This window comes from Paenibacillus sp. FSL k6-2145 (assembly GCF_037976585.1).
In the GTDB taxonomy this organism is placed as follows: Bacteria; Bacillota; Bacilli; order Paenibacillales; family Paenibacillaceae; genus Paenibacillus.
The window spans coordinates 5,074,862-5,305,547 of record NZ_CP150267.1 but is presented as its reverse complement, the minus strand read 5'-3'; the positions used below and the strand labels follow the sequence as shown (position 1 = coordinate 5,305,547).

General features: G+C 45.0%; 185 protein-coding genes, 1 pseudogene, 1 riboswitch and 1 other annotated feature (2 of these 188 cut by a window edge). Of the genes and pseudogenes, 31 read left to right on the top strand and 155 right to left on the bottom strand.

Going from position 1 to position 230,686, the window contains the following annotated elements; genetic code table 11:
- Positions 1-768, top strand: the 3' portion of a protein-coding gene (locus tag NZ043_RS23565) for a DUF6492 family protein (RefSeq protein ID WP_339309357.1). It extends 42 nt beyond the left edge of the window; 768 of the gene's 810 nt are visible here — the last part of the coding sequence; its start codon lies off the left edge, out of view; the stop codon is at positions 766-768.
- Positions 769-785: 17 nt separating this feature from the next.
- A complete protein-coding gene (locus NZ043_RS23560) occupies positions 786-2,159 on the top strand; it encodes a sugar phosphate nucleotidyltransferase (RefSeq protein WP_339309356.1) in 1,374 nt (457 codons plus the stop codon).
- Positions 2,160-2,264: 105 nt separating this feature from the next.
- Here the strand turns inward: NZ043_RS23560 and NZ043_RS23555 are convergent, their stop codons facing one another.
- The 6 genes from NZ043_RS23555 to NZ043_RS23530 form a co-directional block, all read right to left on the bottom strand.
- Positions 2,265-5,084, bottom strand: a complete 2,820-nt coding sequence (locus NZ043_RS23555; protein ID WP_339309355.1) for a glycoside hydrolase family 2 TIM barrel-domain containing protein — start codon at positions 5,082-5,084, stop codon at positions 2,265-2,267.
- A gap of 187 nt (positions 5,085-5,271) precedes the next feature.
- Positions 5,272-6,066 carry an SDR family NAD(P)-dependent oxidoreductase gene (locus NZ043_RS23550; RefSeq protein ID WP_091030745.1) on the bottom strand — a complete coding sequence of 265 codons (795 nt, stop codon included), beginning with the start codon at positions 6,064-6,066 and terminating at the stop codon, positions 5,272-5,274.
- 130 nt (positions 6,067-6,196) lie between these two features.
- On the bottom strand, positions 6,197-7,195 hold the full coding sequence (locus NZ043_RS23545) for a helix-turn-helix domain-containing protein (protein ID WP_339309354.1): 999 nt from the start codon (positions 7,193-7,195) through the stop codon (positions 6,197-6,199).
- A gap of 156 nt (positions 7,196-7,351) precedes the next feature.
- Positions 7,352-9,526 carry a stalk domain-containing protein gene (locus tag NZ043_RS23540; protein ID WP_339309353.1) on the bottom strand — a complete coding sequence of 725 codons (2,175 nt, stop codon included), beginning with the start codon at positions 9,524-9,526 and terminating at the stop codon, positions 7,352-7,354.
- 260 nt (positions 9,527-9,786) lie between these two features.
- Positions 9,787-10,392, bottom strand: coding sequence for an alpha/beta fold hydrolase (locus NZ043_RS23535; RefSeq protein WP_091030754.1), 606 nt, complete (start codon positions 10,390-10,392; stop codon positions 9,787-9,789).
- A 153-nt stretch (positions 10,393-10,545) separates the two neighbouring features.
- Entirely contained in the window at positions 10,546-10,854 is a 309-nt protein-coding gene (locus NZ043_RS23530) for a hypothetical protein (RefSeq protein ID WP_339309352.1), read from the bottom strand.
- 163 nt (positions 10,855-11,017) lie between these two features.
- Here NZ043_RS23530 and NZ043_RS23525 point away from each other — a divergent pair, with 163 nt between their 5' ends.
- Positions 11,018-12,250, top strand: coding sequence for an ATP-binding protein (locus tag NZ043_RS23525; protein ID WP_339309351.1), 1,233 nt, complete (start codon positions 11,018-11,020; stop codon positions 12,248-12,250).
- A gap of 46 nt (positions 12,251-12,296) precedes the next feature.
- A complete protein-coding gene (locus NZ043_RS23520; RefSeq protein WP_091030763.1) occupies positions 12,297-12,722 on the top strand; it encodes a hypothetical protein in 426 nt (141 codons plus the stop codon).
- A gap of 82 nt (positions 12,723-12,804) precedes the next feature.
- Here NZ043_RS23520 and NZ043_RS23515 read toward each other — a convergent pair whose 3' ends face one another.
- Both NZ043_RS23515 and NZ043_RS23510 read right to left on the bottom strand, forming a co-directional pair.
- On the bottom strand, positions 12,805-14,037 hold the full coding sequence (locus NZ043_RS23515; protein WP_091030766.1) for a sialidase family protein: 1,233 nt from the start codon (positions 14,035-14,037) through the stop codon (positions 12,805-12,807).
- A gap of 18 nt (positions 14,038-14,055) precedes the next feature.
- On the bottom strand, positions 14,056-14,424 hold the full coding sequence (locus NZ043_RS23510; RefSeq protein WP_091030768.1) for a hypothetical protein: 369 nt from the start codon (positions 14,422-14,424) through the stop codon (positions 14,056-14,058).
- 182 nt (positions 14,425-14,606) lie between these two features.
- Here NZ043_RS23510 and NZ043_RS23505 point away from each other — a divergent pair, with 182 nt between their 5' ends.
- A complete protein-coding gene (locus NZ043_RS23505; RefSeq protein WP_339309350.1) occupies positions 14,607-15,881 on the top strand; it encodes a stalk domain-containing protein in 1,275 nt (424 codons plus the stop codon).
- A gap of 85 nt (positions 15,882-15,966) precedes the next feature.
- On the opposite strand, the gene NZ043_RS23500 is transcribed toward NZ043_RS23505, so the two are convergent.
- The 9 genes from NZ043_RS23500 to NZ043_RS23460 form a co-directional block, all read right to left on the bottom strand.
- Positions 15,967-16,185 (bottom strand): hypothetical protein, encoded by a 219-nt coding sequence (locus NZ043_RS23500; protein ID WP_105598643.1) that lies wholly within the window; start codon positions 16,183-16,185, stop codon positions 15,967-15,969.
- Positions 16,186-16,229: 44 nt separating this feature from the next.
- A complete protein-coding gene (locus NZ043_RS23495; protein ID WP_339309349.1) occupies positions 16,230-17,405 on the bottom strand; it encodes a Ger(x)C family spore germination protein in 1,176 nt (391 codons plus the stop codon).
- Between the two features lie 18 nt (positions 17,406-17,423).
- A complete protein-coding gene (locus NZ043_RS23490; RefSeq protein WP_176872648.1) occupies positions 17,424-18,539 on the bottom strand; it encodes an endospore germination permease in 1,116 nt (371 codons plus the stop codon).
- A 41-nt stretch (positions 18,540-18,580) separates the two neighbouring features.
- The gene (locus NZ043_RS23485; protein ID WP_289392458.1) at positions 18,581-19,990 is read right to left on the bottom strand and encodes a spore germination protein; all 1,410 of its coding nucleotides are present in this window, start codon (positions 19,988-19,990) and stop codon (positions 18,581-18,583) included.
- A 200-nt stretch (positions 19,991-20,190) separates the two neighbouring features.
- Entirely contained in the window at positions 20,191-21,072 is an 882-nt protein-coding gene (locus tag NZ043_RS23480) for a carbohydrate ABC transporter permease (protein ID WP_339309348.1), read from the bottom strand.
- Between the two features lie 15 nt (positions 21,073-21,087).
- Positions 21,088-21,978, bottom strand: a complete 891-nt coding sequence (locus NZ043_RS23475; RefSeq protein ID WP_036608160.1) for a sugar ABC transporter permease — start codon at positions 21,976-21,978, stop codon at positions 21,088-21,090.
- A 54-nt stretch (positions 21,979-22,032) separates the two neighbouring features.
- Positions 22,033-23,298 carry an extracellular solute-binding protein gene (locus NZ043_RS23470; RefSeq protein WP_339309347.1) on the bottom strand — a complete coding sequence of 422 codons (1,266 nt, stop codon included), beginning with the start codon at positions 23,296-23,298 and terminating at the stop codon, positions 22,033-22,035.
- 87 nt (positions 23,299-23,385) lie between these two features.
- Positions 23,386-24,270, bottom strand: a complete 885-nt coding sequence (locus tag NZ043_RS23465) for an AraC family transcriptional regulator (protein WP_339309346.1) — start codon at positions 24,268-24,270, stop codon at positions 23,386-23,388.
- Positions 24,271-24,387: 117 nt separating this feature from the next.
- Positions 24,388-25,386 carry a LacI family DNA-binding transcriptional regulator gene (locus tag NZ043_RS23460; RefSeq protein ID WP_339309345.1) on the bottom strand — a complete coding sequence of 333 codons (999 nt, stop codon included), beginning with the start codon at positions 25,384-25,386 and terminating at the stop codon, positions 24,388-24,390.
- A 161-nt stretch (positions 25,387-25,547) separates the two neighbouring features.
- On the opposite strand from NZ043_RS23460, the gene NZ043_RS23455 reads away from it, so the two are divergent.
- Positions 25,548-25,973 carry a MaoC family dehydratase gene (locus NZ043_RS23455; RefSeq protein ID WP_091016472.1) on the top strand — a complete coding sequence of 142 codons (426 nt, stop codon included), beginning with the start codon at positions 25,548-25,550 and terminating at the stop codon, positions 25,971-25,973.
- Positions 25,974-26,041: 68 nt separating this feature from the next.
- On the opposite strand, the gene NZ043_RS23450 is transcribed toward NZ043_RS23455, so the two are convergent.
- The 14 genes and pseudogenes from NZ043_RS23450 to NZ043_RS23385 all read right to left on the bottom strand — a co-directional run.
- Positions 26,042-27,232, bottom strand: a complete 1,191-nt coding sequence (locus NZ043_RS23450) for a PLP-dependent aminotransferase family protein (RefSeq protein WP_339309344.1) — start codon at positions 27,230-27,232, stop codon at positions 26,042-26,044.
- Positions 27,233-27,411: 179 nt separating this feature from the next.
- Positions 27,412-28,560, bottom strand: a complete 1,149-nt coding sequence (locus NZ043_RS23445) for an NAD(P)/FAD-dependent oxidoreductase (RefSeq protein WP_339309343.1) — start codon at positions 28,558-28,560, stop codon at positions 27,412-27,414.
- A gap of 6 nt (positions 28,561-28,566) precedes the next feature.
- On the bottom strand, positions 28,567-29,286 hold the full coding sequence (locus NZ043_RS23440) for a methyltransferase domain-containing protein (protein ID WP_105598635.1): 720 nt from the start codon (positions 29,284-29,286) through the stop codon (positions 28,567-28,569).
- Entirely contained in the window at positions 29,273-30,430 is a 1,158-nt protein-coding gene (locus NZ043_RS23435; protein WP_105598634.1) for a type III polyketide synthase, read from the bottom strand. Before NZ043_RS23435 ends, NZ043_RS23440 begins: the two co-directional genes overlap by 14 nt.
- Positions 30,431-30,687: 257 nt before the next feature.
- On the bottom strand, positions 30,688-31,569 hold the full coding sequence (locus NZ043_RS23430; RefSeq protein WP_133384674.1) for an alpha/beta hydrolase: 882 nt from the start codon (positions 31,567-31,569) through the stop codon (positions 30,688-30,690).
- A gap of 163 nt (positions 31,570-31,732) precedes the next feature.
- Positions 31,733-32,113 (bottom strand): hypothetical protein, encoded by a 381-nt coding sequence (locus NZ043_RS23425; protein ID WP_339309342.1) that lies wholly within the window; start codon positions 32,111-32,113, stop codon positions 31,733-31,735.
- Positions 32,114-32,144: 31 nt separating this feature from the next.
- Positions 32,145-32,408: a hypothetical protein gene (locus NZ043_RS23420; RefSeq protein WP_339309341.1), complete on the bottom strand. Its 264-nt coding sequence runs from the start codon at positions 32,406-32,408 to the stop codon at positions 32,145-32,147.
- A gap of 162 nt (positions 32,409-32,570) precedes the next feature.
- The gene (locus NZ043_RS23415; RefSeq protein WP_133384672.1) at positions 32,571-32,927 is read right to left on the bottom strand and encodes an MmcQ/YjbR family DNA-binding protein; all 357 of its coding nucleotides are present in this window, start codon (positions 32,925-32,927) and stop codon (positions 32,571-32,573) included.
- A 142-nt stretch (positions 32,928-33,069) separates the two neighbouring features.
- Positions 33,070-34,470: a DEAD/DEAH box helicase gene (locus NZ043_RS23410; protein WP_091030807.1), complete on the bottom strand. Its 1,401-nt coding sequence runs from the start codon at positions 34,468-34,470 to the stop codon at positions 33,070-33,072.
- Positions 34,471-34,587: 117 nt separating this feature from the next.
- A complete protein-coding gene (locus NZ043_RS23405) occupies positions 34,588-34,902 on the bottom strand; it encodes a multidrug efflux SMR transporter (protein WP_091030808.1) in 315 nt (104 codons plus the stop codon).
- Positions 34,902-35,240 carry a multidrug efflux SMR transporter gene (locus tag NZ043_RS23400; RefSeq protein WP_133384669.1) on the bottom strand — a complete coding sequence of 113 codons (339 nt, stop codon included), beginning with the start codon at positions 35,238-35,240 and terminating at the stop codon, positions 34,902-34,904. The genes NZ043_RS23405 and NZ043_RS23400 overlap by 1 nt, the downstream gene beginning before the upstream one ends.
- Before the next feature lie 101 nt (positions 35,241-35,341).
- Positions 35,342-35,442, bottom strand: a riboswitch (guanidine-I (ykkC/yxkD leader).
- Between the two features lie 70 nt (positions 35,443-35,512).
- Entirely contained in the window at positions 35,513-36,142 is a 630-nt protein-coding gene (locus tag NZ043_RS23395) for a pentapeptide repeat-containing protein (RefSeq protein WP_339309340.1), read from the bottom strand.
- Positions 36,143-36,153: 11 nt separating this feature from the next.
- Positions 36,154-36,918, bottom strand: coding sequence for a methyltransferase domain-containing protein (locus NZ043_RS23390; protein ID WP_339309339.1), 765 nt, complete (start codon positions 36,916-36,918; stop codon positions 36,154-36,156).
- Positions 36,919-37,159: 241 nt separating this feature from the next.
- Positions 37,160-37,369 (bottom strand): annotated as a pseudogene (locus tag NZ043_RS23385) (aldo/keto reductase); the annotation flags it as partial.
- A gap of 415 nt (positions 37,370-37,784) precedes the next feature.
- Here NZ043_RS23385 and NZ043_RS23380 point away from each other — a divergent pair.
- Entirely contained in the window at positions 37,785-38,702 is a 918-nt protein-coding gene (locus tag NZ043_RS23380; RefSeq protein WP_133384666.1) for an AraC family transcriptional regulator, read from the top strand.
- Positions 38,703-38,868: 166 nt separating this feature from the next.
- Here NZ043_RS23380 and NZ043_RS23375 read toward each other — a convergent pair whose 3' ends face one another.
- From NZ043_RS23375 to NZ043_RS23320, 12 genes are all read right to left on the bottom strand, one after another.
- Positions 38,869-39,948: a low specificity L-threonine aldolase gene (locus NZ043_RS23375; RefSeq protein ID WP_339309338.1), complete on the bottom strand. Its 1,080-nt coding sequence runs from the start codon at positions 39,946-39,948 to the stop codon at positions 38,869-38,871.
- Positions 39,945-40,367, bottom strand: coding sequence for a MarR family winged helix-turn-helix transcriptional regulator (locus NZ043_RS23370; protein ID WP_036670809.1), 423 nt, complete (start codon positions 40,365-40,367; stop codon positions 39,945-39,947). The genes NZ043_RS23375 and NZ043_RS23370 overlap by 4 nt, the downstream gene beginning before the upstream one ends.
- A 239-nt stretch (positions 40,368-40,606) precedes the next feature.
- Complete coding sequence (locus NZ043_RS23365; RefSeq protein WP_124114575.1) at positions 40,607-42,325, bottom strand: ABC transporter ATP-binding protein; 1,719 nt, start codon at positions 42,323-42,325, stop codon at positions 40,607-40,609.
- Between the two features lie 2 nt (positions 42,326-42,327).
- Positions 42,328-42,702: a hypothetical protein gene (locus NZ043_RS23360; RefSeq protein ID WP_240768000.1), complete on the bottom strand. Its 375-nt coding sequence runs from the start codon at positions 42,700-42,702 to the stop codon at positions 42,328-42,330.
- Between the two features lie 228 nt (positions 42,703-42,930).
- Positions 42,931-45,021 (bottom strand): serine hydrolase domain-containing protein, encoded by a 2,091-nt coding sequence (locus NZ043_RS23355; RefSeq protein WP_339309337.1) that lies wholly within the window; start codon positions 45,019-45,021, stop codon positions 42,931-42,933.
- Between the two features lie 39 nt (positions 45,022-45,060).
- Complete coding sequence (locus NZ043_RS23350; RefSeq protein WP_339309336.1) at positions 45,061-46,515, bottom strand: alpha/beta fold hydrolase; 1,455 nt, start codon at positions 46,513-46,515, stop codon at positions 45,061-45,063.
- Between the two features lie 45 nt (positions 46,516-46,560).
- Positions 46,561-47,544, bottom strand: a complete 984-nt coding sequence (locus NZ043_RS23345; protein WP_091030829.1) for an alpha/beta hydrolase — start codon at positions 47,542-47,544, stop codon at positions 46,561-46,563.
- A 126-nt stretch (positions 47,545-47,670) separates the two neighbouring features.
- Positions 47,671-48,657, bottom strand: a complete 987-nt coding sequence (locus tag NZ043_RS23340; RefSeq protein ID WP_091030831.1) for an alpha/beta hydrolase — start codon at positions 48,655-48,657, stop codon at positions 47,671-47,673.
- Between the two features lie 217 nt (positions 48,658-48,874).
- Positions 48,875-50,245, bottom strand: coding sequence for a HAMP domain-containing sensor histidine kinase (locus NZ043_RS23335; RefSeq protein ID WP_091030833.1), 1,371 nt, complete (start codon positions 50,243-50,245; stop codon positions 48,875-48,877).
- Positions 50,242-50,916 carry a response regulator transcription factor gene (locus tag NZ043_RS23330; RefSeq protein ID WP_249910796.1) on the bottom strand — a complete coding sequence of 225 codons (675 nt, stop codon included), beginning with the start codon at positions 50,914-50,916 and terminating at the stop codon, positions 50,242-50,244. The genes NZ043_RS23335 and NZ043_RS23330 overlap by 4 nt, the downstream gene beginning before the upstream one ends.
- 73 nt (positions 50,917-50,989) lie before the next feature.
- On the bottom strand, positions 50,990-51,523 hold the full coding sequence (locus NZ043_RS23325; protein WP_339309335.1) for a GNAT family N-acetyltransferase: 534 nt from the start codon (positions 51,521-51,523) through the stop codon (positions 50,990-50,992).
- Positions 51,524-51,613: 90 nt separating this feature from the next.
- Positions 51,614-52,219, bottom strand: coding sequence for a TetR/AcrR family transcriptional regulator C-terminal domain-containing protein (locus NZ043_RS23320; RefSeq protein WP_339309334.1), 606 nt, complete (start codon positions 52,217-52,219; stop codon positions 51,614-51,616).
- A 283-nt stretch (positions 52,220-52,502) separates the two neighbouring features.
- On the opposite strand from NZ043_RS23320, the gene NZ043_RS23315 reads away from it, so the two are divergent.
- Positions 52,503-53,942, top strand: a complete 1,440-nt coding sequence (locus tag NZ043_RS23315) for a DHA2 family efflux MFS transporter permease subunit (protein WP_091034919.1) — start codon at positions 52,503-52,505, stop codon at positions 53,940-53,942.
- A gap of 91 nt (positions 53,943-54,033) precedes the next feature.
- On the opposite strand, the gene NZ043_RS23310 is transcribed toward NZ043_RS23315, so the two are convergent.
- The 3 genes from NZ043_RS23310 to NZ043_RS23300 all read right to left on the bottom strand — a co-directional run bounded on the left by NZ043_RS23310 (position 54,034) and on the right by NZ043_RS23300 (position 56,917).
- Positions 54,034-55,275 carry a cytochrome P450 gene (locus NZ043_RS23310; protein ID WP_249910798.1) on the bottom strand — a complete coding sequence of 414 codons (1,242 nt, stop codon included), beginning with the start codon at positions 55,273-55,275 and terminating at the stop codon, positions 54,034-54,036.
- 215 nt (positions 55,276-55,490) lie between these two features.
- Complete coding sequence (locus tag NZ043_RS23305; protein ID WP_339309333.1) at positions 55,491-55,778, bottom strand: hypothetical protein; 288 nt, start codon at positions 55,776-55,778, stop codon at positions 55,491-55,493.
- Positions 55,775-56,917: an FAD-binding oxidoreductase gene (locus tag NZ043_RS23300; RefSeq protein WP_339309332.1), complete on the bottom strand. Its 1,143-nt coding sequence runs from the start codon at positions 56,915-56,917 to the stop codon at positions 55,775-55,777. The genes NZ043_RS23305 and NZ043_RS23300 overlap by 4 nt, the downstream gene beginning before the upstream one ends.
- Positions 56,918-57,212: 295 nt before the next feature.
- Between NZ043_RS23300 and NZ043_RS23295 the strand changes: the two genes are divergently transcribed.
- Positions 57,213-58,028: an AraC family transcriptional regulator gene (locus NZ043_RS23295; RefSeq protein ID WP_091030852.1), complete on the top strand. Its 816-nt coding sequence runs from the start codon at positions 57,213-57,215 to the stop codon at positions 58,026-58,028.
- On the opposite strand, the gene NZ043_RS23290 is transcribed toward NZ043_RS23295, so the two are convergent.
- The 10 genes from NZ043_RS23290 to NZ043_RS23245 form a co-directional block, all read right to left on the bottom strand.
- Complete coding sequence (locus NZ043_RS23290) at positions 58,025-58,666, bottom strand: HAD family hydrolase (RefSeq protein ID WP_289392427.1); 642 nt, start codon at positions 58,664-58,666, stop codon at positions 58,025-58,027. The two genes, NZ043_RS23295 and NZ043_RS23290, sit on opposite strands and share 4 nt — an antisense overlap.
- Before the next feature lie 39 nt (positions 58,667-58,705).
- Positions 58,706-59,299 (bottom strand): DUF1349 domain-containing protein, encoded by a 594-nt coding sequence (locus NZ043_RS23285; RefSeq protein WP_339309331.1) that lies wholly within the window; start codon positions 59,297-59,299, stop codon positions 58,706-58,708.
- A 304-nt stretch (positions 59,300-59,603) separates the two neighbouring features.
- A complete protein-coding gene (locus tag NZ043_RS23280) occupies positions 59,604-60,848 on the bottom strand; it encodes an MFS transporter (protein ID WP_289392425.1) in 1,245 nt (414 codons plus the stop codon).
- Between the two features lie 80 nt (positions 60,849-60,928).
- Positions 60,929-61,960, bottom strand: coding sequence for an alcohol dehydrogenase catalytic domain-containing protein (locus NZ043_RS23275; protein ID WP_339309330.1), 1,032 nt, complete (start codon positions 61,958-61,960; stop codon positions 60,929-60,931).
- Positions 61,961-62,001: 41 nt separating this feature from the next.
- Positions 62,002-63,309: an aminotransferase class III-fold pyridoxal phosphate-dependent enzyme gene (locus NZ043_RS23270; RefSeq protein WP_339309329.1), complete on the bottom strand. Its 1,308-nt coding sequence runs from the start codon at positions 63,307-63,309 to the stop codon at positions 62,002-62,004.
- 37 nt (positions 63,310-63,346) lie between these two features.
- Entirely contained in the window at positions 63,347-64,501 is a 1,155-nt protein-coding gene (locus tag NZ043_RS23265; protein WP_091030866.1) for a glycosyltransferase, read from the bottom strand.
- A gap of 352 nt (positions 64,502-64,853) precedes the next feature.
- Positions 64,854-65,420 (bottom strand): helix-turn-helix domain-containing protein, encoded by a 567-nt coding sequence (locus NZ043_RS23260; RefSeq protein ID WP_339309328.1) that lies wholly within the window; start codon positions 65,418-65,420, stop codon positions 64,854-64,856.
- A gap of 152 nt (positions 65,421-65,572) precedes the next feature.
- On the bottom strand, positions 65,573-67,051 hold the full coding sequence (abc-f, locus tag NZ043_RS23255) for an ABC-F type ribosomal protection protein (RefSeq protein ID WP_339309327.1): 1,479 nt from the start codon (positions 67,049-67,051) through the stop codon (positions 65,573-65,575).
- Between the two features lie 377 nt (positions 67,052-67,428).
- Complete coding sequence (locus NZ043_RS23250; protein WP_240767999.1) at positions 67,429-67,941, bottom strand: GNAT family N-acetyltransferase; 513 nt, start codon at positions 67,939-67,941, stop codon at positions 67,429-67,431.
- 35 nt (positions 67,942-67,976) lie between these two features.
- Positions 67,977-68,834 (bottom strand): MerR family transcriptional regulator, encoded by an 858-nt coding sequence (locus NZ043_RS23245; protein WP_176872650.1) that lies wholly within the window; start codon positions 68,832-68,834, stop codon positions 67,977-67,979.
- Positions 68,835-68,973: 139 nt separating this feature from the next.
- Here NZ043_RS23245 and NZ043_RS23240 point away from each other — a divergent pair, with 139 nt between their 5' ends.
- Positions 68,974-70,479 carry an MFS transporter gene (locus NZ043_RS23240; RefSeq protein WP_339309326.1) on the top strand — a complete coding sequence of 502 codons (1,506 nt, stop codon included), beginning with the start codon at positions 68,974-68,976 and terminating at the stop codon, positions 70,477-70,479.
- A gap of 266 nt (positions 70,480-70,745) precedes the next feature.
- On the opposite strand, the gene NZ043_RS23235 is transcribed toward NZ043_RS23240, so the two are convergent.
- From NZ043_RS23235 to NZ043_RS23115, 25 genes are all read right to left on the bottom strand, one after another.
- Positions 70,746-71,129: a hypothetical protein gene (locus NZ043_RS23235; RefSeq protein ID WP_133384648.1), complete on the bottom strand. Its 384-nt coding sequence runs from the start codon at positions 71,127-71,129 to the stop codon at positions 70,746-70,748.
- A gap of 143 nt (positions 71,130-71,272) precedes the next feature.
- The gene (locus NZ043_RS23230) at positions 71,273-71,878 is read right to left on the bottom strand and encodes a pentapeptide repeat-containing protein (RefSeq protein ID WP_036608249.1); all 606 of its coding nucleotides are present in this window, start codon (positions 71,876-71,878) and stop codon (positions 71,273-71,275) included.
- Between the two features lie 252 nt (positions 71,879-72,130).
- On the bottom strand, positions 72,131-72,739 hold the full coding sequence (locus NZ043_RS23225; RefSeq protein WP_091030886.1) for an N-acetyltransferase: 609 nt from the start codon (positions 72,737-72,739) through the stop codon (positions 72,131-72,133).
- A 32-nt stretch (positions 72,740-72,771) separates the two neighbouring features.
- Entirely contained in the window at positions 72,772-73,134 is a 363-nt protein-coding gene (locus NZ043_RS23220) for an Asp23/Gls24 family envelope stress response protein (protein ID WP_249910808.1), read from the bottom strand.
- Between the two features lie 165 nt (positions 73,135-73,299).
- Entirely contained in the window at positions 73,300-73,776 is a 477-nt protein-coding gene (locus tag NZ043_RS23215) for a hypothetical protein (RefSeq protein ID WP_091030890.1), read from the bottom strand.
- Positions 73,773-75,794, bottom strand: a complete 2,022-nt coding sequence (locus tag NZ043_RS23210; protein ID WP_339309325.1) for a S9 family peptidase — start codon at positions 75,792-75,794, stop codon at positions 73,773-73,775. The genes NZ043_RS23215 and NZ043_RS23210 overlap by 4 nt, the downstream gene beginning before the upstream one ends.
- 21 nt (positions 75,795-75,815) lie before the next feature.
- Complete coding sequence (locus NZ043_RS23205; RefSeq protein WP_091030896.1) at positions 75,816-76,745, bottom strand: ABC transporter permease; 930 nt, start codon at positions 76,743-76,745, stop codon at positions 75,816-75,818.
- A 16-nt stretch (positions 76,746-76,761) separates the two neighbouring features.
- A complete protein-coding gene (locus NZ043_RS23200; RefSeq protein WP_017688654.1) occupies positions 76,762-77,679 on the bottom strand; it encodes an ABC transporter permease in 918 nt (305 codons plus the stop codon).
- Positions 77,680-77,781: 102 nt separating this feature from the next.
- Positions 77,782-79,347, bottom strand: coding sequence for an ABC transporter substrate-binding protein (locus NZ043_RS23195; protein ID WP_091030899.1), 1,566 nt, complete (start codon positions 79,345-79,347; stop codon positions 77,782-77,784).
- Positions 79,344-80,555 (bottom strand): M20 family metallopeptidase, encoded by a 1,212-nt coding sequence (locus NZ043_RS23190; protein WP_339309324.1) that lies wholly within the window; start codon positions 80,553-80,555, stop codon positions 79,344-79,346. Before NZ043_RS23190 ends, NZ043_RS23195 begins: the two co-directional genes overlap by 4 nt.
- Positions 80,552-81,304, bottom strand: a complete 753-nt coding sequence (locus tag NZ043_RS23185) for an FCD domain-containing protein (protein ID WP_091030905.1) — start codon at positions 81,302-81,304, stop codon at positions 80,552-80,554. The genes NZ043_RS23190 and NZ043_RS23185 overlap by 4 nt, the downstream gene beginning before the upstream one ends.
- A gap of 398 nt (positions 81,305-81,702) precedes the next feature.
- Positions 81,703-82,416: a glycosyltransferase family A protein gene (locus NZ043_RS23180; RefSeq protein ID WP_091030906.1), complete on the bottom strand. Its 714-nt coding sequence runs from the start codon at positions 82,414-82,416 to the stop codon at positions 81,703-81,705.
- Positions 82,417-82,568: 152 nt separating this feature from the next.
- Complete coding sequence (locus NZ043_RS23175) at positions 82,569-83,666, bottom strand: Gfo/Idh/MocA family oxidoreductase (protein ID WP_133384640.1); 1,098 nt, start codon at positions 83,664-83,666, stop codon at positions 82,569-82,571.
- A gap of 12 nt (positions 83,667-83,678) precedes the next feature.
- A complete protein-coding gene (locus NZ043_RS23170) occupies positions 83,679-84,602 on the bottom strand; it encodes a helix-turn-helix domain-containing protein (protein WP_240767998.1) in 924 nt (307 codons plus the stop codon).
- Positions 84,603-84,626: 24 nt separating this feature from the next.
- Positions 84,627-85,631: a Gfo/Idh/MocA family oxidoreductase gene (locus NZ043_RS23165; RefSeq protein ID WP_091030911.1), complete on the bottom strand. Its 1,005-nt coding sequence runs from the start codon at positions 85,629-85,631 to the stop codon at positions 84,627-84,629.
- Positions 85,632-85,872: 241 nt separating this feature from the next.
- Positions 85,873-88,665: an alpha-mannosidase gene (locus tag NZ043_RS23160; protein WP_339309323.1), complete on the bottom strand. Its 2,793-nt coding sequence runs from the start codon at positions 88,663-88,665 to the stop codon at positions 85,873-85,875.
- Positions 88,666-88,683: 18 nt separating this feature from the next.
- Positions 88,684-89,508: a carbohydrate ABC transporter permease gene (locus NZ043_RS23155; RefSeq protein WP_339309322.1), complete on the bottom strand. Its 825-nt coding sequence runs from the start codon at positions 89,506-89,508 to the stop codon at positions 88,684-88,686.
- A gap of 22 nt (positions 89,509-89,530) precedes the next feature.
- On the bottom strand, positions 89,531-90,397 hold the full coding sequence (locus NZ043_RS23150; protein WP_091016580.1) for a sugar ABC transporter permease: 867 nt from the start codon (positions 90,395-90,397) through the stop codon (positions 89,531-89,533).
- Between the two features lie 67 nt (positions 90,398-90,464).
- Complete coding sequence (locus NZ043_RS23145; RefSeq protein WP_339309321.1) at positions 90,465-91,844, bottom strand: extracellular solute-binding protein; 1,380 nt, start codon at positions 91,842-91,844, stop codon at positions 90,465-90,467.
- A gap of 96 nt (positions 91,845-91,940) precedes the next feature.
- Entirely contained in the window at positions 91,941-93,242 is a 1,302-nt protein-coding gene (locus tag NZ043_RS23140) for a glycoside hydrolase family 125 protein (RefSeq protein WP_339309320.1), read from the bottom strand.
- 224 nt (positions 93,243-93,466) lie between these two features.
- On the bottom strand, positions 93,467-94,639 hold the full coding sequence (locus NZ043_RS23135; protein WP_339312842.1) for a GntR family transcriptional regulator: 1,173 nt from the start codon (positions 94,637-94,639) through the stop codon (positions 93,467-93,469).
- A gap of 154 nt (positions 94,640-94,793) precedes the next feature.
- Positions 94,794-94,976, bottom strand: coding sequence for a sporulation protein Cse60 (locus tag NZ043_RS23130; RefSeq protein WP_133384634.1), 183 nt, complete (start codon positions 94,974-94,976; stop codon positions 94,794-94,796).
- Positions 94,977-95,214: 238 nt separating this feature from the next.
- The gene (locus NZ043_RS23125; RefSeq protein ID WP_339309319.1) at positions 95,215-100,461 is read right to left on the bottom strand and encodes a S8 family serine peptidase; all 5,247 of its coding nucleotides are present in this window, start codon (positions 100,459-100,461) and stop codon (positions 95,215-95,217) included.
- Positions 100,462-101,150: 689 nt separating this feature from the next.
- A complete protein-coding gene (locus NZ043_RS23120; protein ID WP_339309318.1) occupies positions 101,151-102,557 on the bottom strand; it encodes an exosporium glycoprotein BclB-related protein in 1,407 nt (468 codons plus the stop codon).
- A gap of 283 nt (positions 102,558-102,840) precedes the next feature.
- Positions 102,841-104,301, bottom strand: coding sequence for an alpha-L-fucosidase (locus NZ043_RS23115; RefSeq protein WP_091030925.1), 1,461 nt, complete (start codon positions 104,299-104,301; stop codon positions 102,841-102,843).
- Positions 104,302-104,423: 122 nt separating this feature from the next.
- Here NZ043_RS23115 and NZ043_RS23110 point away from each other — a divergent pair, with 122 nt between their 5' ends.
- Positions 104,424-105,269, top strand: coding sequence for an AraC family transcriptional regulator (locus NZ043_RS23110; protein WP_091030928.1), 846 nt, complete (start codon positions 104,424-104,426; stop codon positions 105,267-105,269).
- 26 nt (positions 105,270-105,295) lie between these two features.
- Here the strand turns inward: NZ043_RS23110 and NZ043_RS23105 are convergent, their stop codons facing one another.
- The gene (locus NZ043_RS23105) at positions 105,296-106,381 is read right to left on the bottom strand and encodes a glycoside hydrolase family 99-like domain-containing protein (protein ID WP_339309317.1); all 1,086 of its coding nucleotides are present in this window, start codon (positions 106,379-106,381) and stop codon (positions 105,296-105,298) included.
- 61 nt (positions 106,382-106,442) lie between these two features.
- A complete protein-coding gene (locus NZ043_RS23100) occupies positions 106,443-107,435 on the bottom strand; it encodes a hypothetical protein (RefSeq protein ID WP_133384630.1) in 993 nt (330 codons plus the stop codon).
- A gap of 287 nt (positions 107,436-107,722) precedes the next feature.
- Here NZ043_RS23100 and NZ043_RS23095 point away from each other — a divergent pair, with 287 nt between their 5' ends.
- Positions 107,723-108,130, top strand: a complete 408-nt coding sequence (locus NZ043_RS23095; RefSeq protein WP_249910826.1) for a hypothetical protein — start codon at positions 107,723-107,725, stop codon at positions 108,128-108,130.
- Positions 108,131-108,240: 110 nt separating this feature from the next.
- Here the strand turns inward: NZ043_RS23095 and NZ043_RS23090 are convergent, their stop codons facing one another.
- From NZ043_RS23090 to NZ043_RS23065, 6 genes are all read right to left on the bottom strand, one after another.
- The gene (locus NZ043_RS23090; protein WP_339309316.1) at positions 108,241-109,590 is read right to left on the bottom strand and encodes a glycoside hydrolase family 30 beta sandwich domain-containing protein; all 1,350 of its coding nucleotides are present in this window, start codon (positions 109,588-109,590) and stop codon (positions 108,241-108,243) included.
- A 22-nt stretch (positions 109,591-109,612) separates the two neighbouring features.
- Positions 109,613-111,256: a sugar ABC transporter substrate-binding protein gene (locus tag NZ043_RS23085; RefSeq protein WP_176872652.1), complete on the bottom strand. Its 1,644-nt coding sequence runs from the start codon at positions 111,254-111,256 to the stop codon at positions 109,613-109,615.
- 37 nt (positions 111,257-111,293) lie between these two features.
- Positions 111,294-112,181: a carbohydrate ABC transporter permease gene (locus tag NZ043_RS23080; protein ID WP_017688674.1), complete on the bottom strand. Its 888-nt coding sequence runs from the start codon at positions 112,179-112,181 to the stop codon at positions 111,294-111,296.
- Positions 112,182-112,197: 16 nt separating this feature from the next.
- Positions 112,198-113,187, bottom strand: a complete 990-nt coding sequence (locus NZ043_RS23075; RefSeq protein ID WP_206105737.1) for an ABC transporter permease subunit — start codon at positions 113,185-113,187, stop codon at positions 112,198-112,200.
- 112 nt (positions 113,188-113,299) lie between these two features.
- A complete protein-coding gene (locus tag NZ043_RS23070) occupies positions 113,300-114,322 on the bottom strand; it encodes a LacI family DNA-binding transcriptional regulator (RefSeq protein ID WP_076330992.1) in 1,023 nt (340 codons plus the stop codon).
- 180 nt (positions 114,323-114,502) lie between these two features.
- On the bottom strand, positions 114,503-114,847 hold the full coding sequence (locus tag NZ043_RS23065; RefSeq protein WP_289392382.1) for a thioredoxin family protein: 345 nt from the start codon (positions 114,845-114,847) through the stop codon (positions 114,503-114,505).
- 118 nt (positions 114,848-114,965) lie between these two features.
- Here NZ043_RS23065 and NZ043_RS23060 point away from each other — a divergent pair, with 118 nt between their 5' ends.
- Positions 114,966-115,103, top strand: coding sequence for a hypothetical protein (locus NZ043_RS23060; protein WP_167350856.1), 138 nt, complete (start codon positions 114,966-114,968; stop codon positions 115,101-115,103).
- A 79-nt stretch (positions 115,104-115,182) separates the two neighbouring features.
- On the opposite strand, the gene NZ043_RS23055 is transcribed toward NZ043_RS23060, so the two are convergent.
- Together NZ043_RS23055 and NZ043_RS23050 are read right to left on the bottom strand one after the other, a co-directional pair.
- A complete protein-coding gene (locus NZ043_RS23055; protein ID WP_306068467.1) occupies positions 115,183-115,485 on the bottom strand; it encodes a DUF3817 domain-containing protein in 303 nt (100 codons plus the stop codon).
- A 196-nt stretch (positions 115,486-115,681) separates the two neighbouring features.
- On the bottom strand, positions 115,682-116,650 hold the full coding sequence (locus NZ043_RS23050; protein WP_249910829.1) for a LacI family DNA-binding transcriptional regulator: 969 nt from the start codon (positions 116,648-116,650) through the stop codon (positions 115,682-115,684).
- Between the two features lie 341 nt (positions 116,651-116,991).
- On the opposite strand from NZ043_RS23050, the gene NZ043_RS23045 reads away from it, so the two are divergent.
- A complete protein-coding gene (locus NZ043_RS23045; RefSeq protein WP_339309315.1) occupies positions 116,992-118,425 on the top strand; it encodes a glycoside hydrolase family 1 protein in 1,434 nt (477 codons plus the stop codon).
- Between the two features lie 179 nt (positions 118,426-118,604).
- On the opposite strand, the gene NZ043_RS23040 is transcribed toward NZ043_RS23045, so the two are convergent.
- From NZ043_RS23040 to NZ043_RS23025, 4 genes are all read right to left on the bottom strand, one after another.
- On the bottom strand, positions 118,605-119,207 hold the full coding sequence (locus NZ043_RS23040) for a sugar O-acetyltransferase (RefSeq protein ID WP_249911800.1): 603 nt from the start codon (positions 119,205-119,207) through the stop codon (positions 118,605-118,607).
- A gap of 38 nt (positions 119,208-119,245) precedes the next feature.
- Positions 119,246-119,812 carry a sugar O-acetyltransferase gene (locus NZ043_RS23035; protein ID WP_310335019.1) on the bottom strand — a complete coding sequence of 189 codons (567 nt, stop codon included), beginning with the start codon at positions 119,810-119,812 and terminating at the stop codon, positions 119,246-119,248.
- A gap of 219 nt (positions 119,813-120,031) precedes the next feature.
- A complete protein-coding gene (locus NZ043_RS23030; RefSeq protein WP_133384624.1) occupies positions 120,032-121,195 on the bottom strand; it encodes an MFS transporter in 1,164 nt (387 codons plus the stop codon).
- 126 nt (positions 121,196-121,321) lie between these two features.
- Positions 121,322-122,074 (bottom strand): helix-turn-helix domain-containing protein, encoded by a 753-nt coding sequence (locus NZ043_RS23025; protein ID WP_091030952.1) that lies wholly within the window; start codon positions 122,072-122,074, stop codon positions 121,322-121,324.
- A gap of 206 nt (positions 122,075-122,280) precedes the next feature.
- Here NZ043_RS23025 and NZ043_RS23020 point away from each other — a divergent pair, with 206 nt between their 5' ends.
- Together NZ043_RS23020 and NZ043_RS23015 are read left to right on the top strand one after the other, a co-directional pair.
- Entirely contained in the window at positions 122,281-122,409 is a 129-nt protein-coding gene (locus tag NZ043_RS23020) for a DUF4023 family protein (protein ID WP_047842809.1), read from the top strand.
- A 95-nt stretch (positions 122,410-122,504) separates the two neighbouring features.
- On the top strand, positions 122,505-122,765 hold the full coding sequence (locus NZ043_RS23015; RefSeq protein WP_091030953.1) for a hypothetical protein: 261 nt from the start codon (positions 122,505-122,507) through the stop codon (positions 122,763-122,765).
- Positions 122,766-122,846: 81 nt separating this feature from the next.
- Here NZ043_RS23015 and NZ043_RS23010 read toward each other — a convergent pair whose 3' ends face one another.
- The 6 genes from NZ043_RS23010 to NZ043_RS22985 form a co-directional block, all read right to left on the bottom strand.
- The gene (locus NZ043_RS23010; protein ID WP_339309314.1) at positions 122,847-124,490 is read right to left on the bottom strand and encodes an extracellular solute-binding protein; all 1,644 of its coding nucleotides are present in this window, start codon (positions 124,488-124,490) and stop codon (positions 122,847-122,849) included.
- Positions 124,491-124,832: 342 nt separating this feature from the next.
- The gene (locus NZ043_RS23005; RefSeq protein ID WP_339309313.1) at positions 124,833-126,512 is read right to left on the bottom strand and encodes a response regulator; all 1,680 of its coding nucleotides are present in this window, start codon (positions 126,510-126,512) and stop codon (positions 124,833-124,835) included.
- A gap of 4 nt (positions 126,513-126,516) precedes the next feature.
- Complete coding sequence (locus NZ043_RS23000) at positions 126,517-128,265, bottom strand: histidine kinase (protein WP_339309312.1); 1,749 nt, start codon at positions 128,263-128,265, stop codon at positions 126,517-126,519.
- A gap of 94 nt (positions 128,266-128,359) precedes the next feature.
- Entirely contained in the window at positions 128,360-129,250 is an 891-nt protein-coding gene (locus NZ043_RS22995) for a carbohydrate ABC transporter permease (RefSeq protein WP_127545810.1), read from the bottom strand.
- A gap of 15 nt (positions 129,251-129,265) precedes the next feature.
- The gene (locus NZ043_RS22990) at positions 129,266-130,171 is read right to left on the bottom strand and encodes an ABC transporter permease subunit (protein ID WP_339309311.1); all 906 of its coding nucleotides are present in this window, start codon (positions 130,169-130,171) and stop codon (positions 129,266-129,268) included.
- Positions 130,172-130,318: 147 nt separating this feature from the next.
- The gene (locus NZ043_RS22985; RefSeq protein ID WP_339309310.1) at positions 130,319-134,059 is read right to left on the bottom strand and encodes an alpha-L-arabinofuranosidase C-terminal domain-containing protein; all 3,741 of its coding nucleotides are present in this window, start codon (positions 134,057-134,059) and stop codon (positions 130,319-130,321) included.
- A gap of 384 nt (positions 134,060-134,443) precedes the next feature.
- Here NZ043_RS22985 and NZ043_RS22980 point away from each other — a divergent pair, with 384 nt between their 5' ends.
- Complete coding sequence (locus NZ043_RS22980) at positions 134,444-136,861, top strand: family 43 glycosylhydrolase (RefSeq protein WP_339309309.1); 2,418 nt, start codon at positions 134,444-134,446, stop codon at positions 136,859-136,861.
- 140 nt (positions 136,862-137,001) lie between these two features.
- On the opposite strand, the gene NZ043_RS22975 is transcribed toward NZ043_RS22980, so the two are convergent.
- Complete coding sequence (locus NZ043_RS22975; protein ID WP_133384619.1) at positions 137,002-137,556, bottom strand: XRE family transcriptional regulator; 555 nt, start codon at positions 137,554-137,556, stop codon at positions 137,002-137,004.
- Between the two features lie 129 nt (positions 137,557-137,685).
- Between NZ043_RS22975 and NZ043_RS22970 the strand changes: the two genes are divergently transcribed.
- Complete coding sequence (locus NZ043_RS22970) at positions 137,686-138,267, top strand: LysE family transporter (RefSeq protein ID WP_289392358.1); 582 nt, start codon at positions 137,686-137,688, stop codon at positions 138,265-138,267.
- Between the two features lie 52 nt (positions 138,268-138,319).
- On the opposite strand, the gene NZ043_RS22965 is transcribed toward NZ043_RS22970, so the two are convergent.
- Positions 138,320-139,297 carry an MBL fold metallo-hydrolase gene (locus NZ043_RS22965; protein WP_339309308.1) on the bottom strand — a complete coding sequence of 326 codons (978 nt, stop codon included), beginning with the start codon at positions 139,295-139,297 and terminating at the stop codon, positions 138,320-138,322.
- Between the two features lie 463 nt (positions 139,298-139,760).
- Between NZ043_RS22965 and NZ043_RS22960 the strand changes: the two genes are divergently transcribed.
- A complete protein-coding gene (locus NZ043_RS22960) occupies positions 139,761-140,738 on the top strand; it encodes an alpha/beta hydrolase (RefSeq protein WP_339309307.1) in 978 nt (325 codons plus the stop codon).
- 86 nt (positions 140,739-140,824) lie between these two features.
- On the opposite strand, the gene NZ043_RS22955 is transcribed toward NZ043_RS22960, so the two are convergent.
- From NZ043_RS22955 to NZ043_RS22945, 3 genes are all read right to left on the bottom strand, one after another.
- Positions 140,825-141,472 (bottom strand): hypothetical protein, encoded by a 648-nt coding sequence (locus NZ043_RS22955; protein ID WP_339309306.1) that lies wholly within the window; start codon positions 141,470-141,472, stop codon positions 140,825-140,827.
- Between the two features lie 299 nt (positions 141,473-141,771).
- Positions 141,772-143,253 (bottom strand): DHA2 family efflux MFS transporter permease subunit, encoded by a 1,482-nt coding sequence (locus NZ043_RS22950; RefSeq protein WP_339312840.1) that lies wholly within the window; start codon positions 143,251-143,253, stop codon positions 141,772-141,774.
- Positions 143,254-143,321: 68 nt separating this feature from the next.
- The gene (locus NZ043_RS22945; protein ID WP_133384615.1) at positions 143,322-143,909 is read right to left on the bottom strand and encodes a TetR/AcrR family transcriptional regulator; all 588 of its coding nucleotides are present in this window, start codon (positions 143,907-143,909) and stop codon (positions 143,322-143,324) included.
- Between the two features lie 269 nt (positions 143,910-144,178).
- Here NZ043_RS22945 and NZ043_RS22940 point away from each other — a divergent pair, with 269 nt between their 5' ends.
- Positions 144,179-145,102, top strand: coding sequence for a LysR family transcriptional regulator (locus NZ043_RS22940; RefSeq protein ID WP_339309305.1), 924 nt, complete (start codon positions 144,179-144,181; stop codon positions 145,100-145,102).
- Between the two features lie 40 nt (positions 145,103-145,142).
- On the opposite strand, the gene NZ043_RS22935 is transcribed toward NZ043_RS22940, so the two are convergent.
- The 8 genes from NZ043_RS22935 to NZ043_RS22900 all read right to left on the bottom strand — a co-directional run bounded on the left by NZ043_RS22935 (position 145,143) and on the right by NZ043_RS22900 (position 154,471).
- A complete protein-coding gene (locus NZ043_RS22935; protein ID WP_218133564.1) occupies positions 145,143-145,907 on the bottom strand; it encodes an SDR family NAD(P)-dependent oxidoreductase in 765 nt (254 codons plus the stop codon).
- Between the two features lie 22 nt (positions 145,908-145,929).
- Positions 145,930-147,636: a M28 family peptidase gene (locus NZ043_RS22930; RefSeq protein ID WP_339309304.1), complete on the bottom strand. Its 1,707-nt coding sequence runs from the start codon at positions 147,634-147,636 to the stop codon at positions 145,930-145,932.
- Entirely contained in the window at positions 147,629-148,882 is a 1,254-nt protein-coding gene (locus NZ043_RS22925; protein WP_339309303.1) for an amidohydrolase, read from the bottom strand. The genes NZ043_RS22930 and NZ043_RS22925 overlap by 8 nt, the downstream gene beginning before the upstream one ends.
- 35 nt (positions 148,883-148,917) lie before the next feature.
- A complete protein-coding gene (locus NZ043_RS22920; RefSeq protein WP_133384611.1) occupies positions 148,918-149,907 on the bottom strand; it encodes a dipeptide ABC transporter ATP-binding protein in 990 nt (329 codons plus the stop codon).
- Positions 149,885-150,901 (bottom strand): ABC transporter ATP-binding protein, encoded by a 1,017-nt coding sequence (locus NZ043_RS22915; protein ID WP_339309302.1) that lies wholly within the window; start codon positions 150,899-150,901, stop codon positions 149,885-149,887. The genes NZ043_RS22920 and NZ043_RS22915 overlap by 23 nt, the downstream gene beginning before the upstream one ends.
- Positions 150,879-151,805 (bottom strand): ABC transporter permease, encoded by a 927-nt coding sequence (locus NZ043_RS22910; RefSeq protein ID WP_339309301.1) that lies wholly within the window; start codon positions 151,803-151,805, stop codon positions 150,879-150,881. Before NZ043_RS22910 ends, NZ043_RS22915 begins: the two co-directional genes overlap by 23 nt.
- An 18-nt stretch (positions 151,806-151,823) precedes the next feature.
- Complete coding sequence (locus tag NZ043_RS22905; protein ID WP_091031001.1) at positions 151,824-152,774, bottom strand: ABC transporter permease; 951 nt, start codon at positions 152,772-152,774, stop codon at positions 151,824-151,826.
- A gap of 92 nt (positions 152,775-152,866) precedes the next feature.
- Entirely contained in the window at positions 152,867-154,471 is a 1,605-nt protein-coding gene (locus NZ043_RS22900; RefSeq protein WP_339309300.1) for an ABC transporter substrate-binding protein, read from the bottom strand.
- Positions 154,472-154,728: 257 nt separating this feature from the next.
- Between NZ043_RS22900 and NZ043_RS22895 the strand changes: the two genes are divergently transcribed.
- The gene (locus tag NZ043_RS22895) at positions 154,729-156,231 is read left to right on the top strand and encodes a carboxypeptidase M32 (protein WP_339309299.1); all 1,503 of its coding nucleotides are present in this window, start codon (positions 154,729-154,731) and stop codon (positions 156,229-156,231) included.
- Positions 156,232-156,706: 475 nt separating this feature from the next.
- Here NZ043_RS22895 and NZ043_RS22890 read toward each other — a convergent pair whose 3' ends face one another.
- Complete coding sequence (locus NZ043_RS22890) at positions 156,707-159,949, bottom strand: cytochrome P450 (RefSeq protein ID WP_339309298.1); 3,243 nt, start codon at positions 159,947-159,949, stop codon at positions 156,707-156,709.
- A 297-nt stretch (positions 159,950-160,246) separates the two neighbouring features.
- The gene (locus tag NZ043_RS22885; protein WP_339312838.1) at positions 160,247-161,167 is read right to left on the bottom strand and encodes an NAD(P)/FAD-dependent oxidoreductase; all 921 of its coding nucleotides are present in this window, start codon (positions 161,165-161,167) and stop codon (positions 160,247-160,249) included.
- A 462-nt stretch (positions 161,168-161,629) separates the two neighbouring features.
- Here NZ043_RS22885 and cyoE point away from each other — a divergent pair, with 462 nt between their 5' ends.
- Positions 161,630-162,559, top strand: a complete 930-nt coding sequence (gene cyoE, locus NZ043_RS22880; protein WP_036608378.1) for a heme o synthase — start codon at positions 161,630-161,632, stop codon at positions 162,557-162,559.
- Positions 162,560-162,675: 116 nt separating this feature from the next.
- Here cyoE and NZ043_RS22875 read toward each other — a convergent pair whose 3' ends face one another.
- The 3 genes from NZ043_RS22875 to NZ043_RS22865 all read right to left on the bottom strand — a co-directional run bounded on the left by NZ043_RS22875 (position 162,676) and on the right by NZ043_RS22865 (position 168,040).
- The gene (locus NZ043_RS22875) at positions 162,676-164,445 is read right to left on the bottom strand and encodes an ABC transporter ATP-binding protein (RefSeq protein WP_249910845.1); all 1,770 of its coding nucleotides are present in this window, start codon (positions 164,443-164,445) and stop codon (positions 162,676-162,678) included.
- Entirely contained in the window at positions 164,442-166,187 is a 1,746-nt protein-coding gene (locus tag NZ043_RS22870; protein ID WP_339309297.1) for an ABC transporter ATP-binding protein, read from the bottom strand. The genes NZ043_RS22875 and NZ043_RS22870 overlap by 4 nt, the downstream gene beginning before the upstream one ends.
- A gap of 617 nt (positions 166,188-166,804) precedes the next feature.
- Positions 166,805-168,040 (bottom strand): MFS transporter, encoded by a 1,236-nt coding sequence (locus NZ043_RS22865; RefSeq protein ID WP_339309296.1) that lies wholly within the window; start codon positions 168,038-168,040, stop codon positions 166,805-166,807.
- Positions 168,041-168,235: 195 nt separating this feature from the next.
- Here NZ043_RS22865 and NZ043_RS22860 point away from each other — a divergent pair, with 195 nt between their 5' ends.
- A complete protein-coding gene (locus tag NZ043_RS22860; RefSeq protein WP_339309295.1) occupies positions 168,236-170,002 on the top strand; it encodes an ABC transporter substrate-binding protein in 1,767 nt (588 codons plus the stop codon).
- A gap of 130 nt (positions 170,003-170,132) precedes the next feature.
- Here NZ043_RS22860 and NZ043_RS22855 read toward each other — a convergent pair whose 3' ends face one another.
- From NZ043_RS22855 to NZ043_RS22835, 5 genes are all read right to left on the bottom strand, one after another.
- On the bottom strand, positions 170,133-172,760 hold the full coding sequence (locus NZ043_RS22855) for a PAS domain S-box protein (RefSeq protein WP_339309294.1): 2,628 nt from the start codon (positions 172,758-172,760) through the stop codon (positions 170,133-170,135).
- A 271-nt stretch (positions 172,761-173,031) separates the two neighbouring features.
- Positions 173,032-175,413: a polyprenyl synthetase family protein gene (locus tag NZ043_RS22850; protein WP_249910850.1), complete on the bottom strand. Its 2,382-nt coding sequence runs from the start codon at positions 175,411-175,413 to the stop codon at positions 173,032-173,034.
- A gap of 187 nt (positions 175,414-175,600) precedes the next feature.
- Positions 175,601-176,398 (bottom strand): sulfite exporter TauE/SafE family protein, encoded by a 798-nt coding sequence (locus NZ043_RS22845; protein WP_249910851.1) that lies wholly within the window; start codon positions 176,396-176,398, stop codon positions 175,601-175,603.
- Between the two features lie 488 nt (positions 176,399-176,886).
- Positions 176,887-177,642, bottom strand: a complete 756-nt coding sequence (locus NZ043_RS22840) for an SDR family NAD(P)-dependent oxidoreductase (protein ID WP_091031030.1) — start codon at positions 177,640-177,642, stop codon at positions 176,887-176,889.
- 324 nt (positions 177,643-177,966) lie between these two features.
- Positions 177,967-178,443: a DUF6376 family protein gene (locus tag NZ043_RS22835; protein WP_339309293.1), complete on the bottom strand. Its 477-nt coding sequence runs from the start codon at positions 178,441-178,443 to the stop codon at positions 177,967-177,969.
- Between the two features lie 135 nt (positions 178,444-178,578).
- On the opposite strand from NZ043_RS22835, the gene NZ043_RS22830 reads away from it, so the two are divergent.
- Complete coding sequence (locus NZ043_RS22830; protein WP_047842786.1) at positions 178,579-179,547, top strand: bile acid:sodium symporter family protein; 969 nt, start codon at positions 178,579-178,581, stop codon at positions 179,545-179,547.
- Positions 179,548-179,668: 121 nt separating this feature from the next.
- Here the strand turns inward: NZ043_RS22830 and NZ043_RS22825 are convergent, their stop codons facing one another.
- Complete coding sequence (locus tag NZ043_RS22825; RefSeq protein ID WP_133384596.1) at positions 179,669-180,520, bottom strand: aldo/keto reductase; 852 nt, start codon at positions 180,518-180,520, stop codon at positions 179,669-179,671.
- Positions 180,521-180,692: 172 nt separating this feature from the next.
- On the opposite strand from NZ043_RS22825, the gene NZ043_RS22820 reads away from it, so the two are divergent.
- Complete coding sequence (locus tag NZ043_RS22820; protein ID WP_105598559.1) at positions 180,693-181,211, top strand: MerR family transcriptional regulator; 519 nt, start codon at positions 180,693-180,695, stop codon at positions 181,209-181,211.
- Positions 181,212-181,467: 256 nt separating this feature from the next.
- Here the strand turns inward: NZ043_RS22820 and asd are convergent, their stop codons facing one another.
- From asd to NZ043_RS22790, 6 genes are all read right to left on the bottom strand, one after another.
- Positions 181,468-182,553 carry an aspartate-semialdehyde dehydrogenase gene (gene asd, locus NZ043_RS22815; protein ID WP_074094892.1) on the bottom strand — a complete coding sequence of 362 codons (1,086 nt, stop codon included), beginning with the start codon at positions 182,551-182,553 and terminating at the stop codon, positions 181,468-181,470.
- 169 nt (positions 182,554-182,722) lie between these two features.
- Positions 182,723-182,999, bottom strand: a binding site (T-box leader).
- A 189-nt stretch (positions 183,000-183,188) separates the two neighbouring features.
- Positions 183,189-184,034 (bottom strand): class I SAM-dependent methyltransferase, encoded by an 846-nt coding sequence (locus NZ043_RS22810; protein ID WP_339309292.1) that lies wholly within the window; start codon positions 184,032-184,034, stop codon positions 183,189-183,191.
- Between the two features lie 149 nt (positions 184,035-184,183).
- Positions 184,184-185,056 carry a UTP--glucose-1-phosphate uridylyltransferase GalU gene (gene galU / locus NZ043_RS22805; protein WP_253508104.1) on the bottom strand — a complete coding sequence of 291 codons (873 nt, stop codon included), beginning with the start codon at positions 185,054-185,056 and terminating at the stop codon, positions 184,184-184,186.
- Between the two features lie 57 nt (positions 185,057-185,113).
- Complete coding sequence (locus NZ043_RS22800; protein WP_253508102.1) at positions 185,114-185,506, bottom strand: GtrA family protein; 393 nt, start codon at positions 185,504-185,506, stop codon at positions 185,114-185,116.
- Positions 185,499-186,485, bottom strand: a complete 987-nt coding sequence (locus NZ043_RS22795; RefSeq protein WP_339309291.1) for a glycosyltransferase family 2 protein — start codon at positions 186,483-186,485, stop codon at positions 185,499-185,501. Before NZ043_RS22795 ends, NZ043_RS22800 begins: the two co-directional genes overlap by 8 nt.
- Before the next feature lie 50 nt (positions 186,486-186,535).
- Positions 186,536-188,734 (bottom strand): glycosyltransferase family 39 protein, encoded by a 2,199-nt coding sequence (locus NZ043_RS22790; protein WP_339309290.1) that lies wholly within the window; start codon positions 188,732-188,734, stop codon positions 186,536-186,538.
- Between the two features lie 204 nt (positions 188,735-188,938).
- Between NZ043_RS22790 and NZ043_RS22785 the strand changes: the two genes are divergently transcribed.
- Positions 188,939-189,622: a response regulator transcription factor gene (locus tag NZ043_RS22785; protein WP_105598555.1), complete on the top strand. Its 684-nt coding sequence runs from the start codon at positions 188,939-188,941 to the stop codon at positions 189,620-189,622.
- Positions 189,622-191,139 carry an ATP-binding protein gene (locus NZ043_RS22780; RefSeq protein ID WP_339309289.1) on the top strand — a complete coding sequence of 506 codons (1,518 nt, stop codon included), beginning with the start codon at positions 189,622-189,624 and terminating at the stop codon, positions 191,137-191,139. The genes NZ043_RS22785 and NZ043_RS22780 overlap by 1 nt, the downstream gene beginning before the upstream one ends.
- 240 nt (positions 191,140-191,379) lie before the next feature.
- On the opposite strand, the gene NZ043_RS22775 is transcribed toward NZ043_RS22780, so the two are convergent.
- A complete protein-coding gene (locus NZ043_RS22775) occupies positions 191,380-191,850 on the bottom strand; it encodes a GNAT family N-acetyltransferase (RefSeq protein ID WP_339309288.1) in 471 nt (156 codons plus the stop codon).
- A 306-nt stretch (positions 191,851-192,156) separates the two neighbouring features.
- On the bottom strand, positions 192,157-192,867 hold the full coding sequence (locus NZ043_RS22770) for an SDR family NAD(P)-dependent oxidoreductase (protein ID WP_339309287.1): 711 nt from the start codon (positions 192,865-192,867) through the stop codon (positions 192,157-192,159).
- 102 nt (positions 192,868-192,969) lie between these two features.
- Between NZ043_RS22770 and NZ043_RS22765 the strand changes: the two genes are divergently transcribed.
- Complete coding sequence (locus NZ043_RS22765; RefSeq protein WP_091031062.1) at positions 192,970-193,329, top strand: MerR family transcriptional regulator; 360 nt, start codon at positions 192,970-192,972, stop codon at positions 193,327-193,329.
- Positions 193,330-193,446: 117 nt separating this feature from the next.
- On the opposite strand, the gene NZ043_RS22760 is transcribed toward NZ043_RS22765, so the two are convergent.
- The 6 genes from NZ043_RS22760 to NZ043_RS22735 form a co-directional block, all read right to left on the bottom strand.
- Positions 193,447-194,028 carry a GNAT family N-acetyltransferase gene (locus NZ043_RS22760; RefSeq protein WP_339309286.1) on the bottom strand — a complete coding sequence of 194 codons (582 nt, stop codon included), beginning with the start codon at positions 194,026-194,028 and terminating at the stop codon, positions 193,447-193,449.
- A 35-nt stretch (positions 194,029-194,063) separates the two neighbouring features.
- Positions 194,064-195,521, bottom strand: a complete 1,458-nt coding sequence (locus NZ043_RS22755) for a S8 family serine peptidase (RefSeq protein WP_339309285.1) — start codon at positions 195,519-195,521, stop codon at positions 194,064-194,066.
- Between the two features lie 121 nt (positions 195,522-195,642).
- Positions 195,643-196,218 (bottom strand): GNAT family protein, encoded by a 576-nt coding sequence (locus tag NZ043_RS22750; RefSeq protein WP_133384589.1) that lies wholly within the window; start codon positions 196,216-196,218, stop codon positions 195,643-195,645.
- Between the two features lie 165 nt (positions 196,219-196,383).
- Positions 196,384-196,683 carry a hypothetical protein gene (locus tag NZ043_RS22745; RefSeq protein ID WP_017688728.1) on the bottom strand — a complete coding sequence of 100 codons (300 nt, stop codon included), beginning with the start codon at positions 196,681-196,683 and terminating at the stop codon, positions 196,384-196,386.
- 146 nt (positions 196,684-196,829) lie between these two features.
- Positions 196,830-198,593, bottom strand: coding sequence for an ATP-binding cassette domain-containing protein (locus NZ043_RS22740; RefSeq protein ID WP_339309284.1), 1,764 nt, complete (start codon positions 198,591-198,593; stop codon positions 196,830-196,832).
- Positions 198,578-199,432: an ATP-binding cassette domain-containing protein gene (locus NZ043_RS22735; RefSeq protein ID WP_283945603.1), complete on the bottom strand. Its 855-nt coding sequence runs from the start codon at positions 199,430-199,432 to the stop codon at positions 198,578-198,580. Before NZ043_RS22735 ends, NZ043_RS22740 begins: the two co-directional genes overlap by 16 nt.
- 112 nt (positions 199,433-199,544) lie before the next feature.
- Between NZ043_RS22735 and NZ043_RS22730 the strand changes: the two genes are divergently transcribed.
- Positions 199,545-200,135, top strand: a complete 591-nt coding sequence (locus NZ043_RS22730; protein WP_076214865.1) for a biotin transporter BioY — start codon at positions 199,545-199,547, stop codon at positions 200,133-200,135.
- 142 nt (positions 200,136-200,277) lie between these two features.
- Here NZ043_RS22730 and abc-f (NZ043_RS22725) read toward each other — a convergent pair whose 3' ends face one another.
- From abc-f (NZ043_RS22725) to NZ043_RS22705, 5 genes are all read right to left on the bottom strand, one after another.
- Positions 200,278-201,747, bottom strand: coding sequence for an ABC-F type ribosomal protection protein (gene abc-f / locus NZ043_RS22725; RefSeq protein ID WP_249910859.1), 1,470 nt, complete (start codon positions 201,745-201,747; stop codon positions 200,278-200,280).
- 488 nt (positions 201,748-202,235) lie between these two features.
- A complete protein-coding gene (locus NZ043_RS22720; protein WP_036608444.1) occupies positions 202,236-204,125 on the bottom strand; it encodes a beta-glucoside-specific PTS transporter subunit IIABC in 1,890 nt (629 codons plus the stop codon).
- A gap of 211 nt (positions 204,126-204,336) precedes the next feature.
- The gene (locus NZ043_RS22715; RefSeq protein ID WP_249910860.1) at positions 204,337-205,167 is read right to left on the bottom strand and encodes a PRD domain-containing protein; all 831 of its coding nucleotides are present in this window, start codon (positions 205,165-205,167) and stop codon (positions 204,337-204,339) included.
- 424 nt (positions 205,168-205,591) lie between these two features.
- Entirely contained in the window at positions 205,592-207,034 is a 1,443-nt protein-coding gene (locus NZ043_RS22710) for a 6-phospho-beta-glucosidase (protein ID WP_249911803.1), read from the bottom strand.
- A gap of 427 nt (positions 207,035-207,461) precedes the next feature.
- Positions 207,462-208,292, bottom strand: a complete 831-nt coding sequence (locus NZ043_RS22705) for an amidohydrolase family protein (protein WP_249910861.1) — start codon at positions 208,290-208,292, stop codon at positions 207,462-207,464.
- Between the two features lie 322 nt (positions 208,293-208,614).
- Between NZ043_RS22705 and NZ043_RS22700 the strand changes: the two genes are divergently transcribed.
- Complete coding sequence (locus tag NZ043_RS22700; RefSeq protein ID WP_339309283.1) at positions 208,615-210,342, top strand: cellulase family glycosylhydrolase; 1,728 nt, start codon at positions 208,615-208,617, stop codon at positions 210,340-210,342.
- 131 nt (positions 210,343-210,473) lie between these two features.
- A complete protein-coding gene (locus tag NZ043_RS22695) occupies positions 210,474-211,373 on the top strand; it encodes a manganese catalase family protein (RefSeq protein WP_091031094.1) in 900 nt (299 codons plus the stop codon).
- Between the two features lie 184 nt (positions 211,374-211,557).
- Here the strand turns inward: NZ043_RS22695 and NZ043_RS22690 are convergent, their stop codons facing one another.
- The 11 genes from NZ043_RS22690 to NZ043_RS22640 form a co-directional block, all read right to left on the bottom strand.
- Positions 211,558-213,540: a sucrose-specific PTS transporter subunit IIBC gene (locus NZ043_RS22690; protein ID WP_091031097.1), complete on the bottom strand. Its 1,983-nt coding sequence runs from the start codon at positions 213,538-213,540 to the stop codon at positions 211,558-211,560.
- 26 nt (positions 213,541-213,566) lie between these two features.
- Positions 213,567-215,042: a sucrose-6-phosphate hydrolase gene (locus tag NZ043_RS22685; RefSeq protein ID WP_249910863.1), complete on the bottom strand. Its 1,476-nt coding sequence runs from the start codon at positions 215,040-215,042 to the stop codon at positions 213,567-213,569.
- A gap of 346 nt (positions 215,043-215,388) precedes the next feature.
- Positions 215,389-216,372 (bottom strand): LacI family DNA-binding transcriptional regulator, encoded by a 984-nt coding sequence (locus NZ043_RS22680; protein WP_091031102.1) that lies wholly within the window; start codon positions 216,370-216,372, stop codon positions 215,389-215,391.
- 245 nt (positions 216,373-216,617) lie between these two features.
- Positions 216,618-218,291 (bottom strand): ribonuclease J, encoded by a 1,674-nt coding sequence (locus NZ043_RS22675; protein ID WP_339309282.1) that lies wholly within the window; start codon positions 218,289-218,291, stop codon positions 216,618-216,620.
- A 158-nt stretch (positions 218,292-218,449) separates the two neighbouring features.
- A complete protein-coding gene (gene rhaA, locus NZ043_RS22670; protein ID WP_133384575.1) occupies positions 218,450-219,721 on the bottom strand; it encodes an L-rhamnose isomerase in 1,272 nt (423 codons plus the stop codon).
- 19 nt (positions 219,722-219,740) lie between these two features.
- Positions 219,741-221,810 carry a bifunctional aldolase/short-chain dehydrogenase gene (locus NZ043_RS22665; RefSeq protein ID WP_133384574.1) on the bottom strand — a complete coding sequence of 690 codons (2,070 nt, stop codon included), beginning with the start codon at positions 221,808-221,810 and terminating at the stop codon, positions 219,741-219,743.
- A 179-nt stretch (positions 221,811-221,989) separates the two neighbouring features.
- Complete coding sequence (locus NZ043_RS22660) at positions 221,990-222,970, bottom strand: glycoside hydrolase family 5 protein (protein ID WP_036670707.1); 981 nt, start codon at positions 222,968-222,970, stop codon at positions 221,990-221,992.
- A gap of 362 nt (positions 222,971-223,332) precedes the next feature.
- Entirely contained in the window at positions 223,333-225,672 is a 2,340-nt protein-coding gene (locus NZ043_RS22655) for a beta-galactosidase (protein WP_133384573.1), read from the bottom strand.
- Between the two features lie 51 nt (positions 225,673-225,723).
- Positions 225,724-229,062 (bottom strand): DUF5107 domain-containing protein, encoded by a 3,339-nt coding sequence (locus NZ043_RS22650; RefSeq protein ID WP_133384572.1) that lies wholly within the window; start codon positions 229,060-229,062, stop codon positions 225,724-225,726.
- A gap of 173 nt (positions 229,063-229,235) precedes the next feature.
- A complete protein-coding gene (gene treR / locus NZ043_RS22645; RefSeq protein WP_091031114.1) occupies positions 229,236-229,946 on the bottom strand; it encodes a trehalose operon repressor in 711 nt (236 codons plus the stop codon).
- A gap of 127 nt (positions 229,947-230,073) precedes the next feature.
- A protein-coding gene (locus NZ043_RS22640) for a fibronectin type III domain-containing protein (protein ID WP_339309281.1) crosses the window boundary here: on the bottom strand, positions 230,074-230,686 show its end. Its footprint extends 6,893 nt past the window's final position; 613 of the gene's 7,506 nt are visible here — the last part of the coding sequence; its start codon lies off the right edge, out of view; it ends in the stop codon at positions 230,074-230,076.

Sequence of the window (230,686 nt, the reverse complement as noted above, 5' to 3'; positions counted from 1 at the left end):
ATTGATGTTCTTATACCAGCGATCGAGAAAGATTTGGCTACCCTTCCCCTCGTCATTGATAACATTCGCCGTTATGTAAAACATCCCATTGGAAGCATATATATTGTTTCTCCGGTCAGCACCAAAATCAGAAAACTTTGTTCCCTTAAAAACTGCATTTTTGTTAATGAGCGATCCGTCCTGCCTATAACCAAAAACGACATACACTACCAGTCCTCCCGATGGAATCGGTCAGGCTGGTTATATCAGCAGTTGCTCAAAATGAACGGAGATTCCATTGTGAAGGCAAAGTACTTTCTAGTCATGGATGCGGATACCGTACTGATTAAACCTCATTCATTTCTTGTAGAAGGCAAAACAGTATTTTACTGCCGTGACTGGAGCCAGCCGGAATATTTCAATACCTACCGCAAGTTGTTAGGCATGAAAGCTCCGCGCCCCCGCTCTTTTGTCACCCATTATATGCTGTTCGACAAATCAAAACTCGCTGCCTTAAAACAGAAAATTGAAGCGGTTCATAAACTGCCATGGTACAAAGCGGTCATCTCCAATATCAATAAGAAAAAACAGTTTGGTTTCTCCGAGTATGAAACGTATGCCAATTTTATGTATACGAAAAACCCAGGCAGCATTGTCCTTAGAAGTTCCAAAAATAAAAGTCTGAATGTGAACGCTTCTTCGTTAAAAGAGCAACAAATCCGCAAGCTGGCTCTTAAATATCGTTCTCTTTCCTTTCATAAACGGAAAATTTATAGTAAAGCTCCCTGAGCTTAAGGAGGAAGCCCATGCATATCGTACTGCTGTGCGGCGGCTCTGGCAAAAGGCTCTGGCCGTTATCCAATGAGCTTCGCTCCAAGCTGTTCATAGATATACTTCCATCACCCGCTGGAGGTAAGGAATCCATGATCAGCAGAGTATGCCGCCAGCTTGATGTTTCATCCCTAACCGATTCAACGCTCATTATTTCACATCAGGACCAGGCTAATATTACGGCTCGACATACTCAAGGCAAAATACCAGTCATCGGGGAACCTTATAAACGAGGCACTTTTACTGCGGCGGCCTTAGCAACGTTATATCTGCAATCCTTCCGAATGGCCAAAGATGACGATGTGATCTGTATCGCGCCAGCTGATGTGTTCGCAGGTGAAGATTTTTTCAGCAACTTCCAATTACTGCCGGATATATTGAAACATTCTCAAGCCGATATCGCTTTAATTGGGACAAGGCCTACACATGCTTCAGAACAGTATGGATACATCATGCCGGGTGGGGAAGAACGTAATGCTTATGCGCCCATAACACAATTTATAGAAAAACCCGAAGCCACCATTGCTGAGACTCTGCTACAACGTGGGGCACTATGGAACTGCGGTGTGTACGCATTCACCGTCGCGTTTATGATATCCCATATTAAAAAAATGGGGCTGCCGGTTCATTATGATCAATTGTCGTCCCTGTATGAAGCGTTGCCTGAACGCAGTTTTGACAAGCATGTTGCAGAAAAGGCACAGCGGGCCGTAGTCCTGCCTTATAAGGGAGTATGGCAGGATATCGGAAGCTGGGATACGCTGTGCGCACAGTTAGATACCCATGTAATCGGACACGGTGGAATCTCGGGTTCTTCCTCCGATTCCTATATTATTAACGAGCTTCCCTACCCTATCCAAGTCATTGGCGTGCCAGGTATTATCGCTGCTGCAAGTCCGGATGGCATTCTCATTGCCAACAAAAATAATTCAAATGAAATTAAAGCGCAATTGGGTAGCTTGCCACTAAAACCGATGTATGGTGAATCAACCTGGGGCAGTTATCGTGTCATTGAAGGTTCGTTAGAAGATGAGAATACAACTGTAACCACATTAAACATAACGGTTCTACCGGGCAAACATATCGGGTTGAACTGGCATAGAACTGGGTGTAGAGCATGGACCGTGCTTGCAGGCAGTGGGCAAGTGCTTGTCAACGGAAAGGTCATGCAAGTGAGTATGGGCAATCAGTTCGCAATTACCAAGGAGAGTCTCTTTTCTATTCTGGCTGAAACCAGGATGGTGATCCTTGAGGTCCGGATCGGAGTAGCAGAGGATAAAGACAACATACTTTTTGAAGAAGAAGATTGGAATGTTATCCTAAAAAGTGCAGGTTCATCTAACGCTTAATGGGCGAATGAACCGATTCAATCTGCATGTCTTATAGCCCCTTCCATTCGCGGAAGGGGCTCATTGGCATAATTAAGGGAGACCTGACACTTCTTCCCCTACATCTTAGTTAAACAACTTGCGAAGTTCCTCTACTTCCAGACGTGCAACTGGCTGGTAAGCGGAACTCTGTACATAACGCCGGAAGCTGTATAACAACTGTCTGCCTTCCAATGTAGTCATCAGACGCTCCAGATTCAGCGCTCCCATCAGCACTCTCCCCTTCCGGACCCGACACTCCATCAACAGGCCGAGCTTGTGGTTTCGCTCAAAATTGTCAATGGTCTGCACGATCGGATTCAAGTCTTTATCCAACTCATCTAAGATGATCGATGACGACTCGGACACGATGCTCCACCACGGATAAGTTGAGTGCTCCTCTGTGACAAAATGTTCGAAGGCCGGATGATCCTGTTGAATTAACAAGCCCATTGTGCCCACAGGAACTTCTCTTTTCATATTCTCCGAGATGGATCGGAACATAGGGTAAGACCAGAAATCGGTGCTATAGAAACCTTGAATCGCATGTTGAATCTGGTCGGGATTTGGGAAAAGCATAATATCCTCTCCCTGCTCAAGCAGCGCCAACGCCTGTTCCGAGAGTTCGGTAAATAGATTCAAACCGCTCAGGTCCACGTCCAGTTGACTCGGGTAGATCCACAGGTCGTAAGACTTACGGATATCCGTGCCCGGAATGGACAGTCTAAGCTCCACTTTGGTCATATTGGAGACTTCAGGAATGCGAATGCTGAGATCCGCTATATTCACATAATGTTCTCCATGGGTCGCTGGCAGGTCTGCTTTCCCTTCCAATAGGACGCTTCCTTCGATCTGCTCGCTTTGAATTTCCCACTTCAATTGAAGTCCATCCAATGCTTGTCTCCGGAAGTAACTTAGTTCAATGCGTGCTTCGAACAATTCACCCGCTTGATAATTATATTTGGGGAATCTCGCCAACAACACAGCGTCGGAACAAAACGTTCTCCACTCCTCAGGTGTAATCATGCCTTTGGAATCCATGAATGCGTCCAGTACACCCACCAGCGCTGTTCCCTGACCGCTGAAATCCTGAAGATCCAGCAGCTGGAACCCGGCTAGTTGCTGCGAACGAAAAGCAGCTTCCAGTTCTTCCTTGTAACATGCGACCGCGAGTTTACCAGAAGCTCTGAAGTATGCTTCCGCCAGATGTCCCAGTCCTTTAGCATTCAGACGCTCTCGAAACACTTCGAAATTCTTGGCTTTGAGAGAACCCGTATACTTGTTGATCTCCTCGAAATTAGGAAACGTGGCGTACTGTCCAATTTCATGCGAGATGATTGGTACGTGTGAGACAAGTTGGTCACTTCCAGCTTCGGCCTGCACTGTTTTGGAACCTGTCCCATACTGAATCTGAATCTCTTTGTCCCCAGTCTGACCGGAAGGGTCAGCATCGCTGCCTTGCTCAGGTACAATGTTTGAATCGTAATCTTTCAATGTATTTGGCAGGTCGGTCTGCACGTGACCGAGCGGAGCATCACACATCGCATATGAACCTCTGAACAGGCGCTCTTTGGAGAAACGAACCCCGCAGAAGAATTCACTTTCCTCCAGAATGTCCGGCACAAACTGAAAGTTATTCGAACCTTCGGTGTATAGATGACGATGATCATATGCTTTGTATGCCTTCAGGATCGAATTCAATCTGTCTTTGCTTCCCCATAGTTCATTCCCCATGGACATCATGACAAACGAAGGATGATTACCAAAAGCACGCAGCATCGCAAATCCTTCGCTAATCAAGTAATCCTGCTCTGCTTGATTATGTCCATCCGAAGATTCATCCGTAATGGTTCCCCAGAACGGAAGTTCAGGTTCCATGTAGATGCCGAGCAGATCCGCTGCAATAAAAGCAGCCTCCGGAGGACAACAGGTATGGAAACGGTAGTGATTGATACCGTAGGACTTGGAGATAGCGAGAATGCGAACCCATTCATCCACATCTGTTGGCGCGTATCCCGTGAGCGGAAAGATCAGCCCGTCATGTTTGCCTCGAAGAAACGTTTTGCGACCATTAATGGTGAATTTGTCTCCAGCAGCCCGGAATTCCCGTAATCCCGTCCATACTTCGGTGGAATCCAGCACTTCGCCGTCCTGATCTTGCAGATGAATATGGAGTTGGTACAGGTTAGGTTCATCATCACTCCATAACATCACATCTTCGCCAATCTTGTACGTCAGCTGGATTTCCTGCGAATCCGGGGCGAAAATCTGTTCCTCGGTCGTATACACCGGATCTGCACTGACTGCAACAGCCGAAACCACGATTCGTACTTCTTGCAGGTCACCAACAAGTGCTGCCTTGATCTCGAAAGATCGAGTCGCAAGATCGGGATAGACCTGAACATTATCCAGGAAAACACGCTCGAAAAATTGAAGTTCCACTTTCCCGGTGATGCCGTTCCAATTCGTCTGCGTGTCTTCGGATGTAAGGTGACCACCTTTGGTTGGATAATTGGTATTGTCCACTCGAATGGTAATTGTATGAGTCCCAGCGGATAGCCCTGCCTCAATCTCGTAACGGTGAGGTGTGTTCAGACTGTTTTGTGTTCCGCATTCCACCCCATCGATCCAAACTGTGGTTACTCGTGTTCGTTCCAAATGCAAGAAGCAACGTTTGCCAGCCAAGTGTTCGGGAATTTCAATCTCTCGTGAAAACCAGGCATAACCCTCAAATAAGTACTCATCCGTCAGCGCACCGATTAACACATTCTCGTTTTTCTTCCCCTTGGCCGCATGAGATGTAGTATTTGGCAATGTAATGACGTCTGAGAAATTCAAACCACGTTCCACCTTATTTTCATCGAGTTGGAGTTTCCAGACACCTTCCAGATTTCTTGCAGCAATCATGATAATGTCCCCTTTTAGATTCATATAATCGATATAAGTAATCGCTTCCAAGATACAGAAACCGTTTTCGAAAAACATACCTGTATTATAAACTCGATTGACGCCCCTCGCATAGATCATTTACAAATAAAAAAGTCGCCAATGCTGGCGACTTCTTATGGATACATATGCTGAATCCTCAACAAATTTAAAATATGGTGGGAACCATTCCCCCGTCCATACGGATGGGAGAGCCTCTAAAAGCTGAAGCATACGGACTGCATACAAATGCCGCGAGTCTGCCTATTTCACTTGGCTTGATGAATCGCTGCAATTCAGACTGAGGCAGATTGCTCTTCATAAAATCTTTCTCTTTTTCCTCGAAAGTCAGCGCCTCATCAGGGTATATGCTCTCAATGATATCACGCACATTCTCGGACAGTGTTGGACCTGGCAGGATCGTATTGATCGTAACTTCAGTTCCTGCTGTCAGTTTGGACAAACTTTTGGATAATGACAGCAACATTGATTTGGTCATGCAATATTGGGGCATCTGGCCTGAGGGCATAAGAGCTTCTTCACTCGCGATAAATATAATACGTCCGTCATTATTCTTCACCATTTTAGGTAAATAAAATTGGGATAAGCCATTGGCAGCCAATACATTGGTACGGAAATATTTCTCCCACACTTCATCGTTCACGTCTTCATAACTCATGATCTCATATATGCCCATGCTATTCACTAAAATATCAACCTCAGGGAACTTCTCAAATAAAGCTTGTCTTTGCTCCAGATCCACAAGATCAGCCGTGGCCTTTTGCGGAGAGGTCTCCGGAAAAGTAGACTTGATTTCGCGAACGGTTTGTTCCACCTCTTCATCATTGCGTCCATTAATCAAAACGTGAACACCTTCTCGGGCGAGCTCCATGGCAATTGCTTTACCGATTCCTTTTGTTGATCCTGTAACTAATGCTGTTTTCTCTTTTAGTCCCATATCCATCCTGCATTTCTCCTTCTTGATTACAACTATCCGGCAGGTGCTTCTTGAACATTGCCAACAGCTTCATGCACCGGATAGATATAATATTACGCAGTCTGAAGGGCCTAGTAACTAGCACTTTGCGCCAGAATTATTGCCTCACACGCCAACTTGAAGGTGTATCCCCTTCCCAGGTCTTGAAAGCACGATAGAATGAATTCTGATCTTCATATCCAACCAGGAATGCCACTTCTTTGATATCAAGTGAAGGATCTGCAAGGTACGCTCGGGCCTGCTCACGTCTGGCCTCGGTTAATAATTGCTTGAAGTTTGTGTTCTCCTCCGTCAGTCGCCGCTGCAAAGTACGATCACTCATGCGAAGCTCTTTGGCGACCGTCTGGATGTCAGGGCGCTTTCCTGTGAGGCTGCGTTTCATCATCCATTTGACCACTTCAGTAACGGAACGATTGCTCTCTTGTTCGTCCAGCGACCGATCCAGAGCCGGGGTCAGAATCTCCAGTAACTCCTCGTTATACGATAGAAATGGAAGTCTCAGATCTTTCCGTTCTAGCGTCAGCCGATTATAGTTGGAATTCGTATCGACTCGGCAGCCGAAGTAGGCCTCAAGGGTGGCTACGTCACCCATCGGTTGGGAGAACTCAACCCGTTTGGCAATCAAAGGCTGTCCTGTGCCCCTCCGTCCAAGTTCGATCAGAAATGCCAGCGTAATACCGACCAGTAATGGCGGACCTGGTTGCCCCTTATATAACCATTCGAGTTCAATGATACATTCCTCCCTTGCTTCGGTAATCTGCAAACTCTCGGGAGGACACATTTGCTTGTAACGCACCATGCGATTCAACGCATCACGATAATCACGAGCATGATACATTGCCAGTACAGGCGGAGGATACTTCGATATCTCATATCCGGTTGCAAGTTTGATGATGCCCTCGGCGGTGTCCCCAATGAGATCAGAGTACGCCTGCCAGATTGCAAAGTATTGAGATTGGGTCACTACTGGTTTATTTATTGTCTCAAGAGATAGTTGTGCTGTGCGAGCGATGTCATCAGCACCAATCCCTAATTGATGTAATCCAGCCCAAAATCCTGGGTGAACCTTAATTCGATCATTCGGTTGAGGTTGCATGTATACAGACTCCTTTAACTTGTTCCATTTTTATTCTGATTTCTAATTATAGAATGGATGTACCTATTTTTGAATCTTACCTCAGCGAGCCACTTTCATCACAATAACATAAATCGAAGAGGCCCTTGCTGTTCAGCAGGGACCTCTTCTACTCTTCTAGAAATCTTTAACCGTTTCAACCGCATATTGCGGCAGAGGATTGCCAGGTAAGGTTATTTTTGTGATTGCAATCAGTTGTTTATCTGACATGAACAGCTTTAGGATTGTTCCTTTGGTCGTTAGTGTCCCCGTCACTTTAAGTGTTTCCGTATCATACTGTTTAATCATGCGATCTTTTCCTGTGAAAAAGGTTTCCTTATGCGCTGAATGTACAGCTACATAGTCAAACGGATCGATTGCAGTCGCATATTGCATGTTACTTGCAGAGTTATTGGTAGCGGACAAAACCGTTCCGGCTCCGTTTAATACATACTTACCATCAGGTGTAATGCCAATAACCGTTGAGAACTTGTATTCACCGTGATAAGGAGAATCTTGGTTGCTACTAAACTTGCCATCCATTAACCGAAACATCTCAATATCTCTTGGCGAAGTGTCTGAGTCAACAGCATAGATCCGATCTTCCGATGGATGCAGGACCATGTGACTTCCTTCTCGTATGGTTGCACTGGAGATCTCCTTCTTTGTCGCCCGGTCATAACTAATGATAGAGGTCCATTGCCCGGAGCCCGAATTAACGTAGACATGACCGGAATGATCTACCTCAATTTCATATGGATCGATACGGGTATCCCACTGATCTTTGATTTTAAGAGTGTCAGCTTCAAGTACAACGATCTGTCCTCCCTGCTGCTCTTCAAAGCGGTATGAACTGTAATCAGCATTGCTGAAGATGACATAGATCTCACCATTTGCATACAGAAGCTTTCTTGGAGGAGTACTGAACGCAGTGGTCTCTCCCAGAACCTTGTTGTCGGCGTAACGATAAGCAAAAATAGTCGATTGATTTTCATCAATTGCAAAGATAACGGATTGAGCAGGATCTAAAGTAGCTTCACGAACCGTTCGCCCCATAAGATGAACATTCTGGCTAACAGTTGATGGCTGTTCTACAGTTGGATCTTGTTCCGTCACTGCTGTTTCCCTGAATTGATCTTGGTTAAGCACAGGAATAGACGAAAAGGATAATGCCGTGTATTTCTTGATCCAACGGGATGCATAATCAATTGGAATAGCAAAGTTCAAATCCCCTTTTTCTATACCCATTGTATTTACCCCAATGACTTCACCTTTCATATTAAGCAATGGTCCCCCGGAACTGCCATTGGTGATGGGAGTCGTAGTCTGTATTAGCCTCTCACCTCCGTAGTTTCGGATACCACTAATGATCCCTGTCGAAATCGTGTTTTGAAGTCCTTCAGGATTACCTATCGCTACTACAGGCTGCCCTGTAGTAATTTTAGTCGTTAGTCCTACATGAAGTGGAGGAATATTTGTACGCATGGATGTTTTCACTATGGCCAAATCGAGATTCTCATCCGCTGCAACGACTCCTTGTACTTCATAATATTGGTCCTGACTCGTCTGGATCATATAACTGCTGGAATCAGCAATGACGTGATAATTGGTTAAAAATAATCCGTATCCGATCGATATGGCACTACCGAATCCGAGATAATTATCATCCTTGTCATACGACTCCAGCATGACTACACTCTGTTCCAGACGGGCAACTTGTTCTGTGGACAATGTTTTACCTGTGTATGGATCTTTCGAATAAGGAGCAAGTACAAACTTTAAGTAATCAACGATTTCCCTATCCCGTTTTGCATTAAGAATAGTGGAATTACTTACGACGATAATGCCGCGGTCAAAAAACACCTTTTTACCAAACGCTTCGCTTACGGCCCTTAACGGGATGAACACTCTGCCTTCTTTGTATTGTGCCGGAGCGTCCAATGCAAAAGATTTGCCGTTAATGAACATCTTGCTGCTGCCTAATGTCACTTTGATGGATTTACCTGTGGCTTTAATGGTAGCTGTGGACGTTTTCGAGTCCCATGCCACTTGTGCTCCCAGACTCTCGCTTATGAAACGCAGAGGCAGCAGTGTCCGGTTATTTTTAACCAGAGGAACGATATTAAAATTGGTTTGGTCAATCAACGTGTCCGTATTATCAACGACTGCGTTTGGGCTGCCAAGCGAGAGAATGATAACCCCTTGGAATGTGGCGTTAAAATCAAACGAATCTTCTTCAGCGTACCCTGTAACAGGTGTACATGATAAACCCAAAATAATAGTTAACATTAAAACAAGTGTGCGTTTCATCATATTCTTGCTGTCTCCTCATGATGTCAGATGATAGGCTGTTGCCTTTGACAGTTTACAGTAATTCTTCCTATACTTCCTCTGGTATTATATTGTTTTTATTTACATATATCGGATGATCATGGAGTTCGAGTGGAACGCTGGGAACAAGACTTCATTAAAGTTCCGGGTAATACGAAAACACGACTGCCCATAAATGGTCAGTCGTGTTCAAGTCAATCATTAATATAGTATGAAAGAATGCACATTTTGTATGTTCAGAGCTACTCGTTCAACGCAGTTTTGATCAGAGCATTCACCCGTGAGTTAAACAGCAGACCGATATGGGATACGAGGGAAACCGAAACGTTGTTCGCCCCGTTCAACCGGGAAAGTACCGGGGACACAATCGTGTCACTGGTGGAATAGATCGAAGTCACCTTTATTCCACTCGGAGCTGTCGTTGTGGTCAATCGATTAGCCCCGCCAAGGGTAATCAACTTGTCCACTTTGGAAGCGCCTCCACGGTTAAGTATGTAATAGAGACTATTAGCTCCACCCATGCTATGAGCTATAATATTCACTTTCGTTTGACCCGTTTGGTTTAGAACATCATCTACGAATCGACTAATTGCTGCGGAGTTCAACAGCTGGTTTCCTTGTTTGCTAGGAAGGTCAATCGCGAATAATTCGTCTCTTGTCCACCCTTGGCTACGCAAATAACTCTCAATTGCTGTAAAATTGCTATCTGAACCGGTCAATCCATGTACCAATACAATGGGTGTACGTGCCGTAGCTGCAGAAGCCTTTGAACTTGATCCTATTCCAGTTATTGATAAGGCAAGGATCATACTCATGAATACAACAAGTATTAATTTGGTCTTTTTCACTCCATTCACTCTCCTGTAAAATGTTTTATATTCCATATATTACAATCTAACATATGGAATATAAATGAATCTTTAGTCCCATTTTTACAGGAATGTCTAAACTAGACTACAACTAACATCATTACATTTTATCAAACATTAGTTCTCTACTTCTTATCCTTCAACGATATCTGCACGTAGTTCCGTTGCAATCTCAATCATTTTGGGTACAATAGCTTCGTTAGAAATAGCTACATAAAGATCCCCGATGTACAAACGAAAAGCAATCTGTGCACCCTCAAGGTCCCACATAAAAAAGTCCCCCTCGATGGTCATGGTGCTCTCTGCTCCGACTATGTTAAGAACCGGTGAATAGGTAAAATCGGGTTGGGTTTCGAAGTAGAGTTTGCACTCTTCCAGTGAGATGGATTGTTCCGCATTGCTTTCTTGCATGGATCGGGTAATTCGAAAACGCTGATTCATTGATTTGCCTCCAAAACTTTATTAATATATACATGTTGCACAGCATTATATTTTCTCATTTCCGTCTTCCACTGTCAAAACCATACATGATCGATTCTTCGAATTCATATATACTGAATACAGTGCACAACGAATTTCTACAATCAGGAGGAGTCAAATCAATATGTTGAAAACAGAATTCATTGATGTACTATCCATAGTCTCACATAAATTATATGATTCGGCTGCTAATGTCATGGACACGGCAAGCAGGTTAATTCCTGCAAATACGTTTTGTATTGCCCAGTTGGATCATCTATCCACCAAAGTTCTGAACGTATATAATCGCGACAAACTAATCCTGGGTGAAGGGCTGGTCGTTGATAACGCCGAGTCATACTGTGCACTTGTGACTGAACATTCCCAAGGTCCGTTGGTGATCAATAATAATCTGACTCATCCATTAACCAGACATATGGACGCAACCGAATTCGTAGGTGGCTGCTCATTTGTCGGTGTGCCCATACATAATGAGAACGGAGAAATTTACGGCTCCCTTTGCTCATTTGATCAGGATTTCTATTCCTATCAACAAAAGGACGTGGATTTACTACTCTCCTTATCTTCATTTTTCACGAGTCTTCTTGAGATGGAAACAACTCTGCAACAGTTAAAACAGGCGGAAGAGACCGCTGCAAAAGTGCTTGAAGAAAAGAAAAATTTGCTGGCCGTTCTCAGCCACGAAATCCGGACGCCAATGAATGGTGTTCTTGCAATGGCCAATCTGTTGCAATCGACCAGGCTGAGTGAGGATCAATCGTTATATGTTAATGTCATTGAGTCAAGTGGCGCCAGCCTTCTGTCGATGATGGATCAAATTCTGGACTACTCCAAAGCAGAAGCTGGTGCGATCTCTCTGGAAATCAAGCCCTATAGTGTCACTGAAACAGTTGAACATGTATTACAATTATTCTCTTCTGAAGCACAGAAAAAAGGAATTAGGTTGTACGCAGAATATAATATTAATGATCATCTGATGCTTATGGGCGATCAGCACAAAGTTCGTCAGATTCTCATTAATCTTGTTGGGAATGCACTTAAATTTACAGAGAAAGGTGAAGTATGTATCTCTACTGAGGTATCTGCTGATACAGAAGGTACTCTCCATGCATCCTACGAAATAAAGGATACGGGCATTGGCATCCCACAGGATCGTCAGGATCTGTTGTTCAAATCCTACTCCCAGATTCATGGTAATTCAGGAAAATATGGCGGAGCAGGGCTGGGCCTGTCCATCTGTAAACAACTCGCTGAATTAATGGGTGGCGTTGTATGGCTTAAAGATTCCAGTGATTTGGGCAGTCAGTTTGTCTTTAATATTTCTAGCACTGCACCCACAGTCCATGCGAATATCTGAATGATGAATATATTATTCTATCTGGAACAGATAGGAGGTATATTCGATGACGAAATTTCTGGATGCAAGATCATCACAAAATGCTGCGTTGTTTAATTCCATTTCCATACCGATTCCAGTGATTAACACGCCTCAATTATTCGCCCAGATTGGTCTGCTAACGGCTGGAGCTGGATCCAATCCAAGGGTTTCGTTAAAAGGAACCATTACTGTGCAATTACCGCTCGCCCTTTTTCAAGTAAGAATTACTATTGTTAGAGGGACAGTGGCTACCGATCCGATTGTATACTCTGCAAACTTCACATACGGTCTGAGCGGTCTCCTCGTCCCCGAAGTTATCGTTTTTTCTGCCAACGACTATAATCCCCCGATAACTCCACAGATCACGTACACTGCATTTATCAGTACTAACTTGTTAGGAACAGTTCGTGTCGGCCCTGAGAGTTTCGACGGATTTATCGTTTCGGATTAAGCATATTGCCTTCACCCCCATACCATTTATCCTGTTGTTTGTTCATAGGATTAAAGTATGGGGGTGTTTTATTTAAGTCGAATTAGTTCCCAAAATAAACATCCAGTTTACCTGTAGGCGGCGTTGTCGCCATCCAGACAGCTGCCAAATTATCTGGACTAACTGTAGCCGCAGTAATATAGTCTCCAATGAGTACTGTGGGCATCGGAGAGTTGCCATTCGGATTAAAAGATGTAGTTGTGATGCGACGATTAGTGAAGCTCGCACCTCCATTAAACGATTCTGCAACAAAAACGTCCAGCAGGAATCCGTCAATTCGATTGGAGTAATAAATAACTCTGATCGTCCCTGCAAAAGGTGATACGGTTATCGACGGGAAAAAATTCTGTGTACCCGGTGGCGCGCCTGTGATACTGATGGGGTCTGACCATAAAAGGCCATCCGGAGATTCGCAGAGTAAAACATCGGTATATCCGGCACGTGCATCATTCCAAACCCCGTATAACGTCCCACTGTTAGGTCCATTTGATATATCCGCTCCCAAACTTAAGTTGGTCTGTACTCGAAAAGCATAATTAGGTACGGGTAAAGGCGAAGGTGCAGGTACAACGGATGAAATAAACGTTGCCTGTCTTTCCAGAGGAGGTTGATAGGTAATGCCCCCATCGTACGAAATACGCAATAAAGCGGACGGACTGGCAGGACCCGTAATGATATATCCTGCATAGACTTGACCCGAGAATCCAACAGCCAACGCTGCCCGGTCATGAATTCCTCGCGGATTCGACTGTCGGTCAGGTGGCTCCCAGGTTATCCCCTGAGTGAGCGATCTTTGCGTAAATATAGCGGAAGATGCGGTAGCAAGCGGAGTATATCCGACATATGCATGGCCTCGATAAGGGCTACCTGGAGAACGATCAACAGCTATGAAAGGCTCATCGTTATGAACAATAGTACCGAACCCCGCTTGGACGATAACCGGTGGCTGCCACGTGAGTCCATCATCAAAAGAAGTATAACTCGCAATCGTCCCATCATTGATCCCGTTAAACAAATGTACGGTAACGATAAAGGTATTCGGAAACGTATAGTCTATCGTAGGCGCCTCTGCTCCTGCATACCCTGCCGGTTGAGGAAGCACAGTGGTGGTCCAGGTACTGCCTCCATTAATGGAACGATAGAAACCAGTCAATGTTGGCCCAGTACTGGTATCCACAGCTACCACGCACATGATATTCGGGTTCAGCGTATTAACTGCAATTGAGGGTTCAAATTGACTGCCTGCCAAAGCCCCGGTAATATTCACAACTACCATCTGCTCACCTCGATTCCTTTAAGGGATATTTGTGAATCGGTCAATTAATGTCATCTCCGATTGAAGCACACGCTGGATGATCTGACCTGTAGAATTAACACCGTATACATGGATGACCGTACTTGTAGCACTAAAATAATCACTTTGCACCTCGTAAAACGCCGCATTGATCAGTGGATAGATTAAACTTCTCGTCGCTTGGGGAAGTAATTCAAAAAGATCATGACCAATTGGTATGCGTGCTGCTTGGGTGGTGTCCCATCTGAAAATTTCCAGCTCAATACTGACAGGCACATTAAGGGAATCATTAATGCAAGTCACGATGAGCTGAGTGGATTGGGTCTCACCCGAAGTTGGATTGTAAATAAAGCCTGTAGAGTTTGGCAAAAAGCACACTCCTTCCGCAATATATAGTAAAGTATATTACGATTCCTGCAGCCAGTATGACTATATCCCAGACTCTTATATTGGAACGATATGAAAATTTTGTTATGCTACATATGTTAGATTACTAGATTCTGTTCAAAATATAATTCTACTATTATGTACGGAGTTGGAGGACACAAACGATGCTTATTAAAAGAGCAGGAAAAATCGCTGCGGTTACTGTAATTGCTCTCTCTATCCTTGGAAGTACCCCCAATATCGGTGGAGCCTATGCTGCGCCGGCCATCTCAGTTCAATTGGATGATGTGCCCCTGAAATTTGATGCAGCTCCACGTATTGATAGAGGTGTCACTTACGTTCCGTTTCGGACGGTCGGGGAAGCCCTAGGTATCGATATTACCTGGAACAGCAAATCACAGACTGTAAAAGCAACGAACACTGTGAAAGGACAAACTACCGAGGTACTATTACAAGTTGGCAGCACCACAGCGACCGTAAATGGAAAAAAAGTTACACTCGCAGCAGCACCCGTTCAGCGGGAGGGCCGCGTACTTATTCCACTAAGTTCATTCAGTAACCAATTCGGTGTACAAGTAAGCTGGAATCAGGCAACCAAGACGGTCTCCCTCATTTCCCCACAACGCGAGATGCACCTGAGAGCCTTTTATGCATTGCAATCCTTTCAAGAAAAGGACCTTATTACTTCCATGAATTCCGTAGCCTTTGGCTGGAGCCGCATTGATCGTGAAGGTCAGTTTACGCTCCAAGGGGATGAATACCGTCTCCCTGCTGCTGCGGGTGATATTACACCGCAATCCATCGTTGCTGACGCAGCAGATCAGCAGATCCAACCGCAGCTCATGGTGTATGCTTTGGATGGAAATGGCGAACTGACCAAAGTTCTGAGCGACAGTAGCCTGCGGCAGAAATCGATTGAAGGCATAACTGCTGCTGTCGCAGAGCATGGTTTTGGCGGAGTTGTTCTGGATTTTGAAGGACTGGGCTTTAAACTGGATGTGGTAGAACAACAGAAGCTGCTCAATGCTTACGTGAAACAACTAAAGAGTTCCTTGCCCCAGGAGACAGCTTTATCTCTGGCGGTACCACCGCTAAATAGTGCTTATAAAGGTTATGATTACAAGACACTTGCCTCTATTGCAGATGATCTTATTATTATGGCCTATCAGTATAATCCGGTTGGCACCAAATCTCAGGTACCTGAGCCAAATAGTCTTGTAGATCAGGCAATTCAATTAGCCATACAGGCCGGTGTCCCGAAGAATAAACTTCTGCTCGGTATCAGTCTAAGCAGTGAAACGCCGTCCTCTGTTGATGATAAGCTGGGTCTCGCCAAACGTTATGACCTCAAAGGAGCCGCGTTCTGGCGTCTGGGTCTGTTCCGTTCCTACAATACCAAGATGGAAGATGCCGTGAATGCTTCTGTAATCAAAGAGTAAACATTCTGACTGGATACAGCTCACTTAAATAAAAGAAGGACCTCGCCTCTGGTACTCAGAGCTTGGTCCTTCTTTTCCCATCATCCTACTTTATAAATTTATCCACACTTCCAAATACAAGCTTCACAAACTGGGTAGGACCAGGCAAACGGGGCTGAAAGAGAAGAATGATCCCAATTACTGCTGCCACAGCAGTAACTCCCGCGCTCAATATTCTGGCTCGCTTTTCTTTGCTGCTCTTCCACTCTCCATACACTATCGCAGTCGCCAGCATCAATATTCCAAGGATTGAGCCTAGTTTCATGCAATCACCTCTCTTCTCAGGCTTTTAACAGGAGCAAATTACGTTCAACTTTCGTCCTCATTAGGTATCCCCTGTGGTCCTGTTGATTTTCCGGTACGTACTACATGTGCATCTACGTTGACTTCCACGTCCATATCAGGATAGATGGTTTCCCAGTTCTTCTCCTGCGCTTTCCATTGATTCGGATAATATCTGCGAAATTCAACTGCGAATTTGAAGAAATCGGAGCGCAGCTCTTTCTGGGACATGACTAAAGCATCATGAGCCAAAGATGTGAGCTTAGCCGACCATTCCTTTTCCAGTTTAGTTAATACAGCGGGATCAGTCAGATTGGCATCCGTCGTATTTAACACCACTTCTCCCCTGGTTTGGATGTCGACCTTCATACTCCACTGTTGGTTTACAATTCGCGGCTTCAAGGAGGTTTTATTTTCAATGAGTCTTATCGAAAAAGAACCCTCTAACGGCTCAAACTCAACAGGCATGATAATGTTGTTCAGTTCTTTTGCAAGTAGTAATACACCTACGCTTAGTGGTTCTTTGACCGTCTTGACATAGCGATCCTTCTTATACATACTCAGACCTTTCACATATGGCGTAGTTGTCAGTTTATCCTGATCGGGCTCCGGGGGTAAGATTAACATGCGAGACAAAATGGCGGAACTGCTAGGACCTTCAATAGATTTAGCCAGTTCAAGGGCAGTAACACGTGTACCTAACTTCAGATTAGCCATCTCACGCAACGATTCAGCAGAACTTCGCTCCAGTGGATCAAGTAACGCAAGGATATCTTTCGCAGCCTTTTCGCTGGAAAAGACATATGCATGCTCCCTGAACTGAGGGTAACGCAGGAAGAAATCGATATACTCGCGAATACCGCGTTTGCCGGCTTGCTCACTAATGATTATGACTTCGCAGTGGCCCCAGAACATATTCCGGGGAACTTTACGTTGTAACCGATTCAATGCCTCCGCAATTGTACGTCCTTCCGCTGTTCGAATCATTGTAACCCCGCTTGGACTACCTCCACTCCCACTGCTATCTCCTGCACTCGCCTTTCGCGGAATGAAAATCTGTGAAGTCAATTGTACTTTGCCATCTTCATAATCTATCCCTGTAGCCAGCACGATAGCCAAATCGTTAATTTCGATGCGATCCCAGCATCCACTTAAAAGCACACAACACAATATTGGCATTAGTAGTACTCTATATATTCGCAAGTGCTCCTCCCCCATCAATCAGGTGTTCGCTCGATTCTTCCGAAAATGTGCCCACCCTTTCTTCAGCCATGCGACACCGTAGATCATAGCCGGAAGGATAAATAAAATGCTGATCGTATACAAGTTGGCTGAAGCGCTAACCAAACTGGAAATACCGGATCCACCGGACACAACCCAGTAAGCAAATACCATGCACAGGAACGAAAGTGGACCAACGACAGGTTTGTAGTCCCGCAAACCAAACCATTCCGCGGTTGATGTAGCAAAGATATATAGAAAAACGGAAATTTTAACAAAAATACCGAAAATCCAGATGGCAATAATAAGGGATTCGATATGTTGCAAAAAGTCCGCAATGGTTATGTATCTTGCTGCGATCATGACCGGAAATACAAATGTATCCGTCAAATCACCAATTAAAAACAGGCAAAACAGATTGGTAACTGTCATTGCAGTTGTTGTAAACACAAGGGAACCCAGCATGACCCGGGTTATTCGTTTTTTTTCATTCACATAAGGTAGCAGAAAAGCCAACACGATATATTCACTAAACCATGCAGCAGGTGCAGCAGCCCCCGTAATAATGGGAATTGGACCCTTCTCCATAAAAGGAAACAGCTCGGCAGGATTCAGTTCACCAATCAATAATATAAAGATCAAAGCCAGCAGCACGATCAGCAGGGTAACAAACACCTGAGAGGTTCGTCCGACAACTTCGATCCCGAGTCTGACATTAATCGCACATACAACAACCATGGTACCCATCACAACAAACAAAGGTGTACGCGGAAGTGCATTATTGACAATGAATTCACCGTATTCCCGTATAATCAAGCCCGTCAGGTGGGGCAAGAAAGCGATATATATCAGACCGAATAACTTGCCCGGAATCCGACCAATAATCAATACACTGGATTGAATGAGTGTTTTTCCAGGGTACAGACGATCAAGTCCAACGGAAATACCAATAGCAGCCAATCCAACAATAGAACCTATAATTGGAGTCATCCACATGTCATGTCCTGCATAGTGCATTGTAATTCCAGGCACAGACAGGATAGCCGTTGCGAGAATGGCGGGAAAGACCATAAATGCCAATTGAGTCACCGATATTTTCCCTTTGTCAGTCAACATATGTAATCCCGCTCCCTTGTTTGCTCGAAATGTAGATTGTTCTAGTGTGGTTTGTTCCTTGGGGATGGACGCCACCATACATCCTTAAGTTCCTTAGCCATCGTAGGTGCTACCGGTGAGAGATAAGGTGTTCCAAATGAACGAAGACTGCTTAGATGAATGACAACCAAGATGACTCCCAGCATGACACCCGTGAGTCCCAGTGTTCCTGCCAGAAACATCATGGGAAAACGTAGTAGACGGGTCGCGATGCTGGCAGCATAGCGAGGGATCATGAAAGAAGCGATACCGGTAATCGCCACAATGATAATCATGGGGGCTGAGACAATTCCGGCACTCGTCGCCGCTTGCCCAATAATTAAGGCGCCCACGATACTGACCGCTGATCCGACCTGCTTGGGCAATCGGACGCCAGCCTCACGCAATGCTTCAAAGGCGATTTCCATAATGAGTGCTTCCACCAGTGCAGGAAAAGGGATCTCTTCTCTCGCCCGAGCAATACTGAGAAGCAATACGGTAGGAATCATCTCCTGATGAAACGTCGTAATCGCTACATAAGCCGATGGAAGCAGCATGGATAAAACAAAAAAAATGTATCGCAGCCAGCGTACAAAAACACTCATGAACACATTTTGATAATAATCTTCGGGGGATTGTAACATGGAAAAAATGGTCACTGGCGCGATAAGGGTAAACGGCGTTCCGTCAACGAGAATAGCAAAACGACCTTCCAGCAAGTTGGAAACAACGACATCCGGGCGCTCCGTCGCAATCATCTGTGGAAATGGTGAATATCGCTGATCAACAATGCCTTCTTCAATGTACTGACTCTCCAGTACGTCTCGGAGTTTTAAATCGCCAAGTCGTGTCTCCACTTCCTTAACAAGTTTGGGGTCAATAATCCCCTCCATGTATACAAGTGAAATACTGGTGTTTGTACGATCTCCCATGTTACGTGTATGAATCTTCAATACAGGTGTCTTGAGACGTTTGCGCAGTAAAGACATATTCATGGTCAATGATTCTGTGAACCCATCCCGTGCACCACGCACGGTCGATTCAGCTAACGGTTCTTCCGTTGAACGATTTGCTGCTTGGTATAGAGGGTATGTAGTTCCTCCTATTGAACCGTCCAGCAGTAACAGCGCTTCTCCTTCAAATATGGCCTGTACTGCCTGAGTAGTCGTTTCAACTTGCTTAACAGAAGCCAGGGGAACTTGCGCAGCTTTGATCCCCGTTTCCTGAAGGGGCGTTAGTACCTGTCGTTCCAGCCGCTCCGTATCGCATACACCAACACAATATACGCATAACGCTGATGTAAGACACGCGGTTTGGAATGTATGAAATATAACGTCCGAGCAACCCGCAAAAACGGAGCGTAACATTTCTTGATCAATAACAAGTTGTCCGGTTAATGGCAGGTCCTGTTGTGTTATCGCTGATGTGTCCATGACGCCTCCCCTTTCCGTAAACGCTCCGTCCAGATATTCTCAGTTAAAGGTATCCTTTACTTATCAGATGGGATATATACGCAAAATATAGAATGCCAAAAAAGCCGCCCTCATGAGCGACTCTGATGATATAGAACGCTATTGCATTCCTATGAATTCGTTGATCTTGCTCTTTGAAATTCCCTATTTTCTATTTATCACTATCCTTTCACAGCACCCAAAGCAACACTCCCAATAATCTGTTTGGAAAATACAGAGAATACAATAATAATAGGCAGGATTGAGATCGCTACACCCAAATACAAGAGCCCATAATCCATTCCATAGTACCCCTGCACTAGCGCAACCAATACCGGAAGCGGATATTTATCCAGGGAGAAAAATAGCACCAGCGGTGTCAGGAAATTATTCCATGATCCAATAAACGTGAATATGCCAAGGGCGGCGATTGCCGGCCCCAGAATAGGCAGTACAATCTGATTAAACGTCCGGAACTCACCAGCACTGTCCACCCGCGCAGATTCTATAATCTCATCCGGGATGCTGCTCTCCATGAACTGTTTGATAAAAAATACATTAAACGCGTTAGCCGCAGCAGGCAAAATAATTGCGGCATAACTATCCAGAAGTCCCATCATGCTGAATAGTCGATATACGCCAATCAAAGCCAGTTGACCCGGCACCATCATGGTTGCTAACAGAAACAGGAACAACCCGTTTCGTCCTTTGAATTTAAATTTAGCAAATCCATAGGCAGTTAAGGCCCCAATATACAGAGATAATACGGTCGATGTTCCGGCAATAAATATGCTGTTGGCAAACCCACGCCATATGTTGATTTTGGATACCATGTTCAGATAGTTATCAATCAAGAATGACCCAGGGAGAAATGTAAACGTTGAAGCAATCGTTGCATTATTATGTGTGGAATAGATGAGCATCAGATAGAATGGAATAATACAGAGTACCGCTAGACCAATCAGCAACAAATAAATGATGATCTTGCCAGCCGTCAGTCGCCTTGTGTTGGCATAATGTTGAATTGCTGCATTTGGTTGTTCCATTGATTTTGCAGTTTGCATGAAGAACTCCCCTCCCTATGAACGGCTCTTGCGCTTGGTCATGATGAAGGATGCAACAGACAACAATATGATGATGATGAACAGGCAAAATGCGATGGCAGCGCCGTAACCAAAACGCGTGCTCTGAAATGCTACATTATAGAGATACATAATACTGGTCATGGCTGCCCGGTCAGGACCGCCGTTGCCGTTGGTTAGTGTAAATGGCTGATCGAAAATCTGGATGCCCCCAATAATAGATGTAATCATCTGAAACAGAATAATTGGGCGGAGCATCGGCACGATAATATGGATGAAAATATGTTTCTTTTTCGCGCCATCCATCTGGGCAGCCTCCAGCAGAGAAGGATCAATGCCCTGAAGACCAGCTAAGTAGATGACCATGGAATAGCCAAAGTATTGAAAAAACAAAATGGATGATACAATCAGACGCATAAACCAGGGATCATTTTTCCAGTTAATTGGATCTTGTATTATGCCGGTCTGCACCAAAAAATGATTTAGTCCGCCAGACTGCCAGTCAAAAATCAAGCTGACAAGTAGTCCAAGTGATGCCGCCGTAACGATGTTGGGAAAAAAGTATACGGCTCTGAAAAAGTCCCGTCCTTTGAGCAGCTTATCATTCAAGATAAAAGCCAACACAAGTGAGATTGTGAGCTGCGGAACTACAGATACGCCCCAGATGAATAACGTATTAAACAAGGTTTTGTAGAACAACGGGTCTTGTAATACGGCGACGTAGTTACCGATCCCTACAAAGTCAGGTGTCGTGATCCCATCAAAGTTGGTAAAACTGATGTAAAGCGAATATAAAATGGGATACAGCCCAAAAGTGGTGAAAATAATAAAAAACGGAGCAATGAAGTAGTAGCCGTAATGGTCCTTGCGAATCGTTTTGGCAAACATGTTCTATCCCCCCAGTTATCATCGGATGTGTATATTCATTCGCTTACTTATAAGCTAATCCACTTCCAGCTCCGGAAATCTCAAGGTAACATCACGTTTGATTCGCTTTACGACTTCTTCCTTGGTCTGAATGTCCTTATTGAGATATAACTGGAGTACAATCTTGTAGATATCATTGTTAATCGTGGCATCGTATTTGGTGCGTTCGTATACAGGTACCCGTTTTGCAGCCTCCGAAAAAAACTCGAAATGCTTCTGTCCTCCCAAATAAGACGATGAGAGAGACGGGGCAAGTTCATCATTCACAACCATGTTGCTGGTGAAATAATCCTGTTCTTTCGCTAACTCGGACAGGAAGTCGTGGTCAAAGTTATAAAACTCAATAAACTTCCAGGCCAGATCCTTTTTGTCACTTTTACTATACATCGCTATATAAGTTCCGCCTGCCCTAAACGCTGACGGTCCCTGAGCCAAGCCCCACATGCCTTCGGTATCCGGGGCGTTGGCCTTGAACGTATATTGCAGTGCCCAGGTTGCCCCGGGATAAAACATGACCTCTCCTTTTTGCATGGATGCAGCGTAACCTGCACTTCCATCTTCATACTCGGCAAGTACATTCCGCTCACGTGCTTCACGTACAAGATCGAGCACTTCCAAGTAAGTTGGATCGATGACAAGTTTGCCGTCCTTCACCCAAGGTATACCATCATATGAATTCGATATAGCGTTCCAATTCGCCAATGCATGCACTTTATTCCCGCTAAGTTGCTGTACCTTCTCTCCAATCTCGAAGATCTTCTCCCATGTATCGATCTGTGAACCCACCTGCTCAGGATCATCGGTGCCCAGATATTTCTTCGCCAAATCCCGACGATAGTAGATGCCCCCTGGTGTTCCCTGATAACCTATCGCTCTGACATTTCCCTCACTGTCCTGTTCATTGGCCTGAACAAAAGCATATTGTTCCTGAATAAGTTCATTGGCGTTATACGGTGAAGCTGATAAATTCTCCAGATATGGAACGTCAATCAGCTCTCGAATATTCGCATTTTCAATCATAAATACATCTGGAGCCTTCGAGGTTGTCTGTAGCGCAGATTTCAGCTTGGTGATATAGAAATTACCGGGGATGTTGACAAAGTTCACTTTGATGTCAGGATATTTCTGTTCGAATTTCTCGATGGCGTACCCTGCTTCATCTGTAAAACTCCACACGGTAATCTCCTGTTGCTTGGTTTGATTCGATGGACTGAACTGACAACCAGCTAACAACATCGCTGCACATACAAATACAATAGTTGGCTTAAACCACTTCTTCATAGGCCCCCTCCTTCAAAAAAAGGAAACGCTTACAATTTATTAGAGTATATTGATTTTGGAGAGGGCTTTCTCCACAAATATTGTGCATTATCCTCCATATTTTGTCATATTCGTACGATGTTTCTTACGAAATTCGGAGGGTGTGCAGTCATTATATTTTTTGAAAAGACGATTATAGGAGTTAACATTGTTAAATCCATGTCCGATCGCAATTTCCAGAATCGTATCCTGACGGAACAATAAGGCCCACTCGGATTTGATAATTCGAAAATGATTCAAGTATTCCATCAGTGTTACTCCCTTGATCTCTTTGAACAGTTTGCAGACATGGAACTTGCTGAATTTAATATGTTCAGCTACCTGTTCCAGCTTAATCGGCTCAGCATAGTGCTCCTCTAGGTATTCACAGACCGATTCAAGGAATTCAAATTTTTTGGAAGAAGTACATGCCCATCCTGAAGATGAAGATTCATCGGTGGTAACCGGTACTTTTGTACGTAATAAAAGTATGATGAGATCATACAACCTGGATACCATTAACCATCGGTATCCTGGCTTCTGATTTTTCTTCTCGGTAATGATGTCATCTATATATTGAGTCAGATTGCTCTGACTTCCCGTATTTGAGGGAATAACTGTTGTTTTGTTGAAAAGTTGTCCGAGATCCTGAATTTCGGCTTCGGTGGTGAAACTCCCGGTTAACAATTCGAGTCGGAACAAGATAATGGTCAAATGTTCGGTCCCCGGCAAAAAGCAGTGCACATCCCCTGGTTTGATCAGCAGCACATCCCCTTTTTCCAACTCACACACGTGGTCGTTCACGCCAATTCTGGCGCTCTTTCCATTGACGAGAACCAGTTCAACCTCATCATGCCAGTGTGCAGCATAATTGAACTGATTTCCTGTATGAATTACCCGAATGGGAAAACCTTCTTGCATATGGCCTGTCTCCAAAAAAGTGGGTACGCCCATCGTATCAACCTCCATTTATTTCCAACGCAAAAAAACTCCTCGTCTTTATATTATGCATTAATGGCTACTCTCCTTTCTTTTTAAGTATTTAAAATTCTATAGAATGCAAAAAACTCCTCAACTCAGGTTGAGGAGCCGAACAGAATCACGTTCCACGCATTGGATGTCCAGTGTATATAACGTCTCTACGATCTCTCCGTTCAGCAGTTGGAAGAGAACATGACCTGCCAGCTGGCCTGCATCCCTCTTCGGCTGACGAAATGTGGTTAGAGGTGGATTCATGTATTGAGATGCAGGTATATTGTCAAAGCCAATTACGGATAACTGCTCAGGTATTGAGATATCATGCTCCCTGAAGGCTTCCAAGCCGCCGATCGCCATTTCATCATTTGCAAAAAATACAGCGGATGGCAACTCTCCTTCAAGCAGTTTCTTGGCTGCATTGTAGCCATCTTGCTTCATGTATTGTCCGCCAATTTTCCATTCGGGGTTCTCTTCAATGCCTGCCTCCTTCAAGGCTTTCAAATAACCTTGATAACGATGGAGATTACATTCCGATTGTGACGGGCCACTAATATAAGCTATTGTCCGATGCCCTTTATCGATCAGATAACGGGTAGCCAAGTAACCACCTTGCGTATCACTCATCAAAACCTTTACAATATGTTGAGCATCCAGATCCCGATCCATGACAACAATCGGAAAGCCTGCTTCAGATGCTTCAACAAGCAACTGATCTTGAATATTCTGAGCGATAACAATAGCTCCGTCAATTCTTCTTTCACGAATGTAACGATGGGCTGTCGACTTCTCTCCACCCAACGAACTACATACGATCATATCGTATCCATGACTCATAACGACGGTTTCTATTCCGTTCACCAAATCCGAGAAATACGGACTCGACATGTCATGGACAATAACACCAATGGTTTGTGTACTATTTCGTTTTAATTCCGATGCAGGACCATGCCTAACGTAATTGAGTTGAGTCGCTGCCTCAAGTACTCGAAGTCTTGTCGGCTCACTTACATTCCCTTTATCGTTGAGTACACAAGATACGGTCGAACTGGCTACACCAGCCATCTTGGCTACATCTTTAATCGTTGTCATCATATATACTCCTCAAAGACAGTTTCATCTGTTTAGTCCATTATGGCAGTAACACAGCAATACACACGGGATAGTTCACTAGCATTTTAACACGTCAGTCCAGTCATGTCTCTTAGCAAAACATCAACTACGAAAAAACATATTAAAGAAACCGAGGTGCCTTCATGAGATTTAGTGAATATGTAATAGGTCAGCGCTACGAAACCACATCCTTGGCATTATCCAAGAGTGATATTATTGAGTTTGCCACAATCTATGACCCACAGTACATGCATTTGGATGAGGAAAAGGCCAAGCAAGGCCGATTCGGCAGTTTAATTGCTTCTGGCATGCAAACGATGAATATCTCCTTTAAATTATGGATTGAGGTTGGGGTCTATGGAGAGCATGTCGTGGCGGGCACCGGGATGAATAACATTCAATTCCTGAAACCTGTCTTTCCGGATGATGAACTTCATGTCATTGCAGAAGTCATTGGACTGTCTCCCAGACGAAAAGGAAATGGAATTGTTACGGTGCTGCTGAGTACTTTCAATCAGAAGAATCAAAAGGTATTTCAGGCAGAATTAAGTGCATTAATCGATAATTAAGGACGAGAAAAAGCCCAAAAAAGCCGCCAATTGGCGGCTTTTCGTAGATATATCACATTGAAGCATTTTTAAGCGTTATAACCTTTCAATACCTGCCCCAAAATCTCTACGCCCTTGACAATCTGTTCGTCTGACGGGGTTGAGAAATTAAGTCTGATGGCATTACAAGGGTCTTGCTCGTTCACCAGGAATGCATTTCCCGGTACAACCGCAACCCCTTGAGCTGCCGCTGTCTTGGCATAATCAAGCATTGGCACATGTGCTGGCAGATCACACCAGAGGAACAGTCCACCATCCGGTTGGGTATAGGTAATGGACTCACCCATATGCTCTTGCAGCTTGTCCATCATTAATGTTGCTTTTCTCCGATAGACCTCACGAATACTGTTAATATGCCCTGCATAGTCATACTCTGTCATGAACTTGTACGCCAGGATCTGTGGAAGCATGGCCGTATGTACATCTTCTCCCTGTTTGGCAACAACCATCTTCTCCACGACTTCATGTGGTGCTTGTACAAAACCAACACGCAGTCCCGCCGACAGAATTTTAGAGAATGATCCAACATAGATGACCAGCCCCTCATCATCCATAGATTTGATGGTTGGCACATCTTCTCCATTGAATCGAAGTTCTCCGTACGGGTTATCTTCCAAAATCATAACGCCATACTTCTTAGCCAGCTCGTATATGGCCTTACGTTTCGCAAGACTCGTTGTTACACCCGTCGGATTCTGAAAACTTGGGATCACGTAGATCAGTTTCACATTAGGCTCCGTTTGCAGCGCCTGTTCCAGCTTCTCGATATCCATACCGTCCATCTCCATCGGAACGCCAGCAAGCTTTGCACCGGATGCCCGGAAGGAGTTCAAGGAACCGATAAAGCTCGGACTCTCACAGATAATTGTATCCCCTTCATTACAGAACACTTTACAGGCAAGTTCAATTCCCTGCTGCGCTCCAGATACGATTAACAATTGATCGGCTGCAGTCCCTGTATCAAACCCTGTCTTCAAATGTTGAGTCAATGCTTCCCTGAGGGGAACATATCCTTCCGTAATTCCATATTGCAGAGCCGTGACCGGGTCATGCTCCAGAATGGATTGGGTGAACGTGCGAATCGCCTCAATAGGAAAGGTTTCCGGAGCGGGATTACCCGCAGCGAATGGAATTACATTTTGACCCGAAGAAGCCTTCAGAATCTCACGAATAATGGATGGTTGCAGTGCTGCGATACGATTGGAAAATGAATAGTTCATCTTAAATAGTGCCTCCCGACATTTCATCTGAATTAACTCTCTATCATTACATTAGATTCTATTATACGAGCATTTCCCGAATTTCCAAACTGTCTCCACAAAATTAATGTTTATACGCCAAAAAAGAGGCCGCTGTCAGCAACCTCTTTCGCATAAGTATCGAGCAAAATTTCAGCCTATTAGCGCGCTGCGTTCATCTCGGATAACCGTGTGGCCTTCACAACATAAGCGGCTAGACCTGGGATCATCCGAGCCAGACCAGGATAGAATTTATTGGTTTTGGCAAAAGCCAGCTTTTGAATTCTTCTTGCGCGTCTGAGCAATTGAGTGAATTCCCGGCTTGCTTCCAGCGTGTAATTACTCTGCCAATCGGCATGTTCAATGTCGCCTTGCAGGTACTTGTCAGTCCACCTTGCACACAGGAGTGAAGAGCGAAGGGCAATGGACATTCCGTCTCCACATAAGGGCGGTATCATCAGCATGGCATCCCCAATATGCGGATATTGGGACCACGGTTCTGGAACATTTGACAGATGCAGCGGTGCAATCGACACTTGCGTTCCATCTACAGGCTTTCCTTCGGCTAAACGGGCTGCCAAACTCACGTTTGTCAGGGATGCCGCCTGTAAAATATCGTTTACAGACGTGCCACTTCCCTGGACGGTATCCAGTGTCAACAATGCGGCGACATTCACAATGTCATCCTCAATTGGGGAAATGCCCACGTAACCACCTTGGCAAAAATATAACTCTACCCGTGCGGGAATCTCTATCCCGCTGAAGTGGGACTTAACGCCAACGTATACGGTTTGGTCCCGCAGATCAGGTGCGGAAGCCATCCCGCGCAGCTTTTTGGTCCCATGTGCTCCGATGACGGCTTTGGCTCTGTAACTGATCCGCTCATCTCCCTGTTTCACCTGAACCTCATAACTGGCATCCTCAAGCTGCTCGATGGTCGTTATGATCGCTTTGGTCACAATCTGGGCTCCGGCCTCCAGAGCCTTCTGATGCAAAATCTGGTCCAGCTCATATCGACTTATGCCATATGCAAATCCCGGCAGCGGTGCTTCGATCACTCCGCCTTGTGGCATAACGATTTTGGCATGATCCATGGTGCTGGGTTTCTTCGACCGGTCCAGAAGGTGAATATCCAGAACTTCTAACATCTCCTTGGTTTCGGGTGACATGAACTCACCGCAGGTTTTGTGTCGCGGGAACTCCTGGCGATCCAGCAAAAGGGTCCGATGTCCTTTCCCTGCCAGTTGCATTGCACATGTACTGCCGGCAATTCCGGCTCCGATGACAATCACATCTATCGATTTCGACACGTAAGATCACCTGCCTTTCGTGGGAATAACAACAGAGTAACGGAATAACGGCTTCCATTCATAGGTCATCGTATCATGATTTAGCCGTTGTTTAAGTTCCTTCCAATCCCTCCCTGTAAAACCTTTGGCGACGGAAAGAGGCCCATCATGACGAATATAACGATTGCGCGAGATCATCCGTGTAGTAATCCAGACCGCCTTATAGGATACGGGGTGGCGGTGAATATCATTAATGACGACACCGTATCTGGATGCTCGCAGCATATGAGAAACCATATCAACCAGCTGATCTCCGTCAAAATGATGTACAAACTGGGAACCTGTCACGATATCTGCTGAAGCATCCGGCAGTTGTGTAAGATCAGCACGTTGTACCCGGACTCGGGGTTCGTGACGGAATAGTTGTCTCGCTTCCTCACACGCTTCTTCCGTCAGATCAACCAGCGTAATTTCCAGCTGAACACCCTGACGATCTGCCCATTGTAGTAGTTTTTGGTTCACATCTCCTGAACCTGCTCCCACATCCAGCAGAGTCAGCTTATCCGGCCTGCCGACAGAGTTCCACAACTTCTCTACACCAGCGAGAGTTGGGCCAGGTGCTGCAAATATTTTGTTAAGACGTCTCAGATGTCTGAGCGCTTCACGCAGCTCCTCCCCTCCTAGAGAGAAGTCATCCATCAGTTCATCTTCCTTGGCTCGAATGGACAATGTTCTAAAAAAGGACATGATCGTGCTCCTCCATCACTGAAGATAATGAGTGTACATAAGTGAATTTCATCAACTCTGCGGTGAGTCCCGGTCCAAATGCCATGGCTACACCATCTGTAGAGGATTGACCCTGTGCCTTCATGTCCTCACGCATCGCGTTCAGTACAAACAGAATGGTATTGGAAGATAAGTTACCATACGTTCTGAGGACATCCCTGCTATACTTTGTTTGCTCGTCTCGCAGTTTCATTACATTCTGTACAGAGTCCACAATCCCACGTCCTCCCGGATGAATGGCCCACAGTTCAGGAAGCTGTTCACTTTGCAATAAGAGACGCAGTTCCTCTTCCAGGTGAACACCTAACAGCTTTGGAATACGAGGGGATAGATACAGGTCATACCCCAGATTCCCTACCTCCCAGGTCATATCTTCAGTCGAATCCGGAAGAAGCACAGAATAACCCGTGCCCAGACTCAGAACATTCTTGTGCTGAGGTTCTGGTGTACCCACTACACAGGAAGAAGCAGCGTCTCCGAAGAATGAAGCTGCAAACAGCGCTTCCCGATCTTGTACGGGCTGAAAATGAATGGTGCACAACTCTACACAGACCACAAGGACCTGTGATCCGGGAGCTCCCTGCACAACATCTCGTGCCATCTGAATGGCTTTCAACCCTGCCGCACACCCCTGAAAGATCAGCGGCAGTCGATTAACTCGGGCAGACAAACCCAAATGACGGATGAGCATAACATCAAGACCCGGCAGATATTGACCGGTGCAGCTGACCGTGATGATATGCGTGATACTCTTTGGAGATACGCCTGAATCCTCCAGGGCTTTCTCTGCCGCCTCAATCCCGAGTGGAAGCGCCTCTCGCTTGTATGTATTCATTCGTTCTTCGGTTGTCGGGATGTCTGATCGCTCACCAGAGGGCAGATAACGGCATTCTTCCAGTGAACCCAGATAGCTCGGTTCCACGGTATATCGTGTTTCAACACCACAGGACTTGAATATTCGTCTGGCAAAACGGGCCAAATCTGGCCGATCCTGAAGAGAAGAAGCGATTAGTTCTGCAATATCTGACTGCGCTACGGGGTGAGCAGGTAGAGCCGTTCCCATGCCAAGAATCGCGATATCGGATGGACTGTTATATTGGTTCATAATAAACCTCCTGGTATTGGTCATTATTTCCTCTAATTTAACAACTCTTACCCTTAACGATATCGTTATAATCTCAATAAGGCTCCTAATCCAGTTTATTAACACATCCTCAAGCTCAGAAGCTTGGTTTCATCAAGCCATTGAAGCAGTCACACCAATGAATGAAAAAAAGCCGCCATTAGGCGACTTCAAGGTATCTTTTTAAATAACTTTCTCAAATAATTTCTAACCACTTCTCAACGTCGTTCTGATGTACGTTATTTGGAAAATGCTTCTCTGATCTTGTCACTCATCCGGTACCAGGCATCCTCAGCCATCTGGAGATCGCCAAAATGCGTAAATCCGTGAGCGGCTCCCTCGTACTCCTTAAGAGTCACCTTAACACCGCTTGCTTCCAGCCTTGCTGCATATGTTCTTGCTTCTTGGGCCAGTGAATCTTTCTCCGCGGTAATAATCAATGCTTCCGGGAGACCCTGCAATGATGTTGCGAGCACAGGTGAAGCCAACGGGTCTTGCGCATCTTCTGGCGTTTCAAGGTACATGGCATTAAACGTTCTGGCGATCTCGGCTGGAATGGCTTCTTCAAAACTCGGTTTCTCGGCCGGATCTGTAGCCACATCCAATACGGCATAATCCATAACTTGCAGAACAATTGGCAGCTCGCTACCACGTTGCTGGTTCAGTAAACACACTGCTGCCGCAAGATTACCACCAGCACTATGCCCACCAATGGCGAATAGAGATGGGTTCACCGAGAAGGATTCCGGATTGCCATGGACCCACTGTACAACGTCGTAACATTCATGGACTGCCGTTGGGAACTTGTGCTCCGGTGCAAGACTGTAATCGATATTAACGACCACACAATCGGCACGATCAGCGATCAGGCGACACCATGGATCATCCATCTCTGCTTGTCCCAAGATGAAACCACCCCCATGCATATTAAAGAAGACCGGCAGAGGAGCGGAATGGTCCCTATCCGGTGTATACACAAGTACACGTGTATCACCTTTAGTTGTAGGAATCATGACTTCTTCTACTGTGACAGCATACGTGGAACTGGGTTGAAGAGCTGAACCTGTACCGACGACATTTTGACGCATACGTTGTACCATTGACAGTTGTTGTTGATCCATAGATATCACTCCTTTAGTGGATTGCCAATACGCCTACTTCCGTTGTCACTTAAGTATAGATGACATTCGTCTATTCCGTCATGTGCAATTCATTCGATATGTATTGATCAACATGCTCAAACGTGGACCAAAATTACCTTCCCCTGCTCATAATGCTTCAATGTTAACATTCAGTGCCAGGAGATCGGTTTGGGTCCGTGCTTGTTTCCTGTTTTTTCTGGAACATCATCCAGACCCCCATCAAACAAAATAAAATGCTGCACCCCATGCCAAACAAGCTACTGGTTTTTAATGCAAGAGGTGAGCCTTGCATGGTAAGTAATGTCGCTTGGGTCACCACGATGGATACCATCGCATCGGTGAAGTTAATCATTTTTAATGTAGATATGATCGGGTTATGGAGATGACGGTTCGCCCAGGTACCATACACGGCAAAAACCAGCTTGGTAAAAGCCACTGTAGATACGATATACACGATGTTACCCTCATATATGAAGGCATCGCCGATTAGATACATTCGCAGGCAGACCAGTGAATAGGACATGCCCAGAAAACACAGGAAAAGACCACCGCGCTTATAGACCGTAAGCTCTAATGTATATCTTTTCCTTTGGAGACTTCATCCTTTTGGCAACTTTATATTTTTGAAGCACCTGTCCTTTGGCTACACACAGAATCAGATAATATACCGCATTTGTAATGAACCATCCGGAAAGCAGATATATTCCCAGGATTAACTTGCCTATTCCGATCAAAGCATTGATAACAAGGGATACAACGTTGATCATGGCTGTTCGATCTTGTTTATTTCCAAGGTAACGGTCCCACACGGACTTCATGTATGTCTTCATTTCCATATGATATTCAATCTACTTGGCCAGCAGACCAGTGGCTTTTTTACATACCTCATAATATATATTTCTTCTTTCTTACCTTATTGGCGAAGCTCGGCACGTCCTTTATACGATACATAAATGTGTGTTAAATCAAATAGAAATGTCTCACGATTCGGCCAGAGATTCCCGAATCCTTTTCGGAAGGGATTGGACAACCATATCATAAGAGTGATCGATCATGACGTAGACATCCTCATCGGACAATGAACCATCCAGCGTAATGGTATTCCAGTGTTTTTTGTTCATATGATATCCCGGTTGAACTGCTTCATGCTGCTCTCTCAGGTTCTCTGCAATAACGGGATCACATTTTAGGTTTAAGAGACCGTGCTTTTCTTTGTTTTCAAAAATAAGCGCGAACATCTTACCCGCAACCTTAATCGCGACTGGATCAGGCCCAAATGGATAATCCTTGGTCGCACCTTTCTTGTTCAAACTGTATTCAATCATCGTTTCCTTCAAGTCAGTACCTCCCTTTCACCAGTGGACGATATAATGATACCGAATGTAAGTTCGTATGTAAATAAGCTTGTTGCACATAAAAGCACATAATAAAACCTCCTCCATATCAATGGAGAAGGTTTTATCTGGATTTATTTAGATCTTAATTGGCTCTATCATTCCTAGTTTTGCTGCTGCGGCTGAAGGAGCCATGGTTTGATTTACTGCTACTGCTGTTTGATCTACTGCTATTCGGTCTACCGTCGTTTGAACGACTACTGTTTGATTTACCACTCTTGGCAAACCATTCGGATTTGGGCTTGCGCGCCGGGTTAGCTTTGGACTTCGCCGGTTTGCCTGCAGCCGATTTGTTGAACGAAGGTTTACTGCCTGCTGCTTTGCTGGTTTTATCAAACACAGGTACACCTGTCATTGGATACGGATGACCTTTCACTTCAGGAATCGTCTTTTTGATTACTTTCTCGATATCCTTCAGGAATGGAAGTTCATCCTTCTCACAGAACGAAATTGCCATCCCGCTTTTGCCAGCTCGACCTGTACGGCCAATACGGTGAACATACGTTTCCGGGATGTTAGGCAGGTTAAAGTTAATGACATGTGACAGTTCCTCCACGTCAATTCCTCGTGCCGCGATATCCGTCGCAACTAATACACGTGTTGCACCACTCTTGAAGTTGTTCAGTGCCCGTTGTCTCTCGTTCTGAGACTTGTTGCCATGAATAGCCTGTGCCGTAACGTTCACTTTGGCCAAATCACGTGTAACCCGGTCAGCGCCGCGCTTCGTGCGTGTGAACACCAATGCCGTGACGATGGATTTATCCTCCAAAATTTGGTTCAACATATGTTGCTTCTTGCCGTTCTCCAGCAAATATATAGACTGCTCAATGCGGTCTACTGTTGAAGATACCGGTGTGATTTCTACTTTGACTGGATCAACCAGCAGGGTTTTAACCATTTTGGTGATTTCAGGAGGCATTGTAGCTGAGAAGAACAGCGTCTGCTTTTTGTTCGGCATTTTGGCAATAATTCTTTTCACATCATGAATGAAGCCCATGTCCAACATCCGGTCTGCTTCATCCAGAACAAGAATCTCAACCATCTTCAGATCAATACGTTTCTGATTAATCAGATCGTTCAATCTGCCAGGTGTTGCGATAATAATATCTGCACCTTGATTCAGCGCACGCTCTTGTACTTTTTGCGAAACGCCGCCAACGATTGCCGTACAACGAATGTCCGTATACCGGCTATATACCTTGATGTTATCCGCGATCTGAATAGCCAGTTCTCGTGTTGGTGTCAAAATTAATGAGCGAATATGTCGTGCGGACTTGGGTCCTTTGGATCTTTCGCTTAATAATTGAATGATCGGCACCGAGAATGCTGCTGTCTTGCCTGTTCCTGTCTGTGCACATCCCAGCAGATCTCTGCCAGCTAATACAGCTGGTATGGCCTGTTCCTGTATAGGGGTAGGATTAGTATAATTTGCTTTGCTTAACCCTTCCATAATAGAGGGGATAATATTTAAGTCCTTAAATGTCATGTTGTCTCCTTCATTTACGCACATCTATCAATAAGACGCATCTTTTATTTCACACGTAACGTATAAGGATACCATTAAAAACGTAATCTGTACATTATCTTTTTAATATCACTTTGTTTAACTGACCAATTTAAGACCGACTGCCGATCCAAGCACCATAGCGATAAACAGAATTCTTAGGGCATTTCGAGGTTCTCCGTAAAACACCATGCCAAGAATAGCACCGCCGGAAGCTCCGATTCCCGTCCATACCGCATATGCTGTCCCCATCGGAAGAGTTTCCATCGCAAGGGACAGGAACAGGAAACTCAATCCAAACCCGGCTACCAATAGAACCAGTGAAATGAGATTACGGTCTTTGTGCAACTTGTTTATCATCAGCACTCCGATCATCTCAAATACCCCTGCCAAGATAAGAAATACCCAGTTCATTATAGCTGCACCTCCTTATTCTTCTCTTTGCTCAGCATTTTAAGCCCGATTACGCCGAGTAAAAGTACACCAATGAGTACCATTTTTCCGGTTTGGATAGGTGCATTAAACAGAAAAATCTCTGCAAGCACTGTACCTGCGGTACCCAGGCCAACAAATACTGCATACACGGTTCCCACAGGCAGTGTCCGCGAAGCTGCAATCATCAAGGAGAAACTAATGATAATTGCAACCAATGTAAACCCCCATTCCAGCAGACCACTGGCATGTTTCAATCCAATGACCCAACCCACTTCAAACAACGCAGCAATCACAACTGACATCCACGTTTTATTCATTCCTGTAACTCCCTTTCTCTAATTCATTTTTTTACACCTAGTATGGGTACATTAGCGTAAAAACAAAAAAAGCCCGGGAAACAAACTGCATGTAGCAGTTCATCTCCCAGGCTTTTATCCCTCCGTGGCACAACCAACAGGTTGTGGGTTTTCTCTCGGACCAGACCGACACATCCATCGCGGAACCCTAGAAAACCTGTTTTTATTCTAATGTGTCTCCAATTATACACACTTCCACTATCTTGGCAACCCTGATATTATGATCATGTTATTTATTTGATAATCAAACCCATTAATCCTACAAATGTGGCGGCTTGATGTGGTGAAATCACACAACCGTGGAGATCTTCCATGGTCAGCACCAAGGAGTCAAATTCGCAATCGCTAAGATCCAAATCCTTCATTTTGGTCCCCGTTAAGGAAGTTTGGTCGATGTTACATTGACTGAACTCCATTTTTTGCAGTGCCAGATAGGCAAAGTCCGCACCAATCAAGGTACATTCCGAGAAGGAGACCTGTTTCAGATGGGCAAAACGGAAGTTGCTGTAGTCACCTAGACCATGAAGGAAACTGACATTTTGCAATCGACTATTGGAAAAATCAGTTCCGACAAACTTGCAGTTATGCCATTCGATCCGATGCATGAAGGCACTAGAGAGGTTGACATTGGAGAAGTCGCAGTGTTCGAACCGGACATCGGTGAATTCGAATTGTTCCAAGGTAGACTCCGAGATTGTCACATGTCTAAATACAACATTTTCAAAGGAAACCTTACTCGCTTCCTGTTGATCCAATGTAATGTTCTCGATCAGTTTGTGTTTGTACTCCACTTTGGATTCCAGGAATGCAATCGTTTCCGGTTCGAGCAACTGCTCCTGAATCTTGGGTTTGTCCATTTTCATCCCGTATTCCCCTATTCTTTAATAGCTACAACTCGCAGTCGGCTTCTGTCCAGATACCACTGTCCATCCCTCATCAGTTGTGGCCGCACTCTTTTCTCGACAGCTTCCATAATAACATCCTGTTCCGCAGGTGTGATACCACTGAATAAATACTCCGCGAAGCTGGTCAACCACTTTCTGACACCTGGCTTAAACGGGGTAAATTGGTCAACGTGCTGCGCCAGACTAACTCGAAATCCGTGTTGTTCTAGTAGATTAGCATATTCGCCAATGGTCGGGTGATACCATGGATTCCGTCCTTCCCATTTGTATCCACGGGCATTCAGTTCTTCCCTTACCGCTGTTATTAATATAGCCGTGTTGCCACTTCCAGCAAACTCAGCCACGAATCGTCCTCCCGTCTTGAGCGCTAACTGTATGGATTGTACTACAGCTGGAGCATCCTTTATCCAATGCAGAACGGCATGAGAGAAGACCGCATCAAACGGTTTTTCTGTCCGATAATGACAAGCATTTTCGACTTGAATATTCATATCAGGGTATTTCTGTTTAGCTTGCCTAATCGTCTTTTCTGAAAAATCTATACCTGTTGGCAGCGCTCCTGCGGCTGCAATTTCGGCTGTCAGATCCCCATTGCCACAACCCACATCAAGAATACGTTCACCTTGGGATGGCTGGAGGAGGGATAAGATAGGTGTTTCCTGTAACGTTGCAAAAGGAGCGGAACGACCACTCCATGATTCGTTCGCTTGACCGGATGAATGTCCGTTACTCATAGAATATAATCTCCTTCTCAATTAAGGATCTAATGTATCCATAATAACTTTAATATAAGAGAACTGTCAATTCACTCATCAGATAACTATAAAAAAAGCCGCCGAATGGCGACTTTAACATTAAGAATTGGGATCAACTGAGATTTCCTGTTACCGGATGCGGTACATACGCTTCTTCGAGGAAACCGATCTCTTCCATAGTCAGCTTCACCTTAAGGGCTGCCATTGCATCCTCCAGATGGTGAATTTTGGTCGCCAGGACAATCTCATCCCGACGCGCAAAGTCCTTCAATGCACGTCCAACAATCTCCTCACTGGTTCCATCCGAATAGATATTGGCCGTATCGAAGAAATTAATACCAGCATCCAATGCTTTCTGGATGAACGGTCGACTCTGCTCTTCATTCAGGGACCATGGAGCCATTCCGCGTTCCGGTACACCGTAACTCATGCAACCTAGACATAATCTGGAGACATCCAGACCAGTACGTCCATATTTCACACTCTCCTTCAATTTGTTCTGTGAATGGATGTTGTCTCGACCTCTTTGGTAACTAGCTCTAACCAGCATGTGAAGTATATCTCTCGATGTACGGAATTTTCTTCGAACTTGATCTGTGATTCGAGCCTGTCAATCAATATTTGCCTCACATGGTTTGATAACCACTTCATCACCTTACTCACCCAACTTTTCGAATAAACTTTAATCGCTTGGCTCTGTTAACATACTCTTAGTATGCCGAGTCATGGGCTGCAAGCGGTATATCAATCGTCTTAATTGATTGCCTGATCCTCTCAGGCCCCCTTTTGGTTCTGTACGGTAAGCTTTATAATTTAAGTAGGTTAAATCCGTGAGGAGGATACGTATGACCGAAGAATTATTTCTACCAAAACAGGAATTGAGTGACCTGATCGAACGCCATTCCAATCATAACGGTGCAATGGAAACGGCGGTTCCTTCCCTGTTTGTCTATCACCATTCCAAGATTAGTGAACCCGCATACAGAGTGTATAAACCTTCATTTTGTGTGATTGTTCAAGGGTTGAAAGAAGTATTGCTCGCACAGGAGCGTTATGAATATGGACCTTCCAATTACCTGATTGCTTCCATGAATCTCCCGGTCATCGGGCAGATTATCAAGGCATCCGCTGATGCACCCTACTTAAGTCTCAAGCTCGAATTCACACCTAACCAAATTCTCGAAGTACTTAACGAATGCAATATCAAGGTAACATTCAACGAAAACGCCAGACGAGCCATGTTTGTAGGTCAGATGGAATCGTCCATTCAGGACGCTGTACTCCGACTTGTTCGTTTGCTGGATACGCCGGGAGAGATTCCGTTTCTGGCTCCGTTGTACGTTAAAGAAATCCTGTTCCGCCTCCTTCAAGGGCCTTACGGAGGAGAACTGGCGCAGATTGCGGTTGAAGGTAGCAGCACTTATCGGATCAGAGAAGCGATTGAGTACATCGTTCATCATTGGGAACAGCCATTTCGCATTGAAGATCTGGCTGAGACCGCCAGTATGAGCGTCTCTTCATTCCATCGTCACTTCAAAGAGATTACAGCTATGAGCCCATTACAATTCCAGAAACAATTAAGATTACAGGAAGCCCGGCGACTTCTGATGGCCGAATCTGCAGATGCGGCAGATGTAGCGTTCCGGGTTGGTTACGAGAGTGCTTCCCAATTTAGCCGCGAATATGCACGCATGTTCGGTGCGCCGCCCAGAGCCGATATCCGACGGCTGAAAGAGAAATACGACATGGCCTTGAGTGAGTAACCGAGTATATACTGCCTATCTCACAAAAAGACAAACCAAAAAAGGACAACCACAACGGGTTGTCCTTTTTCAGTATCAGAATTCTGCGTAATTGCTTTTGGATTATTCAAATACTCGTATTTATGAGAAGGAAATCGGAACTGTTCTCCTTCATTTTTGAACAAGATTAGACCAATGCTTCGACCCGTTCTGGCACGTGGATCTCTTCGTACAATAATTGAGTGATATCATGAGTCAGTGCATCCACATTCTCTTGACGAGTTGCCCAGCTGGTGCAGAACCGCACCGCACTGTGTGTATCGTCAACTTTTTCCCAGAAGGAGAAGGTATAACCGCTGCGTAATTTCTCAAGCAAACGATCAGGCAGAATCGGAAACTGCTGGTTGGTTGGTGAATCGTACAGGAAGCGTACCCCCTGCTGTTCAAGTGAGTCATGAATTCTCAAGGCCATATCTACGGCATGACGAGAAATGTCGAGGTAAAGACCATCTTCGAACAACGTTTCAAATTGGATTCCCAGCAATCTGCCTTTGGCAAGCAGGCCACCTTTTTGTTTGATCATATAACGAAAATCTGGCTTCAGTGCATCATTCAGGATGACAACCGCCTCTCCCATCAATGCGCCAATCTTGGTTCCCCCGATGTAAAATACATCACACAATCGTGCAAGGTCAGCAAGTGTCATATCGCAATCGCGTGAAGCGAGTGCATATCCAAGACGTGCTCCATCCACGAAAAACGGAAGACCACATGCTCTGCTCACTGTATGCAATGCTTGCAGTTCTGCCTTGCTGTACATCGTTCCATTCTCCGTTGGTTGGGAAATGTAGATCATTCCTGGTTGAACACAGTGTTCCGGCGACGACTCATTCATGTGCGCATCGTAGACTGCTCTAACCTGCTCAGGCGTGATCTTTCCGTCCTCGCTTGGAACTGTGAGCACCTTATGTCCCGTAGCTTCAATAGCTCCAGTCTCATGAACCGCAATGTGTCCCGATGTCGCAGCAATCACTCCTTGATATGGACGCAAAATAGATGCAATCACCGTTGTATTTGTCTGTGTACCGCCAACCAAGAAATGAACATCAGCGTGCTCATTGTCACATGCCTGACGAATAAGCATCCTCGCCCGTTCGCAATGCTCATCCGTGCCATACCCGCTCGTCTGTTCCATGTTGGTTTCCATCAGTCTTTGTAAAATTCGTTCATGCGCACCTTCGTTATAATCACATTCAAATCGTATCATCGTGTTGTCTCTCCTGCCTTCTTGTTCAACTTCTCTTGTATGTTCATCATGGAGGTGTATACCTCTTGAATCTCTTCTTCATTCAATTCTTGCATCAGCTTCAGGATCTGTTGATCGGATCGATCATTCAATTGGGCATACAGTTCCTCACCCTTGGCTGTCAGACGAATAAGACTGACCCGGCTGTCGGCAGCAGAATCCACTTTCACCAGCAGTCCTTCCTTGGACAGCTTGTTCACAATTCGGCTCATGTAACTGCGATCAATGGTCAGTGTATCTACCAGATTGTTCGCAATGCTCTCTCCCCGAATTCCAATTTCAATAATGACCCGTACTTCTGCAAAGGAATACCCTGTTCCGAGAATATGCTTGTCGAGTACACCGAGTATGTTGGTATAAAAACGGTTAAAACGTCGCATGTCAGCCAGTATATCTGGATTTATGTACTGAGAGTCGATGTCAAACCCTCCTTTTTAGTGGACATTGTCAACATTATAATAATCACGTTAGTGGACGTTGTCAACATTATCTTTTGCATAGCATTTGATAACTTCATTTTTATTATCCTATCAATAAAAAAAGCCGCGCATATGCGCAGCAAGGTTGTTCTGTCATCGGAGTGACGAGTGTAATTATTTTTTTGTTCAATTTACCTGGATTAAGAGTGACTATATTGCACCTGATGAAGACGGCTGTATATCCCTCCAGCGGCGACCAATTCCTCATGGTTGCCCTGCTCAGCGATACCATCTGTGTTTACTACGATGATTCGATCTGCATTCTTGATAGTTGTCAGTCTGTGTGCAATCACAAGTGTTGTTCTGCCCACTGACAATTCAGCGAGTGATTGCTGGATCAGTGCTTCCGTTTCCGTATCCAGCGCAGAGGTTGCCTCATCCAGAATAAGAATGGGCGGGTTTTTCAAAAACATCCGTGCGATGGACAAACGCTGTTTTTGCCCTCCCGACAGTTTAACACCACGTTCACCAATAATGGTATCCATGCCATCAGGCAACGTGAGAATCAATTCCTCCAATGAGGCACGACGGGCGGCATCCCAGATTTGTTCATCCGTTGCACTCAAATCCCCATAAGCAATATTCTCCTTAATGGTACCCGAGAACAAAAATACATCCTGTTGAACGATTCCGATATGCTTACGCAAGGATTGAAGCTTAACGTTACGAATGTCGACGCCATCTACAGTGATACGTCCCTCTTCTACCTCATAGAATCGGGGAAGCAGGCTGCAGATCGTCGTCTTGCCGGCACCCGAAGGACCAACAAAAGCAACGGTTTCCCCTGGTCGAACAGACAGACTGATATCACTCAGAATACGCCGACTGGATTCATATCCGAACGAGACGTTCTCAAAGCGAATATCACCTTTCACACTTTCAAATTCAACGGCGTTTTTGCTATCCGCAATTTCAGGTTCTGTATCAATGATCTCCAGATAACGCTTGAAACCAGCGATGCCCTTTGGATAACTTTCAATGACGGCATTGATTTTCTCAATCGGACGGAAGAAGATATTGGATAGAAGCAAGAAGGCCATAAAGTCACCCATATTGATTCTGCCATCGATATAAAACCAAGCCCCGCTGATCATGACAAACACCGTAACCAGTCGCATCATCATATAACTGACCGAGATACTTTTCGCCATCGTTTTGTAGGCAAGCAGTTTGGTTTTACGGAAATTCTGATTGTCCACCGCAAAAAGTTCTTTCTCATGCTCTTCGTTGGCGAACGATTGCACAACACGCATGCCACCAACGTTATCTTCAATGCGTGCATTGAAATTGCCGACGTCTCCGAAAAGTCGCCGATACGTTTTCGTCATCCGCCCGCCAAATACGATAATGACCCAAGCCATAATTGGGATAATGATAAAGGTAAGCAGCGCAAGCTCAAGATTAATGTTAGCCATCAGCCAGAACGATCCGATTAATGTCATTACTGCGATGAATACATCTTCAGGTCCATGGTGAGCAACCTCGCCGATATCATTCAGATCATTCGTAAGATGACCAATTAAGTGGCCTGTTTTACGATTATCAAAGAAACGGAAGGACAGCTTCTGCAAGTGAGCGAACATCTTCTCACGCATGTTGGTCTCAATATTAATGCCAAGCATATGTCCCCAGTATGTAACGACATAGTTCAATACGGTATTAAGTGCATAGATGGATAACAACACAATACAGGCAAGCAAAATAAGAGGCCAATCCTGACCTGGCAACAATTCATTAATGAATTTGCTGACGGCAAGGGGGAAAGCCAACTCCAGAAGCCCTGCGAGTACAGCGCATCCAAAATCAATCAAAAACAGTTTTTTATAGGGACGATAATACGAAAAAAAACGACGAATCATACTTATTCACTCTCACTCTCCAGATCCTTATTGGGACTTACATCTTCATTTTGCAGCTCGAAAAGATGGATATACTCGTCGATGACCTGATCAATAGCTTTCAACTCCCCACTGATCATCGGGCGAATATGTTCATACTCCTCCTGACCAAGTTGTCTGGCGAGCGTTGTTCTTCGATTCTGCATCTGCTCCAGAAATACAAGAATCCGGCCGCGGCGGAATGTTTGCGCACCATGGCCCCGTTTTCCCTGATGTTCTCCATGCCCTCTGCCACGTCTGGAACGCTCTCCACGTTGCTCGCTGTCACTCATATCACGTTTCGGACGCTCACCTTGACGTACACTTCCATTGATTTCATTCAGATCACGATCTCTCATTTTTGCCACCCCCATTACGTGTATACATATGTATACAACGCATTTATGTATACGATTGTATACGCGATAAAAAGAAGTGTCAACCTAAATTTTCCAATAAAGTAACTGCGATCGTATGTTCATCATCTCTTGAACAGAAAAAAGCCGCGATTTCGCGACTTCTTTTGTTTTTCACTATTTTTACTCCTACAAAAATCATCATCTTTCACTGCACCAAATCTATTGTTACTATTTCAATGAAATTTCAAATGTGGAATCCACGTCACCTGCAAATACAATGCGGCCGTTTTCTGGTAAAACAACCTCATTCTGACCGCTGACTACGGTGTGATTAATACAAATACCCTTCTGATCATATACGGCAAAGCCGCCAGTTGCAGGCATTTTAACCGTCATGACTTTTCCTTTCACCGTTGCTGGTATCGAAAACCATCTGGCATATCCGTCTGCTTGAATTGTTGCTAGAGATTGTTTACCCGAATATAGTGGTTGTACCATTTCCTCACTGGCGTATATGCTACCAACGGCTGTAATGTACTCTACTCCGTTCTTTTCGGTGAAATAAATCTCCTTGGTATCACGTCCAGCCAGGCCAGGGATTTGCAGCTCCGTGACTGCTTCGTTTGCTCCAATAATCTTAGTGTTGGATATATACCCCGGGGTCTCTTTGTCCAAATGAATCGGGAGAATTGGTGCTGAATTGAGATAAACCGTTGATGTGTATTTCTCATTCACCAGGTAATATTTTTTACCTTCACGCTGCCCCCATGAGGCCGTAATATCCTGGGATAATTCATTGACTTCCAGCTTCTCCGCTTTATATTCTGAGAAAGCCAACTGACCAAGTCCTGGCAAGGATACAAAAGATCGAGACCACAGATAAGTCCTTCCATTCTTCTCCTTAACAAATTTCAACTTTTCCGTGCCTTCATCGTTAACAAAAGTACCATCCGCTGTATAGGTGTATGTTTGAGCCGGATTACTTGGAGCTGTGAGTGTGGATACAGTCAGTTGTCCAGCATGATTCATTTCGATCTTCTTAACCGAATTATTGGCACCATATATACCAGCATACGTAGATATTTCTTCAGGCATATCGGCCTTCACTGGCACGCCAAATGATTTTTCCGGCTTCCGTTCTGTAATAATCCCCTTTTCCTCAAGTGCGCTGAGCAATAATTCACTCGCAATGAACTGATCTTTGGCACTTGTCCCACCAGATGAAGTAACGGCTGCAGCCAGATTGTATTCCGGCAATACGATTAATGATGAGTGATAAGATATGGTATCTCCACCTTTGGTTACTGCTTTGATGCCGTATTCACTGAATGGGTACAGATTTACACTATCCCACCCTAGCCCGTAAGATATAGACGTGTCGCCACCCTCCGGCCACATGCCTCTTTTGTATTCTTCTTGCGGCATGGCTTCGACTGACTTACTGGAAAGAATGTCTTGGACCTCTCCCGTGAAGATTTGTGAAAACTTCACAAGATCTTCAGCGGTGGAATAAATGCCTCCAGTAGCGATGACATTATAATTCTCTTGTGGAAGCTGACCCTCAACCAAAGGAGAATAGATTCCTGCCATTGCTGCCGGGTCAACCACATCCTGTGGTGTTTTGGTATGTTTCATGTCCAAAGGTTCCGTAAAATATTGATGTATAAAAGTTGTAAAACTCATGCCGCTAACACGTTCAACCATAATCTCGGATAACGTAAACCCATCGTTACTATACACGGAGAATGCGCCGGGATCTGCCTTCAGGTTTTGACTCGCCAATTGCTCGAGAAACGTATCATGTGAGTACGTATCATTATCCCCGTACAATGTGGCATTGCTGCCAGTGCTGCCCAGCAGACCGGAAGAATGATTCAACAGCATGCGTGGTGTGATTTGTTTGTAGCGATGATCTTTCATCTGAAAATCCGGTATATAGTTCACAACAGGCAGATCCAAATCAATCTTGCCTTCGTCAACTAACTTCATAACAGAAGCTGTGAGGAACATTTTACTAGTTGAACCTATGCCATAGATCGTATCCGGCGTCAGAGGCACCTTGTCCTTTAGATCGTTCTTGCCTGTCTGACCGGACACCACAATCTCGCCACCATCGATTAATGCATATTGCACACTGGTCGTATCATACGTCTCGGTAAGGATCTTCGCTTTCTCCGCTACTATTTTCTTGGTTGGTTCATACGTCAGATCGCTGTTGTTACTCGTAGCTGGTGCGGCCATGACTGACATTGGAGCTAACATCGTTAACACCAGCGTTAAGGCGGTGATTGAAGTGCGTTTTCCCTTTTGTCGTCCCATTCACATCATCTCCTGAGTTTACATGTTTGTTTTGGTTGATTAGAGCTCTTCTGGGTCTACAAATTTCACCTCCGGATACAAGTCGTTCGGTCCCTGAATCAAATCTCCACCGGTACCTTTCAGTTGCTTGTTAAAGAAATCGAGTACATATTCGTTTACGATGCTTGATCCTCTTTTACCATTGATGTCTCCTGTGATCCCGGACAGTTTAACCAGCTCCGAATAGAATTGAAGGTCCGTGAAATTAAAGTGCTGGGTTCCTTCTACATAGATCACATTTCCCCCATGATTGATAACATTTTTCATAATGTGCAGCTCATCTGAAAGAAATTTAGTTACTTCATCATCCGAATTTCTATCCACTTCAAAATTGGCTAACCAGTCTTCAAAACTTCCTGATCGGATGAACATAAACGGCTTGTTTATATCATCTCTATTTTCCACTTCATATAGTGACCCATCCATATTAACCCCGGCCTTGATTCTCTGATCTAAATACGTTGCATTAAACGCGGTTGCACCCCCAAAAGAATGCCCCATCGCGCCTATGTTATTTAAATCGATCTTTCCTTTAAACTGACTTTCGATTGCACCTGAATTCAGCTTTTCGATTTGATCGATTACAAACTCCACGTCTTTCGTCCATATATTCCCTGTTTTTGTACGTTCATCTAGTGTAGTCGTACTTTTTTTATAATCCGTTACACGGCCATCTGGAAAAAGCGTAGCAAAGGTGCTATACGTATGATCGATGGTGACCACGATAAACCCATGACTGGCCAGATTCTCCGCCTGTGATGCTTGTAGAACTCTACTAGTTCCCATACCATGAGATAGCACTACCACGGGATAAGGACTTGTGGAAGGTAATATTTCTACATTTTCATAAGAGTTGGTGTGACTATACTTCAAGTAGTCGAGTACAAATTCGGGCATTTTTAAAGAAGCAGAGAAGCTCTGAATATACTTTTTGAACATTTCTTTATTATTTGGAAACAGCGTGTCACGCTTGATATTATTCCTATTTTCAGTAGGGTACCAAACTTGAACCATTAGTTCCCTCTTATCGCTTTGATCTTCAGTGAAGCTTTCGTCTCTGTTCTGGTCCGTTAAATGAAATGTTTGAGTTCCCACTTTCTCTGGACCATCCGGCTTCGGCAAATTAAAGACAGGTAAGTATACAGACAAGGCAGTAGAAGCAACCAGCAGAATGACAATCAGGGAAGATAAACTATATTTCAAGAACTTCCCTATTTTTAGATTCATCATCTTTTCGGAATGTCTGAGTAAAACAATAATTATGAATAGAGCCGTCATGATATATACCAAAAGCAACTGCCATCTGTATCCCTCAACTAACAATTGAACTACGAGTATAACGCTACTTCCTATCCCCAAACCCAATCCTGTTTTCTTTGCACTTCTTTTAATAAATAGTAGGTCTACGAGTAAAGCAAAACAGGATAGAACTAACAGTATCTCAAATAATCTCATGTTGAATTCCTCTCTCTTTCATCACGGCAACGGCCGAAACCATATTTATTTTGCTTCGTTCATAAATGCTCTTACATCTTCAGCAATTTTTTTGAATTGAGTATGATGTAAATAATGTGAACCATCCATAGTGATGACTTTCCCATGTACTGAATCTTTGATCTGCCCTTCATGCAACGGAATCCATCCTTCAACACCTTCATTATTTGCTTGTACAAAGAGAAGAAGTGGAAGGTCTTTAGGGAAGGTTAAACCTCGAGCACCTTTGAAATTGGAATAAATATGATCCATCTCATTTAATGACGTGGGATTATACATGTTTTTATTTGAGATCATTTTCATCTGCTCAACTGTGTGATCGTCAAATGCCAGTCCCTCATAGGGGTCTGCATTTACTTTCATCATTAATCTTAAGAGACCTGTATTTCTGAGAAGCGCAAACGTTTTTAATGGGAACTTCGCATCTGTAATACTAGGTTGGGTGGAAACACTACTGTCGATACCGACAAAAGCAGTCACCTCACCCGGATATTTGTTCACATAATCAATGCCGTAAATGCCTGCAATAGAGTGACCCATAAGCATGTACTGATGAATATCAAGTTGTTGCAGAGCTTCATGAATTTCACTTACGATATTCTCTGTGGTTCTTTCTTTTTCAGTTTCATCACTTAATCCATAACCGAATGGCTCAACAGCAACCACTTTGTAATATGGAGATAATTCATCAATAAGCAGCTTGAAATCAAGCGCTGGTGTTGCTGTTCCATAACCGGGCAGAAGCACAATCGTTTCCTTGCCTTCACCTTGAATGAGCACATTCATATTTTTCCCGTCTACAGATACATGCTGACCGTAGGGCTCTATCTTTTTCGCCTCTGAATTACTACTAATCACATTTGTGATATAAACAATACCTAGAAATAGAATAATGGCAATTAAGATTGCGCCCAGTACTTTAAGTATAATATTTCGTACCTTCTTGAGCCTGGTTCTGTTCTTGGCTTTTTTTCCTTCTGGTAGTGTCACTCTGATCTTCTCCTGTCTTGAACTGTTTGTTCGGTTGTCTTCTTTGCTGCTAATGAAATCTTATCCAATGAAAATGTACTCCCCGTGACGTCAATATGAACTGAATATGAATAAGTCAATCAATATTTATTGCTGCGTCATAAAACTCCTGAATTTTTCAGCGATTTCTTTGGCATGGGAACGGTATAAATAATGATTTGCTTCGAGTAGCATCACTTCACCACGCACAGAATTCTCTATTAACTTCTCATGTTCAGGAACCCAATTCTCCGCTACCGGATGATTCTTTTGAACAAAGAAAAGAACCGGGAGATTAACAGGCAACGTTTGCTGTTCAGCTGCTTTAAAGTTGGAATACATGCTTACAATCTCGTTTAATTGAGTTGAATTAAACATGTTCTTTTGTATCAAAATGTTCAATTGTTCTTTGGTTTGTTCATCATACGGTAGCCCAGCATATGGATCATCACTCATTTTTAATTGCAAACGTGGGAAACCCAAGTTACGGTACCATGTAATCGGTACGATTTCTGATGCTTCAACCTTCTGTTCACTAATCGCTGGAACACTGGTGTCCAGCCCAACATATGCACTTACTTCATCTGCATATTTGTTCACATAGTCCAGACTATAGAGCCCTGAAATGGAATGACCCATTAAGATATACCGATCAATATGTAGACTTTGCAGCGCTTCGTGGATTTCACTGACGATATTTGCTGTGCTGCGTTCCTTGTCAGTCTGATCACTCAATCCATAACCAAAAGGTTCAACCACAACGACTTTATAATAGGGGGATAGTTCTGAAATAAGTGGCTTAAAATCAAGTGCAGGTGACGCTGTTCCAAAACCCGGCAGAAGCACAATCGTTTCCTCGCCTTTGCCTTGAATAAACACATTCATATTTTTCCCGTCTACGGATACATGTTGACCATATGGTTCCATTCTTTTTTGCTCCGAATAACTGCTGATTTTGTTAACGGTATACACGGTAGCTACAAAAAGTAGGATTACGATAACGATTGCGGCAAACACTTTAAACAAGATGTTTAACACTTTCTTTATTTTGCTTTTACTCTGTACTTCTTTCTCTACATGTTGATTCACATTCATCTGCTCCTATCCTCATCTGTATATTGGCCTAACAGGCCGCTAATTCAAGCCTAACTAACAAAGATGTACTCCCAATGACCTTAATATGAACGGAATATGAACAAGCAAAAAAAATGCCATGTTGTAACATACAAGGAAGCTTGCATGTTACACATGGCATAAAAATTCGGTTTAAATACTCCGTGGATATTCTAATTCATTCACCTATCCTGTGAGCCTAACTATCCGTTGGTGGATGGATGGGCAACGTGATAATAAAGGTCGTACCTTGACCAGGTTCGCTTTCCACTCCGATGTCACCCTGATGAAGCGATACGATCTGTTTAACGATTGCTAGTCCCATACCACTCCCGTCGTATTTACGACTGTGGGAACGATCTGCCTTGAAAAAGCGGTCGAATATACGCTTCTGGTCTTCCAGGGGAATTCCAATGCCCGTGTCGGATATTCGAACAGTCACATTTTTGAAATCCTCTTCGATACGGACTTTAATCATACCGCCATCCTTGGAAAACTTGATGCTATTTCCTATGATGTTTGTCCATACCTGATTTAACTGGTCGTGATCAGCCGTTACCTTCACGTTCTCCAAATCAAGCTCGAAATGAATGTTGCGCGCAGACCATTGCGGCTGAAGTGCCACAATGACCCGCCGGATCTGTTCATCAAGGCTTAAGGAATTGAGCCTTAGTTGCTGTGACTGCGATTCAAGCAAACTCAGCTTGAGCAGGCTATCGCTCATTTTGGACATTCGTTTCGCTTCAGAGATGATAATATCCAGGTAACGGTTTCGCTCTTGTTCTGAGAGGTTTACTTGCTTCAGTGCCGAAGCGTAACCGGATATCGAGGTGAGCGGAGACTGAACCTCGTGTGAAACATTTGTAACAAATTCCCTGCGCATCTGCTCCAACTGCTTCAGATCATGCATCATTTCTTCAAAGCTGCGAGCCAACGTACCAATCTCAGTCGTTTGCTTAATGTTCAACTTGACGTTGAAATCTCCAGCTGCAATTCGTTTGGTTGCTTGGGTCAACTTCTTGATCGGTCTCACCAGATATACAGAAGCAACCAGGATTAACAAACTTCCTGTCATCAACGAACTGATTGCAAAGATCAAGCCCCACTTGACCACAAACGTGGCTGAGGGAGGTGAGAGTGTTTCCAAAAACATCGCTTTGGTTCCCATCTCCGTTTTCAAAGGCAACCCTAAAATCACCGTAGCGATCCCATCCCTCGTATCTTGAACAACGCCCCCAGCTAATACTTTCTTTAGTTGCTCACTCGTCACAGCAGCAGACTTATGTCCGTTAAGTTTTCCGTAAGACTCGAACTGACCGGAAGCTTCGTAAATTCGGATATGATAGGAATTGAGCTGCTTCATTCCACTTACATACAAGTCCGCTTCACGTAAAGGCAGGGTCTTATAAATCTGCACAACGTCTTGGCCAAAATTACGCAAGTTAATTTGAGCGTTTTGGTTCAATTTGTCCTCAAATATCCAGGTAGACACAAAAAATGAAATGACCGTACCAGCGATGACAGACCCCAGAAAGGTCAGGACCACACGAATATATATGGATCGGATCATTCATGGACCTCAAGTCTGTATCCTAGCCCACGCACCGTTTCAATCCGAAAGTCAGGTGTAGTCGCGAATCGTTCGCGAAGGCGCTTAATATGTACGTCTATTGTTCGATCATCTCCGGCGTAGTCAATTCCCCATATCTGATCAATCAACTGCTCACGTGTGTAGACTTGTCCTGGTGTTCCAGCAAGTTTATACAATAATTCAAACTCCTTAAGTGGTAACGTAAGCGACTCCGTACCTCTTGTCACCTTATACGTCTGACGATCCAGAATGACGTTGCCAAAATGGATTGTGTGTGTAGAGCCAATTTTGTATCGTTTCAGCAATGCTCGGACACGAGCGGTAAGCTCCAATGGATCAAACGGTTTGGTCAAATAATCATCCGTCCCCAATTCGAATCCTTTCACTTTCTCCCAAGTCTCTCCTCTCGCGGTCAACATGAGTAGCGGGAGGTCGGGATTCGCTCTTCGGAGTTCCTTGCACAGTGCCCAACCGTCCATAACAGGCATCATAATATCAAGCACAACCAGATCCACTGGAGTTTCGCCATACACGGTGAGAGCTTCCTTACCGTCGGCAGCTTCCACCGTTGTGAATCCATCGTTTTTTAGAAATAAACAAACGAGTTCGCGAATGTTCGCATCGTCGTCTGCAACGAGTATAGTAGCCATAGTTTTTTTCTGTCCTCTCCGTTACGTTTAAATATATAGTTCAACTTCTATAGTAAATAGTAAAACATCGTGCTTATAGTAAGTCCACAGCAAACATCGTATGTTCTTTCAACATTCCCTGGATTGGCACAGGCTGTGACCCATTCTCCTTGAATCCTGCTTTTTGAAGGACACGGATGGAGCCTGTATTATCAGGTACAGCGCCAGCTTCGATTCGAGTAATTTCAGTTTCGTGTTTGGCAAACTCCAGCACACATTGCAGGGCTTCGCTCATATACCCTTTTCCTTGATGTAGAATATCCGTCACATAACCAACGATCCATTTTGGGGTAGAATCCAATATGATCTCGAACAAAGAAATTTCACCGACGAGTTCATCCGTTGTATGTAGAAAAAGTCCAAAAGAATAGCGATTTCCTTCTTCTCTCTTCTTGTTCCAGCTCTCAATAAGTGACCTTTGCCCTTCCAGGCTGTAGAAAGAATCATCCCGATTACTCGCTGTGATTTTCTCGATTTCCGTACGGTTACGAATCTGTAGATCCAGAAGCAAAGAGGCATCTTCCACATTCCAAAATCTTACATAGATACGTTCTGCACTATATTTCATTACATTATTCCTCCTCTATTACATTAGGTGAAATGGGCTGCAATTTCCCTGTCATATCCCCCCGTTTGCCGTCAGCGGATTGTACTTTGATTATATCAGGTCATTATAGGAGTACGAGCGAATCAACGAGAATTGTTTCGCCAGAAAATGCGGGGAATAAGGCATATCATTACGCAGCCAGGCGACAATGGTACCAATCAGGGCCGAAGAACCGTACCAGATTGCGATTTCTTTGTGAATGCCGGACTCTTCCAGTTCATCCTCCATCTCCACCCGATCAATCTTGGCTTTGACCAGCGTACTCAACAATTTGAGCAGTCGTTCGGTAAAAATCGGTGTGCGCTTTGTAGCAAGTACGACCTGATAAAACGAGGCGTTCTCTGCAAAATGCTCCAGTAACTTGACCAAAACAGGCCAAGCCTCTTCCGTCCTATGCTTCTCAAAATGAGGGGCATATTCATCCACGATACGTTCAATATGCTCAATCATCTCGTCGGCCATCTTCTCCATCATATCCGTAATATCACGATAGTGCAGGTAGAAGGTTACCCGATTGATCGTCGCTCGTTCGGCAATTTTGTTGACTGACAACTTCTCAATATCCATTTCCTGCAGCAATTCAACAAATGCACCTCGAATTAACTGACGTGTTCGCAATATTCTTGGGTCCACGGCTGATTTCTTCTCGTCTTTCACGTGTATCCCTCCTATCAAATTTTTAAACATTACAATTTTAAACGATCAGTCGTTTATTTTTGATTTACACAACAAATTCATTTTATTTGTAAAATAAACGACGAAAACACATCATAACGTAAATTGTAATCTGTCCGAATATGTATATAATTCAATAAATACAATGTAAACTATACAACACGTTGTAAATTTAGTCACGCGTGGATTGAAAGGATGAAAAGGATTGAGTCAGGCTAGAGTACAAGAAGAATTATCCGTAAAGAAAGGCCCCATCCTGTTTATCATGATTTTGGGAGCCTTCCTTGCAACGTTGAATCAAACGATCATGAGTGTCGCTACACCGGAACTGATGGGTGATTTTAATATCTCCGCCGCAACAGCACAATGGTTAACGACAGGTTACATGCTGGTGAACGGAGTGCTGATCCCCATTACGGCCTACTTCATGCAACGCTTTTCAACCAAGCAATTATTCCAAGCTTCCATGTTTATTTTCCTGATTGGTACCATCGTATCCGCTCTTGCAAATAACTTTGGCACACTGCTGACAGGACGTATGATTCAGGCAGCTGGCGCCGGCATTATCATGCCGCTCTTGATGCACGTTATTTTGACTTTGTTTGCTCCTGAAAAACGAGGATCTGCGATGGGTATGGTTGGCTTTGCCATCATTTTTGCCCCTGCAATCGGGCCTACCCTTGCCGGTTATATCCTTGAGAACTACTCTTGGCAAACAATGTTCTACGGCATGATTCCATTAACTCTTATTGTTATTGCCTTTGCGTTTGTATACCTGAAGAATGTATCCGAAAGGGTCAACACAAAGTTCGACACAATCAGTGTGGTGCTGTCCACGATCGGATTTGGCGCATTGCTCTACGGGTTCAGCAGAGCAGGAAGTCTGGGATGGTCAAGTGCAGAAGTTCTTATCTGCATTGCGGCTGGTATTGTTGCCCTTGCTCTGTTTACCTGGCGTCAGCTCGTTTCTGAAACTCCGCTGCTTGATCTGCGGGCTTTCAAATACAACATGTTCTCCCTGACCACGGTCATCAGTATCGCGATTACAATGATCATGTATGCTGACATGATGTTGCTTCCCTTGTATCTCCAGAACGCACGTGGTTACACTGCACTGGAGTCCGGATTATTACTCCTTCCGGGTGCGCTTGTCATGGGCTTCCTGATGCCAGTAGCCGGAAAATTGTTTGACCGATTTGGAGCGAAATGGCTCGCTGTAATCGGGATGGTGATCACCATCGTGACGACAATTGGTTTCATCGACTTAACGGATTCAACCAGTTATGGTTACCTGGTATTAATGTCAACCGGCCGCCGAATTGGTATGGCTCTGCTCATGATGCCGATTCAGACTGCGGGGCTTAACCAACTGCCACCAAGACTTGGTGCACACGGTACTGCTATCTCCAACACCGTCAGACAAGTGGCTGGCGCTGTAGGTACTTCATTGCTCGTAAGTGTCATGACCTCGCGTACAACTGCACATGTACAGGATATGATGGCGACTGGTGCAGCCAATGGTCTCAGTCAAAAACAGCTTGCTACAGAATCCATGATCCAGGGTATCAATGATGCTTATGTTGTTATCATCGGTATCGCTGTTGTGGGATTAGTTCTTTCCTTCTTTATCAAACGTACCAAACAAGCCAAAGAGGAAGAAATCAAACAGGTGGTAAGACAAAAAGTTTCTATGAATTCAAATTAAGGTGTCCAGCTTCATACTTGCTTGCATAACAAAGCGGCAGATCAAGACGTTTACGTCTGATCTGCCGCTTTTTAGGTTGTATCCCGTATGATTACTTCTCACTCGCAACGATCTTCACTGGCAGATGGGTCAACGACTGCCCCGGAGCTGAAGTGGCCAGATTATTCTCCAAATCAAAGGAGTCTACCGGTTCAATCCGAGCAATCTTCTCCACAAATGCTGTCAAGGCAATGCTGAGTTCCATTCTTGCCAGTGGGGCACCTAGACAAAAGTGTGGGCCATTACCAAAGGTAAGATGTCTTTTGTTATTAGGACGATGAATATTCAGCTCAAAGGGCTCTTCAAACATCTGTTCATCCATATTGGCTGCACTCATCCAGGAGATGACAACATCTCCTTTTTTCAAATCCACTCCGAGCAGTTGATTATCCTGCTTCACTGTCCGATGTCGCTTGGCATTATGGAACCGATAACGAAGCATTTCTTCCACTGCGAGCGGAACCCATTCGGGGTTCTGCCTGAGTTGGCCATACAAGCTCGGGTCATCGTAGAGGAAGGAATAGAACGTATTTGAAACCATATGGCTTGTTGTCTCTATACCGGCTCCAAGCAGAAGCATGGTCGTGCGAACAACCTCATCCTCCGTGAACTTCTCCCCCTCAACATCAACGTTCAACAGATCGGTAATGATATCCTCACCAGGATGGGTCCGTTTGTGTACCACAATGGGGTACAGGAATTGATAGTACTCTTGCGCTGCAGTTTGTTTTTTCAGTTCACTCTCTTCAGCAGTCTTCGGATTGGTAGGTTGAAACAGAATATCTACCCAATTCTTGAAGCGATGACTGTCTGTGAGAGGGATACCGAGCAGATCAGCCATAACCATCGAAGGCAGCGGAGCAGCCAACGCTTGAACAATATCAATGGTCGTATTTGGCTCAATATCGGCTACCAGCTGCTCTGCAATGTTGCGAATGCGGGGCTCCCAGTTCTTCAGGCTACGCGGTGTAAAAGCAGCCGATAACAACGAACGACTTTTTTGATGACGAGGAGGATCGATACTTGATATGTTTAATTTGTCTGGAGGCGTGCCTTCATTGTTCTTTGCTCCAACGGCAATTGTTGTCCGGGTTCCTTCGGCTGAAAAATACTCATGATTACTCAGAACCTGCTTCACATCATCGTATCTGAACACATTCCAGGTGTCTGTATCTTCGTGATAGTACACAGGATGCTCGGACAGCATTTTTCGAAACCAGTGAAGTGGGAAAAACTCTTCAGATCTGGACTGAAACCCCGTGATGTCCTCAACGCGTATCACTTCTTTATACATTTGGAACCCACCTCTCAGCATAGTTTCGTGATTGGTTACATGGGTACCTGAATTGACAGTTCAGCACCTGATTCCATTTTATACCATACGTTCATTTATTGATATAAACCATTTGAACTAAATCAGAAAAACCCCTTAATATAAGGGGTTTTCGTTTTATACGTATCGTATATTATTTCTGTCGGTGTTTCAGAGAGATCAGCGATATGTACCGATCAATCGCCTAGTTTCGCCAATGCTTCCTGTAGCTGACCCAGCTGTGCAGACAAGGTCTCAATCAAGTCCTGCGTTTGGCTTGCCTTCTCCATTAAAATTTGCTCTTCAGAACTGTCTTCCGATGCATTACCGATTGGTGTTGACTTCAATTCCGACAATTCGCGTTTGTATGTTTCTTGTTTCTCCAAAGCTATGCGCAGTTCTTCTTTCGTTGTACCGATCTGATGTTCCAGATATATGATATCGGACGAATTCGCCCCATCGGATAAACGTTGTGAATATGTCATAGTTCACCTCTTTCAATTTCATCCATTGCTTTGCTAACAGCATAGGGCTCAATATCGATATCCAGCTCCATGCCAAGAGCTAGTTTCGCCAGTTGACTCCCGATAAAAGGACCCATGGTCAATCCAGAGGCTCCAAGTCCGTTCGCTGTAATCAGACCTTGCCAGCCTGGGACAGCCCCCATTACTGGCAGAAAGCCAGGTGTGAACGGACGGAACCCAACTCGTACTTCCTGGAATGTACTGTCTGCAAGACCTGGTGCCAGTTCCAGGCCTTTATCCAAAACTTCCTGCATGCCCCCTGCGGTTACTCTTGTATCATAACCCTCCACATCATTTTCATGAGTGGCACCAATCACAATCTTCTGCTGATCAAAGGCCAAGAGATATTGGTCAGAAGGTGGCATGATCACAGGCCAGCGGCCTGTATCCTCCCCATCCGTGACATGTAGATGCATAATTTGTGCCTTTTGATAATGCACTTTAAAGTGTATGCCGAGCGGCTTCAGCAGTTCGTTCGCCCATGCACCTGCACAGACAACGACTTCATCTGCCAGGAAACTCCGATCATTAACACTCACACCCACGACCCGATTTGCTTCGAATTGAAGCGTGGCGTCTCCATGGATCACTTCCGCTCCATTTCGCTGTGCAGATCGGATCAAGGCATCGCGAAGCGCCCTTCCATCTATACGTGCAGCACCGCTGATATGTACCGATTGATAACGTTCATCCAGCAATGGAAAACGCTCACGGGTTTCTTTGGCATCAAGAGGTGTAATGTCGCCAATCTCCGGTGCATCTGCTTTGCGAAGATGGGCCCGTTCTTCCATCTTGTTGATTTTGTCCACATCCGTATGAATACTAAGCGCGCCCACTTGAGCATAACCGGTTTCCGTTTCTCCTTCGTCTTCAAGCTCCGCTATGATGCCAGGATAGAACCGCGCACCAGCCTTGGCGAGCTGATACCAGTCCTGATTACGTCGCTGTGACAGCCATGGACAGATGATCCCAGCAGCTGCATCCGTTGCCTGTCCTATATCTTTTCGGTCTATGATGATTACTTCTGCGCCCCGTTTGGCTAATTGATAGGCTGTTGATGCCCCCAGAATACCCGATCCAACTACGATGACTTTCTTCATGTTTGCATTCCTTTCTTTAATCACTCATTCGTTATAGCGTATACCGTTTCGCATTCTGTTGGCAAGGCAGGCGTACTTTTAGATCCATAGATAGAGGCTGATCAGACTACAGTTCATACTCATTCATCCAATAAATAATTGTTGAAGCATTTATATGAAAACGTTTTATATATCGTCCGTCATTCAATTAAAATTATTCCATTTATGTAATATAATTCTTTCTAGGTTTCTTTTAACTCTGTAACCACGCCACTTACGCACATGATCCTTTAACGAAAAGAGGAATAACACGACGATGCCGAAACCTAGCATGGGGAATCCGCTGGATACCGATATGCCGCTCATGATTACAGGGCAAAACCAGTTGACCGTTGATGAATTGATGAATTGGAGCGACCATTCACGGGATTACAGCATTGTACAGTGCATCGGAGGAACAGGGCGAATCGCAGCAAAGAATCATGAATTCTCGATCAAAAAAGGGACCGCTCTCATTTTGTTCCCGGAGGTAACCTACCGTTACCACAATCTGAGTGATTCATTACGATTTGATTGTCTGTCTTTCAATGGCTATTTGTTGCCACGGTTCTTGCATACCTTGCAGATCGGGGAGCTGCGCGCCTTCAAGCCGGATGGAATGCTTCATATCCTGTTGCGTGAAATTACGTTGGCGCTGCAGTCCCGGCACAAGGATCGAATCTGGCACGTCTCCGCATTACTGTACATGCTTTTGGTCAGATTAACCATTGAAGGTGAACGCTATAGTGCTTACGAACGTTCTGATGCCCGATTAAGATTGGATGAACTCATTACTTTTATCAAACAAAATTATCATCAGGATATTTCTCTCCCCATGTTGGCTGAGCAGATGGACGTTACCGAGCAACACCTCAATCGGATATTCAAAAAAGAATTTCAAATGACTCCACTGGAGTATCTGATGCGATATCGGTTGTTGAAAGCCAAGGAAATGCTCATCGAAAATGACGCTACAACCGCTCATGAAATAGCCAAAGCTGTTGGTTTCAACAGTGCCAGTTACTTTGGATCTGTGTTCAAAAAATACGAAGGGATCTCCCCTATCGAGCTACGCAAGCAGTATCTGGATTAAAGCGCCTCCATATCAATCTCGGCCAGCGAGGATAACCGCAGTTCATGCATGGCGAATTCCAGACCACACGTTACCTCGTTAGGCACGATGATACAACGAATACCTGCTGCATTGGCTGCCTTCAAGCCATTAGGTGAGTCTTCGAACACAATCGCTTCGGAAGCCTCGATCCCAAGACTCCGGAGAGCAAGAAGGTAAAGTTCAGGGTCCGGTTTCACTCGCTTCACATCCTCGGATGTATGAACAACTGTGAAATAATCAAAAATGCCTAATTTCTGCAAGTAACCATGCACCCAGTCCCGTGTAGAGCTGGAAGCAACCGCAAGCTGAATCCCCTTCTGCCTCGCAGACTGCAGTAATTCATACACCCCCGGAAGAATGGCGGCCTGTCCCAAATAGACTTCGTATTTCTGTTCAGAGAGCAGTTTGATATGATCATGATCTATCTTTTTTTGGAGCGCCTGCTCCAGATATAGAAATGGATGAAACTCCTCAAAGGATGTCCCCACATTTTTCGACCATAGCTCCAGACCAAGTTCCACTCCGTGCTCTTCATAAATATCGCGAAATGCATAATACCAGGGTGTCTCTGTATCCACAATGAGTCCATCAAAATCAAATATAAACGCTTTTACCATGAACCTGTTCTCCCTCCAATGATCGGCCGGGGGAGCGGATTAGAAACGTGCGGTCAAGTCCGGATGAGTAACGTTCACAGATAAAAAGTGACACGTACAGCCCGTTCCAGTTGGCGATTGTACAACTAATCCAGCTCGAAGTTCCCCTTGTATCGGCATGCCGAAATAACGAATTAGTTTCCACTCATCCCCATCGGGTGAATAAAAGAATGATATGCAGTCCTCTACTTTGCGTATACGCAGATAAGGATTAGGTACGGAGACTTCAACCGAATTGCAATCATCGGATGAACCATCACGTGTCACCACCGACACGATGGTAGGCACTTTTCCATCATACTCAAAACAAATTTTGCACCAGTTAAGATCATCCGCCATCACCATCAGACATCCGGAATCATATTGATTTTTCATATCAACGGTTAATTGGGTGGTGATTTCGAAATCGCCAGGCACAGGTATGGACAGGAATGGTGCAGTTGCACGAATGTGCTTCCCCGCTGGATCTTGGAAAAAGTCGGTGTCCGCCTTCGCTTCCACCAGCACACCTCCCTGATCTGTAAAGGACCAGCTTTCGGGCTCGTTCATCCAACTCCATTGCTTCCGCGCTTCTGTTGTCATTACGTTAGTCATTTGTTAGTAGCCTCCCAAGTTAAAATATGTTCTAGCGGTAGTTCAAAAAGTACGCTTTTGATTACTAAGGATGCCTAGTGGCATCATCAGCATCGAATATGGCATTCAGCCGAAATAAGTGTGGGCTTACGAAGTATGTTTCCTTCGGAAACATTGCGGTTGCTCACGTAGTTTTCCTACGCTCCGCTACTCCATTTCTAGCTTCATCCCATCTTCTCGGTACTGAAAACCGCTCTTTTTGAACATGCATTTACTCATTTTTTCTGTACTACATATTCGCTCCAAATACAGTAAACCCCTTTTTCTACATATTTTTGTAAGGTTCCAGCACTTGGGAGTGCTTTTGCGGATCTGGCAGGAAAAACATGATGACCATGAGTACGATATATAGACCAAGAATGACACTGAACAACAGCGTTGGATTGTAATGGTAGAGCAAGCCCGTCAGGTATCCCGATGGAATGGCTGTCAGCGTCATGACCGTCTGCACGGCCGAGAACATATCGGCTTTCTCATGCGTACCCAATCGGTTCATCAGCAGGGAATCCCGGTACGTCTGCAAAATGAAGTTCCCCGCAGCGAGCACAATTAACGTGAGAAACAGCATGCCTATATTCCCCACAGGGATCAATAGAAACAGAATGGCTCCGGCCGTGCTAAGCACGATGGAAAAACCAACATACTTTTCTTCCGAACGCCGTTTCAGTCGCGGAATGATGACCAGATAGAGCAGCATGACGGTTACCGCAGTCACTACTGGGATAAACGAAATGACACGGTCATCAAATTTCAACTGTTCCTTGAAGAAAATGACCTGAAAGAAGTTCAGCTGCAAAATCAGATTGGACAACACCGTGATCAGAATAATCGGAAAAAGTCTCCGTTTGTAGAACGATTTGCCGAACAGGCGCAGACTGGAACCCAAGCTCTGAAGCACGCGGGTTTTACTATGCAGTCCCATAAGTTCCTTGCCGACCTCGGTCTCATCCGTGTATCGGTTACGAATGAAAAACATGGCGGTCATGAGGATGCCCCCGACAAAGTAAATGCTGGCCAGTGTTGGTACAATACCAAAATCAGCAATGACAACTCCGGCAATCGGCGTAAGTACCCCAGCCCCTGTAATAATCATGTTGAGAATGGCAAATACCTTGGATCGTTTGTGTTCCTCCACATCCTCTATGATCAGACAGTTAAAGGCGACCGTTACAAACTTGGATGTTGCATTCAGTAAATAAGCGATCAGGAACAGCCAGAAGTTCTGGGAGAAGGCCCAGATGAACATGGGAACACTCCAGGCAAGCAGATCAAAGATCAGCGTTGTTCGTTTCCGGCCCAGCTTATTCGTAATGGAACCCGCAAACAATTGAAAGATAAAGGCAAAATAAAGATTCACCGAATTGATTAAACCGATTTCAATGTCCGAAAGTCCGGCTTCCTTCATATATAAAGGAGCGTAGAAGAGAACGATCGTGCCCGGAATGGCCCATACCGGTTCGAGTAAAATGGAGTAGCGTGGATTCTTCGGCAAATCTTGAAGCAATTTCAATCGATATCCCTTCCTTCTGCGGTTTTCACCGCTGCGAATTCTAACTTCTCGCAGCGGCAAACCCGCTAATGTCTACATGCTTATAGGATAAGAGCTGTTTTGACTGAATTCATCGGCAACTTCTCTCCAGTGTGCATGTCATAACCAATCGTTCCATTAAAGGCCTGTTCATAATCACTCAGCAGTTCCTTGGCTGTCACCATCTGTTCCAGTTCCGGGATGCTTTGGGCAAATTTCAGTGCCGTACTGATCATCGAGTGATTAGCAACTGCACCGATGATACTAATGCCATCATTAATGACGGCTGTTGATTTGAACGTTACCTCATAGCTGTCGTCATATCCCATAGGAATAATTTTGCCGCCTTTGGCAATCAGCTCAAACCCTACATGAAGCTGGTTACCAACCGCGTCCACTACAATATCAAACTTTTTGTTATTATTGATCTCGTAAACTTTATCCAGTGTCAGATCCTGAGGATAGAACACATGATCCGCGATCCCTGAAGCGAACTCTTTGCGGTATGGATCCACTTCCGTGCCTACAGTAAGCCTTGCCAATCGTTTGCTAACAAGCTGACACAGGGAACCGATTGCACCCGAACCGAGGACCAGTACGGAGTCACTTGGCTTAGTCTCTGCTTTCATGAACGTCTGAAGTACACATCCCAGTGGTTCGATCATCATGGCCGTTTCCCAACTCATGGAATCCGGGATGGCATAGATATACTTTTCGTCCCCGACAAAATATTCAGCAAAGGTTCCGTGTGTCGTCATCCCTACTTGATAGTCATCAAAATTCTCGCAGTAGATGAACAGACCTTCGCGGCAATAGGAACAGGTACCGCAAGATTGCGTGGGATCAACCAATACCCGATCACCGATCTTGAAACTACGTACTTCATTGCCCACCTCAACAACGGTGCCCACACCTTCATGACCAATGATTGTCCCTTTATTTGCAGGCACTTTGCCTTTGACAATATTCAGATCTGTCCCGCAGATGCCGGAACCATAGATTTTAATTTTTACCTGGTTTGGCTTTTGAATGGTTGGCTCCTCAATCTCCTGATAAGTCACCTGTTTGAGATCCTGATATACGAGTGCTTTCATTGAATATTCCTCCTAGTCGATTGTTGATTATAATCTATGGATTAAGCTTCAAACGTTTTCGAAAATTGCATCGCATGAAGATGTTCCTGCTTCTGAATCTCTTTCCAGTCTGACAGGATCTGCAACAGCGCTTCCTCGACCCACAGCAATTCTTCCCGTGTATGGGCATCGGAGAAAATAAAGTACCCTTTGGTGAAAATGCCGAAGTGAGCCATTCTCTTCACCATGAACTCGCGGAAAGGATCTGTTTGGAAGTTATCTTCAGCCAAGGATTGAATGCAGAAGCTTGCATACGTCCCCTTCACTTCCAATTGATCCGTTAATCCGAGTAACACAAGTTCAGATTCCAGACGATCCATGATCCGGGTTGCCGGTTCACGCCAGGTCGGCCATACTTTCGCATTTTTCATTAATCGTTCACAGGCAATGGCTGCCGCGAGCGCTGTTGTTTCGCTGGAATGGGCATTACTGAATCGGACCTGTCCCGACAGAGACATCAAGTGCTCAGGCCCCAAAACCGCTGCGAGCGGTAAACCGTTGGCCATACCTTTCGAGATACAGAGCAGATCAGGCCAGATGTCATATTCTCCTGCTGTAGCCTGCTTGCCCATTCGAATACCGGAAGTGACCTCATCAAATATAATAATGATGTCCAGAGAGCGACACAGGTTTACGGCTTCCTCCAGCGCGTCCCTTTTCCACTCGTTGGGGCACAAAACAATACATGCGATATCCTCGGGAGATGAGGTAATCTGGGCCTCAATTCGCTCCACAGTAGGTTTGTTGACCCAGATCGTTGAACGCTCGATATCCACCGGGATGCCACGTTCTTTCGTCTGGCCACCATAATAGCCGTAGGCAGACCAATCGTGCCACCCATGATAAGCCGTCGCAATAACCTTGCTCTTACCACTTGCAGCACGAGCCAGACGTACAGCTCCACTCACTGCATCGGCCCCACTCTTGGTAAAGCGAAGCGATGGATAACGACCCTCGAACCGCTCCAAAATCAACTCGGCGCATTCAAGCTCAATGTCGGCAGGCAGAGAAAAGCTTGTCCCTTTTTTCAGCTGGTGAATGACGGTTAGTTGGACTTCATGCCTCGCATGGCCCCAAGACGCCGTACCCATGGCCATCTCGCAATCCAGCCATTCATTCCCGTCGATATCTGTAAATCGGGATTTGTAAGCCTCTGCACAACATACGGGTGTATGCCCGGGAAATAAACGTTCAGGTGCTTTGGCTAAAGTGCTGCATCCGCTCGGAATTACCTTTTCGACTTGTTCCAACCACTCCAGATTCCGGGTAAATCTTACGGCACGATCGAGCGTGCTCTCTTTTTCTTTCACCTTAAGTACCTCCCTGTTTATTTTCGTTGTGAGTGAATTACCGAACTTTGGTTCCAGGCCAGCATCCATCGTATATGCGATCCATTGTGATCACATTGCCATACAGGTCAATGATCAGATCCTTGGCTCGATGAGCATGTCTCATCTCAATCCAATAGCGGTTCTCCAGCAAACGGGCGAAATTGTCCACCAAAAACAGTAACCGGTTCTCACTATGAATCAGTTCCTTGCCCAGTACCTGTGGCAGCCAGATGGCCCCATTGGAATTAAAGCGGTTTGAATAGTCACGTACTTCGGCTACATTTGCAAATTCGGCTTCCTCCAGCTTGGTCCAGAATGTATCGGCATCACTTCGAACCTCGGCAAGGTCAATGCCAACAATCGGCAGATGCTGGTATTCCCCTTGGCTTTCCAGCTGTGTTTTCAAATGACTGAAAACGAATGGCCACACATCAGCCTCGATTTGACCGCCCCACTTTTTCCAGAAGCGTGCCAGATTGTTCTTGCGGTTGAAGTTGCGGTGAATGCCGCTGCTGCGTTCCCAGTGATACGCCTGAATATTCGGGTTAATGACCGTATCGTATCCCGCAGCTCGTGCCCGCATCTGATAATCAAAGTCCTCGTATCCGTTAAAGAACTTCTCATCGAGGTTGCCGATGGTCTCATACACCTCCCGCTTCATGCCAAACATGGCGAACACCACCAGTTGAACAGAGAAGGTTTCTTTTGGTATATCATCAGGAGATGCGTTCAGGAACAGGTGTCGTCCGATGGTGTCCGCAAAAGCAATGCCGCAATGCTGCACGCCTCCTGTTTGCGGATACAACAGAACCCCTCCAATCATGCCAATCGTAATATCGCTATCCAGTGTCTCTTTCATCATCGGTTGCCAGTTCGGTTGAAGAATGGTGTCAGAATCCAGGAAGAAAATGTACTCCCCCTTGGCAAGACTCAGTGCGCTATTAATCGACACGGCGCAACCGAGTGGAAAATCATGCTGAAGAATCTCGATGGTCACACCTTCACTTACTTCTTGCTTCAGTTTATCCAGATGTTGAAAGACTGCTGAGCCGGAACCATCGTTGATGAAAATAATCTGAGTGGATGGGCTTACCGTCCGGAGTAACGAATCTGTGAACAGGTTCAAAATGTTATAGTCCTGGTTGACTGGCACAATAATGGTGTAAAGCATGGAATCCCTCCTGATTTGGGTTGATGGAATGAGTACATAAGCTGATTCGAACTGCACAATTGCAGGTAGTTCTGTCCGGCCCCCTCGTTTGAATATTTTGTCTTTATTTGGTAATGATTTGAATCTACTAGAAATTTATATCATTTTTTGTAAACTGGAAATCTTAAATTCTGAACCCTGTTAATATTTGAATCTCAGTAAAAATCAAGTCTTTGAAGCTTGCGCACTGAGAAACGCTGTTGTGAACGCAAAAAAACACCCTCAAAGAGTCTGCGTATCTAACGATACGATTGACTGTTTAGGGGTGTTTTCGTATTTAGATCTATTGTTTTTTACTTCAATTGGCGCTGACCTAGTGTTGCTTAAATCCATGATAAAACGTGTCTATTACAAGCGCAGGGGCTGCTTTTCTCGCGATATGACCACTTACAACCTGCTGCCACGTCAGGAACATGATGGAATACAGCACATCGACAATCCAGGTTTTATCAAGATCGGAGCGGAAGTAACCTTTCTGTTGTAACAGACCGACCGCATGCAGTACAGGTTGTCTCAGTTTCATATCTGCTCCCTCAATCTCGGGATTATAGTTAACGGTGGTGTCATGAGCCAGAAAATATATTTTGTCGCCTAATGGAATCAGCGCCTCGATCAGCTCAGGTATGTATTTTTCACAGTGCTCCTCATCCAGTTGAATTTGTTGCATGGTCTCACTGACCACCTCGATTGCGCGTAATCCCAGATGAATCATCAGCTGTTCGCGGCTTTCCACGTATCGATGTAACGTAGCGATCCCGATTTTTGCAGATTCTGCAATTTCATTCATGGAAGCATTCGGTTTTTCAATCAGCAACTTGGTGGCCTCGTCCAAAATGGAATGAAGCCTGGTTTGTTTGATTGTAGTCATTTCCTTTTTCATTGTATTACACCTCTTGGCGAGTATAGTTCAACAATTGATCTGATCATCCATCATATGATTGGATTAGACTATAAAATTATAGCATACTTCCTAACGAGTAAAACTAAAAGCCGCCATTTGGCGGCTCTTAGCATCGTTATCTTTCCCGTTACTTACAGTTCGATGATTCTCGTTGCAATATTTGTACAAAATTCACGATCATGCTCTACAAAAAGCAGGGTTGGCGAGTATTCCAACAATAAGTCTTCGATCTGCATACGTGAAATGACATCTACAAAGTTGAGTGGTTCATCCCAAATATGCAGATGTGCTTTCTCACTGAGACTTTTGGCAATGAGCACTTTCTTTTTTTGACCTGCGCTAAACGTTGAGATATCTTTCTCCAATTGCATTCTGGAAAAATCCAACTTTCGAAGTATCGATTTAAACAGACTTTCATCAATCCCCTGTGTGGCCGCATACTCAGATAAATATCCTCCGAGATCGGACGTGTCCTGCGACACATACGAGATTTTAAGCTGATGATCCTTACGGAAAAGACCTGTATAAGGGATATCTTCACCACAGATCAGTTTGAGAATGCTTGATTTTCCAGATCCATTTTTACCGTATAGGGATATACGATCCCCTTTTTCAACCGTGATACTGACATCCTTACACACCGTATTGGAGCCGTATGAGATCGACACATGTTCCAATTCGACAAGTTCATGCTTGTGAAAATCCAGCTGATGAATCTGTAGACGTTCTGCACTCTCGATATTTTTGAGAAGTTTGGATTTCTCCTGAATCGCAGATTGCTGCCTTTGTTCGATATTTTTGGAACGTTTCATCATTTTGGCAGCCTTGTGCCCAATATATCCTTTATCCACCTTGGAACCGGAATTTCTCGTACCATTTTTGGTTTTTTCAACTTCATGCGACCATCCACCGGTCCGTTTGGCTGAATCGGATAAACGTTTGATATCCTTTATTAATTTCTCATTACTCGCAAGTTCAAACTGATCTTGCCTTCTTTTATTTTCCCACCAAGCGGAAAAATTGCCTTTCTGAATCTCGATGTTACTCTTATTGATGGAAAGGATATGGTCCACGCTGTGATCCAGAAACGCCCGATCGTGAGATACCAAAATAAATCCACTCTTGCTGCGGAGATAATCACCTACAATTTGTCTCGCATGAAGATCAAGATGATTGGTAGGTTCATCAATGAGCAGAAACCGATTATCCTTCAGGAACAAAGCAGCCAGCATCACCTTTGTTTGTTCTCCGTTGGATAACGTATCGAAAGGCCGATACAACACATCTTCTGACACTTTCAACAGGTTAAGCTCGCGCACAACTTGCCAGTGCAGATATTCAGGATGAATCTCGCCGATGACATCGACGGTCATAGCTCCCTTATTCTCTACCTGGAAAGGAAAATATTCAAAGCTAACATTCGCAGAGATATGTCCGCTGTACTCATATTTGCCGAGCAACAGATTGAGGAAGGTTGTTTTACCTCTGCCGTTCCTTCCGGTAAAACCCAATTTCCAATCAGAGTCCAACTGAAAACTAACATTTTCAAATATGTTATCGTAACTGCCATCATAGGCAAAGGTCAGGTTGGTAACGTTAATTAAAGACATACAGATCATCCTTCTTATGTGAAATATAAAAGTAAACTGACGGGATTTCACCATCGAACATGGCATGGATTCCCTCACTTTAATATTTGAACATAATCAGAATTTAAATTCGCTTATACAATAAAGAAACCTGGCGATAAATCATTTAGCGCCGAGTAGATCTATGCATAGGAGGACAAAGTGTCGGATTCTGATTAGTTATATTGTGAACCATGCCACTGTTCATGTTCGTTGACAGGTCCACATAAACATCTACAACCTCTAATTCAGTCATCACTTTAATCACCCCTTTACAAGCTCACAATTTGAATACAGAAAACTTAACATGGAATACAACATGGGTCAAGGCACCCTTCTCCCATATTGGCGCGTAGGGATTAATATAAATATCCTAAAAAGTCGAGTTCCCCTTCACCCCATGGCATGCTTCCCACTTCTTTAATCATTAACCCCTCTACCTTTTGAGTCCCAACTCCAACTGTGGTTAAGGTTTCATGATCAATTTTCAACCACTTACATGTGTTGCTCACCGTTTTGAATCCATTTTTGATGTACAATTCCTCATGATCCGCAAATAATAGGACAAAATCAACACGCCCTTTGGCCAACCTTTCCACTTCGGATATTAACAAAGAAGCGATTCCTTGAGAGCGAATAGCCGGAGAAACACACAAATCGATTATCCCCAACACTCTTATGGGTGTTCCATTCAAATTCATCATCCTGTAATCTAGTCCGACATGCCCAACTAATTGGTTATCAGGGGTAAATGCCAACACTCTGCCATGTGGTATTTGCTTAAAGAACAATCTGTCTTTTGGATAAACCTCTGGAAAACTGGCAACAAGTAATTCTTGAAGAAGAGCTGACCATGCTTCACTTAGATCCACATCATATGTTTTAATTAATTTCAGAAAAAATCCTCCTAAATCAAGCCATTCTGTTTTTTGCTTGTGTTATCAGCCGTACACACCTCTACGTAAATTTTGATGATGTACTCATCGGGATTACTTTCTGCAAAATAAGTGAGCAGGTCCAGTGCATACACATGTCCACAGACTTGCAGTCCCTCTTTTTCTATCTCCTCTTTCATGAGGGAATACGTCTCCGGCATGCTTTCGTATGAACCTCGATGATTCATGACGGCATACATCCCTTTGGGCTTAATCCATATCGTTTCCCCTGAAATGGGAGCTTTTATTTTGTTGCCAAAGTAATCCGGATAGTATTCTCCTGCCTCATAGTGCTCCTGACGTAAGATCGTCCATACCGGAAATTCATAGTCGATCATCTGTTCATCACAATGGGTCCTGTATTCAATGAACTTACGGAAGAATTCCTTATCCCCATCCCCTTGCTCCAGTTGAACAGCAATAAAATACTCCAGCTCACATTGTTCAATATGCAGCCCTTCAGGAGAAGCATCCGTGGCTTGTTTCGTCATTTCAATGGCACCACTTAGCAGCTTTTGCATACGTTTGATTCGTTGTTGCTCCAACTCAAGTGCCTTTAATTTCTGTTCAAATAGCTCAATTAACAATGGTGTATTCTGATTTTGAATAAATGACTTAATCTCTTGGAGTGAGCTTCCTGCCTTCTTCAGCACATGTATGACATCCAGCACATACGTTTGTTGCATACCGTAGTAGCGGTAGCCCTTGGCATTGATATATTCAGGCTTTAACAGCCCAATCTCGTCATAATGAAACAAGGTATGTTTGGTCACTCCGCAGATCTTGGCAAATTCACTGGTGGTAAAGTGTTGTGCGTGATGTCCAGCCATCTTAGGGCCCTCCGTGTACATATGTGGTCTAAGTTATAAAAGTATAAATGCATTATAGTGTGTAAATAAAGATTTGACTATAGGGTTACCCGATAGTTTAGTCTAAAATTGTAAGTTATTCATATCGTCGGAGGGAAACATGTCAAAATTCAAACGTTGGATGATTCTTGTTATTGTCTCAAGTGCACTATTACTCATTGTCATGGATATGACCATCCTGTACACCGCTTTACCCAGCTTGACCCATGATCTCGGTGCATCTGCTTCGGAGAAATTATGGATTCTGAACGGTTACTCCCTTGTCATGGCGGGTCTTCTTCCTGCAATGGGAACACTCGGGGACCGTGTTGGTCATAAAAAAATATTTACCCTGGGCTTGCTCGTCTTTTCTGCTGCTTCTCTTGCTGCTGCCTTTTCTCCAGTACCGGCTGTACTAGTCATGAGCAGAATTCTTCTAGCCGTAGGTGCATCCATGATGATGCCAGCGACATTGTCGATTATCAGAGTTACGTTTACGAATGAGCGAGAACTCGCACTGGCGATCGGCATATGGGGTTCCATTGCATCAGGTGGTGCTGGACTGGGACCGATTGTTGGTGGACTGCTTCTTCAACATTTCTGGTGGGGCTCTGTGTTTCTAATTAACCTGCCTATCGCTATTCTTGCGTTTGTATTCGCCTTGAAAATGATTCCTAAACACCATGGGGATGCGTCGAAAAAGTGGGACTTCACCAGTTCCATTCAGATCATGATTGCCATGGTTGGAATTATCTATTCCATTAAGGAATTCACAAGACGCGAAGGATCCCTCACACTCGCTATCATTGCTGCTGTGATCGGTCTTCTGTCCCTGATCATCTTTATTCGCCGTCAGAATAACAGTACGACTCCACTGCTGGATCTGTCCTTGTTCAAAATTCCAAGATTCAGTACCGGCTTTATTACCGCACTGGTTGGCTTATTTGCACAAATGGGTGTGCAATATATGGTCACTCAGCGGCTTCAGCTGGTGGAAGGCATGTCACCTCTTCAGGCTGGACTATTCACCGTATCCATACCTGTTGCAGCACTCATTGCCGGACCTGTTACGGGGGCCATTATGCACCGTGTGGATGTTGTATATATCAAAAGCTTCACTCTCTTCATCGCTGCCCTTGGCATGGGGACGTATCTGATGTATTTCAATGCTGGGTTCACTGGGCAAATTATCGGTTTGGCACTGCTTGGTGCAGGTCTTGGATCAGGCATGACCGCTGCATCACATTCCATTATGAGTTATGCCCCACCTCACAAAGCGGGTATGGCAGCATCCATTGAGGAAGTAGGTTATGAGCTGGGCGGAGCATCCGGTATTGCGATTATCGGCAGCATGTCGACCTTGTTCTACACGCTGGCAATGAAGATTCCTACGGGAGTTCATGTGCCAGCCAATGCGAAGGACAGTCTGGATGAAGCGCTTATCGCTGCCGAAAGCTTGCCTGCTGCGTCTGCTCAATCGCTCAAAAATGCCGCCTTTGCTGCATTTGACCAATCTTTCATTGTTGTCATTGCAGGTGTGACCGTATTTCTGTTCATTGCTGCTCTGATCATGAGCTGGGTTGCCGTGCGCTTGAAACGAGCACAAAAACGCAGCGTTAAAACGTAATGAAATTCACTTCATGAAACAAAGCGAGGTATATAGAATCATGTGGTTTCCGATAACCAATGGATTTATTATTTTATTAGGTATATTTGCGATTTTTCTGATCGTTAGAAATATGTCAAAAGAAGAGGATTAACTGCTGACTGTCGATAACTTAAATAGCTTGTTACCATTTTCAATTAAATTAACATCAAAAACCACTACCTGAGTTGTTTCAGGTAGTGGTTTTTGATATGCCTGATAACAGAAGCTTACCACCCTGCGGCACCTCACGGAAGGTAGGCATCCTGTACCTCAACTTTGCGTTCATTCCCCATCGCAATGTATCTTACGTTAATGACATTTCCTTTCTGAAAGTGGGGAATATGTGTGATTGGAATATAAGTCTCTACAATTGTTGGGAAGGTGCGGCCATCAACTTGGGTTACAGTCAAATCCAATCGCACACCAGGCCTTCCATCCATACTGGATGATGTCTGTACAATATCATGAATTATTGCTTCTGTTGGAATTCCGTCCATCAGAATGCTCTTGCGAAGGTGATGTTTCTCTTTATTGTTACTTAGCAGTTTAAATGCCATAATCGTAGTGATCGTGCCTGTTATAAGCCCAAAGACAACAATAGCAATAAGAATAATTAATGTGACTGTCATGATAACCTCCTTTTATTTGAAACTTATGTTAACTACTTCTTGTTTAGATCTCTTATTCCTGCCTATTTTCTTTGAATCGGAAAGCTTCAAACTCAAAAAAGCCGCCTTAAGGGCGGCTTCATGCTGTGTATGTTCAACTCAACTTAGTCTACTTTCGCACCATACGAGCGTACAAACAGAACCGCTTGTTCGCGATCCAAACGTACGCCTTTGATATCCAGTGATTTCAGATCGATGCCTTCCAGGTTAGCCCCTCTTAAATCGGCCCCTTGCAGCTTGGCTCTGCTTAATACAACTCGGGTAAGATCACAGTCTCTCAAATCCGCTTTGGTGAAATCCGTGTCCGTAAAGTCAGCCTCAAAGAAACGAATTCCTCGCAGATCCTGTTTCCCCAAACGTGTATGTCTCAGATTCGTATAAGACCAATCGCCGTGGCTTAGTGTAATCCCATCCATTTGCGCACCTGAAAAGTCCGATCCCGTCATCTTGCAAGAACTGAATTTGGAAGCAAATAGATTCGCACCACCAAAGGTGCAGTTTTCAAAAGCTGATTCCGTATGAATCGAACCATTCATGGAAGCCCCTTTGAAGTCACACTCGATAAAACGGCAGTTACTTGTCTCAATCTCTTCCATAGAAGCGTTCATAAATGTACACTGCTTGAAAACACAACTTATGAGTTCTCCATAGCGCAGATCACGTCCCTCAAAATGTACTGCTTCATATTCCTGATCTTTATATTGATACACTGGTTACACCCCACATTGTATATTTCTCCGTCTTTCTTCATTAAAAGAACTTTTTATACTATACCACACCCCTGTCAAGTACCTGCTTAAACCCATACAAAAGTCAAGTTACTTTTTTTATGAGAAAAATCTGAAAACTAAAAAAGGGACGCATAAAGCGTCCCTCCAGCACACACTTTTAACTGTTCCAATGTGGGCTTATTTATGTGAAACTCTCAGTTAGCTGCTTTTTTCTATTCGTATTAGAATGCACTACACCAGTATTTTGGACATTCGGTACAGGGATAACGACGGTTTATTGATTTCCCCTACTCTCTGGTATCCCAAACGCTCGTAGAGTTTAATAGCTAGTAGATTTTCCTTTTTAACCGTAAGTGAAGATTTGGACAGACCTTGTGTTATAGCTTGCTCCTCAGCAAAATGAATGAGGTGTGTCCCTACACCTAGTCCTCTGCTTTCAGGCAACGTAGCCAATGTTCCGATGTGGTACTCGTCGTTCTCCGCTTCTTTTAATGTCACCATGGAGTAAAACTCTTTCCAATGTTGGAGATTATACTTAATCAGGCCCCATTTACGAAGTTCAAACAGTTTGGAGAACGTTGGCAAAGCGAGTTTGTTCATTAAAGTGGTTGGATAACACATGATCATGCCCAGCGTTTGGTTACCCATTTTGGCTTCATAAGCGTACTGGTGACTGAATCGGTTCTGTTTCGAGCGCCATAACTTGTTGAATGTTTTTTCTATAATGCCTTTATCCTTGGTACCTGCAAGCGAATATGCCATATATTCAAGTGCCATCTGATTTAGTTGCCCGCCGACTAAAGACTGTGGACTGGCTTTTGTTATGGAAATCTTATTCATCGCTGTCACTCCTCTAGGTAGTTGAAGTTGGACTAAAGCTTGGCAGCAGGTTGGTTGAATGAAACCCCCTCGACGATCACATTCACCGTATCAATGGTTAACCCGGTCAGCTGTTCCACATGTAATCTCACATTGTTTTGCAATTCCCTGCAGACTTCATGTACTTTCGTTCCATAACGAACCACAACCTTTAAGTTAATCTCCAGTCTGGAATCTATCTTGCGAATGGCAATGCCATTTTGCAGACTTTTCCCACTCCACTTTTTGGTGATGCCTTCTACAAGTCCTGTCGACATGGAGGAAATCTCACTGGTGGTATTTGCGATCTTGCCGACAATTTTGGAGATCACATCATCCGATATTTGAATTTTTCCCAAAACATTTTGAATGGACATCCTAGGTCCCCCTCTTTATACCTGCATTTTTGATATATTAAAGTATCATTTAATAAAAATATAAATCATTCGGAGTCCGATTTCAACTTTTGAATTCATTCACTCACATTTCTACCTGTACATAGCAAAAAAACCGCGATCGTCGCGGTTTCTTCTTGGTCCATATTAAGGGAACTTCAATTGAATATGGACAGGAATGCGGGAGGATAACCCACTCTCTTTGCTGCCTTCTTCTGCTGCCTCTGTTTCTTCTAGTTGCACGATCCACTGCCTGCCAATTAACGATTGTAGCAATTCAATCTCTTCTGCGGTCAGTTGAATATGCTTCAGTGACAGTTCATCTTGAACATAGTCCCGATCCACCTTACGGTCAAACCGGAAATCGAGCAATCGTTTCAACCCGTTAATATGCAAAAACTTGAACTCATAACCTTGACGTATCGCCTTTTCCCAATCGTCTCCGATATCAGCTGCTGTCTGTAGTCTTTCATCAAAATCCATCGCGGATTCCTTAACCAGAGGCAACAACCGGGAATAGTCTCGACGTTGTAAACATTCAATAATCACTTCTTTTGATTCCCCACTTGTCAGAACATTCTCTACAAGAAGCCCTACAGGAATGGACAGCTGAGTTCGACTCATTGCTCGCCCTCCTCATCCTTCCCGAGGTACTGATTGAACCAGGCATTCACCTGTTCGAAGCTATCGATCCGAAGTGAAGGTTTACCGCTTTTGAGCAAACTGTGGTTGGAACCTGGATAACGAATCAGTTTAGTCTTTTTACCATATCGTTTTAGCGTAGTATATAATTCCTCCGCTTGTGCAATCGGTGTCCGATAGTCCTGCTCTCCGTGCATGATCAGAAGTGGCGTCTCAATGTGGTGTGCATGAGCAAGAGGTGAGCGGGACCACAGGAATTCAGCGTTTTCCGCCGGATTACCACCGATGACTCCCTCGACATAGGAAATACCGATATCACTCGTTCCATACATGGATAACCAGTTGGAGATGCAACGCTGGGTTACAGCCGCCTTGAAACGGTGCGTATGCGCCACGATCCAGTTGGTCATCACTCCGCCATAACTGCCACCCGCTACACCCAGACGTGATGCATCAAGGAAATCGTATGTAGCCAAGGCATAATCAACAGCTTCCATCAGATCCCGGTAATCCCCTCCGGCAAAGTCACCACGGCAAGCTCTGGCAAATTCTTGCCCGTATCCCATACTTCCGCGAGGATTGATCCACAGCACAGCGTAACCTTGCGCAACGAGTGTCTGCATCTCATGACTGTACGTTCCTGTATACATCGCGTGGGGTCCACCATGAATCTGCAAAATTAATGGCAGCTTCCCATTGGACTTACGTATTGCCGGTGTGGCTAACCAACCTTGAAGCGGCCATCCATCGGAGGATGTAAACTCTACACGAACTGGCACATTTACAGCCAATTCAGCCATGAATTCATCATTTCGCCGGGTGAGTCTGAACATTTCACCACTGTCGATATTCACGCGATATAATTCTCCAGGATGTCCATCCGTCAACGCAGCGATAACCAGCGACGTTCCATCCGGCGTTAAGGTATACTGATACACATCCTTTTCACCAGCGCCCGTTACGAGTTGACAATTCCCATCATCTTGAATGCGATACACGTCCACATTTCCATTGTGCGTTCCGAGTACATATACACCACGTTCCGGATGATGGGCATCCGAGATAGGAGAAGGTGATGCACCTGCCGACTTCATATCCCCCAGTGCTGCGTTACCCATCTGCATATCTAATTGAGGTGCAATTATCCTGGGTACACCCCGCTGAACTGGGACAGCGTATAAGCTGTTGTGGCTCCCACTTCCATACTCACGATCACTGGCGATCAGGATCAGCTGTTGCCCATCAGATGAATAGGAGAACTGGTTTATCGCCAGACTGGAATCCGTCACTTTGAAGAGATCACTCTCTCCCAATCGAATGCTGTATATATCCGTAAAGTACAGCAGATCCGCATCAAGTTCCTCATCCTCTACTTGCTTCGAAATGAAAGAAAGCTGCAGGCTATCTGGCGACCATGCGGGAGCACTGATATTCCATAGCCCGGAAGTCACCTGCGTGATTTCCCCGCTTTTGAGCTCATATACAAACAAATGGCTGTATTGACCATCCCACCAGCCAGATCCTTCCGCCTTCGGCGTTGTGCGCTCGAAGACTTTACCTCGCAACACAGGTGCTGGCTCCTGTTGGACATCTGCTTTCTTCTGTTGGTCCTCCGGTTGCACCTTGCTGGTAAACGCAATGTACTGCCCGTTCGGTGACCAGATATAACTCAATATTTTACGTGCGGGAGATATCAGCATGATCGGCTCTTTTTGATCTGAATGAAGCGCCCATAGTCCTTTCCCCCCATCCACTGAGCGAATAAATGTGAGCTGTGTGCCATCCGGCGACCAAGCAGGTGAGGAATCTTTTGTTCCATCCGAAAGTGCAATATCTTCATCACCATCGAGGGAAATCCCTCGAATTTGCGTGTTATATTCGTTTTTATCCTGATCTATGGTCTGTTCCACATAAGCCACTTGTCCGTTCAGACTGATTACTGGCTGACTGATCCAACGATAGTGACTCAGATCCTCCGGCAGAATTGGTCTTTGATTCATAATGATGGCTCCCTTCTCCGTTTATTTATGGGTTGTCTCCGTACGTGGATCAAGCACATCACGCAGCCAATCTCCAAGGAAAATAACACCGAGTACGGTAAATGTAATGGCTAGTCCCGGGAATGTAGCGACCCACCAGCTTGTTGCAACGTATTGTCTGCCATCACTGAGCATACCTCCCCAGGATACATCGGGTGGTTTGATACCCAGACCCAGGAAACTGAGTGAAGCTTCCATAATAATGGTCGTGCCCACATTCATACCGCAGATGACGATAAAGGATGAAAGAATATTCGGCAGAATGTGTTTGAGAATCAATCTTCCATTCTTCGCGCCAATCGATCTGGCCGCATGAACAAAATCCCGCTCTTTGATACTTAGTACTTCACTTCTTACCACACGGGTGAATGGAACCCAGTTCGTCACCCCGATGACAAAGATCAACGTTGTAATACCCGGGCCAACAATCGCCATCACAACAAGCATGAACAGGATGGTTGGAATCGCCATGAATGCATCACCTACACGCATGATGACGGCATCCAGCCATTTCCCGTAGAATCCGGATACCAGCCCCAGAATCGCGCCAATGATTCCTGACACAATCACGGCACCCATACCCACGATTAAGGAAACCCGGGCACCGTATACAATACGGCTCCACATGTCTCTGCCGAGATTATCGGTACCCAGCCAGTATTCGGCCGTTCCACCCTCAAGCCATGCTGGTGGTTTTAGTCGGTTTAGCGGATTCACCGCTGCCGGATCATGACTCGTCAATAGAGGTGCACCTATGGCAATTAACACAACCAACAATACAAGCACAGCACCAAACATTCCGGTCTTGCTGATGATCAGTTGTTGCCAGATATAACGAAATCCCGTTGGTGCACGCCCATTGTCTTGTTCCTGTTCTGTACCCGGAATTGGCATTTCATTGCTGCCTGTCATATGATTGCACCTCCTTCTAGTCGTATTTGATGCGCGGATCGAGTAGCCTGTAAGCTACATCCGTCAAGATGTTAATTACTACAACGATAAAGGCAATGACAAACACCGCGGCCTGTACAATCGCCATATCATGTGTGTTGACTGCAACGACCAGCAATTGACCCAGTCCAGGCCAGGAGAATACCGTTTCCGTAATCAAGGTTCCCCCGATCAGACTTGTAAACTGCAAACTCATAATCGTCACGACCGGAATTAGTCCATTCCGAAACGCATGTTTCACAATGACAACCATTCGGCCTAGCCCTTTGCTGCGGGCTGTTCGAATATAGTCCTGGTTGAGAATCTCCAGCATGCTGGAGCGAATCAGTCGGGTCATCTGCGCAGCCAGTCCAACGCCAAGTGTAAATGCCGGCAAGATCAGATGTGACAATCCTCCGCGACCGGATACCGGCAATACGCCCAGCATGACGGAGAACAAGAGGATAAGCATAATCCCCATCCAGAAGTTTGGCATCGCCTTACCAATGACGGATATTCCTGAAATAATGAGATCGGTAAACGTATTGCGTTTGACAGCTGAGATGACGCCAAGTGGCACTGCCATAAGTACGGCAAAAAACATGGCGGCTACCGCCAATTCAAAGCTGGCAGGCAATCTCTCCAGCACCAGCTCTAACGCAGGCTGATTGTAGCGAAAAGACTGACCAAAGTCTCCCTGTATCGCACTGCCCAGAAACTTCACGTATTGCGTATATAAAGGCTGGTCCAAACCAAGTGCCTGCGTCAAGACAGCACGATCTTCAGCGGTAGCCGTTTCAGGCAACATTAGCGCAACCGGATCACCAGTGACTCGAACCAAAATGAACACAATTAATGAAACAATGAACAGCACCGGAATGATCTGTAGTAATGACTTAAGTACGTATTTGCCCATTCCTTGTTCACCTCCCTTTTAAAAAAGAACGGCAGGAACATGGTTATCCAGTCCCTGCCGTTCACGGCCTATCTTTTCAATGACCGGTTGTTATACCCGATGTTACTGTGCAACAGGTGTAATCTCGTCAGCATAGAACATCTCGTCACTGCGCGGCGCGAAGTTCACTTTAGCATTTGTTCCGTAGACACCTTCCATTTGGTACAGATATACGGCTGGGCGTTCTTCAGAGAAGATCTGTTGTACTTGCTGATACTCTTTCTCACGAGACGCAGGGTCCATGTTCACCAATGCAGATTGAAGCAGTTTCTCTACTTCAGGATTGTTGTAATCCGACTCGCCTTTTGCTTCTTCCAGCATATAACGATTGTAGTTGTTCGAAGCATCGAACAAGGAGTTACCAATACCAATCATGAAGATTTCTTTGAATGATTTGGAGCTGTAACGTTCACTGAATGCACTTGCTTCCAGGACATCCAGGTTGATTTTGAATCCGGCTTGTTCCAGCATCGCTGCAACAACTTCAGCCTGTTCTTTGTACTGTGCAGAAACGGAGATGGTCATCTCGGCTTCACCTTCCGCATAGCCAGCTTCTTGCAGCAACTGTTTCGCTTTTTCTTGATCATAAAGTGACGTTTTGTACAATGAAGGATCAGCACCGAAGTTGCCTGGTGTTACGGATGTGCGGGTTACGATACCTGCTCCGCCGGCAATGCTGTCCACAATTCCTTGTTTGTCGATAGCCAGGTCAATGGCTTCACGTACTTTCGGATCAGCCGTGATGCTGCCTTCTGTCTGACGGAAGATCAACTGAAGTACACGCTGGATTGGCGCTTTGACAATCTTTTTATCTGCTTCGCCTTCGATCCGGGCAATGTCCGTGGACGGAATGGAAGACGCCACATCTACACCACCAGCAAGCAATTCGGATACCCGCGTGGAGGCTTCAGGAATAACGCGGAATACCACTTCATTCCATTTTGGTTCACCATCGAAGTAGCTCTCGTTTTTCACAAGTTCCACACGATCATCTTTGGTCCATTTACTGAACTTGTAAGGGCCTGTGCCTACCGGTTGTTTCAGGAAAGCATCGAATCCTTTGTCTGCAATATATTTTGCTGGCAGAATCCCTGCTCCCATTTTGGACAAACGATTCAGGAGCAACGGATCTGGACCATCCGTGATAATATCTACGGTATAGTCATCCACCGCTTTAACTTCTACGATATTTTTAAAATAACTGTTTTGTTTCAGTGTCTCGTCCTTGGCTACGCGCTCCAGCGTGTATTTTACATCTGCTGAAGTGAATGGATCGCCGTTGTGGAAGGTCACACCTTCACGCAGCTTGAATCTCCACGTTGTATCATCAACCTGATCCCATGATGTCGCAAGTCCCGCAACTTTTTTCTGTTCACTGTCATTTTTGATCAGATAATCAAAAACGTTGACCAGAACCGCCTCACTGGAGGTGTTGTTGTTGTTGTGCGGATCGAAACTCTCAATATCTGTTGCAGCAGCAACGGTCAGTGTTGTACTTGCGCTTTCACTGCCCGTTCCTCCTGTTGAGGCATTGTCATTCGTGCTTGTCGATTTTCCTCCGCAAGCGCTGAGTACCATTACGACTGCCAGTAACGTGATCCACAAGCCTGTCCATTGTCTTTTTTTCATTGTGATTGCTCCCCCTCAGAAGTTGTATTCCTTGCCAAAAATTCAAGTGCTACTGCAGACAACATGCCCACACCATAAGGCATCGCTGTCTCATCAAGATCAAACATGGGATGGTGGAGTGGATAGCGAGTACGTTCCTCATCATTCCCAGATCCTAGTCTGAAAAACACACCCGGAATCTGTTCACAATAAAACGCAAAGTCCTCGCCCCCTGTGGAGGGTTTGATATAAGTCCATCCCTTCTCCGCATTAACCTGATCACAAGTCTCTGTTAGCAGGTCAACCATGCCGAGATCATTCACGACAACAGGGTATCCATCGCCGTAGACAACTTCGCATCCTGCTCCAAAAGAATCGCAGACCCCTTTAACAACCTGCTCGATCAAAGCTGGCATCCGCTCACGAATGGCAGGTGAGAGTGTACGAACCGTACCGATCATCTCCACTTCCGGGGCGATGGCTGTTCCCATATAACCTCCGGTGATTTTGCCAATCGTGACTACTGCCGGTTCAAGTGGATCAACCATCCGACTGACGATATTTTGCAATGCGGTGATGACCTGAGCGGATACCGCGATCGCGTCAATGCCCTCATGCGGACGAGCTGCGTGGCCGCCCTTGCCAAACACCTTGATAATCAAGGGATCAGCTGATGCAAAAGCAACGCCCTGACTTACACCCAAGGTTCCCGTGTCCTGTCCAGGTGTCATGTGTAATCCTGCGATGGCATCAACCTTCGGATTCTCCAGAACACCGTCCTGGATCATGGCTCTTGCTCCTGCAAGTCCCTCTTCTGCTGGCTGGAAAATAAATTTGATGTTACCTGATTTCGGTCTTCCAAGGCCAGTAAGCAATTGGGCGGCTCCCATCAGGATGGAGGTGTGAGCGTCATGTCCACACAGATGGGCTTTGCCCTCCACTTGCGAGCGGTATTCCACCGCTTTCTGATCCTGGATTGGCAGAGCATCCATGTCTGCGCGCAAGGCGAAGGTTGGTCCATCGGTCTCTCCGCGAAGCAGGCCTGTAACCCCGGTCTGTCCGACATTGCGAGTAACTTCCAGGCCCAGGCTTTCCAGGTGCTCAGCTACGATAGCGGATGTGCGATGCTCCTCATAGCCGATTTCCGGATGCTGATGTAAATCTCTGCGCCAAGCACTTAACTGGGCTTGTAGTGGCTGAGCCAGCTGTATTAGTTCTGAACGATTCATTCGCTGTCATTCCCTTCATTTTCATCTGATTCAGAAACCAAACGGGCATAGATTGCATCCGCCGAGAATTCGATATGCCTTTTCATCGTCTCCTTAGACTTGATGCTATCATGGGCTTTCAATGCTTCAAGAATCTCCATATGTACACCGTGATTGACGGTACGTATTCTGTCATCATAAGGCATCAAGTCGAGCGCCGGATTAATTTTGGTCCGGATCTGTCTGACGGCTCTCTCGCAGTATGGATTCCCCGAAGCCTTGGCGATGGTCAGATGAAATTTCACATCCAGCGCCCTGAACCATTCCCTTGTACAGTCTGGCTCTATACTTTGTTCCATGTAACCCTCAAGCAGCTCCAGTTCGCCTGCGGTGATCCGCTCAGCAGCGAGAAAAGCTCCCTCCGGCTCGATGATGGTTCGATATTCAAACACCTTCAGCATTTGTGACCAATCCCGTTTAATTTCTTCTCTGGTCCGTTTATGCGAATTGGCTGTCAGAGGCAGTACAAATGTTCCGCCTTTGGCACCCACCCTTTTCTCAATCAAGCCTTTCTCTTCCAATGAAGAGAGTGCCTCGCGAACGGTAATGCGGCTTACGTTAAAAATCTCTGCCAGATCTCGCTCGGCTGGAAGCTGTTCTTCACTCATTAATTCTTTCAAAATAATGGCTTCTTCCAGTTGTTCCCTAATGAATTCACTTACCTTTTTGGTGGATACTTTCTCAAAACGAAATGAAAACGTACTGGACATCTAAACACTCCGATCTGTATATGGTCTAGACCTTATACCATTAATATAATTCCGACTAAACTTATATGCAATACTTTTTTTCAAGTAAATTCATATTTTTTTTCTCACCACCTCCAAATTAAAGCATTTTGGCACAAAAAAGACGCATCTACACGCAGCAGATGCATCTTCCCTTCGTTATTTACACGAGCCACTACGATGACAGAATAACCTTCCGATCGCTGTTATCCCCGGATTTCTTTGAATCCCTTTTTGAAAGGGGTAAATCCGGAGATAGCGTATGCTTCCGATGTAGCTTTCTTTCAGAAAGCTTGTAGGCGAACGCTCCGCTTCTTCAGGTTATTTCTGTCCTCTCCGTTTTGTGTAAATGTTTAGTTTAATATATCTAACTCTGTCCTCTATAACTTTTTATTAGCATAGGGTCTGAAATCCTCTGTAACCGCAAGTTTCTTGCTTCCCTCCAGGTAAAAGCTGTCATCCGCTCTCCAGGTATGACTTTTTTTGTTCTGTCTACGGTGATAGACATAATTGTAAGGAGAGGTCGCGTACGCTTTGAATCCTCTTTTCCTGCATTGTCTCAGGAAGGTTACATCTTCCCCTATTGAACGGTCCGTGAAGCGGACTTTTTTCAAGATTTCTCTTTTAAATAGAATAGTTCCCCCTTGAACAAATTCAACCGGTTTATTTTTTTCAGCCGGAGATCTGACCAACAATGTTTTGGATGCGCCCAAATAAACGAGACACGAATGTTTTCCAACAATATCACTTTTGGTCCGTTTAAGTTCTCTCACCTGCTCTGTTAAATAATACGGCGAATAGTAGTCATCATCATCAAATTTGGCAATCAACGAAAAGCGTGCCCTTGTCATGCCGGCGTTCAGGCTTTGTCCTAATGAAATCCTCTCCGGAATTTGATATACATGAACATTGGCAAGATTTCGAACGCGGTTTTGGTATAATGCCAGATTCATACTGTCATGATTCAGGACAATGATCAGTTCTTTACTTTTATAATGCTGCCGACTGTAATTTTGCAGGATGTTGTCAAAAAATTGCGGCCGATTGGTACATACCACAATGGAAACACCATGACTCGTTTTGTGTTTAGTCAAGACATACCCTCTTTTCAGCTCAGTTTTCTCTCATCATATGTGCCGAAATAGAGTCTGGTATGGACCAATAGCTAGTGATCAAAACACCAAAAACCCTCTGCCCACAAAATAACGGGACAAAGGGTTTGGTAATCTATTGTTTTCTGTCTGTTCTAAGCTTCGTTATTGTTATTCAAATATACAGCCTTGCCTGTGCGAGCAGATTCATAAAGTGCTTCCAGGATTTGAGATACAACCAGCGCTTGTTTTGGTGTAACGACTGGCTCCTGATCGTTCTCAATCGCTTCAATCCACTTTCTCATCTCCACATCCGGTGCGCTCTCGCTCTTACCATCGTAGAAAGCTACCCCGCCTGCACTCAGTTCAATCTCATTGGTATATAGACGGCTGAATTTCTCGCCATTGATGCGCAGTCCGTTCTTCATATCCGCACCCGCTTCGCTGCCGCTCAAGCTACATTTCGCTTCATCCACGTCTAGTGAGTTCAGTGCCCAACTGGATTCCAGCATGATCGTTGCCCCATTCTCCATCACAATCATGCCAAAGGCCGAGTCTTCGACGGAGAATTGTTTCGGGTCCCATGGGCCCCAGGCATTGGCCGCATTTTCACGTTGTGAAAGCTCATGATAAGTCGTGCCCAGCACAACCTTTGGTTGATAGTTATCCATCATCCAGAGTGTCAGATCAAGTGCGTGCGTACCAATATCAATCAGTGGACCGCCACCTTGTTTCTCCTCATCCAAGAAAACACCCCATGTCGGTACTGCTCTACGTCTAATCGCATGTGCTTTGGCAAAATAAATATTACCCAGATCACCAGCTTCGCACACCTTCTTCAAATACTGACTGTCTTCTCTGAAACGGTTGTTGTATCCGATGGTCAATTTCTTGCCGGTACGCTCCGCCGCTTCCAGCATGAGCTGTGCTTCAGCAGATGTCTTCGCCATTGGCTTCTCACACATGACATGTTTGCCTGCTTCCAGGGCAGCAATGGAAATCTCGGCATGAGAAATATTCGGCGTAAGCACATGCACAATATCCAAAGACTCATCCTTGAGCAATTCCTGATAATCCGTGTAGACTTCGGCTTCAGTAGTGCCATATTTCTGTTTGGCTTCATCCGCACGTTCCTGAACGATATCACAGAAAGCCACCAGTTCAACATTATCTAATTTACTCAGACTCGGCAGATGTTTGCCATTCGCGATTCCACCACAGCCAATAATTCCGATACGATATACTTTACTCATATATATTCACCCTCACTTAAGTATTGGTTGTTTCATTTTACGAAAAGCCGACGGGGTCATCCCCAGACGTTTGCGAAATACAGCATGCAAATAGTTGGCATTATTGAATCCTGAAGCAAGAGCGATCTGTTCAATGGATACGTTACTTTCTTCCAGATTGCGGCACACGGCGCGCAGACGAATATCCTCCAGCACACGGCTGAACGGCATCTCCGGCTGTACTTGGTAGAAGATTCGCTGCAATTGTCTGCTGCTGATATGAAGTTTCTCTGCTACATGTTCCAGCGTGACCACTGTAGGGTGATTCGCCTCCATATATTGCACTGCATACTCATAACGATACACCGACATATCCCGCACAGGGGCTTCTGGTCGATTCCCCCCGGTGTCGTATGCTCGCACGGTTTTGAGTAATATGCTGATAACCAGTTGCTTGATCGACGTATAATAACCTAACAATTTCTGATCACATGCCTCATAGGCTTCCAAAAAACAATGCATCGCCCGATGATAATCATTCACCGGAGTAAGCGGAAGCGTTCTCAGCTTTTCAATCGTTTCCTCGGATTCTGCTGCTTCCCAGGGATCGACATGTTCTCTTGGCTTGTGAACGATATCCACATGAAGACATAATTCATCCATGTCCTCTTTGGCATCCGCCTCCTGATAATGAACGACACCCGGTCCAGTCAAATACAGCATTCCTTCAGAGAGAGCATGTGTCTGATCATCGAGTATAACTTTGCCTTTACCTCTCGGGATAAAATGAAACTCAAACTCCGCATGATTATGGAAATCCACAACTCGGCCCGCTGGAAAAGAAGTCAGATGAAATCGCATCACGCGAATCTCATAATGTCCCCAAACCATTAGAATATCCAGTCTCTCCAGGAGATCCTGCCGTTCAAGCATTTTCTCATAAGGATACAGGCTCAAGATTGCATACCTCCTTAATAAAACCTAACCCTTCAACTCATTGAGAGCTATTCTACGTTCTTCCTTAGCAGAGAGATTCGCAGCTTCCATCAAACGGGTCAGCTCCATAGCGATCTGCACGTTTTCAGTTGCATCCGTATCATTCTGTATATGTGCAACCCACTGATTGAATGCGCTTTCTCTTTTGTCTGCCAAAGGAAGTTCAGTCCAGTCATTATATTTCCCCTGTGCTGCTTTTGTACGAATCAATAACTTGTCATCAGGTGTTCCATACAGAAGTGTACCTTCCGTACCATGAACCTCAATCGTAAACGGAGAATGGCTGTTCACAAAACCAGCTTCAACAACGCCAACTGCTCCGGAATCCGTAAACAAGGTTGCAACTGCATTATCTTCCACTTCTTTGCCTGTAATGTATCCGAAGTTCGCATTAACCGCTGTTACTTCCTGACCCAAAAACAGTTTGGCCAGATACATTGGATGGCAGCCCAGATCAATCAGTGCACCGCCCTGACAATCCTTCAGATCATAGAAGTGTTCAGGCAACCAGTTCGAGATCGCTCCATCATGCGATAAACGCGCTCTAACATACGTCACTTTGCCAAGTAATCCTTGGTCAAGTACATCCTGAATGGTTAGTGTGTATCCTGCATTCAGACGTGGTAAGGAAACTGTCATCTTGACCTTGTTTGCCTTCACCTCATCAAGGATTCTGTTGGATCCTGCCTGTGTCGACGCAATAACCTTCTCCGTGAAGATATGTTTACCTGCTTTTGCAGCAGCGGTGATCACTTCTTCATGGATGCGGGTTGGCGCATCTACAATAACGGCATCGATGTCATCCTTGGCCAGCATATCTTCAAGCGAAGCATAGAATGGTACGTTTAAGCGTTCAGCCGCTTCCTGCCCCCGCTTGGCATCTTCATCCCACACAGCGGCGATGACTGTATCCTCATGTTCCTGTGCCTGCTTGATGTAATCCCATGCGTGTACATGCCACAAGCTAATTTTTCCAATTCGAATGGTCAATGTGTCTTACCTCCATACTATATAATATTCTGACATTTATCTATAAGTTATCACAGACTTAATCTATTTTTAATAGAAACTCACGACAATAAATGTATAAAATTGCGACATGAATTGTTATTAGATATTTATGCAACATCACGCTTTGGTGTAGGTGCACATAACGGAGCACATGACAAAACCTCCTGTCCACACTAACGTGAACAGGAGGTTTCTATTATTATCATATTCAATAATCAACTCAACGTAACGCATAACCTTGTGTAACAATCTTGTACCCCGATACCGTTTGGCTTTGACCCTGCAACGTGTCCTTAACCCGTTCCAGAACATCGCTCTCATAGACGGAGGCACATTCGAACCCAGTTTGCACGTTCAATTCAACGGGTTCTGAGTTCAGATTATACCAGCGAGCAATCAAATCTCCGGTTTCCTCTGCAATCTTCAATGTGGAGAATGCCAGTGTCGAACTTTGTGCATTCCATGCCAGCCATTGCTTCGAGAGAGGTAGTTCCACCTTCTGCCCATCAGCTCCGGCATGACCTTCCCGCTCAAACGTGCGTGCTAATGCCCCCAGCTGTACAGTCGTCCACGGAATCGGATACACATATGCGGATGCACATGCACCTGACTGCGCAGCATCACCAGCAAATGGAATAATCGCATATTCCACCCGCTGAGGTCCCAGACATTGGGCTTCCGGTGTTTCAAACACACCCCAATCTCCCAGTTCCGAAGAGGCACGTAGCAACGTAACCGCAATCGTACTGCCCTCTTCACGCTGCAAAATCTCGTATTCATTCAGCCCTTTGTTTGCAATCATTAATCCATGGTCACCATCGGTCACATGTACAAACGCTTGCTGATGCTGCGCATTACTCGGATTCACCCATTCTTTGGCCGGTGTATTGGAACGTTTGGTAATTTCAAAAATGGAATCTGCATAATGATCCTCTGTCACCAATCCGGATGGAAAGAGTGCGCGCAGTCGATGATCCTTGGCCTGATTGTTAAAGTCAGACTTTACCTTGACCATATTACTGCCTGCTTCCAATGTATACGTTGTTGTGATCACCAACGGAACGGTGTTCTTAACTCGCTGCGCCTTTCGTTCTGTAAAAGGAACCATTTGGCGTTTCTCCAGTTCGAACAGTTCATCTGCTCCAGCAGGAATATCCCAGTGTAATACACTTTCCATAACTGCCCGATACGGAGACTGCTCCACAATCCGCAGGTCTGCCTTCAGATGCTCCGTGGTCAGCGTTGTCTCTCCATCAGGCTGACGATAGACGTATTCATTGCCGATATCACCGGTATTTTCATATGAATTCAATCCCCTGTATACAGCACCAGAGACCTTATTCTCAATCGTTGCCGTACCATTCTCTTCAACCGTCACCCGCAATTGACCGTTCTCCATCATCATTCCCTGCACCTCGATGACGTCGCTTGTATCGGGCATTTCAGCAATCTCTGTTTGCTCCTGAACGGGAATGAGAGCATATGTCTTATAACCCAGCGAAGGTACATCCACCGCCTGGAAAGTCACTCTAACTTTACGAGCCATATAAGGCTGGCGGAAGCGATCCTTCGGAAGTTCATAGCCGAAATGCGCACCCAGATCCTTGATTTCTGCCGAATACGTGCGTCCATCCGAATCAACCAGCTGATACACTGGCAGTGCATCTTTTTCCACCTTCTGCGCAAGTGCCTGAGGATGAGGACCCTCCGGGAAAAATGCTTTTTCCACATTTAGGTCCATCTCAATGTTTCCATTTCGATCCCACCCACTCGTATTGAACACAGTGAACGGCACCGCTCCCTCTCCCCAAGCTTCAGTCGGTTGCACACGAATGGACTCAGCAATCGCCTGCGCACTTTGGGCAACCAATTTCTCCGCAAGCTGTCTGCTCTTGGCAAAGCGGGTCACCATCTCACGGTGAACCTCATCCACACTGCATCCGCAGATGCTATCATGTGGGTGGTTCTGCATCAGCATCTTCCAGGCATGTGTCAACAGATGGTGCGGATAATCTTTTACCCCGGCTATATGGGCCATCGCGGCCAGAGGTTCAGCTACTTTTTCAAGCAACGTCTGCCCCTGCTGATTCAACTGTTTTAGATAAACCCTTGCGGATGCCGTATTCACCAGTGTTCCCCAACCATCCGTGTGCTGACTGCGAAGCTCACCCTCAATAGTCGCCAGATGCTCAGGGACTTCCTTCGTAACCGCCTCAATGTAATCGTCAAAATTGGAGTGAATAAATTCCACATCAGGATACAAGGCCGCTGCCGTGCGCAAAGCCGCTGGCAGATCCGTCTGGATCGGCTGGTGATCACAACCATTCATGAACAACAGATGTGGGGTCGAGGCAAACTTCTCGGCATCCGCCAGATTTTTATCCCAGTAAACTTGGGCTTTCTCTGGATCAACCGGAACTTCCATCCCGTTACAGTACCAATTCGCGAACAAGATGCCGAGTACTTCCGAACCATCCGGCGAACGCCAGATCATCTCGGAATAGGGAGATTCGTAACTTTCTGCATCAACCACCGCATTATTGAAGCCCGTAGGCTTTACCCCGCGCCCAAAGATCGCGTTATGAATGTCCGCCTGTTGCAGAATCTGTGGTGCCTGTCCCATATTTCCAAATGAGTCAGGGAAGTATCCCGTCTTGGAGATCACACCGAATGGACGAGCATCGCGATGACCGATGAGCAGATTACGCAAGTTGGCCTCACTGCTGGTCAGAAACTCATCCTGTAACACATACCATGGGCCAAAATGAATGCGTCCTTCCCGAATATAACGGTCGAGCCTCTCCTGTTGTTCAGGCCGAACCTGCAAATAATCTTCACGAATAATCGTCTGCCCATCCAGATGAAAATAACGATATTCCGGGTCCTGATCAAGCGTGTCCAGTAGTTTATCCATCAGCTCAATGAGCAGTACGTGATGGTGTTCATAAGGCATATACCATTCGCGATCCCAATGGGTATGCGAGATAAGATGTGCCGTCTTTTTGGTTGTCATGTTGCGTACCTCCTGTCATTAACCTTTGGTTGCTCCGCCCATGCTGAATCCCTTGGACATGTACCGCTGAGAGAAAATATACAGCACAACCGAAGGCATTGTATAAAGTAGTGAAAATGCAGCTAATCTGCCGTATTCAACCATACCGTGGCTGCCGAAGAATTGATAAATTGTGACCGATGCCGGAAGTTTCTCCGGTGTCTGGAGCAGAATGTATGGCACGAAGAAGTTGCCCCAACTTCCCGAAAACGTAAATATCGCTATCGTTGCAATACCCGGCAACATCAATGGCGCTACAATTCGTCTCAATCCGCTCCACACGGATGCACCGTCAATCCATGCCGATTCTTCCAGATCAATCGGCACCGAATCCATGAAGTTTTTCATCATCCAGATGCCGTACGGAAGTGAGGATGCAGTCAGGAACAGCATCGTGGCAATGATGCTATTTTGCATTTTGAAGAACAGAAACATCTGAAATACCGGAACCATCACGGCCGTAATCGGAAGAGCTGTCATGAACAGAATGGATAACAAGAAGCTTTTTTTGAATCTCATTTCATAACGGGATAAAGGATACGCAGCAAGAACCGATACCAGAACAACCAATATCGCTTGCCCTCCCGACAGAATCAGGCCTACACCGAATGAACGAAGATTGCTCGAATCTCCGAGTACATCCTTGAAATTTTGAATGGTCCAGGTACTGGGCATTTTGATACCCTGTTGCGCGTTCGGGTCAAATGAAGCCAGAATGATCCAGAGCAGCGGCAATAAAAAACAGAGCCCTAGAAAAACTAGAATCCCGTACTGGATTTTGCGTTGAAGCCCATGTTTGACCATAGGGATCGAACCTCCTTCATGGTTACACTTTCACTTTCATGGATCGCATGTAGAACAGGCTGGCGATAATACCAATGAATAACAGAACCAGAGATATGGCTGTGCCGTATCCAAATTGGTAGTTCACAAAGGCCTGGTTGTACATGAAGATCGGCAAGGTTTGTGTCGAAGTACCCGGGCCACCACCGGTCATCGTGTAGATCAATGTGAATACACCCAGAGTCTGTAGGGTGACCAACATCATGTTGGTCACAATGGACCCTTTTACCATTGGAATCGTAATGTGTCTGACAATCTGGAAGCCGGTGGCGCTGTCAATAATGGCAGCTTCTTCGACTTCCTTTGGAATATCATCCAATGCCGATTGATAGACCATCATTGAAAAGGCTGTGCCGTGCCAGATATTCGCAATAATGACACTCACCATAGGGAAACTGAACAACCAGGAGATGGGATTCGCCCCGAACCAGCCGAGAATCTGATTCAATGAACCATTGTCACTGAAAAAGGCCACCATACAGAATGCCACGACAATCTCGGGTGTCACCCAACCGGCAATGACAATGATGCCAATGACCCGGCGGAACGTCACATTTTTCTCCTTCATTAGAAGAGCCAGAATGAACCCAAGCAATACCTGACCAATCACTGCGGAGAAGATGAGAAAGACCAGCGTGCGCCAGACACTAATCCGGAAGTCCGGATCATGGAACATATTAATGAAATTCTGAAATCCGACAAACTCCAAACTCTTGGCTGCCGCCCCGGTCAGAGCCATATTCGTAAAGGCAAAGCAGATCGTCAGAATGATGGGAACAATGAAAAACACAAGTAATAACAGTACGGAAGGCATTAGAAACAGAAATGAGCCTGGTGCTTTCCTTTTCATAAGTCACTCTCCATTCGAACCGGAAAAAGGGGAGATTGTGCCTCCCCCTCCGAATATATCGATATCCTTATTTCTCTTCGATGCTGTCCGCGCCAAGGGAACGGGATACGTTGTCCTTCAACTGCGTAACTCCCTCTTCCGGCGTCAGTTTGCCAGAGGCAATACTCTCAACAATGCTTTGCAATTGTGCGGATACCGCTGCATATTGATCATTCGCTGGACGGAAGTGGGCCACATTCAAGAGTTCCTGTGCTTCTTTGGTATATGGACGATCCGTATACCCTTCAACTTCTGTGGAATCATTACGTGGGCTGAGGCTGCCTTCCGCTACTACGCGTGCAGTCGCATTTTCCTTATTCATCAGAAACTCGATAAATTTCCAAGCTGCTTCCTTGTTCTTCGCTTGTGCAGGAACAGACCAAGCCCAGCCTCCAGACATCGTAGTTGCCCCTGGTTCTTCCCCGTTTTGTGTCGGGAATGGCGCAAAGCCTATTTTCTCTTCGACGTTGGCGATTGGAGCAGCGCCGTTCTCGGCCCATGTTGAACCTGCCCAGCTACCATCTACAGCCATCGCCAGTTTGTCTTGTGGGAACTGTTGCTGGAAAGCAATACTGCCAGCTTGTCCATTCAGTGCAACCTGCATGGTCGGACCTGTTTTATCCGTGTTAAACACTTGATCTATGAATTTGAAGGAATCCAGAAGGCCCGGGCTGTTCACTACCCATTTCTTGCTGGTGTCGTTATACAGCGTATCCGCCGTGCCATAGAGCAGCATTTCCAGCGTTTGCATGGTAACACCCTCACCGTTTGCTTTGCCCACGATCATATTTAGTGGCGTCACACCTGGCAGTTTTTGCTTGATGGTACGTGCTGCTTCGAGTACTTCTGCCCAGCTTGCAGGTTTAAATGGAACTTCGAGGCCCGCCTGTTGGAACAGTTCCTTGTTGTACCAGATTCCGCGTGTATCCGAGGTAGCCGGAACGCCATACACCTTGCCGTCTTCACCTGTAACACCTGCTTTCAGGTTGTCGATGATGTGTTCTTCCCAATCAGACCATCCCTGAACCAGTGTATCCAGCGGCTCCAGATATCCCGCAGCAGCATCGGATTTGATGATGGATGTATCTTCGGCAATGACATCTGGCGCCGTGTCAGGCGACTTCATCTGCAAAACCATTTTGGACGTGTAATCACCTTCACTTGCCAATACAGGCGCAATGTTGATTTTGATATCCGGATTTTCCTTTTCGAATTGATCCACCAATCCTGATTGGAAGAATTTCGTAAGTGTATCTTCAGATCCTGAAGAACGGAACGATACGGTTACTTCCTTCTTGCCATCACTGGTTGTGCCCGTGCTTGAGCCTCCGCCAGAACAGGCTGTAGTTAAGATGAGCAAGGATGTCATAACTGCTGCTACCGGCATTTTCAATGATATTTTTCTCATGGTTCGCTCTCCTCTTGTCGGAATTCGACGAACTCCGAACGTTATGATGTACTCGCAGGTTCTCTCTTGCTTCCCTATCTATTTCTGTAAGCAATTCTATTTCTGTACGCGGAATCCGCAATAATCCATCATCAGTTCACTAAAGAGCATGTTGGACCATGAAAACCATGGACGTGTATATTCATGTGGATTGTTGGCCGAAAAGCCTTCATGGGTCAGTCCGGTATCCGCATCCGTTTGTTGGATGAGCTGAAGCAATCGTAGTTTTTCATTGCGATCCTCTGTAGTCAGCCCCTGCATCGATAAAGCGATATGCCAGATGTACCCTTCCGGTGTATGCGGACTACCGATTCCAGCAGCTGCTGTTCCCTCATAAAAATACGGATTGTGCGAGGATAGAATGAAACGGCGTGTATTCTGATACACCTCGTCGTTCTCATCCACATATCCGAGATAAGGTAAAGACAGCAGGCTCGGCACATTGGCATCATCCATCAGATTGTGATTGCCTTTCCCATCTGTTTCGTATGCATATATGGTGCCATATTCCGGATGTTCAACGGTGCCATAATCCTGAATACCTTTGTTGATCTGTTGCTCCAACTGCTTAGCAGTCGCTGCCAGCGTTTCATCCTCGAACACCGCTTTAGCAATTTCCTGTAGATATCGAAGCGCAACAACAGCGAACATATTGGATGGAATCAGATAACCATATTCACAACGATCGTCGCTGGGACGGAATCCCGACCAGGTCATGCCTGTATAGACTGTTTCGGTACCTCGTCCATCTCGGCTGAGTGTATCGGTTTCGGGAGCATCCAGACGTTGGAACGTGTAGGGTGATTTCGTCTCATGATGTTGCTCCACTTGCCATAACTGCATGATAATCTTGGCTGCTTTACGGAACGTATCATTGAATTGAGTTGTTCTTCCCGTGTTCTTCCACAAGAGATAACTGAGCTGAATCGGATAAGCCAGAGAGTCGATCTCATACTTCCGTTCCCAGATCCAATCATTCATCTGCGTCAGATCTTCCTGATGTCCTTTCCCACTCTCCTTCTCATTAAAAGCGTTTGCATAAGGGTCCAGGAGAATATAATTCAGTTGACGTTCAACCAGTCCAGCGATCATGTCGGCGATATCTTCATCCTCTGAAGCGAGAACCAGATAAGGTCTGACCTGAGCGGCAGAATCACGTAACCACATGGCAGGGATATCTCCTGTAATCACAAAAGTTGTTCCATCTTCTTTGCGCTGAATTGTGGTCGCCATCGTATTGGTAAAACAGTTTTTGAACATTTGGTTAAGTTCCGGATGGTCCGGCATACGTTTGTTAACCTGATCAACCATGTCGTATATCGAGGGGGAAATTTCTTGATTATTTCTGGGTGTCAGCATGTTGTCCTCCTTATGTAATCCAGTTTGTTAACCGCTTTCATCATCCTAAAACGAATATAATGTTATGTCAATATATTTATTTGTATATTAGCATGTTATTCTCATTTCGTCGCACTAAATAGTATACCAATTAAGTTAATGTTCCCCTTTTTTATCCACAACAAAAAGAGACCTCGTTTCCACGAAGTCCCTCTTTGAACACAATGATTATAAAGCCGCTAAAACTAACCCTTTTGTTTCACCATACTTGTTGATTTACCCTTCACCAAGCGGGCAGGCAAAACAACTCTGTTCACTGCCATTTCGTTGTTCTGCATACTTTGAAGCACCATCTCGAATGCTTGTTTCCCCATATCAAACTGGCTTTGTCGCATGTGTGTTACACGGCTTCCTTCGGCAGCGTTTGGACTGTCAAAACAAATGATGGACATATCTTCCGGGATCTTCAGACCAAGCTGATCGGCCGCCTGTTCTGCAAGTAAAGCAATATGGTACTCCGCAGCAAAGAGTGCAGTAATCTGGGGGTATTTCTGTAAATGTTCCACCAGTGTCTCCACATCACGGACCTCGACTTGAGGATCAAACACACTTGGCAGTGTCGAAAGAAAAGATTCTAACCACAGTTCCCTGTTCACCAGCACTCCTTGATCATGATGAGCCTCAATGATGCCTTCAATTCGTTCTTCAATCGGTGTCGTGTTCGCCGGAGGCTGTGTCAGAAAAGCGATATGTCGGTGACCGAGATCGAACAAATAATTCATCCCTTCTCGCGCCGCGCCTACGTTATCCGTACTTACAGATGAAGCCGGAATACCTTTGAGGTAACGGTCAATCAGGACAAACGGGAATTTGTTAACAACCAGTTTAAGAATTTCATCGCTGAAATATTCACCCTGTGCCGGGAAGATAATCAATCCATCCACTCCCAGTTCCAGCAGTTCCTGAATACTCTGTTCCTCCTGCTCGGGAATCCCGAAGGATCGTCTAAGTACAAGAAAACAATCATGCTCTCGCGAAGCTTCTTCCATACCATACAACAGTTCTGTACCGTACATATCACTGAAGTTAGTAATGACCAGACCAATGAGCAGCTTCTTCTCCGGATCTTTAACCGCAGCACGCGGAGCAGGTCTGTTAGGTCTTTCTTGCAACACATCTGCCGTGTCGGCTACAAAAGAACCTCGTCCCGGCTGACGAACAATTAATTGTTCACTCGCCAGCATCTCAAGCGCTTTTTTAGTTGTAATCCGGCTAACTCCGAATTCATCACATAATTCCTTCTCCGAAGGAACACGTTCACCCACTTGATATTGATGAAGCTGTATCCGTTCGCGCAAGGATTCAAAGATCTGTTCATACATCGGCTTGGATGCCGAATCTTTCCCCAATACAAGCACCTCCATAAATACCCATACTTCTCATGTTCTACATCCTAATATATCATGTTATATCATTAATGTGAAGAAAGGAGACAACTCACCTGCTGTCATGTGAGAGCAAAAGAAAAAGCATCCCAATGGATGCTTCATTTTCTAAAGTTCATTATTAAATTTATTTGGCGTAGATAACCATAGCCGAGTAATGATTTATAACGTAACCTCCGTTAGTAACGGATACTTCAGAATACTTGATATCCACTACATTCACAGTATTGATCCCATTTAAAAATTCATTCATTTCTTTCTCCAACTCTACAGTACTTGTATTTTCAAATATTCTCACTTGTGTTCTCATCGTTCATCTCCCTAACCATCTAATAATGACTTAAGGGATATTATACGTCTTTGATGCATTTAGGTCGCATATCAAACTTCGCTGTGTATCAGGGATAAATGATTTGATAGCCGAGTAATCTTAGGCGTCAGATATGAATTGATACAAAAAGAAGCCGATAAACCCTGATACCTCGGCTTATCGGCTTCTTGCTTAGATGGTCAAAACGTAGTTATCATCCATTTCACACTTTGCATAATTAAGGTTGCAGACCCTCAGCAGACGGTGGATCTACTTCTGTTTCAGTCTCTTCAGGGCTCAAATCTGGTTCTGGAACTGATTGTTCTTGTGCTGCGCTGACGAACAATCGTCCAGCTGCTTCAGCCTCTACTTTGTTGCCTGCTGCATCCTGAGCTCGAATCACAATGACTCCAGCATCCAGAACAAGGGATGAAGGTGTTGTGTACGTACCTGTGTAACGACCAGGTTCAGTCTCCACCAATGGAATCTCTCCTGCCCCTTGGGCATTCAGATTCAAAGGAAGCTGAATCCGGAAAGAGGCTTGCAGACCAGGTTTACTGTCAAATGAAACGGTAACACTCTCTCCTGATGTGATTCGAACATCCTCAGCCGGAGTAATATTCGTAAGTTCTGGCAACGCCGTTTCCACATAGACGGTGCGTGTTACGGTTGTTTTGTTACCAGCGATATCGGTTGCTGTAATGGTAATTGTGTTCTCGCCTTCATTGACCAATACACGGTGACTGAAACTTCTGTCTTTACCCACTTGTACGGTTTGTCCGTTAACGGTTACCTTATCGAGGAATTGTTCCACGACATTACCCGTTACGTGAACAACTTCTGCATTGATGCGATCCCCCTGAGCTGGCGTAAGAATCGTCAATTGTGGTTTTGTCTGATCCAGAATAATGACAACGGGGAGTGAACGGTCGGTCGTTTTTCCGTCCACCACTGCCTCCGCAGTAATCGCATTAATGCCAGAACGGAGTTTCACACCGTATGAGAACTTCCCATTTGCCACCGTTGTGGTGCCAGCTAGATCCTTGCCGTTGTAGATCTTGATTTGAGCTCCAGATGCTGGAGACGTTCCCGACACAGTGAAAGTCGATTGATTCGTATACGTGTTTGCAGGTACTGTGAGCACAGGTGCATTTACCGGATATCTCACGACTGCTCGAATCATGTAGTTGCCTTCTTCTGCAGGTGCAGTGCTCCAGGCCCCACCTACACGCTGCCAGCTTCGACCTGCATTCGTACCATTCTCATCGGTAGCCAATCCCGGAGCACCAGTTCCGGCTACACTCTGTACATACACGATATAGAAATCACCCGTTACGATCACTGGTTCCGGGAATTCAACGGATGTCCATTGATCGTTACGAAGTGCAGTACCATCGAATGGTCCAGCCAGCTGTCGTCCCGGAGCTCCACCGGCACCTGATGCATCATAGACGGCATATTGGAACGCTGTACCTCCTGGTACGGGCCATTCGGTGTTCCAGAAACGGAACGATGCACCCGTAAGCTGTGCAGTTTCCAGCTCAGGTGTCATTCGAACCGCCCAAGCATTATCCGCAGCTACAAAAGCTCTTGCATTTTCTGCTGTTCCATCATCATAAGCAATTTCCCCAGGGAAACCGATGAATGGTTTCAAGGCAACATTTGCCTCAGCCGTACCATTACCAGGGACAGTCACAGTAACCGTTTTACTGTAATAATCAGCAGCCCGGATGGACAGGGTATAACTTCCTTCCAATACCTGAATAACAAAGCTGCCATCTGAACCTGTGCGAACTTCACCTACCTTGGCATCTTCCACCACGAGAACGGAAGCATCAGCCAGTGGTTGTCCTGTCCGCTCATCTGTTACAACACCTTCAATCTGTCCATGCGGGATTGCCTCCAGATTAAAGTTGGCTTTGGCTCCACTGCCATCGGTGATCGTTACCTGCTGAGTTCGAGGATAATATCCATATGCCTCCGCTTTTAACGTGTAATCACCTGCAACGTGTGTGAAGCTATACTTGCCTGTAGCTGAATCTGTCTTCACCGAACGTCCGGTTTCCAGTACGGTAACCGTTGCACTTGCAGGCAGGCTTTGTGGATTAACCGAACCTGTTCCTGGTTTTTCAACTTCCGGTTGTTGCTGTTTCGTTTTGTTGAATTCCGCTTTGTCTGTCCGCGAAATTTTGTACCATGGATTATCATAGGACGGTTTCGGTTTGTCACTGTTAAGCACAACCGCACTGTCCTCCGTTACCGTCTCCGCAGCAACACCCAGTACACGGAAATCATCAATGAACCAGCCTGTCTTCACAACACTGTTGTCTGAGGTCAGACGGAACCGGAATTGAACTTCATTACCGGTAAGTGCATCCAGATCATAAAATACGGGTGTCCATTGTTTACCGTTTGTACTATGTGAGAATTTGCCCAGTTCTGACCATGTGGTTCCACCATCCTTGGTGACTTCCACATACCCATAGTCGTATCCGCTCTCAATCTCGTACCAATGATTAAACGTGAGTGTTCCTTCGGATACATCCGTCAAATCAATGACCGGAGATACGAGTGAATAGTTGGAGCCATTCTCGTACGTATTGTCTAGATCGGTCGCCCAGACATTCGGTGGAGAAACCGCGCTGGCAGGTCCCGTTACCGGAATGCCGCGTTCCCACTCATCTTTGGTTCCTGAATGAGTCCAACCATTATCATCACTACCATCGAAATGATCGATGTAGATATCTTGTGGCACTTCTACTGTAATGGAGACCTCGTTCGATTTGTCACTTTCATTGCCACTATAATCAAGTGCGGCAACGGTATAGTAATACGTCGAATCTGTCACCGTAGCCGTATCTGTAAACGTTGTTCCTGTTGCAGATCCAATGGATTCATAACCTGTACCTGCGGTTGTGGAGCGATATACCACATAGGATTCGAGATCCTCATCGCTCGGACCAGTCCAGCTCAAGGCTACATTACCAAGAATATCGGCCGTCGCAGACAATCCGGCAGGAGCGCCCGGAGCAATCTCATCCAGTTCTTCTACAGCGAAATCATCAATGTACCAGCCAGCCTTTTGCACTGAATTATCACTCGTCAGATTGAACTTGATGAACACCTGCTGTCCCGCGTATTCGCGAAGATCCACATATTGTGTCTTCCAATTGCCACCTGTACCCGTGAAGGTTAACAGCTCTTCGAACACATAATCGCTATCCTCGGAAGCGATGTATACCTTGCCGAAGTCGATGTTATTCTCCAGGTCATACCAGTGCTTGAAGGATAATAACGCACCTTCTGGACTCTCGGTTAGATCAATAGGCGGCGCAAGCAGATATGCATTGCTATTCGCCACATAAGTTCCTTGCAGATTGGTTGCAATCACCTTGTCACCGGAGTATGCACTTCCAGGACCACTGCTTGGTGCTCCCCATACCCAGGTACTTCCGGTTCCGCCAGTCGTGAAGCCCAGCTGATCTTCTTCAAAATCCTGAAGATATCCTGGCTGAACACCATTAGAGACAGCCACTTTATATACCTGACTTTCGAATCCGTTGTTGCCGTAATCATTCACGCGGATATAATACTCCACACCTTGCGGTTCAATAAGAAAAGCAGGGATTGTCGCTGTATACGTCCCATCTTTGTTATCTCCAGCAATTCGATTCATCGGCAGATAGACGTACTGGTTGGTACCTGTCGTTTTGGCAAAAGCCTCGACGGAGACTACCGCGACGTTATCTGTCACATGAGCGGTTAATGGTATATCAATGCCTGTAAAGGCTGAATTGACAGGGGTATGTGCCAGGACTGGCTCTTCCAGATCATCTCCGGCTGTAACCACTCTGCCGGATACCGTGCCGATTCCTTCGAGTACAGAACCCACAGCATCAAGGGCATTAATAATGCCGTGACCGTAGCCGTTATTAGGAGATGTCGGATACTGACTATCCGTTCTCGGTGTGGCTGTATCTGTAATGATCTGCTCCAGCTGATCCACTGTAAGGGAATGATTGGCCTGAAGCAGCAGTGCAGCAAGCGCAGTTGTATGTGGGCCTGCCATAGACGTTCCGTTCCAGCCTCCCTCATATACACCGCCCGGAACTGCTGAACGGATATTCACACCAGGGGCAGATACTTCCGGTTTGATCTCATCATACGGGGATGGACCCAGCAGGGAGAACGAAGCCAGATTTCCGTTGATATCGGTTGCTCCTGTAGCAAAACTTTCAGGATAGTTGGCCGGGTTAGCAACAGAACCAGGTCCGCCAGGGTTACCCAGTCTCACATTTCCTGCGGAGAATTCCGGGAAAATCTGAGCATCTCGCCAGGCTTGCACCATCGGTCGGAACCATTCATCCAGTCCTGCGCCTCCGCCCCACGAGTTGTTTACCACATCCGGTGCAAGTTCAGGATGCAGATTGCCTTCCGCATCGACTGGAGCGATCAACCACTGTCCGCCATCCAGAATAATGGCATCCGTTGTTTCCGGATTGAATATCCGTACACCAATCCATTTCGCACCGGGAGCAACCCCGATCTGATTGGTGCCATCTGCTTCAGAGCCAACCATCGTACCCATCGTGTGAGTACCATGTCCGTCTTCGTCCGCAGGGAGGGAAGCATTACTGTGCGGATCATACCAGCTCAGTTCGGGATCAACAATATTGCCCGAAGCATCCAGTCCCCGCCATTTGCTGCGAAGTGCCGGGTGGGTATAATCCACACCACTGTCCAGATTAGCAACAACAATCCCTGTTCCATCGATGCCCCGATCCCACACGGCTGGCGCATTGATGTAATCCAGGTTCCATTCCACGTTTTCAGTCGCAAGCTTGTCCTTGGCAGCAGGCTCCTTGTCTTTGACTCCGACTGAAGAGTCTTTAGCTGGCGTTTGGACAGCATCTTTGCCTGATGCCGCATTCGCCGGTTCTTTACTCACTTCGGCTTTCTGTAAGTATCGTGTCTCATTCGGTAGAATCTTCTCCACCTCAGGCAGCAGCGCAATCTGGTCCATGACTTCTTTGGTACTCGTTACTGCCAATGAATTGACAATAAAATAGCTTTTATATTCTTTGACCTTACCCAGGTCAACTTCCTTTTCCAGATAAGTTTCCAATGGATATTGTGTACGCGAGGCCGTTTCTCGCAGAGAGCTGACGACCGAATTACGAACGGACAGCTTTGTGGCTGAAGCCGTTTGTTTGGCGATGGTCGCCTTTTCCAGGGCCTGTTTGGAGACTGCTGCTGTATCCACCTGTTCCTTCATTTTCACCAGATAGGTAACATATTCACTACCTTCGAATTCTTTGGTCAATTTGGCGTTTACTTTGGACTCCGTAACCTTGGCAAGTCCAGATTTCATATCCAATTTGGATGATGTGGAGTTTTCAGCTGAAACCGGATGAATGATCGAAAATGCAAGGAGAAGCGAGAGCCCCATGGAGATGGGCTTGCGTAACCGATTAATCTTTATCAAACTTTTCCACTCCTTTTACCCGGTTTTTTTAATTTAGTCTGGTACATATGCCCTTCTCTGCAGAATAAAACGTTAAAATAACCTTTATTGCGGACGAAATAGATGCCCTGGATTTCACATAAAGCCTCACCTCCTTTACAGGTCTGGTTAGGGATCAATATGAGTCAAAAGAGATAACAGATCAGTCTATGTTTTTTTACTTGGAAGTTTAGGAGATTGAATGAATCGGATTAAACCATGTGAGTGAATAGTTTGGGTGTTTGAATAATGCAATGAGAGTGAATGTCGATAAGCATTCATGTGGAAGGGTAATCTGGAGCGTTAGCAGAACGCTTGCTAAGGAGTGGTGGATATGACTTTCGATCGTGATTCGAGTGAGTAGTTAAACATTTTAATTACATATAATAGTCGATTAGGAATTTAATTGGATTTTATTGGTATAGTATAAAATCATTATTCGATATATACAAGCACTTTATTGAAATATATAGAAAATAAGTCTATTTAATGCTTTTATGTGTCTCATGTCGCTTACACATTTCAGCTTATTTTTCGTATTCCTGCATGTTTTTGATGAATAATAGTTTGTAGTAGTTCTATATAACCAAGACCTGATACTCAAAATTTCAAATCAAGAAAAAGAACGACATGAGAACTCTCATGTCGTTCATATCAAAATTTATATCTCATCATGTAATGTTCACGCCGCCACTTGCATAGCCAACAACGGTATTCACAAGACTAAGTCCAGTTGCCGTTGCGGAGAATACAAGCAGAAGACGTGTCTGTGCAGTCACAGGTATAGCCAATCCGGTTGTTATGCCATTGGAGATACTACCCAATGCAATAATACCGGTGAGTGGAGGTGCCAGTGTAACGACGGCCCCTGGAACCGCAGTAAATGCATTATCAGGTGTAGGTGAACTGAATAATTGCGCAGTGATGGTCACCGTTGAACCGACCAAGGCCAAGGCTGCTGTTGTACTAAAATAGGCAGCAATGGAAGTTATAACGCCATCCCGTGGGACAGAGAACGCAAAGTTAATGAGTGGTCCGACAATCGTTCCCGTTAAATCAATGGTGCCACCCAGAATGCTGACTCCTGTTGCCGAGCTGCCGAAACCGATAAGGCTTGTCGTTCCGACCAGTCCACCAAGAACCGTTGTTAATATGGCAGGTCCGCCAGAAGCAAACGGTATGATGGCGCCCGAACCCGTAGCTCCTGTAACACCAGTGCTGCCAGTTACTCCCGCAATCCCAGTTGCGCCGGTAGCCCCGGTTACCCCAGCAATTCCGGCTGCACCCGTTGCCCCGGTGACTCCCGCAAGTCCAGCTGCCCCAACAGCTCCTGTACTCCCCGTTGCCCCTGTCGCTCCTGTTGCGCCACCTGCTGGGCCTGCCGCACCCGTTGCTCCAGTAACACCTGTCGCACCTGCTGGTCCCTGGGCACCAGCAGCTCCCGGTGTACCAGCTGGACCTACACCACCCTGAGAACCAGCAACGCCTGCCGGGCCTTGTGGACCAGGTACGCCCTGAGGACCCGCTGGTCCTGCAGGTCCTGCCGGACCTTGACTCCCTATGTTTCTAAGCCCTGATGTGATAGCCAATTCGGTCGCCCGGATCAAAATGACCAGTTGATCTTTCTCAGCCGAATCGATATTCCCCTGTAAAATGACAGATAGGAGCACATCCAGCAATTGCTGCAAATTGGTTCCCACACTGATCGGAGAAAATGGAACGGCCTCTGCAGATACAATGGTAAGCTCCAAGACCGCTTCGAGATCTGCCTTGGTTCCCTTTTTCAAATCCGAATGATGAACCAGAGCCAGTAATTTACGCAGTACCTCAATCAGAAGTGAAACATTGTGAGGCGTGGGATTGGCAAAAACCTGTACAATTGCTCCCTTCAACTCACCAATTAATTTGAGAAGCAATTCGGCTTCTTTGTCAAAACACTTATGATGGTGGTTATTGTGGTGGTGATGATTGTGCTCGTGATGGTGTTCTTTGTGCTGCTCTTGGGGATGGTCACAGTCCTCAGCTTTTTTTTTCTTAAATCCGCTCCAACCATATCTGATGCGTTTCTTTGGTTTCATCTTTTTTGCAGATCCTCCTTAGTGAGTCTCAATCATTCCATTACAGGCGAACATCACTGGTTTGATGATATCAGTATATTAGCAAGAAAGAATTTCGTGATTATTATATAAGTAAGTTTCCGAATTACCGTTTTCAGCTTGGAGCAGCCTCCATTATCATGGAGAGGATTTTGCATGGAAGTCAGCCCTGTCTATAGCCCAACCAAAAGAGCGCTATCCGATGAGTACAATACTCCTGGATGCGCCCTTTTTATATTTACAGTAGTTAATTTATCTTTGTTGATTAGTCCAATTTAATTTTGAAAACAATTGGCGCATTACTTTTCACAGTTGTTGTTGTGATCGTCAGTGCGTCCGCTGTTCTCTCCCATTGCGGCTGTTCTTCATAGCCAAGTACCTGAATATCTTGAATGACCCCTTGAAAATGGTGAGAATTTTCCTTCAGGGATTTAATCTGCACCACCCCATTATCTGGATAGGCAAGAACCGTGGCATACAGACTGCTTTCTTTTAACGTAAAACGTATATCTTCACTCGTAAATATCTTCGTATCCCCGTCCGTGAATTGCCCTTCCTTCACCTCTGTCGGACCCTCGCCAAACGTACGCCAGAATGACGTGTCATAGATCGCTTCCCCATTCACTTCCAGCCACTTGCCAATGCTCAGCAAAATGTCGCGATCTTCATCCGGTATGCTGCCGTCTGCCTTAGGTCCAATGTTCAGCAGTAAATTTCCGTTTTTGCTTACAATATCGACGAGATCCCGAATGATCTCCTCAGCCGTTTTATAGTTATTATTTTCCGTATAACACCATGAGTTTTTAGCGACAGCTGTATCCGTTTGCCAAAAATAGGGCTTGAGCTCAGCGAACTGTCCCCGCTCCACATCCGGAACGGCACTACCAAACATGTAGGCCTCATGTTTATAATTGATAGCTACAGGCACACCCCACTCTTCGCCTTTGTTATAATAATAGGCAGCAAATTTTTTAAGATAGGGTTTGAACGCAACCGTTTGAATCCACCAATCGAAATAAAAGACCTTTGGCTGATATTGATCGACCAGTTCACAGCAGCGAATCAACCAGTCCTCCAGATACTCCTCAGTTGGAGGTGAGTCATACAAGTCGAAGTGATCCTTGGGTTCAGGCATGGCAGGCCAATAGAAATCCCCACGCTCAAGGGGTTCCTTAATATCTGAATCAAACTCCTTCCCGTGAGACATGAAGAACCAGTGCTCGGCGCGGTGAGACGACACACATAAGGTCAGCCCCTGCTTCTCGTATGCAACCTTCATCTCGCCCAGAAGATCCCGTTTGGGGCCCATTTCATATGTGTTATAGTGAGAGATAGAGCTTTTGTACATCTGAAAACCATCATGGTGCTCAGCCACAGGCATAACATATCTGGCTCCAGCCTGTTTGAATAACGTTGCCCATTCATCTGCATCGAACTTCTCTGCACGAAACATCGGAATGAAGTCTTTATATCCAAAGTCCTTATGAGGTCCATACACCTCAAGGTGATGTTCATAAGCTTTGGTGCCTTGTATGTACATATTTCGCGAATACCATTCGCTATCATAGGCCGGTACAGAATATAGCCCCCAGTGAATGAATATGCCAAATTTCGCTTTTGGGTACCATTCGGGTACTTGAAAGGCGCTAAGCGAACTCCAGTTGTCCTTGAATTTACCACTCTCAATCGTTGCTTCAATCTGTTGCAAATATTCGTTTTTGTCCATGAGATGTTCTCATCCCTTCTGTTATTGTCTGTAGTTGTATTGTAGTGCTACGCCCGAAGGATAGACATGCAGAACACTAACTTTTAGATGGACAATAATAACCTTGTATGGAGATGAAAAGTATGAATCACCAAACTTTGCTTACGAACTACCTGTCTAATCTCCAAGTCGAATTATTCATGGTCAACTACAATCGGTGCGATACGGATTGGCGGGATCTGGATTACACACCCGATTACAGCAAGTTTTATTTCATATGCGAAGGTGAAGGTTGGCTCAAGATTGGGGATGAAGAATATTACCCTGCGCCTAATCAGCTTATTTTAATGCCAGAGGGGATCAAACAGTCTTACTCTGCCATTAATGACAGTCCTTTTCTCAAATATTGGTGTCACTTTAGCGCAAAGGTTGGGGGAATCAATTTGTTCCAAATTCTGAAATTCCCACACATCTGTACGATAGATCAACCTGAGTTGATTCAAGCAATCTTCAGCAGTATCCTTACATATGCAAAATCCGATGAAGTCTATGCCCATATGATGGCCAAGAGCAAACTGACCGAGTTACTATCTCACTATCTAATGAATCTGGATCTGGATCAGATCTCTTTTATTAACGTTCCTGTCATGGAGAAACTGTCCACCATTCTGGCTTATATTGATTCCAACATCGAAGAGAATATTTCGGTTCAGGATCTGGCCCAGATCGCCTACATGCATCCAAATTATTTCATTCGATTCTTCAAGCAGCAGATCGGAGTTCCTCCGATCCTCTATATTACTGGCAAAAAAATTGATAAGGCCAAAGAGTTGCTTGCCTGCACCCCGAACACAATAACTGCCATCGCCGAACATCTCGGTTTCAGTGATTTGTACTATTTCTCCAGACAGTTCAAAAAGCATACAGGGCTAACTCCAACGGAGTACCGCAAACAAAAAACAGTACTGACAACGAAACATAGTCTATAAATAAGCTCAAAGCAGAGAGAGTTCCCTCATTCGGAACTCCCTCCTATAGACTTGTTTCTGTTCAATTCATGCTGAGTTACTTTCTTGAGTTCTCTTAAATAAGCATAACCATAGTTTTGATCCGGCTCAAGATATGCCCCTTCCGCCCACTCATTCCAGGCATTAACAAAAAGATATTCACTTTTGTACAGCGTCCTCGCTCGTTCCATCTGTCTGGACAGATACAGCCCAAACTTCTCTGGGGTGGCCCCAAGCGTACTCTGTCCGTCAACACCTCTCCGCGGTGTATTATCCCAATTGACAAAAGCACCTGGATAGACAATTTCTCCGTTACGGTGTGGTGTTCGTTCGAGAATGGAGGACCATACCTTGTCGTAATTCACAGCAATATGCTGCTGTCCCTTGATGTTCATTCCGATCCAGATTCCATTCATATGTCCATGTGCAAACGTATAATGCGGTTCAAATTCCATACTCGCATCAAAGATCTGACGATTAAATGTAGGGAATCCACCAATGGTCTGCACAAAATGGATCCCTTTCAGGCCATGCTTCAAAGCCAATTCACGCCAAAACTGAATCATTTCCTCACATTGCGGAATACTCGCTGGTCGATAGATCAGAAATAAAGGCTTACCTTGCACTCGAATATATCGTTTGTCCTTAAATACTTTTACCAGATAATTAAAATGTTCTTCCCAATCCTCTCGATCCCCATAGTTCTGGGCCATGAGAATATCGGATTCTTGCCCATCCCATTTTCTTGTCCATGTCTCATTGGCCCAAGACAAACAAAAGGGAAAATCAGGCTCCCCACTTTCCAGAATTTCATTCACTGGTTTTTCCAGCAAACGCTTGCCTTTGAACCAATAATGATAATAACAAAATCCATAAATGCCATGCTGTTTAGCCGTTTCCGCTTGCCACTTTCGTACATCTGGATCGGAAAGATCATAATAGTTCCCCTGAAACGGCTGCTTAGGCTGATAATGACCCGAATATAAAGACGTGGCTTTTTTTACATTCGTCCATTCAGTAAAACCGACCCCCCACCATCGGTCGTTCTCCTCAATCCGGTGAAATTGGGGCAGATGCAGAGCAATTACCTTCAATCAGAACTCCTCCAATGCAGCAACATGATGCAGCCTACGCTCCTGTGATTTTTAGGATGATTTATATGAAAATGATATCCAGCAGTCGCAATGTTTTTTGTAGATGGGATTGATTATATTTCATGTATGCCAGAGCATGGCTAGCGGCCAGTCTCCTTGCATCAACACTCTGCCAGTAATGTTCAAACTTCTGAGTGAGTTCTTCACAAGAGTTGTATTGTTGAAAGTTACTAAGGTCAATCCCGTTGCTCTGATTCACAGATGGGCCTATGAGCTGAAACGTCCCACATGCGGCAATTTCCATCACGTTTTTGATTGATTCCCCACTATGAATAACCAGTTTGCTTCCGTTATATAACATCTGACGAGCTTCATTCGTATGAACAGGCTTGAAATCCCCGATCTGTGCCCAACCCTTTCCATCCACCCGAACCTTTTTGTTATCCATAAGACCTGATTTGGCAATTGCGGTGACGATGCCATCCGGTTCTGCATCCCCGATGATATAAACATCCGATTCATACTCCGGGGGAACAGCTTGCGGACAGAATATATGTGGATCAGGCGGCATGAACAGTTCATGACTACCAGTGCTTCCCATATGCTGCTGATCATCGCTTATTTGCGTTGAATGTTGTGTAAACACGTGATCAAAAATCGGTAGAATAGTTTCGCTTTGATTCACCTGTTGATCGGCAGACAACCAGATTGCCTTCTTCACGGTTGATGTCCTTAATGCTGTGATATTCTCATCCGGCAAGTTTTCTTCGCTTCCGATGACCATAATCAGGTCAACATCATAAGAAGATAAACAGGCTGACACGGATTCGATATATTTAATCTCATTCACATTTCTCACGAGATGTTTCAGACTCTGTTCAATCAGGACGCAATGTGATGACATTTCTCGGTCATTACAAGGAGTAATAAGAAGCACATTTAACTCTTTATAGATCACTTTTGGCACTTCTCGGGCAGGTATGCTTCCCACCTGCATCATTTTCAACCATTGCTGATTCAGTTCCAATTGTTGTACTTCCATATGTTTACGCATGGATTTGAGTTTCCTGTTCAGAACCACATTCATCTGTCTCAGGAATAACCGGTTCGCATCATGAACTGAACGTTTCTTTTTCGTGGACTTAACCTGCGTTCTTGACTTCTTTCGGATAACAAACCCTCCTGTTCCATGCGAAAACATTCTCTGCCTACAATATGCACGAAATAGTGTTTCGCTAACTCTTTTTTTGCAAAAGGGGCTTTATCCCAAGTATATAATGTGTGGCCACCCGGATCATTCCAGATCTTGTCCTCATAGAATATATGAATACTGTATAGGAGATGATATCTTTGCCAACATTTGATAGTATCCTTGTCACCGGCAATCAGACGATAAATCAAAATCTGCACGTTAATGGTAATCAAACCGTTGGTGTCGATCTACAAGTCAATGGTAGTCAGACCATAGCAGGCAGCCTTCAAATCAACTCCAGCTCCTCGATTGTCAACCATTTGGGTGTAGGCGGAGTAATTGAAGCTGGAGATAGCGTTAAGGCCGCTACACAATTAATGGCACTTAATCAACCTACTCTTCCAGTCTCCCTACCTGTTTTGCAACAACTCAGATATTACAATCCTGGTGTTGCAGGTCAACCCGGTCTGGTCTTAACAGGTACTGCTGGCAATCAATATATACTGTTCGTTGATGAAAGTAGTGGGACACCCCATCTCGCCATTCAACCCGTATAATATAGCCCTGAATCAGATGAAATTCACCAAAAGAAGCGATATCCGTGTACACTCCGGATATCGCTTCTTTTGGTTTCTTTTCTGATGAAGCCTGGTATAACTCCGTTCATTTATAAATCTGTGATTAATACGGACAAGACACTCTTGCTTTCCAGCTGGAACTTCATCAATACATCGTCGCGCAGCTTAACCTGTATGTTGCCCGTCTCCTCCCCATCATTAAAGAGGACTAAAGCTACGGAACCATCGGCATTTTTAAAAGCCACAGAACAAATTCCATTATCACTGGAAGTTGATTCGATCCGAACAGCCTTGGGGCGGATCAAGGCACTAAAATGTGCCAAGGCATAGTAATCAAGTGTATACGTAAGTTCCTTTGTTTGCTGATTCACCTGAACGATCCCACGACACGTACTGCGGCCAAATCCCGGAACGGTTGGCCCGTTGTTCTCATCAAGTGCCATATTCCAAAGTACAAAGGACTTGCTGTAATTACGAAGAATCTGAATTCCCGTTCGCATCACATTAGAGAAGGCTTGCTCAAATGGCGGAATCCACTCTCCACCCGAACCTTCAGTGAAATGCACTTCTTTACCTGCAAAAGCTTCATATACCTTCGTTTGAGCAGATGCATCGCCCCCGTACCAGTGCCAGGCCACTCCGTCAACTTCCTCTCCCGCTTGTTCCAGTACGGTTAGGGGATAGTCCGGTTGGTCCCAGTTGTGATCGTAACAGAGAATTTTGGTGTTAATCTCTTTTTTGACAAAGGCTGGTTTGAGATGGTTTTTGATAAAATCTGCTTGGGCCTCGGCTGGCATCAACATACCGGGATAGTGCCCTGGTTCATAAAGCGCCTCATTCTGTGTTGTAATGGCATGGATCCGTAATCCATGCTCTGCATACGCTTGAATGTATTTCACGAAATATTCAGCATAAACGGGATACCATTCAGTCTTTAATTGTCCGGTAATCATCGATCCACTCGTTTTCATCCATCCCGGTGCACTCCATGGTGAAGCAAACAGCTTCAGTTCAGGATTCAATGCCAACGCCTGTTGTGTTAAAGGAATAACGTCCCCTTCATCATGTGCAATGCTGAATTGGGTTAATTCGGGGTCCGTCTGCTGTTCTGGCATATCGTTATAACTGTATACCGTTCTCGCATAGTCCGAAGCGCCCATCGGATTACGGATGACCGACAGCCCGATCCCTTTCTCCGGATGGAACAGTCGGGTCATGACCTCATCCCGTTGCTCCTCACTCAAGATTTGGTTGATCAAATAGGCAGATGAATCGGTAAAAGAAGCACCAAATCCGTCCATCTCCTGATACGTTAGCTGATCATCCAGATGGATGGTCGTTGTCTCCTTATCAGCATCCAGTGGTTTCAATTGCTCCTGGGATAGAGATACGAATAACTCTTCTTCACCCGTAGATTTGTACATTTTGAATGTAGTCATAGGATTCTCCTTCATATTTCTATTATTGAATGCCTAGTTTCTCTTTGTTCAATTTCATCTTTTCACTGCGTACCTTCACAATCTCTTCCCAACGGTTCTCACCTAAAAATGACTTGTAAGAAGCCAGTGCATTGTCATATGAGGCATCATCCTTGGAACGTACCATACTGACCAGTGTTGTATTCCATTTGGTGTTAATCGCCGACAATGCACGAGCTTCAGGTGTGCCTTGATCCGGGCTAATATTCTCCAGAATGAAGTGTGGTTTCAGCTTGCCTTGGCCCCACTCCTGCATCTGTTTAATCGCTTCCGGAAAAGCATCTGCACTGAGTGCTTTGTGGCGGTCATGACCGAAGAACATAAATTCACCCATCCGATAATCCTTTTTGAATTGATCCGCGTTATTGAGTTGCAGGTCTTTCACCGCTGGCAGCAATTCTACACTACCGTCGGCTTTGGTTTGGTAGGTTTCCCCCTCGATCCCGTAATTCATAAGCGTCTGTCCTTCTTCACTCAGCAAGTATGTGAAAATCTGAATGGCCTTGGCCGGATCTTTACAATCCTTGGAGATGAAATTGATCATCCACCCGGTTATTCCGGATTGATTCAATGTTGGTGCATTGCCTTTGGTGCTCTGCGGTCCATCGATAGCAACATATTCTTTGCCTGGATTGGCACTCATGTAGATTTGCAGGTTTCCTCCTTGTTGAGGTGTACCGTCAAGCAGCATGGTTGCATATTTACCGGACTTCACTTTTTCCTCAAAAGCGGTTCCATCATCGGCAAAACTGTCATCACTGATATTGCCGTCTCTGTACACGGTGTTCAATGTTTTCAACCACGTGAGGTAATCTTCATCCAGATTGCGATCGTAGAATTCTCCTGATTCAGTTTCCAGCGGAACACCGATGAAATCTTGCAACGTATCCCCGAGTGAACCTGTTCCTTCACCTATAGAGTTGAATCCAAACGGAATCAGCGCAGGGAACTCTTGCTTAATTCGTTTCATCACACTCTGGAATTCTTCTGGCGTTCCAATGACCGGACTACCCAAAGCTTCGTACACATCTTTACGAATGATAAATGCCGTTTTGGCAGGAATGTTACCGCTATCATAATCCTCTTGTGTATTGGAATAGTTCGGGTAACCATAGGTTTTACCATCCGCCAATTGGAACCAGTTCAATGTATCGGCAGCCGCAACTTTATTGAAGTAAGGATCGTATTTCTCCGCCAGATCATTCAGCGGCATAGCCCAGGTTGCAGCTTTTTGCACCACTGGAGAATTCGAGTCAAACACCGTCAACAAATCAGGCATATCTCCACCCGCGAAAAAGGTGTTTAACTTGGTATCATCACCCGTGATGAATTTAATATTGATGTTCAGATCCTCTTTGATTTTCTTGGTAACAATGTCCTTGCCAAAATCAGTGTTCCACCAGTCAGCATTGACGTACCACGTCAGGTCGGTAGCCTCTTCCTTTTTATCCAACTGCCAAGCCGGCTTTTCCGGGTCAACTGTATAACGATCTTCAATGGATACCCAGTTCCCTTCACTGGAGCCCCCCGATCCACCACTGCAACCTGTAATCATAAGTACGGCTGTGAGCAGTGTTGCGAGCAATTTTATCCCTTTTTTGCCTGATGCCTTGTTCAACTTCAACATATTTTTGTTCCTCCTCAAAATGGGGTATTTGTTGCTCCTATTCCTTGACCGCTCCGAGCATCATTCCCGAGATAAAGTATCTCTGAACGATGGGATAGATCAGCACGATAGGGAGTGTTGTTATGACAATAGTGGCTAGCTGCACACCTTTGGTCGTTGTTTCAATAACAGCCGAACCCCCGACATTTTGCATGGATTGTGTCTGTGACTGAACGATAATCTCATACAACATCATCTGGAGTGGATACAGTGACTGATCAGTAATGTATAACTTGGTTGTCATGAAGTCGTTCCATTGCCCCACCCCATTAAATAGCGCAATTGTAGCCATGGCAGGCATGGAGAGTGGAATAAAGATTTTCAGGAAAATATGCCAATCCCCAGCACCGTCAATCTTGGCCGATTCTTCCAGAGAATCCGGGACATTCCGGAAGAAATTCATCAGAATCACGACATCATAGAAGCTGAATAACGCCGGGATAATGTACACCCAGAAGCTGTTAAGCAGGCCAAGTGATTTGATTAACAGGTATGTCGGGATCATGCCGCCCGAGAAGAACATTGTAATAACACCCATAGCAACGTATAATTTACGGCCTCTTATGTACTTTTTGCTCAGACCGTAACCAACCATGGCACAGAAGAACACATGTGTAACAACGCCAATCGTTGTTTTGGACACTGATATGAAGAATGCCTGCCAGATGCCCTGATCATTGAATACCGCTCTGTAATTCTCCAGCGAGAATTCCGGTGACCAGAAGATGAATCCACCTTCCGCCAGTGCCTTGCCTGAACTAAAGGAAGAGATGATGACATTCCAGAGCGGAACCAGAATAACGATCGTACAGATGATTAACAAAATCATGTTTAACGTATCAAAGATCCGACTATCGAGATCTTCTTTTGCCACCTTTCCATTCACGCGGGATGCCTCCTTCTTACAACACAGATTGATTATCGTTTAATTTGCTTGTGATTTTGTTTGCCGTGACGAGTAGAATGACAGAAATGATTGAGACACCCAAGCCAACGGCCGTTGCATATGAAAAGTCACCCTGAGACATCCCCATACGATAGACGTACGAATTGATGACTTCCGCTTTGTCGCGGTTCTGGGAGTTCATGAGCACCAGGGTCTGATCCAGATTCGACCCTAATAAACCGCTTACAGTTAGAATCAGATTTAGGCTGATGATTGATCTCATATTAGGTAATGTGATATTCCAGATCTGTCTGAGACGGCTTGCACCATCGATTTTGGCCGCTTCATAATACGTAGGATCAATCTTTGCCATGATCGCCAGATACAGAATCGTTCCCCAACCTGCTTCTTTCCAAATATCCGATAACGTAGCAATCCACCAGTACTTGCCTGCATCCAGCAAGATGTTCTGCGGTTGCGAGATCACTCCCAGACTAAGCAATAATTGATTAAATAACCCCGTGGTTGAAAACCAGGTGATCAGCATTCCCCCAAGTACAATCCAGGACAAAAAGTGAGGTAAATATGAAACCGTTTGCACAAACTTCTTGAATCGTCCGCTGTTTAACTCGTAGATCATGATCGCGAGAATGATCGGAATGACAAACCCGATACCTAATTTCAAGAAACTGATCCCCAGCGTATTCACAACTGCATCCCAGAAGTATTTGTCTGATAAAATGATTCTGAAATTATCCAGCCCTACCCAAGGAGCGGTAGCCAGCGTATCAATGACCGTGTAATTTTTGAAAGCAATCGTCAAACCGTAAATCGGGATATAACAGAAAATAATCATAAAGATAATGCCCGGGATAATCATCGATTGAATCTCCCATTGTCTCCGATAATCGACTATGAATTCTTTAATCCGTTGTCCGATGGGTTTCTTCCCGTTGGGACTGATCGTATTTTTACCGGTTGATGTCTCTACGGCTAATTTATCCACGTTTTTTTACTCCCCTCCATCATGCATGTTTATAAAAACGTTTTTATTTTTCGACATAAAAAACCCCTTTGTTTTTATTTATGTAAAAAAAGACCGGAGAAGATGCGTCAGCTTATGTACGATAATCTTTCCGGTCGATCTTCACATGGCTTGAACCTCTCACCACCAGCTCACCCGCCAATTTCTGTGCAGCCCCTTGTTCTTTCTCCTTGATCATACCCACCAGTTGATTGATTGCCAGGATACCCTGTCTTGCAATTTGATTTCTTACTGTTGTAAGCGGTGGAGAAAAATACTGTGCGATATCAATATCGTCAAAACCCACGACGCTAACATCTTGAGGCACTTCAAAGCCCTCAGACTTCAACGCATGCATACAGCCAATTGCACTCAAGTCATTCCCTGCAAGAAATGCATCAGGCCGCTTGCCGGGGTGTAAATGAAGAAAAGATTTTATCGCACTATACGTGCTCTCCTCCTCAAAGTACCCTTGTATAATGTAATCTTCATCGATTGGAAGCTGGTATTCACGCAAGGCAGCCAGATAGCCATCCCTACGCTGTACACTGTCAAACATCGTGTCCACACCCGAAATATAAGCAATTTTCTTGTGCCCCAGCCCAATTAAATACTTGGTTGCTTCATAAGCCGCCACATACGAGTCAAAAATGACACTTCCCATCGTATCGCTCTGATAGACCCGATCCAGAAAAACAGCCTTGATTTTGTCTTTCTCCATGGCGATAATATCTTGCTCATCGATCCTAAGCTCTTCGTAGATAATGACACCATCCACCCGCCGACCCAGAATATTACTCATAATAACGTGTTTATCCTTGGTCACAAATACATTCAAACCATACCCAAGACGATCACATTCGCGAGACATCGACTCAACCAGCTTATAGAAATACGGACCCGAAACACTTGTAGTGAAAAAACCGAGCATTTTGGTTTGACCGGACTTCAACAGCTTGCCATTCAGATTGGGCACATAATTTAAACGCTCTGCCACCTTAAGAACATGTGATTTTGTCTCCGGGTTCAAGACATCCACACCATTCAAGGCGTTGGAGACCGTAGATATGGATACGCCCGCTTCCCTTGCTACATCTTTAATCGTTATCTTTGCCATAAGTTTTGTTCCTTTACTATAAAAACGTTTTTATAATGTTTAAATTATCATAAAACCGTTTTCATGGCAACACTTTAATTTGCGAGTTCAAGCATCATGTACTTTATTCATAGCTATATGCCACTGCGGGCGCAAAAAAACGGCTCATGTATGAGCCGCCGTTCATGAAGCTTTAGCTTTCTATTCCTCATCTTGGACATACATGGAGTGAATCTGTTGCAGCTGCTCTTCCAGACGTTCCAAGCGCACAAAACGATCCGCTCGAATATATTCCTTCTGCTCCACAAGCATGATCATTGTTGGAACGGTAAAAATAAGAAACTTGGATGCAACCTCTTCCACTTCGTTAGCATTAATGTGACCGAGGTATATGGATGGATAAGGTTCAAGCAACGCCCTGATCTTGGGGAGTAAAGCGTGACATACACTGCAATCTGGACGAGATACATACAAAAAAACCAATTCATGTTGTTGAATAGCTTCTTCAACCATTTCTATGGATGTTAACTCATGAATATCTTTCATAGAACCTCAACCCTTTCAGTCATTCAATAGCTTGCTCATTTAAACTTTTTCTTTTCAAGTATAGCCTATGTGCGTTAGAATCAAATGGAATATATCCCCATATGAAAGAGGTTATGGTATGAAAAAATCATTCTTGTTTCTGTTCACTGCGCTGGTAGTTGTTACTTCCTTCTCGGCGTATGCACCTGTGTCGAATGCCTCTGGCGATATTGGAGTCAGCTTATTGTCTGATCGTCAACAAGGTACAGTAAAGTAGTACTTGTACAGAAAGTAACAGGCGACAATTCGGATAACATCTGAATTAGTCGCCTGCTTTCATTTAGTCATATTGATTTTTATTTCCAATCTCTCTTCCGAAGATAAGATTCAAATACAAAAGTTCCAAACGGCAGTAGACCGGCTAGTCCACCCATCAGCCAACGCGTTATCTTCCACTTTTTGACCAGAGCCAAGTGAACTAGCGCAATTAGGTACAAAGGAAACAAAATACCATGAATCATGCCCATTACGGCTACAGCGGAAGAGATATCTGCAAAATATTTCAGAGGCATAGCAATAAAAATCAACAGAAGTAAGGATACACCCTCCCATATGCCCGCAATTCTGAATCGGCCTGTCACTGTCTTCATAAAGTCCATTCTCACCTTTCCTGCTAATCGTTTGTGAAATATGTAACTTGTAACATGATACAAAAACTTCACGCCACATCTCCGTACAGATATGTCGTTCTGAAGCTCATATTCAGTATATCGTATGTGTCCGATTCGAAGATGCTTCAAATTTGAATAATTATTGAATCCATAAAACCAGATTTCCACATCAGGTCTTATGGATTCAAGTTGTCTCACGCTCAATCAGCTGGTATGTCAGCTGCTCTGTCTTCAACTCTGTTTTACCCAATACAGCCCACAAGTGATGGAAAGCCTGGGTGGCTTGCTCCGCAATCGGATTGTGTATGGTCGTGATTCCAAGAACACGGGAAAGCTCGATATCATCAAACCCCACAATGGCGAGTTGTTCCGGTACCTGAATATTCCGTCTGCGTGCTTCACTCAGAATGCCGATGGCTGCATAATCATTCGAACATAATACGGCCTGTGGAAGTTCTGGTCCCTCAGCCATTCTTCGCATCGCTTCTTCGCCATCGGAGGAGCTAAATACGGAATATTGATATGCTTCAGTCCACACATGCAACCCTCTGCTCTTCATGAAAGATTCATAGGCTTTACGGCGGCTCTGGGTATTCAAACTTTCAGCCCTGCCAAATGCATTTGCAATTCGGGTGTATCCTTTTGATACCAGATGCTCTAGAGCTAATTTGTACCCTTCTGCCTGATCCATCGCGACAGACGGAATCTCGTCGTTCCCCATTCGCTGCCAGGAGACAATGGGCCCATACTCCATATAAGCTTTTAATTTCCGAGGATCATTGACACAAGCAATAATAACTAGACCATCAACTCGTTTACTGCGCAGATCTTCGAACGCCTGCAATTCAATCTCTGGATCTCCACGGGATGTATAGATAATCGTCTGAAACCCAAAATCCATGGCTGTATCAATGAATTGATTCATGAATGTAAGAATGATCTCACCTGTGGTAGAGGTCACAATTCCAATCTGTTTTGTTTGCCCTGTAGATAACGATATTGCATTCCGGTTGGGAATATAATTCAACTGTTTCATAATATCCGTTATGATCTGTCTTGCTTCATCACTAACATGCGGAGAATGATTAATCACGCGTGACACTGTCGCTTTTGAGTAACCGGACCGCTTCATAATTTCATCAAACTTGGACATCGGAGACTCCCTTCTTGCTAACGAACTATAGAATAATAGTATGCATCAAATCTGGGTCAAAAGTAAAACTTGACGTGTAACCCGTTACAACGTTTAAGCTTTTTTTATGTCATATATGAATCATCTTAAAGTGCGTGTTCAAAAAGACCGGTTTTCAGTACCGAGAAGATGGGATGAAGCTAGAAATGGAGTAGCAGAGCGTAGGGAAAACTACGTGAGCAACGGACATTTCGGCTGAATGCCATATTCGATGCAGATGATGCCGTTAGGCATCCTTTGTAATCAAAAGCGGGCTTTTCGAACAACCTCTTAAAATCAATTTGATGAATGGAGCGATACACATGATTAACTCTCAAAATCAAACCTATCAATTCCCGGAAAATTTCCTGTGGGGTGGCGCAATTGCGGCCAACCAGGCTGAAGGTGCATACAATCAAGGCGGCAAAGGATTATCTACTCAGGATGTAGCTCCTAAAGGCATCATGGGGCCAATCACGGAAGAACCCACTGAAGATAACATGAAACTGATCGGTATCGATCTGTATCATCGCTACAAGGAAGATGTGAAACTGTTTGCCGAGATGGGCTTCAAAGTATTCCGTACTTCCATCGCCTGGTCCCGGATTTTCCCAAAAGGGGACGAGCTGGAACCAAATGAAGAAGGGCTGCAATTCTACGACAATCTGTTTGACGAGTGTCACAAATACGGGATCGAACCACTGGTTACGCTATCCCACTATGAGACACCTCTTCATTTGTCCAAAGAATATGACGGCTGGGTTAACCGGAAGATGGTTGGATTCTATGAGCGTTATGTAACTGCCGTATTTAAACGTTATAAAAACAAAGTAAAATATTGGCTTACTTTTAACGAAATCAATTCGATCCTTGAAGCACCCTTCATGAGCGGAGGCATCTACACGCCGAAGGAAAAGCTTAGCAAACAAGATCTGTATCAGGCGATCCATCATGAGTTTGTAGCCAGTGCCTCCGCTGTGAAGCTCTGTCATGAGATCATTCCTACAGCACAGATTGGTTGTATGATGCTCAGTATGCCGACCTACCCGCTGACACCAAATCCAGACGATATGATCAAAGTCATGGAATTCGAGCACAGCAACTATTTCTTCGGTGATGTACACGTAAGAGGTCGCTACCCTGGTTATATGAAACGTTACTTCCGTGAAAATGGAATTGAGATTCAGATGGAAGCTGGCGACGAGGAAATGTTGCTGAATACGGTAGACTTTATCTCTTTCAGTTATTACATGAGTATCTGTCAGACAGCAGACCCGGAGAAACAAATCGCAGGTGAAGGTAATCTGCTTGGGGGTGTACCTAACCCTTATCTGCCAGCAAGTGAATGGGGATGGCAGATTGATCCGCAAGGATTGCGTTATGTCCTTAACATGTTCTATGACCGCTATCAAAAACCACTGTTTATTGTAGAAAATGGTCTTGGTGCTGTTGATGAGTTGATCACGGGTGCTGACGGCAAAAAAACGGTTGAAGATGACTACCGCATCCAGTATCTGAATGATCATCTGGTTCAGGTTGGCGAAGCCATTGAAGATGGCGTTGAAATTATGGGTTATACATCATGGGGTTGCATTGATGTGGTCAGTGCGTCTTCTGCCCAGTTGAAAAAACGTTATGGTTATATCTATGTGGATCGTCATGACGATGGATCAGGAACACTCGAACGTTATCGCAAGAAATCCTTCCATTGGTACAAAGAAGTGATCAGCAGTAACGGGAAAAGTTTGCAGCGTTAAGGTTTTTTAAGCAAATGTAACAGATACATTCTTCTATCCCTCAGACAAATCACATGAAAAAGTGTAGGTTATACGATACCTTGGCATGTTTTCTGTCTGGGGGATTTATTTTTATTTTCAAAAAGAAACACCCGATGCTACACATCGGGCATTCTCATTAGCTACTATCACATTTTTCACTATTTGTTCTTCACTACATCCCTGCTGTACTTTGTTTTGTCTTCTTCCGTTATCTTGCGAATGACCCTGCAAGGATTACCCGCAGCAATCACGCCAGACGGTATACTCTTGGTGACTACGCTCCCTGCGCCGATGATCGTATTATCTCCAATCGTCACTCCGGCAAGAACTGTCACACCGCCACCAATCCATACATTATTGCCCACCGTGATGGGTCCAACGATCTCCAGACCTTCATTGCGCTGCTCAACATCATAAGGGTGGCCTGCAGTATAAAATCCGCAATTGGGAGCAACAAAAACGTTATCTCCAAAACTGATTTTTCCTCCATCCAGCATGACAATATTATGATTGCTATAGAAGTTCTCACCAATTTCAATATTATAGCCGTAATCACATACAAATGGCTGTTCAATCAGGAAACGGTCTGTCGTTTTCCCCAGCAGTTTCTTGATTAACGCTTCTCTTTCATTAATCTTCCCTGGATGAAGCTGGTTGTATTCGTAACAAAGCCCTTTGGCATGTAAACGCTCTTCAATTAACTCTTGATCATAATTGGCGTTATACAAGAGCCCTAATTGGGATTTCTCTTTTTCAGTCATCATTTCGTAAGCACTTCCCATCTTCTGTCTAAAATAAATTAAAGCTCAATCTCTCTAATGATTCTAGCAGGATTACCGCCTACAATCATATTATCCGGAACATCCTTTGTAACCACCGACCCAGAAGCAATGACTACGTTGTCTCCAATGGTCACACCCGGATTAATAACGGCTCTACCACCAATCCATACATTATTGCCAATCGTGACTGGCTTGCCATATTCTGCACCCGTATTGCGTTCATGCGGATGGAGTGGATGAGTAGCCGTATAGATATGTACATCTGGCCCCATTAAGCAATGGTCTCCAATACGAACTTCACACACATCTAATATCGTACAGTTAAAATTAGTATAAAAATGATTGCCTACATGAATGTTATATCCATAATCCACATGAATATTAGGTTCCATACTCAGGTATTCACCTGTAGATCCCAACAGTTCCTTCAATAACTTGGTGCGTAGCTCACCGTCCGTTTCCGTCGTTTGATTGAACGTCCGCGTCATTTTCCTTGCATACTCTCTGTCCTCAGTCAATTGAAGATCCGAAGCCAAGTACAGCTCGCCATCCAGCATTTTTTGTTTTTCCGTTTTCGTAGTCATGATCACCGCTCCTTCAATACACATCATGTAATTCAACATTAAATAACACTTTTTAAAACTCTTTTAATTATATAGATTACCATGAATAAAGCAAGTTTTGCTCGATATGAAAATGGTTTATTCTGCTGACGCGTACTCTAGCGAAACAGCAAAAAAACCTCTACACCCATTAAACTATGGGAATGCAGAGGTTCAAGCTTTTTGTCTAATTTCTTTATTCTAAGCAACCGCCTGAACGGTTTTTTCCTTAACGCTAATGGCATAGATGGCAGACACCAAACCAAGCAAAATCAGAACAGAACCAACCCATCCGGTGTTCAGAATCGATGAATGATCAATCACCATGCCGCCGATATAGGTACCCAGTGCAATACCTGCATGTGCAATACCTGAGTTGGTGCTGATTAGTGTTTCAGCTGTTTCCGGCGACGTTTTGATAATGAGACTATTCTGTACAGGTGTAACGGTCCAGCTCAGTGCACTCCAGATGCTTAACAGCAGCAAGAAGACGATCAAAGGCAAGCCCACACTGAACGGAATGACAGCCATACTCACGATAAAGGGAATCAGCACAATAACTATTGCTTTAGCAGGGTGCAGACGATCGGATAACATGCCCCCTATGCCTCCCCCTGCAACAGCGGCGATCCCAAACATCATATAGATAAAGGTAACCATCGTCGCGCTGGCACCCAGCGTTTCTTGCAGAAATGGTGTGAAATACGCATACAAAGTCAAGTGACCTGCAAGTACAAGCAAAGTCGTAGCATGGATCGCCAACATTTTTGGATTCCACAGAGCCGTAAGCTGTTTCTTCAGGGATACAGCAGGAATCGGCTGCACACGATCCATTGCAATCCAGATGGCTACCATAACCACTGCAGTCAGAATAGCAATCAGCATAAACACCTCACGCCAACCTGCCAAGTTACCTACAAAGATACCAAGTGGTACACCCAGGATAAGTGATGCACTGCCTCCCATCGTAATAATCCCCACGGCGCGTCCTTTATACTGTGGTTCCACAATGCGCGCTGCAAGGGTCAGGGAGAGCACAAAAATAAGGGAACCTGTTGCGGCTCCGAGTGCTCTACCTGCCATCAGCATATAAAAGCTGGTACTGAACGCAGAGATCAGATTACTGATTAGAAATACAAGCAGCGTACACATATATACTTTTTTACGCTCGAATCTGGCCGTCATATTTAATAAAATCGGCGCAGACAACGCATAGACAAGTGAGAAAATAGAGATTAAATACCCGGCTTTCGCCAGGGAAAGATGAAGATCAGTAGCAATCAGGTCCAGAATTCCGCCCAAGATCAGTTCAACGGTTCCGACCACAAATGCTGCGATAGCAAGCACATATACTTTCTTATTCATTTTTGAATCCTCCTCAAAAGTTACAACTACGATAGTAACCCATAATAATGAAAGTTTCAATAGTTATTTTCATGATTGTTTTCAAACAAAGATATAACAAAAAAACTATCCTCCAAGAGAATAGTTTTAATAGATCAATCTGGTGAGCAGTTTCTCGATTTCAGCATCCTGTAACAGTTGGTCACCGTATTTTTTGGTAATCTGAGTAAGGGCAACATCATGGTAGAAATAATCAGTCATTGCTTTGACAATCGGTTTGGACATCGTCTTGATAGCTCGCCATGAATCGTGCTCCACACCGGCAAACAGCAAATACGCATGATCCACAATAAGCAGCTGTGAAGGTTCCGGTGCATCAAGCAATGGAATCAACGAGTATATCCGGTTTAAGGATGTCTCCATTCCCCCAACGGCAAGCACTTCAACGTACACGCCCTGCCTTTCCTTCTGCTCCAGCAGTTCACGATATTTCTCCATTCGCTCATTCCAGGCCAGAAAAAGTATCGATGAATCTGCTTCCTCGATAAGCTGTTCGATATTCGATGCGATCGACGACTCATCTTTTAACGTCCAGATATGTTCATCGGTGAATGTACGTTTGATTTTGTAACTTTTCAATTCCTCAATATCTTTCTCAAAATCAGCCTTGATCTTATGAATAATGGACTGTAGATCCACAGCCATATATAGTTTTTTCTTCCCATCCATCGTTGTCAGCACCGTTCCCTTGTCGATCAGGCGATTAAGTACTTCATAAATTTTAGCTTTGGGAACGTTGGAGTAATTTACAATCGATGTGGCATCAAGCGGTTCATCCTGCGCAAATATAGCCTCGTATACCTGACTTTCATATTGTGTAAACCCGAATTTCTGCAACATAGTTTGGATCGGCGCATCCCTTCTTAGTGTGTCTGATCTATCTAGTTTAGACGCATGAACTTCCCATGTCCAGTATGTCCCAACTGACCTAAGCATGTGGAATCAAAATTAAATTTAGCGATGTCACCAAAATAAAATCACTTTCCAGTGGTTATATTAACAATCGGGAATACACATTTTGCTTGTGGAAGGAGCTGTAATTTCAAATGGAAAGTACTCAAGATTTTGTGAAGAAAGTTAACGAAAATGCCGAAAAAGCGCGTCACAATAAAAACAACGGCAAGGGAACGCCAGGGGACAAGTTGCCATCCAAACAGCACTCAACGAATAAGTAGAGTCTATTTATTACACATCATGTCTTCCGTCTAACACCCTTTTCTCTACTTTTCATCTACTATTAAGAACCTTTAATAGAAAAGAGATGATTAGTATGGCTCGTGTCAATGCTGTTCCACAACCGGATCTGGTATTAATTTATTGGTCTAGAAATCCGCTCATTCCCGGTTCTGCGCGCAGAATCCAAAGTGTACGCGTGATTGGTAATACGTCTCCATGTACATTCACACTGGTTCCCGGTGCATTACTGATTAATGCATTAAACTGTTTGTTGGACAATGATATTGGATTCAAAGTGGTGTACCGCCAGAAAACGTCAGCGATCAGTGGAGTTCTGTTATTGAAACGCAAATGATCAGCATCAAAAAATGGTGCCTCCCTTTAGGAGCGCACCATTTTTTCATTTTTCATTCTTGGATTATATCAATTAGTCCTTCTATTGGTTAGCTGCGATGGTATCATTTACTTCTTGTGTGATCTGATCCCCGCCAAGTTTCTTCCAATTGGCTACAAAGTTATCAAACTCGTCAATTGACAAGTTACCATAGATGATTTTCAGAAACGTCTCGGCTCTAAGTTTATCCAGTGTTGCTTGCTTCGTATTCATTGTTCTCGTCGGTGCATAGATGAATTCATTCATGACAATGAGGTCATTATCCCGATAATATTTAATCACACCTTGTGAACTCTCTGGGCCAAAGATACGCTCCATATGCCACTTGTCGAGATTCCCATTCCGATAATCCATAATATCGTCATAGAATAGCTTCGCTTCCAGTTCCAATCCTGACGTATCTCCTGTTTTGAGCGCCTGCTCTACTTCATCCTGTGCCTTCACATTTTTGTTGGCTGGCAGGTTGGAGACCGTTGCATTATGAAAACCAAGACCTGTCAGTCCATTTAAGTAAGCAGCCCGTTCTTCCTTGGCAGACTCACCGAACATTTTTTCAGCCTGGAAATTGAGCAACTTGATTAACGCTTCCGGATGCTCGTAGCCTTTGCGAACGGCAAATATACCGCCCAGACTAAGATGATTCTGTGTTTTTGCTGGTTGATCATCAATCGATTGAACCGGGTAAGCCATCCAGTCGATGTTTTTGTCTTTTTTGATCATGCTGCTAACCTGAAAAGGTGCCCATTGTGGCAGGAAGAACATGCCTGACTTGCCTGCATTCACATCCTCCATCATTTTAGCAAAATCCTTAACGCCAAATTCGGGATCAAGCACACCCTTCTGATACAGAGTCTGAAGCTCACGTAATCCTTCTTTCACTTCCGGTTGAATCGTTCCATTCACGACTTGACCTGAAGCATCCTTAATCCAGGTTTCGAGATAACCATGATAACCAAGCAAGAACGCGTTTATAGGTAAATCTTTATTCAAGGCAATGCCGTACGTATCATCTTTGCCATTTCCGTCTGGATCTTCGAAGGTAAAGGCTTCCGCAATCTGGATGACATCCTGCATGGATTTGGGCGCTTCAAGACCAACCTTTTTCAGCCAATCCTGACGAATCCAGATCATATCCGAGGAATCTAGCGAGCCTGGGAAGCTTACCATTGCATATATTTTCCCATCCTTCGTTACCGGTTTCAAGCCCGCTCCATCTTCAGCGGACATGAACTCCTTCACCAGTTTGGATGCATAATTGTCATATACTTCGGTTAGATCCTCCAGCATTCCCGCTTCATGCAGTTGTTCGAATTGAACAGCACTCACTTTCAGTACATCCGGCAGATCACCACTCGCCAACGTGACATTCATCTTATCGTTATAATTGGCATCCGGAACAATCCATTCGTACGTTACATCAATGCCGAGTTCATCCTTGTACCCTCTGGTCCAGATGTTGTTGGCGTGTGTATCTCCTTGGGCGAGCGATTCTTTCCCCGTTTCATTCATGGTGGAAGTCAATTTAATGGGTGGATCATATTTCGTAAGTGGTCCTCCCGCATCCTGCTGTGTGTTCGACTCAGCTTCCTTCTCGGCACTTCCCGCACCAGACGAACAGGCAGCAAGCGTGGTGGCCAGCACCATGGTTAATGTTAACAATGAGAACTTCTTGAATGATATATTCATGCGAATCCCCCTTTTTTCTCCTCCCGTGAGGTATATAAGATGAACTATAAATATTAAACATCCACTCCGATAGCAGAATAACCTTCCGATCACTGTTATCCCCAGATTTCCTTTATCCCTTTTTCCAAGGGAGAAATCTGTTGATAAAGGCGAGTTTATGCTTACGAAGTAGCTTTCCACAGAAAGCTTTTAGCTCCGCTTCTTCAGATTCTTTCTGCTCTCTCCGTTCATGGTTTAATTGTATTCATCTTATATATATTTTTATTTTATAAAGAAAGCGCTATCACTTCGAGTGTATCCCGTTGACATCTGGTATCTTTGATTTACCATTTGAGACATCATCTAACTTTTCTGATCCCGATACTCTTGAGGGGTGCAGCCTGTTGCTTTTTTGAAGAAACGATAAAAATAATGCTGATCGCTAAATCCAACTTTCGCGGATATTTCATGCATCTTGCAGGAAGAACCCAGAAGCAACTCTTTGCTTCGCTCCACTCTGCGGTCATGGATGTAGTCGGATATGCCTTTGCCTGTAATTCGTTTGTACCAACGCGACAGATAAGAGGGGTTAAGAGAAACTTCCTGTGCGATCCGTGTGAGTGAGAGGTCATCCTCCAGATGGTGCTTGATATAATGATGGATCGTGATCAGAATCTGTGATTGGTCGTTCAGGCGGGCATCGCTTCGTTTGGAGATCATCCATTCGTATGCCGATTGATAAAAGATGACCAGATCGGTCCATGCGGTATGAATATCAAAATGTAACATTCGGGACAGCGATATTTCTTCCATTGCCGATTCATATAACCCCAGTTCATGCAGGACTTCAATGAGTACACTCGCTGCACCCGTATACGTTTTCATGCGAAAGAACGGATCCGGAAGTCCCTCCTTCGCTGCCTCGGTCCATTTATGGAAGGACTCTATCCATTCCCGATCCCCGGCGGTTATTCGCTGTTTGATCTGATCCAGATGCAGCGTTACAACACCCTGTTGATTCATAATGCTAGGGGTGTAAGGTAATTCATCCTGGATATTTACACGCAGCAGCTTCTCCATCCCCAGCCCGGGACTCTCATGAATCGACAGGCGTAACTGCCCGATTGCCTGATTAACCCTGCTCCACTCTACCGCCTGCTCGCTGACCATAATGGATACAGACAGGTTCAAGCAGTCCGCACAGGATTGCTGCACAGACTCCAATGTGCCATAGACAAAACGAAGGGTCTGTACCCAGCTATCCAGCTGACTCCCTTGATCTCCTTGCGTATCAGATACGTGTGACGGATACGTCTCTTGCGATTGAATAAAACACGCGATGACCTGAGTGTCCAGATCAATTGCTTTCACCTTGGCTTTGTCCTGCAGTAGCTCTTCTGCAACATTGGCAACGGCATAGCGGATGAGACTGCGATCCGCCTGAGACTGATAGTTGTTCCACTCCTCTACCCGGATGATCACTGGAATAACGAGTTGATCGGATTCGAAAGGTAGCTGCACAGCATCCAGTTCTTCTTGAAGTGAAACAATATCATGTCTATCCGTTCGCTTAAGCACATCCAGCAGCAATTGACGCTGTAACTGGGGCAGCGCTCGTGGCAATTTACTGCGAAACCAGGCAGCTTGGTAGCGAAAATCATTCTCTTCCGAGATCTGTGTTAATGCCCGTTCTACCGCAGCCCGAATGTGATTCATGCCCTCTGTCTTTAACAGATAATCAACAACGCAAGGATTGCGAATAGCTTGGTGTGCATAATCGAATTCGTTATGACCTGTCAGCAAGAGAACTTTGCATCGTGGCCATCGGTCCATAATCTGCTCAATCAACTGCATGCCATCCATGCCAGGCATACAGATATCACTGAGTACAATATCAATCTTGACCGAGTTCAGCCAATCGATGGCTTCAAAGGCAGAGTATGCTTTAATAATCTCCATATCCTGAAAGTTCGCCTTTTGAAAGAAAGCATACAATCCATCCAAAATAACGGGTTCATCATCTACAATAAGCATCCGCTGCATGTCGCTACTCCCCTTTCCATGGAATCTTCACTATAATGCACAACCCACCGAGCTCACTTCGCTGCGCTGTAAGACCATAGGCAGCCCCGAATTTGATTCTTAATCGCTGATTCACATTCAAGAGCCCGGTTATCTCTTCGTTTCCATGTTTCCGCTCTATTTCCTCAAAGGCAGATTGCAGGTAATTCAACGTTTCGTCGGTTAACTGATCCCCATCATCCTCAATGCGAATGGACAGTTTGTCCTGATCCTGTTGGTACGAAAGTTGTAGAATTCCTCCCTGGCTACGTTTGGCTAGTGCATGCTCAAAGACATTTTCCACGATCGGCTGGATAATAACTCTGGGAATCGAAATCATTTTGTACCTCGCATCCAAATCCTCCAATTCCAATTGAATCCTCGAACCAAACCGGATTTTCTGAATGGATGCATAGACCAGCGCATGGTCAATTTCAGCCCCCAACGACACCTCTGTATGAGAATCCCGAGACATGTACTTGAAATATTGACCCAGATAGTCGGTGAATTCCTGAATGAGCTCCACATTCTCCACCTCAGCCATCTGCTTGATGCTGAACAGACTGTTGTATAAAAAGTGAGGTTGAATCTGGGATTGCAGATGTTTAAGTTCCGCTTCACTTGTTCGAATCCGTGCAACATAATTCTCATCGATCAAAATATGTAAGCGCTCTATCATATGGTTGAATCGAGAGTACAAATAGCCGAATTCATCCCTTCTGGATGAAGGAATATGTACGCTTGTCTGGCCCTGCTCTGCCATCCGGAATCCTCGAATGAGCACCGCTAGCGGTTGGTGAATCGATCTGTAGATCGAAAACGAGAAGACAATAATAATCACAACCGACATGAAGGTGACCATCCATAACCATACGTTGTATTGTTCCAGCGGTGCCCTCAGCACATCTTGCGGTATAGTGGCTGTCAGGGTGAACGAGTGATCCTTATCATGTAACGAATAATAGAGATATGGATCAGATTGAAACTTCGTAACTTGCATGGACTCGGACGGTTCAGGCGAAACTGTTCGAATCGGTTTAACAGGTGCTGGCTGTTCTGAAGAAGAGATCACTACATGTTGCTGTTCACCAAAACTCAGTGTAATCTCACTTTCGCCCGTTTCCGACAGCTGCTGCAAACGATCCTTCAATTCTTCAGCAGACAAGCGTATCCCTAATATGAAATTGGGTGGTTCCTCATGATTCATGTTATATGGATTACTTTTCAGGAAATAGAGATCGTTATTGGAATGTGATAATTCGCCATTCAGATTCCCCATCGAGGCGAGCAGATTCTGCCATTCGTTATCCTCCACGTCGCGAATCCCGTCCGCGGCACTGACCCGTTTGTGTAGAGCAGGAACATAGTACACCACATCACTAATGTAGGGACTTGTCACCATGATCTGAGCCAGCTTATTGTGGATATTGTTCAGACTGGACGTGACTTCATACCTACTCATAATTGCGGCTCGTGTACTTAGTGTGGACATGGTTTCATCAAATGAAAATTCGGTAACCAGCGCACTCATTCGCTCCAATTCGAATTGCAGATGATTATGGTAGAAGTACAATTTGGATTCATGCGCCTTCTCCACCTCCGTCTGCATTTGATTGGAGCTGACTTGCGTAATCATAATGCTTATCCCATACAAGGGCAGAATGACCAGTACAAAAGCAATCATCAGTTTGACAACAATGGATGATTCTCTCCATCTCCCCCGGATGAATCGCAATGTTTCCCTCCTCCTCTCCTCACGCTCTCATCAATAGCAAAAAAAGGAGCCAGAAATCGGCTCCTTCCATCGATCGGTTTTCCTCCTATCGATCTTATCCCTTTACACTTCCAACGACAAGCCCATGAACGAAATACCGCTGCAGGAACGGATACACAAGCAGGATCGGAATAACGGACAAAAAGATCTGGGAAGCTTGGGTGGTTCTATCCGATACCTGACTTAAGAGCGTCGCATCCTCCAGCGTCATCATCTCGCTCTGAATCATCGTCACCTGCTGTAACATGGACTGAAGATACGTAGCGAGTGGGTAACCTTCCGGACTCTTCATATAGATCATGCCATCAAACCAGGCGTTCCAGTGTCCGACCATGGCGAACAACGTAATGGTTGCAATACTGGGAAGTGAAATAGGAAGATAGATGCTGCATAGGGTGCGGAAATGTCCTGCCCCATCCATCCAGGAGGCCTCTTCAAGTTCCTTCGGCAATCCCCGGAAGAAATTAAGCATTAGAAGTACATTAAAGATCGGAACAGCGCCCGGCAGAATCAGAGCCCAGATGGAATCCAACAACCCCGCTTCCTTAACCACCAGGTAACCCGGGATCAATCCTCCACTGAATAACATCGTGAAAACGAAGATCCAGGCATAGAACGTTCTTGAACGGAATTTGGCAGCCTCTTTGGAGAGCGGATAAGCTACCAGAATCGTGAAGATCAGATTGGTCGTAACCCCCAGAACGACACGTAGAAGGCTCGTGCCGAATGAGTTCAGGAATTGCTGATTTTCCAGAATGTATTGATATGAGGACAACGTAAAATCCACAGGCCAGAATGTGACACTGCCTGCTTTTACCGCATCACTCGAACTAAAGGAAATCGCTAATATATTCACAATCGGGAACAGGCATAACAAGGCAAGAATCGTCAGGATGACGTAGTTAAACCCTAGGAACCACCGATAGGCTCTTGAAGCGTGGTGCATGATTCTGCCTCCTTTCTAGAATATCCGATAATTCGCGAACCGATAGGCCAAGAAATAACCAAGTCCGATAAATATGAAGGACACGACAGATTTGATCAGACCCAACGCTGTCGAGACGGAATACTGTGCATCTTGCAATCCGATCCGATAGATCATCGTATCCAAAATATCTCCTGACTCATATACCAGTGGGTTATAGAGGTTAAACACTTGGTCAAAGCCACCGTTGAGTACATTTCCCAGACTAAGCGTTACCATCAAAATTACGATCGGGCGAATGCCTGGCAGTGTAATATGCCATGTCTGTTTCCATCTTCCCGCACCATCCATAACAGAGGCCTCATACAGAGATTTATCAATATTCGTGAGGGCAGCCAGATAGATAATGGTCCCGAATCCGAATTCTTTCCATTGGTCTGTAATGACAAGTATGTGAGGGAACCACTCATTACTGGCCAGGAATTGAATTGGGTCAATGCCCACGGCTTTTAACAACATATTAACGATCCCGGTGCTTGGAGATAACACATCCACGATGATTCCCGCCAGAATAACCCAGGAGAAAAAGTGAGGCATATAGATTACCGTCTGAATCGTTCGCTTAAATCCTGTCTTGCGAACCTCGTTGAGCAATAAGGCTACAAGTACCGGAATAACCAAGCCAGACACAATTTTCATCGTTGATATAAATACCGTATTCCATACAACCTGCGAGAACCCCGGCAGATCGAACAGATACCTGAAATTGTCCAAACCCACCCAATTCATATTTTTGAATCCGGCAATGGGAGAGAAATTCTGAAAGGCAATAGAGAGCCCCGCCATCGGAATGTAACCGAATACAATAATAATGAGCAGTCCAGGCAGAATCATGAGATGAAGCGGAACGTTTCGGATAAATTGTTTGTATTTGGAACGCATAGCTGACTCCTCCTTCAACGTTAATTATAGGAGCAGCCAGATCACCGCAATAGTGTGGGCTATTTACTTTGGGTATCTTTTGTTGACCCTCTGCACTGGAACGCCAAAAAACCGCGATAATCGCGGTCTCTTGTTCATGATATGAATTTAATTCAGAATATCCATAACTAATACATTCACTGAATGAGCTGTTAAGTTAACGACCACCGATGTCTCGGACAGTGTGATCTCCTGTTCTTGGGGAACCACTTTCTCATCATTCTTCTGATTCACATTCGGAATATGCACCAAATGATCTTCTCCAGTAAGTGTGATCAGTCTGGCTGAAGCATCAACCTTCAGATCCTGAAGGCAAATCCGGGTTGATTTATCTACACCATCTGCATTGACCAGTTTCACATACACATGATGTTCATCTTTCGTAACAGAGTGGAATACTTCCCGGTTGTAAGCTTCCAGCTTGTAATCCAGAACCTTGCTGATATTACGTCCGTCTGTATAGGAACAAATCAGATTTTTCCCTGTATCCCCACCATAGTTAACCGTGATTGTATAATCGGTCCCATTCTCGAGTGGTTCATAATTGGCCGCTCTCAGGTTACCTGCTGCCGAGCTGGATGAATAGTCTCCCAGTGTATAACCCTCAATACCTTGTTTGTACACCTTCACGCCTGTTGCATTCCCCCCGTAACTGATTGCGTACTCGATAACATCCTTGTTCTCCGGCGAGATATCCGTCAGTCCTACACCGATGTAAAAACCATCTTCACCTGAAATTCTTTCAGCCTCAACGTGAACTTTGTAGTTGGTCCATTCGTCATTCAGCAGATACAATCCATTTAATCCACTTGATTGTGCGTTCAAGATGAGTCCTTTTCCTGGGGTTAACGTATATCCTTTCGATCCTGGAATCTGTCTCCATGCCTCACTAGGCTCTGTACGTTCCCTGAAATCTTCATCTAGCAGTATGGTGCCATCCACATTGGACGTCACCGTGACTCGTTTCACCACGATGTCTGCATGGCCTGTTGCAATCTCGATGCCTCCACGAGGAATGAGATTCAGCGGTTTGCCTTTGCTATAGGTGGAGAATGAAGTCTCAAGCACCTGATCCCCTACATATTTTGCAAAAAGCTGCTGTACATAATAATTCGGTGTATACCATACTGTTTCATCATCAAACCAGATGCAGTCTGGCGTCCAGCGGTAAGTACCGTCCGTTAGTACTTTGTTGAACAATGGCGCATAGGCAGCCAAACGAACAACGTCTGCATTATTTTCAAACCCAGTCATGATCGCAGCTTCCGCAACCGCACCTGCCAGCGTGTTTTTGTCCGTGGAAGCATATTCTCCCACAAATACTTTGGATGTTTCTTTCCAATCGATACTTCCGTCTTCATGAAAGGCCCGGTCATAGTAGTTGTACCGATCTACGTTATTCAGCAGATATTCATTGGATCGATAATAGTGCTCATCCGCGATGGTATCCATGTAATTCTCCTGGTTCTCATACCAGGTTACGGTCTCTTCAATCACCTCTGTACCATCTGCAAAAGCAACCTGAGCTGATCCGGTCAGATTCCCGCTGAGGAATTTCCATCCTTCTTGGTACGCATCATCATCCGCCTGAGCACCAACCGTCGAGATAATGTGCAGCTCATGATCAGGATAGTTCTGTTTCATGTAGTCATCTATTGAACGTTTGAATACTTCGAAGTTGGCAAAAAATTCAGTGCCCCAGTTCTCATTGCCTACGCCCAGATAACGAAGATCAAACGGTTCAGGATGGCCCATCTGGCTTCGTACCGCTGCCCATTCGTTGTGTTCAAAGTCTGTACTGAGCGCAAAGTCGATCAGGTCTGTAAAGTTGCGGATATAATAATCCCTTAAAGCGCCACCCGCAGGGTGAGCATAATCCGAGCGTGCCTGACACAACACACCGCAAGCCATGACTGGAATTGGAGCGGCATTCAGATCTTCCGCCAGTTGGAAGTACTCCATATAACCGAGGCCCATCGTCATCATGTAACCCCAGACATTATAATTTTCTTTGCGGAGCTCAACCGGACCCACAGAATCCTTCCAGTCATATACGTTATCCCAGATAAATGACCCCTCCGAGATACATCCTCCCGGAAAACGCAAGAACTTCGGATGCAGATCTGCGAGTGCCTGGATTAGATCTTTTCTCAATCGATAGTTCGGGTTACCTGTGTAGTTGGCATGTGCTGTAGCCGATATTCCCTCTTCTGTCGGATCAGCTCCCCATACATTCTGAGGGACTAAGGACACCATATCGATGGAGATGTCACCTGCAAACGTAAGTGCCAGTTGACCAAGTACAGTCTCTGTTCCGATCAGAGACAAACCGTATTTCTTCCATGTGTTCCCGCCTTCAACATGTAGCGTTACCGAATCACTGATGGAAGTGTCACTTCCATCCTGCAATTGAATAGTGATCGTTCCTGCCAATTCTGCTTTTGCCCATACGGTAAAGTTATATGATTCACCCTGCTTGATGGACATGGCACAATGCTGGTTGGAGTCTGAGAATCCACGATTTCGAATCGTTGCCCCATCCTGAACCGTGACATAATAAGCATTTACTTCAGGGTCTTCCACATTAAAGTGAACATTCAGTCCATTCGTATGCTGCACGAGCATTTTCTCCGTATCGCCTGACCAGGCAAACAAAGGTTCACGATTTCGACCTGTCGAACAACCACATTCTCCAGAGTCATGCGAGTATGTATCAAATGCAAAAGATTCAAATGATCGATTCTGAACAAGCTCTGCATAGATTCCGCCATCTGCCGCGTTGTTAATATCCTCATAGAAAAGCCCATACATGACTTCACTGATATCAGCCAACTTTTGATCTCCATGGATGGTGACGGTATAAGGCGGGACATGCGCCGGCACAACAGATACGTCAAAGCTTTGACTCAGCTTGCTTTCACCTTTCGTCAGAAGCGCACGAAGCGTAACTTCTTGTGCCGATGTGATTACCTGAACTTCTCCATTCTCGGACAAGACTTCCGGCTCACTGGAACTCCAATTCACTGTCACTTTACCACCCAACAAATCTGCAGGCAGTGACACATCTTTGGTGATGATTCGGTTGGCGAAGGACAAGTACTTGTCTGCGGCAAGCTTCACAATCCCTTCATCTGTCAGTGATTCACACATCACTTCAATGACTTCATCCATGGTGAGCGCTGCCCCATAGATCCGAAAGTCGGATAACGAACCTGCAAAATCCACATCCGCTGCGTATTGGGATCGTCCAATATAATTCTGGCTGTAGTTCTCAGGGTCCTTGAACGTATCAAACCATTCGCGCAATTTGGCATAATTGCCACTGGATGTCTGACTGATCGAGCCGTCTGCGGCCTTCTCCCCATTCACATATACAATTGGACCCGCACTGCTCAACGTTCCCCCTTGGCTGCCTGCTACGGAGAGTGCAATATGCAACCATTCTCCGCTTGCAACTCCTCGACTTGGGTGGACAACCAGATTATCTCCGGCGTATAACGTACCCAGAAGCTGACGTGTCAAAAATAAATATGGTCCCTTCTCCCCTTTGCCAAAGTCAAAAATGCGCTCCCACACATTGGACCCCTTGCCCAGAAACACCCAAGTGGCAATCGTAACTCCTGTGTTATCGCTTACATCTCGAAGCAGATTCGAAGGTAATTGCAGATAAGAGGTTCCATTCGCTCCCCCGTTGAAAGTCACCGCCGTTCTACCTTTCAACTCGGATACCACAGGTAGGATCTCACCTTTGGCTATACCATCATGTCCCTTACCGGAGCTGTCCTTCCCGATCTGAACGGCATCTTCGAACGTGTATTGTGCGATTAATTGATTTTGATATGTGCTCATGTTCTTACCTCCTATGTAGTTGGGAATTGTCGGTTCACATTTTAATTCGTATTAATATAAAATGATTGATAAATAGTTAAACACATTTCTTAAACGTAATAATATCGCATCATCGATCCCCATTTCAATCCTAAATTTGAGAAAGACAACTGGTTTATTTGAATGTAATGACCTTTATCGGCTCTTTCCGTCTCTTATTTATTTTTCATTTTACTGTTAGAAACATTAGATTTATGGTTTACAAACATATAAATCAATTGATAATATAACAAATGAAAGCGCTTGATATGACGAAATACTCAAAGGAGGTCTGCCGAACCTTATATCGTGTGTTGCCAAGTATCGGTTGATTTTTCATTCCGGGGAATAGGAAAGGGGAAACGTATGAAACGTTATTGGGTTCGCGTACTTAACATTTCTGTACTAAGCACCACTTTACTTACTGCAACAACTTTGGCACCGGTCTCGGTGTTCGCAAATGATTCAGGGGCAACCGTGGGTAACTCGCAGACTTCCACCACACCTTTCGCAAATCCTTCTCCATCATTCAAAAATGTTTCCGTTCATGACCCTTCTGTCATTAAGGTGGATGATACGTTTTATATTTTTGGTTCACACCTGCAAGTGGCTAAGTCCAAAGACTTTCTGAACTGGGATCTGGTCGCATCGGGTGTTACGGATAACAACCCTGTTGTCCCCAATGTAACCCAGGAATTCGCTGAAGCGCTGGAATGGGCGCAGACGGATACGTTATGGGCAGCAGATGTCATTCAATTGGCCGACGGTAAATTTTATATGTACTACAATGCTTGTAAAGGCGACTCTCCCCGATCAGCTCTCGGCATTGCTGTCGCAGACAATATCGAAGGGCCTTATAAGGATCAAGGCATTCTGTTGAAATCCGGCATGTGGGATCAGATCAGTGAAGATGGTACCATTTACGATGCAACGATTCATCCCAATGTGGTTGATCCTGATGTCTTCTATGATAAAAACGGCAAGTTATGGATGGTGTATGGCTCGTATTCCGGAGGGATTTTCATTCTGGAGATGGACGCGACGACAGGCAAACCACTGCCAAATCAAGGTTATGGCAAAAAGCTGACCGGAGGCAATCATAGTCGTATTGAAGCCCCTTACATGCTCTATAGTCCGGAAACCGATTATTATTATCTATACCTGTCTTACGGTGGACTAGGTGCTGACGGAGGATACAACATCCGTGTTGCTCGCTCCCAAACACCGGATGGACCTTTCCTAGATGCTGAAGGAAACGATATGATCAACGTTAAAGCGGACAAGGATAAACCGTTGTTTGACGATCGTTCTATTGAGCCTTTTGGAGTCAAATTAATGGGGAACTTCCTGTTTGAGAGACAGATCGGTGATCCGGGCACAGGCCTAGGTAGCGGGTATGTATCGCCAGGACACAACTCTGCTTATGTTGATCCGGAGACTGGCAAACAATTTCTCATCTTCCATACTCGCTTTCCAGGGCGTGGCGAAGAGCATGAAGTTCGCGTACACGAGATGCATATGAATGCAGATGGTTGGCCCGTTGTTTCTCCGTATCGCTATGCGGCCTTGGGAGAAGATACAACGCAACTGACAACTCAGGAGATCGCTGGTCAGTACCAATGGGTGAATCATGGCAAGGACATCACGGCGGACATCAAGCCATCCCAGACCGTACAGTTCACAGCAGATGGGCAGATTCATGGTGCCGTGACAGGAACATGGAGTCTTGGTGCAGACAACAAGGTTCAGATCACTTCGAATAACATTGTGTACAAAGGCACTTTCACACATGAATGGAATTCTGAATCTCAAAGTACGGTTCTGACCTTTAGCGCCCTCTCCTCCTCCGGGATAGCCATCTGGGGAAGTCAAAGTGTTGAACGGAGTGATCAGGACATTGTAGATGCGGTGAAAAAGGACCTGAGCATTAGCAATACGGATCAAGTGTTCTTTAATCTGTCTCTGCCTACCAAGGGAACAAGTGATGCAGACATTACGTGGAAAAGCTCCAATGCTTCGGCTCTATCCACTACAGGTGTAGTGCAGCGACCACGCGCTGGTAAGGGCGATGCCAAAGTGAAATTAACCGCAACGATTCGTAAAGGAACTGCGGTAAGCTCCAAAACGTTTAACGTTATCATTCCACAGCAAGCGGTAAGCCCATTGCTCGGGGAGTATACTTTTGAACACAAGAAAATTGGCAAAGTCGCACAGGATTACAGCAAAAACGAATATCACGGACAAGCCTTTAACGTGGTCAGTTCTGCTGCAAGTGGCAAAAATCAGGCTGCTGCATTCAATGGGACTGACAGTTACATCCAGTTACCTGGACTCATTACAGATACAACGGATTTCACGTTTAGCGCCTGGGTCAATTGGGACGGCGGCGGGTCTTGGCAACGTATTTTCGACTTTGGAAATGGCTTGACGAGGCATATGTTCCTTACTCCCTCCCAACATAATGGGGCATTGCAATTCACCATTCATAATGAGGGACGGGATCAGAGCCTGATTGCAGCAAATCCACTGCCTTCCAAAGAGTGGGTTCATGTGGCTGTAACCCTTCAGGGTGATGTGGGTACTCTATATGTGAATGGTACATCGGTTGCTAGTAGCTCTGAGATTACTTTTAACCCGAAAGATCTGCAGGTAACGGAAGCTTATGTAGGCAAGAGTCGTTATGCGGCTGATCCGTTCTACAAAGGCAGCTTGGATAACGTAAGAGTATATGATAAAGCATTAACAGCCAAGGAAATCCAGCGTCAGGCCAAAGAAAAGCCTTAACTTAGAGTCCACTATCACAAGCGGTTGGTCTCCATAGTGCACACATCAATAAAGCAGCCAATGTTTTGAACTGAACCCTTTGTTATACATGACTAACAAGGGAGTTGCAGTTCGTTACATCAGGCTGCTTTATTGTCACTTCACTTCGAATAATGAATAACCATGCTTAACTTGATAGCCGAAGCTCCGGGATTAATATAGGCATGGGGCTTGTCTGCTCGGAAACGGATCGACTCCCCTGAACTCACCATATATTCTTCCGTCCCCACCCGAATCGTAACTTCACCCTCAAAAACAGTAATAAATTCTTCAGTTCCTTCGATGTGCGATTCAGCACTTAAAGAAGATTCTACATCCATCTCCATCATGTACATTTCAAAGCGACGTCCTTCTTCAAAAGGAAAATGCGGATATATTCGAACCCTGCCCTCATCTTCCATCAATACTTGAATATCATCCCCCGTTACAACGGTAGTATCTGACTTCGGCTCGTGGATCAAAGCAGTGAAGGAGGTTTTCAGGCCATTAGCAATCTTCCATACGGTTGCAATGGATGGATTGGATTCACCACGTTCAATCTGACCAAGCATGGTCTTGCTAATGCCAGACATTTCGGCGACCTTGTCCAGACTAAGTTTTCTTTGTTCCCTAAGCTGTTTCAGGTTCTGAGCAAGAATACTATTAATGTTTTTCAAAATCCACCCTCCTCATTTTATAATTATGTTGTGCTATATAACGCACATGTTGTACAATAATAAAGACCGTACGCTATAACGTACATTTCAGGTCATTATATCATACAACTAAGAAAACGTGGAGGAACCATGAACATCATACCTTTAGTGACCTATGCAATCATCGCTTCATTTACACCCGGACCCAACAATATCATTTCCATGACGCATGCCAGAAATCAGGGGTTCCGCAAGACCCTTCCGTTTATTAGTGGAGTCGCAGCCGGCTGCCTGCTTATTATGTTTCTGTCCAGTTATTTCAACCTTATTCTTCATCAATATATTCCTAGAATCACACCCGTCTTAAACGTGTTAGGATGTGTGTACATGCTCTATCTGGCGCTCAAAATCATGCGAAGTAAACCTGCAGATGTGCAAGAAAACAAGGTCAATCATTATTCATTTCTATTTGGGTTCACCCTGCAATTCATCAATCCCAAAGTCATTCTGTATGGGCTTACTGCCATATCCGTTTTTGTTCTGCCTCTTGGGCAGTCCCATGTTCAATTAATTGTATTTTCCTTACTGCTCACCTTCATCGGTATTAGTGCCAATATGACCTGGGCGTTCGGTGGCATGTTATTCCAGAGCTTTTTATTAAGATACGAGCGTCCTGTTAATATCGTGATGGGTATGTTGTTAATTTACAGTGCACTATCAATCCTGATGTAAAATCTAATAGAAAAAGCGTCCACTCATTCAATGAGCTGAACGCTTTTATTTTTTATCCTAATTCCGGTCTCCACCATGGATGTGTAGGATAATCCTCCGTATGAAGCACAACCTTCTCGCCGATTTTGGGAGTTGCAATCTTAACGTTCAAAGCATGTGCAGCCTTCGTAATCCGTTCAACTGGTTCATTCCAGGCATGGTAGGCCAGCGTAAATGCTGCCCAATGAATCGGGATAAGCAACTTACCCTCCACATCCAAGTGTGCTTGCACTGTTTCTTCCGGCATCATGTGAATGTTGGACCACCGCTCGTCATATTGTCCACATTCCATCAACGTCAGGTCAAATGGACCGTATTTACTGCCAATTTCCTTGAAATGAGGACCGTATCCGCTGTCCCCACTAAAGAACACCTTTGTATGTTGTCCAGCTATAACCCACGAACACCACAAGGTAGAATTACGGTCGAATAATCCTCTGCCCGAAAAATGTCTTGCTGGCGTACAAGCAAATGTTAGACCTTTGAACGATAACTCTTCCCACCAGTTATGCTCGGTAATCTGTTCCGAAGGCACACCCAGTTGAATTAGCCGTCGACGTACCCCAAGCGGTACGATAAATCGCTTTGTTTTATCCTTCAATCTGCGAATGGAGTCATAATCCAGATGATCATAATGGTCATGCGATATAATGATTGCATCTAGCGTTGGGAAATCCTCCGGTTGAATCGGTAAATTGGTGCTGTAACGTTTGGTACCCACCCAGGATACTGGGGATGGACGATTACCCAGCATCGGATCAAAGAGCAACCTGTGCCCTTCAATTTCAAGCAAAAAAGCCGAATGTCCGAACCATGTAACCTGTGGATTATCGGATGCACTGAAAGATTCAGCAGGTTCACATATCTCCATGGGTATCGTGCCAGATGGCCTCCGCTCTACATTGCCACGCATGGAATCTCTCAATATACTGATTAGGGACTTGAAGTTCATGCCTGCTGATGTCGGGAGCTGATTTTCGTATTTTGTCATTATACATACCTTCTGTTCTATATAATCAATCTGTGATTCAATATTTGGATGAGATATATTCAACTATATCAGTTGAACTACACATTAACACTAGAACGTAGAGGACAGAAATAACCTGAAGAAGCGGAGCTAAAAGCTTTCTGGGGAAAGCTGCTTCGTAAGCATAAACTCGCCTTTATCACCAGATTTTCACCGTTATAAAAGTGAATTAAAAAAATCTGGGGATAACAGCGATCGGAAGGTTATTCTGTCATCGGAGTGAGCAGTGTAAATATTCTTTAGTTCAACTTATATCGTAGCTATATATTAATTCATTGGCCGTTGATATTCAATTTTCGGCAGACACGTCCTCCCCGCATGATCGAAAATAAACTGAATTAAGATAGAATTAAGACTCTGTTTTCTCTCGTATAAGATTGAAGTTATATGATAGGGAAAATACATGGAGAGTATGTGATAGAACATGAAGAAATGGCGTAAAAGATTAGTTAAGTTTTTGATATTTGACCTCGCAGTAATTCTGTTGCTTCTGGGTACAGGCGTGATCTACCAACAAGTAGGGGTAAGGCAGGATGCAAAAATACTCGTACCTCCTGGAAAGCTCTACAAAGTCCATGGAGACAATATGCATCTATATACTGGTGGAGAAGGCGATGTAACAGTAGTGCTCGCTTCTGGCTGGGGGACCGCTAATCCCTATGTAGATTATTATCCATTATATGAAAAGCTTGCTCCCAACACAAAATTCGCTGTATATGATCGATTTGGCTATGGATACAGTGATCAGACCGATAAGAAACGTGATGTCGATACCGTAGCTGAAGAATTACACGAGTTGTTGCAGGTATCTGGACAGAAGCCACCTTATGTATTAGTTGGACATTCACTCGGCTCGCTGGAAACCATCCGTTTCGCACAAAAATATCCGGATCTCGTCAAGGGTATCGTCATGATTGATGGCGGAAGCCCCGAATATTATTCAAATGACGATGACTCTTTGGCAGACACAATTGGTGGTTTTGCGAATAAATTACGTATCCAAACCGGACTATTCCGCCTCTCAATGCAATCTGACTTGGTTGTCGAAACTTCCAATGCCAATCGTAATGAACTGAAACTTGTACCCGAAGATCTGAAAAAATTGGATACAACTGCGCTGTTGCACAACTATGGTAATGCTAACACGTTGGATGAATTACGTGAAATAGCTGCCAATGCCAAAGTGGTTGTAGATCACAAGCAAACCTTAGCGTTTCCACTCACCATACTGACGGCTGATTACCTTGGTGCAAGTGAACCCGAATGGGATAAATCACAATTAGAATTCAAATCTTGGTCAGATGATTCAAAACAGGTAACCATTAAAGATACCGATCATTACATCCATCAATATCGACCTGACCTCGTTGCGGATGAAATATTGGCCCTGGTGAAGAAGTAACGTACACTCTGCTAAAGTAAGCTATGTTATATCATGAAAGAAACCCCGAAGATTCTCTAATATCTTTGGGGTTTTAAGTATGAGATTTATTGTGCTATCGCCAGTCTTGGCCGTTGGGACCTGAAATCGCTGAAAGCTTGTTCGATCTCTAATGAAGTCAACTGGTGACGATAAAAGTACTGTTCCATCGCCTCCATTTCGGTACGATCGCCATTGTAGATGTTATCAATTCTACGAATGACCTGGTTATATAAGCTCTCACGTCTGGCGTTCACAGGTTCACACAACCAAAAGTTCGTTCTCTTCACATCACCTGTCTTGGTCCAGAGCAAATTCTCATATCGGATGACATCCCAGTCCCAATATCCAGCATGAATCTGCTGAAGTTCCGTCGTAAACATATCGTATATTAAGTTGTGAGGAATGTGTCCATAGGTCTTACGGTACTCTTTCAGCTTGAATGCTTCAATCCACTCTGTCAGGGTGTACTCACCTGGTGAATACGCATACAATTTAGGTGCATAAGGATTACTTTGTAATGCTCTAAGTGCTTCACTTTCCATCTCCCCATCCAATCTTGCACGTGAAGCATATACCTTGAGACAATAGTCTTGCAATCTATATACAACCGAGCTATTACTAATAAGCGAAGCCTGTAGGGTGAGATGGCCGTTTTTTTCGTAGTGCAACAGCATCTTTTCAATGTTATTGCCAATGGGATTGATGATGATCATAATGATGTCTCCTTGATTAAAAATAAAATATAAACCGTTTTCGAATTGGTTAAAAATTGTACTAATACATTCTATATTACCCTTTTATATTAGTATGAACATATACAATTTTGCCGGAACATGAAGTATTTGCTCTGAAATTCATTCTTTAAACCGCCGTATTCCGGCTACATTTTTACTCTAAAGGCTGTAACCCGTTTCACGTCAACACCAAAAAAGATAGAATAAATAACGCAAAAAAGCGATGCATCCTTATGGGTAAGGACGCATCGCTCTTCATTTTACGTAGTTTACATTAATTAATGCATTGGACCTTGTTGTCCAGCTTGCGCTCCAACTTTGACCCGTTTCACAAAGAGTGAAATGATCAGTCCGATTACGGCAAGAACCAATGCAAAGACAAATGCATTTTGTACACCTGACGTGAAACCAGCCAACTGGTTCTCCGGGGTCTCAGGGTTCGCCACACTGCTCAAGAATCGAGTCTGTCCTGCGCTCAGGATACTTACTGCCACAGCCGTACCAATAGCACCGGAGACTTGTTGCAGTGTATTCATAATCGCAGTGCCGTGAGGGTAGAACTCAGGAGGCAATTGGTTCAAACCGTTCGTTTGTGCAGGCATCATGATCATCGAAATACCAACCATCATGAATACGTGCAATGTAATGATCGTGCCAAGGGAAGTTGTTGCTTCGATGCCTGTATACAGGAACAAAACAATGGATACGATAGCCATCCCGATAATAACCAGCCATTTTGGACCAAACTTGTCGAACAGACGTCCCATGATTGGAGACAAGAATCCATTCAGCAAGCTACCTGGCAACAGGACTAGTCCAGCAGTCAACGCTGTAACCGCCATACCTTGTTGCAAGTACATCGGCAGAATCAACATCGAAGACAGCATCATCATCATCGAGATGAAGATCAGGATCAGACCAATCGTGAACATCGGATATCGGAATGCACGCAGATCCATCATTGGCTGCTTCATTCTTAGCTGACGGATACTGAATAACAGCAAGGACAACACACCAATAACGAGAGTAGCAACAACAACCGGACTAGTCCAGCCTCCGCCAGTTTCCCCGTGTCCCCCTGCGCTACTGAAGCCGTATACGATACCACCAAAACCAAGGGTAGAAAGGATAATGGACAGTACGTCAATTTTGGGCTTGGTCAATTTCGAAATATTCGGCAAGAACAGCAAGCCACATACCAGTGAGATAATGAAGAACGGCAAGGAGATCCAGAAGATCCAGTGCCAGCTCAGATTAGCCAGGATCAGACCGGAGATACTCGGACCGCTTGCTGGCGCAAACATGATAACCAAACCGATCAATCCCATGGCAGCACCACGTTTTTCAATCGGGAAAATAACCAATATCGTGTTAAACATCAGTGGCAGCAACAGCGCTGTACCTACAGCCTGTAATACCCGTGCCACCAACAGAATTTCGAAGCTAGGTGCAAGCGCAGCAACAAATGTGCCTGCAATGGAGAAAATCAGGGACGTTGTGAACAGCTGTCTAGTTGAAAACCATTGCAACAGCATACCTGATACCGGCACCAGGATTCCCAACACAAGCAGGTAACCTGTGGTTAACCATTGAATCGTTGTAGGTCCAACTTCAAGCAGACCCATAAGTGGTGTCAAAGCCACGTTTAATGCCGTTTCCCCAAACAGGCCAATAAAGCCGCTCAGCAGCATTGCGAACAAAATCGGAAAAACCTTGTATTGCTTAGTTTCTTGTTGATTCTGTGCAGAATCAGCCTTCATGGAAACCTCCACGATCCCATCCTCCTCAAACGTATCGAACTTTCTTTTTCTCTATCTCTTGGTATAACTTATTGAATCTGTTTGGCGTTTTTCGTCACAACCGACAAATACTCAGCAGCCGTCAGCAGAGGCTGTTTATCCTGATTTGTCAGGCTAATAATCAGTGCTCCCTCCATCAAAGAAATGATCAGAAGTGCCGTCTCCCGCGCCTTCTTTTCACCAACGCCATCCAGAATCAGATGTTTCTTAATGACATCCTGCCAATCTGAAAATACACCCTGACATGCAATACGCAACTGCTGACTAATACACGATGTCTCCACAGCTGCCCAGAAGCTGAATGGCAGAAATCCGGTAAACCCGGCTGCTTCTGTTTCATGAGCCAAATCATGAATAAATCTCTGAATGGCGTCCCCCGTATTGTCATGGGCTGCAAATGTTTTCTCAAATGTCTGCAGGATATGTTCATTGGCTTTTTGAATACACTCGTGCGCTAGCTCTTCCTTGCCATGCGGGAAATAATGATACAACGACCCTTTCGGCGTACTACTCTCTTTGATGATCTGATTCAGACCGGTCGCATGATATCCTTGTGAAAAAAACAGTCTCGCTGCTGTGCTGACAATGGACTCTCTAGCATTAGACTTTTCACTCAACGAAAGCCACTTCCTTCAAATAATTATAACAATCGGTCTATATAATTAAACTCGCTCAGATCGACACTGTCAATCATTTTTATTTCAAATTTTAATGTAAACGTTAACAGTTCAGAAGTAAGAAAATAAACCAAGCGGCTGCTCTTGGTCAGATCATTAAAATATTTAAAATCCAATTGGAATAGTATGTATTAAACATGCTATACTAATCGAGAAATTGTAAATCATTATTCAAAACATATACTTATAGAAAGGTGTTTGCCATGGAAATGCGAATGATTAAGACCTTTCAAACCATTGTAAAGCTTGGAAGCTTTCAGCAGGCAGCAGAAGCATTGCAGTATTCACAACCAGCCATCACACAACACATTCAGAAGCTTGAAGGTGATCTCGGTGTGAAATTAATTGACAGAGGAAAGAAGATTAAATTGACGGAAGCGGGGAAAATTTTTTACGCCAGAGCCGATCAGCTTCTTAAAGAATATGAGTACTTAACGAATACGATCTCGGATATCCAACAAGGACAAGCCGGTTATGTTCGAATCGGAGTATCCGAGCCAACAGCGAGCCACAGACTTCCGGCGATTCTGTCTTCATTTGTGGAGAAAAATCCAAAGATCAGACTTAGCATCCGTATTGGGGACAGCAAGTTGCTAAATGAGCTGGTCGTGGATGAACAGCTTGATTTTGCCGTCTGCCCTTCTCCAGAAACCAGTCTGGATACCGAGTTTCACCCTCTACTTTTTGAACCCATGGCCTTATTATTGTACAACACGCATCCGTTCGCTCAAGCTACTGAAATACATTTGCAGGATCTGAAGGGTCAATCATTTCTGTTCACACCTCCCAATTGCCCGATTCGAATTCGAATTGAGCAGCTGTTGGCCGAGAAAATTGACAGTGATTATCAAGGTATCGAAATAAGTAATATCCGATCTCACAAATATTATGTACAAGCCAAATTGGGCATAACGATTGCTCCCATTGCAACCATCTCTCCTGCCATTCCGGGAACGGTTATCCAAGCCATTGCCGATTTGAAGGTTGGCCCCATCGTGGGCGTTTTGCGTAAACGAAATACTCCGCTTGGTACTGCGAGCGAGAAACTAATGCTGGATATTCGAACCGCACTACTCCAAAGTAATCTGTATGTTCCAGAGTTCGAGCTTCCTTCCAAGCTGGCATTGCAATAAAATGACTTGCCAGCTGCAATTATAGTATAGGACCTATTCGCTACTTCAGTCTGCCTGCCGTGCGTCCGCCATCTACCGTTAGTATGCTGCCCGTTATAAATGAAGCCTTTTCCGAGGTCAGATACAAAATGGCTTGAGGAGCATCGTCAGGACCTGACGTCCGACCTAACGGTGTGATTTTAATCATATGTTCCGTATGTGCCTGTGTCATCACACTAACCTCACTACCCGGTGCATATCCCGGTACAACGGCATTAACCCGAATGCGATATGGTGACAATTCCAGTGCGAAGGTTTTGGTAAGCATCTCAATCCCTACTTTGGAAACGGAATAATTCCCCATACCAACACCGGCGGTGGAAGCTGCTCCGGAGCTTATATTAATGAAGGAGCCTTCCACCCCACTTACAATCATCTGATTGGCAAACTGCTGTGTGAGTATAAACGGCGCCGCCAGATTCAGATCCATCGTATCATTCCAGTCCTGAAGCGTCATGTTCATCAGTGTGCGATACGGATATATTCCTGCATTATTGATCACAATATCTGGCGCATTCCATTGGTGTTCAACCACTTGAACCAATTCATTGACGGAGTCTTCGTCAACAAGGTTGGTCACATGCCAGTGCACCTCCACACCCTCCTGCTTCAGTTCATCCGCTACAACCCTTAAGGCGTCTTCTCGAATATCAGACAGATAAAGTTTCGCCCCTTCGACTGCATAGGCTCTAGCAATCCAACGTCCAAATACACCTGCAGCCCCAGTAATAACTACCTTTTTACCAATAAATCTTCGTTCAGTCATGAGGTTCTCTCCTTTATACAATTCAGTTGGAATGGGCATGCCTCTCGCTTTCCGCCACAAGAAGAATCGCCTGTTTAATCTCATAACCTATACGATTCACCTGACGTACAAGTGATGTTCTTAACCTGTAGAAGGCTTCACTGCCCTCTGTGGCCGCAGCCAACTGTTCGGCTTCCGCAAGAGCGGGTACCAGCACATGACTGCCAGCGAGATCATGATCATAACGGCTGCCTTGAACGTAATTGATGGGAACAAGCCATCTGCTGAGTGCCAATATCGTACGATTTACCTCTCTAACCGACGTATTCGGCAAGGAACCACGTTCAACTCGTTCATAGAAACGATCCGTAACAGCCTGAAGATGTTGCACCCTGCTTGTTATATGTGAAAAGTCTATATGCTCCCCGGCAAGCTCAGCGTAATAGCCGATTCTGTCCGATAAAGTCTGGACGGCTGATCTCTGATCAATGGGAATGATCGGAGATGAAGCCGCATGGTAGACTGCTGCTGCATACACTTTGCAATCCCGCGCCAGAACATCTCGGTCAATTTTGTCCAACGTATCCTCCGTTGTATGCCACCACCAGCCGAACCAGCCTTGAGGCTGATAGGATAAACCCATGAAAGCCGACGGAAGTCCGGCGCCCCAAAAGGACTGATCTCCCGACCTGCCAAAAGGCGAACCACGGAAAGGCTCATACGTTACAGTTCGGATTGCCTGCTCACATAACCCCTTAGTCTCTGCCATTGTGTTCGCCGCAGCCAGATCACTGGCACCCTTGGCGCCCACAGAGTCAATATTGATATGGAGCACGCCATTCTCTTGCAAATCCTCCCAATGAAGATCACTATATAACGCAGAACCCGCATATCTGCCATGAGAATGCCCGGACCAAAAAGCGAAACGAACAGAACGCCGCAGAGAATGACGGTGCAGAGATAATACACGTGCCACTTCCACCATGACCGCATTGGCGGAGCCATTATCCATCGCGCCATAATGCCAGGAATCCACATGTCCGCTGAAAAGTATAAAGGACTCCGGCTCCACCATGCCTCGTATCTCTGCAATCAGTGTAGGGATCTTGACCCAACCAGTTCTCACCTCGGCATGCAGCGTAACCTCTACCGAATCACCATCACACACGGATATCAGCGACTTAATCTGCTCTCCGTCAGCCTTATTGACCGATAGCACCGGAATGGCAGGATAGCCATCATCCTCCCGTGTCGGATTGCCCCAAACGGAAGAAACGATCATCTCATGCGTATACGCACCACTATTGATAAAAATGATTGCCTTGACACCCTGCTGTTGCAAACGGTGAATGGTTGTCCAATTGGCTAATCCGTGCACGATCACCGCGCTGTTGATCCGCTGTCCTTCCTTGAAGTTCTCATCTACCTGTTCCAGATCCAGGAATCTCAATTCTGTGTTCAACTGTTCCACCTGGGCTGACATCGAATGTGTAATAGCCTTGAAAGAACTGCCACCAACCCAAAGTTCTGCTCGGAGCGGGATACTGATGTAGGCCTCGTTAAACGTAAGCTCCGTGGTCAAACCGAAGCTTTCCAATTGCTCTTGGATATAACGAAATGCCCGCAGTTCTTCTTCAGATCCGGACAAACGAATCTCCTTTGCGATCTCTTTATTGTATTCAAGCAGCAGATCGCGATTGATCTCATGCAGAACGAGATTCAACTCCGTTTGTTGCTGCAACTCAGCCATTTGGATTCCCCCTTTCCTCTTTGCCTGTTGCAACGCCCAATGCAACCCTCGATTCATCATCACTGCTCTGGTTCAAATAATGAATGGCCGTTTCGCCAAGAACCGATATGCCTGTGACAATGGCTTGCTCATTAAAGATAATCGAATCACTATGAAGGGGAAGCTGTGAGCGGGCATCTTCCTCTGCCACCGTTCCGAGCCGGAATATGGCTCCAGGCACATATTCAAGATAAGCACCAAAATCTTCGGCGCCCATGGATGGTTCTTTCAGATAAACGACCGATTCCCTGCCAATCACAGATTCCGCTGCTTGTTCAATCACGTCGACTACGTGATCATCGTTAATAACGGGTGAACCGCCGCGATAATAATCAAATTCCGCTTGTCCGCCAAAACCTTCCGCAATCGTCTCAATGAGACGCTTCATATATACTGGCACGGCTTCACGCGTCTCGGGATTGTGCGTACGGATCGTACCTCTGAGTTGCACTTCACCTGCGATAACGTTATAGGCATTGCTATTGCTTTGCAGCTTCGTGATCGAGATGACGGAAGAATCCAGTGGAGACAGGTTGCGGGATACGACCGTTTGTAATGCAGTTATGATCTGGGCAGCAATAATAACCGGATCAACTGTTCGATGCGGATATGCAGCATGCCCTCCTTTTCCCGTCACCCGAATATCAAAAGCATCTGCCGCAGCCAGCATGGCCCCTTTCCGCAATCCAATCTTACCTGCGGGCAAATCCGGCCATACATGCAGGGCAATAATCGCATCCAACTCAGGGCTCTGCAATACACCTGCCTTAATCAGATCCGTAGCCCCTCCTCGTACTTCCTCTGCAGGCTGGAAAATAAATTTCACCGTTCCCTGAAGTTCATCCCTGTGCTCACTTAAGGCCGCTGCTGTACCGAGTAATATCGCTGTATGCACATCGTGCCCGCAAGCGTGCATGACACCTTCGCGAGTGCTGGCATACGGCAATCCGGTCCTCTCCTCAATAGGCAGGGCATCCATATCGGCGCGAATCCCAATTGTTCTGCCGTCACGTCCGCCTTTCAGAAGTCCAACCACCCCTGTTCCACCTACACCGGTCTGTACTTCGAGGCCAGCCTCCAATAAAAATTGCGCAACCAGCTTGGCTGTTTCAAATTCCTGGTGACCCAGTTCAGGATTCTGATGAATATGGCGGCGGAGCCGAATCGCCTCGTCCTTCCACTTTTCGGCTGTATCACGAAAACTCATCGATTCATTCCCCCTCTTCCTTGTTGAGTTGACCATTATTCGTTATATAAATGACACTGCACTTCGCGCTCTGGTGTGACGAAGCGTTTTTGCGGAACGACCTGACGGCATGTCTCCATCACATAAGGACAACGGGTATGAAAAACACAGCCCGAGGGAGGATTCAGTGGAGAGGGAATTTCCCCGCTTAATACCACTCTCTCCCGTTTCACACGCGGATTAGGAATGGGTACCGCTGACAACAGGGTTTTGGTATACGGATGGAGCGGATCGGCGAACAATGCTTCTGCAGGTCCCTGCTCTACCATTTCGCCCAAATACATGACCCCAATGCGATCCGCGATATGTCGTACCACACTAAGGTCATGGGCAATAAACAAATAGGAAATCCCCAGTTCCTCCTGAACCTCTTCCAAAAGATTGATGACCTGTGATTGGATCGATACATCCAGCGCCGATACCGGTTCGTCACATATGATCAGCTTTGGCCCAAGGGCCAGCGCTTTGGCTATCCCCAGTCGCTGCCGTTGACCACCGGAAAATTCATGAGGAAAGCGCTCATAATGCTCTTCACTGAATCCAACTTTGCGCAGCAATGACAGAGCTGTCTCCATTCTGTCCTGTTTATTGCCCTTCTTATGGATTAATAGCGGTTCTTCAATCGAATATCCCACACGTTTACGAGGGTCCAGCGACGTATACGGGTCTTGGAAGACCATCTGCATATGTTGTCTGTAATATCGCAATTCTTTTTTGCTTAATCCGAGAATGTCTATACCCTCATATAATGCTTCCCCTGACGTCGGTTCAACAAGTCTTAGAATGGATCGACCAAGTGTGCTCTTTCCACAACCGGACTCCCCGACCAGTCCGAAGGTTTGCCTGGTATGAATGTCGAAGGACACACCATTGACTGCCTTGACTTGTCCCTTGGTTCGGCCAAAAGAAGATCGAACTGGGAAATGTTTGTTCAGATTGCTCACCTGCAATAGCGGCTTCGACTCAACCAATGATTTCGAGTTCATGTGTCTCCTCCTGAATCGTTGCTATTCCGGGATACCAGCAGCGTACCAAATGTTTCTCGTCCACCTGTTTCAGTGGAGGTGCTGCTCGCAGGCACTGTTCATCTGCATAAGCGCATCTTGGAGCAAACCTGCAGCCCGGAGGAATCTGATGCAGCGCCGGAACGGTTCCCTCTATGACGTGCAGTTTACTATGCTGTTCGCCATCTATTCGTGGAATGGATTTCATTAAACCTGACGTGTACGGATGCTGCGGACTGAAAAATAAATCGTCCACACTCGCCTCCTCCACGACTTGGCCCAGATACATAACTGCCACCCTTGTGCACGTCTCTGCGACGACACCCAGATCATGTGTGATCAGGATGACACCCAGCCCCGTCTTCGATTGCAGACTCTCGATCAGTTCCAGAATCTGAGCCTGAATCGTTACGTCCAGTGCTGTCGTTGGTTCATCCGCGATAAGCAGTTTGGGATTACAGGCCAACGCCATCGCAATCATGACCCGTTGTCGCATCCCTCCTGAGATTTCATGCGGATGCTCATCTACCCTCTTTTCCGGTGAAGGGATTCCCGTCATTCGCAGCAGGTCCACAGCAGCAAGGCGCGCCTGTTTGCCCTTCATGCCCTGATGCAGCTTCAAGCTCTCGGCAATTTGTTTACCGATGGTCTGTACTGGATTCAGGGAAGACATGGGGTCTTGAAAGATCATGGAGAGTTCATTGCCACGTATGCGTTCCATTTGTCTTTTCGATAAGCTTAAAAGATCGGATCCCTCGTAGAGGACTTCACCGGAGTAATCTACGTAGTCTTCATCAAACAATCTGAGGATGGATTCGGCGGTTACGCTTTTTCCACACCCGGACTCACCTACGATACCCAGCGTCTCACCAGCAAGGACGTGGAAGGATACACCTTCCACCGGGTGAATCGTTCCCTTTTCGGTTGAGATGGATACTTTCAGATCCTTCACCTCAAGCAGCGGTTGTTTTCCCACGTCGTCTCCCCCTTTTCACCTTATTGGCATGCGGGTCGAGCAGATCTCTTAGACCATCACCGAACAGATTAAGTCCCAACACAACAAGTACCAGGAAAATGCCAGGAAAGACTGTCATCCACCAAGCGTTATAGATCACCGTTTTACCGTCAAAGAGCATATTCCCAAGACTTGGGGACGGTGAAGGTATACCCGCGCCAAGGAAACTTAACGACGCTTCCGTCAGGATCGATACGGCAAATATAAAACTGGATTGAATAATAAGCGGGGACATTGTATTGGGCGCCATATGAATCCAGATAATCCGCCAACTGCTGGCTCCCTGTGCATGCAACGCTTCGATATAAGTCAACTCACGAATCACCAGCGCTTTGGAACGAATGATTCGAGCCATCGATGGAATGAAGATAATACTCAAGGCAATAATGACATTTCCCGGATTCGGACCGAGTGCAGCCATGATGGAAATAGCGAGCAGAATGGATGGAAAAGCAAACAAGCCATCACAGATACGCATAAATATGTGGTCCAGCACCGAGTAACTTGCGGATAATAGCCCCACAATCATACCGATCAAAGATGCCAATACCGTAACAGCGAAACCAACCGCAACCGAAATACGCAAACCGTATACGGCACGAGTGAATACATCACGACCAAAGTTATCCGTACCAAAAACATGCTGCCCACTTGGACCTTTAAGGCGATTCACCGGATCAATCTGTAACGGGCCGTACGGTGTAATTAAAGGCCCGACAATTACCAGCAGAACAACAACCAACAAAATTCCCACCCCTGTAGTTAACAATGGATTATTCATAAAACGCCTGAATGCGATGCGTCTTCTCTTTCCCTTCTTGTGAAGTCCTGACGGAGCGATGGTAGTTCCCGGATTGGTTATCAAGTGATCTCCACCTCCCGTTTATTTCTTGCTTAATCGAACCCGTGGATCGACCAAACCGTACAACAAGTCAACAATCAGATTCACGAACACATAAGCCACTGTAACCAGCAGCACCGACCCCTGAATAACAGAATAATCTCTTCGACTAATCGAATTGACGATGAGTTGCCCGACGCCCGGAATATTGAATAACGTTTCAATGACCGCAGCGCCTGTAACCAGCCCACCGAATGATTCCCCAATCACCGTTAGAATCGGGATGAACGCAACACGTAACGCATGCGTATACACAATCGTTTTTTCTTTGACTCCCTTGGCTTTCGCGGTCTTGATAAAATTGCCGGACATCACATCGAGAATGGATGATCTCGTCATTCGGGTAATGAGCGCTGCCTGAATGATGCCGAGCACGATGCCTGGTAACAGGAGGTATTTGATATGCTGCCACAGCCCCTCGCTTAGCGGCTGGTATCCTGCAACGGGTAACCAACGTAGTTTTACACTAAAGAACATGACCAATAGTGATCCCAGCAGAAAACTCGGAATTGAAATACCAAGCATCGAGAATCCCATCACCGATTGATCCACGATTGTCCCTCTTCGCTTGACCGCTGTAATACCAAGAAACAAGGCAAGAAAAACACCGATCACCTGTGCAATGATGGCGAGGGATAATGTGGGAGCCAGCCGTTCAAAAAATGCCTCTGTCACAGGTTTGTCCAGAAAGATGGACTCCCCCAGATTCCCTGATAATAACCCTAGCATCCAAATACCAAATTGCTCATAGATGGGTCTGTCCAGCCCCAATTTGCTTCTTAACTCATCAATGTCGGCTTTTGTCGCCTCTTCCCCCAGCAGAATGGCAGCCGGATCTCCCGGTGTGACATGAATGATGGAGAACACGACAATAGCGACGACGAACAAAACCGGAATCAAGGATAATAATCGCCGAACGATATATCCACCCATAAGAGGGCACCTCACTCTCGTGTTAGCAAACGGAAAGGCGTATTCCTGTAAAAGCGATGCTACGCCTTTTCACCTGTTGCCCTTTGCTTCAGCTACTTGTTATTGGTTGTATTCCAGAATATAGGACCCAAAATATTTTGGAATCCAATAATATTTTTCGATAGTGCGGTAACCTGCTTCGTATGTCCGATCTGAGAGAATGGAACTTCGGTCCATACAAATTGCTGCAATTCGTCAATCAGCGGCCTTGCGGCTTCTACCGATTCTGACGTGCGAATTCCCTGAAGCAGCTCGTTTAGCTTCTCGCTTTTTAACAGCCCCGCTCCGCCTCCCCAGAACGAGTATTGATAGAACGTGGGCCGGAATGCATAACTCATTGGATAGATATCCCATCCTGTACCTGTCCCGAGCTTCTCCTGCAACGTTGGCCAATCATAAACATCCAGTTTGACCTTGATACCAATCGACTCCAACTCCTGCTGCAAAACAACAGCTACATTATATTGGTCCACATAATCTCTCGTTGTGAAAATTTTGATCTCTTCACCGTTATAACCTGCCTCCTGAAGCAATTGTTTTGCTTTGTCCGCATTAGCCTGGCTGTACGCTTCCTTGCCCGCTTCCGAGTACCAGTTCGGATATTCCGGAAGGACCAGAGAGGACGTCTTCACATAGAATTGTGGATCACGGAATGCTGACGTCAGAATGTCATCCGCATTCTGAATGGCATTAACAGCCTGACGAAGCTTGACGTTTTTGAACAAGCCATCATTGCTGTTGTAGAAGTAGCCAATCATTCCTCCTGGACTGAGAAAAGTCTGCAGCTCCGGATTGCCCGCTATTTGCTGTTCATTATCCACTGAGATATTTAAGGCAATGTCATATTCCCCAGACGTAATTCCGGCCAATCTGGTCGACTCGTCTGTGACAAAGCGGAAGTACAAGTCATCGACCAGCGCTTCCTTTTTGCCGCCTGCGCCATTACTTGGCTCCGTACGGGCAGAATAATCCTCATATTTTTTCAAATGAATGTACTGATCCTGCTTCCACTCCTCCAATTGAAACGGACCTGTACCGATGTAGGATTTGATGCCCTTGTCATCTGCCTCATCCACGACTTCCTTCGGATAAATGGCTGCTGCCGGAATCGGATCGGCAAGGAGTTGCAGAGTTAATAGAAATGGTGTCTTTAATTGCAGGACGACGGTAGATGGATCGGTTTCTTTCGCCTCGGCACCTACAAAATTCGCCTTCCCGTGACTGGACAGCTTGATCCAGCGATTCAGAGAAGCCACTACGTCCTCTGCCTGTAGCTGCTTGCCATTGTGAAACTTCACTCCTTGGCGGAGATGGAATGTATATGATAATTTGTCTTCACTGATCTCATAGGATTCAGCCAGGAGTGGAATAACCTGTGCGTCTTTATCCAACGTCACCAGTTGCTCATAGATCTCACGTGAAATATCCTTGACCGCTGTATTGGAAGAAACGTGTGCATCCAGCGTGACCGGTTGTGTTGGATAACCAACGTTCAACGTTCCGCCCGCCTTGACTTCAGTACTCGTTTGTTGGGATGGATTCTCCCCCGTTGCTGAAGAGGCTTGTGTGTTCTGATCTTGTCCACCCGATGCGCAACCTGCCAGAAGCAGGAATGCCAGAATCATGATTAATGCAGGTTTGGTTCGATTTCTCATCATGTAACCCCTCTCGCTCTCATGCATAATGGTTAATCCGTTTTCACGATCCTGAATAATATGCAAGTGTTCATGTCGGATTAGTGAAATTTGGTATTCTCAGGCTAAGGGAAAGGCGTGTTTTTGTAAAATAAGCAATATTAATGTGTTAATTCATTTTTTGTAAACTATGAAAAAAGCGTAAAACTATATACACCCAAGTATTCCGATGGTAATATTCAACTTAAATTTCATCCTTTATCTGGAAGGAGTCATCATTCATGATCACACTCGAACGTCTGGACCCTACGCTTAAGCAGCACATCGAAAAAATAGAGCATTATAAGCAGGTTCAAACCCTGCTCGCCTGGGATGCCCGCACAGGAGCACCCAAAAAAGGCGCTTCATACGCTGCACGTGCCAAAGCGACCTTAGCGGGAGAGTTATTTCGTTTACAGACGGATTCAGATTTTGGTTTAAGACTGGAGGAAGAAACACGGAATAAAAACGTTGATGAATTAACCGGTAGAATCGTTGCGGAGCACTTGAAAGCATATAAACGATGGAGCGCGATTCCCATAGAAGAATATCAGACTTTTGTTCATCAACAGGGCCTAGCTAATGCCGCTTGGCTCGAAGCGAGAGCCGCCAATGATTTCTCCATTTTCGCCCCGCATTTGAAGCAAATCTTTGATGCAAGCCTGAAGTTCGCTGGTTATTGGGGGTACGAGAAACATGTATATGATCCACTCGTGCAGCAATTTGACCCCGATCTGGATACCGTCACATTAAACCGCATTTTCAGTGAATTGAAATCTGCCCTGTTACCTCTGATCCGCCGTGTCGTGGCTTCCTCCAAGCAACCGGATACATCCATATTCACTCGTCCTTTCCCGTTAGAAGAGCAACGACAGCTTGGAATTGAACTGTTAGATGCCATTCGGTACGATTTTGATGCCGGGCAATTCGGTGCCACTGTCCATCCATTCAGTTCTGCCATTAATCCATACGATGCAAGGCTTGCAGCCAAGTTTGTAGAGAATGATGTTCGTGTTTCCCTGTGGAGTGCATTGCATGAAGGCGGGCACTCGCTCTATACGCAGAATATTAATCCCGACTTGATTCATACCGGACTGGGCATCTTCACTTCGTATGGCATTCATGAATCACAATCGATCTTCTATGAGAAATTTATTGGCAGGCATAAAGGATTCTGGGAAAATAATTATCTCAGCTTGCAAAAAATCAAACCGGAATCGTTCGGCCATGTGAACCTGGATGACTTTTATTTTGCATTAAATGCAGTGAAACCAACGTTTAACCGCTTTGAAGCAGATGAGCTTACCTACAACCTGCATCTCATTATTCGGTATGAGCTGGAACAGGCAATTATCGCTGGAGAAGTGGATTATGAAGGGTTACCTGACGCGTGGAATGATAAATATGAGGAATATCTGGGGGTTCGTCCCCCTACCCATCTGGATGGAGTTTTACAGGATGGACATTGGAGTGCCGGGTTTGGTTTGTTCCCATCCTATACGCTCGGTTTTGTGTATGCAGCACAGTTACATGAAGCGATTCGCCGCGATCTTCCCGATTATGATCATTTGATTGAATCGGACAATATTGAGACGATTACCGGATGGCTAACGACTCATGTTCATCAATTTGGTAAATCCAAATCGGCGGATGAGCTAATTCAGTCCATCACTGGGAAGGGAATTGACTCCGCTCCATTGATCCAATATTTGACTAACAAATACGAGCAACTCTATGAGCTATGATCTAAGACCCTATTTAACCAAATAAGTTCTATCTATTCAGCATACTTCTCTTTACAAATCCAATCAAAACAGCCGCCGATTTGGGATGTGAAACTCCAGATCGAGCGGCTGTTTTTGGATGAATAGCATTATTCCATTATTAATTAATAGGTTACATAACCTGCGTAGGTCACGGTCCATGTATAACCTGTCTGACCATCAACTGATTGAAGTGTAAGTTGTCCCCGATATGGATCTACATTATAACTTGCTGTCATCGGAATATCACCAAGCGTTGGAAATTGAGACTTAGGTAAAATGGTTTGCCAAGTTATATACTTTTGTGCGTAAGGAACGACTTGTGTACTTTCGGGTAAACTATTGATTGAAGTTGAAGGTAAATCATATAGGATATCATTCTATTAAAATGTAATATTTATAATATGGTGAAAATATTTGATGTAATTTATGTGAACTACTCTTTCATTTTTAAGTTTTAATAAATAAGTTGGGAGGATTCAACCGTTCGTTTATTACCTGCCCACACGTCTTGCAGGTAGCGTCCTTCGGCTTGAAGCTGAATGAGCCAGTCTTTTGCTTGCTGCATCGTTGCTCCCTGCACCTCCTGATACGCCTGCTGCAAAGTCTCTTCCACCGCAGGAGCCATCTGGCTTCCATCTCCGCATACGTAGAGTTTTCCTTTGTTCATCAGCATGTGAATTAACTGCTCGGAATCCTCCTCCATTAGATGCTGTACATACGTTTTAGGCTTGCCCTCAGCACGAGAAAAAGCTGTGTGTAGCTTAACAATCCCTTCTCGTTCGTATTGCTCAAGCTCCTGACGATAGATGAAATCTGAATCATTCCTGCACCCAAAGAACAAATGCGCCTCACTCAGTGGCAAACCTCTCTGTTTCATGACAGCTCTTGCCTGGAGGAAACCTCTGAACGGTGCAACCCCCGTTCCCGGTCCCACCATGATCATCGGAACGTCAGCCTCTTCCGATAGAATAAATTCGGATTCAGGTGTGCGTACAAACATCAGTATACGTTCTCCGGATAGGCAACCGGCGAGATACGATGAAGCAACTCCATGGTATTCGCCCCTGCCACTCCATGCAGGCTCTTTTACTACCGATACGGTTATGCTCGCTTGCCCGGAATTCAGGCTTGGCGAGCTGGATATTGAATAGTATCTGGGCTTAAGCGGAGGCAATAGTTCAAGGAACTTTTCGAAAGGCAACTCACACGCCTCATATTTTTTTAACAGGTCCAACATGGTGATTCGATTGGCAAGAATATAATCCCTGTAGCTGTTTTCGTCCAACATGCCTTCCAGTTCACGCTTATGAGGTGGACATACCGTATGATTAGCTAACTCCTGCAACTGCGCTCTGGTAACAGGTGTCTGCAATTCCACACAGTGAGTGAGCAACTCATGTACCTTGACGGGACGGTTCAGTGGGAGGTGTGTAAGGTGGCTGACGTCCGAAGTTAATTGGATCTGAATATCCCCACGTAGTCCGAACCGACTGAGTATCCGATCCACATTCTGCTTCTGATTGCTAGGCAACACACCGAGATGGTCACCTTCTCTATAACTCATGCCTTCTGGCAGTAATACTTCGATGTGACGCGTGCTTCTTCCACTTCCCGGCGCCTGAAGCTCTTTATTAACTACCACCGTGGCATAGCTGGCATCATAAGTTCGTGCAAGTGGCATATCCGTTTTCTCGTGGACAATCTCCATTTGAAGTCTGCTTGTGCTTGGTAGGGTTGGCTTCACTACTTCCGTGTTGATCCCCAAGACACTCAATATCTGAGGCCACAACGTATACTGCCACGCTTCAACTTGTTTCTCCATATCACCTCCGGCATCAGCTTCACCGCGGGATAACAGTCTTTTACCTCCCAGTTCTTCAAGCCTCTCATCGATTAATCGCGGAATGCTCTGATACGTCCCGGACCAACTACGATCTCCACAGCCCAGAACGGCATAGTTCACATCCCGCGCTTCCTCTGACTCCGCTCCCTTCAACCAGTCAACAAATGCCGCTGCATTTTGCGGTGGTTTACCATTATACGAAGCAGTGACGATGAGAACGACACCTTGGCGTGGTATGCGGCCCATCCACTCATTCAGAGTGGCTGCTTCACTTGGAATTCCATACGAACGACCTTTCTCCACAAGCTCTCTGGCAATGCCTTCTCCCGTTCCCAGATTGGAACCATATAACACTAGGATTGATGAGTTAGTATCTGCTTCAACGGCCAGGGTATCTCCCATGTGGGTGTCACTTACTATTTTTTTATGAAAAACAGGAGCAGGTTTCTCGTCTACATATAAAGTAGCCTTATTCATCGTTTGCGAAGCGGCGCGCGCTTTCACCTGGATTCTGAAGTCTCCCGGCTTCAACGTCAGCGTCTGTTTAACATCCAATTCATAATTGCTGTAATCGATCAGTTCAAAATGTTTGAGGACCATTCCAAGCACAAGTGTTGCTTCATATAATGCAAACTGCATGCCGATACACGCTCTCTCCCCATTACCAAAAGGTTTATACGCATGATGAGGCACTTTCGTTGTATCTTCAAATCGCTCCGGACGAAAAAGCTCCGCATCCTCTCCCCATGCCTCTCTATCACGGTGTAGCTGAGGCAGGAGAATACTGCAACTTTCCCCTTTCTTCAAGGGATATTTGCCACCTATAACCGTGTCTTCTTTGGCATATACATCAAATCCCGGGGCTGTTGGCCATAGACGTAGTGATTCACTGAGAATCATGCGAATATAGGAAAGCTGAAGAATTTCCTCATATTGCGGTGAGTCACTGACCAATATCTGATCTACCTCGTCATACGCTTTCTGAAGTGATTCCGGATTTTTCAATAAAAAATATAGGGCAAAGGATAACAAACCACTCGTCGTTTCATGCCCGGCAATGAGAAACGTAATAATCTGATACCGGATGTTCTCATCATCCAGCATTTCACCAGTCTCCGGATCTTTGCCATTCAGCATACGTGCGAGCAAGTCGACCTCTTCGGGTGCTGAACTCGCTTTACGTTCCTCTATAATCTGATCTACCAGAGAGAACATCGTCTGAATATCCTCCTGGAACTGTCGTTTGGTTTTCACCATAAGCAGATTCTGAATTTTCAAACGTGAACTCTTCTGCATAGCTTCATTTAATGCCCGAACCATGCTTTCAATAAAAGGACTGTGGTCCTGTCTGTAAAAACTGTTAAACCGATAATTGAATCCACATAGTCCAATGGTATCCAACGTAAGGCGTGTCATATCATCCGCAACATCAATCGTATCGTTGGAATTGAGGCGTGCCCATTTGTTGATCAGCTGTTCGGCAATATCAACCATCATGGGATGATAACCTTTCATGGCCTGTTTGCTGAAGGTGGGAAGCAGAATGTTATGGGCCTTTTTCCAGTTGGGCTCCGATGTTCTGCTTGTAAATAAACCATCGCCTCCAAAGGCACGTACGTTTTCGAGTTCATTGTATACATATTTGTCAAAACGGGACACATCGCACAACTCAGCGACAAGATCTGGCCCAGATACGATTAAACCGGAATAACCGGGAACCGTAAGTCGATATATTGGTCCATGCTGTTCAGCCAGAACACCTAGCGACAACGTTGGTTTATCTTTATCAATCAAAGGCAGATTGCCAAGTGGTCCATACATTTTGGGCTGTGGAATGTAAGTTGCATCACTCATGATGATCACCTACTAACTGTGCGCCGTGGAGCAAGGTATTCGTTAGCCATATGATGGCTGTTCTGCTTTCATTCATAAGTGATCTCTCCTTTGATGATTTTATAAATGATAGTAATTTGTATCATTTGATAATACAATAAACCAAAATTGATTTAATATCAAATTTTCTTCCGGCTGAATTACTTTCAATTGAACCGTTCAACGTTTAAATTGAATAACAACAAATAGAGGATTGCATATGCAATCCCCTACTGTATGAACCAATGACGTTATGATTCAATGACGTTTTAATTTATTCTAATGATGACTTGGCTCATCCCACTTCTCGAAATTCAATTCATTATTAATGCTTACCGCAGACAATGCCCCCAGAGATGCAGCCGTGATTGCCTGATACATCTCGGAAGCTGCATCACCAGCACTGTATACACCTGCTACTGATGTTTTTCCTGAAGCATCAACGATAACCGTTCCCGATTCTGTAATTTCACAACCGATGGCCTTTGGCAGTTCTGATCCGGTAAACAGTTTCGGTTGGAAGAAAACTCCTGTGCATGGAATCGCTGTACCGTCATTTAGTACAACTTGCTGTACCATCCCTTCTTCAGAGTTAATGGATTGAATCGGTGCATCGAATACAGTAACATGATGCTGCTTCAGCTCTTCACGCTGCTCATCAGTTAAGGAATCTGATCCATTCGTACAGATCGTATAACGTTCTGTCCAGCCGGATATGACTTTTGCCATATGTAATGCCTTATCTCCACTAACGATGATGACCAGCGATTGGTCTCTTAACTCCCATCCATCACAATATGGACACACAAACGCACTTTTACCGTAGACCTCTGTTAATCCGTTAATATCCAAGGGAAGGTCTTTCTTACCTACCGCAAACAAAATCTTTTTCGTGTGATAACTTGCCCCCTGTGTAGTCTTAACTACAAAATCACCATCGCTACCTGTTATCGCTGTTGCCGTATCGGATGCAAATTGAACTGAGGGATAAGCTACAATCTGTTCTTTGGCAGCTTTCCGGAATTCACGTGGACTTGCCCCATCTCTTGTCACAAACCCATGAGTCTCCCTTGTAACCCAGTTACGCGGTGTCTCATCATCAATGACCACAACGTTCTTGCGGGCCCTGCCAAGTACTAGGGCTGCATTAAGCCCCGCTGGTCCTCCACCAATAATAAGTACATCCAAGAGTTGATTCATACTACTCATATTATTCACCCTTTCCAGACATTTAATATCCCTAATAAAGATTTAAATATAACCTCCGCTCTCTCTTAAGAAAGTAATATCGGAGATTTACAAGAACACATTTAAAAGCGACTATTAAAGATATCTTATATCCACAATAAACAAAACCTAACCATTTTGCAACATATATCTTTAACTACTTTCTTCAATCCAGCCTGTGTGAGTTGAATAAAAGATTATTTACACTTACACTACAATGACAGAACAAACTTTAAATCACTGTAATACCCTGATTTTTCGATTCTCTCCTGTAACACAGAAATAATTATTTAACAATTAAAAAAAACCTTGTTTTTAAATTGTTCACAATCAAATGACATTATTTTAAATACTAAAACGTTAATTAAATCACATAGTGTATTGAATGGTATAATAGCGACATAATATATAAGTATAGATATAGGAAGTGAGTTCTTGAAAACATTGAACAATGGTTCACAGACCAATATCAGCCTGGAGTATAGCTCGATTCCGAAAGTATTCTTCGATACGATCAAAATCGGAATCATCAAGTCCAACCTGATCGCCATGTTTGCGGGTTTAAGTTTGGCTTTATATGTATTTGATGCTTCAATCTTAGCTAATATTGTACCAATCATCCTTTCCTTTATTGGGTCTTCTCTCATTATTGGAGCTGCAGGGGTGTTTAACAACTTGTATGATCGTGATATTGATGCGATCATGGAACGTACGAAGAAACGTCCTACCGTTACGGGACGCGTAGATACCAAGTCGGGTCTAATTCTCGGTATTGCAATCACCATCATCGGGGGCATCATGTTGTACATCGCTTCCCCATCCGCTGCTGTATTTGGTATTTTGGGTCTGTTGCTGTACGTGTTCCCTTACACAATGTGGACCAAACGTACAACGATCTACAACACGGAAGTGGGAAGTCTTTCGGGTGCTGTGCCTCCGCTCATCGGTTGGGCAGCCATTTCACCGGAACTGGGTCATTTCGAGATCTGGGCATTGGTCGTTACAATGCTCTTATGGCAAATGCCTCACTTCTACGGGATTGCGATTCGTCGTTTTGACGAATACAAAGCTGCTGGTGTTCCCATGCTGCCCGTCGTTAAAGGCATCAGACGGACATACATTCAGACGAATGTGTATCTGGTACTTTTACTGATCTCCAGCTTTTTGTTCTGGCCGATGAGCCCATTTGTCGCTATTGTGGCATTTCTGGTCAGCTTGGCCTGGCTCATTCTTAGTGTGGCTACCTTTGATAAGAAAGAAACAGAGAAATGGTCCAAACGGATGTTTATCTTCTCCATTAACCATATCACTATTATCTTCCTGGTGATCATTGCGTATTCCCTGATTGCTCAAATGATGAGATAAAAATATTCCATCGTTCCACTCGTTATAACGATAAAAAGCCTTACAGACTGTACTCTTTCAAGGAGTCGTCTGTAAGGCTTTTTTGCTTTTTTATTATCTTTTCTAAATTTTTAAAGCTAACCAACTTTGGCGGGAGTTTGCTCCCCTTGCCACAGCAACTGCATCTCTTCATTGGTGGCAAGCAATTCGGCCAAACTTCCCTCGGCTTCAATGCGTCCATCTTTCATCACGATAATGTGATCTGCTTTGGAAAGTGCTGCCCTGCGGTGAGAAACTGCAATGCAGGTGACATCCGGCTCTTGGAACAGCCCTTCCCATACTTGTTGTTCTGTCTCCACATCCAGTGCACTGGACAGGTCATCAAAGATAAACAGGTCCGCCTCCGTCATTAACATGCGTCCTGTGGCCGCGCGCTGAATCTGCCCGCCTGACAGCATCACCCCTCTTGGACCAACCGGGGTCTCAAGCCCCTGATCCAGATGTTTGATATCCTTCTCCATCACAGCCAGACGAATGGCTTTTTCAAGGGCTTGCTCGGTGTTACCCTGTTTGCCCTGGACGATATTTTCTTTCAACGTATCACTAAACAGTCTTGGCACTTGCGGGGTATACGCCGCTCTAGGCGGCATCAGGAATGTAGCTGGATCAACAGCCGCTCCATTCCAGTGAATGTCCCCTTTTTGCTTGGGTAGCAGTCCAAGAAGTGTTCGTACAAGCGTTGATTTACCTGACCCGATCCGTCCTGTAATCACAAGAAATTGTCCGCGTTTCAGACGGAAACTGATCTCTTCTATGCCATTTGAAGAATTCGGATATTGATAAGTCAGCTTATTCACCTCAAGAGATTGCAACTTCTCCTTAGGGTCCCTCTGTTCACTTACAAGCTCCGGCGGATCTTCATACAGATAGATTTCTCTCGAATCCATGATCTGGTCTTCTTCCCCCGGGCGGAATAGCTTACGCATACGATCATACGATACCTTGAGCCTTTTGTGCTGAAACACCATATAACCAAACAGTGAAATGCTAAATCCGATATTGGCCAGATAACTGGTGAATAAGGCAAAATCACCTACGGTAAAGTTCCCTGCTTTCATCTCAGCTGCACACATCAGTAGAATCAATCCGGTACAGATACTTAGAACATGCTGATTCATCGATCTCATCCACTGCTTGAACAGATTGTCTCGAAGTGCAGCCTGGCGACGATCTTCATTCAACTGGTTAAAACGTGAAGAGACATTCTCTTCGGCCTGACCTAGTTTCAGGGCTTGCACTGCTCCAAACGTTTCCGCAATAAAACTGGTAATTCGCCCAGTCGCTTCACGATTAACCTGTGCATACTTCCGAGCCCGATTTCCGGACAGGTTGTTAAGTAAGGTCACGACCACCAATGGCAGCACGGCAACCAATGTGATCTGCCAATTAATGTTCGCCATAATGACGATGGATACAACAGCAAATACAAGCCGTCCCCAGAAGTCCACCCATGATTCTACATACTCGACGACTTCATCGACATCATCACGAAAGCGACTCATTGCCTCCCCTGGTGAAGCCGGAAGATTACGCCCCGGCCAGCGCATGATCGCTGCGAGCATGTTGGTTCGCAAAATCGCCTGAACATGATACAGATACGTAACCCATGCATAGAAGGCTACAAAAAATGTGCCCACCCGTGCCATTCGGACCAAAGCAATAAAGATAAGCGGCACAGCAAGCCACATGTAGTCATTTGACCCCACTGTTGTGCGATCAAAAAACCATTGCATTCCAATACCAATGGCTAGCGGCAAGGAATGAAATATACACCATAACAATCCGTTGATTACAAATAACAAAGGCCTGAATCGAAACAAACGGCCTATAAATCCTGCTACAGTCATGCCAATTCCTCCTCTCGGCCTGTAATGAGCAGTCTGGCATAGTGAGATGCCGGGTTACTGGCAAGTTCTTCTCTCGCTCCAAATTCCAGTACCTTCCCATCACCGAGCACCATAATCCGGTCAACTTTCTCCAGCGTAGCCAATCGGTGAGCAATAATGACTCCGGTGGATTGTTTCATTAACTGGTCAATTGCAGATTGCAGCATACCTTCGGTCGCGGCATCCAGACGTGACGAAGGCTCATCCAGAATAACCAGACTTGGTTCGGTCAGGAATACGCGGGTTAAGGCAAATAACTGTGCTTCCCCTGCCGACAATGAAGCTCCACCTGCAGCCAGATACGTATCGAGTCCTTCTGGTTGTGAATTAATCCATTGGCTAAGTCCAAGGCGATCCGTCGTCTCCTTGATCATCTGATCCGATACATCTCCATTAAACAGGGTCAGGTTATCACGCAGCGTGCCATCAAACAACTGCACATCCTGTGTCACCATTCCCACCCGGCGATAGAGCGCTTTTAATGAAAGCTTTGTGATATCCGTTCCACCTACACGGATCGTGCCCCGATCCAGATTGTAAAGCCGGAGAAGAACACGACTAAGACTCGATTTGCCGCTACCTGTGCGACCGATGATTCCCAGACGTTCACCAGGTTTAATAGCAAAAGTAATGTCCTGCAATACCGGTTTATCCTGGTTATAACTGAAATGTACCTGACTGAATTCCAATCCAAGCGGTCCTTCAGGCAATTGCTCCTCTGTACCCTCTTGAATCACACTCTGCATGGACAACAGCTCTCTGGAGCGCAGCATGCCTGATTTTGCTTTTTGGAACTCCTGCACCTGATCTCCAAGCATCTCAATCGGATCATTCAGCATCTGCGTATATTGGTAGATCAGAAATAATGTTCCGATACTAATTAGACCTTCCATATAATAATGCAAACCCAGCAAAAGCACCGCAGTGACCGCCAGAGCGAACAGAACTACCGTGGTATTCCACGGAATAACCCGTAGCAGCCAGGCTTTTCTCCCCTTAAGGAATACCGTGCGCATCGTGCGGTAAAAGCGGTTCATCACATACGGCACATGACCATTCGCTTGCACATCTTCAATCCCGGCAATGCGTTCTTCAATTAATCCGAACAGAGAGGCACTTGCCGCCCGCTCATTTTTGGAAGAGTCCACGCCCAGATTTCGGATGAAGACCATGAACAGGATCGATAATAATGTGAACACGGTCATAACCAAAGCAATAGGCACATTGACACTGAACATGAACCCGAGAATTCCGGCCAGCAGTACAAAACTACCGATCACTTGCACAATGAACATCGCGAAAAAATTGGAGATACTCGTTACGTCACCATCTACACGTTCAATCATCTCTCCAGGTGTTTTCACATTATGAAAACGCATATCAAGACGCAGGCAGTGCTTCAGCAGATCTCCGCGCAGTTGATTCGTGGCCCGCCAGGCCACGTCGTTCCCCAAATAACTGACCGCTACCGTGATGAGTTGATTAAACACGGCAACAACCAGAAATATTCCTGCGAGCTGAACAAGATTGGTGAGGACTCCCCCACTTGCTGCTGTATCGATAAATCGTTTGATAATCTGTGGATTCAAGAGCTGAAGCCCCGTTGATGTGAGCAACATGAATAAAAGTAAGGCCAGCCGTCCTTTGACTGGTTTTAGATAGCGCAGCAGCCATGACATGGAGCTTTTCTCTGTTTTGGGCACAGGTCCCACCTCTTTATTGGTTTATTTATATAAAATGAACTAAAGAACATTACACTGTAACTACGATGACAGAATAACCTTTTGGTCGCTGTTATCTACACTAGGATGAGTCATACATAATGACATTAAAATCGGGATTTCCCGCCCATAATTGATATGTAGAACGCATGTTGACCATTGTACACTCTCCTTTTTAACAAGTTAGTTTTTTATAAAATAACGCTCCAAACGCTCCTTTCCATGTGAACGGATTGGTGGAATGCATGCAAAAAAGCCATAGATGAACTAATGTTCATCTACAGCTTGTAGCCAAAAGAGACCGGATGAAATGCAAAGCATTTCCCGTATCTCCTCTGCATCGCAATAATGATGAGCGTTCACGACAGGGGTGCACAAACATGACTGTCCCAACGCGATCATTGCAAAAAAATTGGATTAATGTCACTATGCTCATGCGTATTCAGTTATCGATTCGAAATCTGTATAGGCATAAACATAATCATCATCCCACCCGTTTCACATATTTGTTGTTTATTGTATTCGCTGGACTAACATTCGTCAAGATAATTTTAACTGAATTGTTATTTAATTCATGTCATTAATCTTTTCAACTTCCGCTACATACTCAATGATGTGGACTCCGTTTGCTTCTCTCTAACAACAAGACGTCTATGTGCGATCAGAAGAAAAGGCACTCCCAGTGCAGTCGTCAGTGCAATCGGTACAAAAACGGCCAGCCCATTCTCCGCTCCAAATTGACTTAACAACACCCCTCCCATGACAGGAGCAATGACACTACCAATATTATTGAAGCCGATGGTCCCGAAATACGTTCCCTTCCATTCCGGCTTCGCAATCCGGTCGATGAGCATATCCATCATCGTGAACAACAGCACTTCCCCAATGGTAAATAGTATGACACTCATCATCATCATGAGTACACCTTCAGCGATTCCAACCATCATCAGACTGGTTGCGACCAGCAGGTTACCCACAATCAGAGGAACAAGCGGTGGAAAGTTTCGGAAGGTTCGCACAAGCGGATACTGAATAATCAGTACCGTCACCGCATTCAGGGAAAGCATGTACGAGAACATCTGACTTCCATTTTCAAAGATTGGGCTCCTCGCCAAGTACTGTGCCAACGTAGAACTAAAGTGCCCGTAACCCAGAACACAAAATGTGGTACCGATTAATACTGGCAGAAACACCCGGTCGCGACCAGTGGTTATGAGTGCTTCACGCAAACGTGGTGCGGTTGCCTGATGACGCTCTGGCAGATTGGCATGCTGTATCTTGAATTGCAGAAATAATACAAGTCCATATGCTATGTATATCAAGCCGGAAATCACAAATGGGAACGTTGATTCAGATGATCCCAGCTGAAATCCGATAATTGGCCCAAAGACCACACCAAGATTAACTGCAGCATATCTGAGGTTGAACACCAGCAATTTGTTCTCCGGAGAAGTAATATCCGATAACAGGGCTCTGGAGGTGGGCTCAAATACTGCGCGGCATAATCCGTTTAACGTATTGGCAACAAAGAACACCCATAGATGCTCTGCTGCTGAAAAAATGAAAAATACACCTGCCCAGCTAAATACCGAGATTAACATCACGATTTTGCGACCGATCCGGTCCGAAATATAACCTCCATAAAAGCTGACCATTACACCTGCCAGCGAGCTAACTGCCACAGTAATACCGGTCTGGGTCGGTGTAGCCTCTAGTACACGTGTCAGATAGATGGAAAGAAACGGGATACTCATTGACGTCACAAGACGTCCAAACATGGTTCCGATAATGATGGTCCATGCCAAGGGGTGAATTTGCCTTAAATATTGCTTCATGCGAACTTCTCCTATTCTTTCTAAGTGCTTCAATTCGGGGTGATTTAACACCCTCTTCTAATGAGTGTTCAAAAAGTCCGGTTTTCAGAACTTTTTGAACTACCTCTTCTAATGTATAATTGTAAGGATAAAAGGGGGAAAGAAAAGTGTAAACATATGACTACACTTTTCACCTTTAATAGAGGAGTCATGACCATGGATACCCTACATACACACTTTATAAGGCTCGCCGGGGCCGAACAGCTTTCATTTAAGCTTCATGAACCTGTAGCGGTAACGATTGATAGCCTGTCCGCTGCCTTGTGCTGCACCCCACGTAATGTGAAATTCATTCTCAGAAAATTGGAGGAACAAGGCTTTATCCATTGGCAACCCGGGCGTGGTCGTGGACATCATTCGGAGTTAACGATGCTGCGAAGCATGAATGAAGCGCTGGAAGCGAGTTTTACCGAACTTCTGGCTAAAGGCAAAATGAAAGACGCCATTGAACTCATTGGTACCGTTCAGATGCATGATTCACTGCGAGAACAGCTCATGCTCTCCCTCCATCAACAGATGGGATTTCACAGCCACGAAGAAACTGCCTCTGGTCAGGATATCCTGCGCATCATGAGGTCACGCCAGTTAGGTGATCTTGACCCAGCCTTTGTTTATACTGCATTTGAAACCTACCTATTAAGCCAGGTCTGTAATACATTAATCACTTATGATGCCAAGACGGAATCATTCTTGCCAGCACTAGCTCACATGTGGGAATGCAGCGAGGACCATCGATTATGGACCTTCTATCTCCGAAAAGGTGTACGTTTCCACAATGGTCGTGTCATGACATCCCGGGATGTCCAAGCGACGTTGCAACGATTGGTTGATGTGCATAGTCCGTCCATCTGGTTGTATCGGGATATTGAACGAGCGGAAGTAGCTGGCGATTACTGCATCAAGTTTGTTCTACATCGTCCTAATCGGTTTTTCTTGCATCTGTTCAGTTGTATTCGGATGACAATCCTGCCCTACGATTACAATGTAACCAATACATTAATAGGTACCGGTCCTTTTCAGATCTCTGAGCTGAATGAAGATGTGCTGGAGCTTACCGCTTTTGATGCGTACTACGGCATCCGGCCACATCTGGATCAAGTCCATTTCTGGTTTGTGCCTGACCTGAGTCCGAATGATCGCTATTATGAGCTACCGGGTACAGATCGATTGAGTCTCACAACAGGCTGTGATCAGACGAATAGTATCAATTATCCGGCGCTGGGTTGTCAGTATATGCTGTTCAATTTTCACAAGGAAGGCATCCATCATCATCCCCTATTTCGACAAGCCCTGCGTATCGTCTATGATTCGGTCGCGCTTGTCCGAGATCTCGGCGGGAATCGGATCACACCGGCCAACAGCTTCCTTCCCTGGAAAAGTGCAGCCCAAGACTGGACCGTTGCTTCTCTTGAACATGCTCGTGAATTACTGCATAACTGCGGGTACCAAGGTGAGAAGATAACATTATCGTACAAGCATAATAAGGATGCAGACGTTGCGGAGTGGTTCCAACGTCGTGCAGCGTCCATCGGTCTGAACATCAGCATGCAGGCCGTTGTGGATTATTTCAACTCAGAGGAAACCACGAACGCACAATTGATCCTCGCTGAAGAGATACTGGAGGAAGATTGGCAGTACGGCATGATTCATTTTTTCAAAAACCTGTCCAACCATTTTCATATGTGTATGTCTCCTGCATTCCAGTCTCTACTGGATGACAAACTGGATCATTTCGCTAAGCTTCATCGGGCAGAACGTACTGCGCTCCTGGATGAAGCTGAAGCCTTGCTACGTGATCACTACTGGATCTTGCATGGCTGTCACATGAACAAGCAGGCTGAACTGGATCAGAGCATCTTCGGCATGCAGATAGCAGAATTCGGATATATGGACATCTCCAAACTGTGGATCAAAAATCTTTAGGAATTTGTCCATAGTCGCATCTGTGAGATACAGGGGTGGAGGACAAAATCATGGAACAGCAAAAAAAAGCTGCTAGCCTATTTACAATAAGCTAACAGCTTTTTTGCTCATGAATCCATTTTTAGGACACTCAGAGATTATTTTTGATGTAATAGGTCTCCAATGCTTGCATAATGGACTCGATTTTGATCGGTTTGCTGATATACGCATCCATGCCTGCCTTCAAGCAGTTTTCCATGTCCCCTCTTACCGCATTTGCAGTTACCGCAATAATGTATGGACAACTCTCGGGGTGCAAAGAATTTTTAATCGCTTTTGTCGCTTCGAATCCATTAAGCCTTGGCATATGCACATCCATGAAGACGATATCATATGAATTGTGTTTGACCGCCTCGACTGCCTCAACACCGTCCGCCACATGATCCACGAAGTGCCCTTTTTTCTCAACGATTCTGCTAAGGACGAGCTGATTCACCTCATTGTCTTCTGCAATTAAAATCCGCAAGGCTGATGTTCTGCTCTTCTTCTGCTGTTGATCTAACCTTTTGCTCTCTTCACCGTTATTTAATTTAAATTGGGCGGTAAATATAAATATTGTACCCGGTTCATCCGATTCCTCGATCCAGATCTTCCCCTGCATTAGCTCCACCAGTTTCTTGCTAATGGCAAGGCCAAGACCGGTACCTTGAGGTTTGCGGGTCATAAAATTGTCCAGTTGGTAGAAAGGTTCAAATAATTGTTGTTTCCTCTCAACCGGAATCCCAATGCCCGAATCCTTTACCTGAAAATAAAGCTGCACGTTATTGCCGGACTGCTCCTTAACCCCAACTTTAACTTCCACGCCGCCTTCTGAAGTGAATTTGACCGCGTTGCCAATGATATTGGTAAGTACCTGTTTAAGACGATAAGCATCACCATACACCGGAGTTGGAATAGCATCTTCTACGCACATACGAACATCCAGCTTCTTTTCACGAGCCAGCGGTTTTACGATTTGCACCGTCTCGGTCACGATTTCTACGAGATCAAAAGGATCCTCTACCAGATCGGTTTTGCCTGACTCGATTTTGGAAAAATCAAGAATATCATTAATGATAGCCAGCAAGGAATCTCCACTCTTCTGGATGATTTCGATATATTCCTTCTGTTCCCCGCTAAGTCCAGGAGTATCCAGAAGCAAATCCGTCATCCCAATTACACCGTTCATAGGTGTACGGATTTCATGGCTCATCATCGCCAAAAATTCACTTTTGGCCTTATTCATTCTCTCCGCTGTCTCTTTGGCTACCAGCAGTTTTTTCTGCTCCGTAATATCCTTCGCTATCAGGTAAAACCCGACATTCGATTTATTAACAATGATTGGAGCAAGCGTAGCCAAGACTTCTGTCTCAGATCCATCCGTGTGCCGAACAGCGTTGATCTCCTTTTCAGCCATCTCATAATCACTACCCAGAATCAGACCCAGATTACTGGCTCCGATAAATCTGCTTATGCTTGTACCGATCATTTCAGCCACGGGACAACCCGTCATTTTCACCGCTACTGGATTTGCATTCATAATATTACCATCCATGTTAAACGAGATAATGGCGTCATGATTGTATTTCTTAAGCGAAGTGTATCGCTCCACAGATTCCTGCAATTTAAATTCGATGCGTTTGCGTTCAGTGATATCCTGTAGTGTTCCGTTTAGCTGGACTGGCTGACGATGCTCATCAAGCGTAATCAATCCACGCAGGTGAAGATACTTCTCATTTCCATCAGAGCTGATGTGTTTGTATTCAAAATCGAGCGGTTCACCCTGTTTTACCCCTGTAATATGTTTTTGTAAAGAGGCTATATCTTCGGCATCCATAACATTAAAAACATCACTTATACGATATGGTTTGCAGGTGCGTTCAAGTTCAAAAATCTCAAAGATCTGATCTGAAAATGTAATATGGTCTTTGACCATATCCCATTCCCAACTACCAATTAAGGCAATACGTTCAGCCTCTGCACTGATATCCTTTTGTTTTTTTCGCTCTGATATATCTCGTCCAATTGTAAAAATCTGCTGTTCATGCTCCGCATCACCAAAGACCTTGTATGTGGTTTCAAACCAAAGATAATGCCCGTCTTTATGGCGGACTCTAATATTCAACAGATTACCTTTAGTCAAATCCATCTGTGAGATCCGTTCCAGATCTTGTGGGTGAAAGGAAGCATTATTGTTTCGGCCAATGACTTCTTCCGGGGAATAACCCAATATTTGTTGGACTGACGGTGAGCAGAACCGACAAACTCCCTCTGAATCGGCAATATAGATGATCTCCTGAGCATGATCCGTAATAAGTTTGAACATTTCTTCACTATGGAGAAGTTTTTGTTCAGACAGTTTACGATTGGAAATATCAACAATATGGCAAACGGAATAAAGAGGTTCATCCGTAATTTCGCTTCGAACCAAGGAAACATGTATTGAACACCATAAGATGTCACCATTTTTATTAATGTAACGTTTTTCGTATTGATTTTCTTTTGATTTACCTTCAAATAACTCATAACTACAGATCATATCTTGTGACGAATCATCCGGATGTGTAATATCCTGATACGTGAGATTCATTAATTCATCACTTGTATAACCTAGCATACAGCAAAAAGCAGGGTTCACTTTCATCCATTGCCCTGTTGGAGCAACGAGTGCAATCCCAATAGGCGCTTGGTTATATATCTGCTCGAACAATTCATGATGATCGACCTTTTGAACCTGCATTGTAAGTTCTCCTTTTGGCATATAGACTCCATATAAAGATTGTCGAAATCTAAAGTTTTTACTGATATAAGATGTTCTATAAAAATTAGTCAGATTTAAAACAACAGTACCTGCTTAATACCCAGAATTTCAGTTATTGAAACAAATCTTTTTAAGAGATTTGTGTCTTTAAAACCAAACAAGGTCCGGAATCCATTCATATGGAATCCCGACCTTTGTCATTATATATCATAATAAGTCATACGCAACACGGAATCGTTAGTAAAACAGGTTAGCGCTCGCGACCAACAAGATAATCCAATAAATGTCTCAAGAAGGGAATAGGTTTCGCCATCTCGTTCAATGCATCTGTCGCAAGACAATAATGCTCCCACATCTCTTTTTTCGCGCCTTCATCACCAAGAATGGACACAAAGGTTGAATTGTTGTTCCGCTCATCCTGACCTGCAGGTTTCCCAAGAATGAGGTGATTGCCCTCGAAATCCAGCAAGTCGTCCTTGATCTGGAAGGCGATCCCCGCATGATAAGCGAACTTCTTCAGTGTAGCCATCTCCGGTTCCTTCACTTGGGCAAGTATCGCTGGCATGACCAGGGCAGCTTCGAAGGCAATGCCTGTTTTGTAAAAACAGATCATGTTCAACTGCTCAAGAGTTAACACTTTGCCTTTCGAGTTCAGATCCATCGCCTGCCCCATACACATATCCTCTGCTTTTTCAGCCGAATACTGAATGAGCGTTAGCACGGTTGCCGCATCAAAGCGATTCAATGAGGATTGCTCTCCTATCGCCTTCTGAATGAGAAACAGACCGGTAAGCTCTGCTGTGGCGCTATTGTGTACCTGGTGCAGCGTGGAACGTCCACGTCTTGTCGAAGCATTATCCTGCGTAGGCAGATCATCAAAGATCAGGGAAGCGGTGTGCATGTACTCCAGCGATCTTAGCAGCGGAACGATGGATGACTCAGGTAGACCATACTCGCGCACGCCCATAACCCAAGTTAATATGGGGCGTAACCTCTTCCCGTCTCCCTGCAAGCTGTAATTGGCTGCATCGATCAGCGTTTCTTTCATCTCATGAAGTCCACCGGGCTTGGCAATCTGCAACTCCACATTAATCTGTTCGCGAACCGTTTGAATGGTCTGTTTGAACTCCTCTTTCTCCTGCTTGTCATTTTTCAATTGAAGCACGACCTGATCCCGTAACAATTTATCAAGAAAATCAACGTCATCCGCTTTTCGCACCATCTGTTGAACCAGTTGATTGAATTCAGGCTGCCCAGAGGCAAAGATCGTCATCACTTCATCATATTTCTGCTGCCCCAACCGTTCTTTACAACGTTTCAGCCCGTTGATCGCACGATCCAGTATGACCTCACGGGTCTTGGCATCCGAGTTGTAAACATCATGGATTAGATGAGAGATGACTGCCCAATACAATTCATATGGATTAATCAGATCAGGGCGCAAATCTCGATACTTCAAATAGTAAGTATAAGGAGTTACTGCCCCTTCTTCCATATCGTCAAACATATCGGCAAAATCATCGGCCAACTGATTATATATCCCGTAATAAAACGTCCGCAGATCAAATCCTTCATCCACCGGTGCACTGAGAACAGACCGGACGATTAATCGGGAAGAAGAAGATTTGATAATAATCGGAATGTACAATTCTTCATTGGTATAATTTGCATTGGCTAATTTCTTGTTGCGATCAATCTCCTGAGACTGAAAGAACACATAGGATTGCTCTAAGAACGTGCGCTGTTTCTCTGGATGCTGGTAGTTCTTAATGTACTCAAATGCTTCCCGAAGCTCGGAATGTACATATTCAATCACTTCAAGGTTGCTGCCTTTCCACTCCCCCAGATCAGGTACGACCCCGGTAAGAAGTGCATCACGTATCATCAGGGAATATTGTTCTTTTTCCTGAACAGTCAAAGCCTGTGAATCCAGCAAGTCATCCACAAATGGATATGTCAAACCGTACGAATAACCAAGTCGGATCGCCGCATCAAATCTCCGGGCACGTTCTTCAGGTGGTGTCTGCTCATTCATCTCATCGTCCACATGAAGGACCACGCCGAGAATAATCTTGATCAGCTTCCGCTGCGCCTGCTCTGCATCCAGCTCCTTCGGGATGTTCGATGCTACATTCTTTAATTTGTTCATCACCCAGATGACAGCTGTTTCAATGTGCTCCTTCTGTCCCCATCGGTACAACGCAGCCAGACTGATATAATCGGGCTGTCCTTTGCGCCCAGTGGCAGAGCCCATAAAGTATTTTTTGGTATTCTGGACAATGTGCTGAATTCGGGCCTGCGTATCCGGAGAATCAAGGGCTTGCCCCAGATCTCGCATATAAATATAGGAGATACTCCGATCCAGGTAATCATCCAGCTTTCCTGTAGTATTCAGCCAGTGGATATATCTATGAACATCCCGGGGATCCGGTTTTCTTTTGCTAGGTGATAAAAGAGAAAGCCAGGCAAAACGATGAATATGTTTCTTTTGCCATACATGAATATCTTGGGTAAGTGCTGTTGTATACGTATTATCCATAAGTTGCTGCCTAAGAGAAGTAAAATACTGAGATGCTTTCTGCTCAGCTAGCCGATATCCTGCATCAGCCTGTTCTGTAAGTACGTTATTCATAGGGTGGATACCTCAACTTCTATTAATGTTAAACATGTATCCATGAAAGGAGATGAGGTGCTCCATGGACGAAAACTGAACTCATTTGATCGTGTATCCAACGCTTCAGCTCATGTTCATAACCTTTATACGGCGATCCAACCGTTTGGTTACGAAATCGTCACTGTTCATTCCCATATACGTGATTTTACAGAATGGATGACCAGACTTTGACCGCTGTGATGGCGATAAGTACGATTAATGCATATCGAAGTACCCTCACATTGATCATCGAACTAACCCGTGAACCAAGGGATGCCCCCAGCAGACTTCCGATCACCGTATAGATAATGGGTTCTAGCGGAATGTCCCCGCCCGTAATTTTACCTATAACGCCGCCAATGGCGGAGATAAATACAATTGCCAGTGAAGAAGCAATCGTTGTTCGTACGGGGATATTGAGAATCGTCAGCATGATGGGAATAAGGATAAAGGCACCACCCGCACCAACAATTCCTGATACAATGCCTACTGCAAAAGCAGTACCTGCTGCAATCCATCGGTTAAACACCAGTGGAGCTGAGGTATCAAGCTTTCCCTTTCCGGGAATCAGCATAAGCACAATCGCCATGATCGCCAGAATGCCGTAGATCAGATTAATAACCCTTCCGTCCAGATGACCGGATATGAACCCGCCGATCAGACTGCCAGCAAGAATGCTGGAGCCCATGTACAGCACCAAACCGCGGTGAATGATCGCCCCACCACTTCTACCCGTTTTTACTTTTCTGCGGAATGCAATCACACCGGCAAGTGAAGCGAAAAACACTTGAAACATACTAATCGAAGATACCTGATGTGCTGAGAATGGCTCCAGTCCCATCCAGGATGGAACATATAACAGTAGCGGATAATTGATAATGGCCCCACCAATACCCAACAAACCGGAGAAGAATGAACCGACCAGACCCAGTATAAACATGATGATAAAAAGCAGAAGATCCATCGGTTATGCGCTTCCTTTCGTGCAATATAAATCTCATCTCAATACCACTCAAAAGTGCTATACAAGGTGAATATAATCCGTTATAATGAAAACCAAGTAAATTAATCCGAAATGAGTGATTAAGCATGTTTAACGTGTTGAAGACTCTTTTTGAAAATAAATGTCCACAGTGCAACGAAAAATTACAAGTTCATAACGATGCGTTGTGCTCGACCAAAACCTGTTCTCAATGTCATTACAAAGAAGAGAGCTATGGCTCTCTCGGCGTTCGAATTGTATATGACACACCACAAAATGATAAAAAGATACAACCTTGCTAATTGTATCACGATCTCTGAATTTTCGGGATGATTCGACAAACTTATTTCCATCTCACATGCTACGATTACTTTATAATGAAAATACAAAAACGGTGCAAAACGAATAAATCGTTCTGCACCGTTTTTTTCTGTTTTTTGAGATAAGTTCTCTTAATTTTAGAAGGTTATTTATTTGGTTTTGAAGCTGAGGAATCCATCATCTACGGCTACGGTTGTACCGTTCACTGCGCTTGCTGCATCACTGAACAGGAATGTAACCACACTGGCTACTTTCTCCGGTTGAATGAGCTCTCCACGCATATGTTGAGTAGCAAGTGCATCTTTCATGGCTTTGTCATCACCCAGAATCGGTGTTTCGATAAAGCCAGGTGCTACACCAACTACACGAATTCCATGCTCAGCAAGTTCCAATGCACCGGATTTCGACATCATAACAACAGCAGCCTTGGCTGCGTTGTAGTTGAAGCTGCCTACTGCAGCAACACTTCCATAGATCGAAGCTGTATTTACAATGGTACCTTGTACATTTAATTCAACCATTTTTTTCGCGCCATAATACATGCCGTAGTATACACTGTGCTGATCTACATCAATGACTCTGTGATAGGATTCCGGGTCCATCTCCAGAAATGGCTTCACAAGTCCAATGCCTGCGTTATTGAAAATACCGCTTAACGTACCATATTTCTCTACGGTCCAGTCAATCAGGGCTTTGATCTCGTCCCCTTTGGATACATCCACTTTGTACGCGCCCGCTGTTCCGCCTGCTGCTTCAATCTCTGCCGCAAGCTTCTTCGCTCCGTCTTCATTATAGTCAGCGACAACAATAGTCGCACCTTGATCCGAAAGTTGAAGTGCTGTCTCTTTACCAATACCACTGGCTCCACCTGTAATAATGATTACTTTTCCATTGTGCTCCGTCATGACTCAGCTCTCCTTTGGCAAAATATATTTAGGTACAGTTTAAAACTTATAGTAAGTAACTATATTTTATTAACTTATAAACTTATCATACGCCTCTGTCCCAACCTTGTCAAAACATAGATCATCTTCACATAAATATGAGATAAATGTCATATACATCTCCTATTTACATGATATAGTCTAGCTCCTGTGATATTAAATATGCATCCGTTTTCGGAAAATAAAAAAGCGAGCATAACGGTAATTCAATCATTCCGATATCTCGCCCTTCTCAAGTATTCGATTACAAACTGGATTGTCTTAAGGTGCTAAGAACAATTCAATTTATTCACCCTGAAGTCCGCTAAGCGGATCTTTCAAATTATTGATATTGGTGATCAGTTCAGGAATGCCTGTCTTCTCCCAATTTTCTGCCGTAAAACCTTGCTCTGCAATTGTATTTTCGAAATTGTCCACTACTTCTGTTAATTGAGTATTGTAACTAACCAGATTCTCATGAATGCTCTCTCCTATTGCAGGAGCAGTCAACTGAGAAAATTCACTTGCTTCTGCTTGGATCAGATCGATTTTCTCCTGAATCTGCGTTGTAATCTCCAGATTATTCACCGCACCCGATGCAAGCTCTTGCAGATCAGCCCCGGCGTTTGATACCTGTTCTATATAATCAGTAGCCCCACTCACATAATTTAAACTTTGATTAGCTTGTTCCACGACTGAACAGGCCGAAATCAAAAGAATACTTGATGCAATAAGCCCTGTCATCATTAATGTGTGCTTTCTTTTTCTTATAGACATGATCATCTCCCCTTCTCCTAATCGGAATCCTTGTTCCAAGTCCATGATACCTGTTCAGACTGCTTCATTGCAAATGGGTCTGCAGCCAACGTTATTAACATGTATAATAGTAAAATCACACGGTAAAGGGATGTCATGATTATGCTTCAAGCCTTGAACCAACGCTTGAACCGCATCATGCCACTGATTACCCCAATCAGTATTATTATTGGCGTGTTATGCGGGAGTTTTCTTTCTTCTTATACCTTTTTATCTCCTTGGCTTTTTGCGTTCATGACGTTCGCTGGAAGTATCAGTCTTGGGATACGGGATTTTGTGAACGTGCTGAAGAAGCCGTTCCCCCTGTTTGTATGTCTGTTTATTTTGCATTTGGCGATGCCTCTAATTGCTCTCGGTATGGGTCATCTGGTCTTCCCTACAGATGCGTACACCATAACGGGCCTTGTTCTGGCAGCCGTGATTCCGACAGGAATAAGCAGCTTCATCTGGGTCAGCATCTATCGGGGCAATATCGCACTTACGCTATCTATCATCCTGATTGATACCATGCTTGCTCCTTTCGTAGTGCCCGGGGTGTTATCCCTGTTAATCGGCACCAGTGTTACACTGGACACGGCAGCCATGATGAGCAGTCTGTTCTGGATGATTGTTGTACCATCCCTTCTCGGTATGCTGCTGAATGAGTGGACCAAAGGCGCCATTGTCCCGGTCTGGGGACCAAGGTTGAATCCGTTATCCAAATTGTTTATGGCATCAGTTGTTGCTATTAACGGATCTGTCGTTGCGCCCTACTTGGCCGATTTCAACTGGAAGCTCGCTGGACTTGCGGTCATCATTATTTTTCTGGCATCATTCGGTTATGCGCTAAGTTACTTCATCGCCCGATTGCTGGGCTGGAACGAGGCCGATCAGGTCGCTCTCGTATTCAATGGAGGCATGCGCAATATCAGCGCAGGCGCAGTACTCGCTGTTTCGTATTTTCCGCCACCTGTTGCTGTCCCGGTTGTGCTTGGCATGGTATTTCAACAGATGCTCGCTTCCCTGACAGGTTATCTGCTCGGTCGTCGCTCTCAGCTTCTGCATAAGTCAGATAAGACATCTGCAGCATAACAAAAATATTGGAATTTTTAAAAACGCCGACATATTAGTCGGCGTTTTGTATTGAGTTGCTATTGTTACTATTATTGCCAAGATACTGCTACGTTTCGTAAACCTAGCAATCAGTTCCTGGCTACAAATCCACTTTCATATTGCCCAGCATCTTGGCAACTTCAGGATTATCAATCTTCATGAATAGACTTTCCTTGGTATCCAGTGTGGAAATGGTTGCAATCTCTTCCGGGCTTAGTACAAAGTCGAAAATATCGAAGTTCTCGATAAGCCGCTCTTTGCGTACTGATTTTGGAATAACAACAACATCCCGCTGCACAAGCCAGCGCAGTACAACCTGGGCGACGGATTTGTTATGTTTCTCGGCAATGGAAACCAAGACTTCGTTGCTGAACAAATTGTTGCGACCTTCGGCGAACGGGGACCATGACTGGTGCTGTATCCCCTGTTCTTTCATGAAAACAGCGCTGTCGACCTGCTGTTGAAACGGATGAGTTTCGATCTGATTGATGACAGGCACAACTTCGTTGTGGACGATGAGGTCCATCAGGCGGTCAGGTAGGAAGTTACTGACACCGATAGCCCTGATCTTGCCCTCATGGTATAGTTCTTCCATCGCACGCCATGCGCCGTAGTAATCACCAAACGGCATGTGAATGAGGTACATATCCAGATAATCGAGCTGCAGCTTACTTAACGATTTGGCAAACGCCCGCTTGGCACTTTCGTATCCTGCATCCTGAATCCAAAGCTTGGTCGTGATGAAAAGTTCTTCCCGCGCTATGCCACTGCGTTTAATTGCACGTCCAACCGCTTCTTCGTTTAGGTAACCGGCAGCGGTATCAATTAGGCGGTAACCGGCCTTCAGCGCCTCATATACCGTGTTCTCACATTCATCAGCATCGGGAACCTGGTAGACACCAAAGCCAATAATCGGCATTTTCACTCCATTGTTCAAGGTTACAGTTTGCATATTCAATTCCTCCTATGGTTCAATTGTGAATCGCAAGTGGTCACGTATTCCTGAAATTCAGCAACGAAGCGAGGATTCCACTTCCGGCCGACTTGCGTTACAATAACCCTAGCTCCTTCGTCTTACACGAAGTCAAGCGGTCTCCAATATTTTTTTAGAAGGAGGAGTACATATGTATACTGTCCAGGATGCTGCCCAGCTTACGGGACTCACAGAGCACGCTGTTCGCTTTTACACGGATAAAGGCTTGGTTCCGAGCATTCAACGCAATAAAAATAATATTCGGGTGTTTGATGAAGAATCCATCAATTGGCTACATGGCGTCAAATGCCTCAAGCAGACAGGTTTACCGATTGAAAATATTAAAACATACGTCGATCTCTGCCTAGAAGGTGATTCAACCGTTTCGCAGCGATTCGCACTTATGATGGAGTATAAGGAAGCGGCGCTGATTCAGCTTGAGGAGGCCAAGAGCCGCGTAGCCCATTTGGAAGAGAAAGCACGTCAATATCAGGCCATTTTGGAGCAGCGCATCCCGGATATGACCAACCCGGTCAATTGGGAAACCAAGCGTGACGAAGAAGGGAGTTGTCCTGCATCCCGTTTAAAAAGTCGCAGTCTTCCTGAAGCCGAGGTTTCGGCTCAGTGCCCAGCAGCTGCTATGAAGCAGCAAACTAACATAGTATCTTAAACTTCACATGATATAGCTCACGTATGTTCTAAACATATAGGCTATCTCTTACATTATATATATCTAAATGAGCCTGAGTAAAAACGCCGACAACATTGTCGGCGTTTTTCGCCACTACAACCCTCTGCTGGAATCTCTTTAATCTATTCCTGCCCATTTTCTGGTCCCTGTTCACAATACAAAAAAACCATCAACAAGTGATGGTTTTTCATGAAATATCCTGTTCAGAAATCTGCTGCTCATGATGCCTTTATGCTTATTTCGGCTGAATATATCCTTCAGCTTTGAGTAGTTCTGCGATCAGAACCGCACCACCTGCCGCTCCGCGGAGCGTGTTGTGGGACAATCCCACGAATTTGTAATCATAGAGTGAGTCTTCGCGCAGTCGGCCTGTGGAGACACCCATTCCGCGTTCGATGTCACGATCCAGTTTTGTCTGTGGTCTGTTCTCTTCTTCAAAATACGTAATGAATTGTTTTGGTGCACTTGGCAAAGCCAGTTCCTGCGGACGACCTTTGAACTGCAACCAACGCTCCAGAATTTCGTCTTTGCTTGGTTTTTTCTCGAAGTTTACAAACACGGTAGCCAGATGTCCGTCCGTTACCGGTACACGAATACACTGTGTTGTAATTAATGGAGCAGAAGCTTTGACGATCTGATTGTTCTCGATGCTACCCCAGATCCGCAGTGGTTCCTGCTCACTCTTCTCTTCTTCGCCACCGATGTATGGAATGACATTATCGAGCATATCTGGCCAGTCGGTAAAGTTTTTACCTGCTCCGGAGATTGCTTGATACGTGGAAGCGACAACCTGAGTCGGGTTGAACTCACGCAAGGCGTGCAGTGCTGGCACATAGCTCTGAATCGAGCAGTTTGGTTTTACAGCGATAAATCCGGTTTTGGTACCCAGACGTTTTCTCTGTGCTTCAATCACATCCAGATGTCCCGGGTTAATCTCAGGGATTACCATTGGTACATCTGCTGTCCAGCGGTGAGCGGAGTTGTTGGACACGACAGGTGTTCCTGTTTTGGCATAAGCCTCTTCGAGCGCTTGAATCTCATTCTTTTTCATATCAACCGCGCAGAAAATAAAATCAACCTGGCTGGCAAAAGCTTCGACCTGGGAAGCATCCTGAACAACGATTTTCTTCACAGCTTCCGGAATAGGAACTGCGAGTTTCCATCTGCCTTGTACGGATTCTTCATATGTTTTACCTGCCGAATTGGCGCTTGCAGAAATAGCTGTTACTTCAAACCATGGATGTTGATCGAGCAGGTCCACAAAACGCTGACCTACCATTCCCGTTCCTCCGACGATACCAACTTTCAATTTTGCTGACATTCAATCATCATTTCCTTTCGGTTTAAGTGATTCTTCTCATTGATCAATTTCATAACTCACTAAAAACGTATTATGAAATGGACTTCCTAATTAACACTATTCAGGCAATTCCAAAGCGTGTAGTCACAGCCCCGAAAAAACCAAAAAATCCCATCCCCAAGACAATAGTCTCAGGGACGAGATTGAACTCTCGTGGTACCACCCAGATTCGCCAATATGTCACCATATCCGCCTCTTCAAGTAAAGGTTTACAACCATGTTGCTAGCTGTAGACCGTTCATACTCTAGCTCTGTAACAGGAGCTCCTGTCACACCATCCCTTAACGCTAAGTTCCGATGTGCTGCTCTGAGTCTTTATTCAATAAAAAGTTCTTTACTCCTTTTCAGCTGCCGGAGCTCTCTTTGAAAGAATGATTTTTATCTACTCGTCTCTTCGTCGCATTTGATATTGCGATTATAATATCAAAATTACCGTGATGAAGTAAACACATTTTTTAAAATCATGGAATTTATATGTTTCCAGCGGAGCTGAACCATTCAATTATCGCAAGAAAAACTTCAGCTAAATGGTCAGTCTTCTGTGAAAAGTGCGTGATAGACTTTTTTCTTATAAATTGCTGCTAATAACTATTTCATTATTGCTTTTTGGCAATAATCGCATACGTTCCCAGTGGGCTCCCAGGCCCCGAGGCATGATGTGTCCTAAGTAATTTCAGTTCAGAAAGAAGAAGTGTTTTTACTTTGTCCGGGATCGGAAGCAGTTTCAGTTCCACAGGCGCTTCTGCCAGTGTCATTTCGGTTTCCCAGCGACCATCCTGCAGCTCAGGAGAATGGATCGAAGTCTCTTCCTTAATCGTCCAGCCCGCCGCAGAGACAAGCTCTTGGATGTCCTCCGGTGTAAAAAGCGTGCGCACATTGGAGAAGCTGTTCTCCTTGTAACATTCGACCTGGGACTGAATCAGAACGGATAACCAATGTGAGAGCTGGCTCACATCTGTTACTCGTGCATCCCATTCGGCGAAGCATAACTGATGTCCCCACGTCCTAACCTTGCTAAAAATCTGGGCGAGTTCGTCAAACGATTTCAAGTACCACGAACAATGGGAAAGTACGATAACATCAAACTCATTCTCGGCGAATTGGGCCTGATCACTTAAAATGTCGTAATCATAATCCATTCGAATTCGGTTACCCAGTGGAGATCTCCGTAGCTTGGCTGCCGCTTCGCCTACGGTCAGCGGTGCACCATAATCCTCAGGTGCAATATCTACACCATGAACGTATCCCTTCTCCCCTACCAGATGTGCAAGCACGGCCGTTGTATCTCCCTGACCACAACCGATTTCCAGAACGCGGCTGCCTTCCTGTATCCCCCAAAAGAGTCCCAGTTTCATCCGATGCTCAGTCTGAATGTACTGAGTGGCGGCGTTGTCCTCCACGTCCATATACTTAATAAGGTCCCTGATGATAGATTCATTCATGATTCCTCACTCCTCAAAGAGCAACTTAAACTTCTTGCTCATTGTAGCGTTACTGGAATAATTGTACAATGTTAGAGTCTATGGCAGAACCATGGCACGGAGGAGAACCCGTCCTACAACAGATATAAACCTCTGCTACATATCAATCCCTATGCCCACTGGGTTGCAAGCTTCTGAAGATAGGGTGTCAGCATGGGCTGTAATTCCTTGCGCATCAGTCCGATCTCCAAGATCGCCTGAATATATCCGAATTGATCACCAATATCGTAGCGATGTCCCTCTAGTTCAAGGGCCAACAGCTCCTCCACCTGACTCACTTCTTTCAAGGCATCCGTTAACTGATATTCCCCTCCAGCCCCTCTCTCGATCTGATCAAGGATTGGAAAGATGGAAGGTTTCAGAATATATCGTCCCATTACAGCTGTCCGGGATGGTGCTTCCGCAAGGGAAGGTTTTTCGACCAGATTGGTGACCCGGTGAACCCGGTCCTCAGCACCATTCGAATCAATGATGCCATATTTGCTCACATTTGCCGCGTCTACCTGACGGACACCGATGATCTGGTTGCCTGTTTTTTCATAGAGATGGACCATCTGTGCAAGTGCAGGCGGATCAGACACCATAATATCATCTCCCAGCAGTACAGCGAAGGCATCATCCCCTACAAATTGCCGTGCACACCCAATGGCATGCCCCAGACCCAGCGGTTCTTTTTGACGAATAAAATGAATATTTGCCATCTCGCTGATCGCCTGCACCTCTTCCAGTAAAGACTGTTTGCCCTTGGCATACAAAGAATGTTCAAGTTCAACCGATTTATCAAAATGGTCCTCTATGGATTTTTTGTTGCGTCCGGTCACAATGAGGATATTCTCAATGCCTGATTGTACTGCTTCTTCAACAATGTACTGGATGGCCGGTTTGTCTACAATCGGTAACATCTCTTTAGGCTGTGCTTTGGTCGCTGGCAGGAAACGGGTTCCGAGACCCGCTGCCGGAATAACTGCTTTTTTAATTCGCATTTCATCATACACTCCTTTCATTTGCTTCTTATAACCAATATTGCACGCTGTGGGTAGCTAAGTAGCGATACGAAACACCCAGTATCTGCTGGCCATATAGTTCAAAACCATCCCCATCAAGGTCGCCAGTATCTTGCTCATCACGAGACTCCAACCCAGCATGTCCTGCAAAGTCATCAGAATGAGGGCGGATAACGCGAGAACGATGAGATTGGTGATTAGAAAACGAATACGTTTTGCTCTATCGCCGCTCCCTCGTGCCGCGTCTCGAAAAGTCCACCTGCCGTTCAGCCAGTAACTGTTCGCAACCCCGCAGCTGTACGAGATTACTTGAGCAATCAGAACAGGCACACCGACCACTGCGAGTAATGCAAACACCACCGTATCCACTGCCGTATTCGCAACACCCACAATACCGAACTTGAAGAGTGTCACCAGACGCTTAGTCATGATGAGCAACTCGGGCTGTCAATCGGGATTGCGCTTGCTGACCCTCGGCCTGAACCACATCTCTCACAATGTATAGCGGACGTGCCTTGGTCTCATCATAGATTCGGCCAACGTACTCGCCCAGAATGCCCAGCATGATCAGGATGAATCCGTTAAACATCAGCATGATACTCACAATGGATGGCCATCCCTTAATCGTTGAATCCGTAAATATGGCCGAACCAATAACCGTTAACATATAGATGAATCCGCCAACCGACAGGATCGCACCTACATAACCTGCAAGTTTAAGCGGTTTATGTGAAAATGACGTAATGCCATCCAGGCTTAGCTTCAGCATGCGTTTCAGCGGATATTTTGTTTCGCCTGCCAGACGTTCATCACGTTCATATTCAATAGCAGTCTGACGAAATCCGACCCAACTGACCAACCCGCGCACGAACCGGTTTTTCTCGGGAAGACGTTTCATCTCATCACATACTTTGCGGTCAATCAGGCGAAAATCTCCGGTGTCTACCGGGATATCCGTATCCGTTGAGGCACGAAGTACACGATAGAACAGACTCGCCGACCATTTTTTGAAGCGAGTTTCCCCGCTTCGTCTGGTGCGACGGGCATATACGACTTCATAACCCTCTTTCCATTTGGCGATCATATCGAGTATCAGTTCGGGAGGGTCCTGCAGATCCGCATCAATAATAACCACCGCATCCCCCAATGCATAATCCATACCCGCTGTTATCGCGATCTGATGTCCGAAGTTACGGGCAAAATCAATCAGTTTTACACTCTCGTCCCAACGGGCGTAATCACGGATCATCTGTGCACTTCGATCCACGCTGCCATCATTGACAAACAACAGTTCATAGCTCTCTCCTGTACTGCCCATGACCTTCTTCAGACGCCGATAAGTCTCCTCGATCACCGCTTCCTCGTTATACATGGGAATAATAATGCTGTATCGGTACGCGTGAGCCATGTTTGTCCCCTCCCTTTTCCAATGGACTTCGTTCGAGATTTTCATTACAGTTATAATTTCACTTCGTACAAGGTGGTCTGTCCGCCAAATCCGAATCCGAATCCAAGTCCAGCTTCATTCTCCGTGTCACCGTTATCCATGGATCCGCTGTCTGTGCCTGTCTTCCATTCTGACGTTGGAATCTCGGTTCCGTGCTCTTTGATCCAATCGCTAATATCCGTGTTCCCTCCGCGGCCCCCCATGCCACCAACCATGAAGTATTTCACTTGCCCGCTCTTGACAAGTTGCTCAAGTTCCTCTGTTGTGTACACCGGGTCTGAGCCGGAGAAACCTCCAAGTGTAATGACCGCTGCTCTTTCATCGATGATATAAGGTGCTGCCTGATTATAGTCCGTAGTGGCAAAGAGATACGTTTCACCTGTATTGTGCTCTTTCAGATAATTCAGTGTGACTGTATCCACTTCTTCGTTACGGTTACCCATTCCGCCACGGCCACCCATTGCAGGCATTTCTGTGTCTCCAGCAACGTTACCCATCGGCATGCCCATTCCTGCCCCACCAAACATGCCATTGGAACCAGTAGGGCCTGCTGCCGGAATCATGCTGTTGCCGCCATAAGTAATTGGGGTGAATGCCCAGTAGATTGGACCAATCAGCATCACCATGAATCCCGCGATAATGAAGCTCTGTTTCCATCGATGTGTGCGATGAAGCATAACGATTAGGATGACCGTAATCAGAATGCCTGCGATCAATTCACTAATGGACCAGCCTGCACCAATCGTATCGTTATACACCTGCATGATATACCAGCCGAATAGAGTCGTCAGCAGCACGGACACCGGAAGCAACCATGCCTGCCAGCCATTGCGATCATGATATGACTTCCACATCGCTACAAATCCTGCGCCAGTCAGCGCCGCAACTGGAGGTGCAAGCATAATCAGATAATATTGATGGAAGAAACCTGCCACACTGAAAAAGGCGGCAACGGGAAGCAGCCATGCCAGCCAGAACAAGGCCTCCTTGTGCTTGTTGGTTATATTTCTCCGTCTTAACCCTGCAAATAGGGCAATGCACCCAAGCAGCACAACTGGCAACAGCCAGCTAGCTTGACCTGACAGTTCAGTCTGGAACAGACGCAGAGGACCTTTCTCCCCTGTACCAAACATTCCTCCCATGCCTCCGCCACCATTACCGCCAAAATTTCTTCCGTTTGGCATTTCCATATCATTTGGCATCTGCCCGTTCGGGAAATTGCCATTCGGCCCATTCATGCCGCCCATGGCATTCATGCCTTTTGAAGCATTTGAATTACCGTTATCCGGTGCATTGACATCTTGCCCAGCGCCTAGGGAACCACTATCCGTCTGATTAGGTCCAGCAGACATTTCCCCACGATTGCCCCGATTATTGCCCTGTCCGATAGCATTTGGCATACCTGCGTTACCTGAAGTATTCTGCTGACCGGTTAGCCGTGCCAGACCGTTGTATCCAAATGCCAGTTCCATGACCGAGTTCGTTTCACTGCTGCCGATATAAGGCCGCTCGTCTTCGGGTATGGAATCCACAGTGACCGCCCAGGATAAGGAAACCACCGCCAGAACTGCTGTGCTGCCGATCAGCAGGATGATTTTCCTTCTCCATTTCGCCTGAAATGCGAGTAGATAGAACAAGTAAAAAGCCGGGAGAATCATGTAGGCTTGAAGCATTTTCATATTAAAGGCTACGCCTATTAACCCAAAAGCAACCAGAATGCGCCAAGCACTGCCTTGTTTGCTGCCTTTGAACAAAAACCATGAACCCAGAAGTAGTGTAAACACCAGCATGCTGTCAATATTGTTGGTCCGGCTGACTGCCGCCACAACAGGCACAGTCGCCATCGCAAGTGCCGAGATTCGTGCTGCTACAAGTCCATATGTAGGTTTCACCATGAAATAGATCAGGAGCACCGAACCGATTCCCGCTAATACCTGCGGCAAAATAACGCTCCATCCGTGCAATCCAAAGACATAGGCAAAGGCCGTCTGGATCCAGAAGACAACAGGTGGTTTATCTACAGTGACCGAGCCTGCTGAGTCTAGTGAAGCATAGAAAAAGTTATGGAAGTTGCTGAGCATACTCCCAACGGCAGTCGTATAATAGGAATTGGCATATTGATCATTCCAGATACCGTACCCATTCAAAAATGCCGCCAGTAATACAATCGGCAGAAGGACAAGATCCATCCTTCTTTTGGTGTTATTCAAAGTTAATCACTCCTTCAAAGTTCTTCATGTCTAGTATTGTGACATGCCAAAATAAAACTGGGATGAGTGCCCGCTGAATGTTGTCTGAGGATAATTCACAATCCTTTCAGCTAAATTTCAGTTTAGCAAGCGATAATACAACATACAGTCCCTCCGAAGCGAGGGAGAAGTCTAGATAGATCAAGCAGGGAGAGAACGTACATTATGAAGCTTAGCAGCGGAATTAAAATACTATTGGCAGATGATGAACCACATATTTTGCAATTTCTGGAACTTGGATTAAGCAATGAAGGCTTCGATGTGCGTACAGCACCGGATGGAGCGGCTGCGCTTGAGTTGGCGCTTGAATTCAGGCCACATATGGCTATTTTGGATGTCATGATGCCAGAGATGGATGGATTCGAAGTGGTCGAGCGGCTGCGTAAGACCGGTGCCGAGGTTGGCGTAATTATGCTGACAGCGAAGGATGAAGTCGAGAATCGGGTTAAGGGCCTTTGGTTAGGTGCTGACGATTACATGATCAAACCCTTTGCCTTTGACGAGCTGCTCGCCCGGATTCAGGCCAGACTGCGTAATCAATTTCCTTTATTAATAGGAGCCGTCACCCACGGTCCCTTCCGAATTGATGATCAGCGCAAAGAAATCACCTATCAGAATCAGGTCCTGGAGTTATCTCCTACCGAATACGAACTGTTAAAATTTATTGTGCTTAATCATGGGATTGTACTTAGCAAAGCGACCATTCTGAGCAGGGTGTGGGGGTATGATTTTGGTGGGGAAGAAAATATTGTGGAGGTATACGTTCGCTCCTTGCGCGACAAACTCGGGGATAAAGAGCATAAACTCATTCGCACGCTTCGGGGTGTGGGATACAGGGTGGATCTCTGATGTACTCGCTGCGTAAGAAAAATAAACTTCGTTTAAGACGTCTGCACCAATGGATCTGGCCTCGTTCATTACGATCTCAATTGCTCTCACGTTCTCTGTTCGTGCTTGCTGGGCTGTTATTGTTAATCGGTATCCTGCAATTCTGGATCATGGAAAGCTTTCTCTACCGGAATCAGGCAAAAACCATGGAAGAACAGCTCATGTCCATGCCCCCAGTTTGGCTCGGAATCCAGTCACGTAGCGGATCTTCCAACAATCCTTTTGGTGGACAGGCAGGAAACGGGTCTGGTAATCGGGTGCTGTTTATTCCTGACCGTTCACTGGCCCTGTTTGATAACCAAGGTACGTTCGAGGATGTTTTTGGGGAAGACGGTCTGAAGGCCCCTCATCTATCAACCGTTGAATATCAAGACATTACAACAGAGTTGAAAGAACAAAAACACATTCCCTACCGGATCGTCACGGATAGCCAAGGCAATGAGCAATTGATTGTATTCGCTTCACCCGGTCCACGCAATCGCGGTTTACCTATGGTCCAGATGGGCACGGCTACAAAGCCACTGAGAGACTTGATTATTAAACAACTTCTGATCTTTGTGATGTTATCGCTGTTGGCTATGGTAGCCGGTCTTATTCTATACACTAAGGTATTACGCCGGACGCTGGTTCCCCTATCTAATATGGTGAATAAAGTACAGCAGATCGATGCAGGCAGCCTCGCAGAACGCCTTCCCGTCGTTCAGGGACAAGAGGAAGTGGATCAGCTCGCCGTTTCATTCAATGGCATGCTTGAAAGGCTGGAGAATTCGTTTGAAGCCGAACGGGAATCGAAAGAGCGGATGCAGCGTTTCTTGTCCGATGCTTCTCATGAGCTGCGTACACCGCTTACCTCCATACACGGCTTCATTGAAGTTCTACAGCGGGGTGCAGCGACCAATCAAGATCAATTGTATAAAGCACTGGACAGCATGCACGGCGAATCCGTACGCATTAACAAGCTGGTTGAAGATTTGCTGTTACTAACCAAGCTCGATCAGGCTCCAAAGCAGGAGCGGGAGGTCATTCAGCTGGACAGTCTCCTACTCGAAATGCAACCACAACTTGCTATGATGGCTCAGCAAAGATCCGTTCATCTCGACCTGACGGCTGAGGTACATGTACTTGCTGACCCTTACAAGCTGAAGCAGGTTGTACTGAATCTGTTCCATAACGCGGTGCAGCACACCGATCCAGAGCATGGAGCCATCTCCATAACGTTGTATGCCACGCACCATAAGGCTGAATTGTCAGTAAAAGATAACGGCACAGGCATTGAACCTGAACATCTGCCCCATATCTTTGAGCGATTTTACCGCACAAGCAGTTCTCGTTCGCGCAAACAAGGTGGCGCAGGTCTCGGTCTAGCCATTACCCGCTCGATTGTGGAGTCGTATGGTGGGAAAATTACTGTACGAAGTCAGGTAGGCTCAGGAACTGAATTTATGATTTTGATCCCGCTGTATAAGGCAGATGTCTAAGTTGAGCGTAGGATTCAAGTTAGCTATACGTAAGCTCTCGGCTAACTCTCCAAGCGTTGCTTTTCTTTCATCTTCATTCCGATCCTCACATTAATTCCGCTCTTCATTACATGGCGAATCCCCCTTTCATTTCGGTTGAGAAATGAAAGGGGGATTCTTTATTTTTGTCCGATTAGTATAGTGGTAGCCCAAGGGTCCCAGGCTAACGAATCTGAGGCGTCTTATTCAAGGATTTGAAACTTATAAATGCTTTTCATAAAATACCATTGTCATTTTGTCGTTAATTGCTTTTGTTGCACCCGTTTTTTTGTAGCCTATCTTTTCATACAAATAACAGTTTCCTTGCTCTTGTAAGATGGTACCTAATTTCCATGTCTTTGCATCATCATATATCTGCTCAACCATTGTAAAGACTTTTTGAGCAATTCCTTTTCCTTGATGTTCTGGCAGTATAAAAATTGGACTAATACTGTAGATCCGATTATCTTTTTTCACGACTCTGATTCCACCAACAGCAACTTCTATATGATAAATTATGAAATAATCTGTGAAAGATTGATTGATTTGAGTAATAATTCTTTCTACGGTTTCATTGGCCGGGCTTGTTGCAAAATCCTGATATTTTTCCAACAAAGGCATAAATGCTTTGATTTTCATTTCATGAACAGTCCCTGCATCTTTTAAATCTGCTTTGTATAATGAAACCTCCATTAAATATATACCTCCGTTTGATACGCTGGTTAGAAATACGAATTATAGTACATGCTCTGACAAGTTAAAACTAACATATTTTTCTTATTCGACGTTGTATTCTCATATTCCTCGCTATCTAAGTAACGGAACCACGCCAATATCTTCATCTAACTTTCCGCTATCATCAAGGAGATAAGATTATTCAGAATGGACCTCATACTTTTTAGTCTCTCATACCGATCATCGTACGGTATACCTGAGTTTGAGTTTGAAGTTACACACTAAAGTTCATCCCGATCTATCACTGCTTTTGGCAACGGTGAATTACCAAGGGTACGCGCCATTCTCATCTAGGAATTCTCCGTTATGGCGTTTGCCATCTGTCGCATAGCGCACAATAATCGCAGCTCCAGCTTCTTTTGATTTACCACCTTCGGCATTGCCGTTAAGATCTGTTGATGTGAATCCGGGTGTTACTGCAAAGACTTGAGCCCTGCTGTTTTTGACTTCATAAGCCATCGAAAGTGTCATGGCACTGTTGGCCGTTTTGGATGAGTTATAGTCGAAGGCATTTAAAGTAAATTCCGCATTTTGCATATGGTCCAGAGAAGCCATGTCGGTTGATACATTAATGATTGTGCCTTCATTATCTTTGATTAACGGGAACAATCGCTGATTCAAACGGAAGGTGCCGAAAAAGTTCACTTCGAAGGCACTCCGCAGATCTTCCTCTTTTGTATCCGTGAATGAATGAGAGAAAGCACCCGGCATACCCGCGTTATTGATCAAAAGGTTTATTGATGGATAAGTCTTCTGAATCGTATCGGCTGCCTGCTCAATGCTCTTCAGGTCGCACATGTCGATCTGTACAAATTCTACATCTAACCCCTTGGAAGTTAACTCTGAAACAGCTGCTTCACCCCGTTCAACACTACGTGCGCCGAGGATAACTTTCCAACCTGCTTCACCCAACTGCTTTACGATTTCATATCCAATTCCTTTATTTGCCCCGGTTACAAAAACAATCTTTTTCATGCGAATCCTTCTTTCCGTAATTTGATTTATATTTAACAATGAATAAGTTACTATGCTACACTTAGTGTAGGTCAAATTATTTTTATAAAAAGAGGGATTAACATGTTAACGATTGGAGAAGTAGCAAAAAAAGTTGAAATTTCCATTGGAGCGATTCGCTTTTATGAAAGAAAGGGACTGCTGAAACCTGCTGCACGAAATGAGCAGAATAACCGTCTTTATTTGGAGGAGGATCTGAACTGGCTGGTTTTTATCAAATGTCTTCGTGAAACCGGGATGAGTGTGGAAGACATCAAAAAGTATTATGATCAGGTCAATGAAGGAACCTCCACGCTGAAGGAAAGAACCAAGCTGATTGAGGATCAAAAGCAAAAGTTGCTGAATGATATCGAGGAGAAAAAAGCGCAGCTTGTTCACTTGGATAACAAACTGGAGCGCTATTATCGTGGAGAAAATTATTAACATAAGTCTTGTCCAATAAACTAAATGACAGAAAAAGATCAGGCAGCCAGCAATAAATGTCTAACCTGATCCGAAATGTTGAACCTATAGCGATTTTCAATGAGGATAAAAGTTCAATCAAAAATGACCTTGGCGCTTACATAGTTGATAATGGATATAGGGTTCATCCTCGATCTCGATCAAGCTGACCCGTTCAAAATTACATTTCTGTATCACCTTATTGGATGCTTGATTGGTAGTCAAAGCGATGGCATTTAACACTTCCACGTTTGTATGTTCAAACAAATACTCCGTCATTCCTTTGAGTGCCTGCGTTGTGTAACCACGATTTCTGAAGTGTTTCGATATACCGTACATAATCTCCCGATTGGGTGCTGGCAGTTCGTCCTTGATCCCTGAGCAGCACCATCCGATAAACTCGTCATTTTCTTTAAGTACGATAGCCATTCGTAAGCATAACTCCCCGATATCCCCTCCCGCCATCACAGCTTGTTTAAAACGTTGATTCTCAGGGATTTCATATTCGGTGAGCCACAGGGTCCTATCTTCAATCGTAGCGTTCCATCCCGGTAAGAATTCATACACCTCAGGTTGCCACGTAATTTCTTGCAGTTTCTCCAAATCCTCGAGTCGATACTCGCGCAAATAAATATCCTTGCAATCGATGATTAATTCATCAGTTTGTATGGGTTGGTTCATAAGGTTGCCTCCACATATTAATTTACATTACATCATTATAGAGCCGTGTACCATTGCCTTAAAGGCAATGCCTTGATATGTATAGCGTCAGGGTCTTGGGTTTTTTCAAGTTGGGGAAAACACTCTGGATATTGAGCCAAATATTCGCTAACACACCATCGAACCGACCAGTTAATATCTGTTGACCATTTTATCCAATTATGTATTTCCTCCTTTGGAGAATTTTGCAATAATCCATGCATATACCATCCACGCACTCCTCCTTCTGTTTCATGCATTAAGTACACCCAATACAACTTTCGCTCTTGTTCGGTCATCGGCTCGCCGAGGGTCGATACTGCAATTTTACGAACGGTAGCGGATGAATCCTTCGTGAAACTCCATAACTCTTCACGTGATAATTCGTCCCTCTCAACTAAAACTGTTAAAGAGAGCGCTCTTTCGATATCATCCATTGAATGAATTGCGCTATAAAGATTTTGATTTTTTATACTTATTATGGGTAAAGTTTTTGATATATACATTGGCTTATCTGCCCTGTTCATATAACAAATTGTATTCTCAACATTAATTCGAGGAGCCAGGCTTTCATCACCCTCAAGTGGTTCTCCATGCTCGACTAATAAGTTTCTCAGCATCTCGGAACTTAAACTCGGAAATTGGGAGAACAAATGGGCCGCAACACCAGCCACAAGCGCAGCCGCTCCAGAGGTCCCCTCATAAAAAGATACGCGCTGACCAGAATCTTCAGTTTCATAAGAGGGGATTGTAAGGTGTAGTCTGGGCGCTAATACATCTGGCCTAAAGTGACCATCTCCATTTCTGCCATAAGGTTCATCAGGGAAAGGAACGTGAAACAAACGATCAGCCTTTCCACGATCAACATAGCCTCCTACTGCTAGATATTGTATTGGAGGCATGATGTTATTTAAACGTGTATTTCCATTCGAACAAATAACCAAAATGCCCTGTTGCACAGCTGTTGCCAATGCTTTAACCGTTGAGTTTTCACTCGTATTTTTAAGATGAACTTCATTATCTAATGCCTGCCAACCAGTGCTTAAAATAATTTTTATATTCCATTCGACCCCATGTTCAAGAATCCATTCCATTCCTTTTTTCAGACGTTCTCCTTCTCCAGTTGTAAATGCGCCATGATCTAAAACGATAAATGTTGCTGCTGGTGCAATCCCGACATGAATTTGTTCCTCTAACAGAATAGGTTCATGGGCTAAAGCCAGTACACTCATAAGGCCATGTTCACCTTTCCGAATATCCTCCTCCCTGTTCATAGATGAAATGTCTCGCACGGTGACAGTCATATTTTCATGTACGGCAACACATTTGATTCGTGTAGTTAAGTGATTTATGAGATGATGTGGTTTAATTGAATCGATAATTACAATCCCCACACCCAGACCAGAAGTATGAAAATCAGGCTGTTCAGCAAAACCTAACCTTTTCCATGTCGGATCGGGTATTGCTCTATACACACGATCACCTCAGATTTTGATATTCATTAGAATACTATCGCCTTCCGCTTAATGTACATTATCATTTATCCACTAAAACTGGCAGATTTCGAGCACCCTGGCGATCTTATTTATACTGGAATCAAACAAGCCCCTCTTTTTCCATAAACTCATCTTTGGTTAATCCAAAGAGGATCATATCTTGGTATTTTCCATCCGTATAGATCACCTGGCGACGCACACCTTCCTGAATACATCCAAGTTTTCTCATCATCGCTGCGGAAGGTTCATTTCCTTCGAGTACAGAATCATTGAATTTGTTGAGCCTACGCTCGAAGAAGGCATACTTCAGCAAAATTCGTACGGCTCTGGTTCCGTATCCTTTTCCTCGATGATCCCTGTCAATTTGAATGCCAATGCTAAAGGTACCGTTCCTTTCATCAATGCTGTTCAGATTCACACCTCCGACATTTTCACCATCCATATTTACAATTGTAAACATGATCCGTCCTTTGGTTAAAGAAAAATCAGAGAAGTTTTCCGTGAAACTCTTCGCTTCAACATGGGTTGGCGGCAACTCTACTGCACACTCCAATAACCGACGGGCAGGTGTATCAAAGCGGTTATAATAATGATCTTCCCAGTCTTCCTCACGCAAAGCACGTAATCTGATCTTATCATCCTGCCAGAAATATTGACTATAATCGATCTCTCTCATTCCAAGTCCCCCCACATATTCAACCAAATTTTTACTTCGAGCTAAAAACATAATAACCCATAATGTGGAATTGGTGGAGATTTGTTTTCATTAAACACAACGAAAATAACCCCCGAACAGGACAAACCTGCCGGAGGCTACGCTCTACTTTATATCAAAATCTCATTACGATTCTTCTGTATATTGAGGCTTGGATACGTTATCCGGAACCGTTTCGTCAAAAACATCCTGACCTGGATAATCCCGTACTTCCCCCTCGTGAAGCTCATGATTTTCATAATCAAAACGATGTGCAGACCTCTGATCCACTCGCCACGGCGAACTTTTCCCAAGAGACTCGGATAACAGAGATGAACCGTAAGGACCCTCCGGGAATTCTTCGAGTGTGATATCATTTCGCTGCGACTCTACCGTAGACACATCGGTATATTCTTGCCGTTCTTCACGCAAAAACTTATCTTTCATCGTTTATCCCTCCTGATCCACTTCAGATGATCAACGTCCACTTATTGTGAGCGAGGACAAACGCATTTATGCATGATCATTGGAAAACACTGTGTTTAAGTTTTGATCCATTACCGGATCCGTCACAATCATCATCGCCATCACAATTAGCGAATCCATATTAAAAGTACAAAAACAATGAGGCCAGCTATGCTAATCCAGGTATCACGTTTGGACCATACCAATAATGATGAACGTCCTCCGAGCATAGAGTACTCTCTAACTTTACGCATTTCCATCGCAATGGTCATATCCTCTGCACGTTGGAACAGTGCCATCAACAAGGGAATCACCATCGGACCCAGGTCACGAATTCGAACGGTATTTGGTCTTAAAGCTGCCTTTCCACGTGCCCGCACGATCAGTGAGAATCGCTGCCACTCACTCCAGATCATCGGGATAAACCGAAAGATTAACGATACAGCAAGAGCAAACGAAGCTACGGGCAACCTGATCTTTTTACCGATACCGAGTACCCAGTTAAGCCCTTCTACCATTCGCCCATAAGGTGTCGTCAACGAAAACCAAAGGCTTGCCAATGTGACGATAAACAAACGATACACATTCAGTAAAGTGCCCTCCGCCTGCATCAGGGAAAAGCCAAAGTGCAGACCTCCTCCTTCTGTTGAAAGAGTTGTCCCAGATAACGCCGTTGATATGATGAAAAAGAATAATAATGGCTTCATTAACTTCATACATCCAGCCAAAGTCTGACGCGGGAGCACGGCAAGTGCTGCTATTACCGGCACCAGTGTTAAAGTCAATCCCTGCCAGCGCTGTTGAAGCATCGCAGCAGTGACCAGTAAAATATACAAAATCCATTTCAGACGCGGATCCATGACACCATATAATCCGCCTGAATGAGTCAATGTGTTCGGAAGAAGCTTCGGATCATCTTCCGTTTTAATGGACGACAGCATCAGTGCTTCTTTTTCATCCTTCATTGCATCGCTCTTGACTTCCATCATTACCGTCCCTAATGTTTCTATCGACTCGTTCTGAATCCCCACCTCAATTAACGTAGACTGAACAATGCTTTCAGCCATCTCTTCTGGCGTCATTGCGGTCAAAGGCAGCTCTAGACCCGCTGCTCTTAACTGCTGTGCCAGTCGCATCGAAGGTGGCAGGCCGATCCCTGTTTGCTCCAGCAGTTCAGGTCTTTTGTGAAGTTCTCTCGGCGTAAGATCGGCGATTAAACGACCTTCTTGCAATAACAATACCCGATCCGCACAAGGCAAGAATGTATCCAGATCATGGGTTGCTACCACGCCCCCACCACCTGCCAGACGATGTTGCTCCAATACATCCAGCAAAAGCCCGACACTTTGCGCTTCCAACCCTGCGCTCGGCTCATCCAGCAGAAGCCAGTGTGGATTGGTCACACTTCCGAGAGCAAGACCTAACCTGCGCTTCTCTCCTCCACTTAGAGCAAATGGCGACCTGTCCAGATGAAAACGTCGATCCAACTCCGAGGACACTGGCGGGTCCCATTGGTTCAGTGCGTTTGTGATCTGCTTTTGTTGCTGTTTCTCTGAAAGTCGATATGGACGCAGAGAATATGAGAATTCACGCTGAATACTTCGGGCAAACAGTTGTTCTTCCGGAAATTGAAACAATAGTCCCATTTGCAATAAAATCGACTGCGGCACTTTTCCTTCTTTCCAGAAAGATGTGCTCCCCAATGTGATACTTCCTGCATCGGGCGGTCTCAGACCAGCCAACGTCTGTAGTAAAGTTGTTTTTCCTGAACCAGTACAGCCCAGCAGCAAGGTGATTTCCCCGCTGTTCAACTGTACACTCACATCTTCAAGCAGTGCACGTTTGCTCGAATCCGATGCTTCTATACGTATATTGGTTAATTCGATCTCCAACGTGCGACCTCCTTAGCCAGTTGCTCAGGTCGCAGTGGCATGGCTTCTGGCATCATACCTTTTTGCTTGAGCAATAACGCAGTTTTTACAGTAAAAGGAGGGTCCAATCCTAACCGTTCACAGGGAGATAGCTGTACATTTTCCCGAGTAGCCTTCTCATTCAGCTCTGTTTCATAGAAAAAGGACTCGGGCTCCCCGTCGTACACACAACGTCCCCTCTCCATAGCAATGATTCGATCACACAGGGTTGCTTCCTCCAGATGGTGTGTAATCCAGATCACCGTTGTCCCCCGCTGGGTAATCTTCTGAACGATGGCTTCCATCCTGTCCCTTGCTCCCGGATCAAGCATGGCTGTTGGCTCATCCAGAATCAATATATCCGGTTTGGCTGCGAGCGCTACAGCAATATTAAGCAGTTGTTTCTGTCCACCGGATAATTGTGAAATGGCCTTCTCCGGGGGATATTGAAGTCCTACGGTATGTAATGCATCCTGCCTGCGCTCCGATTGCTCTTCTACAGATTCCATCAATGGTGACAGCGCAAAATGAAACTCCTCTTCAATCGTATCTCCAAGTACCTGAGCATCAGGTTGCTGCAATACACCCCGAACGGTAAGTTCATCCGAGATATTCCGTACCCCTCCCGATAGTGGAATGAATCCAATCAGTAGTCCAGCGAGTGTGCTTTTTCCACTGCCATTCGCCCCTACAATACTAATCCATTCTCCTTGGTGCAGTTTAAGTGAAACCCCATCCAGTGCTTTTCTCACCTGACTACCTTCGGAAGCATAATGCACTCGAACATCTTCTAATGTAATTATAGGCAGGTTGCCATGCATCGTAAATTAGTCCTTTCCCTTTCTATTGTTATGTGGTACGATCCTAATCGTTAACCACATTTATATAATTGGTTAACAATCATATTACCAAAATGGAGAGGATTGTTCAAACATGAAATTATCTTTGCGAGGCATTGTATTCAGCGCACTTATGGCCGCAATTTTAGTACTATTTGGTTACATAAGCATTCCCATTGGCTTCTCCCCTGTACCGATAACATTACAGACCTTGGCTGTCATGCTGGCTGGAGGGTTACTTGGTCCACTCTATGGTTTTCTAAGTGTCACGATGGTTGTTCTGCTCACCGCTCTTGGATTTCCCTTGCTACACGGGACCGGAGGACTTGCGGTACTTCTTGGACCTACCGGAGGATATGTGATGATGTGGCCGATCTCCGCATTATTAATTGGACTGTTGCTTGCACGAATCAACATCAAAGGTGTAACAGGATTCATGCTCGCTTTTGTTGTATTTGAACTATTTGGTTCACTGCTCGTGTATGTCTCGGGTGTCCCTTGGCTTGCATATGCATACAAAATGGACCTACCTGAGGCCATGATTCAAGGGTTCTATCCTTATATTATTGGTGATCTGATCAAGGCTGTATTTGCTGCCATCATCATTGCGCCCGTGCGCATGGTTTTCCCACCTCAACGCCTCACAGGTAACATGCATTCAACGGTTATAAAAGCGGATTCTTAATAGAAGTTACATAAGGTAACTGATCTGCCTATCTTTGAAAACGACGAAACCGCCAAAATCACTTTGGCGGTTTTCGTTACTTCTCTTCTTCTAAGGTTGTTCTGTCATCGAAGTGATCCGTGTAAATCTTCTTTAGTTCAACTTATATATTCACCTGAATTAATTGACGCTCTGTAATCTGAAATTGTTGATCCGCTGTATTTTCAATGAACCTCTGATCATGAGATACATACAGAATCGTCCCCTCATACGCCTTGATAAAACGCTCCAACGCTTCCAGTGCATGCATATCAAGAAAATTCGTTGGCTCATCCAACAATAGAATGTTATATTGGCCCAGAAACAAGTGACATAATTGAAGACGAATCGCTTCTCCTCCACTTAATGTCCCAACCTTCTTCAGCAAGTCATTACCTGTAAACTGCATCGCATGCAACGCACTTCTGAGCTCTGATTCCTCATACTGCGAACGATTTTTCAGGAATTGTAATACGGTCTCTTTTGTCGTGAAACGATAGCTCATTTGCTGAAAATAACCGAGCTTTGCTTTTGGAGACATTATGATCTGATCTCCGACATGGAAAACATGGTTAAGCAATGTGCTTTTCCCGCTGCCATTGGCTCCGGTTATCGCTATTTTTTGTTTTAATGGAATTTGAAAACTTACATCCTCCAGCAATATATTTCCATCCACTTCAAGTGTAAGGCGATCTGCCATAATCGGAAATCGGTTGTGCAGCTCCAGTGTCTTTGGCTGACGGAAGATCATAGGCCGATCCTCTTGCACCGCTTTTACCTCGTGAAGTTGTTGCATTCGCTGTTCAATCGCTTTAGCTGCGCGGTGCACCGCTTTTTGACTGGTGCCTTTGGATTTTGTTTCAACCATACGGTTTGTTTTTGCCTTGGATTCTTTTTTTGACATGCTGCCGGCCTGCGTTATTTTCTCGGCTTTCTTCATCTTTTCCCGGGCGGCCAGCTCCAATCGTCTTTTCTCCTTCGAGAACTGTTCATGGGCCTGATTTTGCTGTTCACGCTCCAGCCTCTTCTGTGCCTGATAATCACTATAGTTGCCGGAATATACGCGAACCTCACTTTGATGGATTTCCCAGATCGTGGTCACCAGTTCATCCAGAACCGCACGATCATGACTGATCATCACAAGCGCCCCATAGTAATAACGCAATTCATCCAGCAAAAATGTAATGCCCTCTTGATCCAGATGTGTTGTTGGTTCATCCAGTAACAGTACTTCATGATAATGAGTGAACATTTGAGCCAGTTTTAGACGGGTCTGTTCTCCGCCACTCCATGCTTGGTTGTGTTGAGGTATGGCTAATTTACTGAGCAAAGCCCCGTCAACTTCGATACTTTCGTTAGACTGGGGTGGTTCCACTTGTTCCAAATAACCAAACTCTGCAAAACGTTTTACCATTCCGGCTGTTGGCTGGATCTGTCCCGCAATGAGTTTCAACAATGTACTTTTACCCTGACCATTACCACCCACTACACCAATACGATCCAGTTGATGTACAGCCAGTCGCTCAATGTTCAGGATTACTTTATCCATATAGGTCATCTCAACCTGTTCTAATTCAAAACATATCTTTTCCATATTCGCTACCTCCGAAATAAGATTTATTTCGTATCGATAGCGAAGCATGCTACTATCGATACGAGCTTATCGTGCCAGCTCGTATCAATAGAACAGTAACGTCATCATAGCGGTTACCTCCAGTAGTCTGTATTGAGCGCCTTACCTAATTATTCAACTGATTAAGATAATCAGAAGAAAAAACAAAGAATCACAGGCCGCGGCCTGTGATTCAACGTAAACGGGAAAGCGAGTATAACACTTATTTTAAAGTCAGGATGATTGAAAATGACAGACTGATCCCGTTTACTCTGAACCAATAGTCAGAGCCTTTGAACGTATTCGATTACCGATTCAAAGGAAGGAAGCGCAGTCTCATCGAATGTGTCATGTTCAATAATCCACCTTTCATTATCATGTAATAGATGTACAATTCTAATTATAATTTTCCAATTCCACCATGTCAACGGAACGATGAAAACACGACACCATCAGATTAGTACATCAATCTATTTTTGTTCCTGGCCATTACCGCTACTTAATTTTAATAGAAGCTCTTGGCTACTAACCTGACCTGTAGCCTGTGGAATCACTTCTTCGTAGTTGGCTGAGTTGGTTACTATTATTGGCGTTACCGTATGATAACCAGCAGCCTTAATCTGTGCAATATCGAACTCAAGCAACAGATCTCCCGCTTGGACCCGATCGCCTTCTTTGATATGGGAAACAAAATGCTGCCCATCCAATTTAACGGTATCAACTCCCACGTGAACCAATATTTCAGCACCGGTGTCTGATACTACAGCCAAGGCATGTTTTTTCTTGAATGCAACGGTAACTGTACCATCAAAAGGCGCTACGACTCTGCCCACAGCTGGCTCAATCGCAATCCCTTTCCCCATTGCTCCCGATGCAAAGGCTGGATCTGGAACTTCCGACAATTCAACAATCGTTCCTTCGATTGGGCTAAATACAATTTCGTCCGAAGCATTCGCTGCACGAACAGGTTGCTCGGCAGATGCAGTAGGTTCGGTTTTTGTTTCTTCTTCAACCGGATCTTTGAAGCCCATGATGTACGTGAGTACAGCCGAAACAACAAAGGATACTACGATACCCAGAATTAATCCAGGGAAGCCTTGTCCACCTGGTCCGTAGAAGATTGGCAAGGTCAGTAATCCCGGTGCGCCGGATGCAAATGCCAATGTGCCCGCTTGACCAATGATAGCCCCACCAACTGCACCACCGATTACCCCTGCAATAAATGGACGTTTTAGTGGTAATGTTACCCCATAGATGGCCGGTTCAGTAATACCGAATAATGCGGTCAACGTGGATGATCCAGCCAGCGTTTTCAGTTTTTTGTTCTTGGTTTTCAGCATAACTCCAAAAGCAGCACCCGTTTGAGCAAAGATTGAAGCTGTCGCAGCTGGTTTAACCCCATCCTGTCCATACACTGCAACGTTGTTGATAAATACCGGAATAAGACCCCAGTGTATTCCGAAAATAACGAGCAGCTGCCAGCTTGCTCCCATAACGGCTCCTGCGAGCAATGGACTGAATCCAAATGCTGCAACGAGCCCGGCTGCAATTGCATTACCAACGTAGACACCAAATGGTCCAAATACCAACAGTGTCAGTGGTACCATAATCACTAGCAAAAACAATGGTGTAACAAAGTTTTTCACACTATCGTGAAGTGTCTTATTAAAGAACTTCTCCAACTTGCTCATGACAATGACAGCTAAAATAATTGGAATAACTGTAGATGAATAGTTCATCAAAATGACAGGGATACCGAAGAAATCCGTTGGTGTTCCTTCTGATTTCAACGTGACGATGGACGGATAGATCAGTGCTCCTGCAATCGTCATCGCCACAAACATATTTCCCTGGAATTTACGTGCTGTTGTAACCGCTAACAACAGAGGCAGGAAATAGAAGAGACTATCTGCTGCTGCATACAGGATTGTATATGTTGTTTCTGTCGTTTCCAGCCATCCAATATTACTTGCAATCAACAATAACCCTTTTAGAATACCGGCACCCGCCATAACACCCAGAAGTGGTGCAAAGATGCTGGATATGATATCGATAATACCTCCGAGCCCTTTGGCTGCTTTGCGAGGTTTTTCTTTATCTGACGAATCGTCCAGAATGTTACTGATCTGTCCAATGGCACTATAAACTTCAGGCACCTTGTTACCAACAACAACCTGGAACTGTCCTCCATTTTCTTTGACTGCGATGATTCCTTCTGTTTTCTCCAGTTTGGCTTTGTCTGCCTTGGCATCGTCCTTCAATACAAACCGTAACCGTGTTGCACAATGAACCAGCGATTCCACATTTTTCTCACCGCCGACCAGTTCTACAATCTCTTTGGCCAGTTTCTCTTGACTCATGATCTGCACCCCCACTTTTTCTCAAACAGGCCCTTTACCGATTTTTTTGCACGCAAAAAACCTAAGCCTTGAGCAAGGGGACACAATGGTCCTGACCTTCTCATGACTTAGGTTTTGCCTGCATAACCAGTAACAATCCCAGTTAAATCGTATTCAATTCCTGTTAATCACATATTATTATAATAAAACCATTTTTGTCAACATTTAAATATTATCGATTAACCACTCGTTCGATATGAACCGTCAGATACAATTTTTCTTCATTGGTCAACTCATGGTTGTATTCCTTTTTGACAAACATCTCAATTTTCTCCGTACATGCTGCGGCATCAGGATGTTTCTCCTTAATCATGTCATAGAAATGATCATAGTTGTTGTCGTAATGCGTACCGCTGAGCACACGCTGGGAGAAGAACTTCAGATGTGTGATAAAGCGAAAATAACTGAGGGAGTCCTCATCAAATTCCATTTTGAAATGATATTTCGCTATATTAATAATCTGCTGGATAAACTTCGTAATATTCATCGTTGTAATAACTTCTTCGTTCATCTCTGCGTTGACAATATGAAGGGCAATAAAAGCGGCTTCATCAGGTGGAAGCTCAATATTCATACGGGTGTTGATCTGATCCAGCGTCCTCAGGCCCAGTTCGAATTCAGGCTTGTACAACTGTTTGATCTCCCACATTAATGCATTCTTGATCTCCACGCCTTCCCGATATCGTTCAATCGCGAAGTTAATATGATCTGTAAGAGATACATAGATGTTCTCATTCAGCTTTCGGCCCAGATTCTCACTTGCATACGTGATGATCTCTTCCACAATTTCAATCAGTTCCATCGGAACTTCGCGCAGCAGCATTTTGAAATTATCGGATGTTTGTTTGTTTTTCAATGCAAATACTTTCTGGATGCGGGTCTCGTCTACTTTATCCCCCGGCTTTTTCTTAAAGGCAATCCCACGTCCCATCACCACAAGCTCTGCTCCATCCGCCTGATAGATGCTAATGACGTTATTGTTGATAACCTTTGCTATTTTCACTTCAATCCCCCCGTCACGTTCCACTCTCTTGGCAGTTATACATCGTCTTTTGGGCATACAAAAAAAACCTGAAGCATCACAAAATAAACAAGACATGGTGGTCTGCTTTTTTTGGTGCTTAGGTTTTGCCTACTTCGAGTAGTAACAATCCCAGAAACGATATAATTGCGTCAAGTATAGCGCGAACCTGACTATATGTCAACGCTTTCAATGTGAGGACAATCGGAAGTCCCATGGTTATATAAATTGAACTAGAGAATATTTACACTAGCTACTCCGATGACAGAACAACCTTCCGATCGCTGTTATCTCCAGCTTTTTTCTGTCCTCTCCGGTTTGTGTAAATGTTTAGTTCAATTTATATAGATGAAACTTCCGATGTTTTATTGCCGTACAAGACCATTTTAATTCAGAAAAATATAAACTACGCGTCACCCAGGTTTGTTCCGTTGGATTCGATCACATTTTTGTACCACTCAAAACTCTTCTTCTTCAGCCGTGTCAGCTCACCTTGACCTTCATTATTACGATCCACGTAAATGTAGCCATAACGTTTTCTCATCTCACCTGAGGATGCACTTACAATATCAATAGGTCCCCAGCTAGTGTAACCAATGATGTTTACACCGTCCTGAATAGCCTCACCCATTTCAGCTACATGTCGTTTCAAGTAGTCAATCCGGTATGCATCATCCACTTCACCTTCCGGTGTAACCACGTCATTGGCACCAAATCCATTCTCAACAACAAACAGCGGCTTCTGATAACGATCATGTAGTTGATTGGCGGTAATACGGAATCCTTTGGGATCAATTGTCCAGCCCCATTCGGACTTCGCCAGATATGGATTGGCTACCGAGCCAAATACATTACCACTGGTCATATTTTTGACAACTTCCGGATCGGTGCTGGTTGTACGACTTGAATAATAGCTGAACCCGATATAATCTACCGTATGATTTTTCAAGATTTCCGAATCACCAGGCTGCATAACAATGTTCAACCCGTGATCTTTGAAGAAACGTTTGGCGTAACCCGGATATTCCCCACGTGACTGCACATCGATGAAGAAATAGGACTCTCTATCTTTTTCCATGCCCTGGAACACATCTTCCGGATTACAGGAATACGGATAGAAGCTTCCTGCGGCGAGCATACACCCAATCATGGCACCAGGAATAATCTCATGACATGCCTTGACTGCGAGTGCACTTGCAACCAGTTGGTGGTGAGCAGCCTGATATTGAATTTCCTTGATGTTATCCCCTTCATTAAACGCCAGCCCCGCTCCAAGGAACGGAAGATGAAGCAACATGTTGATCTCATTAAATGTCATCCAGTATTTCACCTTGTCTTTGTACCGAGTGAATACCGTTGTAGCGTAAGTCTCGAAAAGCGTTACCAGTTCACGACTTCTCCAGCTGCCATACTTCTCGATCAGATGCACAGGCACATCGAAGTGAGCCAATGTAACCACAGGTTCAATGCCGTTTTTCAACAATTCATCAAACAGGTTATCGTAAAATTGTAATCCGGCTTCATTTGGCTGTGCATCTTCTCCTGTCGGGAAAATCCGTGCCCAGGCAATGGAGACACGCAGTGCTTTGAATCCCATTTCGGCAAATAGAGCAATGTCTTCGAGGTAACGGTGATAAAAATCGATCGCTTCATGTGAAGGATAGAACTCGGTAGCGAGCGGTGTAAAAGCCGGAACATGACCTTTCATAATGCTTCTGCGGTTCTCACCTGTTGGCAGCAAGTCAACGATACTCAGCCCTTTGCCATCTTCCAGATACGCGCCCTCCGCCTGATTCGCAGCAATGGCTCCACCCCATAGAAAATCTTTAGGAAATTTAAAATTCGTCATCATCATTCTCCTTCCAAATATGTAATTCAGCTACCCGCTCAAATCGCAAGAAACATTAATAAGACAAACTATTTAAGTTGAACTACACGATTACACATAAACGGAGAGGACAGAAAAAATCTGGAGAAGCGGCGCGTTCGCCTTTATCACCGGATTTCCCCTTTAAAAAGGGATTCAAAAAATCTGGGGATAACAGCGATTGGAAGATTGTTCTGGCCGCGCAGTCGTCCCGTGTAAAATCGTTTGTTCAACTTAAATACAAAAAACCCGAACCAGCCTGGTACACGATTACGTGTAAACAAGCCAGCTCAGGTTATGCCCATATCGGTAACATTCCCAGATCATGATTATGCGGATTGGATAAAACTTTAGCAAGAATCAGAACAGTTGTCAACTTCTTGAAACCGGTTTAGCTTCGGAATGCCCACTACGATATTTGATAGAATGCAGCACATGTGCCGCCAAGAATCATCTGTTGATCTAATATAGGTAGGGCATTAATGTGAGAATTAATGAGACCGTATACTTCAGAATACGTAGCTGAAACGTTGCTCACGGGCCAGTCGGACCCGAACATTAACCGTTCCGCACCAAAGGCTTCTATGGCGATATTCAGATAGGCTGTAAAGTCCTTTGGAGTCCAATTTGCCCAATCTGCTTCCGTCACCATCCCTGAAAGTTTACAGTACGCATTAGGTTGTGCGGCCAATGACTCAAGTGCTTCTTTCCAGGGTGAGATTATACCTGATTTTATGTCGGGTTTGGCTAGATGATCAAGTACAAATCGCTGCTCAGGAAACGTCTTAACCAATTCAACGGCATAAGGCAGTTGCTCCTTGGATACCAACAAATCATAGGCCAAATCATATTCTTTTAGCAATGAAATTCCGCGCTGAAAGTCTTCTCTCAATACATAATCCAGATCAGGTTCATCCTGTATGACATGACGTACGCCCTTCAGATACGGTTTGGACGCGAAGAGTTCAAGCTGATTCCGAACTTCATCCGAACAAAGATCTACCCATCCGACAACACCTTTTATACATTCATGCCGATCTGCCAGCTGCAGAAGCCACTCGGTTTCTGTCAGTGATTGTCTGGCTTGTACCGCAATACATCCATCCAGTCCTGATTGGACCAATAAAGGTTCAAGATTTTCCGGAAGAAAAGATTGACGAATGGTTTTCATCTCTTCGCCAATCCATCCGTACTCGGCGACATTGTATTCCCAGAAATGTTGATGTGCATCCAGCTTCATATTAGATCCCTCCCAGGGTATTTAAATCTAATTATCATTAAAAAGCAACCATATGATTTTTATTTCCAATGAAATAAACGCTTACTACACAATCTATAAATATGGCAAAATCACTGATTTTTACATGATTTTTATGCCAATTGTGCAGGTATTGTCCAATATTAAATCATGATATAGTAAATTACGAAAACGCTTTCAGAATATAAATCGGTGGTGATTTTAGTATTAAACAAGTGAATTTTTGTTTGCGTTGAGCTCTATTTTCACCCTGCTTAACCGCTATTCACGTTCAACCATTCTCTATTCGAAGGAGACTATATTAATGAAAAAAAAACGCAAATCAGTCCTATCTCTTACGCTTGTGACTGCCCTGATTCTATCTCTATTCGCCTCCGCTATGGCTTCAGCTGCGACTGACAACAGCGAACAGGCCAGTGCATCACCCGCTCCAAGCAAAATGCAGACCTATGTAAACGCCATGGAGCCTGGCTGGAATCTGGGTAACTCTCTGGACTCCGTTGGTGAAGATGAAACAGCCTGGGGCAACCCGCGCATTACGAAGGAACTAATACAATCGATCGCAGCTGAGGGCTACAATAGTATCCGTATTCCTGTGACCTGGGAAGCCCACATCGGTGACGCACCCGACTACATAATTGATTCCGCTTACATGAACCGGGTTCAAGAAGTGGTAAACTGGGCCCTTGATGCCGATCTCTATGTCATGATCAATCTTCACCATGATTCCTGGCGCTGGATCAGTTACATGGAGAAAGACCATGATAACGTGCTTGCACGTTATAACTCTGCTTGGACTCAGATTGCGGACAAATTCAAAGATGCATCCGATAAACTCATGTTCGAAAGCGTTAACGAACCACGTTTCTCTGAAGGCGGCACAACAGATGCAACGATTGGATATCGCATGCTGGACGAGTTGAATACTTCTTTTCACAAGATCGTAAGAACTTCGGGTGGAAACAACGAGACACGTCCACTTGTCCTTCCAACGATGCATACCTCTTCCGCTCAACCTGATCTGGATGAACTGAATAAGACCATTCAGAAATTGAATGACACCAATATTATTGCAACCGTTCACTACTACGGGTTTTGGCCATTCAGTGTGAACATCGCAGGTTACACCAAGTATAACGAGGAAGTACAGAAGGACGTTACCGACACATTCGATCGGGTATACAATGCTTTTACAGCGAAAGGCATTCCAGTTATCGTCGGTGAGTATGGCTTGCTTGGTTTTGACCAGCACACAGGTGTCATTGAGCAAGGGGAAAAGCTGAAATTCTTCGAATTTGTTGGACAATATCTGCGTCAAAAACAGATGACAACGATGTTATGGGACAACGGACAGCACTTCGGACGCACAAGCTTTACCTGGTCTGATCAGGAACTATTTGATACCATGAAAGCCAGCTGGACAGGTCGCTCATCCACAGCCGAAACGGACCTCGTATATCTTAAACAAAATGAAGCTATTCAAGATAAAAAGGTAAAACTCAATCTGAATGGGAACAAATTCAATTCGTTGAAAAATGGCACCACCCCTCTTGTAAGAGGTAAAGACTATACTGTCAAAAAAGATATACTTACGTTAAAATCCAATCTGTTAACCAAATTGACAGCCTCTGGTGATTTGGGCGTAAATGCTACACTCACAGCTGGATTCAACCAAGGTGCTGACTGGAACTTCAATATTATTAAATATGACACACCTAAGTTGAACGATGCAACTGGTACAACCAGTGCATTTGCCATTCCGACTACGTTTAACGGCAATCAACTGGCCACGATGGAAGCAACGTATGCAAACGGAGAGAACGCCGGTCCACAGAACTGGACTTCGTTCAAAGAATTCTCCTACACATTTAGCCCAGATTACGAACGTAATGTGATTGAGCTGAAACCTAACTTCTTCAACGAAACCAATGATGGCGAAGTCACGCTTAAGTTCCATTTCTGGAACGGAGATGTGCTGACGTACAAAATCACGAAAAATGGAACCAGCGTTGTTGGCGTAACTTCCAAATAAGAACTCATCTAACGTTCTGTTCAGAGCTTTAAGCTCTGGCAGAACGTTTTGTTTTTGTTTCACAAATGATCGAATAACGTACAAGTGCCCCTTCATACCTTTACACTAACTAGGATTGAGGGGGAAATGTCATGTTTAAACGTGTAGACCGTCTTGCCATCGAACTACCCATATCCAATAATCCGGACCCTAATGGAGCTAGTGCAGTTCAGGAGTTGCTTGGTGGAAAGTTCGGGGAAATGTCAACATTAAATAACTATATGTTTCAGTCATTTAATTTCAGAGGCAGATCCAAGCTGCGTCCCTTTTATGACATTGTTGCAAGTATTACCGCGGAGGAATTCGGCCATGTCGAACTTGTCGCCAATACGATTAACCTGATGCTTGAAGGTTCAACATCACCAGGTGACCCAGACTCCACACCACTGCGTGTTGGTAAAGACGCACGGATGACGTCACACTTTATCGAATCTGCTCAGACAGCGCTCCCTTATGACTCCATGGGAAGACCCTGGAATGGTTCGTATGTCGTGAGCAGTGGCAATCTGATCTTTGATCTGTTGCATAATTTCTTTCTTGAATGCGGAGCCAGAACTCACAAAATGAGAGTCTACGAAATGACGGACAACAAGACAGCCCGAGAAATGACTGGTTATCTGCTTGTACGTGGAGGTGTGCACGTTCTGGCGTATGCCAAAGCATTGGAGATTGCAACGGGTGTGGATGTAACGAAGATGTTCCCTATTCCTCGACTGGATAACAAAGCTTTTGAAACGACAAGAAAATGGGAAGCGATGGGAGAACATCGCAGGCTGTACACGTTCAGCGACAAAGATTATCAGGGCATTGCTCAGATTTGGAAAGGAACACATCCAACCGATGGTGGCAAACTGGAGGCTTTTGCCGGCTTGCCGGGTTATGGAGGGCCAGTACCTGAGCTGCCTGATCTGCCGGAAGAATTTGCGCCAGGGATATCCGCGGAAGATCTAATGCAGATTGCAGAGCGACTGAAACGTCACGCTGGTCTGTAGGATCACGATTAACACTTGTTTTTATAGGGCGTCGATTGGATAACCGTAAACTGGTGTTACCTTGTGTGCTGGAACTCTTTATTTAATTAGATTATTGATGATCTGTTTTCTTTGATTTCTTATGGCGCACACAAAAAAGGGAAACGGGTGAGATGAATCTCTACCCGCTTCCCTTTACACGCCTCTATTGTGGCTCAGTAAATTTCACTACAAGTACCGCTTCCCCATTGGCTTGAACATGACCTGTTGAAGTCGCTGTAACAGTTGCTATCGCTTCGTTTCCACTTGGGATCAACACAGGTGTAATCACTGGCAGACCCGCAGCCTGAATGACATCCATGTCAAATTCAATCAACAATTGTCCTGCAGTTACACGATCTCCGCTATTCACATGTGCGGTAAAACCGTTTCCTTTTAGTCCAACCGTATTAATTCCGATATGAACCAGCATCTGTACACCTGTCGCATGCTCCAGAATCACCGCATGTTTACTCTTGTTCATGACATGTGCGATGACACCATCAAACGGTGCATACACCTTACCTTCTGATGGCTCAATGGCAATGCCCTCACCCATGTGTTTTTCCGAGAACGCCGGGTCAGGAACCTGCTCCAGAGCAACGACGGTACCGTTCATTGGCGAAGCGATTTCGAGAAAATCTACCTTAGGACGATTGCTTGTAACGGCATCGGTAACTGAACTAATACGCGGATTAGATTCCTCTGCTTTAACTTCAGTTGATGTTACTCCACTGTTTTCATGGCTCACCGCTTCTTCTGCAACCGGTTGATCCTTATATCCAAAGAACCAGGTAAGTGCAAATGCAATCGCCATGGCAACTACGTTAGACAAGATATACAACGGCAGTTGGCTGTTCAGATAGAGCAGTGTACCGGGAATAACCGTTACAGCCATGCCTGTACCTTGCAGATGGAACAAGGAAGCGATAAAACCACCCACACCACCACCAATCAGTCCCATAATAAATGGTTTCATATAACGCAAGTTAACTCCGAAGATGGCTGGTTCGGTAATACCCAGAAATGCGGACAAGGAAGAAGGTAATGCGAGTGCTTTGAGTTTCATATTTTTGGTCTTCAGACCGACTGCGAGACAAGCCGCTCCTTGTGCTGCCATGGCACAGGTAATGATCGCGTTGAACGGATTGAATCCCGTCTTCTCCAGTAGTTGAATCTCCAAGAAATTAAAGATGTGATGCACACCGGTAACGACTATAATCTGATGGAAGAAACCAATGATAATACCTGCGATGCCAAATGGAAGATCCAATACGGCAGTTGTACCATGCAGCACCCACTCTTCTAGGGAATGGAATACGGGACCAATCGCGAATAGTCCAAGCGTAATCATGACTGTCAACGTAATAAAAGGAGTCAGAATTAAGTCCAGTGCCTCAGGTACCCGTCTTCTTAGTACCTTCTCAAACTTGGCTCCAATCAAACCTACAAAGAACGCAGGCAGAACCGATCCTTGATAACCCACGACAGGTATAAAACCGAACATATGCAGCGGCTGTGCTGATCCATCTGCCACCGCGTAAGCATTGGGTAATGCCGGATTGACCAGCATTAGCCCCAGTACGATACCAAGCACCGGACTTCCGCCGAATACACGGAACGCGGACCACGCTACAAGTGCAGGCAGAAATGCAAAGGCCGTATCCGTCAGAATCTGAGTGAACAACAGGAAATTGGCCGAGATATCATCCGGTGTTGCACCGAACAACGCCAGAATTTCATTCTGGGTAAGTAATCCGCGTAATCCCATGAACAAACCTGTAGCTACCAGTACGGGAATGATGGGTACAAATACGTCACCAAATGTGCGGATAGCCCGCTGAAAAGCATTTCCTTCCTTTTTCCCCTGACTCTTCACATCATCCTTGGACGATCCTTCGATTCCCAGCTTCTCGACCTCTTCAAAGATTCGATTCACCGTTCCCGTACCAAAGATAATCTGATATTGACCCGAGTTGAAAAAAGCCCCTTTCACCTTCTCGATGTTCTCGACCGTTTTCTGATCAATTTTTTCTTTATCTTTCACCATGATCCGAAGACGTGTTGCACAATGTGCAAATGATGCGATATTCTCTTTGCCCCCGATGGCATGAATGACTTCCTGGGCAATGCGTTGATTCTCCGACATGTTATCTCATTCCTCTCACGAAATACTTAATAATCCCATTTTGTTGCTTCAAAATCAGCTTTGCCTCCACGTGCAAAGAAACAAATGTCCACGCTGTCCCGGCTTGGGAAAATGCGGCTGGTAAAGACCTCTTCCCCATCGTTCACAAAGATCTCGACCGAGGATGCATCTACGAACAGATGGAACTTAATCACGTCCGCAGTAAGTGTGCACTGTCGTACAACGCCATTCTGCTCTGCCAGCTTGGTACCAGACATCGTCCGATCCAAGACAACTTTCTGCTGAATTCGATCATATAAAAGAACCGTTTTTTCAGCTCCATTGGCCCGGAATTCGATGCCTACAACCTTTGCATCTACATGGCTTATCTCACATATCAGCTCATAGGCAATCCCATTAAAATCAGTGAAAGATCGACTCTCATTGTCAATCGTTGCGCGAATATGTGTGTCTTTATCCTGCTGACGCAATTGCACCATCTCTGTAACAGGTTGTTGGATTAACTTGCCGTCTCGGAGTGACAATTGCCGAGGAATGGTCAGGCAATGTGCCCAGCCACTATCGTCTGTCGGATATTCCAGATCGGGAAGTCCCATCCATCCAACCAGAATACGTCTTCCGTCCGGACCCTGCATGGTTTGCGGAGCATAGAAGTCGAATCCACGATCCAACTCCTGAAATTCACCATGATTGAACTCTCTTGTCTGGAGATTGAGCGGCTCACCGATCAGATAACCGGATTGAAAAATATTCTGATAATGATCTCCCGTACCATCTAACCCTTGTGGGGAAAAGACAAGTACACCTCTCCCGTCCATCTCCATATAATCCGGGCACTCCCACATGTAGCCAAAGGAGGTTAATTGCGTACGAATTTCACCAAGAAACTCCCAGTTCTTCAGATCTGTCGAGCGATACAGCACTGTACATCCCGTCTCATCTGTTCTCTGCGCACCAATTACACAATAATACGTGTCTCCTTGTTGCCACACTTTGGGATCTCTGAAGTGTTCCGTGTATCCGTCTGGCACAGATGAGATCACTGGATCATTCAGTTTGGATACTGAACCGTTTTCATCCATAACTGCTAGGCATTGATACGGGTGTCTGACCCAAACCTCATCCCTCGTATTGCCTGTGTACAACAAGTGCAGCTTGCCGTCTTTTTCAATCGCGCTACCGGAATAAGCTCCGTGTGAGTCATACCTGCCACCCGGTTCGATTCCAATCCCGACATTTTCCCAGTTCACCAGATTCTTCGAGCGAGTATGATACCAGTATTTCATGCCATGTTCTGTTCCAAGTGGAAACCACTGATAGAACAGATGATAATAGCCTTGATAATATGCAAAGCCGTTAGGATCATTAAGCAGACCTGTTATTGGCTGAATGTGATAACTTTGTCGCCAAGGACATACGGATATCTGTGCTTCAAGCTTCGCAATCTCTCCAGGCTCCGCTTGCTCAATTCGTCTGTAGCGTTGCTCTCTAGTCATTTTCATAGCTGTTCTCCATTCTTGCTTATATAAGTTAGACCAAGAAATTTCACACTGGGACTACGATGGCAGAACAATCCTCCGATCGCTGTTATTCCCAGATTTCCTGATCCCTTTTCTAAAGGGTGAAATCCGGGGATAAAGGCGAACACTACGTTTCTTCAGATTTTTTCTGCCCTCTCCGTAAATGTTTAATTCTTATTTAACTTATACGAAAATCAATTATAGGAACCGGTTCCATTATACGCAAAAAAATAATTCCATATGGCATTCATGCCTGCCCGCGTTCCGCATATCCGAATTGGATATCCATAGTGGAACCGGTTCGATGGAATTATCATAAAGGATGTTTTTATAGTTTGTCAACGCTTTCTCGAGGAATTAGTTCTACGTCCAGTGTTGTTCGTTCCTCCACCGACTCACCTTTGACCAGACGAATAATGTGATTCGCGGCTACTTTCCCTGCCTGCAAATAATGATACTTCACAGTAGTAAGCGTGGGGTGAATCATCTCCGTAATATCATATCCGCCAAATCCCGTAACAGACAAATCTTGCGGTATGCGGATTTTATTGGAGAACGCAATCTTCATCACTCCCAGTGCAATATTGTCCGTAGCCCCTACAATGATCGTTGGTGTGATTTCTTTCAGAATGGCTTCAGCGGTAACGATGGCTTCAGACATCTTAAAGCTTGTCTCATAATACTTCACTTCACATCCACCACACTCGGCGATTGCTCGCTGGAATCCTTGTTTACGATAGAACCCTACCGCCCGATCCTTCTCGCTAACTCCCATATACACGATCTTGCGGTGACCTTGTTCGACGACATATCTGCCCATCTCATAACCTGCCTGATCATCATTGTGAACCAGACTGTGCAGTTGCTCATGCTGCTGCCCCACCAATAACACCGGAATCCGTATATCCTCAACGGCCTTCAGATGTGCTTCAGTCACTTCAGCAGCCAGCAGAATAATACCCGACACCTTCTGTCGTGCAAAATCATAGATGGCATCAATCTCGCGCTGCATGTCCTGACTCGTATTAGCGATCAGCATCTGATACTGATTACTTCGCAGTTCTTCATCAATTCCAATCAATGTCTGGGATGTCGCAAAAGAATCGAGGCGTGGCACAACCGTACCGATGATACTGGTCTTCTTTGCCTTCAGACTCTGTGCAAATGTGTTGGGAACATAATTGTATTGTTTGATAATACGCTCAATCTTCTGGCGTGTATCCTCACTAACCGATCCGCCATTCAGGTAGCGAGAGACCGTGCTTTTTGCCACACCTGCCATCTGAGCGATATCAGAAATCGTTTTATTCATAAAGACTCCTCTTATTTCTATTAGCTAGTTTACCTTTTATTATACTTCGAATCGCAAACCCATGGCGAATTTGATTCAACTCCATTTATTCCACGTCTATGATACATTCCCGATGTAATAGCAAAAGCCCGATATCAATGTGACGTTCATACAGAAGTATGATCCGACATTCATCAGGCTGTTTAACTTTCATATACACGTTTGCACAGACCATCAGGGCAAGGATAATACCTATCCCTGCTGACTCAGACCTCAATAATAATTGGCAAGATCATAGGTCTTCTCTTTGTTTGAGCGTAAATATAGTGACCGATCTCGTCTTTCAGCTTTCTTTTGATCACATTCCACTGATTCACCCCAGCCCCGGTCAACTCATCCATCCGGTTTAGAACAAGCTCATGGATCTCATGCATGAATTCTTCCGAATCCTTAACGAATATAAACCCTCTGGAGATAATTTCGGGTGACGTGACCATCTGTTTTTCCGTTTTGCTCAGTGTAGTCACAATCACCAGCATGCCATCGGAAGACAGTTGCCTGCGATCACGCAGTACAATATTGCCGACATCACCCATAATCAGACCGTCTACGAGACTGTTGCCTGATGCAACTTTGGGACCTAGAGAAGCAGTGCCGTCTTTGTATTGGACCATATCCCCATTATTCACGATAAACACATGATCACGCTCTATACCTACGGACTCGGCAAGCAGTCTGTGCTGATACAACATACGGAACTCACCGTGGATCGGAATCAGATAATCCGGTTTCATCAGGGTTAACATCAATTTGAGTTCTTCCTGACTGCCGTGTCCCGATACATGCATTCCTGCTGCACCACTTGAACCATATATCACTCGTGCTCCGAGAACATACAGGTTATCAATTACATGTGCTAGATTTCGTTCATTGCCCGGAATGGCTCCGGCAGCAATAATGACCGTGTCCCCGGCGTTAATTCTTACGTGAGGATGTTTACCGGATGCCAAACGTGACAATGCTGCCATCGCTTCGCCCTGGCTACCAGTGCATAATACAACGACTTGTTCAGGTGGAAACTGATCCGAATCGATAGCTTCAATCAACAATCCGTCAGGAACTTGCAAATACCCCAATTCACTGGCCACCGATACCACATTCACCATACTTCTGCCCAACAGTGCCAGTTTGCGTCCCGTCTCGAATGCTGCATTCACAATCTGCTGTACCCTGCTGACATTCGACGCAAAGGTGGAGATAAATACTTTTTGTTTTGCACGGATAAAGGCATCCAGAATGTGGTCTCCCACAACACGCTCGGAAGGTGTAAATCCGGGTCTCTCTGCATTGGTACTCTCGGAGAGCAAGATATGGACACCCTGTTTGCCAATCTTGGCCATGCGGTGCAGATCTGGGAAAGGTCCATGTACAGGCGACATATCGAATTTGAAATCTCCGGTATGCACAACATTGCCTGCTGGGGTCTGAAAAAAGATACCAAGACAATCCGGTATACTGTGACTGGTTGCGAAAAAGGAAACCTCGATCCCTCCCAGCGTAATGCTGGAGTGAGCATCGATCGTGTGCAGGTCCGCCTTGCGCAGTAGCCCATGCTCTTTCAGTTTAAGCTCGATCAGCCCGCGAGTGAGCCTGGATGCATACACCGGGATGTTCATTTGTTTTAACAAATAGGGAATGCCACCAATGTGATCTTCATGTCCATGGGTAACCACAAGACCCCTTACTTTATCCAGGTTCTCCAGCAGATACGCTGCATCCGGAATGATCAGATCAATACCAGGCAATGTCTCATCGGGAAACTTCGAACCACAGTCAATCACGATGATGTCCTGATTGTACTGGATGAAATACATATTCTTTCCTATTTCATTTACGCCGCCAAGTGCAGCGATATACAGTTTGTTGTGGGCTAGATTCAACTCTATTATTCCTCCTCTGCGTGACAAACGTATGCGATACGGATCTATATTCCTAGTATGGAAGCAATCGCCTTACTTATGCATTTCAAAGTGATTATGCTAAAAAAACCACCATGGAATATTCATTCCACAGTGGTTTATACGAAAAATAAATACGGTTACACCAATGATTTATCACGCTGTAGCAATACGTCTTGTTCATAGGTTTTGATATCGGTGATCCACTTTTCACGAACTGGAACGCCTTGCTGAGCACAATAGTAGTCCCAGATCGCGCCAAACGGATAGGATTTGAACTCTTCCGTTAACGCGAGACGCAGCGTGTAATCTCCTTCCAACTCGGCTTGTTTCAAGGCATCCACCGGTTCGAGCATCGCTCGGAGAAGGGCTTTGATCGTATTACGTGTACCCACAACCCATGCAGCTACACGGTTAATGCTTGCATCAAAGAAATCCAATCCAATATGTGTGGTCGCAAGCAGATCATGTCGAACCAGTTCACGGGCAATTTCCAGCAACTCATCGTCCATAATTACCACATGGTCACTGTCCCAACGCATCGGGCGACTTACGTGAAGCAGAATGCCACTTGTAAACAGAGACAAGGACGACAGTTTATTGGAAATAACCTCAGTTGGATGGAAATGACCTGCATCAAGACAGATCAACGTATCATTTTGCAATCCGTAACCCATATAGAATTCATGAGAACCGACCACATATGCTTCCGAACCCAGACCAAACAGCTTACTCTCTACCGCGTCCAGGTTGTGCTCCGGGTTAAGTGGTTCGCCGAATACTTCATCCAGAGATTCTTTGAGACGTTTGCGTGGTGTCAACCGGTCAACCGGATTATCCTTGAATCCGTCCGGTACCCATACATTGGTTACACAAGTCTGACCAAGCTGTTCCCCGAAGTAAGCACCAATCCGGCGGGACGCCTTGCAGTGATCAATCCAGAACTTGCGAATCTCAGGGTCTGGATGACTGAGCGTGAACCCGTCACTTGATTTTTCATGGGAAAAACATGTTGGGTTGAAGTCCAGACCAAGTCCTTGTTCTTTGGCCCATTTCACCCAGTTCTCATAATGCTTTGGCTCAATCCGATCCAGTTCAACCTGCTCGTCTGTATCCGTGTAAATCGCGTGCAGATTGACCTTATGTTTGCCGGGAATCAGAGCAAAAGCTTGCTCCAGATCATTACGAAGCTCTGCAGGTGTGGTCGCAGCCCCCGGATATTGACCTGTAACGGAAATACCACCTGTTAACTCCCCATCTTTATTCAGAAAACCTTTGACATCGTCGCCTTGCCAGCAGTGTACAGATACTTTGATCTCCGCGAGTTTGTTCAGTACCACGTCCGTATCAATTCCGTGCTGGGCATACAATGCCTTGGCTGCTTCATACGCTTGCTTGACTTGGTTATCCATCCGCAAGAACCCTCCTATTTTAACGTGTAAATGCTGCCGGTACACCGCCATCAATGGTCATCATGCAACCGGTTGTTTTTTCGGATTTCGAAGAAGCAAAGAATGCAATTCCTTCTGCAATATCTCTTGGATAGATATTCACGAGCAATGTCGTCCGTTTGCGATAATACTCTTCCAATTGATCCGGTTCAATTCCGTATGCCGCTGCACGTTCGTTTCTCCAGGAACCGTTCCAGATTGCTGAACCCTGTAGAATGGCATCCGGAAGAATCGTGTTGACACGAATGCCATACTCTCCACCTTCTGCTGCGATACAGCGTGCCAGATGCGCTTCCAGCGCTTTCGCTGAACTGTAAGCAGAAGCACTTTTACCTGCATACACCGAGTTCTTGGAACCGATAAATACCATGCTTCCTCCAATGCCCTGTTGTTTCATCAGTTTGAATGCTTCACGAGCCACGAGGAAATACCCTGTGCCCAGTACATTCATGTTCAGGTTCCATTCTTTCAGGGAAGTTTCGTCAAATGGGCTGGATGTGGCCAATCCTGCATTGTTCACGATGATATCCACTCCGCCATATTGCACCGCAACATCAGCATAAGCAGATTGAACAGCTTCCTCATCGGTCACGTCCATTTTCAGCGCATAAGCACGATTCGCACCGTACTGATCATTAATTTCCTGTGCTACCTTCTGTGCGCCTTCCAGATTGAGATCAGCGAGCACCACATGCGCGCCTTCTGATACCAATCTACGCGCTGTTTCACTTCCGATACCACCTGCGCCGCCTGTAATAAACGCCACTTTACGGGAGAATTCAGTTTCTGCCGGGGCCAGAGACAATTTATACAGTTCCAGCGGCCAGTACTCCACATTGTAAGACTCGTTTGCACTGAGCGATACGAATTGACCCAAGCTAGTAGCTCCACGCATAACAGCAATGGCTCTGTGATACAACGCTCCGCTTACTTGGGAAAGCGCCCAGCTCTTGCCTGTGTTGATCATGCCCACACCCGGAATCAGGATAACGCGAGGTGCCGCTTCGAACATGACATCACCTTCGTTTTTGTTGCTCTCAAAATACTGTTGATATTGCTCTTTGTAGGCAGCCACACCTTCTACCAGCTTGGCTTTTAAACCTTCAATATCTTCTGCATCCGGTGTCCAATCGATGAACAGAGGTACCACTTTGGTATGTACCAGATGATCCGGGCAAGCTGCACCCACCTGAGACAATTCCGGGGAATCTGCTCCGCCCACAAAAGCAAGTACGTCCTCTTGATCATCAAAGGACAAAATCATTTTTTTGCTATCCGATACCGCTCCACGAATCGTTGGCATCACACGTGATACGATCTGACGACGAACATCAGCGGCGAGTGCCTGGTGTTTCACACCACCAAACAAACTTTCTTCGTTCACCCTTGCTTCGATGAAAGCTTCTGCTTCATTGATAATCTTGATCGTTTGAGCGTAACATTCCTCGGATGTTTCTCCCCAAGTCACAAGTCCGTGTTTTTCCATCAGTACGAGTTCGGCATTGGGATTCGAGAATACGCTTTCAGCAATCATTTTAGATAACGTAAACCCAGGGCGTACGTAAGGCACCCATACAAAACGATCACCGTAGATCTCTTTCGCCAATTCCTTGCCGTTATGCGCACAACACAGGCTGATAATCGCATCCGGGTGCGTATGATCCACATGTTTATATGGAAGGAACGCATGCAGAAGAGTCTCGATGGAGGCGCGCGGGTGCTTGGCATCAATCATGCAATGTCCCAGATATTCAACCATCTCTTCATCCGACATGGATTCACGTTCAATTAATGGCCTTATGTCTTCGAGCCCAAGTCCGGTAAAATGTTTCGCTTCCATGGAACCCAGATCAGAGCCGCTTCCCTTCACATACATTACTTCTACATCACGACCACGAAAATCCTTCACTGTCGTTTTGGTAGACGTATTACCACCGTAGATGTTACATACACTGCGATCAGAACCAATGAGATTAGATCGGTAAACCAACTGCTCAAGTCCTGTTGTTTTCTCAGATGCCTGCGATGCATTCCATAAACTCTGTACCATTTGTTTCCCTCCGATAATGTTTGTTTTATTCCTAATCCGAGTTTAACATCTTTGTTTTATTTTGAAAACAAAATATTTTAAAACCAAACGGAAATATTCAAAAGTCATTATAGATTGAGGTATATTATTAAAAAAACACCCTGACGTGAACGTCAGAGTGTTCCTGTATCATCGGCGGATTAGAAAATCCCCGCTTTTTGGGAAGTGTTTTTAATACCATAGGTATCATTAACTACGGTGTTGCCAAAGCTCGTTAAGCTTCCGTTCGGACCTGTGGCCATGTCCAGATAGTTCAGACCTGAACTGTTTCCGTACCAAGACCAGGCAAGCCAGCCTACCCCTTTTTCCTGACCATATCTCATGATGGCATACTCGTCCACATCACCGTTTGTGTGATATCCCCCGAATTCACCAATGATCAGAGCCAATCCTTTGTTCAGCACATTCTCCATATTGGCTTTGACCGTTGCAGCATCTTTGCCAGCATACTCATACATATGAATGGAGAAGACGGTATTTTTCTGTGAATCGGCTGCAAATACACTTTGTCCATAATCCACGATGGATTGAGGGAACTGTCCCCATCCGGCTGCATCCACAATTAGCGTATTTTTAATTCCCGCATTCCGGAGTTTCGGAATGGCTTTTTTGTAACCATCAGCCCACGCACTTCCATTCCACGTTCCATACCATTCATTGGCGATGTTGACGATGACCCGATCTTCTTTGCCAATCAAAGCTTCCTTAATGCTAATCCAGTAATTCACTGCCGCATCCAACGAATTATAATCATCTTTCCCTGTGGCGTCATGTACTTCAAGTACAGCTATCATTTTATTTTGGTTAACCACATTAATAATATTTTTAACAGCGTTCAGATCATCTTTGGTGTACAGGCTACCATTCGAAAGAACAATGCGTACCGTATTGGCACCTGTTTTGGCGATTGCAGGGATAGCGGTATTCAAATCATTCTTGAACCAGGAATGTCCGTGATTAACACCTCTCATGACAAAAGCTTTACCTGTGGAATCATACAATTTGTTACCGCTTACATAAAATCCTGTGGCAGCAGATGCTTTGGGTGCTGCACTCCCTAATACCATGAACATAAGAGCAGCAATAACCGTGAAGATTGTACACTTTTTCAGATTAACCATTCGTTTGGAACCTCCTGTATTTGTTTTTTTATTTCAATTAACCCTGCTCTAGGCAATAAGTTAACTAAAATCGTTGGTAATAGAAGTTTTTTTGTTAGCAAACAAACGACTAATAACTTTATTATAGTTACGTTATTTAGTCTAAATAAACTTTATCGTTAAGGTTATGAAGTTATAATAAATTGAAAACGCTTACCAGTCAAGATCTTTTTACCATGATTAGGAATCATTTGTTTTTACATAACACAGCAAAAAAGGCTCTCTCCCCTCACAATCGTTCGGAGAAAGAACCCTCTGTATTATAAACGTCAGTTAACTCTGGTTTCAGTCTTGTTTATCTGTTGTTTAATCCCTGATTTAGACTATGTGTCTTCCCTAACTCCCGCCAATACCACCCCCACCCGATACTGTGGTCTCACCCAAATCTCATTAAACTTCCCGATCTCCACGCCCTCAAACCGCTCCACATAAGCCTGATTAACATAACTCTCAGTCGTCCCTTTTCGAATTGGAGTTATAGACAGACGAAGCGCGTGATCAGCCAGCAAATGACGGGATTGCTTCAAACCAAGGATCCAGCTGTGCCCATAGTGAATATGATCTGTTAACATCTGATGATGAATATGTGCTGCAGCGACGTCTCCTTCATAATCAATTTCGATCCACACGTCATCTACTTGTTCCGGCCACGCTGTGTCCAATCTCAGTGTTGCTGCATACTCTTTGGGATAATCAACCTCTACAGCAGGCTCGTAAGGCGAAACTTGGAATGTGTACGTACCGAATATTCTCTGCTTCGACTGGAATGACACAGCATATTTAGAAGCTGAAACATGCTCTGGAGCCGGATAAAAGGATACCTCCATCTCTGGTTGCTCCACGGATGTACATATGAGCATCTCATTCTGTACATACAGATGACTGCTGCTAATTACAAGCCTTTCTTCTCCGCCCAAACGGAAACGGTAGGCATGTAATGCCTCTTCACGGGTCAACGTAATGATTCGTATTCCCACCCCATCCGATGTCGTGATTCGCAGATGATGGCCCTTGCCGGCAATCGGGTGTATCACAACCTCATTTCCCTGCTCAGATACTGTACCTTCGGGCATATCCACATTTGTAACAGATGTTGCATCAATAACATACTCAGGCGCCATACCTTCATGGGCATAAAACACAACCGTAAGCTCCTGATTTACCATAAATCGGGTCAGTGGCTGAACGGTAGCACTAATGATCTTCATTCCATTCAGATTCATATGGAAAGGCAGAATGGCTGCCATGCCGGATTTCAGCTGCATCGTTCCTTCTCTTGGATAAAAAGCAGTCCCTTTGCTGGTATGCAGTTCCAATTGTATATCTCGATCAGGCAACGCCACATGATCCTGATAATTATTTATGAACAGAAATCCAGAGCCATCTTGTTGCCGAACAGACCAACGCAGCTCCAATGTGTTCTCCGGGGTTATAGATTGTTGACCATCAGGTATAACACAGCCCATTGGCGCAAGCAACTCACCGTATGCTTTCAGGAACATGGATAAGCTTCGAATGCGGTCATACGATTCACCAACACGTCCAAATTCCCCGAGTGGCGATTGGTAATCATACGTCATTTTCGGCAATGCCTGCTCGTTCATATATGAATTTTTGCCTATCGGATTGGTCCCCCCGTGATACATATAATACCCAACCAGATTGCTGCCGTTCGCAAGTTTCACAATGGTCATCGCCTCGACACTGTCCGCATCAACAACCGGCCGAGCGTGATAACTGACCTGCATGCCCCCAGCAAGCTCGCAATACGCAGCAGGATACTCCAGACTGTCATAATCCACTTCTTCCACAGGATTCATATGCAGATCCCGGAACAAATACTCCCGGCTTGGAGGCTGATTGGGAATCCATGGTGTGTACGCATACCCCGCTAGCATCGGTAATGTTCCTTCATCAGGCACCGCAGCATTACCCCAGGCCGTGGCAGTATAGAACATCGGCTTCATACCGACTTCTTCGGCAATATGGCGAAGCATCTTCAGATGTTCTCGTCCATCCCGGCCGGAGGTAATGTATTTTTCGCGGGTATACCCCCATGCATCCATGGGTGTGCCAGCGTGCATGTACTCATTTTCCAACTGTACCCCGATAACAGGGCCACCCTCCTGATAAAAACAGCCGTTGAGCTGACGAGCAATCTCCCGGTATAATCGCTTGGCGTAATACAGATATCCTCCATCGTTCGACCTGACTTCGAATGGATAACTGAATAGCCAATCCGGCATTCCGCCATTACGCACTTCTCCATGACAGAATGGACCAATTCGCACGATCAGCGGCAGCTCATGCTTGCCACACAGATCCACAAAGTGCCGCAAATTCAGGTTTCCTGACCAATTAAATTCCCCTTCCTGCTCCTCGTGAAAATTCCAGAAAACATAGGAAGCGACAATGCTCACCCCGCCTGCCTTCATCTTCAGTAATTCTTCTTCCCACTGTAAGTAAGCGAATCTGGAGAAATGAAATTCACCTACCACAGGAATATGGGGTTTAGCATTACGAGTCATATAATAGTTGGTAAAATCATACGATTCCCCTCGTGGGCTTTTGCCGCCACTGCCAGTCATGCGACCCGCACGAATCTCTTTATCTTCCGCATCCAATATAAAGCGAATATGGCTACCTGCTATATTATCGTTCATGGATTATATAACTCCTTCGATATAAATGGGATGTGTTGAAACGATTATCAATTATTGATGGATGATTGCCCCTTGATGATTCGGGTTTTTCTCCAGTACCCGCTCCAACTCAAGTTTGGCTTCACTCGTCCGACCCAGCCCCAGAAGACCCAATGCCCGCATATACCGGCAATGTTCTTCATTTCGCTGATTGAGATCGTCGTCGAATACTAGAAAATCGGGCAGAGATACCGCAAAATAATCCATTCGGATGTGATCATGCATATGTCTTTCCGCATAGTCAATGAGTTTGTTAAAGCGTCGGTTTGCTTCCTTCACATTGCCAAGTTTCTGCCAGGCTAGACCCTGATAATAGATAGATTCCGGCGGTTGATCATTATAAAACATCGCGCTTGCCGGTTCATTCAAACCGATTGATGCTCTGTGGAAATTCTCCTCTGCCGCCTGATCATTCTTCAGTTGCTGGTAGGCACAGCCAAGATAAAAGTAAACTGGATTGTCTCCGGCTCCCTCCAGCTTACCTTCACCTAAGTTCTCCGGGTAAACTAATGCCTTCTGCAACAGCTCCAATGCTAGTTCAGGTTGTTGTTTCTCCAGGTTTTGGTTCGCCAGTTCTGTCAGTGCCGTAACATATTGTCCATTTACTTTACCTTCTCCACCCTCCCATGGATGAAACCGCCGGGTCTGAAGGGCATTCCATGCTTCTTGATGACTACCTTGCATATTCAATAAAGTCACCCACTCGATATACAGATCATCACGATGATGAACCAGCTCCATGTGATCTTCCAGGTGAATGATTCGATGCTCGCAGGAATACCCTATCTTCTTGTGCAATTGATCCAACTCGTAGAAGATTCGGGCATCCTGTGTATCCAACCGGAAAGCTTCCTCTAATGATGCCAGTGCAAGATCGGGGCGATTCAGCTTGTTATAATAAGCCAGTCCCAGATTCCGATGTACAGTCGGATATGAAGCATCCGCCTCGCGCGAAGTTTCCCAATGGGTGATTGCTTCTTCGTAACGTTTATGGTCATATAACCAATTTCCCAGGTAATAGTGAGCACGCGCATCATTCGAATCCACTGCCAATGCATCCTGAAGCACCATGAATTCAAATAACGTATTAGGAAAACAATAATCCGTTGGAGCAGCTTTCCCTTGTCTTTGACATTCCCGGGCCTGCTCCACATCCCCCAGCTGACGATACAAGTAAGCCTTAGCATAACCAACCAAAGGATACGGCTGTGAATTTTCGGATTCAACATACGAGAGTACCGTCAGTGCTTCTTCCCACAACCCACTATCCGCGTAATCTGCGGCTACATTCAGATAATTATAAACGTCTCCTCGCATCAGACGATGGAAATGTTCACGTGCTTGCTCCGCTTGTTCTCTCTCTGAAGGTGCAGTCGCTCCGCTGTAGATCAGGACTAATTCATGTGCAGCTCCAAATTCAACCGGGTCCAGTTCCGACGTTTCATACGCATATTGGAGGGCCCGTTCATCTTGACCCAACCTGCGCAGCAGACACACCTTCAGATGCCGAGCCTTGTAGTTTCTACTGTTACGAATCAGCGAACGTTCGATGTGATCCAGCGCTTCCAGCTCCCGATGTAACGCTGTATCGATCTGAGCAAGCATATAATAACCCGTATCCTGATACTGTGCAGACCATACGGCTTTATACAGTGCTGCGTAGGCTTCTTCCTGTTTCCCCTGTAGTTTCAAACTTAGACCGAGTTGGTAAAATGCTTCACTATCATATGGATTCGTATTTTTCCACGTCAGCGATTGAACGGCCTGTCTGAAATGCTTCTCTGCATCTTGAAACAACCCTCTGCGCAGCAGCAATGTGCCATACGCAATGTTTAGACGACTATCCGTTGCATCACGCTTCAACCCTTCCAGATAATAAGGTTCCGGTTCATACGTGGCATGCCGATATTGCTCCAAATGAAGACCAGCCAGATATAGTTGTTCATTCGTACGAATCTCGGATGGTAACGGGAGTGGTGTGGCCGGATCTGGAACTTCCTGAATCTCAGAACGTTCAGGCTGATAGGCCACGAGTACTCTTCCTTCCGCACTTCGAACACTTAACTTCAACTGATGCCATTCATCTTGTCCGCTCCACGGGAATGAATATTTATATAGTTCCGTAGGTGAGATATTACATCTTTCATGGAGATATACCGTGGTTGGACCTATCACTTCAACGGTCACTTGTTCAAAAACCGACGTCGCATATACCATCACGGTTACCATTCCGGTCGTTTCATCCTTTTCCAGATTAACCGCTGCATCAATCGATGCATTTTTGACTATACCAATTCCTTTATACGGCATAAAATACTGTGAAAATGATTTCGCTTCATAAGGCTGTAACCATGTAAAATCAGGCTGATTATCGGTATAGATCCCTGTCATTAATTCAATATATGGTCCATCCTCGTCCGTTAACTGTCGATCCCAGGCTTGCCCGAATTCCCCATTCCCCCAGGTCCATTGCTTCTTGCCCGGAGAAATATGATGATTAGCTACATGCAACAAACCTGCCTGAACCCCGTGATCATAACCCCCTACAAAATTATAATCCGACTTATACGCCATATAGGATGTTGGAACCGGTATGTTTTTATATCGCGAGATATCCACACCTTCGGAATAGTCCATCTTGTAATAGGTTCCGGTTGCGATGGGAAAGCGGGATACGTCCCGTTTTCCGTGGTCCAGCACAGCTGTTACATCAGGTGGAAACACAGATTGCGTATGCTCGTTGACGGCTACAGCCGGGTTGGCCCACCATAGAAAAGTTTGAGGTACGCTGGTGCGATTGTATACCTCGGCATGGATTTCAAGATAGGCTTTGCCGGGATGTAATGTGAAGCCAGCGGTCATTTTGGTACCATACATGCGATCAATCTCACCCACCCACACGGTAGCGCTTCCATCTTCATTATTGTCAAATGTATAATCGACTGGGCCAAACGTGTTGGGCCGATGATGCTGTGGCCAGTTGAATTCAATTCCTCCGGAAATCCATGGCCCTGCCAGACCCACAAGTGCAGGTTTAATCACCCGGTTATAATATACAAAATCGTAGTTGTTGGTCCGATCCAGCGCACGATAGATCCGTCCACCCAGTTCGGGCATCATCTCAATACGTACATATTCATTTTCGAGAATAACTAATCGATAAGATTTCATTTTGGCATCATCTTCAATGCTGTCGATCACGGGATGCGGGTACACCTTCCCCGAACTCCCCTGGTAGATTCTCTTTTCAAGAAACATCGGATTTTTGTCCGGTTTACCTGTACCATAGGTTGGAATATCTCTGGTTTCTTCCCATATGCGAACATTTGATGTCGCTGTCACGTGATTCAATTCGCTCACTCCTCGGCCTCGTATATATTGTGATCATACGCTCCGACATGCAGGAAGAACATTGACATTAAGCGGTTCTTGATGGACGATCTTCGGATTCCCCCATAACCAAAGAGAGTACCGATCCACTGAATAATGCAGTGAAAGGTACTCTCTGATCGTTCTTGATTAACTTATCTGCGACGCGCAAAATCCACAAATCTGAACTTGTCCGGTCGATGCCTCGATTCCGTATACTGAAATTGACTGGCATCCTCCAGGTACACTTGGCTCCTCACCACAACCACATTATGAAACCCTTCAAGGTCAAGCAGTTCCCTGTCCTCAGCGGTGGGTTCTTCCACCAAAATCTCTTTTTTGGCAAACGAAATGGAAAGCCCCAGCTCTTGCTCAATGTACTCATAGATGGAATCATTACAGATCTCTTTACTGAGCCCAGGAACAAGCCGCTGGCTAATGTAATCTTTGTCCAGTATGACATGCTCTCCATCCACTTTGCGAACACGTCTGATCGCCCAGACCTGTTCATTCAGACCAAAGTTAATATTCTTATGCAACGCCTGATCCACTTGTTGCTCCTCGAAAACCTTCACATACGTTTGAGCGCGATGTCCCATTTTTTTGGCTAATTCCTTGAAGCTAACTAGACCTGAGATGGGAAAATCGATCTTGCGTATGTCCAGTACAATCGAGCCCTTGCCTTGAATCTTCTGAATGTAACCTTCTTCGTACAACATTTTCAATGCTTTGCGAATAGTCTCTCGAGACGTTTGATAACTTTCCGATAGATCCAGTTCCGATTGAAGCAGCGTCCCTGCCTCAATCTCTCCGGTCCGAATACGATCTGCAATATCTTCATATATCCGGATAAATTTATTATTCATTATTCATCACCATTGTTCATTACCCTTTTTTTATCATATTGGCAACCATTATAGCATTAAAAACCAATCAAGCGGTAATGTCGTTACTAGCGATGCTTGCAGTATCACATGTAAGAATCAATTCAATTTAGATATGACGATCAAACGCTGACGCTTTCTTCACTTGATCTGTACGGTTCTCATCCATGACTTGAATCAGCTTATTTAAGCGGAAGATCAGCGCTGCAGCTTCGGATCTGCTCAAATGCTGCATGGGACGGAAGCTGCCATCTTCATATCCGGTAATCATGTACAAACCCGCAAGTTCCTGCACTTCTTCTTGGGCCCAATATGATACATCAGTCTGGTCGGTAAACGCTCTTGGGGAAGTAAGCGGTTCCGGTCTGATTTTACGAACAACATTTGCTATAATCTTAGATGCCTGTTCACGTGTTACCAGTGCATACGGAGCGAATTTGCCGTTCCCCATCCCTTGAACCATCTCATGATGAACGGCTGCCTTAATCTCAGGAGCGAACCAATCATCATCGTTTACATCCTGAAATCCATGGTGTTCATTAACCATTGTGTCCACACCCATCAAACGCACGATCAATGCGGTGAACTCTGCACGCGTGATCGGACGGCGTGGTTCGAAGCGAGTTTCACTTACACCTTGAATGATATTTTGTTCCGCCAGCCAGGTGATCTGGTCTTTATTGAATGTTTGGCTGATATCAATAAATTTGATATTTTTTTTC

Excerpts from the sequence above, each read along its gene's own strand:
- NZ043_RS23290 (WP_289392427.1), bottom strand. The coding sequence starts at position 58,666 with ATGGTAAAAGCGTTTATATTTGATTTTGATGGACTCATTGTGGATACA.
- NZ043_RS22885 (WP_339312838.1), bottom strand. The coding sequence starts at position 161,167 with ATGAATCAACTCTTGGATGTACTTATTATTGGTGGAGGACCAGCGGGG.
- NZ043_RS23210 (WP_339309325.1), bottom strand. The coding sequence starts at position 75,794 with ATGAATCAAAGACCAATTCTGCCGGAGGATCTGAGTCACTATCGTTGG.
- NZ043_RS23490 (WP_176872648.1), bottom strand. The coding sequence starts at position 18,539 with ATGTTGACTGACAAAGGGAAAATATCGGTGACTCAATTGGCATTTATG.
- NZ043_RS23400 (WP_133384669.1), bottom strand. The coding sequence starts at position 35,240 with ATGAATAAAACGTGGATGTCAGTTGTGATTGCTGCGTTGTTTGAAGTG.
- NZ043_RS23545 (WP_339309354.1), bottom strand. The coding sequence starts at position 7,195 with ATGCAACCTCAACCGAATGATCGAATTAAGGTTCACCCAGGATTTTGG.
- NZ043_RS23425 (WP_339309342.1), bottom strand. The coding sequence starts at position 32,113 with ATGTCCTATTCACTGGTCTGCCTGCGAATGTATCTAATCGGCGATGCC.
- NZ043_RS22785 (WP_105598555.1), top strand. The coding sequence starts at position 188,939 with ATGAAGCTTAGCAGCGGAATTAAAATACTATTGGCAGATGATGAACCA.
- NZ043_RS23310 (WP_249910798.1), bottom strand. The coding sequence starts at position 55,275 with ATGTATAAAGAAGTGATACGCGTTGAGGACATCACGGGGTTTCAGTCC.
- abc-f (WP_339309327.1), bottom strand. The coding sequence starts at position 67,051 with ATGTCTTTAATTAACGTTACCAACCTGACCTTTGCCTATGATGGCAGT.
- NZ043_RS23160 (WP_339309323.1), bottom strand. The coding sequence starts at position 88,665 with ATGACAACCAAAAAGACGGCACATCTTATCTCGCATACCCATTGGGAT.
- NZ043_RS22810 (WP_339309292.1), bottom strand. The coding sequence starts at position 184,034 with ATGAATGAATCTATCATCAGGGACCTTATTAAGTATATGGACGTGGAG.
- NZ043_RS22830 (WP_047842786.1), top strand. The coding sequence starts at position 178,579 with ATGCTTCAAGCCTTGAACCAACGCTTGAACCGCATCATGCCACTGATT.
- galU (WP_253508104.1), bottom strand. The coding sequence starts at position 185,056 with ATGCGAATTAAAAAAGCAGTTATTCCGGCAGCGGGTCTCGGAACCCGT.
- NZ043_RS23465 (WP_339309346.1), bottom strand. The coding sequence starts at position 24,270 with ATGGGCGTACCCACTTTTTTGGAGACAGGCCATATGCAAGAAGGTTTT.
- NZ043_RS23015 (WP_091030953.1), top strand. The coding sequence starts at position 122,505 with ATGGCTCGTGTCAATGCTGTTCCACAACCGGATCTGGTATTAATTTAT.
- NZ043_RS22780 (WP_339309289.1), top strand. The coding sequence starts at position 189,622 with ATGTACTCGCTGCGTAAGAAAAATAAACTTCGTTTAAGACGTCTGCAC.
- NZ043_RS23370 (WP_036670809.1), bottom strand. The coding sequence starts at position 40,367 with ATGCGACGTTTTAACCGTTTTTATACCAACATACTCGGTGTACTCGAC.
- NZ043_RS22720 (WP_036608444.1), bottom strand. The coding sequence starts at position 204,125 with ATGAGTCAAGAGAAACTGGCCAAAGAGATTGTAGAACTGGTCGGCGGT.
- NZ043_RS23060 (WP_167350856.1), top strand. The coding sequence starts at position 114,966 with ATGAAAAAATCATTCTTGTTTCTGTTCACTGCGCTGGTAGTTGTTACT.
- NZ043_RS23155 (WP_339309322.1), bottom strand. The coding sequence starts at position 89,508 with ATGGTCAAACATGGGCTTCAACGCAAAATCCAGTACGGGATTCTAGTT.
- NZ043_RS22850 (WP_249910850.1), bottom strand. The coding sequence starts at position 175,413 with ATGAATAACGTACTTACAGAACAGGCTGATGCAGGATATCGGCTAGCT.
- NZ043_RS23365 (WP_124114575.1), bottom strand. The coding sequence starts at position 42,325 with ATGATTCGTCGTTTTTTTTCGTATTATCGTCCCTATAAAAAACTGTTT.
- NZ043_RS23335 (WP_091030833.1), bottom strand. The coding sequence starts at position 50,245 with ATGATCCGATCCATATATATTCGTGTGGTCCTGACCTTTCTGGGGTCT.
- NZ043_RS22860 (WP_339309295.1), top strand. The coding sequence starts at position 168,236 with ATGGATACCCTACATACACACTTTATAAGGCTCGCCGGGGCCGAACAG.
- NZ043_RS23145 (WP_339309321.1), bottom strand. The coding sequence starts at position 91,844 with ATGAGAAAAATATCATTGAAAATGCCGGTAGCAGCAGTTATGACATCC.
- NZ043_RS23395 (WP_339309340.1), bottom strand. The coding sequence starts at position 36,142 with ATGAAAATGGACAAACCCAAGATTCAGGAGCAGTTGCTCGAACCGGAA.
- NZ043_RS22985 (WP_339309310.1), bottom strand. The coding sequence starts at position 134,059 with ATGAGCACATATCAAAATCAATTAATCGCACAATACACGTTCGAAGAT.
- NZ043_RS22905 (WP_091031001.1), bottom strand. The coding sequence starts at position 152,774 with ATGGGTGGATATATCGTTCGGCGATTATTATCCTTGATTCCGGTTTTG.
- NZ043_RS23360 (WP_240768000.1), bottom strand. The coding sequence starts at position 42,702 with ATGAGAGATCGTGATCTGAATGAAATCAATGGAAGTGTACGTCAAGGT.
- NZ043_RS23215 (WP_091030890.1), bottom strand. The coding sequence starts at position 73,776 with ATGAGTCGAACTCAGCTGTCCATTCCTGTAGGGCTTCTTGTAGAGAAT.
- NZ043_RS22745 (WP_017688728.1), bottom strand. The coding sequence starts at position 196,683 with ATGAAAGATAAGTTTTTGCGTGAAGAACGGCAAGAATATACCGATGTG.
- NZ043_RS23410 (WP_091030807.1), bottom strand. The coding sequence starts at position 34,470 with ATGACATTTAAGGACTTAAATATTATCCCCTCTATTATGGAAGGGTTA.
- NZ043_RS23095 (WP_249910826.1), top strand. The coding sequence starts at position 107,723 with ATGATATCTTTGCCAACATTTGATAGTATCCTTGTCACCGGCAATCAG.
- NZ043_RS23100 (WP_133384630.1), bottom strand. The coding sequence starts at position 107,435 with ATGCGTAAACATATGGAAGTACAACAATTGGAACTGAATCAGCAATGG.
- NZ043_RS22990 (WP_339309311.1), bottom strand. The coding sequence starts at position 130,171 with ATGCGTTCCAAATACAAACAATTTATCCGAAACGTTCCGCTTCATCTC.
- NZ043_RS23040 (WP_249911800.1), bottom strand. The coding sequence starts at position 119,207 with ATGACTGAAAAAGAGAAATCCCAATTAGGGCTCTTGTATAACGCCAAT.
- NZ043_RS23220 (WP_249910808.1), bottom strand. The coding sequence starts at position 73,134 with ATGTCCATTCAAAATGTTTTGGGAAAAATTCAAATATCGGATGATGTG.
- NZ043_RS23500 (WP_105598643.1), bottom strand. The coding sequence starts at position 16,185 with ATGAAACTAGGCTCAATCCTTGGAATATTGATGCTGGCGACTGCGATA.
- NZ043_RS23235 (WP_133384648.1), bottom strand. The coding sequence starts at position 71,129 with ATGACAGTCACATTAATTATTCTTATTGCTATTGTTGTCTTTGGGCTT.
- NZ043_RS22690 (WP_091031097.1), bottom strand. The coding sequence starts at position 213,540 with ATGTCGGAGAATCAACGCATTGCCCAGGAAGTCATTCATGCCATCGGG.
- NZ043_RS23010 (WP_339309314.1), bottom strand. The coding sequence starts at position 124,490 with ATGAATATATCATTCAAGAAGTTCTCATTGTTAACATTAACCATGGTG.
- NZ043_RS23050 (WP_249910829.1), bottom strand. The coding sequence starts at position 116,650 with ATGTCCAAGTTTGATGAAATTATGAAGCGGTCCGGTTACTCAAAAGCG.
- treR (WP_091031114.1), bottom strand. The coding sequence starts at position 229,946 with ATGAATAATAAATTTATCCGGATATATGAAGATATTGCAGATCGTATT.
- NZ043_RS23240 (WP_339309326.1), top strand. The coding sequence starts at position 68,974 with ATGTCAAAATTCAAACGTTGGATGATTCTTGTTATTGTCTCAAGTGCA.
- NZ043_RS23030 (WP_133384624.1), bottom strand. The coding sequence starts at position 121,195 with ATGAATAAGAAAGTATATGTGCTTGCTATCGCAGCATTTGTGGTCGGA.
- NZ043_RS23520 (WP_091030763.1), top strand. The coding sequence starts at position 12,297 with ATGACGAAATTTCTGGATGCAAGATCATCACAAAATGCTGCGTTGTTT.
- NZ043_RS23450 (WP_339309344.1), bottom strand. The coding sequence starts at position 27,232 with ATGAACTATTCATTTTCCAATCGTATCGCAGCACTGCAACCATCCATT.
- abc-f (WP_249910859.1), bottom strand. The coding sequence starts at position 201,747 with ATGGAAAAGATATGTTTTGAATTAGAACAGGTTGAGATGACCTATATG.
- NZ043_RS22960 (WP_339309307.1), top strand. The coding sequence starts at position 139,761 with ATGAAGAAATGGCGTAAAAGATTAGTTAAGTTTTTGATATTTGACCTC.
- NZ043_RS22955 (WP_339309306.1), bottom strand. The coding sequence starts at position 141,472 with ATGATCATCATCAATCCCATTGGCAATAACATTGAAAAGATGCTGTTG.
- NZ043_RS22760 (WP_339309286.1), bottom strand. The coding sequence starts at position 194,028 with ATGAACCAACCCATACAAACTGATGAATTAATCATCGATTGCAAGGAT.
- NZ043_RS23305 (WP_339309333.1), bottom strand. The coding sequence starts at position 55,778 with ATGACATATTCACAACGTTTATCCGATGGGGCGAATTCGTCCGATATC.
- NZ043_RS22875 (WP_249910845.1), bottom strand. The coding sequence starts at position 164,445 with ATGACTGTAGCAGGATTTATAGGCCGTTTGTTTCGATTCAGGCCTTTG.
- NZ043_RS23560 (WP_339309356.1), top strand. The coding sequence starts at position 786 with ATGCATATCGTACTGCTGTGCGGCGGCTCTGGCAAAAGGCTCTGGCCG.
- NZ043_RS22705 (WP_249910861.1), bottom strand. The coding sequence starts at position 208,292 with ATGAAGCTGGATGCACATCAACATTTCTGGGAATACAATGTCGCCGAG.
- NZ043_RS23245 (WP_176872650.1), bottom strand. The coding sequence starts at position 68,834 with ATGGCTGGACATCACGCACAACACTTTACCACCAGTGAATTTGCCAAG.
- NZ043_RS23045 (WP_339309315.1), top strand. The coding sequence starts at position 116,992 with ATGATTAACTCTCAAAATCAAACCTATCAATTCCCGGAAAATTTCCTG.
- NZ043_RS22855 (WP_339309294.1), bottom strand. The coding sequence starts at position 172,760 with ATGCAGGTTCAAAAGGTCGATCATCATGAATTGTTCGAGCAGATATAT.
- NZ043_RS22845 (WP_249910851.1), bottom strand. The coding sequence starts at position 176,398 with ATGGATCTTCTGCTTTTTATCATCATGTTTATACTGGGTCTGGTCGGT.
- NZ043_RS23435 (WP_105598634.1), bottom strand. The coding sequence starts at position 30,430 with ATGAACCAATATAACAGTCCATCCGATATCGCGATTCTTGGCATGGGA.
- NZ043_RS22840 (WP_091031030.1), bottom strand. The coding sequence starts at position 177,642 with ATGACGGAGCACAATGGAAAAGTAATCATTATTACAGGTGGAGCCAGT.
- NZ043_RS23525 (WP_339309351.1), top strand. The coding sequence starts at position 11,018 with ATGTTGAAAACAGAATTCATTGATGTACTATCCATAGTCTCACATAAA.
- NZ043_RS23130 (WP_133384634.1), bottom strand. The coding sequence starts at position 94,976 with ATGAGAACACAAGTGAGAATATTTGAAAATACAAGTACTGTAGAGTTG.
- NZ043_RS23275 (WP_339309330.1), bottom strand. The coding sequence starts at position 61,960 with ATGAAAGCACTCGTATATCAGGATCTCAAACAGGTGACTTATCAGGAG.
- NZ043_RS22775 (WP_339309288.1), bottom strand. The coding sequence starts at position 191,850 with ATGGAGGTTTCATTATACAAAGCAGATTTAAAAGATGCAGGGACTGTT.
- NZ043_RS23390 (WP_339309339.1), bottom strand. The coding sequence starts at position 36,918 with ATGAGTAACGGACATTCATCCGGTCAAGCGAACGAATCATGGAGTGGT.
- NZ043_RS23225 (WP_091030886.1), bottom strand. The coding sequence starts at position 72,739 with ATGAATAAGATTTCCATAACAAAAGCCAGTCCACAGTCTTTAGTCGGC.
- NZ043_RS23055 (WP_306068467.1), bottom strand. The coding sequence starts at position 115,485 with ATGGACTTTATGAAGACAGTGACAGGCCGATTCAGAATTGCGGGCATA.
- NZ043_RS22685 (WP_249910863.1), bottom strand. The coding sequence starts at position 215,042 with ATGAAAATGACTAGAGAGCAACGCTACAGACGAATTGAGCAAGCGGAG.
- NZ043_RS23455 (WP_091016472.1), top strand. The coding sequence starts at position 25,548 with ATGAGATTTAGTGAATATGTAATAGGTCAGCGCTACGAAACCACATCC.
- NZ043_RS23300 (WP_339309332.1), bottom strand. The coding sequence starts at position 56,917 with ATGAAGAAAGTCATCGTAGTTGGATCGGGTATTCTGGGGGCATCAACA.
- NZ043_RS23070 (WP_076330992.1), bottom strand. The coding sequence starts at position 114,322 with ATGGCAAAGATAACGATTAAAGATGTAGCAAGGGAAGCGGGCGTATCC.
- NZ043_RS23505 (WP_339309350.1), top strand. The coding sequence starts at position 14,607 with ATGCTTATTAAAAGAGCAGGAAAAATCGCTGCGGTTACTGTAATTGCT.
- NZ043_RS22820 (WP_105598559.1), top strand. The coding sequence starts at position 180,693 with ATGTATACTGTCCAGGATGCTGCCCAGCTTACGGGACTCACAGAGCAC.
- NZ043_RS23470 (WP_339309347.1), bottom strand. The coding sequence starts at position 23,298 with ATGAAGAAGTGGTTTAAGCCAACTATTGTATTTGTATGTGCAGCGATG.
- NZ043_RS23005 (WP_339309313.1), bottom strand. The coding sequence starts at position 126,512 with ATGCAGCGGATGCTTATTGTAGATGATGAACCCGTTATTTTGGATGGA.
- rhaA (WP_133384575.1), bottom strand. The coding sequence starts at position 219,721 with ATGGATAACCAAGTCAAGCAAGCGTATGAAGCAGCCAAGGCATTGTAT.
- NZ043_RS22825 (WP_133384596.1), bottom strand. The coding sequence starts at position 180,520 with ATGCAAACTGTAACCTTGAACAATGGAGTGAAAATGCCGATTATTGGC.
- NZ043_RS22680 (WP_091031102.1), bottom strand. The coding sequence starts at position 216,372 with ATGAATAAAACGATTTCTGATATCGCTCAGATGGCAGGTGTGGCAAAA.
- NZ043_RS23295 (WP_091030852.1), top strand. The coding sequence starts at position 57,213 with ATGCCGAAACCTAGCATGGGGAATCCGCTGGATACCGATATGCCGCTC.
- NZ043_RS22930 (WP_339309304.1), bottom strand. The coding sequence starts at position 147,636 with ATGGCTGAGTTGCAGCAACAAACGGAGTTGAATCTCGTTCTGCATGAG.
- NZ043_RS22750 (WP_133384589.1), bottom strand. The coding sequence starts at position 196,218 with ATGAGAGAGATCGATTATAGTCAATATTTCTGGCAGGATGATAAGATC.
- NZ043_RS23550 (WP_091030745.1), bottom strand. The coding sequence starts at position 6,066 with ATGGATATGGGACTAAAAGAGAAAACAGCATTAGTTACAGGATCAACA.
- NZ043_RS22920 (WP_133384611.1), bottom strand. The coding sequence starts at position 149,907 with ATGAACTCGAAATCATTGGTTGAGTCGAAGCCGCTATTGCAGGTGAGC.
- NZ043_RS22950 (WP_339312840.1), bottom strand. The coding sequence starts at position 143,253 with ATGAAGGCTGATTCTGCACAGAATCAACAAGAAACTAAGCAATACAAG.
- NZ043_RS22700 (WP_339309283.1), top strand. The coding sequence starts at position 208,615 with ATGAAAAAAAAACGCAAATCAGTCCTATCTCTTACGCTTGTGACTGCC.
- NZ043_RS22970 (WP_289392358.1), top strand. The coding sequence starts at position 137,686 with ATGAACATCATACCTTTAGTGACCTATGCAATCATCGCTTCATTTACA.
- NZ043_RS22925 (WP_339309303.1), bottom strand. The coding sequence starts at position 148,882 with ATGAGTTTTCGTGATACAGCCGAAAAGTGGAAGGACGAGGCGATTCGG.
- NZ043_RS22900 (WP_339309300.1), bottom strand. The coding sequence starts at position 154,471 with ATGATGAGAAATCGAACCAAACCTGCATTAATCATGATTCTGGCATTC.
- NZ043_RS22660 (WP_036670707.1), bottom strand. The coding sequence starts at position 222,970 with ATGGTTAATCTGAAAAAGTGTACAATCTTCACGGTTATTGCTGCTCTT.
- NZ043_RS23090 (WP_339309316.1), bottom strand. The coding sequence starts at position 109,590 with ATGACTACATTCAAAATGTACAAATCTACGGGTGAAGAAGAGTTATTC.
- NZ043_RS23555 (WP_339309355.1), bottom strand. The coding sequence starts at position 5,084 with ATGATTGCTGCAAGAAATCTGGAAGGTGTCTGGAAACTCCAACTCGAT.
- NZ043_RS23035 (WP_310335019.1), bottom strand. The coding sequence starts at position 119,812 with ATGACTACGAAAACGGAAAAACAAAAAATGCTGGATGGCGAGCTGTAC.
- NZ043_RS22795 (WP_339309291.1), bottom strand. The coding sequence starts at position 186,485 with ATGGCTCACGCGTACCGATACAGCATTATTATTCCCATGTATAACGAG.
- NZ043_RS22770 (WP_339309287.1), bottom strand. The coding sequence starts at position 192,867 with ATGAAAAAGATTGTTTTTGTAACCGGGGCAAATAAAGGAATTGGATAT.
- NZ043_RS23200 (WP_017688654.1), bottom strand. The coding sequence starts at position 77,679 with ATGGGCAAATACGTACTTAAGTCATTACTACAGATCATTCCGGTGCTG.
- NZ043_RS22965 (WP_339309308.1), bottom strand. The coding sequence starts at position 139,297 with ATGACAAAATACGAAAATCAGCTCCCGACATCAGCAGGCATGAACTTC.
- NZ043_RS22895 (WP_339309299.1), top strand. The coding sequence starts at position 154,729 with ATGATCACACTCGAACGTCTGGACCCTACGCTTAAGCAGCACATCGAA.
- NZ043_RS23265 (WP_091030866.1), bottom strand. The coding sequence starts at position 64,501 with ATGCTTTACACCATTATTGTGCCAGTCAACCAGGACTATAACATTTTG.
- NZ043_RS22655 (WP_133384573.1), bottom strand. The coding sequence starts at position 225,672 with ATGAACGATAATATAGCAGGTAGCCATATTCGCTTTATATTGGATGCG.
- NZ043_RS23420 (WP_339309341.1), bottom strand. The coding sequence starts at position 32,408 with ATGAAGTCCGTGTGGGACCGTTACCTTGGAAATAAACAAGATCGAACA.
- NZ043_RS23460 (WP_339309345.1), bottom strand. The coding sequence starts at position 25,386 with ATGATGACAACGATTAAAGATGTAGCCAAGATGGCTGGTGTAGCCAGT.
- NZ043_RS23330 (WP_249910796.1), bottom strand. The coding sequence starts at position 50,916 with ATGGCTACTATACTCGTTGCAGACGACGATGCGAACATTCGCGAACTC.
- NZ043_RS22890 (WP_339309298.1), bottom strand. The coding sequence starts at position 159,949 with ATGAGTGATGCAACTTACATTCCACAGCCCAAAATGTATGGACCACTT.
- NZ043_RS23110 (WP_091030928.1), top strand. The coding sequence starts at position 104,424 with ATGAATCACCAAACTTTGCTTACGAACTACCTGTCTAATCTCCAAGTC.
- NZ043_RS23285 (WP_339309331.1), bottom strand. The coding sequence starts at position 59,299 with ATGACTAACGTAATGACAACAGAAGCGCGGAAGCAATGGAGTTGGATG.
- NZ043_RS22835 (WP_339309293.1), bottom strand. The coding sequence starts at position 178,443 with ATGATCATGTCTATAAGAAAAAGAAAGCACACATTAATGATGACAGGG.
- NZ043_RS23020 (WP_047842809.1), top strand. The coding sequence starts at position 122,281 with ATGGAAAGTACTCAAGATTTTGTGAAGAAAGTTAACGAAAATGCCGAA.
- NZ043_RS23405 (WP_091030808.1), bottom strand. The coding sequence starts at position 34,902 with ATGAACTGGGTATTTCTTATCTTGGCAGGGGTATTTGAGATGATCGGA.
- NZ043_RS22865 (WP_339309296.1), bottom strand. The coding sequence starts at position 168,040 with ATGAAGCAATATTTAAGGCAAATTCACCCCTTGGCATGGACCATCATT.
- NZ043_RS22800 (WP_253508102.1), bottom strand. The coding sequence starts at position 185,506 with ATGACTAAGCGTCTGGTGACACTCTTCAAGTTCGGTATTGTGGGTGTT.
- NZ043_RS23430 (WP_133384674.1), bottom strand. The coding sequence starts at position 31,569 with ATGGATCAACAACAACTGTCAATGGTACAACGTATGCGTCAAAATGTC.
- NZ043_RS23140 (WP_339309320.1), bottom strand. The coding sequence starts at position 93,242 with ATGCTGACACCCAGAAATAATCAAGAAATTTCCCCCTCGATATACGAC.
- NZ043_RS23440 (WP_105598635.1), bottom strand. The coding sequence starts at position 29,286 with ATGTCCTTTTTTAGAACATTGTCCATTCGAGCCAAGGAAGATGAACTG.
- NZ043_RS23325 (WP_339309335.1), bottom strand. The coding sequence starts at position 51,523 with ATGAAATATAGTGCAGAACGTATCTATGTAAGATTTTGGAATGTGGAA.
- NZ043_RS22935 (WP_218133564.1), bottom strand. The coding sequence starts at position 145,907 with ATGACTGAACGAAGATTTATTGGTAAAAAGGTAGTTATTACTGGGGCT.
- NZ043_RS23350 (WP_339309336.1), bottom strand. The coding sequence starts at position 46,515 with ATGAGATTATTTGAGATACTGTTAGTTCTATCCTGTTTTGCTTTACTC.
- NZ043_RS23115 (WP_091030925.1), bottom strand. The coding sequence starts at position 104,301 with ATGGACAAAAACGAATATTTGCAACAGATTGAAGCAACGATTGAGAGT.
- NZ043_RS22765 (WP_091031062.1), top strand. The coding sequence starts at position 192,970 with ATGTTAACGATTGGAGAAGTAGCAAAAAAAGTTGAAATTTCCATTGGA.
- NZ043_RS23515 (WP_091030766.1), bottom strand. The coding sequence starts at position 14,037 with ATGGTAGTTGTGAATATTACCGGGGCTTTGGCAGGCAGTCAATTTGAA.
- asd (WP_074094892.1), bottom strand. The coding sequence starts at position 182,553 with ATGTCAGCAAAATTGAAAGTTGGTATCGTCGGAGGAACGGGAATGGTA.
- NZ043_RS23540 (WP_339309353.1), bottom strand. The coding sequence starts at position 9,526 with ATGATGAAACGCACACTTGTTTTAATGTTAACTATTATTTTGGGTTTA.
- NZ043_RS22665 (WP_133384574.1), bottom strand. The coding sequence starts at position 221,810 with ATGGTACAGAGTTTATGGAATGCATCGCAGGCATCTGAGAAAACAACA.
- NZ043_RS23120 (WP_339309318.1), bottom strand. The coding sequence starts at position 102,557 with ATGAAACCAAAGAAACGCATCAGATATGGTTGGAGCGGATTTAAGAAA.
- NZ043_RS22940 (WP_339309305.1), top strand. The coding sequence starts at position 144,179 with ATGCGAATGATTAAGACCTTTCAAACCATTGTAAAGCTTGGAAGCTTT.
- NZ043_RS23340 (WP_091030831.1), bottom strand. The coding sequence starts at position 48,657 with ATGAATGTGAATCAACATGTAGAGAAAGAAGTACAGAGTAAAAGCAAA.
- NZ043_RS23380 (WP_133384666.1), top strand. The coding sequence starts at position 37,785 with ATGACCGAAGAATTATTTCTACCAAAACAGGAATTGAGTGACCTGATC.
- NZ043_RS23190 (WP_339309324.1), bottom strand. The coding sequence starts at position 80,555 with ATGAATCGTTCAGAACTAATACAGCTGGCTCAGCCACTACAAGCCCAG.
- NZ043_RS22980 (WP_339309309.1), top strand. The coding sequence starts at position 134,444 with ATGAAACGTTATTGGGTTCGCGTACTTAACATTTCTGTACTAAGCACC.
- NZ043_RS23315 (WP_091034919.1), top strand. The coding sequence starts at position 52,503 with ATGATTTTGGGAGCCTTCCTTGCAACGTTGAATCAAACGATCATGAGT.
- NZ043_RS23085 (WP_176872652.1), bottom strand. The coding sequence starts at position 111,256 with ATGTTGAAGTTGAACAAGGCATCAGGCAAAAAAGGGATAAAATTGCTC.
- NZ043_RS23065 (WP_289392382.1), bottom strand. The coding sequence starts at position 114,847 with ATGAAAGATATTCATGAGTTAACATCCATAGAAATGGTTGAAGAAGCT.
- NZ043_RS23025 (WP_091030952.1), bottom strand. The coding sequence starts at position 122,074 with ATGTTGCAGAAATTCGGGTTTACACAATATGAAAGTCAGGTATACGAG.
- NZ043_RS22730 (WP_076214865.1), top strand. The coding sequence starts at position 199,545 with ATGAAATTATCTTTGCGAGGCATTGTATTCAGCGCACTTATGGCCGCA.
- NZ043_RS23485 (WP_289392458.1), bottom strand. The coding sequence starts at position 19,990 with ATGGACACATCAGCGATAACACAACAGGACCTGCCATTAACCGGACAA.
- NZ043_RS23375 (WP_339309338.1), bottom strand. The coding sequence starts at position 39,948 with ATGATACGATTTGAATGTGATTATAACGAAGGTGCGCATGAACGAATT.
- NZ043_RS23475 (WP_036608160.1), bottom strand. The coding sequence starts at position 21,978 with ATGTTTGCCAAAACGATTCGCAAGGACCATTACGGCTACTACTTCATT.
- NZ043_RS23185 (WP_091030905.1), bottom strand. The coding sequence starts at position 81,304 with ATGTCCAGTACGTTTTCATTTCGTTTTGAGAAAGTATCCACCAAAAAG.
- NZ043_RS23530 (WP_339309352.1), bottom strand. The coding sequence starts at position 10,854 with ATGAATCAGCGTTTTCGAATTACCCGATCCATGCAAGAAAGCAATGCG.
- NZ043_RS23150 (WP_091016580.1), bottom strand. The coding sequence starts at position 90,397 with ATGAAAAGGAAAGCACCAGGCTCATTTCTGTTTCTAATGCCTTCCGTA.
- NZ043_RS23205 (WP_091030896.1), bottom strand. The coding sequence starts at position 76,745 with ATGACAGGCAGCAATGAAATGCCAATTCCGGGTACAGAACAGGAACAA.
- NZ043_RS22710 (WP_249911803.1), bottom strand. The coding sequence starts at position 207,034 with ATGACGAATTTTAAATTTCCTAAAGATTTTCTATGGGGTGGAGCCATT.
- NZ043_RS22995 (WP_127545810.1), bottom strand. The coding sequence starts at position 129,250 with ATGCACCACGCTTCAAGAGCCTATCGGTGGTTCCTAGGGTTTAACTAC.
- NZ043_RS22695 (WP_091031094.1), top strand. The coding sequence starts at position 210,474 with ATGTTTAAACGTGTAGACCGTCTTGCCATCGAACTACCCATATCCAAT.
- NZ043_RS23260 (WP_339309328.1), bottom strand. The coding sequence starts at position 65,420 with ATGAAAAAGGAAATGACTACAATCAAACAAACCAGGCTTCATTCCATT.
- NZ043_RS23175 (WP_133384640.1), bottom strand. The coding sequence starts at position 83,666 with ATGAGTAAAGTATATCGTATCGGAATTATTGGCTGTGGTGGAATCGCG.
- NZ043_RS23480 (WP_339309348.1), bottom strand. The coding sequence starts at position 21,072 with ATGCAAACTGCAAAATCAATGGAACAACCAAATGCAGCAATTCAACAT.
- NZ043_RS23195 (WP_091030899.1), bottom strand. The coding sequence starts at position 79,347 with ATGAAAAAAAGACAATGGACAGGCTTGTGGATCACGTTACTGGCAGTC.
- NZ043_RS22735 (WP_283945603.1), bottom strand. The coding sequence starts at position 199,432 with ATGCATGGCAACCTGCCTATAATTACATTAGAAGATGTTCGAGTGCAT.
- NZ043_RS23355 (WP_339309337.1), bottom strand. The coding sequence starts at position 45,021 with ATGGGACGACAAAAGGGAAAACGCACTTCAATCACCGCCTTAACGCTG.